The organism is Stutzerimonas xanthomarina DSM 18231 (assembly GCF_900129835.1).
GTDB lineage: Bacteria > Pseudomonadota > Gammaproteobacteria > Pseudomonadales > Pseudomonadaceae > Stutzerimonas > Stutzerimonas xanthomarina.
In genome coordinates this window covers 172742-380598 of sequence record NZ_FQXA01000005.1, presented here as the reverse complement: position 1 = coordinate 380598, position 207857 = coordinate 172742, and the positions used below count along the sequence as shown (strand labels likewise).

Genomic DNA, 207857 nt, shown 5'->3' with positions numbered 1-207857 from the left:
GAGGGGATGATTTGATCGTTTTTTAGCCGAATCACCGTTTTGAAATCGGCAAGGGCTGGAGTCAGCCAGAAATACCTGACTACTTCAGACCATCCCTAACCACCGGCGATTCGACGCTGCAATTTCCAGGTACGAAATCGCCTGATCAGAAATAGCTGCAGTCGTATCCACTCCCGTTCCGTCCTGGCAACGCTGGCGAAGGGGAACCAGAATGAAGCGCTACCAGCCCGATCCACTCCGGTATTCGATACACAACAAAACGACGACCAACTGGTAGGAAAAGTGATTCGGCCGGGCTTGAAGTTGCTAAATACAGCGACCGGGTGTTTACAGACGATTAACGGAGTATTCGATGACTCAACACTGGATGGCGAATTGTTCGATCCTGCTATTGGCCGGCGGGCGCGGACAACGTATGGGCGGACGGGACAAGGGACTTGTCGAGTGGCACGGCCGGCCCCTTGTGGCATGGCCGCATCGCATCGCCCGCCCCCTTACCGATGACCTCCTTATATCGTGCAATCGCAACCAACCGCGTTACGCCGCCTTTGCCGACCGGCTGGTTGGTGACGACGCCCCGGATTTCCAAGGGCCGCTTGCAGGCATACGTGCTGGTCTCGCAGCGGCTTACCACCCATGGCTCATGGTGCTGCCCTGCGACGCGCCCCTGGTAGACGAAGCACTTCTCACGCAGCTGTACGCAACGGCGCAACAGGAGCCTGACACGCCGTTGATGGTCCGACGAGGTGCCCAATGGGAGCCATTATTCTGCGTCATACCGGTTAGCCTCGCCCCCGCTATTGAGAGCGCCTGGCAAAAGGGCGAACGAAGCAATCTGAAGATATTGCTGACGTTACAAGCACGTGCACTTGATCTTCATATAGACGACTCGCGCCTGGCCAATCTGAACTCACCGGAGCTGCTTTCGCAACATATGCCTCCAGGCGGAACTTAGCTGCGCCGAGCACCGTCACAGACGCAACCACAGAGGAGAAACATCATGCGTACAACTACCGGGCCCGCTCTGGCCATTCTGATCGGGATGACCCTCCTTGCTGGCTGCTCGAGCCCCAGCGTCATCACCCTAAATGACGGTCGCGAAATTCAAACACTGAACCAGCCCGAATATGACGACGAGGCGGGGTTCTATGAGTTTGAGGGGATTGACGGGAAACCCGGCAGAGTAAATAAGGATCAGGTTCGTACCGTTCAAGAGCTGTAGCTCATCGTCTCTTTATCACGCCAGCATCATATTCGACGCTGCAAAAAGGGTTAGCTAAACGCTTGTGAAACAAAACTTTTTCTGTAAAATGCGCGCCAGCTTCGGAGCGTAGCGCAGCTTGGTAGCGCGTCTCGTTCGGGACGAGAAGGTCGCTGGTTCGAATCCAGTCGCTCCGACCATTATCCCGCTCAGGCTTAACTAGCCTGAAAAAACCGGCCCATGAGCCGGTTTTTTTGTGCTTTTAAAACATTGCAGATTTAGTCTTGGACTACAGGATCCGTCACCCTATCGCCTGACATACAGCAATCTTCAAGCGATCAACGCTCACTCGAGCTGATGCCTGCGCATCGCCGATGCTGTCGGACTTTAGCGCCGCAGGAACCAGACGACTTGCTCTATCTCGAACGGCCAGTCCAGCTCCGCGCCCGTATCGACACGTCGGAGCACCGGTATACGAAGGCCATAGTCGTCAAACCAATCCGGGCGCTCCGCTATATCCAGCAGCTCTACAAGCAAACCATTCTCTACGAGCGGCAGTACTACAGCCTCGGCTTGCTCACATAGGTGGCAACCCAGCGTTCCGAATAGTTGGCATTCCGGCAGATGCATAATCAGGGACTCAATCAAAGTGGCAGGCCAATTCTAGCAGGCTGGTCACGGTGCAGCTGACTGCCCTTAACACTCGTTCTTTCGGACTATTTCTAATAAAAACTGTGACCTTGAGCCCACTCAAACGAGGGTTTGATTTTGATAATCGACGCGACGCTGGCAAACGGCTAGGATGCTGCAGCCCAAGCGACCGCAGAGCCGCAGGGCTGGAGGCTTATGGCACGTATCGGTAGCGAGCTTCAGACCCACATTAGGTTGGGTCTGACACAACTATCTGAACAGCTAACCAAGGCCTCACGCTTAAGCCTTAAAGACTAAGGTCTAAAGGCTCAAATACTAAAGGTAGTGCTTTATTACACAGCGCCAAAGAGCGACTTCAGAGCATCATCCAACGAGGAGAAATAAGAAATGCTCAAGACCCCAATCGCCCGGGGCGTGGCCCTTGCCACTCTGGGAGCAACACTGGCTGTTCCAACCATGGCTCAAGCTGCTTTTGTTGACGACAGCAAAGTCAACTTGGAGCTGCGTAACTTCTATTTCAACGGCGATAACCGCTCCGTTCCCTCCACCAGTCAGTCAAAATCTGAGGAATGGGGTCAGGGCTTCATTTTGAGAGCCGAGTCCGGCTTTACTGAAGGCACCGTTGGTTTTGGCGTAGACGCGCTGGGCCTGTTGGGCGTTGAACTGGATTCAGGTCGTGGTCGCACCGGCACTAGCGTACTGGCTAAAGATAATGACGGCACAATTCCAGATACGTACTCGGAGCTCGGACTGACCGCCAAAGCGAAAGTCTCAAAGTCCCTGCTGAAGGTTGGCACGCTTGAACCAAAAAACATGGCTGTTTCGCGAAGCGATTCACGCTTGTTGCCGCAGACATTTAAGGGCGGCCAGCTCGTATCCAATGAAATTGACGGGCTAACCCTTGATCTCGGTTATCTGACCGAAGTCAACGAGCGCAACGATTCGCACTACGATGACTTGACCGCCACTGTACGAGGCGGCTCGGTCAGCGAAGACATTGACAACTTCATCTTCGCCGGCGCCAGCTACAAACTACTAGACAACCTGACAGGCAACTACTACTACAGCAACCTGGAAGAAGTCTACAAGCAGCACTCTTTCAATCTTACTCATGTCCAGCCTCTCGGCGAAAAACAGTCTTTGAAGACCGATCTGCGCTATGCTCGCTCGACAGATGATGGTTCGTCGATTGTTGATAACAAAGCGTTTGGCGCAATGGTTACTTACTCTGTAAGCGGCCATAGCTTCGGTCTCGGCTATCAGAAAATGAGCGGCGATACCGGTTTTGCCTATCTAGGCGGCACTGACCCCTACCTGGTCAACTACGTCATGATTAGCGCAGATTACGCCAACGCGGATGAGAAATCCTGGCAAGCGCGTTACGACTATAACTTCGCAGCAATGGGCATTCCGGGCCTAACCTTCATGACCCGATACGTGACCGGCGATAATTTCGACTTCGGCGATAACACCGGCAATAACGGAAAAGAATGGGAACGCAACACCGATATCGGTTACGTATTCCAAGAAGGCACTCTGAAGAACCTCGGCGTGAAGTGGCGTAACGGTACCTACCGCAGCAACTCCGCCAAAGATATCGACCAGAACCGCCTTATCGTCAGCTACACCATCCCGCTGATGTAAGAGCGGCTACCGCATGTAAATGATGCGGTAGATGAGAAAACCCGCTTCGGCGGGTTTTTCTTTTTCCGAGGCCTGGTCATGCTGTTAATCCGACCTCAGACCTCGGACAACATAAGTGCTTCACCACCTTTCAACCGAAACGGGAACCTTGTACCGCCTGCATGCTCGAAACCCTAGACGCCGGGACCTATCGTTCCTGCGAGACTCAAGAGGAACTGCAGATGTCTACCGAATCAACTTTTGGCACCAGCGACAACACGCCCATCCCTGATGGAGCCGCTGGAACCGACACCTCGTCTCTAATCAATAAGTCAGCCCATCGCCGCAACCTGCAGGCGGCTCAGAATGCGCTCATTGAAGAATTCCACACCCTCATCGGCGACACCGAGCGCCTGTTGAAACACACTCAGGATACAGCGGGCACTCAGACCGAAGAGCTCCGCGGCAAGATTAACGCCAACCTGAGCCGTGCCCGACAGATGCTAAAAGATCAGGAAGGCAGCTTACGCGAACAGAGCCAGGCGGCCATCCAGTGCACCGAAGAGTATGTTCACACTCACCCATGGCAATCGATCGGGATCGCGGCGGGAGTTGGCTTTCTGTTCGGCCTGATTACACGCCGCTAGTGATATGGGGAACGGACCCAATGGAAACCAGACACGCTGACGACGCCCCTACACCGTCTATCAAGAAAATGGGCAGCGCGCTGGCTGGCCTCGTCCAAGGGCATCTGGAGCTCATCGGAATTGAAATCCAGGAAGAGCGAGCCCGAGTATTCAAGCTGTTTCTTCTAGCCAGTATCAGCTTGATCCTCGGGTTGCTGATTCTCGTTGGGCTTTCAGCGGCTATTGTCATCGCCTTCTGGGACAGCAACCCTATCGCTGCAATTCTGGTTCTTTGCGCTATCTATGCGGTTTTGCTGGCCGTTTGCATCAGCCGCGCCATAGGTATCGCGAAAGAAAGCATCTCGCCTTTCCAGGCGACGGTCGAAGAATTGGCCCGTAATAGGGAGCGTTTATTGCCATGAGTCTTCCACTCAGTAGCTCCAATGATTTAGCCGTGCGCAAGGACCTTGTTCGCTTGCGCATGGAAATGCATCGCCAACAAGTTCTATATCACTCACAGCCGTTAGCTCACCCCTTTCAGCGAATCAAGGGAATGGTCGTGAGTCGTGATTCAGGCTCGGAGCATCATAACGGGAGAGGCCCACTGATGATTGCCGCGACCCTGGGGTTAACCCTGTTTGGCCGCCGGTTGGGCAAGATTGGCAAGCTAGCCAGAGTAGGCGTGATGCTGTACCCCCTCATCCGCCGATTGCGGCATTAGCAGCGAAACGTGCTCAGCGCGCAACGCAGCTAATACACCCCTTCATAAAATGCGAATGGTCTTGCGATCAGCAACTCCTGTAGGCTGACAGCTCAATGCAGATTGGTCACTAGGTAGTTGTCTGCCTAGCGATCTGCAGCGCCGGGCAAGCGCTCGCACTGGCGACATCAAGGAGGTTGCTCTTTGGACTGGCACACGCTGCTCAATCGTGAGCGGCTCGGAAAATCTGTACGTAGCAATGAAGAGCTTGGTCGGAGTCCGTTCCACAAGGACCATGACAGGATCATCTTTTCCGGTGCGTTCCGCCGGCTTGGGCGCAAAACCCAAGTGCATCCGGTATCAAGCAACGACCATATTCACACACGCCTTACCCATTCGCTGGAGGTCAGCTGCGTCGGCCGCTCGCTCGGCATGCGCGTGGGTGAAGTGCTTCGCGATGACATGCCAGAGTGGTGCAGCCCAGCAGACCTCGGCATGGTGATCCAGTCCGCCTGTTTGGCTCATGATATCGGCAATCCACCGTTCGGCCACTCCGGAGAGGATGCCATCCGCCATTGGTTTCAACAGGCTGCCGCACGTGGTTGGCTGGATGACATGAGCAATGCCGAACGCGCTGATTTTCTCAATTTCGAGGGCAACGCCCAAGGCTTCCGGGTACTCACCCAGCTCGAGTACCACCAGTTCGACGGCGGCACACGCCTGACCTACGCAACGCTGGGAACCTACCTCAAGTACCCCTGGACATCGCGTCATGCAGAGGCGCTTGGCTACAAGAAGCACAAGTTCGGTTGCTACCAGAGCGAGCTGCCGTTATTGGAGCAGATAGCCGCTAAGCTCGGCCTTCCAAAGCTGGACGAGCAGCGCTGGGCGCGACACCCCCTGGTCTATCTGATGGAGGCTGCAGACGATATTTGCTATGGGCTTATCGATCTCGAAGATGGCCTTGAAATGGACCTTCTGGAGTATGCCGAGGTTGAAGCCCTACTTTTGAATCTGGTAGGCGATGACGTGCCTGAGACCTACCGGCAGCTGGGCCCCGAAGGCTCACGTCGGCGCAAGCTGGCCATCCTCAGAGGCAAGGCCATCGAACATCTCACTGGTGCTGCTGCAGAAGCGTTCGTCGAACAACAGCAAGCCCTACTGACAGGTAACCTGGCCGGCGATTTAGTCGAGCACATGCATGGCCCAGCCAAACAATGCGTCCTGCAGGCCAAGGCGATGGCCCGGGAAAAGATTTTCCAGGACAAACGTAAGACGCTGCATGAGATTGGCGCCTACACCACGCTTGAACTACTGCTTAACGCCTTCTGTGGTGCAGCGCTGGAGCAACACGGAGGTCGTACGCTGTCGTTCAAGAATCGCCGCATCCTGGATCTGCTCGGAAACAACGCACCAGACCCTGACTGGTCCCTGTATCAGGCATTTGTTCGAGTGATCGATTTCATCGCAGGCATGACGGACAGCTACGCGACCGAGATGGCCGGCGAAATGACCGGACGCTCGAGCCCGACGTGAGCCTGATGAAGAGATCGCTATGGAAGTATGTCGGCTGGCAGCCTGGGCGCCCCGCCTGGGGTGCTGCCGCAGTCGCCGGTCTGGGTTGCGCCCTGCCCTTGCTGCTGGGACTGTTTAGCGGGCATCCCGGCTTTCTATGGGCGACGGTTGGTGCATTCCAGGCGGCAAAGGCGAACCCGCTCCACCGCCTCGGCATGCTGCGAATGCTGCTTTTGATTGGGCTCGGCGCCGGTAGCGCCGGGCTGGGCTTCTGGTCAGCCACCCACCCGCTTATCAGCCTTGGGCTGTTTGCCTTTTACGGCGTGTTGCTTGCGTGGCTGCAACGATATGGCAGCGAGGCCGGTAAGCTTGGCATAGGCCTGGCGATCTGCTTGTGCCTGGGCCAGGGTCAGCATGGCATCGGCGACTTCAACAATCCTCAGGCAATTGCCGCGCTGTTCGCCTTGGGCGGACTTTGGGTCACGCTTCTGGCGTTCGGTCTCCGAGGCATACATGGCCTGCGCATGTGGCCTTACATGCCACGACTGTTGAGCTTGTTGAAAGTCCTGCGTCGTCGCGCTCAGCGAACACCGATTCGCCAATGGCGTCTGCACGCGATCACCTACATCCTCGCAGCTGCGATTGGCGGTCTGATCGTAACCCTGGCAGATCTGCCACGAGGCTACTGGCTGACACTTGCGGTGTTCACCTCATTGCAGATGGACCTTCAGCGCAGCGTCATGCGCGCCCTACAGGCCAGCATCGGGATTTTCTGCGCGGCAGCCGTGCTGATCTACATGGGCCACAGCCTGGCGGACCCGCCAATGATGGTCATGATCATGTTGCCGCTGGTCATGCTCAGCCGGGCATTCCAGGCGAATCACTATGGATTATTTGTCCTGCAGACGACCCTGAGCTTTGTTCTGCTGGCCGAAACGCTGGCGCAAGACTGGGGTTTGCCACAGTTGCGCCTAATCAATGCCGCCATCGGTGTCGGCGTAGCGCTGGTCGTTACCTTATTCATGTACTTACTGCGTCGGCTGATCACCCGGATAGCATTGCGCAGATCCAGGCAAACAGCCGCAACCGATCAGGGCAGGGATGACTCGATCATGCCTTAGCGTTGATCTCGTTTTCCGGGTACCAAACGTCCATCAGCGGGCTCACGTTGAATTCGGACAGTTCATTGCGACCCTTGAGCCAAGCCTCGACCTTACCGCGCTGCTCTTCGTTGACCGAGCCGCGACTGGCAAGGCAGACGAAACCATAATCTTCGCCGCCGATATAGCCCAGGCCATTGATTTCGATGGCTTCGTTCAGAAAGGCTTCAAGAAACGCATCGACTGCCTTGGCCTCCAGGCCGTCACGGTAGGTCAGACTGACCTCGAAACCCAATTCCTGGAATTCGTCGACACACAGTTTTTTGCGCAAACGACGCGAGCGATTGGTAGCCATTGATTCGGTCCTTATATATCGATGATGACGGCGCGCACTCTAACAGCAACGGGAGGCTTGTGCGATTGTAGGGCCGGCCTGTTGGGCCAACTCTCCGAAACAGTGCCAGCTTGCTTATCTTTGTTTGCAGGGAGGGGAATCAGGCGTCTACGCTTGTCGGACGGGAAGCACGTCACTTCTCGGACGTGGGCATAATAGCCCGCCATTCTTCCCTGAACGCTGTAGGGAACCGCTATGTCATTGATCCCGTGCCTTTCTTCCCCAGCGCTTAGGAGCCGCGCGACCCGCAGGTTTCTGTCACGTGTCGTCGCTGCTGCGCTGGCGCTGCCCCTGGTGATTCCTGCCTTAGCCGAAACGGCCAATCAGTCCTTGCCACCCCGTGTGGTACAGGCACTCAAGACAAACAAGATAGAGACCAGCGCTCTTTCTGTGGTGATGTTGCCGCTCAACGGCACCGGATCACCAACATTCGTCAATGCGGACGTATCGGTTAACCCGGCCTCGACCATGAAGCTGGTCACGACGTACGCCGCATTAGAACTGCTGGGTCCTAACCACCAGTGGAAAACGGAATTCTATGCTGACGGACCGATTGCGAACGGCACACTGAACGGCAACCTTTACCTCAAGGGCGGCGGCGATCCGAAGCTCAACATGGAGAAGCTCTGGTTGTTGCTGCGGGACCTGCGCGCCAACGGTGTCGAGACCGTTACGGGTGATCTGGTCCTCGACCGCAGCCATTTCGTGCAACCGACGTTGCCAGTATTCGACGACGACGGCAACGACAAGAACAAGCCCTTCCTGGTCGGACCGGATGCGTTATTGGTCAATCTCAAGGCACTTCGCTTCATCGCCCGCAACGATGGCGGAAATGTGAAGGTCGTGGTCGAGCCGCCAATCGCCACGGTTCAGATCGACAATCGTATCCAGGCGTTGCCCAAAGCCAAATGCCCCGGATGGCCAGACATCCGCTACAACCCGATCAAAAACGGTAATGGGGTGACCGTCGTGGTCACGGGCAAGCTCCCGGCTGGGTGCAGCGGACAGACTTACCTGTCGATGCTCGACCATCAGCGCTACGCTGCCGGTGCCGTCCGGGCGATCTGGAAGGAGCTTGGCGGCACGATTATCGGCAATGATCGAGTGGCGCCGGTGGCCAAGGACGCCAAGATGATTGCGCGAGCCTATTCGCCAGATCTGGTCGAGATCATTCGCGACATCAACAAGTACAGCAATAACACCATGGCAAAACAGTTATTCCTGAGCCTGGGTGCTGAATTTCGTAACGAAGCGGATGCTGACGATTCGATGGCGGCGCAGCGTGTGATCCGTCAGTGGCTGGGGAAGAAGGGGTTGATTTCGCCGCACTTGGTCATTGAGAACGGCTCCGGCCTGTCGCGGGCCGAACGCGTCAGCGCACGGGAGCTGGCCAACCTGCTGCAAGCCGCCTGGAAAAGCCCATACGCTGCGGAGTTCATCTCATCGATGCCACTGGCAGCGGTGGACGGCACCATGCGCAAGCGTCTGCGAAATACAGGGGTTGCCGGCAAGGCGCACGTCAAGACCGGGACGCTGAACACAGTGCGAGCAATCGCAGGTTACAGCCGCGACAACGACGGCAATACCTGGGCCGTTGTCGCGATACTCAACCATCCTCGCCCGTGGGGCGCCTCCTCGGTGCTGGATCAGGTGCTGGTCAGTCTGTACAACCGTTCCGTCGATAAAAATACCGCGCAACGCTAGTCCAGTCAGTCAGTGCCGGCAACGCCGCACCGTCCCCGAATCGATCAGCGCGCCTGGAGCTTCCAGGCGCGATGGATCTTGCTGTTGCGGCGGAAATCCTCGTCCAGAGTGGCGCCGGTAATCTCCTCCACCGTGTAGCGCTCGGCCACGCCCGGGTCGAGCACGAATTTACGAAAGTTATTGGAGAAGTACAGCGTGCCGCCTGCGGCCAGTCTCGCCATCGCCAGGTCGAGCAAGGTGACATGGTCGCGCTGGACATCGAACACCCCTTCCATGCGCTTCGAGTTGGAGAACGTCGGCGGGTCGATGAAAATCAGATCGTATTCGCCGCGGTCCTCTTCCAACCACGCCATGACATCTGCCTGCTCCAATCGCTGTCGATCCGACAAGCCGTTGAGCGCTAGATTGCGCCGCGCCCAATCCAGGTAGGTTTTTGACAGGTCGACACTCGTCGTGCTGCGAGCGCCACCCTTGGCCGCATGAACCGTCGCGGTTGCGGTGTAGCAATACAGGTTCAAGAAGCGCTTGCCTGCCGCTTCGCGCGCAATGCGCTGGCGCATCGGCCGGTGGTCGAGAAACAGCCCGGTATCGAGGTAATCGGTGAGATTCACCAACAGCTTGACGTCGCCCTCTGTGACCTCAACAAAAGTGCCTTGAGTGGCTTGGCGCTCGTACTGCCGCGTTCCGCTCTGGCGCTCACGACGCTTGACCACCACCCGGTCCTGGGGAATACCCAAAGCTTGCGGGATAGCGCCTAGGGCGTCATAGAGTCGTGCCTGGGCTTTCTCCGGATCGATAGAGCGTGGCGGCGCGTACTCCTGCACATGCACCCAGTCGCCGTACAGATCGATGGCCAAGGCATATTCGGGCATGTCTGCATCGTATAGGCGATAACACTGAATGCCTTGCTTACGCGCCCATTTGCCCAGCGTCTTCAGATTTTTCTGCAGCCGATTGGCGAACATCTGGCCGCCCTCACTGAGGCGCGCCAGTTCAGCTACGGGCTTCTCTTCGCTCTTGCTTTCAGCGGTGGCCGCTCGCTGACCGGTGACAAACTGATCCAGCTCGACCTTGATCAACAAGAGCTTGCAAGGCAGTGCACCGTTCCAGAAAGCGTATTGCTTGTGGCTACGGATGCCCATTCGCTTACCCAGGTCCGGTGCAGATGTCAGCACCGCGGCTTCCCAACCGAGACAGGCCTGACGCAGTCGCTCTCCGAGGTTTTGATACAAATAGACCAGACTTGCCTCATCGCCCAGGCGCTCGCCATAGGGCGGGTTACAGATGACCAGGCCTTTCTGATGCTGGTCAGGTCGAGGTTCGAACGTCGCCACATCACCCTGATAAACCCTGATCCAACCCGCCAGACCGGCGCGCTCGATATTGTTCTTAGCCGGCTGGATCAGACGCGGATCCGCCTCGTAGCCACGAATCCACAGTGGCGGTCGGGTCATGCCTGCCTCGGCGCGCGCCTGGGCTTCGGCATGAAGGCGATTCCACAGCGCCGGCACATGTCCGAGCCAGGCACTGAATCCCCAACGCTCGCGGCGAAGATTGGGCGCGATATCCGCTGCCATCATCGCGCCTTCCACAAGGAAGGTTCCGACGCCACACATCGGGTCGGTCAGAGCGCCGCCCGCAGCGGCGATGCGAGGCCAACCCGCACGGATCAGCACGGCAGCCGCAAGGTTCTCCTTGAGCGGTGCCGCGCCCTGCTGGAGCCGGTAACCACGCTGGTGCAGGCTGTGTCCGGACAGGTCCAGGGATAGCACTGCCTGCCCGCGATCCAAGCGCAGATGGATGCGCAGGTCCGGGTTCAACTTGTCGACACTGGGTCGCTCGCCGGTCGCCGTGCGGAGCCGATCAACAATGGCATCCTTGACCTTAAGAGCTCCGAAGTGGGTGTTGTCAATCCCCGAGCCATGACCGCTGAACTCGACCGCCAGGCTACCTGTCGCCGCGAGATGCTCCGCCCAGCCGACCTGGTGCACGCCTTCGTACAGCGTTTCGGCATTCACCGTAGCGAAGCGCTCGATGACCAACAACACTCGGTTGGCCAGCCGAGACCATAGACACAAGCGGTAGGCGACCTCCATGTTGCCAAAGCCGCGAATCGCCGCGGTTTGTTCACGCGCCTCCTCGAGCCCGAGCTCTTTGGCTTCTTCGAGCAGCAGGCCTTCGAGCCCTTTCGGGCAAGTAAGGATAAGTTCGTGGCAATCAGTCATAGCATGTCCAGTCAATTGTTCGATCCGGTTGGGCACCCTTCCAGATCTCGTTTCGATATATCGCGCGGTTCCGACTGTCTTTCGTCGTGAAGCAGACGCTGCGGTATCCCATCAGCAGCGCGAGGAGCGCTCCCTGCCTGCCTTATGGGCGGCACCACGGTTTAATGACCTACTTATTACAAAACGATCATTCCCGCTTGGCAGTCATTAGGTTAGAACTCGACTTAGTCCAGCATCGCAACGATGCTGGAAGAACCCGCCACGCCGGCAGCGGGCTTCGCTGGCAGTCTATCTGCCGACCTCGCCATGAGGACAACGGAAACACCAGTCAACCACTGAGGGCAATACCCAATGAGAAGACTCAAGCGTGATCCGATGGAACGAGCATTTCTACGCGGTTATCAACATGGCATACACGGTAAATCTCGCGATCTCTGTCCTTTTTCTCATCCCGAAGTACGCCAAGCCTGGATTAACGGCTGGCGGGAGGGTCGCGGCGACAACTGGGACGGTCTGACCGGCACAGCCGGCCTTCATCGATTGAACGAACTTCACGCGGTCGGCTGACACAATCACACCGACTTCGACTGGCACGCCCCATCCGGGCGGCGGGCTTGAGGCCCGGGGCTCCCATCGGGAGCCCCACCGAAGCACAGATTAACGATTCGAACCCTTCTGAGATTGCAGCGCAGCGATGGCATCGACAGCCTCGCGAATCAGTGCCGGGCCTTGGTAGATGAAGCCAGTGTATAGCTGCACCAGACTGGCTCCGGCCTCGATCTTCTCTGCTGCATGACGCCCTTGCGTGATACCACCGACCGCGATGATAGGCAGCCTGCCCGCCAGGGTTTCTGCCAATATACGAACGGTATGGGTGCTTTTTTCTCGAACCGGGCCGCCGGAAAGCCCACCCGCTTCGTCGCCGTGTGCAAGCCCCGCCACACCCTCACGACCAAGCGTCGTGTTGGTTGCAATGATTGCATCCATACCGGCCTGAAACACTGCTTCGGCAACCAGCTTGATTTCCTCATCGGTCATGTCCGGCGCGATCTTGATGGCCAGCGGCACACGCTTTCCATGAAGCACTTCAAGGTCTTCGCGGCGCTGGCCTAGCGCATCGAGAAGTTGCTTGAGCGAGTCGCCGAACTGCAGACTGCGCAGCCCCGGAGTATTGGGCGAACTGACGTTTACGGTGACATAACTCGCCTGGTGGTAGACCTTGTCCAGGCACAGCAAATAGTCATCCTGAGCGCGCTCGACCGGCGTATCGAAATTCTTGCCGATGTTTATGCCCAGAATACCCTTGAAACGCGCCGCGTCGACCCGTTCCAATAGCGCGTCAACGCCGTGATTGTTGAAGCCCATACGGTTGATGATGGCTTCCGCCTCGGGCAACCGAAAGATCCGTGGTTTGGGGTTGCCTGGTTGCGATCTCGGCGTCACGGTACCCACTTCGACAAATCCGAATCCCAGCTGCGACATCCCGCAAATCGCTTCGCCGTTCTTGTCCAGACCGGCCGCCAGTCCCACCGGGTTGGGGAAATCCAATCCCATCACCCGCACCGGCAAGCTAGCCGGTGCCTTGTTCAGCATGGCGTTGAGGCCTAGACGGCCACCTGCGCCAATAAGATCGAGCGACAACTCGTGCGACGTCTCGGGCGTAAACTTGAAAAGTAGCTGGCGGGCCAGGTTATACATGCGCAGCCTAGATCCTGGAAAGTGTGGCGCGAGAGTATAGCAGGCGGGCATGCACGCAGCGGGGCAACGTAGGTGCCCTTGAACGAATCGCGCGACGCAAGATGCCTAGCCGACCCGGCGCAGCCGGATCAGTTTTCCCTCCGGAGCAAACTCCATCTCGAATGAACCAAACACGCCGGCGGCTGTCAGAAAGGGTCGCAGATGATATGCCGGCAAGCTGACGCTCGTTCCTTCCCGGCTTTTGATCAGGATACGATTGGCCCGCCCCTGATAGACCGCCAACAACTTGTCGGCGGGCAGTGCAATATCCAGCAAGAGGCTTGGCATGGAGGCTTCCTCATTGATCAGCGCAGCGATTTTGCCATACCGGCTATCTGGCAGTGACCTAACACTGCTGCTCGTTACCGAATTCGACAAACATAAGCGCGGCAAATACGGTGCACAGCCGGAGCGGCTCTGCCACACTTCGGCCGTTGCCCTATGCGTTCATCTACCATGATGGATCTGCCCGAGTCGATGCCTCCCGTGAATTCCCGAATCGTCAGATTTGCCCAACGCCTTGGATTGACCGGCAAATCGCCGCGTCAGATTCTCGAGCACGCCAGTCGGATCAGCTTACCTTTTGCTCCGCTCTCCGAGCCGGCGCCGAGCATCTTCTGGCAGGATGGTCCTTGTCTCCAGCGATTCGTCGATTTACCGAGAAGCGCTCTCTCCGGTCCGATTCAGGAAGACAAGGCCAGGGCCCACGCTGCGCTGACGCGGCTTGTGCGCCAGGAGCGAAGCGCCTACCCATCACTCGATTTACGACAGGTTGACGGGCTCGGCGGGCAAAGCCTCGACGAAGCAACCTATCCGACATTCGAAGCACTCGCGGCCACTCCAGCCTGCCGCCAGTTACGCATCATCAGCTACAAGGACTTCCTGCGGACCATTACCACTGCATTGCCCGAATTCCTGGCACAGGCCCCCATCGAGCTTCGCCAAGCCAGCTGGCTTGGCGAGCGGATCTACTGGAGTGGCGAGCACCATGCCGAAGCCTTCGCTTGCGCCATCGCCTATGCACGGCTGCGGGGGCTAGAGGTCAATCTTCCCTGCGAACTTACCGATTACCGGCTCGATGCAGCCGGACTTCAGGCGCTCGATAACGAATACCACGCCATTACGATGCCAGCACAAGCCTGGAGCGATCGCGCCTTCATGGGGCTGCTGCTCGAGGCGAAGATTGCCTATGCTCGATTGACGCTCCTGCGCAACATCAACAACTCCGAGCTGCTGCTGCTGGACAAGCGGCAGCCCGCGGCGAATGCTCTGGGACAAGGGCTCAAGCTCGCCGGCGCTCCGGATATGGTTCGCTACCTGCGCGACCTGCCACAGATCACTCGGTTTCGCCTCGGCAACCGGGCCATACAAGCCGACTGATTAGAAAAGCCACTGCCACGAAGATCATCAGCATCCTCTCCGGCCAGCACCGCCTGCAATTGACGCAAAACGCCGATGCAGAGGCATCGGCGTTTCATTTCAGGTAACAGCCGCCAGGAAACCCAGCGGCATACCACAACTAGCGTCTGGCGCTTTCCAACGCGAGGTCTTGCAGCTCGCGACCGGCAACGGCGTACATGGCGTAATCCACATTGCTGGCACTGCGCAGCTCAACCAGCATTTGCCGCCAACGCTCGACCTGATATTCCCGCTGCTCCAGCCATAGCAGAACGCGAGCATCGAGATCTTCAGGCGCATCGCTCATCTGCAACACCGACACCGTAATGGCGCGCTGCTGACTGTCCAGATCATCGCGGAAGCTTTCCCGAGCCAGCGCCTGCCAGTTGTTTTCCACCGGCAAGCCGGTGACCTGTTGCAGATACCAGGGCAACTCCAGCGCGCCGCCCACAGCGAAGTAGGCCGCTGCGACGTCAGCGGGTGGCTGCCCGGTTTCATCAGCAGCCTCCAGTATCGGCAGCAGCGTATACAGATGGTTGGTACCTGCCACCATTCGAGCCAGCAATTCAGGAACCCCTGCCTCGGTATAGCGCTCATAACGCGCCTGCCAAAGCTCGCGTGTTCCGCCCTGTAACAGCGCGTCGAGTTTCAACCCGAGCGCGGCGACACGCGGTCCGAAGTGCCCGACATCGCGCGCTGCGTCCAGCTCATTGCGGCGATTGCGCAGGAACCAGCGGGTCGCTCGTCGGCCCAGTCGCATCAGTTCGTCCATGAGGTTGAGCTGTAGTTCGGACGGGACCTTGTAATCGAGCGCCTCGATTTGGCGGAACCAATGTGGCAGATGGAAAATATCCCGCACGATCACGTAAGCGCCGGCCACGTTGGCAGCGCTCAGCCCGGTAGCTTCTCTGAGGCGCTGAACGAACGTGATACCCATGTTATTGATCAGGTCGTTTGCGATCTGAGTACTAACAATCTCGCGTTTGAGACGGTGCTGCAGCATGGCCGGGCGATACTGCTCGGCCAGCAACTGCGGGAATGCGCTTTCCATTTCGCGCGCCAGATAGGCATCGTCCGGCACGCGAGATTGCAGCAGTGCCTCCTTCAGCTCGATCTTGCTGTATGAGATCAGCACTGAGAGTTCAGAACGCGTCAAACCCTTGCCCAGGTTTGCGCGCTCAGCCAGCGCTTCATCGCCAGGCAGGAACTCAAGCGCACGATCCAGCGAACCTTTCGCTTCGAGAGAACTGATCAGTCGCTTGTACTCACTACCGCCAGCAAGGGCACGATGCTCAGCCTGCGACAGCGCCTGGGTCTGCTTGTAGTTGTCGTGCAGCACCAGTTCGGCCACGGCATCGGTCATCTCGAACAGCAACTGGTCACGCTGCTTGCCGGTCATATCTCCCGCGCCGACGATCTCGTTCAGCAGAATCTTGATGTTGACCTCATGGTCGGAGCAGTTCACCCCGCCGGCGTTGTCGATAAAGTCCGTGTTAGCCGCGCCGCCATGCAAGCAATACTCGACGCGCCCCAACTGAGTAACGCCCAGGTTTCCGCCTTCGCCGATAACCCTGGCGCGCAACTCGTTGCCGTTGACTCGCAGAATGTCATTGGCCTTGTCGCCGACGTCCGCATGGCTTTCCGCGGCGCTCTTCACATAGGTACCGATGCCGCCGTTCCAGAGCAGATCAACCGGTGCCTTGAGCAACGCGTGGATCAGCTCGGCCGGGGTCAACTGATCGGCCTCAATCTCGAACCGTGCCTTCATCTGTGGCGTGATCGCGATGCGCTTGGCAGAACGGGGAAAGACGCCCCCTCCCGCAGAGATCAGCGAAACATCGTAATCAGTCCAGGATGAGCGCGGCAGATTGAACAGACGCTGACGCTCGACAAAGCTGCGCGCGGCGTCCGGGTCGGGATCAATGAAGATATGCAGATGGTTGAAAGCGGCTACCAGCTGCAAGGTTTCGGACATCAGCAAGCCGTTGCCGAACACATCGCCAGCCATGTCTCCAATGCCAATCACGCTGACGTTGTCGCGTTGCACATCGATGCCACGCTCGCGGAAGTGCCGCTGCACCGAGACCCAGGCGCCCTTGGCTGTGATCCCCATCTTCTTGTGGTCGTAGCCGGCGGAGCCACCGGATGCGAAGGCGTCGCCTAGCCAGAAGTCATACTCTGCCGCGATGCCGTTGGCGATGTCGGAAAAGGTTGCAGTGCCTTTGTCGGCCGCCACCACGAGATAGGGATCATCCTCGTCGTAGCGAAGCACGTTGGCCGGCGGTACGACGTTGCCGTCCTTGAGATTGTCAGTGATGTCCAGCAGGCCGCTGATAAAGATTCGATAGCATGCAATGCCTTCGGCCAACACCTCATCGCGTGAGCCGTTGGTGGGCAGACGACGCGGAACGAAACCACCCTTGGCCCCGCCTGGCACGATGATCGCGTTCTTTACCTGCTGCGCCTTGACCAGCCCTAGCACTTCCGTGCGGTAGTCTTCTTCACGATCAGACCAGCGCAAGCCGCCCCGTGCGACCTTGCCGCCACGCAGATGGACGCCTTCGACGCGAGGTGAATAAACAAAGATTTCGAATTTCGGCGCCGGCCGCGGCATTTCGGGAATCGACCGCGGATCGAGCTTGAAGCTGAAATAGCTCTTCGGCTTGCCAGCCGCGTCCATCTGATAAAAATTCGTCCGCAGCGTCGCTTTGATCAGTGCCAGGTAGCGCCGCAGGATGCGGTCTTCGTTGAGCACCGCCACGTCATCCAGCGCGGTGATGATCGCCTGCTCCAGCCGCGCCTGCTTGTCGGCAAGATCTTCTTCGCCGAGTTTGCGCGCCAGGTAGAAGCGCATCTTGAACAGCCGCACCAGCTCACGTGCGATGTCGGTGTGGTTGAGCAAAGCGCTGGCGATGTAGCCCAGGTCGAAGCCCATGCGGATCTGCTTCAGATAGCGACCATAGGCGCGCAACAACGCAACCTCGCGCCAGGTCAGCCCTGCGGTCAGGACCAGCCGGTTGAACGCATCGTTTTCCGCCTGACCGTTATTGATCGCGATAAACGCATCCTGTAGCGGCTCGTTGATCTCCATCAGATCGATCTCGAGCCCTTCAGCGTAGGTGAACGCAAAATCGTGGATCCAGTACCCGCGGCCATCCTTGCGCCGCAGGTGAAACGGGAACTCGCCCAGTACTCGCAGCCCCAGGTTCTCCAGAATCGGCAGCATGTCGGACAACGGCAGCGGCGTATTGAGGTGGTAAAGCTTGCAGTGAAGGCGGTTTTCCACCGCTGTGATCGGCTGGTAGAAGCTCATCACCAGCGGTCGCTGTTCGCTGAGACTGAGCACGTGTTGCATATCCACGGCAGCCGAGTGCGGCGCAAAGCGCTCACGGTATCCAGCAGGGAAGCCTTTCGGAAAATCAGCCAGTATCCCGGTGCCCTGAGCTTCGCCGAAACGCTCGATGACCACACTCGAGTAGTCGTCCTGCCAGGTGCGGCAGGCCTGGACCACTTCGTTCTCCAACTGGATGGGATCGAATTGCACCTGTTTGCTCGGGTCCAGACGCAGCAGGAACTGCACGCGGATCAGCACCGATTCGGAGAAGTAGGTTGAGAACTCACAGCCGCTTGCTTCCAGTCGATCCACTAGCACCTGCTGGATGCGCAGGCGGGTTTCGGTTGAATAACTGTCGCGGGGCACATAGGCCAGGCAATAGCAGAAGCGCCCGTACGGATCGATACGCAGGAACAGACGCAGCTTGTTGCGTTCCTGGATTTGCACGATGGCGATGGCCGTGTTGAACAACTGGTCGAGCGTCATCTGGAACAGCTCATCACGCGGCAGCACTTCGAGGACCTGCGTCAGCTCCTTGGCCAGATGCGCCGAATCATCGAACTGCGAACGCTGGATGACCTCCGCGACTTTGTTGCGAATGTAGGGGATACGACGCACGCTCTGCGTATAGACCGAGGACGTGAAGAGCCCGAGGAAGCGACATTCCCGCGAGACCCGCCCTTGCTCATCGAATTCGCGAATGGAGACGAAATCCGGATATGCCGGTCGGTGTACCCGGCTCGGGGTAGCCGCCTTGGCGAACGACAGCAGCAGCGGCTCACGCAGATAGGCCAGGGCCGGTGGCATGATCAGTTGATCGTCCGCTTCAAGGCCGGTGCGCAGGTTACGCGACAGGCCCAACAGCGAGGCCTCGTCATAAATGATGCGGCCGCCCTCGCCCTGCTCGACAACCGTGAATTCCTCATACCCCAGGAAGGTGAAATGGTCGTCGGCCAGCCAGCGCACGAAGTCCATGCTTTCAGCGAGTTGGGCGTGGTCCTCAGGTTGCAACATGGCCAGGCGCGCGTGATGTTCTTCGGCTTTCGCTTTCATCGCCGGGAAATCGCTGACGGTCAGGCGTACGTCAGCCAGAACGCCGAGTAGCGATTGCTCCAGTTCGTGCAAGGCTGCCGTGCTGGCGCAGCGATCAATTTCGACAAATATCAGCGACTCGGCTTGGCTGCCTTCGCCTGAGCTACCCTTGGGCAGCAATTCGATCAGGCTGCCATCATCTTCCCGGCGGACCTGCAACACGCTGTTCTGCAGGGTATGGATTGCATAGCCACGACGGGTCAGCTCCATACGCACCGAGTCGACCAGAAACGGCATATCCGGGTGCAGCACCTCGACCACACTGTGGGTCGACTGCCACCCGTGCTTTTCATAATCAGGATTGAACACCTGAACGACCGGACTGCTTGGATCGAAGCGCTCCAACAAGCGCCAACTGGCCAGCGTCGAGCCAACCAGGTCGGTCATACGTCGCTGAGTCAGCTCGGGCAATGCGACGATTCCGAAAAACTGTTCGGCGAAGAGTCCCACTTGTGGCAGGAGTTTCTCGTCGACATGCTGTGCCAGGGCCACGTTCAGTTGTTGCTGAAAGTCGGCTTTGCTGGCAGCTGTAAAGAACGCCATTTTTTCGCTCCATTCGGGCTTAGAATTCGACTAAGGCAGTCGCGGGACCTGACCGGCAACGCAACCTGTAAGTTCAACACTAGTTCAGCGGACCGGGAATGCACCCATTCAGGTCTCCTTTGTCTGGCGACGCCAGTCACCGAGCAGTCACATTTAATTCAGCCACATGACGAACAGAGCTTGGCATCGGTCGGCACGGAACATCCGCTCCTCCGCGTGACGAACTTGCCGAGCCGCGCATAGCCTGCCTCTCGGTAAATGGATTAAAGTCGTGCTGGTCGAGCGCCCGCCCCGACACGCCCCTGCAGAAGAGCTCAGCGATGGACCACCGTGAAGCCATAGTCGCGCTGCGACACTTTCTTTCAACTCAGATTCTCGGCCAGGAACGGCTGATCGAGCGCCTGCTGATCGCTTTGCTCGCTGACGGTCACCTGCTCGTCGAAGGCGCCCCGGGATTAGCTAAAACGCGGGCGATCAAGGAGCTTGCCGGCGGCCTCGAAGCGGAATTTCATCGCATCCAATTCACGCCCGACCTGCTGCCCGCCGACATTACCGGAACTGAAATCTATCGACCGGAAACCGGCAGCTTCGTGTTTCAGCAAGGGCCGATCTTTCACAATCTGGTGCTGGCCGATGAGATCAACCGAGCGCCAGCAAAGGTGCAGTCAGCGCTGCTCGAAGCCATGGCTGAGCGGCAGGTCAGCGTAGGTCGCAGCACCTACGATCTGTCGCCGCTCTTTCTGGTGATGGCTACACAAAATCCCATCGAGCAGGAGGGCACCTACCCGCTCCCCGAAGCGCAGCTCGATCGTTTCCTGCTGCACGTGAAGCTGGGCTTTCCCGACGCGTCGGTGGAACGACGCATCCTGCAACAGGCGCGCGGTGAAGCGATCAATGGCGAAACCGCACCCGAACATCGAGTTTCTCAGCAGGCGATCTTCGCCGCGCGCAAGGAAATCCTTGGCCTGTACATGGCCGACGCGGTGGAGGAATACCTGGTGCAGCTGGTCATGGCGACGCGCACGCCCGCCAAGTTCGACGCAGAGTTGGCAGGTTGGATTGCTTATGGCTCCAGCCCGCGCGGCTCGATCTCGCTCGATCGCTGTGCCCGCGCCCATGCCTGGCTGGCGGGCCGGGATTTCGTCAGCCCTGAAGACATTCAGGCGGTGCTGTTCGATGTGCTGCGCCACCGTTTGATCCTCTCGTTCGAAGCAGAAGCCGCGGGTATCGATCAAGACCGCGTCCTGCAGCGCATCCTCGACGTGGTCGCGGTGGCCTGATGCAACCGTTGCGGCCCGCCGACGACAGCTCGGCGCATGCAGGGCCCGGCGATGGCGTCCGAGTGAGCCTCGCCGAGCTGATCGACATGCGTCATCGGGTCCGCGAAGTGCCCTTGTTTTCCAGCCCGCATCGGCGCAGCCAGTTGGTCGGTCTGCACCATTCGAAGCTGCGTGGACGGGGGGTGGATTTCGATCAGGTGCGCATCTACCAAGCCGGTGACGACGTCCGCACCATCGATTGGCGAGTCACTGCCCGCACTCAGGAGCCGCATACCAAGCTGTTCCATGAAGAACGCGAACGGCCCATCTATTTGCTCGTCGAACAGAGCCCACGGTTGTTCTTGGGCAGCGCGCGGGCTTTCAAATCGGTGGTGGTTGCCCAAGCCGCCAGCCTGGTGGGTTGGGCCGCGCTCAGCCACAACGACCGCGTCGGCGGCCTGGTGTTCGGGCACGGCGACCAGCAGGAAATCAAACCCCGGCGCAGCAAGCAGAGCCTGCTGCAGCTGCTGGATCGCCTGGCCCGCGCCAATGCCGAGTTGCAAGCCGACCAGCCGGATGACTCCGAGGCCTTTGGCCTGGCCCTCAGACGCGCGCGCGAAGTGCTGCGACCGGGTAGCCTTGCGGTCATCATCTGTGATGAACGCGCTCTGGGCGATGCCGCAGAGCAGCAGATGAGCTTGCTCGCGCGTCACGTCGATCTGTTGCTGATCCCGGTCTGTGATCCGCTCGACCATGCGCTACCGGCCGCCGGACTGTTGCGTTTTGCGCAGTTCGGCGCACGGCTGGAACTGGACACCCATGATACCGCGCTGCGGCAAGCCTACCGGCAGCAAGGCGAAGCTCGAAGTGCGCGCTGGAAGCGCCTGGCTGATCGTTTGCGCCTGCCATTAATGCCGCTGACTACACAGCGCGAGCTGGTGGAGCAAATGCGCGAGCACCTCATCGGGCAGCACCAGGGCGCCTCACGATGAACGCCCTCGAGCTTGAACCTCTGATCACCCCAGCGGCCGTTAGTTGGTGGCCGTTGGCGGCTGGCTGGTGGTTTCTCGCCGCCATGCTGCTCAGCCTCGTTCTGCTGCACAAGCTGCGGCCCTGGAAACAACTCAAACGGTGGGAGCGAGGTGATACCACCCGGGATGAGCAGCCGCTTGACCCGCAGCGCCAAGCGGCACTGCTGGAACTCGCGCAACTGAACAAGCCTTACGATGGCCAACCCGCCAGCCACTGGCTGCAGCAACTCAACGCGTTACTCAAACGCCTGTGTCGAATACGCTATCCCGACGATCATCCGCATACGTTGAGCGGGCGTGCCTGGCTGGCGTTTCTCGACAACCGGTGTCCGGCTGCGGGATTGACGCGCTGGATGGTGTTGGTCGAAGGCGCCTACCGCGCCGAGTGCCGCTTGGACGACAAGGCCATTCAGGGCCTCGAACAGTCCGTACAGATCTGGATCCGCAAACATGTTTGAGCTGGCCTGGCCGTGGGTCTGGCTACTGTTGCCGCTGCCCTGGCTATTGCGCTGGATCTTACCGGTATCAGAAAGCGGCGACGCGGCATTGAAGGTTGGCTTTCTGGCCGAGTTGGAAACGCTGGCTGGCCGCCGCGCCTCGATTGCCCTGCCAGCCTGGCGGCAACAGCTGCCCTATCTGTTCATCTGGTGTCTGCTGCTGCTCGCGGCCGCCCGCCCGCAATGGCTCGGCGAACCGTTGCCGCTCCCCACCAACGGTCGCGACCTGTTGCTGGCGGTCGATGTGTCCGGTTCCATGGACTATCCAGACATGCAATGGCAAGGCGAAGAGGTCAGCCGGTTGGAGCTGGTCAAGCACTTGCTCGGTGACTTCATATCCGGGCGGCGCGGCGACCGCGTCGGGCTGATCCTGTTCGGCAGCAAGGCCTACCTGCAGGCGCCGCTGACTTTCGACCGTCAAACGGTACGCACCTGGCTAAATGAAGCCGTGATCGGCATCGCCGGGAACAACACGGCCCTCGGCGACGCCATTGGCTTGGCCGTCAAGCGTCTGCGCGAACGCCCAGCCAAAAGTCGCGTACTGGTGCTGATCACCGACGGCGCGAACAACGGTGGCGAAGTCGACCCCTTGCTTGCGGCTCGCCTCGCTGCAGCCGCAGGCGTCAAGGTGCATACCATTGGCATCGGTGCCGAAGCGGGTGACAGCATGCTTCGCCGGTTCGGTTTCAACCCCGGCGGCGATCTGGACGAAACGACCCTGCGCGCGATTGCCCATGAAACCGGCGGCGAGTATTTCCGAGCACGCACCAATGACGAGCTGGAAGCGGTCGGTGCCACACTCGACGAGCTCGAACCGGCCGCCCAACAGCCGGCTCAGGCACGCGTCGCCACTGCACTGTATGTTTGGCCGCTGGCCGCCGCGCTGCTGCTCAGCTGGCTATGGGTCGCACGCAGTGTCTGGCCGTTGGCACTGCTGCAGCTCAGCCGGCGGAGCAAGTCTTCATGAGCGAACTTCTGCCGCACTTGCTCAGACCGTTCTGGGTAATCGTATTGCCGCTACCGATATGGCTGTTGTGGCGGTTATGGCATAGACAGCGCCAGACAGGCCGTTGGCAACGCCTGTTGCCCACCGCTTTTCATACCGCCCTGCTCACCCGTGGCAAGCTGCGTAACAGCAAGCTACCCTGGATCCTGCTTGGCTCCGCCTGGCTGCTGGGCTGCATGGCGTTGCTGGGGCCAAGCTGGCAGCAGGTCGAGCAACCGAGCCTGTCGCGCGCGGACCCGCTGGTGATCTTGCTGGAGACCACACCAGCCATGCTGGCAACCGACGTGCGACCGAGTCGGCTCGAGCAGGCCAAGCGCAAGATTCTCGATCTACTACAGACCCGCCAGGACACGCAGACCGCCGTGGTGGTCTTCGCCGGCAGCGCTCACACCTTGGTGCCGCTGACGAACGACCTGGCCACTACTCAAAATCTTCTGGATGTGTTGAAGCCCGAGCTTATGCCCGAATCCGGCCACCGCGCTGACCTGGCGGTGGCGCAAGGCATCGACCTGCTCCAACAGGGCGCTAATGGCCGCGGCCGCCTGCTACTGATCGGCAGCAGCCTGAGCAAGCCGGAACGCGAGTCGATTGAGCTGCTACTCGAGGACGGCGAGCAGCCGCTCCTCCTGTTGGGCATCGGCACCGAACAAGGCGCCCCGATTGCCCAAGAAGATGGCAGTTTCCTCAAGGATGACAAGGGCGCCATTGTCATCCCTCGGCTGGATGACAATGCCATGCGGCGCTTCGCCAATCGTATCGGTGGACGCTATCAGCAGGCGCGAGTCGATGATGCGGATCTGCGCAGCCTCGGTTTGCTCGAACGCAACGGAAAGCTTTTGGCTCAAGACGAGACAACCCGTCTCGACACCTGGCAGGACCAAGGCTATTGGCTGCTGCTGCCCCTGTTGCTGCTCGCCGCCTGCGCCGGGCGCCGGGGTTGGCTTTTCTGCTTGCCGCTCTTCCTCTTCATCCCGCAACCCGCCAGCGCTCTAAGCTTTGACGACCTCTGGCTGCGCCCCGATCAACAGGGCATGCGCCTGCTGGACTCGTCTCGCCCAGGCGAAGCCGCAACCCGTTTCACGGATCATAGGTGGCAAGGCTATGCGCGCTACCAGGCCGGTGACTTTGCTGGCGCTGCCGAGCAATTCAGTAAGGGCGACTCCGCCGCCGACCACTACAACCGCGGCAATGCGCTTGCACGCAACGACGAGCTGCAAGCCGCCATCGAAGCCTATGAACAAGCGCTGCAGCTGGATCCGGGGCTCGACGTCGCACGTCGCAATAAAGCAACCGTCGAAGAGGCCCTGCGACAACAACAGGCTCAAGATAACGCCCAGCCCGACAAACCGACGCCTCAGGAACCGACATCCGAAACCGAGCCGCGCATGCAGCCTCGCGGAAGCAAGGCACCAGACACATCGTCTGCGTCGACTGACCAAGCCACGGAACAGAGTCCGTCAGAGCACGCCAGCGAGGCGGCCAGCGAAACACTGAACGAGGCGGCTTCCAAGTCAGAATCAGCCGAGTCCGAGTCAGTCACGACCGATGAGCAGCTGGCACAGGCACAGGACGTACCCATCGACCCCGAACAGGATCAGGCAATGAACCAGTGGCTGCGCAAGATTCCGGACAATCCGGGCGAGCTGCTAAGGCGCAAGTTTCTTTATGAGCAACGCAAACGGCAGGAATTGAACCAATGATGCGCAGGATAACGCTGGTGTTTCTGCTCCTGCTGGGCCTGCAGACGAACGCCGCAACCTTGCTCGCTCGGGTCGACCGCACCACTTTGAGCCTGGACGAAACGGTTGAACTGACCTTGGAAACGGCCGATGGCACCGCCTTTGGCAAGCCCGACCTGCAACCGCTCGATAGCCTGTTCAAAGTATCCGGCACGCGTCAGAACAACCAGCTCGCCGGCGCCAATGGCGAGGCGCAGGCAATTACCCAATGGCAGGTCACGCTCCAGCCGCTGCAGACCGGCTATGTCGTCATCCCACCTCTGCAGCTTGGCGATGCGCGTAGCGAACCCATTACGCTGCATGTCACCGAACCCAGCGCCAGCGACAGCGACCTGCTTGCCCCCATATTCATCGATGCAAGCCTCGATCAGGAGCTGGCATATGTGCAGGCGCAGGTGCTGCTGACGCTGCGTATCTACCACTCCGTATCGCTCTACGACGACAGCACCCTGTCACCGTTGCAGATGAACGATGCGCTGGTGGAGCGGCTGGGCGAACCACGCACCTATGAAAAGGACATCAATGGGGTCCGCCACGGCGTGATCGAAATCCGTTATGCGCTGTTTCCGCAAAAGAGCGGCGAGCTGACGATTCCCGCGCAGGTGTTCAGTGCTACGGCCGTGGCTCCCTCGACCGGTGATCAGTACGGCTCGCGTTTCGGGCGCGCGACCCAGGTGAAATCTCCAACCATTCCATTAGTTGTAAAACCCAAACCAGCTGACTACCCCGCCGACGCCGCCTGGCTGCCTGCGCGGAGCTTGACGCTGGTTGAAGCCTGGAGTCCGGAACCTGCAGATGCTCAGCTGGGCGAAGCGCTGACCCGCAGCGTGCTGCTGAAGGCCGATGGGCTGACCAGCAGCCAGTTGCCTCCGATCACCTCGCCCAAGGTTTCAGGCCTGCGCAGCTACCCCGACCAACCGACCCTGAACAACGAAGTCACCGCCAACGGCGTCAGCGGTAGCCGTGAACAGCGCGAAGCCCTGGTGGCGACGCGTGCCGGTGATTTCCAACTCCCGCCAGTTGAAGTGGTCTGGTGGAACACCGTTGACGATCACCTGGAACGCAGCACTTTGCCCGGGCGGAACCTGCTGGTCGCCGACAACCCGGACCTGCTACAACCCGCCATCGATACGCCGCAGATACCCGAACAGCGTGAGGCGCGCCGGCTCTGGCCCTGGCAGCTGAGCAGCGCATTGCTGGCGCTGACGACTCTGCTCGGTTTTGGCTTGTGGCTGCACGCGCGCAGCCAGCCTGCAGTGATCCGCACGGTGCCGACCGGCCCGACCCCACGCAGCCTGCTAGATGACCTGAAACGGGCCTGTCTCGCCAATGACACGCTGGCCACCCGCCATGCGCTTGATGCGTGGGCGCGCCAGCAGCCCGAGACGCTGGCCGACATGGCGGCGCGCTTCGAGCCGCTGTCAGATGCACTCGATGGCCTTAACGGTGCGCTGTACAGCGAGACCGGCCAACGCTGGCAAGGCGAAGCCTTGTGGCAGGCCATTCAGAGCCTGCCGGCTGGCCAGGCCGGTGATGTCGAACGGGAAGCCAGCGCGCTGCCGCCGTTGTATCCGCGCTGAGTTGTCGGCTTTCTGACCGGGATCGCAACCCGCACGTCCCACCGCTGCCGCCGGTGACACCTCGTGCGCTGCGCTTGGCATGTAGCTTGCTAAACCTGAACCAGATACCCCGGTTCGCATCGATCTCCTTAAGAACGGTGCGCGCTTCGCATGGCAAAGGTTTCCCTCAGCATGACCGATCTCACCTCTTCGCTCCGCCCTGATACCAACGCCTGGATCGCCGGCAGCGACGCGCCAGAAAAGCACGTCGTCAACCTCGGCTTCATGGCGCTGACCGATGCTGCATCGCTGATCGTGGCCGCGACTCAAGGCTTTGCCCAGCCCTATGGCCTCACGCTCAATCTGCGTCGGCAGAGCTCCTGGTCCAACCTGCGAGACAAGCTGGTCGACGGTGAACTCGATGCTGCACACGGCCTGTATGGACTCATCTACGCCGTGCACCTGGGAATCGGAGGCAGCGCGCCGAAGGACATGGCCGTACTGATGGGGCTGGCGCAAAATGGCCAGAGCATCAGCCTCTCCCGTGAGCTGAAGGCAGTCGGCGTGACCGATCCCGATACGCTCAGTAGGTGTGTGCGCCAGAGTGGTGCAAAACTCACGTTTGCCCAGACCTTCCCTACCGGCACTCATGCACTCTGGCTCTACTACTGGCTGGCTGCCTACGGCATCCACCCGCTGGCTGACGTACGCACAGTAGTGGTGCCGCCGTCGCAGATGGTTGCTAATCTCAGGGCACGCCGCATCGACGGCTTCTGTGCCGGCGAGCCTTGGGGCGCGCACGCCATTGCAGAAGACATGGGCTTCACCATCGCGACCAGCCAATCGATCTGGGCCGACCATCCGGAAAAAGTACTCGGTTGCACCCGCGAATTCGTCGACCAGTATCCCAACACCGCCCGGGCACTGATCATGGCCATTCTCGAGGCCAGCCGCTTCATCGATGAGAACCAGGAAAACCGCCGCAGCACCGCGCAACTGATCGCAGGCAGCGATTATGTCGATGCGCCCGTTGCGGCCATCGAGCCGCGCTTTCTCGGTCAGTATGAAGACGGCCTCGGCCATGCCTGGCTGGACAAGCACCCGCTGCGCTTCTTCGGCGACGGCGAAGTGAACATGCCCTACCAGTCCGACGGCCTCTGGTTCATGACCCAGCTGCGCCGCTGGGGCCTGCTGCGCGAAGATCCTGACTACCTCGCCGTGGCGCAGAGCGTGCAGCAGACCAGCCTTTACCGCGACGCGGCGAGCGCTTTGAATATCCCGGTGCCCGACTCGCCCATGCGCAGCGCCACGCTCATGGACGGCAGCCGCTGGGATGGCAGCGATCCGGCGGGTTATGCGCGCAGGTTCAAGCTGCATTCCCTGGCTGACACCGCACCTCACCCCAAGCCTTGAACAGGGAGACAGTCATGCTTCGCGTTCTCCTGATCGACGACACCCCGCGGAAGGTCGGTCGCCTGCGCTGCGCGCTGATCGAAGCCGGCTTCGAGGTGATCGAGGAATCCGGTCTGACCATCGACCTGCCCGAGCGGGTCGAAGCGATTCGCCCCGACGTGGTGCTGATCGACACCGACTCCCCCGGCCGCGACGTGATGGAACAGGTGGTGATGGTCAGCCGTGATCAGCCGCGACCCATCGTCATGTTCACTGACGACAGCAACCCCGACGCCATGCGCCAGGCCATCCGCGCCGGTGTCAGCGCCTATATCGTCGAAGGCATCCAGGCCCAGCGCCTGAAAGCCATCCTCGACGTGGCCATGGCCCGCTTCGAGAGCGACCAGGCGATCCGTGCACAACTCCACGCGCGCGACCAGCAACTGGTCGAGCGCAAACGCGTCGAAACGGCCAAGGGCATGCTGATGAAGATGCGCAGTTGCAACGAAGAAGAGGCCTACACGCTGATGCGCCGCCAGGCCATGAGCCGCCAGCAGAAGTTGATCCAGGTCGCCGATCAGATCATTGCGATGAACGATTTACTGGGCCAGTGAATCGCAGCGTCCGCGAGGCAAGTTTCGACGCGATCCCGCGTTGTCGTAGCCGAACACATGTGGCGCGGAGCCGAGTGCTGGGGCCGCCTGACGCTGCGGCTGCGATATCAGCAGGCCGGATCGAGCTTGGAGCTACCGTGCAGAGGCGTACAATCCGCCTCCGCAAGTCGCGCTGCCAACCAGCGCCAGACATCCGCAACGAGAGCACCATGGCCCGTCTGACCCTGCAGTTTCCCGAAGATCAGTTCTGCTTCAGCACTCAGCTGACCGTTCGTATTACCGATATCAATGCCGGCAACCATCTCGCCAACGACTCGATGATCTCGATGATTTCCGAGGCCCGCGCACGCTTCCTGTTCGCCTATGGCATTGCCGAGACCAGCAAGGATGGCGGCGGCATCATCGTCACCGACCTGGCCACCACCTACAAAGCCGAGGCCCATGCGCGGGACGCCTTGCTGTTCGAAGTCGGCGTCATGGATTTCAACAAGTACGGCGGCGACATTACCTTCCGTATCACCCGACCGGCCGACGGCACGCTGATCGCCATGGCCAAGTCCGGCTTCGTCTTCTACGACTATGTGCAGAGCCGCGTTGTCGCTATGCCTGAGGCATTTGCCGCCAAATTCCCGCGGGTAAACCGGATCGACTAGATCAACCGTTGCCATCACCGAGCTGCAGCAGTCGTTGCACATCCTCGCGGTGGCAGAGCTCGGTCCCGGGACGCATCACGGTGGCGGTCCCGGCGGCAATACCGTAGCGCACAGCCTCGTACAGGCTGCGACCTTCGGCCAGCGCCAGCACGATGGCGCCGAGCATGCTGTCACCGGCGCCCACCGCACTGACGACTGGACCCTGTGGCGAGCGCAGCCGCTGTAGCCGCTCGCCATAGGCCACCAGCGCCCCATCCGCGCCCAGCGACAGCACGATAATCTGCGCACAACCCTTCGCCATCAGGCCGCGCAGCGCTTGCTCCTGGTCCACTTCACTGGTGATCGCGCGACCGACCAGGGTCGAAAGCTCGTTGAGGCTGGGTTTCAGCAGGTATGCCCCGCCCTGATGTGCAGCGTAGGCCAGGGGCTCGCCAGACAGGTCGGCGACCAGCCTGGCACCGATGCGGCGCGTCAGTCTGAGCAGATCATCGTAGAACGTAAGCGCAACACCTGGCGGAAAGCTCCCACTCAGCACCAGATAAGCCGGCGCTGGATCCAGCGAGGTCAATGCCTCTAAACAGCGGGCCAGTTCCGCGGGGGACAAGGAAGGGCCAGGCAGTACAAAACGGTACTGCAGCCCGGTCTCAAACTCGTCCACCGTGAAACTTTCACGCGTGTCGCCCGCGATCGGCACGGGGCGGTGCGCCAGGCCCAGCTCATCCAGCGCCCGAGTGAGCAGATCGCCGAACGGACCGCCCGCAGGATAGACGGCCACTGCCTCGCCACCCAGTGTCGCGACCACCCGCGCGACGTTGATTCCGCCGCCGCCCGGGTCATGGCGCGGCAGCGAGCAGCGCAACTTCTCGGTGCTGGTTACCCGCGCAGTGCTGACGGACAAATCCATTGCCGGGTTAAGGGTCAGGCTGGCAATAACGGGCATCGGTCACTCCTCGAAGCTTGGCAGACCAAGCCTAACAGCCGACGTCAGAACAAAGACAATCGGCAAGGCTTGCCCCGAAATGACACCCGCCGCACAACGCTTGTGCAACAGACGTCGACGGTCGTGCGGGCCCAGCGACACGACCCGCATAGAACGGGGCCGCAGGCAGACTGGCACGCTAGATGCTGTGTTATCGACACGGTAGGCCAACGGCGGTCTCCACCCTAAGACAAAGGCGTCGCATCATTCCTGCTCCGGCAGGCGTGAAGCGACGCTTTTTTGTTTTCGCCTCGACGTTGGGGCGGCCTCTTTTGCACACGACGAATGCCTGGAGCCCACCCGATGAATACCAGTTTCTGGAAAGCCGGCCACACGCCGACGCTGTTATCCGCGTTTCTCTATTTCGACCTGAGCTTCATGGTCTGGTACGTGCTTGGCCCGCTTGGCGTGCAGATTGCGGCCGATCTCGGCCTCACCACCCAGCAGCGTGCCTTCATGGTCGCCACTCCGATCCTTTCCGGCGCCGTGCTGCGCCTGGTGCTGGGCATGCTGGCCGACCGCACTTCACCAAAGGCCGCCGGGCTATTCGGTCAGGTCGTGGTGATCGCCGCGTTGTTTGTGGCCTGGCTTCACGGCGTTCACAGTTATGAACAAGCCTTGCTGCTCGGCCTGTTCCTCGGCATGGCGGGCGCATCCTTCGCCGTCGCCCTGCCGCTGGCTTCGCAGTGGTATCCACAGCAGCATCAGGGAAAGGCCATGGGCATTGCCGGAGCGGGCAATTCCGGTACGGTGTTCGCGGCGTTGTTCGCACCGATGCTGGCGACGATGTTTGGCTGGAGCAATGTGTTTGGCCTGGCCCTGATCCCGTTGGTGCTGACGCTGATCATCTTTGTCACTTTCGCCAAGAACGCACCTAACCGCCCCGCATCGAAGTCCTTTGCCGACTACATGAAAGCGCTGGGCGACCGTGACAGCTGGTGGTTCATGTTCTTTTACAGCGTCACCTTCGGTGGCTTCCTCGGTCTGGCCAGTACCCTGCCCGGCTATTTCCATGACCAGTACGCCTTCGACCCGGTTAAGGCCGGCTATTACACCGCCGCCTGCGTCTTCGCCGGCAGCATGCTGCGCCCGCTCGGAGGTGCACTGGCCGATCGAATCGGCGGCATCCGCTCGCTGCTGGTGATGTACACCGTTGCTGCCGCGTGCCTGTTCGTTGTCGGCTTCAATTTACCGAGTTCAACGGCTGCACTGGCCTTGTTCGTTGTCGCCATGCTCAGCCTCGGTGCCGGTAACGGCGCGGTGTTCCAACTGGTGCCACAACGCTTCCACAAGGAAATCGGCGTGATGACCGGCCTGGTCGGCATGGCTGGCGGCATCGGCGGCTTTCTGCTTACAGCCGGGCTGGGCGCGGTCAAACAGTCGACCGGGAATTACCAGATGGGACTCTGGCTGTTCGCGAGCCTGGGTGCGCTGGCGTGGTTCGGGCTCTATGGTGTGAAGCGTCGCTGGAGAACCACCTGGGGTTCCGCTGCGATGACCGCCGCCCGCGTCTGAGTTCATCCAGGAAACACTTGGAAGGCTGGCCTCAGGGCCTGCCTTCGTCGTTCATTTTGCAGGCGCGCCATCTGGAGTCTCGCCCATGCCCTTGCAGCTGTCGTTTGGTGAAGCCACCACCACTGGCCCGCGTGAAGAAAACCAGGACGCCGTGCGGATTGTGACGCCGACTCCGGGCCTTGCCGCGAGCAAGGGGGCGCTGTTCGCCATCGCCGATGGCGTCAGTCAGTGTGCAGACGGTGGCCTGGCGGCACGCGCAACTCTGCAGGCGCTGGCGACCGATTACTACGCCACACCGGAAACCTGGGCTGTCGCGCAATCGCTGGACCGAGTGCTGGTCGCACAAAATCGTTGGCTGCAGGCCAATGGTGGCGGCCGGCCTCTGCTGACCACCCTGACCGCGCTTGTGCTGCGCGGTCGACGCTTCACCCTGGCCCATGTCGGCGACTGTCGCGCCTATCGCTGGCTCGATGGCGAGCTGCAGCGGCTCAGTGAAGACCACGTATGGGAACAGCCAAACATGCAGCACGTGCTCAAGCGCGCCATGGGCCTGGACCAGCATCTGGTGGTGGATTACCTCGACGGTGAGCTGCGCCTCGGCGAATCCTTTTTGCTGCTGAGTGATGGTGTCTGGGCCAGCACCACCGAAGGCGATATCCGGAATGTGCTCAGCGCCGAACCTGATCTGACCAGCGCGGCTAGGGCGCTGGTCCATCTAGCCCACCAGACCGGCAGCCAGGACAACGCTAGCGCCCTGCTGCTGCGGGTCGACGAGCTCCCGGAAGCGGCATTGGCCGATTCGCTCGCACAGCTTGCAGATTGGCCGTTGCCACCCAAGCTACGCTCCGGACAGATATTCGAAGGCTGGACCGTCGACTCGCTGCTGGCCGAATCGCGCCAGTCGCTGGTCTACCGCGTGAGTGATCAGCAAGGTCAGCCCTGGTTGCTTAAAACGCTGCCGGCCAGCCGCGACGATGAACCCGAAGCCGGGCCAGCCCTGCTGCAGGAAGAGTGGTTTCTGCGCCGCGTCGCTGGCCGTGCCTTTCCCGAAGTCCACGGACTGCCCCAGCGCCAGCACCTGTATTACGTGCAGCGTGAATACCGTGGCCAGACCCTTGCCCAGCGATTCACTCAGCAGGGCCCGATGGCACTGACCGATTGGCTGCAGATGGCCCCATGCCTGATCCGCGCACTGGGCATGCTGCACCGGCGCAACATCCTGCACCGCGACATCAAGCCGGAAAATCTGCACAGGGATGACGCCGGTGAGCTACGCCTGCTGGATTTCGGCCTCGCCTATTGCCCCGGTCTGTCCCGCGACCTGCCGCATCATCTTCCGGGTACACCAAGCTATATCGCGCCGGAAGCCTTTAACGGCGGGCCTCCCAGTCGAGAGCAGGACCTCTATGCAGCAGGCATCACGCTCTACTTCCTGCTGACCGGCCGTTTTCCCTACGGCGAAGTCGAGGCTTTCCAGCGGCCCCGTTTCGGCAGCCCTGTGCCAGCAAGCCGGTATCGCCCTGATCTGCCCCAGTGGCTGGATGACATGCTCAGGCGCGCCGTCGCGGTTGACCCCTCGCAGCGCTTCGAAACTGCGGAAGAATGGCTGCTGACCTTGGAACAGGGGGAGCGGCTGGCCAGCAACACGGCAACACTACCGCTGCTGGAGCGCGAGCCGCTGAAGGTCTGGCGTGGGCTGGCCCTGATTTCACTGCTGCTGAATCTGACGCTGGTGGTCTGGTTGGCGAAAGGCAGCTAATCAACCACCTTGCGATCAGACCGACACGCGCCGGACGATCAAACCTTGCCGGGCCACGCGCGTCAGTTGCCGCACGCAGTCTTCGAGACGTTCGACGTCGGGCGCCTGAATCACTGCCAGATCGAAACTGTTCGTTGCGAAATGCGCGAGCGACTCATCGACCCCGGTGAAATGAACCTGAAATGCACGCGGCCTGCCCCAGCGCTTCGGCCAGCCGTCCAGATAGCGCAACAACGAAGGTTGATGGCTACCGCCAAGGAGGATTTTCGGGTTGCTGCGGACCAGCCCACTGGTGATGGGGGCCAGGCGTAGAGGAGCGCGTTGCAGTGCATTCATTGCGAGAAGTCCCGCCTCGAGGATTCCGCTGGGCAGCGGTGGGAGGCGACACCGAACCAGCGCTTTAGCGGTATTTCGAAGCCGTGGCTCCAGGCGCCCCGCAAGTAGCTGACTAAATCGGCGCATGGGCGAAACAATAGAAAAGCGAGCCGGCGACTGTCAACGGTCAATTTCGCCATGCAGCCCGCGGACCCCTCCGTGATGGTGGGCTGAAGCCCACCCTACGGGTCTCAACCACCGAAAGCCGTCACGACACACGGCCTCAATGCGTAGGGTGGGCTTCAGCCCACCAAAAAGACTCACAGCAGTCACCGACGCACCAGTACTGCGCAGCTTGCTATATAGGGGTGCAGCTGCAAGTCGCTTCGGCTCGGTTGCGCAGGCTTGGCGAAACGATAAGAACAGCGCAGCATTACGTGCGCCTGTACCGGTCCGCTCCGTGCCAGGCGCCGTCAGTGCTGGGCTGCGCGCCGAAGACGTTGCGCAGTGCGGCATGCGCGCTACGCGCTGACCGCGGCCAGCCACTGAACCGAGATCAGGTTGGCACAGCCTCTGCATTGTCAGGCTTACATCAAGCCGGATCTTCAACGTAGAGGGTCAGGCTCCGAATACGGAAGACAAGGACAAAGGCGTCCTCACTGGGAGATCAGTGGGACGCCTTTTTTCGTTTTGGATTTTTCAAAGGCATGGCCAGGTAGCAACCGACAACCCGGCCCGGCGCGGAGAACGGCATGAAAAAACTCAAACTGGTGATGATTGGCAACGGCATGGCCGGGGTACGCACCCTGGAAGAGCTGCTCAAGCTCGCCCCCGAGCTCTACGACATCACCGTGTTCGGTGCCGAGCCTCACCCGAACTACAACCGCATCCTGCTCTCCCCCGTGCTGGCCGGTGAACAGACCTTCGAGGAGATCGTGCTCAACGATATCAACTGGTACGCCGAGAACAACATCCACCTGATGCTCAACCGCAAGGTGGTCGAGATCGACCGCGCCAAGCGCCGCGTGATCGCCGAAGACGGTAGCGAGGCCGAGTATGACCGTCTGTTGATCGCCACCGGTTCGAACCCCTTCATCCTGCCGATACCAGGCAACCAGCTCGACGGCGTGATCGGCTACCGCGACATTGCTGACACCCAGAAGATGATGGACACCGCCAAGACCCACAAACACGCCGTGGTCATCGGCGGTGGTTTGCTCGGACTAGAAGCCGCCAACGGCCTGAAACTGCGCGACATGGACGTCACGGTTGTGCACATTGGTGAATGGCCCATGGAGCGCCAACTCGACAAGACAGCCGGCACCCTGCTGCAGCAGGCACTCGAAGCACGCGGGCTCAACTTCAAGATGCAGAAGCAGACCGCCGAGCTGATCGGCAACGATGAGGGACGCGTACGAGCGGTGCGCTTCGCCGACAACGAGGTGATCGACGCCGATCTGGTGGTGATGGCCGCCGGCATCCGCCCCAACAGCGAGCTGGCGGAGAAATCCGGCATTCTCTGCAACCGCGGCATCCTGGTCAACGACACCCTGCAAACGTTCGACCCACGCGTCTACGCAGTCGGCGAGTGCGCCAACCATCGCGGCACCGCCTACGGCCTGGTGGCGCCGCTGTTCGAACAGGCCAAGGTCTGCGCGAACCACATGGCGATGCTCGGCTTTTCCCGCTACCTGGGTTCGGTGACCTCGACCAAGCTCAAGGTCACCGGCATCGATCTGTTCTCCGCAGGCGACTTCATCGGCGGCGAAGGCACCGAAACCATCACCCTCTCCGACCCTATCGACGGCGTGTACAAGAAGCTCGTGATCAAAAACAACATCCTCGTCGGCGCCTGCCTCTTCGGCGACACGTCCGACGGAGGCTGGTATCTCCGCCATGTGCGCGAAGGCCAGAACGTCAGCGAAATCCGCGATCACCTGATGTTTGGTACGGCCGGCTTAGGCGAAGGCGCCATCGGTGCGACCGGCCAGCAAGGCCAGAACAACACCATGACGACACCCGAAAGCTGGCAGATCAACCTCGGTAGCGGCGAAGCCGTGATGCCGGATGGCGGCTGCGCACATCGTCATGAGGCCCGCATCGAGAATGGTCGCGTGCTGCTGGCACTGACCCAACCGTAGGGGGCCCCGGCGGGCGCTCCGCTTCAGCCCACCACATGAGCCGGCTGGAACATCGCAGGTCTGCCGCCCGCAGCCCACGAACTACGGCACCGATGCACCTCTGTACCCGTAAATAACGGTGGGCTGAAGCCCACCCTACGAAGTCACACTTTCGAGGAGACGACGCCATGCGCCAGACAACCGCCTCTACCTGCTGCTACTGCGGCGTGGGCTGCGGCGTGCTGATCGAGCACGACGGCGAGCGCGTCCTTGATGTCACCGGCGACCCCAGCCATCCAGCCAACCACGGCAAGCTGTGCAGCAAGGGTTCGACGCTGCACCTGACCGGCGATCTCGACGCCCGTGCGCTCTATCCTGAACTGCGCCTGGGCAAAGGCTTGGCCCGCGCACGTACAAGCTGGGACAGCGCACTCGATCATGCCGCCAATATGTTCGCCAAGACCATCGCTGAGTACGGGCCGGACAGCGTTGCCTTCTATATCTCCGGCCAGCTGCTGACCGAGGATTACTACGCGTTCAACAAGCTCGCCCGCGCGCTGGTGGGCACCAACAACATCGATTCCAACTCGCGCCTATGCATGTCTTCAGCCGTGGTCGGCTACAAGCGCAGCCTCGGCGCCGACGCGCCACCCTGCAGTTACGAAGACATCGAGCAGAGCGATTGCGTATTGATCGTCGGCAGCAACATGGCCTATGCGCACCCGGTGCTTTATCGCCGCCTCGAAGAAGCCAAGGCTAAACGACCCGAGATGCGGATCATCGTGGTCGACCCACGCCGCACCGACACCGCCGAGCTGGCCGACCAGCATCTGGCGATTCTTCCCGGCACGGATGTCGCGCTGTTCCACGGCATCCTGCATCTGCTGCTGAGAGAAGGCTGGATCGACCGCGATTTCATCGAAGCCCACACCGACGGTTTCGAGGACCTGAAGCGTCTGGTGCGCGACTACAGCCCGGCTCTGGTCGCGGACCTCTGCGGCATCAGCGTGGCCGAGCTGCAGGATTGCGCACGCACGATCGGCAGCGCGCCGAGCTTCCTCTCGCTCTGGTGCATGGGCGTCAACCAGTCCACCGCTGGCAGCGCCAAGAACAGCGCGTTGATCAACCTGCACCTGGCTACCGGACAGATCGGTAAGCCTGGCGCTGGCCCCTTTTCGCTGACCGGTCAGCCCAATGCCATGGGTGGCCGCGAGACGGGCAGCCTGTCCAACCTGCTACCCGGCCATCGCGAGGCAGGCAATGCTGAGCATCGTGCCGAGGTCGCCGACTATTGGGGCGTGCCGGCACTGCCAGATACCGCTGGTCTCTCGGCCATCGAGCTGTTCGAGGCGGTGCGCAGCTGCAAGATCAAAGCCCTGTGGATCGCCTGCACCAACCCCGCGCAATCGATGCCGGATCAGGAGAGGGTTCACGAAGCCCTAGCGGGCTGCCCATTCGTCGTGGTTCAGGAAGCCTTTTCGACCACGGAAACCTGCCACTACGCTGACCTGCTGCTGCCTGCCGCCAGTTGGGGCGAAAAGGAAGGCACCGTGACCAATTCCGAGCGCCGCGTCAGCCATGTACGTCCGGCCATCGCCGCCCCCGGCGAGGCGCGCCCGGATTGGTCGATCACCTGCGATTTCGCCCGACGACTGGAAAAGCTGATACGCCCCGGTGAGCCGAGCCTGTTCGACTTCACTAACCCAGCCGCGCTGTTTGAGGAGTACAAGCTGCTCACACAGGGCCGCGATCTTGACCTGTCCGGTCTCAGCCACGTGGTGCTCGACCGTCTCGGGCCGCAGCAATGGCCCTTCCCCGCTGCTGCTCGGCAAGGCACGCCGCGGCTCTACGAAGACGGCGTGTTCCCGACCGACAACGGCCGCGCACGTTTCCTCGCCGAGCAATATCAGGCGCCGCAGGAGAAACGCGAGGCGCGCTTTCCGTTGACCCTGAACACCGGTCGCCTGCGTGATCACTGGCACGGCATGAGCCGCACCGGTACTGCCGCTCGGCTGTTCGGCCACGTCGAGGAAGCGCTGCTCAGCATGAACGGCGACGACATGCGCCGTCGCCGCCTGATCGATGGCCAACTGGTCAAAGTGCGCAGCCGCAGAGGCGAGCTGCTGTTGCCGGTTCACAAGGACGACAGCCTACGTCCGGGCCAGGCTTTCCTGCCGATGCATTGGGGTGACCGCTTCCTCAACGGCTTGGGCGTCAACAGCCTCACGCTGCCGGCCTTCGACCCGATTTCCAAGCAACCGGAACTCAAGCACGCCGGGGTCGAGGTGGAAAAGGTTGAGCTGCCATGGCAGTTCTTTGCCCTCGTCGAAGGATCCGTGCAGAAACGCTTCGAAGCGCTGCGCCCGCTGTTCGAAGGTTTCGCCTACGCCAGCTTCAGCCTGACCGGCCGCGAGCGGCCGGCGCTGGTGATCCGCGCGGCATGCAACGAGCCGCCTAGCCGCACGCAACTGGCGAAACTTGAGCAACTGCTCGGCCTGGATGAAGGCCCTGTGCTGGTCTATGACGACCCGCGACGCAGCGTCGGCAAGCGGGTGCGTATCGAGCATGGGCGCATCGTCGCCCTCAGTCTGTCCGGTGAAACCGCCGCGCGCGACTGGCTCAAGCAACTCTGGCACGACGGCAAGGCCGACCAGGCACTGCGTCCCTGGTTGCTCGCGCCATTGAGCACGCCGCCTGGCGGCAACGTGCGCAGCGCCAAGACGCTGTGCAACTGCATGAACGTCAGCCAGGACGCGATCTGCTCAGGCATCGAGCGGGGTCTGGACTTGAACGGCTTGAAGCGGGAGCTGGGTTGCGGCACCAGCTGCGGCTCCTGTGTACCGGAAATCAAGCGGCTGTTGCTGAAACAACCGGCAGTGGCGTGAACATCAACAGCTGGCGATGCATGGCGCGTCGCTGACGTGATTAGCGCAACAGGTGAGGTGGAAACATGAGCGCAAAAGTCTGGCTGGTGGGTGCGGGGCCCGGTGATCCGGAGCTGCTGACACTCAAGGCAGTACGTGCCATGGGTGAGGCGCACATCGTACTGATCGACGATCTGGTCAATCCCGCGATTCTCGAACACTGCCCCAACGCACGGATAATCCCGGTGGGCAAGCGCGGCGGCTGCCGCTCTACACCACAAGCCTTCATCCATCGGTTGATGCTGCGCTACGCGCGTCAGGGCAAATGCGTGGTGCGCCTGAAAGGTGGCGATCCGTGCATTTTCGGCCGCGGTGGCGAAGAAGCCGAATGGCTGGCGGAGCGCGGCGTCGAGGTCGAGCTGGTAAATGGCATTACCGCAGGCTTGGCCGGCGCCACCCAATGCGGTATCTCGCTGACCCAGCGCGGCGTGGCGCGCGGCGTAACGCTGGTCACCGCGCACACGCTCGACGGCAGTAGCCCCGAGTGGCATGCGTTGGCGAAAACCGGCACCACCTTGGTCGTCTATATGGGAGTAAGCAGCTTGCAGCAGGTTCAGACCGGGTTGCTCGAAGGCGGTCTCGCTGCCGGCACCCCAGTGGCTATGATCGAAAACGCCTCACTGCCCCAACAGCGCGAATGCCGTTCGCAACTGGGGGCTATGTGCTCCGATGCTGCCGCGTTCCGGTTGAAGAGCCCCGCGATTCTGGTCATCGGCGAAGTTGCGGCGCAGGCCGTCACCCAGTCACTAAGCCAGACTGCCTGACCGGCAGACCAGTGATGGGTTAGCCCAAATGGTCGAAGCTGAGGCTGAGTTTCAGCATGTAGGGGTTCATACACCGAACAGTCTGACTGAGGAGCCGTGGGCTGAAGCCCACCCTACTCTGAGGTTCGAACCGCGAATTCGCAGCCCGCGTAACGCACAGGTAGGGTGGGCTTTAGCCCACCAAGCGGCCGATAGGCTAGATTCCGCGCGCCTGCCCAAGGCTATCCGGTCAAGTTGCACCTGATCAAGGACGTTCGGCCATAACTGAGCGCGTCATCTGCAGATCAAGCGGGGTTTCCAAAAAAAACCGCGACCCTTGGGTCGCGGTTTTTTTTCACGGATCGAGCATCACACCTTCTGCCGCAGCTTCTCCGGTTTGATCAGGAAGCGCGCCAGTGCAGGCAGCAGCCAGATCGCGCCGACCATGTTCCAGAGGAACATGAAGGTCAGCATCAGGCCCATGTCCGCCTGGAACTTGATCGCTGAGAACACCCAGGTGAACACGCCGATCGCCAGGCAGATACCGGTGAAGATCACCGCCTTGCCCGTCGATTTCAGGGTCTCGTAATAGGCATCCTGCAACGTCATGCCTTGGCGCAGGTAGGATTCCAGACGGCTGTAGATATAGATGCCGTAGTCCACACCGATACCCACCCCGAGTGCAATCACCGGCAGCGTCGCGACTTTTACGCCAATCCCCATAAAGGCCATCAGTGCGTTGCCGAGAATGGAGGTCAGCACCAGCGGCAGAACAATACACAGAGTTGCCGCGACGGAGCGGAAGGTCAGCAGGCACATGAAGCTCACCGCAGCGTAGACCGCAATCAGCATGGTGGTTTCAGAGGCGGCAATGACTTCGTTGGTCGCTGCTTCGATACCGGCGTTGCCCGCAGCCAGGACGAACTCCAAACCTTCGCGGTTGTTTTCCTCAGCGAACTCGCGGGCCGCGGACACCACATGCTCCAGCGTCTCGGCTTTGTGGTCATTGAGGAACACCAGCACCGGCGCCAGAGAGCAATCGCTGTTGTACATGCCTTCGGCACGAGCAATGGAGCTGTTCAGTACGAACTGGTTACGCGACAGCGTCTCCCACTTCAGGCTGCCCTCGTTCATGCCCTTGATGCTTTGCCGCGCCACGGTAACCATCGACACCGCCGACTGCACACCCTCGGTGTTTTCCATTTTCCACATCAGCTCGTCCATGGCGGCGAGCGTGTCGTAATGAGCGCAGCCCTCTGGCGCCGTTTTCACCATCACCACCAGCACGTCCGAACTGGTCGAGTAGTTGCTGATGACGAAATCGTTGTCGAGGTTGTAGCGCGAATCCGGGTGCAGTTCCGGTGCGCCCTGGTCGAGATCGCCGATCTTCAGGTTCTGTCCGTACCAGAGCCCTCCACCCACGGCGAGCAGCGCGATCACAATGGAGATTGGCGCGACGATCGGGTTGGCAAAGTTGGACAGCAGACGCCAGAACGGGTGGTTGCGTGCGGCCTCCTCTCGAGCCTGCTTGACTGCGCGCTGGCTGATGCCCATGTAGGAAATCGCCACCGGCAACAGGATCAGGTTGGTCAGGATGATGACCGCCACGCCCAGCGAAGCACCGATTGCCAGTTCGCGGATTACCCCGATATCGATCAACAGCAGGGTCACGAAGCCGACGGCGTCGGAGGCCAGCGCCACCATGCCGGGGATGAACAGTTGGCGGAATGCCATCCGCGCGGCTGCCAGCGGATCGTCGGTTTCGCCGGAAGCCATGGCGATGCCGTTGATTTTCTGCACGCCGTGGGAAATACCGATGGCGAATACCAGGAAGGGCACCAGCATCGAATAGGGATCGAGCCCGAAGCCCAAGGTGTGCAGCAGACCAAGCTGCCAGGCCACCGCAATCAGGGTGGTCACCACCACCGCGATGGTGCTCTTGACGCAGCGGGTGAACCACAGCAGCAGAGCCAGCGTGATACCAATGGCGACAAAGAAGAACAGCGCGACGCCGACCAGACCATCAATCAGATCACCGACCTTCTTGGCGAAGCCGATGATGTGAATCTCCACGTTCGGATTCTGCGCCTCGTACTTGTCGCGAATCTTCTCTTCCAGCTCGTGAGAAAATTGCTGGTAGTCGAGCTTGATCTGCTTGCCGCGGTCTTCGGGGTCCGAATAAGACTCCATCAGCGGCACGTCGATGATGCTGGACTTGAAGTCGTTGGCAACCAGACGACCGACCTGCCCGGATTTGAGGATGTTGCTGCGAAGGTCATCGAGACTTTCCGGCGACCCGTCATAGGTCTGCGGAATGACCTCACCGCCGGCGAAGCCTTGCTCTGTCACCTCGGTCCAGCGGACGCTGGGACTCCACAGCGACTTCATGTTGGAGCGGTCGACACCCTGGATATAGAACACTTCGTCATGGATCTGACGCAGCGTTTCCATGTAGTCCTTGGCGAAGATGTCGCCGTCCTTGGCTGCCACGGAGATCCGCACCGTGTTGCCCAGGTTTGCCAGATCATCGCGATGCTGGAGCATGTTCTGAATGTAGGGATGCCCCAGCGGGATCATCTTTTCGAAGCTGGTCGAAGGACGAACTTGGGCAGCCTGGTAGAACAGGAACACGCTGATCAATAGGCAGACAAGGATCACTGCCGGTCGATTATTGAATATCAGGCGCTCGAGAAAAGACGCCGGCTTCTGCTGATGCTTGGTCATGTTGGCTCCGGCTTATTGTTGTTGTGCAGGCAGGTTGGCGCCGATCGGCGAAACGATCCGGACGCCGCTCTGCCCGACGAGGACCAGATTGCCATCCGGGTTGCCGACGACGCCCGACAAGGAGCGCCGGTCAGGCCGGCTGAACAGCTTGAAGCTTTGTCCGTCGTCCTCGCTGCTGAGCACCGTGCCACCATGGCCGACTACGACGATGCGTCCATCGGCCAGCCGGTTACCATCAGCCAGACCCGATTCGACAGCATCACCGTCGTCCAGCAGCTCGATCGCGTGCCAGCTGTCGCCGAAATCGGTTGAGCGGAACAGGTTGCCGCGCAGGCCAAACGCGACGACGACACCCGGCTCGCCGCCGCCAACCACGCCGAAGAACGAGCCCTGATAGGGCGACTCGACGCGTTCCCAGGTTTCGCCCATGTCAGCGGAGCGGAACATGCCGCCCATCTCGCCGACGATGAACAGGCCGGACCCGGGAATCTCGGCGATGGCATTGAGGTGGGAGCCGTCCTCGTTGTCCAGGCGGTCGGCAACGTCTTCCCAGTTCTTGCCGCCGTCGGTGGTTTCCAGCAACACGCCGTAAGCGCCGGTGGCGAAACCGTGCTGCGGATTCTCGAACCAGACGTCGAGCAGCGGCACCTCACCCTCGCGGTTCTCGTACTGCTGCGCCCAGGTCTGACCACCGTCCGTGGTGCCAAGGATCAGCGCGTCGTGACCGACCGCCCAGCCGTGCTGCTCGTCAGCGAAATACACCGCCGTCAGCAGCTGCCGGGTGGGCACCTTGGCTTGGGTCCAGCTGGAACCGCCGTCGTCGGAATAAAGGATGTGGCCGCGATCACCGGCTGCAACCAGACGTTTGCCAGCATGGGCAATATCGAGCAGTAAGCTGGTGGCGGCTTTCTGCGATTCGATCGCATAGCGAACGCCTGGCTCGGCAGGGCTTTGGGCCTGAGCAGGCGCAGCTAGAAACAGGATGGAGAGAACACTGCAGAGCGAGAGCGTTCTTGCCAGCGGCGATTGACTACGGAACATCGGCGTGCGGGTCGTTTTTTCCACGCGGCCAACCGGTGTGCGCCACATGACGGGCTCACTCATACATACCCCCTTTATTCTTATTAGGTAAGGCCTGCATAGGAAGGCAGGCGAGGCCATGCTATAGGGCTTTCGAAAGCGGCGGCAATTGGCTGGACGTTATGTTTTGTTAAGCATGGCTCAATGATGTTGCGTGATAGGTATGCCTTATGGCACGGCGCTTGGCGCCCTTCTCTTCCAGCATTGGAAGGGGATGTCTGATCGCGACTGGCTAGCCCTTCTGAAAACAAAAAATCCCGCGCCAAGCGCGGGATTTTCGTCACTCATTGACTCGAGCCGCAGCCCTGATCAGGCAAGGCTCTTGCTCACCACCTCGTAGACATCACTCGACAACTCACCGGACGCCAGGATGCGCTCCAGCTCGGTCTTCATCAGTCCCTGACGACCACCATCGTACTTGCGCCAGCGGGTCAACGGCGCCAGCAGCCGTGAAGCGATTTGCGGATTGAGCTTGTTGAGCACAATGACCTGGTCAGCGAGGAAGCGGTAACCCGCGCCATCGGCCCGGTGGAAGTTGACCAGATTCTGATTGGCGAAGGCGCCGATCAGCGCACGCACCTTGTTCGGATTCTTCAGCGTGAACGCCGGGTGCTGCATCAGATGCTGGACGCGCTCCAGACCACCCGGTTGCGTATTGCCGGCCTGGACGCTGAACCACTGATCCATGACCAGCGGGTTGTCCTTGAAGTGCTCGGCGAACGAAGCCAGTGCCTTGTCGCGCTCGGCCTCGAAGCCCGAATTGACCAATACCGCCAATGCCGTCAGGCGCTCGGTCATGTTATCCGCCTGCTCGAACTGGTCGACGCAGGCAGCCACCACGTCCAGCTTGCCGCTCAGCATCAGGTACGACAGCGCAATGTTCTGCAAGGCGCGACGAGCAAAATGGCTGGCTTCGGCGACATAAGGCGTCTGACGCGACACCTCGCGATTGGCCTGGTAACGCTTCCAGAACAGCTCGAACAATGCGGTGGCGATGCTCTGGCGAGCGAAGTCACGCGCGGCGTGAATGGCATCGACATCGGCGATCTCGCTGATCTCGGTCAGGTAGGCCTCGCTCGGCAGCGACAGCATTTCCGCGACCATCGCCTGATCGAGGCTTTCGTCCTCGAGCTGGCTGCGCAGTGCAGCGACCAGACGCTGATCAAGCTGCAGCGCTTCGCCGCGCTGGTGCTGGCCGATCATCTCCTGCAGCACCTGCACCGACAGCTGCTGGCCCGCTTCCCAGCGGTTGAAGCCGTCGAAGTCATGCTGCATCAGGAACATCAGCTGATCGCGGTTGTAGGGGAAGTCCAGCTTCACCGGCGCGGAGAAACCACGCAGCAGCGAAGGCAATGGTTGCTCCGGCACATCGATAAAGGTGAAGGTCTGTTCGGGCTGGTCGACGGCCAGCACGCGGGTGGTACCGACCGGTGCGTCTTCACCTTGCAGGCGTAGTGCAATCTCGTCGCCCTGCCCATCCAGCAGGCCCAGCGAAACTGGGATGACAAACGCCAGCTTCTCGCTTTGCCCCGGCGTTGGCGGGCAGCTTTGGCGGAATGTCAGGCTGTAGGTTTTTGCGGCGGCGTCGTACTGCTCACTGACGGCCAGTCGCGGCGTGCCCGCCTGGCTGTACCAGCGTTTGAACTGCGTCAGGTCGGCACCATTGGCGTCTTCCATCGCCTTGACGAAATCATCGACGGTCACCGCCTGGCCATCGTGCCGCTCGAAGTAGAGATCGCTGCCTTTGCGGAAGCCCTCTTCACCCAGCAGCGTCTGGATCATGCGCACCACTTCAGCGCCCTTCTCGTAAACGGTCAGGGTGTAGAAGTTGGAGATCTCGATGAAGGATTCCGGGCGCACCGAGTGGGCCATCGGGCCGGCATCCTCGGCGAACTGGTGAGTACGCAGGTAGGACACATCCTCGACGCGCTTGACGGTCGGCGAGTTCATGTCAGCGGAGAACTGCGAATCGCGGAAAACGGTGAAGCCTTCCTTGAGCGACAGCTGGAACCAATCACGGCAGGTCACGCGGTTACCGGACCAGTTATGGAAATACTCGTGAGCGACGATTGCCTCAACGCGCTGGTGGGCTGCATCGGTGGCCGTTTCGGCGCGAGCCAGCACGGCGCTGGAGTTGAAGATGTTGAGGCCCTTGTTTTCCATGGCGCCCATGTTGAAATCGTTGACCGCAACGATCATGAAGATGTCCAGGTCGTATTCACGACCATAGGCTTTTTCGTCCCACTTCATGGACTTCTTCAGGCTGTCCATGGCGTGCTGGCACTTGTCGATGTTCTCGGGCTCGACGTAAATGCGCAGCGCCACGTTGCGACCCGTCATAGTGGTGAAGCTGTCCTCGACGCACCAGAGGTCGCCGGCCACCAGGGCGAACAGATAGGCCGGCTTTTTGAACGGATCTTCCCAAGTCGCCCAATGACGGCCGTCGTCTTCTTCGCCGCTCGCGAGCGGGTTGCCGTTAGACAGCAGGATCGGATAGGCCTGCTTCTCGGCGCTGACCGTCGTGGTGAAGGTGCTCATCACATCCGGGCGGTCAAGGTAATAGGTGATCTTGCGAAAGCCCTCGGCCTCACATTGGGTGCAAAACATGCTGCCGGATTTGTAGAGGCCTTCCAGCGCCGTGTTGCTTTCAGGGTGAATCACCACTGTACTGTCGAGGGTGAAGTTCGCCGCATCGGGTTGTAGCGTCAGGCTTTCTTCAGCAATTTCATAGTCGCCCAAGCCGAGCTGTCGGTCGTTGATTGCCAAGGACAGCAATTCGAGATCCTGGCCATCTAGCCGCAGGGACGGCAGACCGGCACCGGCGTCCGGGTTGCGCCGCATGACCAGTTGCGCATGCACCAGGGTGCGGTCCTCGTACAGCTCGAAGGTCAGGTGGGTTTCATCGATCAGGTAATCCGGAACCTGATAATCCTTGAGATGAATGACTTTCGGTTGTTCGGTGCGCATGGAAACCTCGTCGGCTGAGCTTCAAGCGGCAAGCTTCAAGCAGGAATGGGCGATGGACTACCAGCCCGGACGCCGGGCTGCGGATGACTCTGAGCTTAGCGCCTGTCGCGGCGGACTTGTAGGGTGGAAACGGCGGGGCCTTTTTGTATCCACTGTTCCAGTCCGTTCGTCCTTGACCACGCGATTAGCCAGCGGCGCAATGGGTAGATGCCGTTTTCTACATCCACCGATCATCTGCCGCTGCTCATTTTGGTGGATGGCCACTCGTGGATCGCCACCCGGTGGATCGGTGAAGCGTGATCCACCCTACGCTGCGCTGCTTGCGGCCACTTGATACGACGTGAACTTGCGGATATTGATAACCCCCGTATCAAGGATCAAATATTGACCCTTAATGCCCCGCAGGGTGCCTTCGACGACCGGCGTCTTTTCCAGATCAAAGCTGACGATCTTGGTCGGGTAGGCCTCGACCGGGTAGCGGATCTCGAGCACCTCGGCATCGGCCACTGGCTGGATCGCCTGCAGCCCGTAGCGCTGTTGCAGTTCACGCAAGCCCTCAGCGCAGGCATCGAAGATCTTTTCACGTATTTCGATCAGGTCGATGGGTTCGGCATCACCCTTGAGCAGTGCGCGCCAGTTGGTGCGATCAGCGACCTGGCTACGCAACAGGTCTTCTACCATTCCTGACTGCTGGCGAGTCGCAACGCGCATGATCGGCAGCGCCTGGCTGGCGCCCTGATCGAGCCAGCGCGTTGGCAATTGCGTGGCACGGGTGATACCGACCTTGATGCCCGACGAGTTGGCCAGGTACACCACGTGATCGGTCATGCAGAAGTCCATGCCCCACTGCGGATCGCGGCAGGTGCCGAAGTCGTGGTGGCATTTTTCCGGGCTCATGATGCAGATATCGCACTGCGGCAGCTTCTTGAAGCAGGGGTAGCAATAGCCCTGACTGAAGCTCTTGTTGGTCTTGCGACCACAGTGGCTGCAGTGAATGGCACCCAGGTACTCCAACCGCAGGGTCTTGCCGATCAGCGGATTGACCGGCACCAGCGTGTCGTTCAGGCGAAAGGAATACTGCGCCTGCTCACCCAACTGAATCGACATCTTGCTCAGCGCGCCGCGTCCCAGCTCGAGCATCAGTGCCGGGTCCCGGAAGCGGGTGAAAACAGGCTAGAGTCGATGGGCGTCTTGTTCTTGCTCTTGGAGCCACATTCCTGGCCACCCAGGTAGCCGGTGCGCTCCTCTTCCGGCAGGTTCCTCAGTTCCCAAGCGATCATCGCGCCGAGGCAGGTTTCTTTCTGCTCGGGCGTCAACTTGCGACCGTCGCTCCACTTGCCCAGCTCGACGGCAGTTTTCAGGTTTTCGTAGATTTCGGGGGTGATGTTTTCGATAGCTTCGATAAAGGACGACATGGCCGGCTCCCAGGGAATCAAGCGCGCATTCTACCGAGCAGCGCAGCTTTAGGGAAAAACCGATCAGCCTTTCAGTCGCCCATCCGCACCGCTCTGCGACGGGACACCAGCCCGCCGAGAACGCCGGTCAAACAGCCGGCAACCAGGCCGCCAACATGCGCCGCATTAGCGATCGCCAATGCGCCGAAGCTCACCACTTCGATCACGCCCGTCAGGCAGACCACCAGCCAGACCAGCATCAGCACCACAACGCCGGGCGGCAGCCGATAGGCCTCATCGGGAGAGAGCTTTTGGAACAGCCAGCAATGCCCGAGCAACCCGTACAGGACGCCCGATAGTCCGCCGAATATGCCTGGGCCGCCGTAGGTGTACTGCGCCATATTGGACACGACGCCGAACACCAGCGTCAGGCCGAGCAACATCAGCGCGCCCTGTCGATATTCGATGCGCCGCCCAAGCTCCCAATACCACATGGAGTTCATCGCCAGGTGGAGAAAGCCAAAGTGTACGAAGATCGGCGTCACCAGCCGCCACCACTCCCCCGTAGCGAGTGTCTGCTCGAGCGTAGCGAAGTAGGCGTACTCACCATCGATGCGAAAATCGCTGAAGTTAAACCAGCGAATGGTGCCGAAGTTATCACCTAGCATGGTGATCGCAGCAGCGATCATTGTCAGCACTAACACCGCTGCAGTCAGCGGACTACGGCGAAGGCTGGCGACGAAACCGCCAGCGCGGCGCGACGGTTGTTCGGCTACTACAGCACCATCACCCCGTGGGTAGCGCTGGTAAAGCTCACGGACCTGTTCTGCGGTCTCTGCCGGCACCCGCAACACCTGCTCACCCGACTCTTCAGAGACGCGGCAAGGCACCTGCAGTCGCCGCAGCAAGGCAATGAAACCGCTCAGGTCTTCCGACAATGGCAGGCGCAGCGCTTCAACGATGCTCATCTATCGCTCCACGTCCACCCAGACGAACTTCGCCGGGTCGAGTCGGGTTTCCTCATCGAGCCGATAGGCGACCAGCTTGCCGTACATTACCGCGCTGTAATCGAGACAGGCCAGATTCGACCGGATTGGTGCTGGCGTCCCACTGCGCCAGTAATGGCCGACGAACAGCAAAGGCTCATCGGGGCCATAAAGGAACAAGCGGCTTTTCTGGCTTTGGCTGAGCGGCATTCGCGCCGCATGTTCCGGCAACCCGTCGGGTTGAAAAACCACATCGCCGTACGTCTGGGGGTCTTCTTCCCAGAATTTGGTGCGAAAGAAGCTGCGTTTGAAACCTTCAGCACTGGTCAGCGTAAGCCCTTGCGGCAAAGGCATATCGGTGCCTCGGAGTAGACGGTCAAGAGCCTTGGCGGCAAAGCCGTCCGCGAACGCGGCGTCACGGAGGAACTCATGATCGACGCGCGCGCGATTAAGCCGTTTGCGCAGCTGATCGATCACCCCGCTGTCCCAGCAGGCGTGCACCACGCGAAAGCGCTCGCTTTCCAGAAACAGCGGCAGTTCCATGAACCAGTCGCGAAAGGCGCGCCACTCATCTGGGTAGTGCTCGAACTGCTCGAATGTCTGTTCGAGTAGCTTGCCATAGCGCGGCGTGTGCTCACGAACGAAGGTTTTGCCGCTCTCTGGCGGTGCCGGGATGTACCAGCCCAGCGCGTTGAACTCGTGATTACCCATGATGCAGTGCGCCTGCTCCGCTTCGACCATCGCATGGACGAGATGAAGCGCTTCGCGAATCCGCGGACCGCGATCGATGATGTCGCCGAGAAAGATCACTTGCCGGCGCGGATGCCGCCATACGTCACCGTGGCGACGATAGCCCAGCTGGTCGAGCAGATGCGCCAACGTGTGGGCACAACCATGCACGTCCCCGATCAGGTCGTAGCTGCGCTCCGGATCGACAAACACTATTCCCCTCCACCGAGTCGGCTGCCCCAGCCAAGCTTGGTGCGGCAGACCTCGTAATAGTTGTGGTCAAGCGGGTGAATCAGGTGAAGCTTCTGCGGCTTCTTGCGCACCGTGACGGTATCGCCTGGTGCGCAGGTGAAATGGTTCTGTCCATCACAGGAGACCTGCGGATAGATCTGCATGTTCGGCGAGACGACGATTTTTAGTTCGCTGTTGCCGTCCACCACAATGGGCCGGCTGGACAAGGTATGCGGATACATCGGAACCACCACGATTGCATCCAGGCGTGGATGCATGATCGGCCCGCCAGCGGATAGCGCATAGGCCGTAGAGCCTGTGGGGGTGGCGATGATCAGCCCGTCGGCCTTCTGACTGCAGACGAACTGGCCATCGATGTACAGCTCGAACTCGATCATCCGCGTCGACTTGCCGGGGTGCAGCACCACATCGTTGAGCGCGTCGCCTTCACCGATCGACTCCTCGAAGCGCCGCACCTGAGCTTCCAGCAGGAAACGATTCTCCAGGGTGTATTGCCCGCTGAGCACCTCGGCGACCTTCTCTTCCAGCTCATCAGGGCGGATATCGGTGAGAAAGCCAAGGCTGCCACGGTTGATCCCCAGCACCGGGACTCGATGTTTGGCCAGCGCCCGCGCCGCACCCAGCAAACTGCCGTCACCACCCACCACGATCACCAGATCGCAGGAATCGCCCAAACGTTGCCGCGAGGATGTCTGCATGCCATGACCGGGCAGCACCTCGGCGATGTTTTCTTCGAGGATCACGTGCAGATGACGCTCCACGAGGAATCTCTTCAATCGGCGAATGGTGTCCAGCACCTGGGAACTGCCCAGGCGGCCGATGATGCCGATGTTGCGGAACTGATCCATTGAAACTCCCTGTAGGCGAGACGGGTAACAGGCAATTGCGAGGCAGGAGAAAACACCGACCGGCCGAAGCGTAACAGGCACTTGTTTGGTGTCGCGCAGGCACGTTCGAGTTCAACAAACTGGTCGGCTCGGATTCCCCGTTGCAGTGCAGCCGGCGAATTATGGGCGAAAGCTGGAAGTGGCAGCAAACCAACCTCGGCTATGCTGCTTGCATGAACCTTCCTTGCCTTGGCGATCTGCTCCCCGGCCTCGTGCACCCCGCCGTGCGGGATCTCGCATGGGTCCTGCTCTCGCCACCCTTGCTGAGCGAAGCTCCAGCGCCACAAAGACACCCGCTGACGGCCAGCCGCTGGGCTGAGAAACCCGGCGAACTGGCCGACTGGCTGCGCCTGCTCGACACGCAGCCGAGCGTTCTCGAGGCCTGGCTCGCGCAACGCAGTACTCGGCGACTGGGCCTGTATTACGAGCGGCTCTGGCAATTTGCGTTGTGCCAGGCGCCGGATATCGACCTGCTGGTGGCGAATCTGCCGATCCGCCAAGGCAGTCATACGCTGGGCGAGCTGGATTTGCTCCTGCGCGATCGGGACGGCGTCCATCACCTGGAACTGGCCGTCAAGTTCTACCTCGGACTCGACGGCGACAGCACGCTGCACCACCGCTGGCTGGGCCCCGGCAGCCACGACCGGCTTGACATCAAGCTGCGGCGCCTCTGCGAACACCAACTGAAGCTACCGGCGGAGCCCGCCGCTCAGCTGTTGCTCAGCGAGCTGACCAGCGCTCAGATCAACAGCGCTCTGTGGCTGGGCGGCTACCTATTCCAGCCGTTAGCAAGCGCCCGCTCTACGCCTGCCGGCGCCAATCCTCTGCACCTTGGCGGACGCTGGTTGCGTCAACACGACTGGGCGGGCTTTGCTGAAAACGACCGCAGCGCGATCTGGCAACCCTTGCCCCGCCATGCCTGGCTGGCGCCCGCGCAGGTTCCGCGCGGCGCCGTCTGGCAAAGGGCTGATTTCGACCGTTGGCTCAGCGAAGTTGAGGGTCAATGCCAAGCGAAAATGCTGGTGCGCCTGGAAGCGCATGCGGATGGACACTGGCTCGAGCAGGAGCGCCTGTTTCTGGTTCCCGACACCTGGCCGGCTCACTGAGCCGCAGCTGACGTGAAAATGTCATCAGCATCCTGCAGACTTGCGGCGACCGCAGTGCCACCTCCTTTCGCCGTAAGGGTCAGTCTCGATGAGCTCGGACCAGCTCCATTCAAACGCCCCGGAACACTCGAATCCGTGGTCAATCTTTCTGTTATTCCTGCGCCTGGGCCTCACCTCATTCGGCGGGCCGGTGGCGCACCTGGGCTATTTCCGTGATGAGTTCGTCCACCGCCGGCGCTGGCTCGACGAGCAAGGCTATGCGGATCTGGTAGCCCTCTGTCAGTTTCTCCCCGGCCCGGCGAGCAGCCAGGTCGGGATTGCCATAGGGTTGCTGAGGGGCGGCTATTGCGGCTCGCTGGCGGCCTGGACGGGATTCACCCTGCCGTCAGCGATCGCGCTGGCATTGTTCGCGCTGGGCATCGGTCGCTGGGGGGGCAGTCTGCCGGACGGAGTCCTCCACGGGCTGAAGATCGTCGCGGTTGCCGTCGTCGCCCAGGCGGTATGGGGAATGGCGCGCAATCTGTGCACCAATGGCCCGCGTATCGCTATCGCCCTGCTGGCTGCCTGCGCTGTTCTGCTGTTGACCAGTGCCTGGGCGCAGCTGGTCGTCATTGCTATCGCCGGTCTGACGGGGCTGCTGTTGTTTCGTCCCGCTGCCAAGCCCAGCCTGACGCCCTTCCAGCCTCGCGTGCGGCAAACAGTCGGTGTCTTGGCGTTGCTGCTGTTCTTTGCCTTACTGCTGCTGCTACCCGCCTTGGCTGCTGTCTCGACCAACCAGCTGGTGGCGATGGTTGACAGCTTCTACCGCGCCGGCGCATTGGTGTTCGGGGGAGGCCATGTGGTGCTGCCGTTACTGCAAGCCGAAGTCGTGCCCAACGGCTGGGTCAGCAATGACACTTTCATGGCCGGTTACGGCGCCGCTCAGGCGGTCCCAGGGCCGCTATTCACCTTCTCTGCCTTTCTCGGGGCCTCGATCAGCAGCGGCAGCAGCCTGATCAACGCCGCGCTGTGCCTGATTGCCGTGTTCATCCCGTCGTTTCTACTGGTATTTGGCGCTATGCCTTTCTGGGATCGGCTGCGTGCCAATCGGCGCATGCAAGCAGCGCTGGGCGGGGTGAATGCTGCGGTCGTCGGACTGTTGCTGGCAGCGTTATACGATCCGGTCTGGACCAGCGCGATTTTTGGTCCAGGCGATTTTCTCTTGGCGGCCATTGCCCTGGCTGCCTTGATGGTGTGGAAGTCGCCGCCCTGGCTGGTGGTAATGGCTGGCGGCATCGCCGGCTGGTTGCTCGCCATGCTGAGCTAGACTCTCGTCGGCTCAGCCGCTGCGTTCGGTTCGCCCGCCGGAACGCGCGAGATAACCGTTACCCTGCTCACAAAGCAACTTCACGTAATCTTCTGCTGACACCCCGTCGAGGCCGCCTCACAGCGGATAAGCGCTGAAGCCCAGCTGCGTCAGCAGGAACACCGCGCTGGCGCTGCGTTTGCCGCTGTCGCAGTAGCACAGATACAACCGATCCTGCTGCAGCAATCGCGCCTTCAGCCGCAACAGATGCAGCGGCATTGTCAGCGCCAGCCGGGCATGCCCCTGCTAGTATTCCTCCAGCAGCCGCACATCCAGCCATTGGGCGCCTTGCTCAATCAGCGCATTCGCCTGTTCCAGGCTGAGCTCATCGACTACCGGCGCCTTCAACAACGAAACGAAGCTCTCGCGCGCCAGTTTCAGCACGCATGCATCTTCGATCAGCGTAACGGTGGCGTTGCGCGGTGCGTCGGTAAGCAAGGCCTCTTCACCGAAGCAGGCGCCGACGTCCAGCTCCGCTACTACCTGGCTGGCGCTGCCAAGGCCAGTCATGACTTCGGCGCGGCCGCTCTTGAGAAAGTAGCAACAGTCGCCGGCCTCACCTTCACGCAGCAGCACGTGGCCGACCGGAAGGTCGATGGTTTCGAGCCTGGTAAGCATGTCGCGTACGTTTGCCGGGGGCACCTTCGCGAACAGCGGGTTTTCCAGCAGCGCTTCGAGCCAGTCGGTCAGCTCACCTGCCGTTGCCAGCTCCAACAACAGATCGGCGTTGGCATGCTGCCAGGTCACAAGGCGCTCTAGCTGCGCGCTGTCGATGCCCAGCACGCAGGCTTCTTCCAGGGCGCAAACTTTGCTCACCTGTATGCCGGGCGTAAAAACATGGCGACTTTCAGGCGAGCCTGCAACCAGGGGACGCTCGCCATCCGGGGTCAGTAGCGACAGGGTGCCGCTGAGCAGAAAATAGCTCAGACCCGACGGTGCCTGCTCATCGAACAGCTCGTCGCCTGGCGCGAGGGCACGTGGCACCAACTGATGGCGAATTTCCTGCAGATACCGGGACGGCAGCGTGTTGAGCGGAACCAGGCGGGGGAGCAGATCCGAAAGTAGCGGCTTGTTCATCCATGAATTCCGAAGGGGCGTGAGGTCAGCGCAACAGCGCTTCCAGTTGCGCCTCGGCAGCTCTCCTGCCCTGCAGACCACCGGTGTGCACGAAGATGAGCCGCGTACCAGCGGCAAAATAACCGCGCCCTGCATAAAGGCGCAATGCCATCATCGCCTTGGCCGTGTAAACAGGCTCCAGCGGCACCCCCGATAGCGTTTCTGTCTCCAGCAGGAACCGAGCCAGTGGCTCGTCGAATCGACCGAAGCCACCGCGGCAGGCATCGATCAGCTGATACCCGGAATCAGCTATGCCAGCGTCCCGCAACAACCGGCTCACCTCGTCTGCTACACCGTGCGAAGGCGGGCCTGCCAGGGCTCCGTGAACTGTTTTTCCGCGCCGCTGCGCCTCGCCGATAACCAACCCGGCTAAGGTGGTACCCGTGCCTGCGGCAAGCCACCAGCCCTCGTAGTCCGTCCAGCCGAGAGCGGCCAGGCGAGTTTGCACGTGATTGACCAGCGGGACGCAACCCAGCGCACCAGCAAGCCCGCCGCCCCCCTCCGGCACGCTGTAGTAGCCGGGATAACGCTCGCGCCAGGTATCGAAGAAATCCGCTCGGTGCCGCTCGCGATAACCCCCGTAACCGAGCCAGTGCAGCTGCATGCCGAAGCGCTGCAAATCTTCAACAGTCGCTGTTTGCTGCGGATTGCCGCGCAGCAGCCCAACGCTCCCCAGGCCGTAACGCTTGGCCGCGGCGGCTAGCGCATGCAGATGATTGGAATGAGGGCCGCCAAGGCTGATCAGCCCTGACGCGCCGCTGTCTTGCGCCGCAGCGAGGTGGTGGATGAGCTTGAACCACTTGTTGCCGGACAGCTCTGGATCGACCAGATCCAACCGCAGCACGGCTAATTGGACATCGGCTGCGCGCAGCCAAGGCAGATCGAGCCGTTGCAGCGGCACCGAGGCCAGGCTGGGGATGGACACAGAAATGATAGAAAACCCTGTCAGCTACCGGTACGCAGCCGATCTTGAGACCGGTGCCTGGCGCAACAATTGGACTCGCCGATCACGAAGCGTGCGGGTGAATCGACCTTGTCCAACGGCATGTTGCAGCGCTCACCAGTCGACAGACTGGCCACACAGGTAGGCTGCTGATAATGCTGAACCCACTTGCCGTACTGCTCCTCGGAGACCGCGCATTTGGCAGCGGCATACGCCAGCGGATTCTCCTGATAGCGCGCCATGTCCTGAAGGGCGATGGTCAGGTGTCCGGCGCCTGGGTGATAAGCCATGAATATCACGCCGAGCCGCGACAACCGTTCGAGCATCCGGTCACCAGTCTGCTCGGCCAACACCCCAACCTGCTTCTGCAGCGCTTCGATGTCTTCCTGCAGTTGCGCATCCAGTTCGTTGCGATACGCCAGTTCGACGTCCCGAATAGCTACCTGCTCCTTGTATTCGGCCACCGCTGCGGCGACTTGCACCTGCACCTCAGTGCTGAAGCGCGCCCGAGCAGCGTCAGCTTCGTCGCGACTGTTCTGCTCAACCGCACGCAACTGCTGGCTCATCTCTTCACGGGTCTTCTGGAAGCCCTCGGCCTGCTCGGCGAGCTGGGCGCGAAGTTTCACCGTCTGCTGCTCCTGCTCAAGCAACTCGCCACGCAATCGGGCTACTTCGTTCTGCAGCGTTGCCTGCTGTTGAGCGGCCAGGTCCCGCAGTCTGGCGATATCGGCCTCTCGCAATTGTTCCAGGCTGGCAATACGCAAACGCTGCTGCTTGATCAACTGCGCCGCCTTGAGTCGTTGCTCCTTTTCAAGCTGCTCGGCGCGGCGAGTGGCGACCTGCTTGGCCGCGTCCGGCGCGTACCAGGTATCTTCGGCCACCATTTGCAGGCGCTCGGCGGGCACGGCCTGTGATGTCTCCTCTTCAACCAACAGCCCGAGTTGGTTGCGCTTGATACGATCACGCAACATCACGAAGTGATTCTTGCCAGGCGTTAAGTCTGGGTCCCACAAGTGCATCTGGTGCCAGGACACCGGGCACTGACTGCGACAGGCCAGGCGAATCGGCCCGGCGCCAAGATCCGGCCCCCGTCCGGCGCGTTCGGCGAGGCTGCGCAACGGAATATTCCAGCCACTGTCGGCTGATCCATCCTCATTGAAATCGAGGTAGAAGAACACCGCCGCGCGAATCTGCAGCCGGGCGTTGACCAGAACATACGCGACCCGCATCTGCTGATCGGCAAACTCCATCATGCTCACCACCCCATCGAGCATGGCTTCGAACTCGGGATAGAGCATTTCCTTGCAGATGCCGCCATCATTGAAGAACAGTACGGCCTCGACCGTCTGCGGTTTAATCTGCATGCTCGGCTTCCTCAACAACTTGAAACGGCCCGCGAGAATCCGCGCCGCGGGTACGTGATGCCCGCTAGCCATGGTTGGCGCAAAGTGTAGGGGAAAAAGCGAAACCGGCAATGTGACTGGGTTGGCAGCGCCTTCGCCGCCAGGATAGGCTGCCGAAGCGCCACCGACAAACTGTGAACGGATCGGATTAAGCCGGCCGGCCTTTCAATGCCGCGAGCTGAGGTGCCAGGCGCCTGCCCATCTCTTCACCGAGCGCTTGCAGCCCGCTCATCGGCCGGATCATGACTTCGAAGTCGGTAATCAGCCCGCTCTCATCGAAGCGAATCATGTCGATGCCCTTGAGCTGACGATCACCGACGCGAGCGCTGAACTCCAGCACGACGTCCATGCCATCGGCGCTCGCCAACTCGCGGTGGTAAGCAAAATCTTCGAACACCGTCACCACGGTATTCAGGATCAGATTGACCGCTGCCGCGCTCTCGTAGGGCACGAAGGCCATCGGCGAGCGAAACACTGCCTGCGGATGCAACAGATCCGGTAGCCGGCCCAGGTCACCGGCTGCAATCATCTGATGCCAGCGCTTTAAGGTTTCGCTGGCAGCCGGTTGTAACGCAAGGGATGTACTCACATCGTCGCTCCTATACGAAAAAGTCCCGCCAAACAGACTGTGTGAGAAGCGGGACTTGTCTGGATCAGACTTCAGCGGCTAGCCGTGAACCCTGGTTGATGGCGCGCTTGGCATCGAGCTCTGCGGCGACGTCAGCGCCGCCGATCAGATGAACTTGGCGCCCGGCAGCCTCGAGTTCGGCCTGCAATTCGCGCAACGGGTCCTGGCCGGCGCAAACAATGACCGTATCAACCGGAAGCACCTGCGGCTCACCATCGGCCACACGGATATGCAGGCCTTTATCATCGACCGCCAGGTATTCAACGGCGCTGATCATCTGCACATGCTTGTTCTTCAGTCCCGTGCGGTGAATCCAGCCGGTTGTCTTACCCAGGCCACTGCCAACCTTGGTTTTTTTGCGCTGCAGCAGATAGACCTGCCGTGCCGGTGCGTGGGGCTCCGGCTGAACGCCCGCCACCCCACCGCGCGCTTCCAGTGCGAGGTCGATGCCCCACTCGCGCCAAAACGCCTCTCTGTCGAGACTGGTCGAGAGACCGTCGTGAGTGATGAATTCCGACACATCGAAGCCGATCCCGCCGGCACCGATGACTGCCACGTGCTGCCCTACAGGTTTGCGTTGCAGGATCGCGTCGATGTAGCTGATCACCATTGGATGATCGATACCTGGGATATCCGGTGTGCGCGGCGCAATACCGGTTGCCAGGATAATTTCATCGAAACCGCCCGCCAACAGGTCAGCCGCACTGACGCGGGTGTTCAGACGGACGTCGACGCCAGTGCTCTGCAGCTTGCTTTCGAAGTAGCGCAGGGTTTCGAAGAACTCTTCCTTGCCTGGCACAAGCTTGGCGATATTGAACTGACCGCCAATTTCACTCGAGGAGTCGAACAGCGTTACCTGATGGCCACGCTCGGCCGCTACGGTGGCAGCCGCCAGGCCAGCCGGGCCCGCACCCACAACTGCAATTTTCTTGATCGAGGTGGTGGGGATGTAATTCAGCTCTGTCTCGTAGCACGCCCGCGGGTTGACTAGGCAGGTGGTCAGTTTGCCGCTGAAGGTATGGTCCAGGCAGGCCTGATTACAGCCGATGCAGGTGTTGATGGTGTCGCTGCGGTCCGCAGCCGCCTTGTTGACGAAATCCGGATCGGCGAGGAACGGGCGAGCCATGGACACCATGTCCGCATCGCCTTCTGCCAGGACCTGTTCAGCAACTTCCGGCGTGTTGATGCGGTTAGTCGTTACCAGCGGAATGCCGACCTGGCCGCGCAGTTTCGCCGTTACCTTGGTAAAAGCCGCGCGTGGCACCTTGGTGGCAATTGTCGGAATGCGGGCTTCGTGCCAGCCAATACCAGTATTGATCAAGGTGGCACCGGCTTGCTCGATGGCCTTGGCCAGCGTCACTACCTCGTCCCAGGTACTGCCGCCCTCCATCAGATCAAGCATCGACAGGCGATAAATAATGATGAACTCGGGGCCAACCGCTTCGCGTACGCGCCGTACGATTTCAACCGGAAGACGCATACGATTTTCGTAGCTGCCGCCCCAACGGTCGGTGCGGTGATTGGTATGAGACACCAGGAATTGATTGATGAAGTAGCCTTCCGACCCCATGATCTCGACGCCATCATAGCCAGCCTTTTGCGCCAGGCTTGCGCAGTTGACGAAGTCACGGATCTGTTTTTCGATGCCCTCTTCGTCCAGCTCGCGTGGGGTAAAGGGGTTGATCGGCGCCTGGATGGCGCTAGGTCCTACCAGCTGAGGGCTGTAGGCATACCGCCCGGCGTGGAGAATCTGCATACAGATCTTGCCACCCGCCTCGTGCACCGCCTGGGTGACCACCTTGTGCTCTTCTGCTTCCTCAGGTGTCGACAACTTGGCTGCTCCGGCGCGTACCGAACCTTCCTCGTTCGGCCCGACCCCACCGGTGACGATCAGGCCAACGCCGCCACGTGCGCGCTCGGCAAAGAAGGCGGCCATGCGCTCAAATCCATTGGGCATCTCTTCCAGGCCGGTGTGCATCGAGCCCATCAACGTGCGGTTGCGCAGCGTGGTAAAACCCAGGTCCAGCGGAGCCAGCAGGTGCGGAAAAGCGGTCATGTTCATTCCTCGATCAGGCGGCACAGCTGGTGCCAGAATTCGTCGGTCGGATCGCCGCGCCTCTGTCGGGCGCAGTCGCAGTGCCGTGACGATAAACAGCACCCGCCGCGCGCTCAATGACCGAAAATTACAACTATCTGACTGAAACGCGCAAAACGCTTGGCAAGCGTCATCACGATGCCTAGGCTCTGCGCAACACCTTTGGTTCTGTATCCCATGCGCACCTATAGCAAGTTGCTCGGCGTCGCCGTTGTCGCCTTGGCGGCACTCGTCATTTACCTCGACTGGACCCGTGATCGTCGCAGTGGGCCTCTGCTTTCCGATCTTCGGCTTCTGCCAATCGAGAGTCAGGGCCAGCCGGGTGAGACCGGCAACCTGCTTGGCATCGAGACCCGACTGATGCCGGCGGACTACCAGAGCCGCGAACGACTGTGGTTGAAGTTCGCCACCTACCTGGACCAGGCGCACGGAGCCGGACTGCTGAATCCCCGCACTGTCGTCGTACTGCCAGAGCATGTCGGCACGGGCTTGTTCGCCCTCGGCGAGAAACCGGAAGTCCAGCAGGCACGCACCCTGCGCGACGCCATGCAATGGATGGCGTTGAGCAATCCGTGGGACTACCTGCGAGCGTTGCTGGATAACGAAGGGGATGATCGCCGCACCGAAGCCGTTCTGAAGCTCAAGGCACGGAAGATGGCCGATGACTATCAGGAAATATTCGGGGGTTTGGCGAAAGCGTACGGCGTGACGCTCGTCGCCGGCTCGATCGTCCTGCCCGAACCCTATCTGGACGAGGGTCGACTACGCAGCGGTAGCGGCCCGCTTCGGCAGGTCAGCCTCACGTTTACGCCAGACGGCGATGTATTGGGCCCGCTGCAGTACAAGAAGCACCTCAGCCGTTATGAGCGCCGTTACAGCGAAGCGCCTGAGGACCGGGCGCCCTCGGTGCTTCAGACACCGGCTGGCGGGTTGATCGTACTGCTTGGCTGCGACGGCTATGCACGACGCTTTTCCGAAGAAGCCGAGCTGCTGGCCATACCGGGTGCGCGTGACGAACCGCTGAACACCTGCGGCGCGAACCTGAGCACAACGGCAAAACTGGCACGCATGGAGGTGCAGACCCTCGGACTGCCCTGGAACCTGGTGGGTTCGCCTCGCAGACCGACACGACACCTTCATGGCGAGCCGGTGCGATTGAATAATCTGTGGCTGCCGGATCGACCATGAATCGTCAAAGGGTCCGGCTCGGTGATCTCTCGGTCGGCTTCGTGCACAGCCTGGTCAGTGCCCTGCAGGAACAGCACATCGATCCCCAACCGCTGCTGGATGCGTACGGACTCGACCATGCGCGGCTGTCCGAGCCGCGAGCGCGACTGTCGATTCCACGCTACATGCGCCTGGGTCATGCGGCCATGCAGCTGGTGGGTGACCCAGGGCTAGGGCTCGAAATGGGGCGGCTGCGCAAGGCCGGCCACCTTGGCCTCGTCGGCGTGACTTCAGCCCAAGCCCCGACGGTGCGCGAAGCCGCACGGGCGCTGATTCGCTACGAGCCGCTTTATGCGAGCAACTACCGAGGTGCGTCGGGATTTCACGAAGATGCAACCGGTGCCTGGCTCAGGTTCTATTCAATTAGCCCTTACAACAGCTATAACCAGTTCGTCGTTGACACAGTATTGGCCAGCTGGGTTACGCAACTCGGTGCGGTCGCGAGCCAGTCGCTCACCCCGGCTGCGGTGCAGATCGAATTTCAGCGCCCCAACTACGCCGCACGCTACGATACGTTTTTTGGAAAACCCGTCGAATTCACAGCTGAGCACAATCAGCTGCGGCTGGATCAGGCGACGCTGGCGCTGCGCAACCCGGAACACTGCCCGGGCACCTGGCGTCAGCTTCTCGAACTCTGCGAGGCGGAACTGGAAATCCGCACCCGCACCCGCAGCCTCCGCGAGCGCGTCGCTCAGCTGCTCGGGCCGATGCTGAAGGGTCAAGAACCTGATCTGCAGCAGGTCGCAGGTAGGTTGCAACTGCCGCCCTGGACGCTGCGTAGAAAATTGGATGAAGAAGGCACCAGTTACCGCGCCATTCTCAATGACACTCGCCGAGATCTTGCCATGGCTTACATCCGCGACACCGAATCGGCGTTCGGTGAGATCGCCTGGTTACTCGGTTTTTCCTCGGCGGAAGCCTTTCAGCGGGCGTTCAAGCGCTGGAGCGGACAGACGCCAGGCGAGTATCGGCGCGCACAGCGACGCGCCGAGTGATTCATCAAAGCTCAAAGGCGTCGTCAGCAGGCTCCGGCCCGTCCTGCTCCGATGCGTGCCATTCGAGTATTTCGTCTTGATAGTCGTCCATAGGAACGTCCTCTTCTCAGGTTTGCCTAGTGCTGCTCTTCAAAGTCCATGCCAGCGAAACTAACCTGCATACATGACGGAAACATGAAGCACTTCACAGCCCGGATGACCATTAAATAGCCTGAGCAGGCTGCAGCCACAACGCGCCATATCGCCGCACCTTCACTCATAGGCTCTAACTTGGCAATTACGGCGATGTCAAACCCGCCGCAGTCATCGCCTGGCGCAGCAGCCAGGCCACCACTCCAAGAGCAAGTACGCTCGCAGACCAGATCAGGACCAACCAGGTCATGCGCTTCCACAGCGGCTTGGGCTTGGATGCACCGCTTTCGTGCTTTTCTTGCATATATCGCTCCGTGACGGCCCGTTTCAGTGATAACCGTCGTCTGCACTGACCTTGCCGCGGAACACGTAATAGCTCCAGGCGGTGTACATGAGGATCAGTGGAATGATCAGCAGCGCCCCGACCAAGGTGAAACCCTGGCTCTGCGGCGGAGCGGCGGCGTCCCAGATACTGATGGATGGCGGAATGATGTTTGGCCAGAGGCTGATTCCGAGTCCGCTGTAACCCAGAAAGATCAGCGCCAGGGTAAACAGGAACGGCGAATAATGAGCGTAACGCTTGATCGACCGAAGCAGCCCGAAAGTACATACCAGCACCAGGATCGGGACCGGCAGGAACAGGATCAGATTCGGCATGCTGAACCAGCGCTCAGCGATATCCGGATGGGTCAACGGCGTCCAGATACTGACAATACCGGTCACCGCCAGCACGGCCCAGACCAGCGGAATGCCGATGTCATGCATGCGTTTCTGCAGGTCGCCAGCGGTTTTCATGATCAGCCAGGTGCAGCCCAGCAAGGCATACGCCACGATCAGGGCCAGGCCGCAGAAAACTGAAAACGGCGTCAGCCAGTCCAGCGGGCCACCCGCATAAGCGCGATCAGCCACGGGAAAGCCGTGGATAAAGGCGCCCAGTGCGACCCCCTGGAAGAACGTCGCGGCCAGCGAGCCACCAACGAAAGCCTTGTCCCAGATGTGCTGACGAGACGCGCCGGCCTTGAAGCGAAACTCGAACGCCACACCGCGAAAGATCAACCCCATCAGCATGAAGATGATCGGTAGATAGAGCGCAGATAACACGACCGAGTAAGCCAGCGGGAACGCAGCGAACAGCCCTGCGCCGCCCAAGACCAGCCAGGTCTCGTTGCCATCCCAGATAGGCGCCACGGTGTTCATCGCAACATCGCGCTCGGACGTATCAGCCAGAAGCGGAAAGAGGATGCCAATACCCAGATCGAACCCATCCATCACCACGTACATCATGATGCCGAAGATGATGATGACGGCCCAGATCAGCGAAAGATCAATACCCATGACTCAGTTCCTCTCGCCCAGTTTGTCGCCACGATCGTGCGGTATCGCCTCGTCGGCGGCGGACAACGGCCGCATCGGCGTGCGCTTTTCCCCCGGCCCACCGGCGCCCTTCTCGTCTCCTTCATTGATGATTGGGCCTTTGCCAATCAGGCGCAAAACGTAGACGAACCCGATGCCGAACACCGCGAAGTAGATCAAGACGAACATCGCCAGGGTCAGCCCCAGTTGCGCGGCGCCATGACTGGAAACCGCATCGGCCGTTCGCATGATCCCGTACACAACCCACGGCTGCCGTCCGACCTCGGTGGTAAACCAACCGGCGAGGATCGCCAGAAGCCCCGAGGGGCCCATCAGCAAGACCAGACGTAAGAAAGGTTTGATATGGAAAAGCCTGCCACCGCGACGTAGCCACAGGCTCCAGAAACCGGTGAGAATCATCAGCAGCCCCAGCGCGACCATGATCCGAAACGTCCAGAAGACGATGGTTGAGTTAGGACGATCCTCCTTGGGGAAATCCTTCAGCGCAGGGATCTGCTCGGTCAGGCTGTGCTTGAGAATCAAACTACCCAGATAGGGAATTTCGACCTCGTAGCGGGTTTCTTCACGCTCCATGTCTGGCCAGCCGAACAGCAATAACGGCGTCGGCTCGCCCGAACTGTTATCCCAGTGACCTTCCATCGCCGCGATCTTGGCCGGCTGATATTCAAGCGTGTTGAGGCCGTGAAAGTCACCGACCACCGCCTGGATTGGCGCAACGATCAACGCCATCCACATCGCCATGGAGAGCATCTTGCGCACCGCGGGGTTATCGTTGCCGCGCAGCAAGTGCCAGGCCGCGGAGGCGCCCACCATGAATGCTGTTGCGAGGAAGGCGGCAATCGCCATGTGGGTGAGGCGGTACGGAAACGAGGGGTTGAAGATAATGGCAAACCAATCCACCGGGACGACGATGCCATCGATGATCTCGTGGCCTTGCGGTGTGTGCATCCAGCTATTGGATGCCAGAATCCAGAAGGTCGAGATAAGAGTGCCGACTGCCACCATCAGCGTTGAAAAGAAATGCAACCCGGCGCCGACTCGATTCCAGCCAAACAGCATAACGCCGAGGAAACCGGCCTCAAGGAAGAAGGCTGTTAGTACCTCGTAGGCCAGCAACGGCCCCGTGACGCTTCCAGCAAATTCGGAATAGGCGCTCCAGTTAGTTCCGAACTGGTAGGCCATGACGATCCCCGAGACCACCCCCATACCGAAGTTGACAGCAAATATCTTCAGCCAGAAATGGTAGAGATCCCGATAAACCTGACGCTTGGTTTTCAGCCACAACCCTTCCAGCACCGCCAGGAAACTCGCCAACCCGATGGTGATCGCCGGGAAGATAATGTGGAAGGAAATCGTGAAAGCAAACTGGATCCGCGCGAGTTCAAGCGCTTCCAAACCGAACATTAACCACCCCTCGTCAGTACGCCATCAGCCCCTGGCTTGTTAGTCACAGCACGCTTTACTGACAGCATTTAACCGCAAGGGTGCGCCGGATACCCCGTTACAGGTTGACGCAGGTCAAGGTAAAACAGCCTAGGATGTGGCCACGCCCCTCCGCTTTGGCCTTTCTTGTGGCTCAGCTGCGCCCATCAGCCGCGCCGGCAATACGCCTAACGCGTCCGAAGGTCGCTATGCCGTGCGCCACAAGGCTTAGGCCTCCTACATCAGCCCCGGAAGTAACCCACCTTGCGATTCAACTCCTGGGCGAGCGTCGTCAGGTCGCGACTCGAGGCGGCGACTTGATTGGAGGCAGCAGAACTGGCGACGGCTGAATCATGGATGCGTGTCACGCTCTGGTTCACCTCCTCGGCCACCGCACTCTGCTCTTCCGAGGCCGTTGCGATCTGAGCATTCATTTCGTTGATCGAGCCAACCTCTTGACGAATCTTCGACAAAGCCGCCTCCGCCTCGTGGGTTTGCTCAACCGTCTGTTGCGCCATTCGCCTACTGGCCTGCATCACCTCTGTCGCCTTGCCTGCTCCGGCCTGCAAGGACTCGATCATTTCACTGATCTCACTCGATGACTGCTGGGTTCGGTTAGCCAGCGACCTCACCTCGTCGGCCACGACCGCGAATCCCCGGCCGTGCTCCCCGGCGCGCGCCGCCTCGATGGCAGCATTCAGGGCCAAAAGGTTGGTCTGCTCTGCAATGGCGGTGATGACCTGCAGAATTTTTTCGATGCTGCCGCTCTGTTCGGAAACCTGGGTAACCGTCTCGGTGGCTTGCTCAAGCACCTTGGCCAGATTGTGAATCGATATCGCGGTCTCACCCACCACGCGCGTTCCGGTCTCGACTTGCTCGTCGGCGCTTTTGGCTGCAGTCGCGGCGCGGGCTGCAAAGTTAGCGACTTCACTGACGGTCGCTGCCATCTGATTGATGGCGGTCGCCACTTGCTCGGCCTCAGCGGACTGCTGCTGGATCTGCTGATTGCTGTTGGACGATGAGGTCAGCAGTTCCCCTGACGCCACGCCAAGCCCGTCTGCGGCCGCACGAACTTCGGCGATGATGCCGGTCAATCGGCTGGCCATTTTTGCAGTCGCACCCATGATGCTGTCCGGATAGCGGGTGTGGATCGCCTGGCCGAGGTCGCCATCGGCAAGGTTGCCGATCACTCGAGCCACTTCATCTGGCTCTGCACCAAGCGTTGATCGCAACTTGCGGATGATCAGAACTGCGATCGCCGTGCCCAACAAAATCGCTATGCCGGTGACCGTGACGATGAGCATGAGAAAGCCGCTAGCCGTATCACGCACCACGGTCACTTGCTCATTGATGGACATCTCCTGATGATCGATAAAGGCGTTGATTAGGCGCAGCCACTCGTCATAACCACCAGCGACGTTTTGCAAGAGAAAGGCGTAGGCTCGCTCCGAGCCTTGAGCGAACCGCAGGTCGACGACTTGTCGGGTCAGCTCGTTGGTCTTTGCTTCGACCGCTTCGATCTGCCCCATCAGTTGAAGCTCGACAGGGTCAGCGGTGCGCTGGGCCAGCATGGCCTTCATTGGACCGGCCGAGTCGGCATACATTTTTGCAAGCCGATCGATTTCCGCGACCCGATTACGCGCGAAGTTCGGATCTGCCGCGCTTACCGCGTCGCGTACTGCAATCGCACGGTCATGCACGCTTCCGCGGAAGTTGATCGCGTAGCGCTGCTTCAAACCTGCCTGAGAACTGATGCTCTTCATGGCCTGATCGATGGTGTCGACCTTCAACGCACTGATCATCGCGACCACCGCCATCAACGCGAGAACTACGAAAAAACCGAGACCGAGGCGCCTGAACACTGCCATATGCTTGTTCATGGTGGGTCTCTGTATGGAGCTGCTAGGCAGCCGGCAATTGAGGGTGTTACGGCGCGTCACCAAAAACTCTGAGCCGGCCATATCTTGTACAAGAAGATGACACATTGATATATCTTTGTACAAGTATTTTGCTCACAATCTCCCGCTCAGACGGTAATTCCGCACTAAAACGCTTCTACAGCGCGAAGATCCTTCACACAGCACTTGTTGCTTGTACAAGTTTTGAGAAGTTAACCTGAAACAGAAGACGCGCAGATCCAGACCAGACGCATCGTCGTGGCTGAGGCAGGTTGAAATGACCGAATTGAGCAGCAGAAAGGTAGAAACGAAAAAAGCGGCCCTAAGGCCGCTTTTCGCGTGGCTTCCGCAGATGGGAAGCAAATATGGCGCAGCGGACGGGACTCGAACCCGCGACCCCCGGCGTGACAGGCCGGTATTCTAACCGACTGAACTACCGCTGCGCGTCGGCCGGACTTTCGTCCGATTCGCAAGACTTAACGTTCAACCGTTGTGATTAGTGGCCGATCGCCCTGCGAGGCGCGCAATTTACGCATCTGCCCTAATCAAGTCAACACTGTGTCTCGATTATTTCAAAAAATAAACGCCGTATTGCAATCACTCGGCTGATTGGCCGGTCGTAGGGCACCTTTTGCCTGAAAAACAGTCGGTTGCACTGGCATACTCAAGTGCTTTTTTGTCATGGTCCGGGTCTACACTGCCAGTCAAACCCGCTGCGCCCGGTAATCACGGTCCAAACTAGCGGTCTCGTTCATCAATCATTCGGCTTCACGGAGCGCCTAGCTTGGCTTCCCCCGCAGCACTGCAAAGAGTCCGTCAGTATGCGCCTCTGATCGTCAGCGCAGTTATCGTCGTGCTATTCGGCCTATATCTGGCTGGCCGTATCGTGGCCTGGCTCCAACTGAGCCAAACGCCAGCGGCCGCAATGTCGGACAAGAGCCAGCCGACTGGGGCCGCACCTGACCTAGAGCGAATGGAACGGTTATTTGGATCCCCTGCCTCAAGCGGTCAAAGCTATATGCCCGGCGAATCGAGTTCTGACCTAACCTTGCTAGGCAGCTTCGTTCATGCTGACCCGGCTCGGTCGACCGCCATCATCCAGCTAAGCAGCCAACCGCCACAGCTTTATAGAGTCGACCAAGAGATAGGGTCAGGGGTGCGCCTCTACAGCGTTCACCCAGACAGGGTTGAGATAATGCGTGGCGGTCGTATCGAAAGCCTACTCTTTCCAACCGTTCGCTCTTCCACAGCCGCAATCGATAGCATGCCTGACTACAGTAGTGAACCAGCGGAGATGGAAGCACTCGACCCGCAAGCGGAGATGCTTCAGCAGCAGATGGAAGCACTCCGGCAACAAATGGAAGGGGCTCCAAGCCCACCAGAAACCATGCCCTCCGACGAACAGACCACGGAAGACAACTGACCGATGCTGCCTTTCTCCTCCCGTCCGCTCATTATTTTGCTCGCCGCCGGTCTGCTCGCAGCCCCCCTGCCGCTGTATGCGGCCGACCCCGGAATCGAGCCGAGCGAAACCCAACAGGACGGCTGGACGATCAACCTCAAGGACGCTGACATACGCGCCTTCGTTGACCAGATCAGTCAACTGACCGGGCAAACATTCATTGTCGACCCTCGCGTAAAGGGCCAGGTGAGCGTGGTGTCGTCGACAACGCTGTCGCTGGACGAGGTTTATCAGTTATTCCTGTCGGTCATGGCAACCCACGGTTACAGCGTACTCACACAGGGTGAGATCGCGAGAATCGTGCCGAACGCCGAAGCTAAATCCGATGCTGGTGGCGGGCCAACCGGTGGAGACCTGCTGGAGACCAGGGTTATCCAGGTTCAGCACACGTCCGCCACCGAACTGATTCCGTTGATCCGCCCACTGGTTCCGCAATATGGGCATCTCGCGGCCGTCAGTTCTGCCAACGCACTGATCATCAGCGACCGCAGCGCCAACATTGCACGCATCGAAGATCTGGTGCGGCAGCTCGACAAAGCCCAGAACGACGATTACGCGGTAGTGAATCTGCAATACGGCTGGGCGGTCGACATCGCTGAGGTCCTGCGTAATACCTTGGCGCGTGGCGAAGCCAAGGACACAGCAGGAGCGCAGATCATTGCCGATTCGCGTACCAATCGCCTGATCTTCACCGGACCGGAGCTGGCGCGCCAGAAGCTGGCCAGCCTGGCCAAGACGCTCGATACGCCCAACACCCGCTCAGCCAATACACGGGTGATTCGCTTGCGCCACAATGACGCCAAGTCTCTGGCCGAGACACTTGGCGACATTTCCGAAGGGCTTGCCGAACCAACAGACGGCGAGGTTCAGGGAGGACGTAACCAGAACATACTCATCCGCGCGGACGAGAGTCTCAACGCTTTGGTCATGCTGGCCGAACCCGAGTTGATCTCGACGCTCGAGTCAATCGTGCGCCAGCTTGATGTACCACGGGCGCAGGTGATGGTGGAGGCCGCCATCGTCGAAGTGTCGGGCGATATCACCGACGCGCTCGGCGTGCAGTGGGCCGTGGACGCACGCGGCGGCACGGGCGGAGCCGGTGGTGTCAGCTTTGGTAATACCGGTCTTTCCATCGGCAGCGTGCTCAACGCCATCAACGACAACGAGATACCCGATAATTTGCCCGACGGCGCCATCATCGGTGTGGGTACACGTAGCTTCGGTGCACTGATCACCGCACTGTCTGCCAACAGCAAGAGCAACCTGCTGTCCACCCCAAGCCTGCTGACGCTGGACAATCAGGAAGCCGAGATCCTGGTAGGCCAGAACGTGCCATTCCAGACCGGCACTTACACCACGGATGCTTCCGGCGCCAACAACCCATTTACCACCATCGAGCGAGAGGACATCGGCGTCACACTCAAGGTGGTTCCGCATATCAACGAGGGCGCAACGCTGCGCCTGGAGATCGAGCAGGAGATTTCCTCGATTGCGCCGTCCGCCAGCCTCTCGGCCCAAGCCGTGGATCTGGTCACCAACAAACGATCGATCAAGAGCACCATCCTCGCCGAGGACGGCCAGGTCATCGTGCTTGGCGGGTTGATTCAGGACGACGTGACCCGAACCGACTCCAAAGTGCCGCTACTCGGGGACATTCCATTTCTGGGTGCATTGTTCCGCTCGACCCAGGAAAGCCATATCAAACGCAACCTGATGGTGTTTCTGCGCCCTACGGTAATTCGTGACCGTGCCGGCCTGGCAGCGCTGTCTGGCAAGAAGTACAGCGATATCCGAGTCATTGAAGCCAGCCCAGGCAGTCCAAGCATCCTGCCAGCCACTCCGGAAGGCCTATTCGATGGACAGGGACAGCCGGCACCGGCAATCGACCTACGCTCCAACGAGGCCAGCCAACGCAGCCGCATGCCTTCTACCCCGGCAACGCAGCGCGCGCCACAGAGCTTCACCTCACAACCGCAGCCTCCGATTCAGGCGCCCGCTCGCTCAGGCTGGGCAGTGCAACTGGCGAGCCTGCAAAACGGCGACAGTGCGCAGGCACTGATGAACAAGCTCCGCGAGGAGGGATTCGACGCCTACCTGCGCGTCACCGGTCGCACGCATCGGGTGTTCGTAGGCCCGATAGACAGTCGACCGGAAGCCAAGCGGATTCGCGATGAACTGGAAATCGAACAGCGGCTTGACGGTTTTGTGGTGACCTTCGAGCCGACGAAGAATTGAAGAACTGAACCTCCGCACCGCAGGCTCACGTTGGCGCACGAACCCCCAAATAAAAGACCCCCGCTAAAAAACGGGGGTCTTTTATTGCCGTCTCGATTTATAGCGCTGCCAACCCTCGTGCCAGATCAGCTTGTAGGTCAGCCACGTCCTCAAGTCCGACAGCGAGCCGAATCAAGCTATCCCTAATGCCGGCCTTGGCCCGGTCTTCGGCAGAAAGCCGTCCATGGGTGGTGGATCCAGGATGGGTGATGGTGGTTTTGCTGTCGCCCAGGTTCGCCGTGATGGAGATCAGACGGGTGGCATCGATGAAACGCCAGGCGCCCTCCTTGCCCCCGGCCACCTCGAAGCTCAGCACCGCGCCAAAGTCTTTCTGTTGACGCTTTGCCAGCTCATGTTGTGGGTGGCTTGGCAAACCTGCGTAGTAGACCCTGTCGACGCCAGGCTGTTGCTCCAACCACTCCGCCAGTACCCGTGCACTGGCGCAATGGGCCTGCATCCGCAGGCGCAGCGTCTCCAGCCCTTTCAGAAACACCCAAGCGTTAAACGGACTCAGCGTGGGCCCGGCGGTGCGCAGAAAGCCCACCACTTCCTTCATCAGCTCGGCACGACCAGCAACCACACCGCCGAGGCAACGGCCTTGGCCATCGATGTATTTCGTGGCGGAATGAATGACGATATCGGCACCAAGTGCCAATGGCTGCTGCAAGACCGGCGTGCAGAAGCAATTGTCCACAGCGAGCATGGCACCCTTGCTGTGACACAGCGTTGCCAGCTCGGCGATATCCACCAACTCAGCCAGCGGATTGGAGGGGGACTCAACGAAAACCAACCTGGTGTTGGACTTGAATGCCGGCGCCCAAGCAGCAAGGTCGGTAAGCGGTACGTAATCGACCTGCAGCCCAAAACGTTTGAGGTATTTCTCGAACAACGAAACCGTCGCGCCGAAAACGCTGCGCGAAACCAGCACGTGGTCGCCGGCAGAACACAAGCTCATCACCATGGCGAGAATCGCGGACATCCCTGAGGCGGTCGCTACGGCCTGCTCGGCACCCTCCATGGCGGCAATGCGTTCTTCAAACGCTCGCACTGTGGGGTTGGTATAGCGTGAATAGACATTACCCGGAACCTCACCGGCAAAACGCGATGCAGCGTCAGCGGCACTTCGAAACACATAGCTGGAAGTGAAGAACAGCGCTTCGCCATGCTCCCCTTCCGGCGAGCGACGCTGGCCCGCTCGAACAGCCAGCGTATCCATATTTGCACCAGACAAATCGCTGTCCAGCCGGCCTGCGTCCCAGTCGGTTGTCATAGTCATTTCCACCCTTGGACCAAGGCGGCAAAGGCCGCCGGTTCGATCAGTTGTTATACAGGTCGATAATGGCGCTGCCGGCGACACCCTTGCTTTTGCTCAGGTCGTTGCGGGCCTGTTCGATCTTGTGCAGATAGACATCATCGATGTCACCCGTCACATACTTACCGTCAAACACTGCGCAATCGAAGTTCTCTATTTTTACTTTACCGCCACCCACCGCATCGATCAGGTCCGTTAGGTCCTGATAGATCAGCCAATCGGCACCTATCAGCTCAGCGACCTGTTCGGTACTGCGATTGTGCGCGATGAGCTCGTGCGCACTGGGCATATCGATGCCATAAACGTTCGGATAGCGAACGGCCGGTGCTGCAGAACAGAAATAGACGTTTTTTGCGCCGGCTTCGCGGGCCATCTGGATGATCTGCTTGCACGTAGTACCGCGGACAATCGAGTCATCCACTAGCATGACGTTCTTGCCGCGGAATTCGAGATCGATGGCATTGAGTTTCTGCCGCACCGATTTCTTGCGCGCTGCCTGGCCGGGCATGATGAAGGTCCGGCCAATGTAACGATTCTTGACGAAGCCTTCGCGAAACTTCACGCCCAGCCGATTGGCCAGCTCCAAGGCAGCCGTGCGACTGGTGTCGGGAATCGGGATGACGACGTCGATGTCGTGCTCGGGGCGCTCGCGAAGGATCTTGTCAGCCAGCTTCTCGCCCATGCGCAAGCGCGCCTTGTATACCGAAACGCCATCCATCAGCGAGTCCGAACGCGCCAGATAGACATGTTCGAAGATGCAGGGCGCATAGTGCGGGTTTGGCGCGCACTGGCGGGTGTACAACTTGCCATCTGCCGTGATGTAGACGGCTTCGCCCGGGGCGAGATCGCGAATCAGTGAAAAGCCCAGCACGTCCAGCGCAACGCTTTCGGACGCGATCATGTACTCCACGCCCTGATCGGTGTGCCGCTGCCCGAACACGATTGGACGGATTGCATGCGGATCGCGGAAGCCGACGATGCCATAGCCTGTCACCATAGCCACTACGGCATACCCGCCCACACAACGTTCATGCACCTTCGCAACGGCCGCAAAGACATCCTCCTCGGTGGGCTGCAACTTGCCTCGTACTGCCAGCTCGTGAGCGAAAACGTTGAGCAGTACTTCCGAGTCAGAATTGGTGTTCACATGGCGCAGATCGGATTCGTAGATTTCCTTGGTCAACTGGTCGACGTTAGTCAGGTTGCCGTTATGCGCGAGCGTGATGCCATAAGGGGAGTTCACATAAAAAGGTTGCGCCTCCGCCGAGCTCGAACTTCCCGCGGTGGGATAACGCACATGGCCAATCCCCATGTTGCCTACCAGCCGCTGCATGTGACGCTGCTGGAATACGTCCCGAACCAGCCCGTTGTCCTTGCGCAGAAATAGCTTGCCGCTGTCACTGGTCACGATTCCGGCGGCGTCCTGCCCGCGATGTTGCAGTACGGTAAGCGCGTCATACAACGCCTGATTGACGTTCGACTTACCGACAATGCCGACAATGCCACACATGCAAGGAACCTCTCAGTTGTTACAGGCTGATCCGGACATAGCACAGGCTTTAGCCTGGACAGGTCCTTCTAATGATTGCTCGTCTCAGCTTGAAGCATCGAGCGAGCCGGCTACCCACTGACTTCCAAACCCGAGAATCAGGTTCTTCGACCAGTCGGCAACCAACAGAAAATGAGGCAGCAGGGTCGATTCACGCCACCAGGGATCCTGCTGGACAGGGGCAAGGCTGAGCAGACCAACCAATACCACGACCAACAGCCCTCCGCGGGCTGCACCGAATACCATGCCAAGAAAACGATCGGTACCAGAAAGGCCGGTGACCCGCACCAGCTCTCCGATCAGGAAGTTGACCAGCGCTCCGACTAACAATGTCATGACGAACAGAATCGCGCATGCCGCAATGACCTGGAAGGAAGGTGTGCTGATGAACTCAGAGAGGTGATGCGAAAGCGCCCCGCCGAACATCCAGGCGACAACACCCGCGATGATCCAGGTGAGCAGAGAAAGCGCCTCCTTGACGAAACCGCGCTTCAAACTGATCAGACTGGAAATGACCACAACGGCGATAAACGCCCAATCGACCCAGGTGAATGCCACAGGGTTTCCTGCAAAGGAGAAAGGCGGCGTATTTTAGCAGAGCGCCCGCCCGGGAGTAAGCACCACGAAGGCGCCCTCCCGACTGGCTTTCCAACGAAGTGGAATGCCTTTGAAAAATCAGTCTTGCTCCGGCTTAAAACGTACTACGAATCCGTCGAGTTTCTGCTGTCGCTGCAATTGATCGCGCAGACGATTGGCCTCCGCCCGCTCGACCAACGGCCCTACAAATACCCGATTCATCCCGTCGGCAGTGCGTATATAGGCGTTATAGCCTTGAGACCGCAGTGTTTTCTGCAGCTTATCGGCGTTCTCACGACTGGAGAGGCTGGCCAGTTGCACGGACCAACTGACCGGTAGGTTGGCCGCATCCAGCCGCTGCTCTTCAGCCGTCGCCGGCGGAGCCGCGGTGATTGCCGGCACGGGTGCTTCCGGAGCAGGCTTTGCCTCAGGGGGGGCGGAACTGATCGGGTCAGCAGGACGACTGGAATTGTCCGCCGACTGTTCTTCGATAATCTCGTACTCTTCAGGGAGCGCGCTGACCTCTGGCTCAGGCACCTCTACAGGCTGTGTTTCAATAACCGGTGTTGCCGGCGCTTCTGGCATTGCCGGCGCATCGACGACGACCTGCTGGCCGGCATCATCACGATTGAAAAGCATCGGCACGAATATCACTGCCAGCGCAACAAGCACCAACGCGCCAACGATACGCTGCAACAATCCTCTATCCACCAAAAGCATGCCCTCCACTCGATGCGTGCCGGTCAAGCCAAGCCAACGCTTCAGCCACGCAGTAAAAAGATCCAAACACAACTATCTCGTCACCCTTGCGCGCGTGCTCACACTGCTGCTGGAGCGCTTCGGATATTCCAGGATAGATAGTGACGGCCGCGCCCCGTTCCATCAATGCCGAACTCAACTCACCTGCCGTTCGCGAACGAGGGGTGGGCAACGGCGCAACCGCCCAGGCATCGAAAACGCCTTCCAGCGCATTCATCACGCCGAAAAGGTCTTTATCAGCCAAAAGACCGAAAACTGCGAGGCGGCGACCGGATATCGATTCTTGAAGCAGTTGACCGGCCAGGAAGGCAGCTGCATGGGGGTTATGTCCGACGTCCAGCATTATCGTCAGCTCAACGCCGCGCCAGCAGACACTGCGCCGATCCAGGCGACCGGTAATGCGGGTGTTTTGTAGCGCCTGGACGAGTTGTTCCGGGTTCCATGAGGACTCGAGCAATGCAAACGCCTGCAGCGCTACCGCTGCGTTATCCAGCGGCAGGTTGAGCATCGGTAGATCGAGCAACTCTCGGCTATGCCCTTTGGCGTCTTTGCCACGCCAACACCACCGGCCTGCCTCCTTGGTCAGATCGAAATCACGCCCACGGATCAACAACGGCACAGCGGACCGGGCAGCACTTCCCAGCATTGATGCTGGCGGATCGAAGTCGCCACATACAGCGGGCTTTGTTGGGCGAAATATTCCGGCTTTTTCAACTGCCACGCTTTCGCGGGTCGTTCCAAGCCATTCGGCATGATCCAGACCGATATTGGTCACCACCGCCACGTCGGCATCAACGAGATTTACCGCATCGAGACGCCCGCCTAACCCGACTTCCAGAACCACAGCATCAAGCGCTTCGCGCTCGAAAAGCCAGAAAGCAGCCAGCGTACCCATTTCAAAGTAGGTTAGGGAAACAGAGCCGCGTGCTTGCTCCACAGCCTCGAATGCTTCGCATAAGGCCTCGTCTGTCGCATCGGCATGATTGAGACGAACCCGCTCGTTGTAGCGCAACAGATGCGGTGAACTGTAAACACCCACCGTCTTACCCTGTCCGGCCAGCATCCGAGCAATGAAGGCGCATGTGGAACCCTTGCCGTTGGTGCCGGTAACGGTAACGACCTGGGGAGCCGGGCGTGTGAGCCCGAGCCTCGCCGCGACTTCACGGGACCGTTCGAGCCCCATATCAATGGCAACAGGATGCAGCTGCTCCAGGTATTCGAGCCAGTCCGTCAGGCTCCGCCGGATCATGCGTCGGCCGTAACCAAAGCGGGTTCGCCCGGGGTAGGCAACTGCTGAAGCTGGGCCAGAAGACGCGATAGGCGAGCTCGCAGTTCGGAGCGCGGGATGATCAGGTCGATCGCCCCATGATCAAGCAGGAATTCACTACGCTGAAAGCCTTCTGGTAGCTTCTCACGCACCGTCTGCTCAATCACGCGCGGACCGGCAAAGCCAATCAGCGCCTTAGGTTCCGCGACTATCACGTCGCCCAACATGGCGAGACTTGCCGACACACCACCATAAACCGGGTCGGTCAGGACGGAGATGAATGGCAACCCCTCCTCGCGCATACGGGCCAGGACTGCGGATGTCTTGGCCATCTGCATCAGCGAAATCAGCGCCTCCTGCATCCGCGCGCCGCCGGATGCGGCAAAGCAGACCAGAGGGCAGCGTTGTTCAAGCGCGGCGTTCGCAGCACGCACAAAACGCTCCCCTACGATTGCCCCCATGGAACCGCCCATGAACGAAAACTCGAACGCGCAGGCCACGACCGGCATTTGCATCAAGGTTCCGCTCATTGCGATTAGGGCATCCTTTTCCCCAGTTTGCTTCTGCGCAGCGGACAGGCGGTCCTTGTATTTCTTACTATCCCGGAATTTCAGTCGATCGACTGGTTCGAGCTCCGCAGCGATCTCTTCGCGGCCATCCTTATCGAGGAATATATCCAGCCGCGTCCGCGCGTCGATCCGCATGTGATGCTGACACTTCGGGCAGACATCCAGGGTTTTCTCCAGCTCCGGCCGATAGAGCACCGCTTCACACGACGGACACTTGTGCCACAGTCCTTCGGGCACTGAGCTTTTCTGCGTTTCCGAGCGCATGATCGAGGGGATCAGCTTGTCTACCAGCCAGTTGCTCATGCTTTTATTCTCCACAGCTTGTCAGTCCCGCGCGTAGCGACTGTACGCACCGGTAATTCATGTTTGCGACCGGTCTCCAATCGGAGCTCACTGCGTCGCGTAGGCGATAACCATAGGGCGCTGTCACCAAAATCTGTCCCAGAACCCAACAATGGCAATGGATCATTGATGGCCTCAACAATCCAGCGAATGGTAACTGGACGGCAAGCAATCTCGGTTCGTCACATCGACGACCTTACCAATCGAACAAACTCCTGCACCCTCGTGGCATCTTTGACACCCTTGCTAAGCTCCACCCCCCCACTTACATCCACGGCGAACGGCCGCACCTCGGCCACGGCCTGCTGCACGTTTTGACAAGTCAGTCCACCGGCAAGTATTAGAGGCTTGGGGAGGTCAGCCGGTATCAGCGACCAATCGAAAACCTTCCCAGTCCCACCATGAACACCGGAAACGAAGGTGTCGAGTAAAATGGCGCTGGCTCCGGCGTAGCGTGCGGCCTGCTGTCGAACGTCCTCGCTTGTGTGGACTCGGAGCGCTTTGTACCAGGGCCGGCAGAAACCTTCACAGTCGGCCGGGGTTTCATCACCGTGAAATTGCAACATATCCAGCGGTACGGCATCGAGCGTTTCGCTGATCTCACTACGCGATGCATTAACGAACAAGCCCACGGTTGTGACGAAGGGTGGCAGGGAAGCTACTATCTTACGCGCCTGCTGGACATTCACTGCCCGCGGGCTGTTGGAATAAAACACCAGACCTATCGCATCCGCCCCGGCTTCAGCGGCGATAAGCGCGTCTTCGACGCTGGTAATTCCACAGATCTTGCTACGAACGATAGGCAACGGCAGGCACCTGCGATAGAAGACCCCGGATGGTAACAAAAGCGCCAGAGGCTGCAACCTGCATCATCCAACCATCTTAAAACCTGCACCGCCCGAAGCCCGTTCAACGCGGCCCTTTTGCTTCAGCGCAGGAGTGCACGCACATCCGGGAGACCAGACAGGAAGTGCGGCCCCAGAAAGCGTTCAGGTAGTTGGAACTGTTCAGGATAATCCACCTGAACGAGATACAACCCGTAGGGATGAGCTGTCACCCCGCCGGTCCGCCTTACCCGCGACTCCAGTACCGCCTGCGCCCATGCCACGGGCTGTTCGCCAGCGCCGATTGTCATGAGCACACCGGCAAAGTTACGCACCATATGATGCAGAAAGGCGTTGGCGCGGACGTCGATAACGATAAGCCTGCCGTGTTCAAGCAACTCAAAGTGATGAATCGTCTTGATCGGCGATTTCGCCTGGCATTGACGCGCTCGGAAGGCACTGAAGTCATGGGTTCCGACGAACGCTTTAGCCGCCTCACGCATGCGTGCGATGTCCAACGGCCGGTGATTCCAGGTAACCTCTTCCGCAAGATGTGCGGGCCGGATGTGGTCGTTGTAGATCACGTATCGGTAACGGCGAGCCATGGCGCTGAAACGTGCATCGAAGCTACGCGGCATCTCCTTTGCCCAGGTCACGCTTATATCACTGGGTAGGTTCTGGTTCGCGCCCATGACCCAGGCGTGCATGGACCGCTTCACCGGCGTGTCGAAATGCACAACCTGGGCGCACGCATGAACGAGCGCATCGGTTCGCCCGGCACAACTCAACGCCACCGAGTGACCGCCCGCAACCTTGCTCAAGGCGTTTTCCAACGAAAGCTGAATGGACGGTACGCCATCACGCTGTCGTTGGAAACCACGATAACGGGCACCCTTGTATTCGACCCCGAGGGCAATTCTGAAAACGTCAGCGGCAGCCGAATTGGCTGCCGCTGGGCTTACTGCTTCAATCATAGTCAGGCTAGTTTAGCGAGCATCTCTCGCGCCTCTTGCTGCTGGTTGTCACTTCCTTCGCTCATGACCTCGTCCAGAATATCGCGGGCGCCCTCAGCATCACCCATGTCAATGTAGGCGCGCGCGAGGTCCAGCTTGGTGGTGGTCTCATCCGTATCTGCAAAGAAATCGAAATCTTCATCAAGCGCTTCAGATGTCGACGTAACCGGCTCAACCGTCATTGCTGGAGATTGCCCAAGCGGTTCATTGAAATCGCGTGACAAATCCTCAAGCTCTGCCTCGACCACCTCCAACTCAGACGAGAACGATTCCGGCGCGGCCTCCGCAACAGGCTCATCATCCAAGGACAGATCGAACTCGTCCGGCATATCTGCAGGTTGCGCGGGGTCAGCGAGCGCAAAGCCAAACTCGTCCACTGGCTGGCTCGATTCAGGCGTTGCCTCGTCTGCTAGACCCAGCAGCAAATCATCGTCAGAAGTCGGGCTGGCCGGTTGCTCATTTAGATCGAGGGAAAAGTCTGCCAGTTCTTCGTCGAGGGCCGCATTATTAGATGACGCCGACTCGTCCAGGTCGAAAGAAAACTCATCTGCAGCTTGGTCCCGCGCTTCCGCATTGAGATCAATCTCGTCGAAGTTGAACTCGTCCAGCTCCACAGCCGCTTCGCCAGCAGGCGGCACGGCTGGGCCCGCCAGGTCATCATCCAGCTCAAGATCATCAAGACTCAGGTCAAAATCTTCATCCGCCTTTTGCTCCGCCACAGGAGCTGGCTTTTCCAACTCAAGATCATCCAGGCTAAAGCCGTCAAGATCGTCGTTTGCCGAGCCAGAGGCCGCCACAGCGCCAAAACCTATGGCCGCCATTGCTGGATACCTGGCCTTAGTCTGCTCAATTTCTGCAAACGAGCCCCCTATTTCACCAAGCTCTGCCTCCTGCCGTGCGAAACCCTCTCGATCGCCGAGTTCGGCATAGACTTCCATGAGTTTCAGTCGCAGGTCGCTACGTTGCGGCTCGTCGTTCAGGGCATTCTGAAGCAGCTCAGCCGCCTGGTTAAAACGACCGTAGGCAATATAGATGTCAGCTTCCGCCAGGGGATCGTTACCCGTACCAACAAACGAATCTGCGGAGGTCTGATCTGCATCAACCGTGGCGCCCAAGTCAGCCGAATCGTTATCGGGCGAATCGAGGTCATGCTGTGCAACATAAAAATTATCGGTCGAGGTGTCGGACAAAAGGCTCTCCTGCAACTCAGCCTCTTTCATGGCGTTGCGACGAGACAACACCATCAATCCGACCAGTAGGAGTAATAACGCACTACCGCCCAGGACGCCGAGCAGCACGGGACTGCCCAGCAACTCGTCGACATAGCCGTCGGCTTGCGGCTCTTGTGGAGCGGCAACCGGTGTCGCGGGCGCAGCTGGCGCCTGCGTGGACGGCTTGGGGGCCTCCGCCTTTTCAGACTGAGCGGCCTGAGGCACAGCCTCCGGCCGAGGTTCGGTCTCGGTATCAGCCTCAGGGACAACCTCAGCCGCTGGCGGCGCAAGCGTAGCGTTGGTATTAGCCTCTTCGACCGAAGGAGACGACGAAGCAGCTGCCTCTGCCCCGGACGCCAATTGTGCCTGTAACTTGGCGAGCTGATCGTCTTTTAACTGCATCAGGCGCTGTAGCTTATCCAACTGCCCCTGCAAGTCGTTGAGACGATCCTTCAGGTCGAGGTTTTCTCGACGACTGGAATCAAGACTTTCTTCGCTAACAGCCAGCTTGTCGCGCAACGCCGCAGCATCATTACCGGCCCCACCATCGCTCCCAACGGTTGACTTGCCAGGTTCTGCGGCAACCAAGCGGAGACTGTCGCCCTGCTCGCTATGCGAAGGCGCAGCACCGGCTGAGCCACGCTGAGTGGCATCGAGCTGACGGGTAGCCGGCGCTGCCGAGCCTGCAGCCTGTCGCCAGTTCGCGTTCTGCTGTGCGACCTGCTGAATCGCTTCGACTTGCGAACGACTGCCAATCTGCTCGGCGCTAGGCAGACGCAGCACTTGGCCATTCTTCATCCGATTGATGTTGTTGCCAATGAACGCGTCGGGATTAAGATCCTGAATGGCCAACATCGTCTGATGGACGGTTCCGCCCTGACGTGCACGTTCGGCGATCTCCCAAAGCGTGTCGTTAGGCGTCACTTTGTGTTGGTTGCCGCTCTGCGATGCAGGACTGATAGCGGACGAAGATGTGGGTCGGGACGCGACTTGCGGTGCAGCGGCAGGCCGGGAAACCGAAGCAGCAACCGGGAGCTGCGGCGCGACTGAAGCTGCAATCTCCGGCGAATAAAGTGGCGGATCCAGAAGCAACGTGTACTCACGCAGGAGACGCCCGCTTGGCCAGAGCACTTCGATCAGAAAATTCAGGTAGGGTTCACGAACAGGCTTGGTCGAAGACACCCGAATGACGCTTTTGCCGCCGGGGCGCAAAACCGGAGTGAAGGTAAGATCCGTCAGGAAGTATTGGCGATCGACACCTGCACGATTGAAGTCTTCAGCGGACGCAAGAACCGGCACAACCTCGCCGGGCGCTAGCGTTTTCGCATCCAGCAGTTCGATTTCAGCTACCAGCGGTTGATTCAGCGCAGACTTCAGTGTGACCTCGCCCAATCCCAACGCGTAAGCCATTTCGGAAGTCAGCGCGGTAGCAGCCGCGATTGCCAGCACCAGATTGCGAACCCGAACCATTGTGTAAATCCTTGTTTTTTTAACTTTTCTCGGATCTTCGAGAGGGTCTTATAGTCACTGCCTGCGCCCGCCAAGTGGCGGTCCCCGTCAGCGATAAGCCTAAACAGCGTGATAGCTAGACTAATTCTTCGAACTTCCAGCAAGTATCTTTTACAGATAGTGTTTTATCAACAACTCACCAGACAAGGCGGCGTTGCCCGCTGCGCCTTTTCGCGTGTTATCAGACCCAATCCACAAATTAGCTCGGCAAGCCTCATGCAAGCGTAGAATTAAACACCGGCATGGGACAACCGATACCACTTCCTTTGCAAGCCGCCCGGCGAGTCACTGTAGCGGAAAGCAACCCATCTCCATAAAGCCCGAGAATTAAGCCGACGAAACGGGCTGCCTACTCCGCCATCGCATAAAAAAAGCGCCGCGGGATTCCGAGGCGCTTCTAATCTGACTCCTTCGAGGGCTAGCGTTCGAGGAGAATGCGCAGCATGCGACGCAAAGGTTCTGCTGCGCCCCAGAGCAGCTGATCGCCGACAGTGAATGCGCCGAGATAATGCGATCCCATATTCAGCTTGCGCAGGCGGCCGACCGGGACGCTCAAGGTACCGGTCACAGAGGTCGGGCTGAGCTCCTGCATGCTCGCGTCACGATGGTTCGGAACGAGCTTCACCCAGGGATTGTGCTGGCTGATCATGCCTTCGATATCCGAGATAGGCACATCCTTGTTCAGCTTGATGGTCAGTGCCTGGCTGTGGCAACGCATCGCGCCGACACGCACGCAAATACCGTCCACCGGGATCGGGCTCTTGAAGCGACCCAGAATCTTATTGGTCTCCGCCTGAGCCTTCCATTCTTCGCGGCTCTGGCCGTTCGGTAGCTCCTTGTCGATGTAAGGAATCAGGCTACCGGCCAGTGGAACACCGAAGTTATCAACCGGGAAGGTCTCGGAGCGCTGGCACTCTGCGACCTTGCGATCGATTTCCAGGATAGCGCTGGCCGGGTCGGCAAGTTCATCGGCGACCGACGCGTTGATGCTGCCCATCTGCTTGATCAGCTCGCGCATGTTCTGCGCGCCGGCACCGGAGGCGGCCTGATAGGTCATGGCACTCATCCAGTCAACCAGTCCATGCTCAAACAGACCGCCGAGGCCCATCAGCATCAGGCTGACGGTGCAGTTGCCGCCGATGTAGTTGAGGGTGCCCGCGTCCAGTTGATGATCGATCACTTTGCGGTTGACCGGGTCGAGTACGATCACAGCATCGTCATGCATGCGCAGCGTTGAGGCCGCGTCGATCCAGTACCCTTTCCAGCCTGCTTCGCGCAGCTTGGGGAAGACTTCGCTAGTGTAGTCACCGCCCTGGCAGGTGAGAATCACATCGAGCGACTTCAATTCATCGATGCTGTAGGCGTCCTTGAGCGGCGCGGTATCCTTGCCAATCGAAGGGCCCTGACCACCAACGTTGGAAGTAGTAAAGAACACCGGCTCGATCAGATCGAAATCCCGCTCCTCCAGCATTCGCTGCATGAGCACGGAACCAACCATACCGCGCCAACCGATCAGACCTACACGTTTCATCGCAACTACACCTATATGTATGTGGCCTCAATTGACAGGCCGTCGATAAAAAAAACGCTTTCGGGTTCGAAAGCGCGGGCGTTGCTCGCTCAAGTTGAACAGCACGCCTCGCACTACTCGGCGTTTCCGCCTAGCCGTCGCCCACAAGCTCTATCAACGGCCGGTGCAAATGGGACCTGAGAGATTACAACTTCGCGAGCGCCGCGACTACCGCATCACCCATCTCCTGAGTATTTGCCTTCGCACAACCCTCAGACCAGATATCACCTGTACGCAAGCCTTGGTCGAGCACGTCACTGACCGCCTGCTCGATTGCATCCGCCGCAGCGACCTGATTGAAGCTGTAGCGAAGCATCATCGACACCGAGAGGATCGTCGCCAGTGGATTGGCGATGCCCTTGCCGGCAATGTCTGGCGCCGAACCGTGGCACGGCTCGAACATACCTTTGTTATTCGAGTCGAGAGAGGCGGACGGCAGCATGCCGATTGAACCGGTCAACATGGACGCTTCGTCCGACAAGATGTCACCAAACATATTGTCGGTAACGATCACATCGAACTGCTTCGGCGCACGCACCAGTTGCATCGCTGCGTTATCGACATACATATGGCTGAGCTCGACGTCCGGATAGTCCTTGCCGACCTCCTCTACTACTGCGCGCCACAGCTGACTCGATGCCAATACGTTGGCCTTGTCCACCGAGCAGAGCTTCTTGTTGCGCACACGCGCCATGTCGAAACCGACCCTGGCGATGCGGCGAATTTCGCTTTCGCTGTAAGGCAGCGTATCGAAGGCCATACGTTCGCCATTGTCCAGCACCTTGCTTTCGCGCGGCTGACCGAAATAGATGCCACCTGTCAGTTCACGGACAATCAGGATATCCAAACCGGCAACGATTTCCGGTTTCAGACTGGACGCTTCTGCAAGCTGTGGGTACAACAATGCCGGCCGCAGATTGCCGAACAGCCCCAGCTGCGAGCGAATTTTCAACAAGCCACGCTCAGGGCGGATGGCAGGATCAATAGCGTCCCACTTCGGCCCGCCGACCGCTCCCAACAGGATTGCATCGGCGGCACGAGCACGCTCGAGCGTCTCGTCAGCCAGTGGCACGCCATACTTGTCGACCGCCGCACCACCCAATTCGTCGTAGCTGAACTCCAAGTCGAGCTGAAACTTACCGTTAGCCAGCTTTAGCACCTTGACCGCTTCGGCCATGATCTCCGGACCGATGCCGTCGCCGGGGAGAACCAGAATCTGTTTGCTCATGCGTTCCTCAATTTATCGTAGGGTGGATGGCGCTGTTTTCGTCCACCGGAACCTCGCAAGGTGGATGGTTGAAGCGTCATCCACCCTACCTTGACCTTCTCTTGCAGCTGCGGCTTCTTTTATTTGATCGCGCCGAACAGCCAGGGCTGGCTCTGCTGGTGTCTGGCTTCAAACGCCCTGATCGCATCGCTGTCCTGCAAGGTCAGGCCGATATCGTCCAGGCCATTGAGCAGGCAATGCTTGCGGAACGCATCGACCTCGAAGGCGTACTGCTTGCCATCCGCGCGGGTAACGGTCTGTGCGGCCAGATCCACGGTGAGTTGATATCCCTCGGCGGCCTCGGCCTGTTCGAACAACTCGTCAACCTCTTCTTCATTCAACGCGATTGGCAGCAAGCCATTCTTGAAACTGTTGTTGTAGAAGATATCGGCGAAGCTCGGCGCGATAATGGTGCGGAAACCGTACTCTTCCAACGCCCAGGGCGCATGCTCACGAGAAGAACCGCAGCCGAAGTTCTCCCGAGCGAGCAAAACACTGGCGCCCTGATAGCGCGGAAAATTCAACACGAACTCCTGGTTCACCGGACGATTCGAGCAATCCTGATTGGGCTGTCCGACGTCCAGATAGCGCCACTCGTCGAACAGGTTCTGGCCAAAGCCGGTACGCTTGATCGACTTGAGAAACTGCTTGGGGATGATCTGATCAGTGTCGACGTTAGCGCGATCGAGCGGCGCGACGAGACCGGTGTGCTGGGTAAATGCTCTCATAGTGGTCTCCTCAGGCCTGCATCAATTCGCGAACATCGACGAAGCGTCCGGTCACCGCGGCCGCGGCGGCCATTGCCGGACTTACCAGATGCGTTCTGCCCCCCGCGCCCTGGCGGCCTTCGAAGTTGCGGTTGGAGGTGGACGCGCAATGCTCGCCACTGCCCAGCTTGTCCGGATTCATCGCCAGGCACATCGAGCAACCCGGCTCGCGCCATTCGAAGCCAGCCTCTACAAAGATCTTGTCCAGCCCCTCGGCCTCGGCCTGTTGCTTGACCAGCCCGGAACCCGGCACAACCATCGCTTGCTTGACCGTAGCAGCCACCTTGCGCCCCTTGGCCACTTCCGCGGCGGCACGCAGATCCTCGATACGGGAGTTGGTGCAAGAGCCGATAAAAACGCGATCAAGCTGAATGTCGGTAATAGGCTGATTGGCCTGCAGCCCCATGTACTTCAACGCGCGGGTAATGGAGTCACGCTTGACCGGGTCAGCTTCGACAGCCGGATCAGGCACGTTCTGATCGACGGCCAACACCATTTCGGGTGAAGTACCCCAGCTCACCTGCGGCTTGATTGCTTCGGCCTTCAGCTCGACAACCGTATCGAATACAGCGTCATCGTCGGAGACCAGCTCTTTCCAACACTTGACCGCCTCGTCCCAGTCGGTGCCTTTGGGTGCGAAAGGACGACCTTCGACATAGGCGATGGTCTTCTCGTCCGCAGCCACCATGCCCACACGGGCACCCGCCTCGATGGACATGTTGCAGATCGTCATGCGCCCTTCCATCGACAAGTCGCGGATGGCGCTGCCGGCGAATTCCAGCGCATGGCCATTGCCACCAGCGGTGCCGATCTTCCCGATGACAGCCAACACGATGTCCTTGGCGGTCACACCGAAGGGCAGCTTGCCTTCAACACGCACCTGCATGTTCTTCATCTTTTTCGCGACCAAACACTGCGTCGCAAGCACATGCTCGACTTCCGAAGTGCCGATGCCATGGGCCAGCGCAGCGAACGCGCCGTGCGTGGAGGTGTGCGAGTCGCCGCAGACCACGGTCATGCCTGGCAGCGTCGCGCCCTGCTCCGGGCCGATTACATGAACGATGCCCTGGCGAACGTCGTTCATCGTGAATTCGAGGATGCCGAAGTCATCGCAATTCTCGTCCAGCGTCTGCACCTGGATGCGGGAAACCTCGTCGGCAATAGCCTCCAGACCACCCTGGCGCTCGGCCTTGGTCGTCGGCACGTTGTGATCTGGAGTGGCGATATTGGCATCGATGCGCCACGGCTTGCGCCCTGCCAGGCGAAGGCCCTCGAACGCCTGCGGCGAGGTCACTTCATGCAGGATATGCCGGTCGATATAGATCAGTGACGATCCATCATCACGGCGTTTGACCTCATGCATTTCCCAGAGCTTGTCGTAGAGCGTTTTACCAGCCATCGGACTTTCCTCATCAGTGCGTTGGGCAATAGCCCTTTTGCTTATGAGGCCATGCTATGGGCTTGCCACTGATTACTCAAATTCATATTTTTCATCCAGCGCATTCCCATATGGAATACTCGTGCGATTCTACAACTACCGGAGTCAGCCCATGGACCTCGCCAACCTCAATGCCTTTATCGCGGTCGCTGAGATGGGCAGTTTCTCCCTAGCCGCCGAGCGCCTCCATCTGACTCAACCGGCCGTGAGCAAACGCCTGGCTTCGCTGGAATCACAGCTGAACGTGAGATTGTTCGACCGGCTAGGCCGTGAGATCGGCCTGACCGAAGCCGGCAGAGCGCTGCTTCCTCGCGCCTATCAGATCCTTAATGTGCTGGACGACACCCGTCGCGCCCTGACCAACCTCAACGGCGACGTCAGCGGACGGCTGACCCTGGCAACCAGTCACCACATCGGGCTGCATCGCCTGCCGCCGTTATTGAGGCGCTTTACTCGCGCCTATCCGGACGTGAATCTGGATATCCGCTTCCTCGACTCGGAGGTCGCTTACGATGAGGTCCTGCACGGGCGTGCCGAGCTTGCGGTGATCACCCTGGCGCCGCAAACCGCAACGCCCATTCGTGCGGTCAAGGTCTGGGACGATCCGCTGGATTTCGTGGTGGCGCCCGAGCACCCCCTGGCGCACAAACGCGGAATATCTCTGGCCGACGTCGCCGGCTACCCGGCTGTGTTCCCTGGTGGTAATACCTTCACCCACCATATTGCCCAGCGGCTGTTCGAGCGCGAGGGGTTGACGCCCAATATCACCATGAGCACCAACTATATGGAGACGATCAAGATGATGGTGTCCATCGGGATCGCCTGGAGCGTCCTTCCACGCACCATGCTCGATGATCAGGTGGTGCGCTTGCCACTCCCTGGCGACCAACTGGCGAGACAGCTCGGCTACATCACGCATACCGAGCGCACCCTGTCCAACGCAGCCAAGGCCTTCATGTCGCTACTGGACATCGGTTAAGTGACTTGCACTTTACGATCAGCTACGGATAAGTTCGCCGCATAACTAAAAAGATCAAAGAGAGCCATGAGCATCGCCTGCTATCGATACCTTCAGCTGAACCAGCCCACCAAGGCCGCTCATGTTGCCGCCTGACGCCAAGCCCGAGCCCGCACCAAGCGCAGCGCCCCCCAAACCATGGCAAGACGTTGCTCGCCTGTTATCCGTGCTAGATGGGGCGGGGCTCGGCCTATGGTCCTGGGATGTTCGACGGGGCACCCTGCACTGGTCGCTCGGTACGTGGAAATTGTTCGGACGGAGCAGCCCACTCGCCGAACTTTCCGCAGATCAGTATCTGAATCTCGTCGTCGCGGAGGACCGTCCGCACATCGAAGCCGCCGCATGCTCGGTACTCGCCGGGACCAAAACGCGTTTCAGTTTTCGTCATCGCGTCTACTGGCCAGACGCGAGCGTGCGGTGGCTGGAGATCGATGGACAACGGCAGATCAGTGACGATGGCACCACGATTCTAGTTGGTGTCATCCGCGACATCACCAACCAGCACACCCAGGCGCAGGCGCTGGAAGACAGCCAGGAGCGCCTTGAGTTGGCTCTGGCCTCCGCAGAGTTGGGCAATTGGGAATGGCACATTCCAAGCGACCGGCTCTATGCCTCCTCCAGGGCCTCCGAGTTGCAAGGCCTGATAGATGGCCCATTCGACGGGTCGTTTCGTGAGTTTTTCCGCAGTGTCGCGGCGAACGACCGCAAAACCATGCGCTCGGCATACAGCGACCTCCTCGCCGGGCGCCGGCAGACCTATCAGGCGACTTATCATGCCATCCATCCAGACGGCACGATTCGACACCTTGAAAGCACCGCTAAACTCTACCGGGACGAGCATGGCGCGCCCTTGCGCATGGCGGGGATCATCATCGACGCTACCGAACGGGTCCTGCGCCAGCAACACCTGGCGGCATCGGAAGCGAAATTCTCGGCTTTGTTCCAGGGCAGCCCGGACCCGATCTCCCTGTCCCGCATCCGCGACGGGGTTTTCATAGAGATCAACCCGAGCTTCAGCATCGTGTTTGGCTGGGGGAGTGCCGACATCATCGGGCGCTCAGCGCCTGAAATTGGTATCTGGCGAGACGAGCGGCAGCGAACGTCACTGTACGAGCAATTGATGCGTGATCAGCGGCTGGAGAACGCCGAAGCCCAGTTCCGCACCCGGACAGGACAGATCGTCACCTGTGTGGTTTCCAGCCGATTCATTCGTGTCGACCGTCGGCTGTGCATCGTCACCACTTTTCGCGACATCACCAAACGGCAACAGGCCGAGGCAGCGCTGAAAGCCAGCGAGATCAAGTTCGCCAAAGCGTTTCATTCAAGCCCTGACGCCATCATCATCAGCGAGCGCAGCACAGGACGGTTCATCGAAGTCAACGAAGGCTTCCACCGCCTCTCTGGCTACCGTCCGGAAGAAGCAATCGGCAGGACCTCTTCCGAGTTGGGCGTCTGGCCGAGCACGCAGCGGCAGGAAATTCTTGAGCGACTTGAACGTGACGGGCGGGTGACCAACTGGGAGATAGTCGGCCAGGATCGTCACGGGCGGCTCAAGCAGATAGAAGTATCGGTAGAGCCGATCGAGCTGAACGGCACTGACTGCCTGTTGCTATCTGCGCGGGACATCAGCCAGCTCAAGGCAGCCCACGCGCAGATCCATCACCTGGCCTATCACGACCCGCTGACGAACCTGCCCAACCGTACGCTGTTGATGGACCGTCTGACCCAGCAAGCGGCGCTGCACAAACGACACAACCTTCGTGGTGCCTTGTTGTTTCTCGACCTTGACCACTTCAAGCACATCAATGATTCGCTCGGCCATCCCGTCGGGGACGCGGTCCTGAAAATGATCACGGCTCGCCTCGAAGCCAGCATTCGTCAGGAAGATACAGTTGCCCGCCTGGGAGGCGACGAATTCGTTGTGCTGCTGACCGGCTTGACTGGCAAACGCTCCGAAGTGACCCGTCATGTCCGCCAGGTTGCGGAAAAGCTGCGCACCCTTCTCGCGGAACCCATGATGTACGAAGGCAACAGGCTGCAGGTGACACCCAGCATCGGCATCGCCCTGATGCCGGATCACGGCGAGACACCTGCGGATCTGCTCAAGCGAGCCGACATTGCCCTGTATCGAGCCAAGGACGCTGGACGCAACGCAATACAGCTCTTCCGCACCACCATGCAACAGGCCGCCAGCGCACGCCTGCGGCTCGAAAGCGAACTGCGCCTGGCACTGCAACGCAACGAATTCGAGCTGCACCTCCAACCGCAAGTCGACGCGCGCTCCGCCAGGGTGGTCGGCGCCGAGGTCCTGCTGCGCTGGCAGCATCCCGAGGATGGCGCGCGTTCGCCGGCTCAATTCATCGACGTGCTCGAGGAAAGCGGCCTGATCGTCGAGGTGGGCAACTGGGTCATTACGGAGGCCTGTCGCATCGCCGCATCGCTATTGGCCAGCGGATTCGTTAATTCAGACAGTTTCAGCCTCTGCGTAAACATCAGTCCTCGCCAGTTCCGCCAGAACGAGTTCGTCGACCGGATTCTCGAAGCGCTCAAGGCTGCCGAGCTCCCTCATACGATGATCAAGCTGGAAATTACCGAAGGCATCGTGATCCAGAACCTGGACGACACCATAGCCAAGATGCGCCGCCTCTGCCGGCACGGTGTGAGCTTCGCCATGGACGATTTCGGTACCGGCTACTCTTCGCTCACCTATCTGAAGCGACTGCCGGTGGATGTCCTCAAGATCGATCAGTCGTTCGTTCGCGATGCGCTGGACGATCCAAACGACGCCGAGATCATTCGCGCCATCGTCGCAATGGCGCGAAGCCTCGGGCTGGAAGTGATCGCTGAAGGTGTCGAACAACAGGCACAGCTTGACCTGCTTCAAGCGCAGGGCTGCTACCTGTATCAGGGATATTTATTCAGTCATCCTCTTCCACTGGCGGATTTCGGAAAGCTGCTGGCAGCCCATCTGGCCGGCTGAACGGGTTCTGCCTGAAAAAAAAGGAAACCCCACAGCGCAAAATTCTTCGGTGGGGTTTCCTTCGTGCTAAGCGCTGTTTGCTCTCATCAGCTCTCCAGCGCCAAACGCTCGCCGTTGATTGGGATGCGCTTGGGCTTCGCCTCCTCCGGCACTATCCGCTCGAGCTCGATGCTGAGAAGCCCGTTGTTCAACGCGGCACCTTTTACCTCTATATGATCCGCGAGGCGGAACGAGAGCTTGAATGCCCGCTGGGCAATGCCCTGGTGCAGGTAGGTAACGTTTTCGCTACCGTTGTCACGCTTGCCGCCGCTCACCGTTAACACGCCTCGCTCGACTTGCAGCTCCAGATCGGACTCGTGGAAGCCTGCCGCTGCTACGATGATCCGATACTGGTCATCACCGTGCTTTTCCACGTTATAGGGTGGGAACGAGCCGTTTGCATCATTGCGCAGCGCAGACTCGAACAGATCGTTGAAGCGATCGAATCCAACAGACTGACGAAACAGTGGGGCCATCGAAAAACTAGTCATTTTGCTATCTCCTGATATTCAGCGAGTGGTTCATACAGGACCCGAATTCGGCATCCTGTGATGCCCTAGATAGGTGCCTCTCGCTTATTTTCAAGACCGTTCGTCGAGGATTTTCCATGCCGAAAGTGATGTTGATAACAGGCGCCAGCCGAGGCATTGGTGCTGCCACAGCGAGGCTTGCAGCGGCTGAAGGTTACGCGTTGTGCCTGAACTTTCGACAGCGTCAGGATGCAGCCGACCACCTACTGAACGAACTGCGCAGCCATGGCGTGCGAGCAATTGCTATCGAGGCGGATGTGGCGGACGAATCGCAAGTTGCCCGCTTGTTCGAAGCCGTTGATGCCGAATTCGGCAGGCTCGACGTGCTGGTGAACAACGCCGGTATGCTCGAACCTCAGATGCGCCTGGAGAACATGGACAAAGCGCGTTTGGAACGGGTATTCGCGGTCAACGTATTTGGCAGCTTTCTCTGCGCCCGCGAGGCGGTCAAGCGCATGTCGACTCGTCACGGCGGTATCGGCGGCGCCATCATCAACATTTCATCGATCGCGGCCAAACTCGGCGCACCCAATGAGTACATCGACTATGCAGCCGCCAAGGGCGCGATAGACAGCATGACCCTCGGGCTGGCCAAGGAAGTCGCCACCGAAGGCATTCGGGTCAATGCCGTACGGCCTGGCGTGATCCATACCGATATTCACGCCAGCGGTGGCGAGCCCGATCGCATCGAGCGCGTGAAGAGCAGCGTGCCCATGGGCCGAGGCGGTGAAGCGAACGAGGTAGCCGAAGCAATTCTTTGGCTGGCGAGCGGCAAGGCCAGCTACACAAGCGGTGCCCTGCTGGATGTCAGTGGTGGACGCTGACGGACATTAGATCGCCGCCTTGAAACCCGGCGCGTTGACGTCGAGCCCCAGCAATGCATCGAGCCGCTCGCAATCGTTTTCCCGACGCACCTGAGCGAACATCGTCACGGCCTGCGGATAGGTACGTGTCAGCAGAGATATCCACTGCTTGAAGCGGCCGGGTGCATAGCGCGGAGACATCTTGCGGCGCGCCTGCCTCCAGAAATCAGCCAGAAGCGGTTGCAGAGCATCCCAGCTTATCGGCTCGAGCAGCTCACCGGCTTTTGCCGCCTCGATCTGCCGGGCGAGATCCGGCCGACAGACCAGCCCGCGTCCGAGCATGATGTTCTCGACGCCACTGACTTCACGGCAACGGCGCCAGTCATCCACCGACCAGATATCACCATTGGCGAACACCGGCACATCGACTACATCCTTGACCCTAGCCACCCATTCCCAGTGCGCTGGCGGCTTGTATCCCTCGACCTTGGTCCGCGCATGTACCACCAGTTGCGCTGCACCGCCGTCAGCCAGCGCACGGGCGCAATCGAGCGCACCATCCTTGCTGTCGAAACCCAGGCGCATCTTGGCGGTGACGGGAATAGCCGCCGGTACCGCCTTACGGACCTCGCTGAGAATGGAATGCAGGAGTTCTGGCTCGTTGAGCAGAATGGCGCCGCCGCGAGACTTGTTGACGGTCTTGGCCGGGCAGCCGAAGTTGAGGTCGATGGCCGGTGCGCCAAGGCTGCAAGCGAAGGCTGCATTATCAGCCAAACAAAGAGGATCGGAGCCCAGCAACTGCACACGCAACGGTGTGCCTGCGCGAGTCGCGGCGCCATTTTGAAGCTCAGGCGCAAGCCTGTGAAAGCTGGACGCCGGTAATAGCCGATCCGACACCCGAATGAACTCGGTCACGCACCAGTCGACGCCGCCAACACCGGTGAGAACGTCGCGCAGGATGTCATCAACGAGCCCTTCCATAGGCGCCAAGGCGATCTGCATCAGAAACGACCCAACTGAAAAAAGGCCGCATTGTACGGATGTCAGCCCTGGTTAGACATCTTCACATCGCGCCACTAGCGGGCGAAATGAGCAGCTGTGCTACCTGACGAAGATTGGATGAATGAACGATACCTGCGCCACCCGTTATGGCGCACCAGAACAGCGGACATTAGCTAAGGTCGAAACCGCTGATTTCGGGTGTTCATCGACCGCAACGGCCACGTGTAGCAAGCCCAAATTCCGCTGGGTTGGCCGTGCCTCGCGGGCGTTCGAAGCCAGGCACTAGATCAAAGAGTAGACAGGCTGCCGCATGAACAAACAGAACGCTCTATCTCAACCGTAGGGAAATCAGAGCCCGAGCCTCGCAGCGCTGGCTTTGTAATGTTCAGCCTGCTGTGTGTCTCGTGTGAGCCCATGACCCCCAGCCATGTACAGCTGAGCCAATCGGGCTGCAGCTAAGGGGTGCCCGGCCTCGACGGCAAGTTTCCACCAGTGGGCAGCTTTAGCACCGTCTGGGCCGTGAGTCGCATCTTCGCCCAGGCTGATGACACCCATTTGGTAAGCAGCCTTGGCATCGCCTTTCTCGGCAGCCAGGCGCAGTAAACGTATCCCCTCTTGTCTTGCGCCATATCCCTGACCTCGAAACAGCAGAATGTGGCCATAAAAGCTCTGCGCTTTTGGGTCACCAATGGCAGCCATGCGCGAAAACTGGCCTTCCATCCAACGCCATATCTTCGGTTGCTGAACAACCCGTCGAGAGCTCATCAATTTGCGAGCAAGCAGATAACCGACTCGCGCCCGGATGTCGTTCAGCATTTACGGAATCCCCGGATAATCAAATTCGAATACTCGTGCAACTTCGCCGGCATGCCAGGAAGCGGCAGCCGAACCATCTGCCGGACCAGAAAACCGCCCAAGGCGCGTCGCACACTCGAAGAAGCCTGTTCGTGGTAATCGACTGGCACCTTGACTCACCACCAATGCGCTACGTAGCGGCCGATCAGCACGAGCATCCAACGCAGCCAAATGCTCCAGCGCGGCTGCTAAGGTCTGCATGGCAGGCGCCGGTAGCTGGAGCCGTTCGATCAATGCACGGTAAGTGACCAGATGACGCTGTCGCCTGACTTCAGCCAACTCAACCAACAATGCCTGCCAGTGCGGACGGCTGATGCGAATCGACGCTGCGCTGCCTGTTACGCCTCCTGCTGCCATCCTTCAATCTCCAATGCGCGGGCCAGTGCACGACGTATAGCATTATCGGGATCGCGCTCGCCGCCCTCGATTAGGCCTAAGTAAGCCGGACTGATACCCACCAAGCGGGCCAGCGCCTCTTGACTCAACCCCTTGGCCTCTCGCAACGCTAGTAACGTACTGAATTTCGGTAAGGTGCCCGGAGTGCTCGCTTCCACCGGTACTGCGACGCTTGCGTCATGCCCGCTGGTCAGTAGAGCCTGATATTCCTCCCAAGGCAGCACAGCATATTCTGGCAAACCGTCCCGCATGATGACCTGAACACTCATTCACTACCCCGACCCTAGTCTCAAATTGCAAGGCGAGATCTTAACAGTCCGGGCGGCAATTCATTCATCATCAGAACGCCGCACTAAAGAGTGAAGGGCGGCGGTGGCGGGCCATTCGAAAGGATTAATCCGATCCCTTTTCTAGTGTTCGGCGTTGCGCCCATCGCTGACATGACTGTCCGTTGCTTCATCCACAGCAGGCAGCTGATCGATACTCGCTCGGACGTCCGCTGGCTGGCTGTCGCGCCAGGTGCGAAATGCCTGCAGCTCGCCAGACCATTTGCGGATTATCCAACCCAGTACCGCCAGATCGTCAACGAAGCCAAGGCCTGGAATCCAGTCTGGTATGGCGTCCATAGGGGTCAGGAAATACAACAAGCCAGCGACCGCAGCGACCAGCGCAGGCCTGCTGACCTGCCGATATTCACCTCGCCACCAGGCCACGCATAATGCTTGAAGCAGACCAAGATCCTCTCGTAGCCCCTTTATCAGGCCACCACGAGCCGAGCGCTTGCGCGCGACCGCAAGCAGCACCATGGGCAACCGCCCACGTGCGAGAACGCTTCGCGCCATCGGCAGGTACTTGAAGAAATTCCAAGGCGTTTTCATCGAATGCCTCCCCTTAACTCTGCTTTGCCAATATCCGGAGAAGTATCCACAGATCCTGTGGATAACCTTGTGAACAGTTGCTGAATGAATGGCTGGAACGCCCGCGCGGCAAGGCCTACAAACAGATCGGCGGCTTTTTGTTCAAAGCAAATAAAGCTATGCAAATCAGCAACTTAAAAAAATTCGGCGATTCGCTTGGCATGTTGAGCGCAATTTTCCTGCTATGCGCTGAGCAATGTGAATAACCGTAACATGTCAACGCCTTTTTAAGGCCGATTAGCGCTGAAAACAGGTAGACAAAGCTGACTGAGCACCCTAGCAAAGACAACGTCAGCCAGACCACGTTCCTGCCGAACCGGCATTGCGAACCAAAGCGAGCACCAACGATTGGCGGGAAAAGGCGCCTGCGCTGCAAGCTCTCGACATAAAAAAACCGGTCTAATGACCGGTTTCGTTAAAACATGTTTTGGTTAATCAATTCACGCTTAATTTGGCTCGATTTTTTTCTAACGTGGCCGCGCCTATTCCTTTGACCTCGAGCAGCTCGTCGACCGAACTGAAGGGACCATGGGCGTCCCGATAAACGACGATAGCCTTGGCCTTTGTGGCGCCAATACCCTTGAGTTCACGTGTCAGGGTTTCAGCATCTGCCGAATTGAGATTGATCGGCGCCGCGTGTTGGGCAGCGGCCACTTTCACCGACTCAACTGACTTAGCGGGTGCTGCGAAAGCGCCAACGGAAACGCTGGCGAGCAGAGCGAGTACTGATGCGGATAGCAAAGACTTAAGCATTGTTCACGTCCTTATGAGTATTGGATTAGCAACGCGGTACTCCATGCGCCGCCAACACACTCTAAGCCCGACCAAATTCAAGTCAAATCGGAGCAACGGTTCTGTGAACCATGCCCGCCGGGCGGATCAGCGCATTGCGTTGAAAAGACTCAATCCTGCGATCTTCACATAGCTCTGCTGGGCTGCTTCGAGCACCACCGTCTGCATGGATAACCGGGACAACGCCTCGGCATAATCCAACTCACGCAGCTCGGCCTGCACGCCTTTATTAACCAGCGCAACATCTTCGTTATCGGTTTGTGTGGTTTCGATTACGTTAAGTCGAGCCCCGATGTTTCCGCGCGCCTGGTCCACGCTGACCATACCGTGGTCGAGGTTGGTCAGGGCTACTGCAACGGCGTCACGGACGCCGGTGTTTCCGTTGGCGGGGCTCTCCAGAGCGGAGCGGAGATTGGCGATGGTATCGAGAATTCCCTGCTTGTTTCGAGGCTCGACTGGCGCGGTCAATTGAACCCTTTCGCCGCCCTGCGCCGTACCATCTAAATGCAGCGTTACTCCGCGAAATACAAGCAAGTCACTACTGCTAGCATCATCGTCTATGCTCAGGTTGCTGTAGCCCGGCAGTGCCGTATCGTTGAAATTGCCCGCCCCGTCATCCGTACGCGGCAACTGATATATGGAATAAGAAGAGCCATCCGCAGCGAATTGTATTTCGATGCCTTGGGAAGGAAACCCCGGATCGCTAGCAAACGCTGTTTCATCACTAACCAGAGGCGCCGATACAGACAGCGTTGATGCCGGAGGCTGAGCGACGATATTACTGTCAAGGCGTCCCGCGTTGGTCACGCTCTCAAATATTGATTTTCCGTTATCACTAATTGGAATAGTCAACGAGCTCGCAACCTGTAATTTCCGCTGCCCCTCGTCTCCCTTATAAATGTACTTATCGCCTTCTAGCACGAAGGGGGGGGTTTTGCCCTGGAAACCCGAAAACAAGTACTCGCCACGCGCGTTGCGCGTGTTCATGAGCGACAGTAGCTCATCTTCCCGCTCACCCAGTTCCGCAGCGATGGATTTACGATCCTGCGGATCCAGCGCACCGTTGCCGGCTTGTACCGCCAGCTCACGCACACGTTGCAAGACGGTGTTCACCGAGTTCAGGGTTACCTCTTCCTGAGTCAGACTGTTCTTTGCCGCCGTCAGATTGGAGTTGTATTGGCTAAGCACATTCTGTTGCTGTTCAAGTTGCAACAAACGCACCGACGCAACCGGATCGTCCGCCGGTGTCAGGATTCGGTTACCCGTGCTGATCTGCTCCTGCGTGCGAGTTGCATTGGAGTAGTTGCGCTGAATACCGGCTACGCCGTTATTGAATGCTTGCAGAGTCGAGATGCGCATGGGCGGGCCTGTTACCTGAAGGTATTGATCAATGTATCGAACAAGGAGCGGGCAACTTGAATGATCTGAGCGGAAGCGTTGTAGTACTGCTCGAACTTGATCAGGTTTGCAGCTTCCTCATCGAGGTTCACTGCTGACAGTGAGTCGCGGTTGTCCGTGGCCTGCTTGAGAATCGCGCCAGTAGCTTCGCTGTCCATTCGCGCTTGGGCTGTCAGCGTACCGACCCGTTCGACCAGTTTACCGTAGCCATCAGTGAAGCTAGCGCCTGCCAACACCTTTCCGTCAGCGTCAAAGGAAACTCCAACGGTTTGTTTGCTCTGTAGGTCGACAAGCTTAAGTGCATTGCGGTTATCCGAGACGCCGGTTTGGTTAAAGTCCAGAGAGAACGTGTCTCCGGTTTGGGGGCGCCCGCTCAGCGAGAGCTGAAACTGATACGTCTCGCTTCCGGATGTATAAGCAATACGAAGTGAGTTTGTCGTACCTAGTATAAAAGACGGCGCCGTTGTCGTAGGCGCGCCGTTCGCGTCTATATAGGACCAATTGGTCGGTAAAGGGTCATTCAACTTGTAGTTTGTGCCATCAGCGCTGACCGTTACATTCAGATTCAGGCCGGCCGAACTCAGTGCCTCCGCGTCGATAGGCGATGGACCTTTAATCAAATCCGGTTGGCCGATAACGCCAGTTCCACCGTTCTGCAAGCTGCTCTCCGCTCGAATCGGGGCGGCGAATGCGAGCTGATCTGCCTGATCGAGCACGGCAGCAATATCAGTTGCGCCGCGTCGTGTGGGCTGCAACGAGAACTTATCGCCGGCTAGCGGCGTGCCGCTAACCTGCACGGTGAAGCCTTGGTCGCGGCCATTCTTATCGAGGAAGGTAAGAGCGCCGTTGTTGAGCTGAACGTCTATCGGCTGGCTATCACTTAGCCTACGTGCTTTATAGCCGCTCGCCCCGCTGGTGCCGTCATACTCCAGCAGGTAATCGCTAGTGGTCAGCGCACTCGTATCGGTAATTTTCAAAGACGCATCGGCTGCAACAGTCGAGCCTCCTGCGCTGAGCGAAGGGTTGCCGCTGAACGGCGTTGCACGCAGCGCCATCAGTGCGCTGCTGTTGAAATCGCCGAACAGCGCTTTGCCGACCTGCCCCTTCAGATCCAACCCCTGCCCCAACTGGGTATTGACCTGGTCACTCACCGCCAACGCCAGCCGTCCCAACGAGTTCATCGTTGAATCCAGCACTTCCTCGCGATAGCGGATCAAGCCACCCAACTCACCGCCAGTGATCTGCGAGGTAATGCCTTGCTCTGAGCCACCGCTGACAAATCGAATCTCATGACGGTTGGGATCGCTCAGCCCCGGGACCACCTTGAGCTGACTCACCGTCTTACCCACCACCAGCGGCTGACCACTGCCGACCGAAATATTGAAGCTGTTGTCGTCCTGGGGCGTCACGCTGATGCCGATATACGTCGACAATTGCCGCACGGCCTCATCGCGGGCATCGAGCAAGTCATTGGGCTGTTTGCCGTTGGCTGAAGCGGTCGCGATGGCGTCGTTCAAGCTGCCAATACTGCCAGCCAGCCGATTGACTTGGCCGGTCACCGCTGCCATCTGCTTATTGGTGAAGTTGTTCTGCTCGGTCAGGCGATCCGATACCGTATTAAAGCGGCGCGCCAGGCCTTCGGCTTCAGCCAGCACCAGCTGGCGTGCCGGGATATTGGCGGGATCTTCCGCTGCGGTTTGCAGTGCCGAGAAAAACTTCTGCAGCGACGGCGTAATACCGGTTGTGCTGCCGGCCAGCAAGGAATCAAGCTGGTCGATCTGGCTTTTATAGGCTTCAACATCGCTGCTCAGCGAGGTGCTGCTGCGCAGCTGACTGGTCAAAAATTCGCTATAGCTGCGGCGGATCTCGACCAGCGTCGTACCCGAACCTACATAACCCGCGCCGCTGAACTGCGGGGTACGGGTGGCTTGCGAGGCGTCCTGCCGGCTGAAGCCTGGCGTGTTCACGTTGCTGATGTTGTGGCCAGTGATGGACAACTGGCTCTTGCTCGCGCTCAGGCCAGACAGGCCTATATTCAGTAAGTCAGCCATGTTTAACCCTTAGTCCGCATTGCGGGCGACGTGCTGGCGTCGGCAATTGTCTGATAGGTCTGCACTTTGCGAGCGATCTGATTGATCTTGCGTGCGTACTGCGGGTCGGTTGCATAACCTGCCCGCTGAAGTTCGTTGACGAAACGTTCCGAGTTGCCAGATGCACTGGCCACCTGAAGGGCTGGTTTGTAACGATCATTGTTCTCCAACAGCCGGACGTAATCGTTAAAGCTGTGTTCGAACGAGTCATACGCCCGGAACCCGGCTACCTCTTTGGTTGCCTTGCCATTGACGTACTCGGTCGTGGTGACCTTGGCGGACGCACCGTCCCAGCCCGTAGCTTTGATGCCGAACAGGTTGTGGCTGTTGGTGCCGTCCTTCTGCTTGATGATCGATTTGCCCCAACCAGTTTCCAGCGCGGCTTGTGCCACGAGGAGGCGCGGCTCGACGCCTAGACGCTTCGCCGCTTTTTCGGCCATTGGCAACATGGTGGCGATGAACTCGGCAGGTGAGCTGAAGCGCGTCTTGCTCGGTGCATTCGGGTTGGCCGCGTCTACACCGTTGATCGTCAACGGCGCGTCCTGAGGCGCTGCAAAAGCGGTAGCAGGCTTCCAGTCAAGATCGACCAGTGGCTGGACAGCACCCGCCTGGCTAGACTGATCCGCCTGGGTAATTGCAGCTGCAACCTCCGCATGAGCGCGCTCGGCCAGACGGCCCGGTAGGGCCAGACGACGCTGATTGAGCAGCTGAGAATCGTTGCGAGCGGGGTCAACGGGTGCAATCTTCGAGTTGGGGTTGCTCGACCATTTCGCCCCCTCGGTCTGTGCGACTTGAGCAAAAGGATTCGGCTTTTCGCTGGGCTCCTGCTGTTTGCTCAACTGGCGGATCAGCACGTCGGCAAGCCCGATGCCACCGCCCTCTTTGGAGAGCGTGACTGAGAGCTGCTGATCGTGCATGTCCTGATATTGCTTGCTGGCCTGACTGCTGAGCGGATTGTCCTTCGCCATGACCTCAGTGGCCGAGCGCATCGACTTGAGCATCTCGTTCATGAACAAGGACTCGAACTCCTGAGCGACCTTGCGCACGTTCTCGGCACCGTCACGATCCTTGCCGACCTTGAGCTGATTGAGCCGATTCAGGTCGGAGTAGCTACCGCTGTCTGGCGTACGCCGACCCTGTCCCAGTCGATTTTCCATATCCTCTGTCCTCAGATCACAATCAGGTCTGCTTGCAAGGCACCGGCCTGCTTGAGCGCTTCGAGGATCGCCATCAGATCACTCGGCGCCGCGCCGACCTGATTGACTGCCCGAACGATTTCATCCAGCGTGGTACCCGGGCCGAACTTGAACATGGGCTTGGCTTCCTGCTCTGCATTCACTCTGGAATTGGGGACGACTACGGTCTGCCCATCAGAAAGCGGATTGGGCTGGCTTACTTGCGGGTCTTCGGAAATGGTCACCGTCAGGCTGCCGTGAGTCACGGCGGCTGGTTGAACACGTACGTTCTGGCCAATGACGATGGTCCCGGTTCGCGAGTTGATGATGACCTTGGCCACTGCCTGCCCCACATCCACTTCCAGATTTTCCAGAATCGACAGGTAATCCACGCGTTGGCTTGGATCCAGGGGGGCGGTAATGCTGATCGAGCCACCGTCTAGCGCCTGGGCTACGCCTGGCCCAAGCAGCTCGTTGATATGGTCGACAATATTCTTCGCCGTCGTGAAATCCGGACGATTGAGGTTCATCGTCAGCGTCGTGCCCTGATTGAACGCGCTCGGCACCGGCCGCTCGACCGTAGCGCCGCCCGGAATTCGGCCGGCAGAAGGAACATTGACGGTAATGCGCGAACCGTCTGCGCCACCGGCATCGAAACCACCCACGACCAGGTTGCCCTGAGCGATCGCGTAGACGTTGCCGTCAATCCCTTTAAGTGGCGCCATCAACAGGCTGCCACCGCGCAGGCTCTTGGCGTTACCGATCGACGACACGGTGATGTCGATGGTTTGGCCCGGCTTGGCGAAAGGCGGAAGATCGGCATGAATGGACACGGCCGCGACGTTCTTCAGCTGAACGTTGCCACCGGCAGGAACCTTGATGCCAAACTGCGCCATCATGTTGTTGAAGGTCTGCACGGTGAATGGTGTCTGGGTGGTCTGGTCGCCGCTCCCATTCAGCCCGACCACCAAGCCGTAACCAATTAGCTGGTTGCTACGGACACCCTGAATCGTAGCGATATCCTTGAGTCGCTCGGCCTGGGCCGGGACGACAAACAGGCACAGCAAGGCAACCATAATCGAGCTGAACAATTTCATTGCCTGCACCTGTTTAGAACGGCCACAACGGGCTAATGAAGAAGCGATCCAGCCAACCTGGCTGACTGGCGTCCGCGAAGGCGCCAGTACCGGAGTAAGTGATGCGAGCATCAGCGATACGAGTCGATGGAACAGTGTTATCGGTGGCGATATCGTCCGAACGCACCAGCCCGGCAATGCGCACCAGTTCATCGCCTGTGTTGAGCGTCATCCATTTCTCACCGCGGATCGCGAGGATGCCATTGGGTAGCACATCCGAAACGGTCACCGTGATCGAGCCGGAAAGGCTGTTGCTCTGCCCTGCCTGACCAGAACCGGAAGTATCCCGTGATGCCTCGTATTCAGCGCCCAACGTCATCTTGTTGTCGGTCAGCGGATTGGCCATCGAAACAGCACCGCCAAACAGAGAGCCAAGGCCGATGTTGGCACTGCTGTCCTTGGAGATTTTCGAATTGGAGTTCTTGCTCGCCTGGGTCTTTTCATTGAGCGTGACGGTGATGATGTCGCCGACCCGGTAGGCCTTCCGATCGTCGTACAGATTGGTTTCGAAGCCCGCCTGATAGATCGCACCGTTGTTCTGCGCAGCCGGCAGCGGCGTGCGCGGCAGAACCGGCGAGTAGTAAGGATCGTTGGGCTTCGGAGCTGGCGCCATGCAGCCGGACAAAATCACGGCAGACATCAGCGGAAGGACAATCGACAAGCGGCGCATATTCACCTCAATCCAGCGGCTGACAGCTGTTACAGCTGCTGGGTGACGAAAGACAGCATCTGGTCTGCCGTGGAGATAACTTTCGAGTTCATCTCATAGGCGCGCTGCGTAGTGATCATGTTCACCAGCTCCTCGACCACGCTGACGTTGGAGTTTTCCAGGGTGTTCTGCAGCACCGTACCCAGACCATTCAGGCCGGGCGTGCTGACCTGCGGCGCACCGCTTGCAGCGGTTTCCAGGAACAGGTTGCTGCCCATCGCCTGCAGGCCTGCAGGGTTTACGAAGTCGGCGGTCTGAAGGTTGCCGATGATCTGCGGCGCCGGGTTGCCCAGGGTAGTCACCGAAACGGTGCCATCTTCGCCAACAGTAAACGTCTGTGTTTCCGGCGGCACGACAATGGCCGGCTCCAGTGAGTAACCGTTCGAGGTCACGATCTGGCCTTCGGCATTCAGATGGAAACTGCCGTCACGCGAGTACGACACGGTTCCGTCTGGCAGCAGCACTTGGAAGAAGCCACGGCCATTGATGGCCATGTCGAGCGGCTGCTCGGTGGTCTGCAGGCTGCCGGCGGTAAACTGCTTCTGCGTACCGACGATCCGTACACCGGTACCCAACTGCAGGCCCGATGGCAGCTCGCTGTCCTGGCTGGACTGACCACCGGGCTGACGACGGATCTGATACAGCAAGTCCTGGAATTCAGCACGGTCTTTCTTAAAGCCCGTGGTGGAGACGTTGGCCAGGTTGTTGGAAATGGTGGTCAGGTTCATGTCCTGCGCGGACAAACCGGTCTTGCTGACCCACAGTGCTGGAAGCATGTTCTTCTCCTCGTGCGCCGGAATTCGGGCGCCGCCTAGTTTGTTTAGCTGATCTGCAAGACTCGGGCCGCAGCGGCACCATCTTCTTCGGCAGTACGCATCATCTTCACGTGCAGCTCGAACTGCCGGGACAGCGCCAGCATCGATGTCATCTCGGCAACAGCGTTGACGTTACTTGCCTCAAGGAAGCCCGAGGTCACACGAACCGCGGCATCAGCCTCGACAGGCTGTCCATCCTTCAATCGAATAAGGCCGTCGGTACCCTTCTCCAGCTGCTTTGGATCGGGATTGACCAGTTTGAGGCGATCAACTGTTACCACCACATTCGGATCTTCACCGAGCGCGCGGATACTGATCGAGCCGTCGGCACCGATCTCCACTTTCTCCTCTGGCGGAACCGCGATCGGCCCGGCATTGCCGAGCACCGGCAAACCGTCGCCGGTCCTGAGCATGCCAAGCGTGTCGATATTCAAGCTGCCAGTTCGGGCATAGGCCTCGCTTCCATCCGGCGCTTGCACGGCTATCCAGCCATCCCCCTCAACCGCTACGTCCAGGTCCCGACCAGTCTCTTGCAAAGCGCCGGAGCTGAAGTCCGTGCCTGGACGTTCGGTCATGGCGTAGACACGTGCCGGAAAGCTGTCTCCGAAGACTTGCATCGAGCGCGCCTGCTCGAAGTCACGCCGGAAGCCCGTGGTCGAGATGTTTGCCAGGTTGTTGGCATGCGCCTGTTGGGCTTTAGCGTTCTGGCTCGCACCCGTCATGGCCACATAGAGCATCTTGTCCATTGAACCTCCGTTGCACCCGAATTGACACTAATCAGACTTATGTAGCGAAACAAAGCAAGCCATGTGCCAACAATTGGGTTCTGGCTTAAGCATCTGAAAAACAAGGAATTCTTCTAACAAAAAAAAGGCCCCGGAGGGCCTTTTGAAAACGAAGCGGCAGTTTCCCGCCACCCCGCGCAGTGCTAGGTAGCAATTACCGCAGATTGATGATTGTCTGGGTTAGAGCGCTCTCCGTTTCTATCGTTTTCGCATTTGCTTGGTAATTGCGCTGTGCCACGATCAGATTGACTAGCTGATCCGACAGCTCGACGTTCGAATCTTCTAGCGCGCCGGCTTGGAGCGTACCCATTGTTCCGACCCCTGGTGGATTTATAGCCGGCTCACCCGACTGAAACGACTGGATCCATTGGGTTTTTCCAACAGGAATTAGTCCTTGCTCGTTGGCAAAACTGGCCAGAACTACCTGGCCCTGTACTTTGGATTGTCCGTTCGTATAACGCGCGAATATTTGACCCGATTCGTCAATTTCCAGACCAACCATTTCGCCAGTGGTGTAACCATCCTGACCAATACTGTTAACAGCGAAGGGGCTTGCGTATTGAGTTGCGCTACGCAGGTCGACATCAATATTAAGGCCGCCCTCAGCAGCAGCGCCATTCGTTTCCCATACTCCCTGAGCATTTAACCTGGCTGGATTCCAACCTTGCAGAATTAACACGCCACTTTGATCAAACTCCATCGGTGCTGGTGGATTGGGGGCGGGATCTTGCGGTGCTCCTGGTATCAGCTTACCGTCTACCGTAAAGTTCAACGTTGTGAATGGTGCAATTTCGCTATTAGGATCTTGATGATTTCGGCCATCTACGAGAACGTACATTTCCCATTCGTTCGGTTGATCAGGATTGTCTGAGCGAACAAAATACTGGGTAAGTACGTGAGAGTTACCTTGCTGGTCAAAAATATTCGTGGAGGTTGACGAGTTATACGTAAGCGGGTCGGAGGGATCGAAGACTCTAGCCTCGGGCGGCACGGCACTCGGCCTGCCTGCATTCGCCGGCCTAACATTCGTGGAATCCAGATTAAATGTTTGGCCAATTTCGGAAGTTGCCTTTGGGGCTTGGCTGTCAGTTTGTATCACCAAGTTCCCAACTTTATCCGTCAGCGTTCCATCAGGACTCAACGTACGGCCTTGCAGATTATTCCCGAAGTTGTCGACCATCATTCCATTCTTGTCGACACCAAAATAGCCCGCGCGAGTGTAGCTGACCGCCCCATTGTTGCTTACCTGAAAAAAGCCGCTACCGTTAATGGCAAGGTCAAGCGAGTTTTGGGTGTAGTTGATATTACCTTGAGAGAATTGTTGGGAAATACTCGCAAGCTGTACGCCACTACCAACTGTATTCTTGCTAACGGCCATCGTGCCGGAATACACATCCGCAAACTCCGCCCGCGACTGCTTGAAGCCCGCCGTGCCGGCGTTGGCAATGTTGTTACCCGTGACATTGAGGTCTTTGCTGGCGGCACGCATGCCGCTGAGGCCGATATTGAACGACATGAATTGCTCCTGTTACCGGACGTGCCGGCAGTTACTGACCGATAACCTGGACTTGAGACAGCCCGATGCTGCCGACACCGGCCAGATTGAGCTGAAGCTCACCGCCGTTTTGTCCGAGCGTGACGCTATCCACGTTGGCAGGAAGCAAGGTGTACAGCCCCTTGGTCTCGCCCTGGTAGGTCGCTTGTGCTTCGAATTTGTATGTACCCGGCGGCAAGGTTTTGCCACTCGAATCTTTGCCGTCCCACATGAACGAAACGTTGCCGGCTTCCTGCTGGCCCATGTTGATCCGGTTCACCACCGTACCGGCGCTGTCGTAGACGTTGACCGCCACGTTGCTGCTGGTTGTCGGGAGCACGATGCTGGCCTTGAAGGTTTCGCTGGTATCCACGACCGCTTTATCGGTCGGCACGATAACTTTGCGGCCAACCAGCGAAGAGGCTTGCAGCGCCTGAGATGACTGATACCCGGACAGCATGGTCTCCATGCTCGAATTCAGTTTCTCTACCCCTTCAACGGTGCTGAACTGCGCTAGCTGCGCGATGAACTCACCGTTCTCTTGCGGCTCCAGCGGGTTCTGGTTGTTCAACTGAGTCACCAGCAGCTCGAGAAACTCGTTCTTGCCGAGGTCGTTGCTTTTAACTTCGCGATCTTTGATCTGGTATTGGTCCAGTACCGAACCGGTACCGCTGACACCGCCTGTCGTGCTCATGGCAATCTCTCGTTAGGGTTACTGGCCCAGGGTCAGAACTTTTTGCAGCATGGTCTTCGCCGTATTCATCAGCTCGGCATTGGTCTGGAACGAACGGCTGGCAGAAATCATGTCGGCCATTTCTTCGACGACATTGACGTTCGGGTAATACACGTAGCCTTCGCCGTTCGCCGCAGGATGGTTGGGCTCATAGCGAGCCTGCAGTTCGCTCTGGTCTTCCACCACACCGAGCACCTGAACGCCAGCACCCGCCTGATCCTGCTCGGCGAACAACGACTCGTTCGGTGACCCGTTCGCCTGTTGCAGCATGGTGGCGAACACCGGGTGACGTGCACGGTAGGTCTGGTCAACGCTGGACGAGACTGTTTCAGCGTTGGCGATGTTGCTGGAAATGGTGTTCAGGCGAGTGCTTTGGGCACTCATGCCGCTGCCGGCGATGTTGAAGACGCTGCTGAGGGACATGATTTTCGCTCCTTTTATTCGCCGCGCAGGGCGCTCATCAGCCCCCGAAACTTGCTATTTAGCAAGGTAAAGCTTGCCTGGAAGTCGATGGCATTCTCGGCGTAAGCCGCCTGTTCAACCTGAGCATCTACGGTGTTCTGGTCGAGCGACGCATGTGCCGGGGTGCGGAAGCGCAAGCCGGGATCGGCGATTTCCATCCCTTCGGCAGCGATATGTTTGCTGCTGGTCACGGCCACACCAAACCCACCCTGATTCTTGCTGTGTTGTGCAGCAAGAACCGAGCTGAAATCCAGATCACGCGCTTTGTAGTTAGGGGTGTCAGCGTTGGCAATGTTGTTGGCCAGCACTTCGGCGCGCTGAGCGCGAAAACCGAGCGCCTTCTCATGGAGGCCAAGTGCCTTGTCGAAATTAATGCTCATGATCTAGCCCTTCGCGGGATACAAGTCTGCTTAGCAAACCACCAGCAAGGGTCATGCCATTTATACAAGCGACTGATCTATAAGCTTTTTCTAGCGAGGGAGATTGAGTCAGGCGTCAAAAGCGGCAAAGCCTGACCACGCTTTCGCCGCTTATCTAGCCCATAGCGACAGATTCCTGCCGCTATTGCCACGGAATGAAGACTATTTAGCCTTGTAGATGATGCCTGGGCTGCACTGCACCATCTGATAAAGCTCAGGTAGCCCGTTCAGCGCTTCGGATGCACCCAGAAACAGGTATCCGCCCGGCTTCAATGTCGCGTGAATCCGCCTGAGAATGTCTTTCTTGACGTCGGCGGAAAAATAAATCAGCACGTTGCGGCAGAACACCACATCAAACTTGCCGAGCACTGCATAGCTGTCGAGCAGGTTCTGCACCCGAAACTCAACACGGCTGCGGACCGCGGGCTTGACTACCCAACGGCCGGGGCTCTTCACGTCAAAATACCGCTGCAACCGCTCGCTGGATAAGCCGCGTGCGATGGCGAGACTGTCATACTCGGCCGCCTTCGATGCGGCAAGCATGGCCCCTGACAATTCAGTGGCCACAATCTGAACGGCCGTTTTCGGCTGGCTAGGGCTACTGCGCTCATATTCGTCGATGGTCATCGACAGGGAATAAGGCTCTTGCCCCGATGAACAGGCCGCTGACCAGATACGCAGGCGCTGACCCGGCGAGCCTTTCAAAAGCTCAGGCAGAACCCGGCTACGCAGCACCTCGAACGGATAGGTATCCCGAAACCATAGCGTTTCGTTGGTCGTCATCGCATCCACGACCTGCTCGCGCAGGCCGCTGCGTGGCTGGGCCTGGATCTTCCTGACCAGATCACCCAAACTTTTGAGCCCCTGCTGCTCCATCAACTTGTTCAACCTGCTGGAAACCAAATACTGCTTGTTGTTACCCAGCAAAATGCCGCACGTCTTTTCGAGGAATATTCGGAACTGATCGAAATCCGGATCACCAGACACTAATTTTGCCCACCCGTCATATTGCGAGGACGAAGCCTCAATTGTTATCCGTATTCTGGATCCGCTCTATCACTCGATTGGCCAGATCGTCTGCCTGAAACTTGGCGAGAAAATCATCCGCTCCGACCCGCTTGACCATGCTCTGGTTGAACACACCGGAAAGCGAAGTATGCAGCAGAATATGCATATCACGCATAGCCGGATCCTGGCGCACCTCGGTCGTTAGGGTGTAGCCATCCATCTCCGGCATCTCGATATCGGAAATCATCATCACGAATTCGTCAGATGGCTTCTTGCCATCGGCTACCAGTTTTTTCAGGTAGGTTAGCGCCTGCCGCCCATCGTTATGCGCAACGACCTCGATACCCAGATTTTGTAGACAACGCATGATCTGCTTTCGCGCAACAGACGAGTCATCGACAATCAGCACTCGACTGGTTGACGCTTTATGACTGGTTGCTTCATCTGCAATGCTGACCGAGAGCACTTCCGACACAGGCGCGACCTCGGCGAGTACTTTTTCAACGTCGATGATTTCCACCATCTGTTCGTCTACGTGAGTCACAGCCGTCAAATAATGGTCGTGGCCCACCCCTTTGGGCGGCGGAAGGATGTCCTCCCAATTCATGTTGACGATCCGCTCAACTGACCGGACCAGAAAACCGAGCACCTTGGTGTTGTACTCGACGATGATCGCAAAGCTATTCGGCAGATCCTGCAGCACCGGCTTTCCGGTGGCGGCTGAGAGATCGAGGATAGAAAGCGTACTACCCCGTATGTTCGCCACTCCCCTTACCACTGGGCTCGACCGGGGCATGACCGTCAGCCGAGGACACTGCAGCACTTCTTTGACTTTGAAAACATTGATGCCATACAGCTGCTTGCCGTCCAGCCTGAACAACAGCAGCTCCAAACGGTTCTGCCCCACCAGTTGGGTGCGCTGGTTAACCGAATCCAATACACCGGCCATGCCAGTTTCCTCTTGCGTGTGAGATGAATGGACAGACATCTGTAGCGCAGACTATCTGGCGCTGACGTGACCTGCACAGGTAACACCGAGCTCGGTCTGCCTTGCCTGCCTCAGCTTGTTTCGAAACGGCGCGCAACCGGCACGCGCCTTGCTTTAATCCAGGGCATGAGCAAGCAGACGACTTTTTTCCGGCATCCGTGCAAGACGCTTCGCCAAGCGTTCCTGTTGGCGACTTTATGCGGGCTGAGCCAGCTGGCTGACTCAGCAAGCTACACGCGACCTGAACAGCTTATCGACGCGACCCGCGCTTTTCTTGAGCGAGAAGTAACGGACTATCTACAGAGTAGTCAAATCGAGGCGCGCCATGAAATCGAGCTGAACAGACTGGATCCGCGCCTTCGCCTGGCGGCCTGCAATCAAGCATTGACGACCCGACTCGAAAGCCCGGCACAGCCCGTTGGTCGCACCACCGTGCGGGTTAGCTGCGAAGGTAGTTCACCTTGGTCCGTGTTCGTTCCTGCACACGTCCATTTGTTCCGTGAAGTTATCGTGGCCAGACGGCCTTTGACGCGTGAAAGCGTCATAGAGCAGGCCGATATAACCCTTGCCGAGCGCGACGTCAGCACTCTGACCCAAGGCTATTTGACGTCGTTCGACCAAGTGCTTGGCAACAAGATTACCCGTAGCGCCCAACCCGACCAGGTGCTACCTCCAACTTACCTGTCCGCAGCTGAAATAGTTCGCAAAGGCGACCAGGTAGTAATCAGCGCGAAAAACTCTACGATAAATGTCAGAATGCCTGGTGAAGCTCTGTCTGACGGCGCACTTGGCGCTCAGATCCGAGTCAAAAACCAACGATCCGGACGGACGATCAAAGCCCGCATCGTTGGTCCTGGGCACGTGGAAGTCGCAATGTGAAGCTGCGCACTACTGCGCCAGTCGCCGGTACGAAAAAAGGCTAAAGTTTCACATGGATTTGCCGAAAAGCAGGCAAGCGTCCTGACTTATTCGAGGTTTCGATCATGGTTATCGATTTCAACCGGCCTAACAATGCCGTCAATTCATCAAGCACTGGGCGAAGCAGCGTCCAGAACGCTGAGCGATCGACAACTCAGCAGACACCCACTGACGAAGTGAAAACCATCGGCAACAGCCCGGTATCTGGAGAGAGTGTTCAGCTGAGCCCGGAAGCCCAGCGCCTTCAGCAGACCGCTGAAAAACTGAACCAGCAGCCCGCTGTTGATCAGGAACGTGTTGCACAGATCAAACAGGCAATCGCCGATGGCAGCTATCAGGTAGACAGCCAGCGAGTAGCATCGAAGCTGCTGACGTTCGAAAGCCAGCGCTGAGCCGACATCGATGCGAGCAGGCGTGAGTGCAACAGAGGTCACTATGCGAGATTCCGAATTGCTGCAGCAGCTGATTGACGATATCGGCACCGCCCAGACACTGCGTGAGGTCGCCGATGCAGAATATCTGGCGCTCGCCGAACGCAATCTCGGCGAACTGGAACAGCTGCTCACGCAAAAGCAGGCACTGCTAGCACTTTTGAGCCAACACGGCACTCTGCGCAGCCAGGCATTGGCCAAGGCACAGTTGAGCTCCGACCGGAACGGCTTGGCACAGTTTGCCGCGGCTTCAGAGATAGGCGATGAAATCCTTGCGCAAGCAGAACAGCTGGAACGCGTTCTCGAGGAGTGTCGCAAAGCCAATGAGCGAAACGGCAGGCTCATCCGCGCCAACCAGAGCGCCGTAGGCACCATGCTGCAGGTATTACAAGGGACTACCCAAACCCCGGATTTGTACGATCGCCGTGGAACTGCTGCCAAAAGCACTCATCATCGTCCGCTCAGCCAAGCCTGAACCATACGCAGCCGAATAACATCATAATGCTATCATGCGGCTGACGTCGTTACATGCCGGAGAGCAACGCAAGTGTCTAGTCCTTTCGCCGAGGGTGAAGGTCCTCAACCTCCTCAAATACTCAAGACCCCTGTCGAGATTCAGGCGAACCTACGCCCGTTGCTAGATAACCATATCCCGCTACAACTCCGTTTTACCGAGCGCACTCAGCGCTACCAGACTTATCTGGTAGAGATAAACCGCGATAAGGGCTGGCTTGCGTTAGACGAGCTGATACCCAACGACGGCGAGCGGCTGATGGCGTCCGGAGAAGCTTTCCAGATTGAAGGTTTTCACGAGGGCGTGCGGATTGCCTGGAACAATCCACACCCAGTGCACCTTGGTGAACTGGACGATGCACGCTGCTACTGGGCCCCTCTCCCCGATGAGATCCTCTATCACCAGCGGCGGAACGCCTACCGGGCGACGCTGAGTGGACAGTCCATCGCTGCCGCACTGGGCGGCAAGGCCGTCAAGAAGCCACTGGTTGGTAGATTGCTGGATATGTCAGCAACAGGCTGTAAGCTGAGCCTACCCGGCAACCTGCAAAGCAGCCTTCAGTCGGGGCAGGTTTATGATCAGCTCCGCCTGGAGCTACCTTTTGGGGTGGTGACAACCGCCGCCGAGCTCAGACACGTCGTGTTTGACGAAAAACTTGATCTTACGTTCTGCGGGATGCGCTTTTATCGCATCAGTGGCTTAACGCAACGGCAGGTCGAACGATTCGTCTATCAACTGCAACGCGAAGCCCGACGCGACCAGGTCACCGACCGGTTTAGCTGATACAGAGCAAAACCCATACCGTGTCGCTTCTCATCGAATCCGCAGCCAACCCCCTGCCATACAGGATCAAGCAAAGCTAAACGCCCTGCTCTCAACCCACCCACCTGCGGTTAACCTGACGGCGATCCAATTGATGGGGACTGGCGACGCGCAACGCCGATGCAGTCCGATAGGGGAACGCTCATACGGGCATTCGACAGCGTCTGGAATCCGAACAGCGGACACCAGAGGCCCATCTTCCAATGCGACCGCCCCGCAGCCGTAGAGACAGAGCATTGAGACAGTGCTGCTGCATGTAGGCAAGCCGCAGTACGGCCAGACCACCCCTGAAAACCTGAGCCATCCGCTATTTGATACGTATCGACGATACTCGAGCAATCGGCTGACACAGTGATCGACCCGTCTGCGGCGACAGGACGATAGCCAAAATGCCGTTTCCTTTACCTGTCAGCAGCGTAAGGCCTGCGGATCGCCGATCATTATGGATCGCCGAACTTAAGTGCAGCTACCAACGGTTCGTTAGGTCATAGCGCGAATCAGGAGGGGCGAAAGCTGGCTTCGATCAGACGGAATATGCCATTGAAGCAAACCACCAAGGCAGTGGCCTGTGGCAATTGCCATCCAGGCCAAATGGTAAAGCTCCGTGTGGCGTCCCAGGCGAGGTTCGAACTCACAACCTTCCCCTTAGGAGGGGGATGCTCTATCCAATTGAGCTACTGGGACACATGGGCGGCAGCATGTTAGCGAGCATTGGCTCGTTTGTCATTCCCGCCCCGCTTTATACAGCGACTCCACATTACCGCAGACCGCGACGGCACGCGGCCTTGTATTTTGCATGATCTAGAGGCCGGCAATCTTGCAAAGCGCATTGAAAACATTCGAGGTATATCTTTAAGTATCTGATTATTAAGGCTTTTATCTATAAAAATCATTGGCACGAGAGATGCTTAATTACCTGACAATTAAGCGATGGAGACGCCGATGCTACGCCCAGCCTACTTACTCAGCACCGCCGTTCTGGCCGCTGTTGCGATCCCGCTGCTTGAGGCCGTACCAGAGACAGACCATATGCAGGCTGCATCCGAACCGTCCCAGGTGGCACCAACAAAGCTTTCAGTGCCGGCGAGTACGATTAGCAGCAGCGCGCACAGCAAGCCTACGCAGGCGAAGCGCTGGGTTTTCTAGTGACTGGATTGCTTCATGAAGGTTCTACAAGGAGATTAAAAATGTCTGTTTATGGATATCTATTTCTTGTGCTCGGCATGCTGTGCGGCGCCATGAGTGTCAGCTCTGTCTTTTCGGGGTTCTGGGATACGCTTGCCACAGGCGGCATGGTGGTATTCGCTGTGCTGTTCACTATTACGCTGCTGCTCGGTCGCCGAATCAAGTTCGACCCGGTGCTTCGTTAGCCACGCATCACGCATACGAGATAAGTGCTGGGTCACAATAAAGGCTCTTGGCCACCACCATGCCTTTACTCTTAAAAATGTCGCCGTATAATTGGCGCCATTATGTTGTCCAGCATCTTTTTCGCAGGTCGCGGAACAGCATGTGCTGTTTGGTGTCAGACCGGTGACTAGAACGGCAATAAGCCACCATCGCCCACCTAACTAACCGGTTTAATATGCGCCCAATGAAGCAGGCAGTTTACTCCAGCCGCACGGCTGACAAATTCGTGGTTCGCCTACCAGACGGAATGCGAGAGCGTATCGCAGAGGTCGCGCGGAACCATCATCGCAGTATGAATTCCGAGATCATTGCCCGCCTGGAGCAAAGCCTTCTGCAGGAAGGTGCGCTTGATGACGATTCCGCAATTCGGCTAGACAGCCCCGAACTGACACTGCATGAGCGCGAACTGCTGCAACGTTTTCGCCAGCTGGCCCATCGTCAGCAAAACGCACTGATTGCACTTATCGCGCAGGATGCCGAAGCTGCAAAAGAAGAAGGCTGATCGCCTCGGTGCTGGTGATTAGCGTAAACTGCCCTGACAGTCGTCAGAGCAGTGCATTTGGTGGCTTGCGTCACTAGCCACGCTGGCGATACGCGGGACTATCTGCAACATGAAACGAACGATGCCTGCACCTTAATTAGCGCAGGCATTTTTTGTCCTACCTATACTGCACGTCAGCTTAAGCGCTAGCCCACAAAGCTAAGCAGAACCCCCGCAGCAACAGCCGAGCCAATAACGCCCGCTACGTTGGGCCCCATGGCGTGCATAAGCAGGAAGTTTTGCGGATTCGCCTCGAGCCCGATTTTGTTCGACACTCGCGCCGCCATCGGCACTGCCGACACACCGGCCGAACCGATCAGCGGGTTGATTTTGTTTGCGCTGAACATGTTCATGAACTTCGCCATCAGCACGCCCGCCGCCGTACCGCCACAGAAGGCAACCATGCCAAGCAGCAGGATCCCAAGTGTCTTCATCTGCAGGAAGGCTTCGGCGGACAGCTTGGAGCCGACAGTCAGCCCCAACGCGATGGTCACGATGTTGATCAGCGCGTTACGTGACGTGTCGGCCAGACGATCCACAACCCCGCATTCGCGCAACAGGTTACCAAAGGCGAACATGCCCACCAGCGGTGCAGCATCCGGTAGTAGCAAACCCACCATCAAAGCAAGCATGAGCGGAAAGACGATCTTTTCTGCCTGACCGACATGGCGCAACTGCGTCATCACAATGGCGCGCTCTTCCTTGGTCGTCAGCGCCCGCATGATGGGAGGCTGAATCAACGGAACCAGCGCCATGTACGAATAAGCCGCGACGGCAATCGGCCCCAACAGATGCGGCGCGAGCTTTGCCGTAACAAAGATTGAGGTAGGTCCGTCCGCACCGCCAATGATCGCAATCGACGCAGCCTCACGCAGGGTGAACTCCATTCCTGGAATACCCATCGCCGCCAGAGACAACGCGCCAAGCAGCGTGGCGAAAATACCGAACTGCGCCGCCGCGCCGAGCAGTAGCGTCTTTGGGTTAGCCAGCATTGGCCCAAAGTCGGTCATCGCACCGACACCCATGAAGATCAACAGTGGGAACACGCTTGTCGGCAGTCCAACTTCATAGAACAGATGGAGGATGCCGGCGCCCTCGGCCATGTTGGCAACGGGAATGTTGGCCAGCAGGCCACCAAACCCGATCGGGATCAGCAGCAAGGGTTCGAATCCCTTGCGAATGGCCAGATAGATCAGCCCCAGACACACCACGATCATCAGCAGTTGACCAGGCTCAATGTGATAGAGACCGGTGCTGTGCCACAGCTTGAGCAACTTATCCATGCAGCGCTCCTTAAGCGATGGTCAGCAGGCTATCGCCAACCGACACCGCGTCGCCGACCTTGACGTTGACACCTGAGACAGTGCCGGCTTTGAAGGCACGGATTTCAGTCTCCATCTTCATAGCTTCGAGGATGATCACCAGATCCCCTTCCTGAACCAGCTGACCGGGCTGTACGAGCACTTTAAAGATGTTGCCGGCTAGCGGAGCCGGTTGAGGCTCGCCTGTACCTGAGACCGGTGCGCTAGCAGCTGTTGGTGGTACGCCTACCCCACCGCCAACCGGCTTGATCCCTTCGATATCGCCACCCTCGTTGACTTGGACGACGAATGACTTACCGTTAACTTCGACAGTGTAGGTTTCGGGCACGCCTGCTGCGCGCGGCGCCTGGTCCTTGCCGGTCGGCACCGGCTCGAAAGCAGAGGCGTTGCCCCGGTTTTCGAGAAACTTGAGGCCAATCTGAGGGAACAACGCGTAGGTCAGCACGTCATCGATCTCGTTCTGAGCCAGCTTGATACCTTTCTCCTGCGCCAGCCGCTTCAACTCAGCCGTCAGCTTTTCCATTTCCGGTTGTAGCAGATCGGCAGGGCGGCAGGTGATCACGTCAGCACCGTCTAGAACGCGCTGCTGCAGTTCAGCATTGAAAGGGGCCGGTGCGGCGCCGTATTCACCTTTGAGGATGCCTGCGGTTTCCTTGGTGATGGACTTGAAACGCTCACCGGTGAGCACGTTGATAACGGCCTGGGTGCCGACGATCTGAGAAGTCGGCGTTACCAATGGAATGAACCCGAGATCTTCACGAACACGTGGAATCTCAGCGAGCACCTCATCAAACTTGTCGAGAGCTCCCTGCTCCTTCAATTGGCCTTCCATGTTGGTCAGCATGCCGCCTGGCACCTGCGCCACGAGAATGCGCGAATCGACGCCCTTGAGCGTGCCTTCGAATTTTGCGTACTTCTTGCGCACCTCGCGGAAGTACGCAGCGATTTCCTCCAGCAGCAATAGATCGAGCCCGGTGTCGCGCTCGGTGCCCTGGAAAATAGCCACCACCGACTCGGTTGGCGAATGACCATAGGTCATAGACAGCGAAGAAATAGCGGTATCGACGTTGTCGATACCCGCCTCGACAGCCTTGAGAATGGCCGCCGTAGAAAGGCCCGCCGTGGCGTGACATTGCATATGGATCGGAATCGACAGGCTTGCCTTCAAGCGGGAAACCAGCTCAAAGGCCATATATGGCGTAAGAATGCCGGCCATGTCCTTGATTGCCACCGAGTCGGCGCCCATGTCCTCGATCTGCTTGGCCAGGTCGACCCACATTTCCAAGGTATGCACCGGGCTGGTGGTGTAGGAAATGGTGCCTTGTGCGTGCTTGCCCTGCAGCTTGACCGCGCGCAGAGCGGTTTCCAGGTTTCGCGGATCGTTCATAGCGTCGAACACACGAAACACGTCAACGCCGTTGATCGCCGCGCGCTCGACAAATTTCTCGACCACGTCATCGGCGTAATGCCGATAGCCCAGCAGGTTCTGGCCACGCAGCAGCATTTGCTGCCGGGTATTGGGCATCGCTTTCTTCAGCTCACGGATGCGCTCCCAAGGGTCTTCACCGAGATAGCGAATACAGGCATCGAAGGTCGCCCCACCCCAGGATTCGACGGACCAGAAGCCAACCTGATCGAGCTTGCCGGCAATCGGAAGCATGTCTTCAAGACGAACTCGGGTGGCCAGAATGGATTGATGCGCATCACGAAGCACCACATCGGTAATGCCGAGCGGCTGTTTGACAGATGTCATGAAGGGAACTCCCTGTTCTGAATCAACCACGACGAGCGCGGTGCTGATGGATAGCGGTCTGGATTGCCGTAATGACATCGGCATCCACTTCAGCCACAGTGGGCTTGCTGGAAGCCAACTGCGCGGTGGGCGCACTGTCGAAGCGGCCGATCACAACAGACATCAGGCGAATGCATACAATCAACAAAACGAGGAAAACAAAAACGGAACCTAAGCCGAACAGCATAAGTTCGACGCCTTCTAGGAGGAGCTCGCTGGGGGTCATCGGGATTCCCTTTCTATCAGCGGCTCGAGCCGCCTGTTATTCGCTTCGAGTTGGAGCTTTCGCTAGTGCGAAACGTCAGAACAGTAGCCTGAACAACAGGCGCAAGGCAAACGCCAAGTCGACGCAGGCGGAGCGGGTCAGAGCAGAAAAATCGTTGCAAGCCCGAGAAATATGAAGAATCCGCCGCTGTCGGTTACGGCAGTAATCATGACGCTGGCACCCAGCGCCGGGTCTCGTCCCATACGTGCCAACGTCACTGGAATCAGCACGCCCATCAAGGCCGCGAGCAACAGATTAAGGGTCATAGCTGCGGTCATGACGACGCCTAACGACCAGCTGCCGTATAGCCAGTAGACCACGACGCCAATAACCCCACCCCATATCAAGCCATTCAGCATCCCGACACCCGCCTCCTTGCGTAGCAAGCGAGCGCTGTTGCCGGTTCCCATTTGATCCAGCGCCATGGCTCGAACAATCATGGTGATAGTCTGATTGCCTGAATTGCCGCCGATGCCAGCAACTATCGGCATCAACGCAGCCAATGCAACCAGCTTCTCAATCGACCCATCGAACAGACCGATAACACGCGACGCAATAAACGCCGTGATCAGATTGACCGCCAACCAGGCCCAACGGTTGCGCAGCGACTTCCATACCGACGCGAAGATATCTTCTTCCTCGCGCAGACCCGCCATGTTGAGCACTTCGCTTTCGCTTTCCTCACGGATCAGATCGACCATCTCATCAATGGTCAGACGGCCGATGAGCTTGCCACCTTTGTCCACTACTGGCGTCGAAACCAGGTCGTAGCGCTCGAACGCCTGGGCCGCCTCGTACGCATCCTCATCCGGATGGAATGTCACCGGATCACTGGCCATCACCTCTGCCACATGCCGCTCCGGGTCATTAACCAGCAATCGCTTGATCGGCAGAACACCCTTGAGCACGCCGTCGTAATCGACAACGAACAACTTGTCGGTATGGCCAGGCAGTTCCTTCAGCCGCCGCAGGTACCGCAGCACGACTTCGAGACTCACGTCCTCGCGGATCGTGACCATCTCAAAGTCCATCAGCGCGCCGACCTGATCCTCTTCGTAGGAAAGCGCCGAGCGGACACGCTCACGCTGTTGCGCATCGAGCGTTTCCATCAGCTCATGAACAACGTCTCGCGGCAACTCGGCCGCCAGGTCAGCCAGTTCGTCGGCGTCCATTTCTTTGGCGGCAGCCAGGAGCTCATGATCGTCCATGTCGGCGATCAGCGTCTCGCGGACCGCATCGGATACCTCAAGCAGGATGTCACCATCCCGATCGGACTTGACCAGCTGCCAGACCGTCAGGCGATCGTCGAGCGGCAGGGCTTCGAGGATGTGGGCGATGTCCGCCGGGTGCAGAGCCTCTAACTTGCGCTGGAGTTCAACAAGGTTCTGGCGATGTACCAGGTTGTCTACCAGATCCTGGTGCTGCCCTTCCTGGCTCTGACGATGCGCCAGATCCTCGACGATTCTGTGGCGATGGAGCAGCTCGACGACTTGCGCCAGACGATCCTGGAGACTTTCCTGCGGCTTTTTTGCTTCTACTTCAGTCATGGCGCACTCCACCCCCAGCGATTGGAGCGCGCCAGGGGATCAATCATTCAAAACGTGATTGGCAAGCGAAGGTTTTATACGACTACTGGGCAAATCCATGAGGGGGATCCAGGAGCCCGAAGGGCGGACCGCGTAATAATACACACCGCAACTACCATGCACGACCGCGAAATACAGGCAATACAATCGCTTGCACGTAGCCACAGAGGGATCCCACGTTATCAATGTGGACGCATTCACGTTGCGAGAAGGCACCGCTGCGAGCCAAGAAGTATTTGGCTAGGCTGGTCCGACCCATCGTCAAGGAGGACGACTATGAACAAACTGATTGCAGCAAGCTGCTGCGCCCTGCTCCTCGCGGCCGCCCCGATATTCGCTGCGAGCATCTATCACTGCAGCGATGCAGCAGGCAACCTCACGTTTACTAGACAAGGGTGCCCGATCGATCAGACCGCACGACTTCAGGAAGCGGTGAACGCTACACCCAGCTCCGGCAAAGCCGTACCTCTGGCCAAATCTTCAAAACGTAAGACGCCAAAACGGCAGCCTGCTCGAAGCCTTACCGTTGTAGGCGCGCAGGATGATGGATGCGGAAACCGAATAACCGGGAGCGCAAGGCGGGATGCCTTGATTAAACAGCAGGTCCGCCCAGGTATGACCCGCGACGACATCGAAAGCACATTCGGCAAGCCGGACACGGTCACCAGCCGCAATGGCCGAGCACAGTACCGCTATAGCGACGATAAAGGCAGGACGCGGACCATCAGCTTCGACGAGCACGGCTGCGTCCAAGGAAAACGCTGACGTCATAAACGAAAAAAGGGCCTGCATCGCTGCAGGCCCTTCTTCGACTTGGTGCACTCAGGAGGATTCGAACCTCCGACCGCTCGGTTCGTAGCCGAGTACTCTATCCAGCTGAGCTATGAGTGCAAAAGCGATTGATAAACCAGATCACCGCTGGCTACAACATGAACCACATCACTGCGGTTCAAAATATGGTGCACTCAGGAGGATTCGAACCTCCGACCGCTCGGTTCGTAGCCGAGTACTCTATCCAGCTGAGCTATGAGTGCACTGAGGGTGCGCATTATAAGTTTGTGAACCCGCCGGTCAAGCCCTTTTAGTTCAACGATTTATCATCAAACCGCACTGCAGACCAACTCACAACCAAACTATGCAAAATGGCGGAGAGGGGGGGATTCGAACCCCCGACACCCTTTTGAGATGTACTCCCTTAGCAGGGGAGCGCCTTCGGCCACTCGGCCACCTCTCCGCAACACGGGGCGCATGATACCCATCTTCGCCCCGCTTGCAAAGCCAAAAATCACATAAATATTAATGGCTTGGTTCTTGATCTTTTTCTTTCTGGATCCGTTGATAAATCTCCTCGCGATGCACCGCTACCTCTTTGGGTGCATTCACTCCTATGCGCACTTGATTTCCTTTGACACCCAGCACAGTGACAGTCACATCGTCACCCACCATCAGGGTCTCTCCGACCCGGCGAGTCAGAATCAGCATTCCTTTCTCCTTAAAACGGATTCAATTCGGTAAACAGTCTGCAAAGATAAAGACGGATAATGTTCCGTGAAACATCGACCTAGAGCCTTTCACCAGCTATTGACCAGTAACAACGTCTCTAAAGTTCCTTTTGCCCCGACGAAATCGACGGAAGGCTCGAATCAGTCGCAATTAGCGCGTCACTCTCCCTTGCCAGCGGGAGCATCCAGCTCGAAAGCAGTGTGCAATGCCCGCACCGCCAACTCGAGGTATTTTTCCTCGATCACAACCGAGACCTTGATTTCAGAAGTAGAGATCATCTGTATGTTGATGTTCTCCTTCGCCAGCGCTTCGAACATACGACTGGCAACACCTGCGTGTGAACGCATGCCCACGCCAACGATCGATACTTTGGCGATATCGGTATCACCAATGACTTCGCGGGCCCCCATGTCGCGGGCGATACCTTCGAGCACCTGCAATGCATTGTGGTAGTCGTTGCGGTGAACGGTGAAGGTGAAATCCGTGGTGTTATCGTGTGCGACGTTCTGCACGATCATGTCTACCTCGACATTCGCCGCACTGATCGGACCGAGAATCTTGAACGCCACCCCGGGGGTATCCGGCACGCCACGAATAGTCAGCTTGGCTTCGTCACGATTGAAGGCGATGCCGGAAATGATGGGCTGTTCCATGGATTCCTCTTCATCAAGGGTAATGAGGGTTCCTGGACCCTCTTGAAAACTATGCAGTACACGCAACGGTACGCTGTACTTGCCGGCAAACTCCACAGCGCGAATCTGCAACACTTTGGAGCCGAGACTTGCCATCTCGAGCATCTCTTCGAAGGTGATCTTGTCCAGGCGCTGTGCCCGGGCAACAACCCGCGGGTCAGTCGTGTAAACCCCATCGACGTCGGTATATATCTGGCACTCGTCAGCCTTCAGCGCAGCGGCCAGCGCTACCCCGGTGGTATCTGAGCCACCACGACCAAGGGTGGTGATGTTGCCGCTTTCGTCTACACCCTGGAAACCGGCCACGACAACCACCCGCCCAGCCTTGAGCTCCTTCTGGATATCCTGCGCGTCGATCTGAAGGATGCGCGCCTTGGTATGGGCGCTGTCGGTCAGAATGCGGACCTGACCGCCCGTATAGGACACGGCTGGCACACCAATCTTGATCAGCGCCATCGCCAACAGAGCAATAGTCACTTGCTCGCCCGTCGACACCATCACGTCCAGCTCGCGGGCTACGGGTTGTTCACTGATCTGCTTGGCCAGATCGATGAGGCGATTGGTTTCCCCGCTCATGGCTGAGACCACCACGACAATATCGTCGCCATTTTCGCGGAACTTCTTGACCTTCGCCGCCACTTGCTCGATGCGCTCGACGGAGCCCACCGAGGTACCTCCAAACTTCTGTACGATCAAAGCCATCTCATCGCCGCCTAAGCCCGTGAAGGGCGCCTGTTAATCAATCCAGCATCACAAAGTACCCGCGAACATCGGCCCGACCGTGTTCGGATTCAACATAGGCATCGAACCCACAGTCCGTCGCGACCAAGCGAACCTGGCACTCTCCTGCTTAAATGCCCTGCCCGACGAACGCTTCGGCGATGGCTAATGCTTCGTCGAGTCGACTCACATCGCTCCCGCCGCCTTGCGCCATATCCGGGCGACCGCCGCCTTTGCCGCCGACAACCGCAGCAGCCTGCTTCATCAATTCTCCGGCCTTCAAACGGCCGGTTAGATCCTGCGTAACGCCCGCAACCAGCACGATTTTTTCATCCTGCACGCCACCAAGCAGAATGACCGCACTGCCGAGTTTGTTCTTCAACTGATCCACCAAAGCCAGTAACGCCTTGCCATCCAAACCATCCAAGCGCGCGGCCAAGGTTTTCACACCCTTCACTTCGACGGCGGTACTGGCCAGGTCATTGCCGGTCGCGCTGGCTGCTTTGGCCTTGAGCTGCTCGACTTCTCGTTCCAGCTGGCGGTTGCGTTCCAGCATCGCGCCCAGCTTGTCCAGCACGTTGTCACGGCTCGCTTTGACCAGCGAAGCGGCTTCTTTCAACTGCTCCTCAGCACTGTTCAGATAGGCCAGCGCCTGCTCGCCGGTGACCGCCTCGATGCGACGAACGCCTGCTGCTACACCGCCTTCACTGACGATTTTGAACAGACCGATGTCTCCGGTACGTTTGACATGAGTCCCGCCGCACAGCTCGACGGAGAAACCGCCCCCCATGGTCAAGACGCGCACCCGATCGCCATACTTTTCACCGAACAGCGCCATGGCGCCTTTGCCCTTGGCAGTTTCGATGTCGGTTTCGTCGATCTCGACAGCCGTGTTACCTCGGATTTCAGCGTTGACCTTGTCTTCCAGCGCCTTCAACTGTTCAGGCTTGATCGCCTCGAAATGGCTGAAGTCAAAGCGCAACCGCTGACTATCGACCAACGAGCCTTTCTGGCTGACATGCTCACCGAGAATCTGCCGCAACGCCGCGTGCAGGAGGTGAGTCGCCGAGTGATTCAGCGCAGTGGACTGACGCACTGACGCATCCACCGTTGCTTCGACGGTCGCGCCGACCTGCAGGTCGCCACTGTCCAGAACACCGTGATGCAGGAATGCACCACCGGCTTTGCTGGTGTCACGCACATCGAAGCGCAGGCCATCCGTTGAGAGGTATCCGCAATCGCCGATCTGACCGCCTGACTCGGCGTAGAACGGCGTCTCGTCGAGCACGACCACGCCCTCTTCGCCTGCCGACAGGTTCTGCACGGCCATGCCTTCCTTGAACAGCGCCAACACCTTGCCGCTGCCAGAGGTACCCAGATAGCCGGTGAAGCGGGTTTCACCCTCGACCTTGACCAGACTGTTGTAGTCCATGCCAAAGGCACTGGCCGAACGCGCTCGCTCGCGCTGCGCCTGCATCTCGCGCTCGAAGCCTTCTTCGTCGAGGGTCAGCTCACGCTCACGCGCGATATCACCGGTCAGATCGACCGGGAACCCGTAAGTGTCATACAGCTTGAAGATCACTTCGCCAGGAATCACAGAACCCTGGAGGTCAGCCAGATCTTGCTCAAGAATCTTCAGCCCCTGCTCGAGGGTCTTGGCGAACTGTTCTTCTTCGGTCCTGAGCACACGCTCGATATGTGCCTGCTGGGTTTTCAATTCGGAAAACGCATCACCCATCTCGGCCACCAACGCGCCGACGATCTTGTGAAAGAAGCTGCCCTTGGCGCCGAGCTTATTGCCATGCCGGCAGGCACGACGAACGATACGGCGAAGCACGTAGCCGCGACCTTCATTGGACGGTGTCACGCCATCGGCAATCAGGAAGCCACAGGAACGAATATGGTCAGCCACAACCTTGAGCGAAGCCTGACCCTCATTGTTGCAGCCGACAGCCTGAGCAGCGGCGTTCAGCAGGCTCTGGAAAAGATCGATCTCGTAGTTCGAGTTGACGTGCTGCAGCACAGCGCTAATACGCTCCAGCCCCATGCCGGTATCGACACTCGGCGCCGGCAACGGATGCATCACGCCATCGGCGGTGCGATTGAACTGCATGAACACGTTGTTCCAGATCTCGATGTAGCGGTCGCCATCTTCTTCCGGGGAACCCGGTGGCCCGCCCCAGATGTGTTCGCCGTGGTCGAAGAAAATCTCGGTACAGGGCCCACAGGGACCGGTGTCACCCATCGCCCAGAAGTTGTCAGAGGCGTACGGCGCGCCTTTGTTGTCACCGATGCGAACCATGCGCTCGGCCGGTACGCCGACCTCTTTGGTCCAGATGTCATAGGCTTCGTCATCGCTGGCGTAGACAGTGACCCAGAGCTTTTCTTTCGGCAGGTTCAGCCACTTATCGGAGGTCAGAAATTCCCAGGCGTAGGTGATCGCATCGCGCTTGAAGTAATCGCCAAAACTGAAGTTGCCGAGCATTTCGAAAAAGGTGTGGTGCCGCGCGGTGTAGCCGACGTTCTCCAGGTCGTTGTGTTTACCGCCGGCACGCACGCATTTCTGGCTGGTAGTGGCGCGCGTGTAGGCGCGCTTTTCCAGGCCGAGAAAGCAGTCCTTGAACTGATTCATGCCAGCATTGGTGAACAACAGGGTCGGATCGTTCGCGGGAATCAGCGAACTGGAGGCCACACGGGTGTGGCCCTTCTCTTCGAAGAAGCGGAGGAAGGCTTCACGGATTTCTGCGCTTTTCATAGATCTCTTCCAGAGGACTGCGGCCGAACGGCTGCAAAACGACACGGCGAGGCGGCACCGGGAGCCGGTTCACAGCTACCCAATCAGATAGCCGGCAAAGGGCCGCATTATATCGGCCCTGTGCCGCGCGCATAGAGGATAAATAAGATTGAATCAAGCTATTCGACAGCGATTCGAACCTATGCCTTGAGGAAAGCGGAGAAGCTTTCCAAAATCGGATCGACATGCTCGGGCAACACATCCAGATGCGTCACTAACCGCAACCGAGGCGCCGCGGTGATGACAACTCCACGCTCTGCGCAGAACGCTTTGAGCGACGCCGCACGATCGCCCATATCAACGTAGACCATATTGGTTTGAACGGGCTCGACACGATAACCCAGCGCCTCCAGACCCCTGGCGATGTCGTGCGCCCGCTGGTGATCGTCAGCAAGGCGCTGCACCTGGTGCTCAAGCGCATAGAGGCCCGCCGCCGCCAACACGCCCGCCTGGCGCATGCCACCGCCGACCATTTTGCGCAGCCGCCTGGCCTTAGCGATTAAGGGTTGGCTACCGCAAAGCACCGAACCGACTGGCGCCCCGAGACCCTTGGACAAACACACCGACACCGAGTCGAAGTGGCGGCCGATGTCTTCCGCCGTGCAACCGAGCTTGACCACCGCGTTGAACAGGCGAGCACCGTCCAGATGAAGCGCAAGTCCACGCTCCCGCGTGAACGCTCTGGCCTCGGCCAGATAGGCGAGCGGCAGGACCTTGCCGTGCATGGTATTTTCCAGCGCCAGCAAACGCGTACGGGCGAAATGGAAGTCTTCCGGCTTGATCGCCGCCGCGACGCGTGCCAGATCCAACGAGCCATCCGGCTCCATCTCGATCGGCTGCGGCTGGATGGAACCAAGCACCGCCGCGCCTCCCGCCTCGTACTTGTAGGCGTGGGCCAGCTGCCCGGCGATGTATTCATCGCCACGCTCACAGTGCGCCATCAGCGCCAATAGATTGCTCATGGTTCCGCTGGGGACGAACAATCCAGTCTCTAAACCCAGCCGCGCTGCCAGCCTTTGTTCCAACTGGTGGACCGTCGGGTCCTCACCATAGACATCATCGCCCGTGACGGCGGTCACCATGGCTTCTCGCATGCCGGGTGTCGGCTGAGTCACAGTGTCACTGCGAAGATCGATCAGATTCATTGAAACGCCTTGCTCAAATAGGGTTGATTCCTGAGAACGCACGGATTTGCGCTGTGCAGCGAACAGCTAGCGCAGCAGCCGAGTATCCAAAACTTCCGAGCCGCCACCCAGCATGGTTTCGGTGATATCGATGAAATCTTCGGTGGTCACACGATCCAGACGCATAAGACCGCGCGCAACATCATCAAGCGAGTGGCGCCCCTTGCTGCGCTGACGAATCTCCCGATCGAGCTCCTGCAATAGCAGCACAGCTCTGGCGGTGATCGGGCCGTTGGATCGTTCGGTTCGCAAGCTGTCGACCTTGCGACTCCATTTGGTCAGGTGTTCACGAACTGCCTGGTAGCGATCCTCACTCATCCCACCGGCGCGGCGCATCAGCTCGATCGCGTAGTACTCAGCCAGCCCCTCGCTGATCCAGTCACTGCGATCGGCGTCGGAGATTCGGCTGAACACATGAACCAGCTCATGCACGAGCGAACTGGTGCCATTCTCACTGACCAACGGCCGGTCGGCATGCATGAACAGTGAGTTAGGGCCAGACAAACCGCCTCGCCACATTGGATCGCCAGCCCCCACGATCAGGAGCTTCTCTGGGTCCCGCGGAAAAACATTCTGCATTTCAGGCCAGACAAAGGTCAGCAGGGTGAGGATATCCATCCTGCGCAGCCCCTCGCCCACCGGACCGGACACCGACACATCGGTTTCACCGAGCCTAGCCCGGCGGCTGCCAAGCTTGCCGGCGAGAATCCAGCCAGTCGGGCGATCGAAAAGGCGCTCGGGATTGTCGATGCGAAAGCGATTCTTGCCGATACGCGGCCAGCCGGTTTCGACGCTTTTCCAATCATCAGGCAGCTCAAACTGCAAGCGAGAAACCAGTTTGACGCCATCTTGCTGGTCCAGGCGACCGGCAGGTACCAGATCGTCTCCGCGCAGCAACGTCCAGTCGTCGGTCATCCGCGCATCGAAGCGGCCGCTTTTGCGCTGATGACTGATCTTAACCCGGTAACTTAGCCGAGCTTTGCCAGGCATAGGTCGCCAGACACCGCGATCACCCTGCTGCTCCCAGCTGCTTTCGCCATCGGTTTGGAAATCGCTGTAGGCTCCTTCCCCGCCGATATTCAGATCGAGGGACTTAACGGCACTGCCGTCCTCAAGAAGGAGCTCCACTTCTGCCGCATCCTGTTCGGGAACGAACTTGACGGTGTAGTCCAGATCGACCCGTTTGGCCGCCTGAAGTGGCGCAACGAAAGAGAGCAACAGAACGGCAAGCAGCGGTAACTGACGGCGGGGCATCGAGCGGCTCCAGATAGGGTTCAGTGCTATGACGACGCGGGTTGAAGTAGATTCAACCGGCCCGGAATATCAGATGATCTTCCCAGTCTTCGTCAGCCACGGAGCCTTCGGCGATCATCCGGCCCGACTGGGAAATCCGCTCAGCATGTACCGCATCCGGATCGCCACACACAAGGTGATGCCAAAGCGGAAGGTCCTTCCCTTCGGCTACAAGACGATAGCCACACGTGGGTGGCAACCATTTGAATTGCGCAGCGTCTTTAGCTGTCAGCTGGACGCAGTCAGGAACACTGGCGCGGCGATTTGGGTAGTCGGTGCACCGACAGCTTTTCAGATCAAGCAGCTTGCAGGCGATACGGGTGTAGTAGACGCTGCCATCCTCTTCATCCTCGAGCTTTTGCAGGCAGCACAAACCACAGCCGTCGCATAGCGACTCCCACTCGGCCGAGTCCAGCTCGGCCAGAGTCTTACGCATCCAGAAGGGTTCGACTTTTGCTGCCATGAATAGCCATCTCGGAAAACGTGCGAGTCTAGCTGGCAGCAGACGACCGGCCAATAGCAGATGGCCCTTCGGTAGACGGACGACATGCTAGGCCGCCCACGGCTACCAAGGCGGCCGCCGCATCGTCAGCTTTTGTCCAGCAGGTTCCGATGACTGCGCATTTGCTCGAGCATCTGTTACATATGCTTGATGCGCAGGTCCAGCATTTCTTTGGAAGGTTGCATGCCCATCATAGGGCCGCCGTTCATCCCGCCCTGCATACCCATGCCTCCGGACTTGCCCATGCCGCCACCCTGCTGACCCATCGGGCAGCCACTCATCATGCCGAACCCCGACCGCATGCTCTACCAGTGCTGGTCGCGAAGCTTCTGCCTCTCGTCAGGTGTTTTGGCATTTTCCCAAGCCTGACGGTACTCCTGCATCTGCTGCCAATGTTGCTGCCAATGTTGCTGCCAGGCTTGCTCGTTATTGTCTGCTGCAGGTTGGGCTTGGGCCGTTGCGACCAGACCAGCCAGGACGGGACCAATAATCCATGGGCGAATGTTCATGAGCCATCTCCGCTTGGTTAATCTCACCTGAGAATAAGTCCGCCGCAGGCCGTGTTCCTTGTAGCTCGTCAGTGATACCTAAGGTTTATATCGGGTCGTTTCTGCGCAAAAGCTCTTCAGGCAGGTGCTCGATATAGTCTTCGTCGGGCGGCGGCATCTGCAGGTGGTAGCCCTGCTTTTCCAGATTCTCGAGCACCGTTGTGATGTCCTCCTGCGCCAAACTACGTTCAGGCGTAAGGACGATATCGAAGGCTAGCTGCGGCGGGCCGAAGGCAGCGAGCAAGGCTTCCGGCACCCGAGCGAGCGCTTCGCTGCGCTCGACGTACAGGTACATTCCGCTCTTGCGCGGGCTTCTATAAATGGAGCAGATGCGTTTCATGATTTATCTTCCAGCACGTCGAGAAGGTCTTGCCCCATTCGTTCACGGCGCCAACCGCGAAGCGACTCAGGCAGTTCATAAGGACCGTCGGGGTATCCGGACTTCAACAAGGCTTCCAGCACCTTCTTGCGCAGCATCAGTTCGGGGGCGATATCGAGTGCCACCGCTTCGCGCTGTCCAACGGCACGCAACTTCTTCAGCAGAGCCGACGCGTCGAGTGGCAATGGCTCCGGTAAAGATTCCGGCCAGTCCTGCTCGGGCGTAGCAGCGGCAGTGCGGATCAGTTCGAGCAACGTCTCGCCGTCCTGGCGCACCGTGCGCGGATGCATGTCGTCGATACGCGCCAGGCCTACCAGATCGGTCGGCTGGGTGCGCGCCAGCGGCCACAGGCTGTGCTCACGCAATACGCGATTACGGGGCTGATTGCGTGCTCGCGCCTGCCGCTCACGCCAGGCCGTCAGCACGCGCAACACCGCAAGCTGACGCGGCTTGAGGCGCCAGGCCTGCTTGATCTCACGGTAGGCTTCGTCAGGATCGGTTTCACGCTGAAGATTAGCGACCAGCTCGGCGCCGTCCTCCATCACCCATGCTCGTTTCTCCTCGGATAGCTTCGGCAGCAGCGCCTCGTACAGCTCAGCAAGATGCTGTGCATCCTCGGCGGCATAGCGCACCTGCATCTCGCTCAAGGGTCGCTGGAGCCAATCGGAACGGGTCTCGCCTTTGGGAAGCTCGATGTTCAGCACACTCTGCACCAATCGCGAATAGCCCATTGAGAATCCGATGTTCAGATAGCCTGCGGCAAGTTGCGTGTCGAACAACGGCATCGGCAGACTACCGGTTAGTCGCCAGAGGACCTCCAGATCCTCGCTGCAGGCATGCAGAACTTTCACCACGGACTGATCCGTCAGTAGATCCGCAAAAGCAGTCCAATCGGTGATCAGCAATGGGTCGATAAGATAGGCACAACGTCCATCGCCCACCTGCAGCAGCGCGGCGATCGGGTAGAACGTATCGACCCGCATAAACTCCGTGTCCACCGCTACATAAGGCAGTTGGCGCCACTCGGCACAAAGGCGGGTCAGTTGCGCATCGTCCAGCACCCATTGAGTTTCGATGGCCACTAGGCCCTCCTTGTTGTTCGGTGTTACGACCGACGAGCGGGCGAAAAGGCACGCAGTATATATCGCGCCCCGTATTCGCAGCGCTTTGATCGGCCGTGCAGGCCTGCGTGATAACGTTCCCGCAAAATCCGCACGGAGACCTGCCATGCCGCTTGCTCAACTGATCGACAGCACTGAACTGACTACACGACTTTCGAAGCCGAATCTGTGCATTTTCGATTGCCGGTTCGCCCTTGATGATCCCGATTACGGTAGACGTGGCTATGAGCAGGCGCATATCCCCGGGGCGCGCTTTCTCGATCTGGAAAAGGACCTGTCAGGCTCGGTTATTCGCGGCCAGACCGGACGACATCCGTTGCCACAGCCGGAGCAATTGATCGCACGCCTTCGCGCTGCAGGCCTTAACAATGACAGCGAAGTCGTGCTCTACGACGACGGCCCCGGCGCCTTCGCCGCGCGGGCATGGTGGCTGCTGGCATGGCTGGGCAAACGCAGCGGTGTCTATATGCTGGATGGTGGACTCAAAGCCTGGCGTGATGCCGGCGGGTTGGTAACCGCCGAATCGGCAAACGTTCCGCCCGGTCAGTTCGACGGCACACCCGACGACGACCTGCTGATCTCTGCACAACAACTGACGGAACGCCTTGAGCAACCTGGCCTGACACTAATCGACGCTCGTGCCCTGCCCCGCTTTCTCGGCGAACAGGAACCCATCGATCCCGTGGCCGGGCATATTCCCGGCGCGCGCTGTGTACCGTTCTCTGAGAACCTTGACGCCACTGGACACTTTCTCCCCTCCGATCAGCTCCGCTCACGATTCGATCGACTACTGACCGATCAGCCAGCAGATACCCTTGTGGCTTACTGCGGATCTGGCGTAACGGCCTGTCATAACCTGTTTTCCCTCTGCCTGGCCGGCTACCCACTGGCCAAACTGTACGCAGGCTCATGGAGCGAGTGGATCAATGATCCAGCACGACCCCTCGCGTGACCGGCAGATAAAAATGACCGTATGGTCAACTTCAGCCCAGTGGGTTTTATCAACAGTTCGACCTTTTATCGGCGCCGATCGTCGCGCTTTACGAAAAATTGCACTCTTTCGTTTGCGACACGTCAGAGAAGCTTGATAGGGTCCGAGCCGCTTTTTCCTCTGGAGTACAACAATGAAAAAAACATGGTTGAAGACTGCGATCGCAGTAGCCGTAGGTGCCCTTTCCACTCAGGCCATGGCTGCCGGCTTCGCCCTTAACGAACAAAGCATCAGCGGCATGGGCACCTCGTTCGCCGGTCGCTCCTCTTCTGCCGATGACGCCACTACTCTGTTCGGCAACCCTGCCGGGATGTCACGCCTAAAGCGCGAGCAGGTCAGCTTCGGCATGGCAGCGATCAGTGCCAAGACGGATATCAAGGATGCCTCTGGAGCATTCGCCAATGGCTTAGCTGGGCGTGCCGGTCCTACGTCAGGCACCAATGACGGCGACATGGTCCCTGTAACGGCGGTGCCAATGGGCTATTACGTCAAACCCATCGACGATAAATGGGCTTTGGGTGTCGGCGTCTATGTCCCCTTCGGACTGATTACTGATTACGAAAGCGGTTTCCAGGGCCGCTATTTCGGCGACTACAGCGAAGTGCGGGTCATCACGGTACAGCCAACCGTGAGCTATCGCTTTAACGAAAAATTGTCAGTTGGTTTTGGACCGACGATCAACCGGATCGATGGACAGTTGGAAAGCGCGGTTCCCGGCATTGCCGGCGCCACTGACAGCCGCGTCAAGATCGAGGGAGACGATACCGCTCTGGGCTTCAACGTCGGCGCGCTCTATGAGTTCACTCCGCACACCCGTGCCGGCATCACTTACCATTCGAGCGTCGACTACAAGCTGGAAGGCGATACTCAAATCTCAGGTAATGATCCGGTACTTGGTAGCGCAATACCTGGGAGAAGTGTCAATGCCTATGGCAAATACGACGCCTCGCTCGACCTTGAGACACCCGAGTCGGTGGACGTTTCGGTCACTCACGAGCTGAACGCTGATTGGACGCTCTATGCCGGCGCGATGTGGACCCGCTGGAGCCGCCTGGAACAAATCTCGGTGGAGAACCAAGGACTGAACCCTGCCGCAGCGACGCAGTTCGGTACGATAACGGAGCCCCAAGATTGGCATGACACCTGGTCCTATGCGCTTGGTGCAGCCTACAAGCTGAACAAGCAATGGACTCTGCGTACCGGTCTAGCGTTCGACCAGAGCCCAACCAACAACACCCACCGCTCGCCACGCATTCCAACCGGGGACCGTACTGCGGTGAGCTTTGGTCTGGCCTGGAACCCGACCGACGACATGACGGTCGATCTGGCTTACTCCTACCTCTGGGAAGAGGATACGACCATCAACCAGGACAAGTCATACGCGGGCGGCGCGGTGCAGCAAAGCTACAACGCCACCTACGAGAACAGCGCTCACGGTTTCGGCGCTGCCATGACCTACCGCTTCTGATACACCCCGCCCCGACCACTCGGTCGGGGCATCCTCCCGCTACTTGCCTAACGCTTTCTCCACCGCAGCAATCAGCTCTGGATCATCCGGTTCGACTTTGCTCGAGAAGTAGTCGACCACCTTGCCGTTGCGATCAATTACGTATTTGTAGAAGTTCCAGCGCGGCGCCCCTCCGGCCTGCTCGGCCAGTTCACGGAAAAGTGGTGTCGCATCGCTGCCACGTACGGGCTGTGTCTGCGCCATCGGGAAGGTCACGCCATAGTTGACGTAGCAGACTTCGGCCGTTTCGGCCGCATCGTCCGACTCCTGAAAAAAGTCATCTGACGGCACGCCGAGAACCATCAGCCCATCATCTTTGTAACGCTGATACAACGCCTCCAGCCCCTTGAATTGCGGAGCGAAGCCGCAAAAGCTGGCGGTGTTGACCACCACCAATGCCTTGCCCTGAAACTGCTCGCAAAGATCGATGGTTTCCTTTGATCGCAGCTTCGGAAGGTCATGCTGTAGCAACGCGGGGCACTGTTCGGCCGTTGCGGACCCAGCCACTAAAAGTAACGCAAGTGAGGCGGCAATCCATTTGATTTTCATGGCTACGCTCCAGACGTGATCGAAGCCACGCTACTCCCGAGTCACGCCGGGAGCAACGACGTCCATCGCTTCACGATCAGCCAAAACAAAAACGCTATATACAAACCTATATAGCGCTTGTCAGAATGACCTCCCCTGACCGGAACCAAACATGAGCGATCCGAGACAATTCGAGCCATTGCGCATTGATGGGCAGCTCTGGTTCAACCGTGGCGAGAAGGGCTATCTCGGTGGCAAACGCATCGAGCTGCTCGAACAGATTGAGGCGACCGGTTCCATCAGCCGAGCCGCCAAAGCTATCAAGCTAAGCTATAAGGCGGCTTGGGATGCGGTGGATGCGATGAACAATCTCTCCGAACGGCCACTGGTGATGCGCAGCGCCGGCGGTGCCAAGGGCGGCGGAACACAACTGACCGAGTTCGGTCGAGAGATGCTGCACATCTGGCAGCGCATGCAGCACGAGTACGAACGCTTCCTGGCACAGGTCGCCCAGGGCATCGATGGGTTCGAGGATTTCGACAAACTGCTCCGGGCGATCGCGATGAAAACCAGTGCACGCAACCAGTTTCGGGGCCGCATCACGCAGGTTGAAAGAGGCGCGGTGAACGGCAGCGTCAGCCTGGATATCGGCGACGGACAAACCATGACCGCCACGCTGACCAACGACAGCATCGACGAGCTTCAGCTCGCGCCGGGCAAGATCGCCATGGCGCTGGTCAAAGCCAGCTTCGTCCTGCTGTCGCCTGATCCCGACGTCAAGATCAGCGCCCGCAACCGCCTGAGCGGAACAGTCGGCTCGATTACGCCTGGCGCGGTCAGCTGTGAGGTCAAGCTGCTTCTGCCCGGCAACCGCACGCTGAGCGCAGTCATCACCAATGAAAGCACCGAAGCGCTCGGATTGGCCGTCGGCCAGCCCTGTACGGCGCTGATCAAAGCCTCTCACGTGATAATCGCGGTAGATTGACCGAGATGATGAATCGTATTCGTATGGCCCTTGTCGCGGCGCTGGCTGCACTTACGCCTTTGACCGGCCATGCCGATGAAATCCAGGTTGCGGTGGCGTCGAATTTCACCGCGCCCATGCGCGTCATCACTGAACAGTTCGAACGCGACACCGGCTATAAGGTACTGCTGTCCTTCGGCTCGACTGGAAAGCTCTACGCGCAGATTCGCAACGGTGCGCCTTTCTCAATACTGCTGGCAGCGGATGAACAAATTCCAGCCAGGCTGGAAGACGAAGGGTTGGGCGTTGCTGGAAGCCGCTTCACCTACGCCATCGGTACATTGGTGTTGTGGTCAGCCAATGAAGGTTATGTCGACGATCAGGGCAAGGTGCTTACCCATCAGCCATATCGTCACCTCGCGATCGCCAACCCGAAAACCGCACCCTACGGCGCTGCAGCGATGGCGACGCTGACAAAGCTGGGTCTTGCCGATTTGGTCAGGGGCAAGCTGGTGCAAGGCGAAAACATCGCACAAACCCATCAATTCGTCGCCAGCGGCAACGCCGAACTCGGCTTCGTCGCACTTTCTCAGGTAATCGAAAGCGGTGAAATCCGGCAGGGGTCCGGCTGGGTAATACCCGCCACCTATCATCCACCGATTCGCCAGGACGCTCTGCTGCTGACCAAAGGTCTCGACAACCCAGCGGCGCACGCACTGCTCGATTACCTGCGAAGCGCAAAGGCAACCGAGGTGATCAACGCCTACGGTTATGGTCGGTAGGTGATGGAAATGCCCGCCCTGGATGAGGCCAGTCTTTCGGCGATCTGGCTGACGCTCAAACTCGCCAGCATCACCACCGTTCTGCTGTTACTACTCGGAACCCCCATCGCATGGTGGCTGGCGAGGACCCGCTCACGCCTGAAAGGCCCCATTGGCGCCGTGGTGGCGCTGCCTCTCGTACTCCCGCCCAGTGTGCTCGGCTTCTACCTGCTGGTGGCGATGGGCCCCAATGGTCCCGTTGGGCAACTGACCCAAACGCTCGGTCTGGGCGTTCTGCCGTTCACCTTTGCCGGTCTGGTCGTGGGCTCGGTGTTCTACTCGATGCCCTTCGTGGTGCAACCGTTGCAGAACGCCTTCGAAGCGATTGGCGAACGTCCCCTGGAAGCCGCGATGACCTTGCGTGCAGGACCACTGGACACCTTCTTCAGCGTCGTGTTGCCGCTGGCGCGGCCAGGCTTCGTGACGGCCAGCATTCTCGGCTTCGCCCATACGGTGGGCGAGTTTGGTGTCGTGCTGATGATCGGCGGGAACATCCCCGAGAAAACCCGCGTGTTGTCCGTGCAGATTTACGATCACGTTGAAGCCCTGGAATACGCCCAGGCGCACTGGCTTGCCGGCGGGATGCTGGTGTTTTCCTTTCTGGTGCTGCTCGTTCTCTATGCAAGCCCGCTGCGGCAGGGGTGGCGCGGATGAACAACAACCTGAGCGGGATACATGCACAGCTGCGTCTGGCCCATCCAGGCTTCGCTCTCGACGTGGACGTCAAACTACCGGGCCGTGGTGTCAGCGCCCTGTTCGGCCCCTCGGGCTCGGGCAAGACCAGTTGCTTGCGCTGCATCGCCGGGCTCGAGCGCAGCAGCACGGGAACACTGGTGGTCAATGGCGACTGCTGGCAAGACTCGAGCCGCCAGTTGTTCGTGCCACCGCACCAGCGCCCGATTGGTTACGTGTTTCAGGATGCCAATCTGTTTGCCCATCTGTCCGTCAAGGGCAATCTCGAATTCGGCATGAAGCGCGTCCCAGCTCAGGACCGGCGTGTCGTCTGGAATCAGGCTGTAGAACTGCTTGGCATCGAGCATCTTCTGGATCGCATGCCAGAGCGACTTTCCGGTGGCGAGCGACAACGGGTCGGGATCGCACGCGCACTGCTGACCAGCCCCCGCCTGCTGCTGATGGACGAGCCTCTGGCTGCCCTCGACATGAAGCGCAAACAGGAAATCCTGCCGTACCTCGAACGTTTGCACGACGAGCTGGATATACCGCTCCTCTATGTCAGCCACGCACCTGACGAAGTGGCGCGACTGGCTGATCACCTGGTTCTGCTCGATGAGGGCCAGGTCGTTGCGCAGGGGCCGCTGCACGAAACCCTTGCACGCCTCGATCTACCGACTGCGTTCGGTGAGGATGCAGGCGTCGTCATCGAATCGGAAATTGCCGGGCACGACATCGATTACCACCTCACGCGCCTGACGTTTCAGGGCGGTGACGTTCTGGTGGCGCAACGGAGCGAATCGGTCGGTCATCGGCTGCGCTTTCGTGTGCATGCGCGGGATGTCAGTTTGACGCTGGAACGTGCCGAAGGCACCAGCATCAGTAACCTGCTACCCGTGCGGGTTGCTGAAGTGGTCAGCGCCGATACGCCCGCTCATGTGCTTGTTCGTCTGAACGCTCAAGGTACGCCGCTGTTAGCTCGAATCACGCGGCGCTCCGCCGACCAGCTCGGCGTGACCGAAGGCAAGGCGTTTTGGGCGCAGATCAAGACAGTCGCGCTGCTGGGCTGAGGTGTCGTCCTAGCCCAGCAGCGCCAGGCCGACCAGCACCGCGCACTCGACCAGCTCCAACAATGCTCCGGCCGTGTCGCCCGTGGTCCCGCCCAAACGCTGAATCAGGCTGCGGCGCACCAGCAGCCCCACGCCCGCGGCAATCGCCAGCGCAATCCAGCCACTGGTCCCCATCAGCATGCCGGCGAGCACGATCAGCGCCAGTACCAAGCGAACTTTTGATCGCGGCATGTGCTCGGCCAACGCTTGCCCCAAACCGCCCGGGCGCACATAGGGCGTGGTGAGAAACAACCCCAGCATTGCGCTTCGCCCTAACAGCGGCACCGCCAAAAGCACCCATGGATTGCCTTGCTCGAGCAGCGTCCATAACGCGACGAACTTCAGCAGCAGCACTAAGACCAGCACGGCGACCGCAACCGGGCCGCTGCAGGGGTCTTTCATGATCGCCAGGGTTCGCTCCCGGTCGCCGAAGCCGCCCAGCCAGGCATCCGCACTGTCGGCCAGGCCGTCGAGGTGCAGCGCACCGGTGAGCCAAACCCACACGGCCAGCAGCAAAGCGGCCTTCAAAGGCGGCGCCGCGTTGCCGAGCGCCATGTCGAGCAAACAGAGCATGCCGCCGAGCAGCAACCCCACCAGCGGGTAATACAGCAGCGACCTGCCGATTTGCTGCGGCTCGGGCATGCCGCGCAGCCGTACCGGGAGGCAGGTGAGAAACTGCAGCGCGATCAGAAAGGGCTGCATCGTTCTTCCAGCCAGAGCGTGGCGTCGGCGAACCCGGTTCTCAGCCCGAACAATGCCCCATGACTGACCTCAACCTGCAGCAGACATTCGCGCGGCAACCCACGCGCCTGCGCCAGGAGCAGCCGCATCACGCCCGCGTGCGTGATCAGCAGTACGCGTTCGCCTGCGCATCGATCAGTCAGCCGCTCGATTGCTGCCAGCACGCGGGCCTCGAAGTCGGCGACGGGCTCCGCGCCGGGCGGAGTGAAGCCGTACGGGTCGCTCCAGAAGCGGCCCAGGGCTTCGCTCTGATCGACCATCAGGTCCGCCGCGGTGCGCCCTTCCCAATCGCCGAAGTCCAGTTCGCGAAGGTCGGGTTCAAGTTCGAGCTCAAGTGACCGTTGTTCGGCGAGTTCAGCTGCGAAATCCGCGCAGCGGCGCAGGGGTGAACTGATGATGCGGTCCCAGGGTCCGGCGCCGACAACGGCTGCTCGCAACTGCCGCCAGCCTGTTGCGGTAAGGGCATCATCCAGCCGCCCGCGAAAACCGCCGCCGGCTTCAGTTTCACCGTGACGCAGCAACTCCAGCTGCACGCTCATGAGTGTTTCACCGCAACGGCGGCTTCTTCGAATGTGGCCATACCGTCGTGCAGCGCACAGGCCATCCGGAGCAGCGGAACCGCCAGCGCCGCGCCGCTGCCCTCGCCCAGACGCAGGCCAAGGTCGAGCAACGGCTGAGTATCCAATGCGCCGAGCACAGCGGCATGGCCCGGCTCAGCCGAGCGGTGGGCGAACAGCAGCCAGTCACGACAGGCTGGGTTCAGACGCACCGCACACAGCGCCGCCACACTGCAGATAAAGCCGTCGACCAGCACAACGATGCCTTGCTGTGCGCACGCTAAATAGGCGCCAGTGAGCGCAGCCAGTTCGAAACCACCGAGCCGCTGCATCCAGCCGAGGGTGTCGTGCGATCCCGCGTGCAGCGCCAGTGCCCGCGCGATGACTGCACGCTTATTCGCCACTCCAGCCAGGTCCAAGCCGGTGCCCGGCCCGGCCAATTCGTGCGGCGAGCAACCCAGCAAAGCGCAGGCCAGCGCGGCCGCAGTAGTGGTATTGCCGATGCCCATCTCGCCACCAATAAACAGCTCGCTCCGCTGCTGTTGCGCCCGCAGCACGCTGTCGCGCCCGGCCTGCATGGCGAGCTGGCAGGTCTCGGCACTCATCGCCGATTCCCTGGCGAAATTGCGGGTGCCCGGCCCCAGCGAAAGATGGCGCACCCGAGGCAACGACAACGGTGCCGCTGTCCCCAAATCAACCACTTCCAGGGTCGCCTCGAGCTGCTTCGCCAGCACACTGATCGCTGCTCCACCGTTGACGAAGTTGGTAAGCATCTGCCCAGTCACCGATTGCGGGAACGCCGAGACGCCTTCTTCGGCAACGCCATGATCACCCGCAAAAATGGCGATGAAAACGTGCTCCGCTGACGGACGAGCGCGACCCTGCAAAGCCGCCAACTGCGGCACTACCGCTTCGATACGTCCCAGCGAACCCGCCGGCTTGGTCAACTGGGCATCGCGCTGGCGTGCCGCCTGGCGGGCCGCTTCGTCCGGCAGCCGACAGGGTTCCAGCCACCATTGCTTGTTCAAAGCGCCGCTCCTTTCAGGGTCATTGGCAAACCCGCCACGGTGAACACCACGCGCTGACAACGCTCGGCGAGGGCCTGGTGCAACAGGCCCGCCTCATCGACATATCGGCGAGTCAACTCCCCCAGCGGCACCACGCCCAGCCCTGTTTCGTTACTGACCAATAGCACCCGCCCCGGTAGGTCAGCGAGGCACTCAAGCAAGGCCGCACGTTCTTCCGTCAGGCGAACCTGGTCGTCCAGCATCAGCAGATTGGTCAGCCAAAGCGTCAGGCAGTCCACCAGCAGGCAGCGGTCCGCACGGGTGTGTTCACGCAGGACAGAAGCGAGCGTCAGCGGTTCTTCAATCAAGGCCCAGCTGGCGGGGCGCCGGGCTCGGTGATGAGCGATGCGTTCGTTCATCTCGCCATCCAATGGCTGGCTCGTGGCGATATAGGTAACCGCCAGGCCACTTTCAACCGCAAGCCGCTCGGCCAAACGACTCTTGCCGGACCGCGCGCCGCCGAGGATAAGTTCGATCATGCATCCGTCTCCGTTGGTAGGCGGCAAAGCGTCAGCAGTCGCCCGACATCCAAGTGCTTCTCGACCAGGTCCGCCAGACGTTCGATGTCGCGTTCTCGCAATGCCTGGTAGTCGACCCGCTGCGGACTCTCCAGCCCCGCCCAGCGCAACAGCGCCTCGCAGGCAGCTGGTGACTCGAACAGGCCGTGGAGGTAGGTGCCGAGCACCTGACCGTCCTCGCTGATCGCACCATCCAGGCGGCCGTCGTCGAGTCGTACGGCGGCACGCTCCAGTGCCGGTCCGTCACTGATTCCTGCGTGAATCTCGTAGCCGCTGATCTCGACGTCATCGATTCCCAGTCGTCCATGCACGTTCCGCAGCTGCTTGTGGGCAGCCAGCGTTGTAGAGAACCGAAGCAGTCCCAGCCCCTCGTTCTGCCCACCCGGCCCTTCCAGACCGAGCGGATCAGCAATGCATTCGCCGAGCATCTGCAGCCCGCCACAGATTCCGAGCAGCTTGCCGCCGTAGCGCAGATGCCGTTGGATAGCCGCCTCCCAACCTTGCTCGCGCAGCCAGGCAAGATCCGCACGCACGCTTTTTGATCCCGGCAGGATGATCAGGTCCGCAGGCGGGATCGCCTGCCCGGGCCCAACAAAGCAGAGATCAACCTGAGGATGCAGACGCAGCGGATCGAAGTCGGTGTGATTGCTGATTCGCGGCAAGACCGGCACCACGACCTTCAAGGTTTGCTCGCTCTTCGCGGACTGACGCACGTCGACGGCATCCTCTGCTTCGAGGTGGAAATCTATAAGGTACGGCAGCACCCCGAGAACAGGCTTGCCCGTGCGCTGTTCGAGCCAGTCCAGGCCCGGCTGCAGCAGCGCAATATCGCCGCGAAAACGGTTGATCACGAAGCCCTTGATCCGCGCCTGCTCGCTGGGGCTGAGCAAAGCCAGCGTGCCGATCAAGTGCGCGAACACGCCGCCCTTATCGATATCGGCGATCAGGATCACCGCGCAGTCGACCGCTTCGGCGAAGCCCATGTTGGCGATATCGTTGGCGCGCAGATTGATCTCGGCCGGCGAACCCGCGCCTTCGACCATTACCACCTGATAGGCGTCGCGCAGGCGCCGGTGCGACGCCAGCACCGCCTCCATCGCCACGCGCTTATAGTCGTGGTAGGCCACGGCATCCATGTTGCTGACGGCGCGACCATGGATGATCACCTGCGCACCGACATCGCTGTTGGGCTTGAGCAGGATGGGATTCATATCGGTGTGCGGCTTCAATCCTGCGGCCTGGGCCTGCACCGCTTGAGCGCGGCCGATCTCGCCGCCGTCGGTGGTAACCGCACTGTTCAGCGCCATGTTCTGCGGCTTGAACGGCACGACCGAGACGCCCTGCCGCTTGAGCCAGCGACACAGCGCGGTCACCAGCGTGCTCTTGCCAGCGTCAGAGGTTGTGCCCTGGACCATCAAGGTGCTCATGTGCGCACCGTTTGATAGCTGGTCAGCGCCCGCGTCAGTCGCGCCCACCCTGCTTCGTCCGCCGGCAGCCCGAAGCGTACGCTTGGCGGATATTGAAAGCGTCGCACCAGAATGCCATGGCAGGCCAGATACTCGCGGAGCATCGTCGCCTCCTCCGTCACAACCCAATGAAAAAGCCCACAGCCTCCAGTGGGCGGCAAGCCCTGCCCCACCAGCAACTGCGCCAAGCGTTCGCTATCGCCAAGCAAACGCTCGCGTTGACGACGCTGCCCCCCGCCATCGGCAAGCAATACCGTACCGATCAAACGTGACGGGCCAGCAATCGGCCACGGACCCAAGGCGTTACTGAGCATGGTCAGCAAGCTCTGTTCCGCCAGCACGAAACCCAGCCTCGCACCAGCCATGCCGAAGAACTTGCCGAACGAGCGCAGAACGATCAGCCCCGGCAAGTGGCTATGTGGAGCCAGGCTGTGTGACGGTGTCGGGTCCATGAAGGCTTCGTCGACGATCAGCCAGCCGCCACGCTCGGCGAGACGGCCATGCCAGTCGAGCAGCGGTTCCGGTGGCAACAGGCGACCCGTGGGGTTGTTCGGGTTGACCACGACCAGCACGTCGAGCCCATCGAGCGCGCGTCGTACGCTGCCCTCACTGAATTCGCTGACGCGGTGCCCTTCACGACGCCACGCCTTTGCGTGCTCCGCATAACAGGGCGATACGATCCCGACCTGCTGAGGCCCGCGCAAGCGCGGCAACATCTGGATCGCAGCCTGAGAGCCAGCCACTGGCAGCAACGATGTGACACTGAAATAGCTCTTTGCGGCGGCCTCCAGTCCGTCTTCGGTTTCCGGTAAACGCAGCCAGGCGTCGGCGGGAATGGCTGGCAGATCGAGACCGTAGGGGGCAATACCGGTGGAGAGATCCAGCCAATCCTGTAGCGGAATATCGAAATGCTCGGCCGCCCTACGCAGCCTTCCGCCGTGCTCAAGCATGCATCCAGCCTCTTAACAAAAGCGCCAACAACAACACCAGCAACCAGAGACCGACCCCCGCCCAGACCATGTCCAGTGCGCGCTCGATGTCTCGAGCCTGAGGCGCTTCGCCTTCTCCGAGCATGGGTCTGTGATGCACCTCGCCGTGGTAGACGGCTGGACCGCCCAACGCCACGCCTAACGCACCGGCCCCAGCAGCCATTACGGGGCCGGCGTTGGGGCTGTCCCACAGTGGGGCCTGGGTACGCCAGCAGCGCCAGGCACGGTGCGTCTGCCCCAACAATGCATAGGTCAGCGCAACCAGCCTGGCCGGTATGAAATTAAGTCCGTCATCGATCCGCGCCGCAGCCCAACCGAATCGCTCGAATCGCTGATTGCGGTAACCCCACATGGCATCGAGGGTATTGGACAGTCGATACAGCACCACGCCCGGCGCGCCCGCCAGAACGAACCAGAACAGCGCAGCGAATACCGCATCGCTACCATTCTCCAATGCGGACTCGGTCGCGGCTCGGGCGACGCCCTGCTCGTCGAGTTCACGTGTATCGCGGCTGACGATAAAGCCGACGCGCTGGCGCGCCTCAGCCAAGTCACCCTGGCGCAGCGCCCGAGCTACCGGCAGCAGATGGTCGCCAAGGCTGCGCAGTCCCAAAGCCATGTAGAGCAAGCAAATCTCAACCAGCCAACCAACAGTCGGCAACGAACCGAGCAGCCACGCCAATCCCGTCAGTGGTAGCACGGCAAGGCACCAGGCGGTAACGCCATGGCTGCGCCAGCCGCGACCGCCGGGCCCGTTGAAGTGATGCTCGAGCCGATCGGCCAGTTTGCCGAACGCAGCCAGCGGATGACCGCGACGAGGTTCGCCGAGCAGAGCGTCAAGCGCTATCCCAGCCAAGCAACTTAGCGCAACACTCACGATTGCTGGCCCCAGAAGTCCTCGAATAGCAACTCGGAAAGCGGTCTCGGCTCGGTCCAGCCTTCGAGCTTGAGCATTGGCGCGGGATAAAATTCGAGCACCGGTCCCAGGCAGATCACCGCAACTGGTTTGGCGCCGACGGGCATCTGCAGCAGATTCGCCAGCGCGTCAGGATCGAACAGCGAGACCCAACCCATACCCAGCCCCTCGGCCCGCGCCGCGAGCCAGAGATTCTGGATCGCACAGGCGGCCGAAGCGATGTCCATTTCCGGTAGCGTGCGACGACCAAACACATGTGTTTCGCGGCCGTCCATCAGCGCAACGACCAGTAATTCGGCGCAATCATGAATGCCCTCGACCTTGAGCTTCATGAAGGCCTCGCCGCGCTCGCCCAGCGCAGCGGCGGTCAAGTGACGCTCCTGCTCGACCAGCTCAGCAATTGCATTGCGCAATTCGGGACGGCTGATACGCACAAACCGCCAAGGCTGCATCAAGCCAACGCTGGGCGCCTGATGCGCAGCCTCGAGCAGGCGCGCCAGCAGCTCAGGTGCGACCTCGCCACCGCTGAAGTGACGCATGTCGCGGCGCTCGCTAATCGCCCGGTAAACCCCTGCGCGCTGTTCGTCAGTAAAGGCAAACTCGCTCATGGGCTGAGCATCGCCGCGGTCGCAATGGGATTGGACGGCATGTAGAAATGAATGTAGGAAGCCGTCAGCCGCCCCTGCCGGTAGACCGCCTCGGCAGTGCGTTTGTAGTTCGGGCATTCACCTCGCGCCAGCGGCTGCATCGGCGACTCAAGGGAAGAATGGTGAAAGGTGTGGCCGCGCAAGCGCCCCTCCGGCAGCTGTACTTCCTGCAGCGCCAGCGCGGTAAAACGCTTCTGCATCGTCGCTTCGCCGGGCATCAGGCCAAGCATGTCTTCGCGCACCCCGTCCTGGCCCGTCAGGCCGTCGAGTAGATAGAGCATGCCGCCACATTCGGCGAGCGTAGGCTTGCCGGCTTCATGATGGGCGCGTATTGCTTCTGCCATTGTGTGGTTACGGCTCAATGCCTGCAGGTGCAGTTCCGGGTAGCCACCAGGCAGGTAAAGACTATCTACGGCAGGCAAACGGGAAGACCGCAGCGGCGAGAAAAACAGCAATTGCGCACCGAGCGCCTGTAGCAGATCGAGGTTGGCCTGATAGATAAAGGAGAAAGCAGCGTCACGCGCCACACCGATACGCACCCCGCTCAACAACTTAGGCAGCTTCTCGGATGGCGATGGCGAGAAGCTGACCGCTGCCGGCAGCCTGCAATCCGCGCTTGCCGCGAGGGCATCGGCAGCCGCATCGAGCCGGACATCCAGATCAGCCAATTCCTGCGCTTGCACAAGGCCCAAGTGGCGGCTGGGAATGCCTACGGATTCTCCGCGAGGCAACGCACCGAACCAGCCTATCTGCTCCGTTAGGCAATCACGCAGGATCTCGCCATGGCGACTGCTGCCGACCCGGTTAGCCAGCACGCCGGCAAACGGCAGATCCGGCTGATAGCTGGCCAAACCGTGAGCGAGCGCCCCGAATGTCTGCGCCATGGCCGATCCGTCGACCACCGCCAATACCGGCACGCCAAACTGCCGCGCCAGATCGGCCGCCGAGGGCGCGCCATCGAACAGTCCCATCACACCTTCGATAAGGATGAGGTCGGCATCGCCCGCCGCTTCCCACAGCAAGCAACGGCTTTCGGCCTCGCCAACCATCCACAAATCGAGCTGATAGACCGGGTGGCCACTGGCGCGGGCCAGCACCATTGGATCGAGAAAATCCGGGCCGCACTTGAAGACCCGGACTCGTTTGCCTTCGCGGGTGTGCAAGCGCGCCAGGCCAGCCGTTACGGTGGTTTTACCCTGGCCTGAGGCGGGTGCGGCTATCAACAAGGCTGGGCACTGGCGTGGCCCGCTCATCGTGCGATCGCACTCGGGACGGAGATCGAGCCCTGCGCAAATGGTGCGGCACCGTAGGGTGGATAACGCTTCACCCATCCACCACCAACGCCAACGGCGGATGAAAAACGCGTCATCCACCCTACGCTCGTCGTCAAAGCAGACATCAGAACTCCACCCCTTTCTGCGCCTTTACGCCTGACTTGAACGCATGTTTGACCAAGCTCATTTCAGTCACGGTATCGGCGGCCTCGATCAGGCCCGGCGGCGCGCCGCGGCCGGTGACCACCACATGCTGCAATAGCGGTCGCGACTCGATATCAGCGAGGATCGTGTCCAGTTCCAGATAGCCGTACTTAAGGGCAATGTTCAGCTCATCCAGCACGACAAGGCCAATGTCTGGATCAGCCAGTAGCTGTGCGGCGACGTTCCACGCCTCCTTTGCCTTGGCGATGTCACGCTGGCGGTCCTGGGTCTCCCAGGTGAACCCCTCGCCCATCACGTGATAGCGAACCTCATCGGGGAAGCGTCGGAAGAAACTCTCCTCGCCGGTACTCGCCGCGCCTTTGATGAACTGCACCACGCCGACCTTGATGCCGTGGCCGAGCGCACGCGCGACCATACCGAAGGCCGAACTGCTCTTGCCCTTGCCATTGCCGGTGTGCACAAGCAGGAGGCCGTACTCGTCCTGCGCTTCGGCAATCTTCTCGTCTACAACGGCCTTTTTACGCTGCATGCGCGCCTTGTGACGGGTATCGCGCTCACTGGACTCATTCATGAGCAGGCTCCTTGGCGTTGTGCGTTCCAGGCACGCAGGCCAACAAACATCACCGCTGCGGTGCCGACATATAACGCGAGATTGCCCAGATAACGGGGATAGTACGTGCCGATGCGCTCGGCCAGCTGCGCCAGGTTCGGATCCGGATAGCGCCCGGAAAAGAACAGGAAACCGCCGCCCGAAAACAGGTAGCACACGAAGGCGCTGAGTATTACCAGGCCCGCCAACAATGGCAGGCTGCTGAGGTGATCACGGTGCAACCGCGCATACATCCGTCCGCCGAGATACAGGGAGCCGTAGGCAGGCACCAGCATCCAGTACGCCGGTGATACGCAGTAGCTGCTCACGCCCTGCCATTCAATGGCCACAAAATCCAGCAGCGAGGCCTCAACGAACAAAGCCGGGAACACCCAACGCGGCGCCAGCAGCACACCCGCCAGAAAGAACACTGCCCAGGAGGCGCTTGGCAGGTTGAGCGAAGCGAAATGCTGGCCGCGGGTCATGGCCATCAGCGCGACCAGCGCCAGACCGACCGCCAGTTGGGCTTTTGGGGATAGTTTGATCATCGTGTTCTCCTTTGGGCGACACGCCAGCGGGCGCGATTAGAGGGCTTGGTAGCGGATCGTGAAATGGATCGCGCGGCCGGGCTGTTCATAGGTCTGGATGGTTTCGTAGTCGCGGTCGAACAGGTTGCTCAGCTTTGCCTGCAGCCGCCAGGCATCATCGAGACGGTATTCGCCCCGCAGATCGACCAGGGCATAGCCGGGCAAACGCTCAGCATCGGTATTGCTGGATCTGTCGAAACGTTCGCTTGCGGCATACAGCGTCGTGCCGATAGCGAAGCGGCCGATGGCGCGATCCAGATCGACATTCAGCGAACGTTTTGCACGACGTGGCAGCAGATGCCCGTGATTGGCCTTGCTGCGGTCCTGAGGATCGAGAACTGTCACCGAGGTGACAACATCCCAGCCCAGCAGATCAGTGCCGACAACGCCCTCGATCCCGCGGATGCGCGCCACGTCGACGTTCTGCGGCTGCATCGGGCTGCTACCGGCCCAGATGATCAGGTCCTCAATCCGATTTTCGAACGCGTTTAGGCTCCACTCACCCCATCGCTGCTCACCCCTCAAACCCAGCTCGTAGCTTTGCGACTCTTCAGGCTGCAGGTTGGGATTGCCGGCCGTGAAGCCGGTGTCCGGCGCGTATAGATCGTTGAAGGTGGGCGCCTTGAATGCCGTGCCGTAGGACGCGCTCAGCACCAGGTTTTCGCGCAGGTCATAGCTCCAGCCAAGGTTGCCGGTGTCATGGTTGCCGAACTGCTCGTTGTCATCACGACGCAGGCCAGCCAACAGGCCATGACGGCCGAAGCGGCCCTGATACTGCAGGTAGGCGCCCTTGTTATCTCGAGTGTCCACCGCATAGTCGTCGGTGACGTCGATGCGGTCTTGCTGGTAATCAAAACCCAGGGTGAGCAATTGGTCGTCGGCCACGCTGAAGTCGTTCTGCCAATTGAAAGAATCACGCTTGGTGTCAAAACGCGAATAGAAGCGACCGTCGCGGAAATTATCCGTGTTGTCTTCGCTGTGTCCGGCCTGCAGAGTCACCAGCCACGGATCGAACGGCGTAAATCGTGCTCGGCCGCCGATGACTTGTTGGCTGCCGTCACTATAGGCAAAGCGGCCAGTTGCACCTGAAGTGGACCGAGAGTCGTAGTCGCTGTGGGTGTCGACGTGCAACCAGCTGCCATCCAGCTGCAGTCCGTTATCGAAACGATAGCCGCCGCGCAAAGCGCCGGACAGCTCGCGATAGCCGTCGGCATCAGCTTCGTATGCGCGTGGCGCGGTAGGCCGATAGGCCCGCGAATTGATACCGTCGGTTGAGGCGCTTGCCACGCCGAGATTGAACCAGCCGGCACCCTGGTTACCAGAGAGGCCAGCAGTACCGTCGAAGCTGGAACGATTGCCGGCACCTGCCGAAAAATAGGGTTTGAACCCTTCGCTTTCACCGCGCCGCGTGAAGATCTGCATGACCCCGCCCACGGCTTCCGAGCCGTACAGGCTGGAACGCGGTCCACGGACCAGTTCGATACGTTCGATCTGCTCGACCGGAATGTTTTCCAGCGATGCGCCGCCTGACGTCGCCGAACCGATTTTCACCCCATCGACCAGCACCAGCAGATGCTGGCTGCTGGTACCGCGCACGTAGACGGACGAGGTCTTGCCGCGGCCACCATTGGAGGTGACGTTGACGCCCACCAAGCCGCGTAGCAGTTCAGGAACGCTCTGCACCTGGCTGCGCACAATCTGTTCGCGAGTGATGACGCTGGTGGAGGCAATACGACTGAGCACCTGCTCGGTGCGCGTGGCCGTTACCACCTGTTCGTTGAGATTCAGCGGCTGGATCGGCTGAGCATCGGACAGCGAAGCATAGCCAAGCAGCACGCACGCTGCCGAGGTGTTGAGGATCTTGCAGGTCAAGTTCAGGTCTCCGTCATGCCCGCCGCACGACAACAGTCGATAAGGGCAGACGGAGAATGCGAAAGGAGCGCAGGTGCAAGCAGCCGCACCCCGATCAGCGCCCGCCGCACTGCCGTGGAATGCGACAGGCCGGTCTCCGGGCTTGCGAGCGGATGCCTTGCATCCCGGAACCGCGGCGTTCCCATGCCTGTGGCACAGTGGCTGTGAGCGGTGTCCTGTCTCGCCTACCGTTGCGGGGGCAGCGCCGGAATCTTCATCGAATGAACCGGCTTCCCTGTTTCACCCACTGGCTTTTAGCCAGGGGGCACCTGAAGCAGCGCGGAGGGTAGTCCAAGGCCCTGCACAGCGCAACCGAAAGCGATCCGGACGCTACGCCGCGGCACGTTTAGATGCCGCTGTCAGCAATTTGCCGGAACACCCGGCGCCGATTGGCTTCGAATGCAACAATGCCGCCCGTCACGCACATCAGACGAGAACACAGCCACCCATGACCAGTATCGTGCAGATTTCCGACACCCACTTCGGCACCGAACAGGCCGCCGTCGTGCAAGCCATGGAAGACCACGTGCGCGAGCACGGTGCGGATCTGCTGATCTTTTCCGGCGACATCACACAGCGCGCCAAGGCCGGACAGTTCGCCGACGCCCAGGCCTTCGTCAAGCGCCTGCAGGGTCACGGCATCCCAGAAGCGCTGGTGATTCCGGGTAACCATGACATCCCGCTGTACAACGTCTTCGCTCGCTTTCTCATGCCCTACCGCAACTATCGTCGCCACTTCGGCGAAGAGCTGGAGCCGACTTTCGAAAACGACGAGATATTGGTGATCGGTCTCAACACCACCCACCCGCGGCGGCACAAGGATGGACTGGTGACGGACGAGCAAGTGCAGGCCGTCACGCAGCGGCTCAAGCAGAGCGATCCGAACAAGGTACGCATTGTCGTGGCACACCAGCCATTCGGCGCGATGGTGTTGAGCGATTTGAGCAACCTGCAGCACAACGCCGATGCTGCGTTGCACCGCTGGGCCGATGAGGGGTTGGACCTGGTGATGGGCGGGCACATCCACTTGCCCTATGTATTGCCCTTGTCCAAGCAATACACGGCGCTGTCGCGCGAGATCTGGATGGTTCAGGCCGGGACCACACTCTCGTCACGCGTGCGTGGCACTTCGCCGAACTCGTTCAACCGGATGAAGCTGCACCCAGGCGCTGACAAGAAAGTCTGCGTCGAACGCTGGGACCTGCTCGATGATCAATTCGTGCTCGGTTCGCACTTCAACCTGCACTGGTAAGCGCGGCAGCTCATCCAACGGCTATGAGCGGCCGCCCCAAGCGCGACTCAGCCCAGCGCGCCCGCCACCACCAGGCCGGTCAGATAGACGCCGGCAAAGCCAAGATTGAACGCAACGAACAGGTACAGGCTGTATTTGAGATAGCTTCCAAACGTCAGCCCCGGAACCTTGCTCATGGCGACGATGCCGGCCGCGGAACCGATGACCAGCAGCGAACCGCCGACGCCGACCGCGTAGGTCAGGACCATCCACTCGGCAATGCCCATTTCAAGCCCGGACTTCAGCAGCGCAGCGGTCAGCGGCACGTTGTCGATCGCGGCGGACAAGATGCCCATCAGGTAGTTGGCGACCACGGCGGGCACCTGATCGTAGATATGCACCAGTCCGTCAAGCACGTGAATTTCCTTGAGCATGCCGACCAGCAGCAGAATACCGAGGAAGAACAGCAGGGTCTCGAATTCGACTTGACGCACGTACTCCAGAATCGGATCGGTTTCGATGTCATCGCTGAAGAAGCGCGCCACCAGAAACATGATCGACAAGCCGGTCAGGAAGGTCAGCACGGGCGGTATCTGGAAGAAGAAGTTACCAGCGATGGTGCACAAAATGGTGCCAAGGAAGATCAACGCGATGGCAATATCGACCCGGCGGACATCGGTGCGATGGCTCTCCACCACCACCTGACCGCTCATGCCCAGCGAGAGCATCGCCGCCAGCAGCATGACCGCCAGGAACGCCGGAAGCGCCAACAGCAGCAGTTGCAGAATCTGTACTTTCCCGGCGAGGAAGATCATCAAGGTGGTTACGTCACCAGTGATCAGCGCCACGCCACCCGAGTTCACTGCAAATACCACCAGCGCCGCATATTTGATCGTCTTCTCGGCGCTGAGCTTGAGCGACATGATCAGCGTGATCGATACCAGCGTGGCGGTAATGTTGTCCGCCAACGAGGAAAACACGAAGCAGAACGTCGCGGTCAGGAACAGCAACTGCCGTTCGCTGATTTGTTTGGGCAGGACCAGATAGATCAGGTTTTCAATCAACCCTTTCTTGTTCAGATAGGCGACGAAGGTCATCGCGGCGACGAGGAATATCCACAGCCCGGCGATTTCGGCAATGTTCTCGTTGAGACTTTCCAGAACCAGATCGCGCTCGGCGCCTTCCGGGGAAAAAATGAACAGCAACATCCAAGCAAAGGTGCCAAAGAACAGCGTGACCTTGGCTTTGTTGATGTGAGTGATTTCTTCAAGAACGACACCGAGCAGAGCGGCCACGGCGAGGCCGATCAGCACGTACTGAAGTATTTCAGGCATGAGACACCTAACGCATAAGGGGGGACGGTTCGTGCGCGATTGCGCACCCGAGAAGTTGGGGCGCCGATCATAACCAAACGGCGACATTTCGACATCTAACAAATGTCAAACCGAAGACTATTTCGAATTATTCCGACGCAGCGACCTAGACGCTCTTTCGAAACTAATGGCGCGGCACGAACCCGGCCGGTTTGGTCGACAGCCAGTCGACGAAGGTGCGCAGACGTGGGTCGGCGAGCAGCGCGTCGCGGCTGTGGAAGCTGAGGGCCAGCTTCTTCTCGCTGAACAGGCGATGAATCTGGTTGTGACAGGGCCGGCAGACCCAGAGCGTTGCGGTAATACATTCCTCACGAGGAAAGCGCTTTCGGATGCCGGTTTTGCCGTGCAAGGCTTTTGGAATCAGGTGATGGCGGGTCAAAGGCGCCTGCCGCAGGCACAGCTCGCAGGCTTCAGGCTGGTCGGGCAAACGCAGGATTGACGCCATCTAACGACCTCTCAATCGCAGCGCTTAAAATCCGCGCCCGTTCGGCAGCGCTGGGAACAGAGAAAAGTGAATGCCGGCGCCTATCATGTTCGACACCCGCCAGTGTTATGGGTTTTGAGCGAGGCGGTCACTGTCCAGCACACGCTTGGCGCTGAGGTAGCTCTTCTGCCAATAGCTGTTGGAAAGGCTGTCCAGACGAACCGTTCCGCCGGTTGACGGCGCATGGACGAAACGCCCTTCGCCGACGTAGATGGCAGCGTGGCTGACACGGCGCCCACCGCTGGTGGCAAAGAACAACAGATCCCCAGCTTTCAACGCATCGCGGCTGATCGTGGCGCCGCGCATGGCGTTCATTGCGCGAGTCGTACGCGGCAAAGCGACACCGGCCGCGCCTCGGTAGACATAGGTGATCAGGCCACTGCAATCGAAACCACCCTGAGGGGTATTTCCGCCGTAACGATATGGCGTACCGACCAGCCCCAAAGCCGTGAACAGTACGTCTTCAGCTGCGCCGGGAAACTCCTGCGGCGCGGGCAAAGGCGTGACGGCTACCGGCTCGACCGGCGCTTGACTGGAACAAGCGGCAAGCAGCATCGCGGCCAGCAGAACAGCGGTAGAACGAGCCAGAAGAGGCATGGCAGAGCAGTCCAGGCGAATGAGCCATCACTCTGCCGGCATGTGGAACTGGAAGCAAGCCCGCTGCGAGCCTGTCTCAACACTCAGTGATGAGCGGGAACAGCGCTTGAATCCTGGGCGAGGGCCAGAACCCGCTTGGCTTGCATGAAGCTGGAACGCCAGTACTTGTCATCCAGGCTATCGACCCGAACGCCGCCGCTGCGACTGCTCGAGGAATGGATGAACTGGTCGCCACCGATGTAAATGCCGGCATGACTGACACGACCGCGGCCGCGATTGTTGAAAAACACCACATCTCCCGGTTCCAGGTCACTGCGTTTGATCTTTGGCGCATCCAGATTGATCATTTCGCGGGTCGAGCGTGGCAGCTCGATGCCGGCTTCCTTGCGGAACAGAAAACTGACAAAGCCACTGCAGTCGAATCCCGTCTTGGTGGAGCTGCCACCGTAGCGGTACGGGGTGCCAACCAGTGTAAAGCCGCGCTCGACGACGCTATCTGCCAGTGCTGGGAGTTCGTAGCTCTGGTCGTCCGCCAGCTCCTTGAGTTGTTGCTCGGTCGGCTCGTCAGTTGCTGCCACCGGAGCGTTGCCATCCAGTTCGGCTGAATCGGTGCGAAGGTCGAATTGAAAGCCCTGCAACGGGTGCTGGATTTCCGCTTGCTCTGGCTGCATGGCGCAAGCGGTCAGCAGCGAAACTAGAGCAAAAGGCAACAGGGGTGCGAGGCGTTTGCGCATGGCACAGTCAGGTCAGAAGCTGGAAGTGCCGAGACTATGCCTGCTCATGTCCCGATGGGCAAATTCAATCAGGGAAAATGTGACGGATTAGCTGCGGCAAAACGTCTGACGCGCGCTCGGCAATCTGAACATCTACCAGAAGCGACAGCTCGTCGATAGCGGGATCGATCCGTGCGGTAAAACCGCCCGCATGCCGCACTTTTAGTATCGGCTCGACGATGTAAGCAAAGCTCACCGATGTGCCTATTGCGATCACCGCGTCGAAGCCTTCCGCCAGTTCAGTCTGCAATCTGTGCAAGGCCGCCTCCGGCAGCATTTCCTCAAACAGCACCACCAGCGGGCGCAGCACGCCGCCACAGGCATCACAGCGCGGCGGTAGCGGTCGAGAGAGATATTCGATCCGATCCTCAGCCGAATAACCGCACTCCATGCAGAACAACGGCGAAAGGCTGCCATGAATTTCGATCAGTCGCTCGGGAAGACTTCCTGCAGTTCGATGAAAACCGTCGATATTCTGCGTCAAGACCCAACAACCCGGCTTATGTCGCTGCAGTTCAGCAATCGCCAGGTGCCCCCTGTTGGGCGCAGCTGCAACACAGGCACGGCTGATCTGCGCGAGGTACTTCCAGCACAGCGCCGGCTCATGGCGCAACATCGGCCCCGACAACGCAGTCTCGATTGCCACTCCATCTTCCGTATGGCTGTTATATAAACCGCCGATACCTCGGTAGGTTGGCAGCCCCGAGTCCACCGAAAGTCCGGCGCCGGTAATGATCAGGATACGGTTGGCGCGGATCAGTGCATCGGCAACTCGCGTCAGCGGCTCATTCATATGCCCTCCTTCGCTACCTCAGCGCCACGATTCGCATGGCTACATGGGAATAGGCCGGCATTGATGCAACCGAGTTCAGTGGTTGACCGTAAAAGCGAGCATCACGGATAGCTGGCACATGGGCCGGCCACTCTGGTCGTGCCACTCATTGAATAACGACTGAACAGCAGCCTGATCGCGCTGGCTGCTTGGAATTTTGTCCACCACTTTTTGCGCCTTGAGCGCAGCCACAACGTCATTACTGGGAATAAAGGTGTCCTTTCCCGCCATGCGCAGCAGACGTGGCGCCGAGAGGCCGCCCAGTTGACTACCGTGCTTGGCCAGATAACGCCACAGGCCGACGATATCGGTTACCGGCCAGTCAGCGATCAGGTTGCCGAAACTCCCCTTTTCCTTCGCCACGTCGAGTACGAACTGCGCGTTGCGCGGTACGCTCTTGAGCTTGCCCAGGTGGCGGATGATGCGGGTGTCCTGCATCAGCCGCTCGATGTGTTCGCCGCCCATCAGCACCAGCTTTTCCGGATCGAAGCGAAAGAATACTTCTTCGAACGCGGGCCACTTGGCATCCACCAGACTGTGCTTGAGGCCCGCACGAAAGATCCTCAGGCTGATCAGCGAGAGGTAACGGTCATCCGTAAGGGCGCGAAGCTCGTCGGGACTATTAGGCTGGGGTAAGCGGGCCTCCAATGCAGCGGCTGAGCCGAAACGATTAAGGCAATATTCGTGCAGCCATTTGTAGTCGCGCATGCAGGTCCTGACCATCGATTTAACAAGCCACACAGGTTGCCTTTAGCAGCCCGGGGTCGCAAGCCCGGCCGTCTCGGCCGGGCCAATACAGTTCATCCGCGCAGCCGATCTGCGCCATGAAGCAGGAGCTGTTCGGTTGCACTCCAGCCAAGGCAACCATCGGTAATGGACACGCCATAACGCAGGTCTTCGCTCAGCGGCTGGCAACCCTCGAACAAGTGGCTTTCCAGCATGACGCCGCGCAATGCCCCGTCGCCAGCCAGGCGTTGGTCAATCACGTTTTGCAGCACGGCAGGCTGGCGCAGCGGATTCTTCCCGCTGTTGGCATGACTGCAATCGACCATGATCCGTGCGGCGATGCCCTGGCGCTGCAGCGCATCCCGCGCCTGGGCGACGCTGTTCTCGTCATAGTTCGGCCCGGCGTGCCCGCCGCGCAACACTAGATGGGTGTCCGGGTTGCCTCTGGTGCTCAACAGCGCGGGATGACCCAGCTCGTCGATGCCGAAGTGCTGATGCGGGTGAGCAGCTGCGCGCATCGCATCACAGGCAATCCCGAGGCTGCCATCGGTACCATTCTTGAAGCCCACCGGCAGGTCGAGCCCGCTGACCATTTCACGATGAATTTGCGATTCGCTGGTCCGCGCACCGATCGCCGCCCAACCAAGCAGGTCATCGAAATAGCCCGCCGCCAAGGGCTGCAGCAGTTCGGAGGCAATGGGCAGTCCACACGCCAGGATATCCAGCATCAACCGGCGCGATAGGTGCAGCCCTTCGGCCATGTCAGCGCTGCCATCGAGACGCGGATCGTAAACCAGCCCCTTCCAGCCGACGGTCGTACGCGGCTTCTCGACGTAGGTGCGCATCACCAGCAGCAGTTGATCGCTGACCTGCGGGGCCAGTTCAGCCAGGCGCGCGGCGTATTCCAGTGCGGATACCGGATCGTGCAATGAGCAAGGGCCGACTACCACCAGCAGGCGCGGGTCATCACCGTTAAGCACGGCGCGAATGGCCTTTCGATCGTCTCTGACGCGCTCGTCAAGCGCTGCACTGAGGGGCAGCCGTTGGCGCAATAAAGCGGGACTCGGTAACGGATGAGCGCTGCGTCGGGCTGGGGCGGCGGGGTTGCAGGTGATGGCAAGGGCGTTGAGCTGTGCATTCATGACTGGCGTCCTTTGGCCGTCGCGGCATCTAAGCCGCGTCGGCGCTAGCGAAGTGTTCGGTCTAGGTGTGAAGGTGCGGCGGCATTGAAGCGGCTAAATCGCCAGTCATTGCGGTAGGTGCGGTAAGCGCGAGTGTCGTAATACATGGTGCTGTCCTCGGTATGGGCCTTATAGGCCAGAAAAACAAAACCCCCGGTCGGGTGGCCGACCGGGGGTTCGAAAACTGTCTGGTGGCGACCCTGGTTGCTAGGGCGCCTGTGGGGTATCAGGCGCGCCGATGGCTAAACCAATACCCAAAATAGTAACCGTCAGCCGCAATCGTCTGCCCACGCAGCAACGCCGTACGCATGGCGCCGGTGTTTGCAAGGATCGAGGGAATCAGGTTGAGCTGCATGCTGTTCTCCAAAGGATGCCCAAACCATACTCCAGCGCGCCGACTCGTTTCAACCGGCAGAGCAGCAGAATCACCCACTGCTCTGTTGGACGGGCTTGAACTCACCCAGCTGCAATGGTGTCGCTGGGACTCCGTGTTGGAAGGCCAGCTTTGACACCGCTCGGACGGTCACCGCAAATCACACCGTCCCGAAAAACAAAACCCCGCATTAAGCGGGGTTCGGTCTCAAGTCATCCGGCGCCAGGCCGGACTTGTCTGCGCAGGGCTGAAATCAGGCCTTGATGCGGGACTTGTACTCGCCAGTGCGAGTGTCGATTTCAATCGAGTCACCAATTTCGCAAAAAGCGGAAACCTGCAACTCGGCGCCGTTCTTCAGGCGTGCAGTCTTCATGACTTTGCCGGAAGTATCGCCACGAACGGACGGCTCGGTGTAGACGATTTCACGAACGATGGAGTTCGGCAGTTCAACCGAGATCACCTTGTCGTTGTAGAAAGTGGCTTCGCAGACGTCAGTCATGCCGTCTTCGATGAAGGTCATCACGCCTTCGAGGTCGTCTTTTTCGATTTCGTACTGGTTAAATTCTTCGTCCATGAAGACGTAAAGCGGGTCAGCGAAGTAGGAATAGGTCACTTCCTTGCGCTCGAGAATGACCGGCTCCAGCTTGTCATCAGCCTTGTAAACGGTCTCGGTCGCCGAACCATTGAGCAGGTTCTTCAGCTTCATCTTGACCACGGCACTGTTACGACCGGACTTGTTGAACTCGGCTTTCTGGATGATCCAGGGTGCGCCGTTGATAACGGCCACTTGGCCGGCACGGAACTCTTGTGCGGTTTTCATACGAATATCCGAATGGAATTAGAGACATAAAACAGGCCGCGTATCATAGGGTCTGTTCCGGTCCTGTCGCAAGCCGCGCTGCTGCTACGCATGACGCCATCGCCGCGTCATATTGGCAGCCACGGCGAACGCTTGGTCCGGAGCAACCCGGTGTCAAGCCGGAGCGGGCCCGAACCAGTCAGCGTAGAAAAGCACCAGCTTGCCAGCCAGATCACCGTTAGCGACCTGCTTGTGTGTCCAACGGTCAGCATGCGCCTGCAGCTCTGCTTCGTGCTCCAGCATCGCGGTCCAGGCAATGCCGCTGCCTATGCCATCGTTCCAGGCTCTCCAGAACTCACGTAGCGCTGCCTCAGCTGGCGTGGAAAGGTCGCGGACGTACAGATCCAGATAAGCGTTGAGCTTGTCCCAGTGCGCATCTTCATCCTGAGGATAGATATGCCAGACCAATGGTCGACCTGCCCACTGCGCCCGGATAAAGGATTCCTCGCCACGCACGGCATTGAAATCACAGCACCAGAGCAGCATGTCGTACTGGTTCTGGGTCATGAACGGCAGCACCGCAATCTGCAGCGCACCACGGGCATGACGATCACCGGCTTGCAGCTGTTCGAGCCCCAGCCAGGCCGCCACGTCGCCCAACACCCGCCCCTCGGGCACAAGCAGCTGCGATGGACGTGCATCAGCAGCCAGCGCATCGAGCCATCCGGCGACGGCGCGATTCTCATAGGCGAACAGTGAGAGCAAGCGAGCATCGGGCGGCGCAGTCAGGTCAAGGCTCTGCAGAAAGGCTTCGCGCAGCACCGGGTCGGCCTGAAACGCCTCCCGGCGTGCCAGCAGGTCGCCTTCGCGGATCAGCCCACCGGTGCCCTGCTCGAATCCCGGAAAGAAGAAATATTTCTGCAGGCCATCGGGCTGCATGGAAGGCAGCGCATGGCAGCCCACCACCCAGTCTTCCGCACTCAGGTATTCGAGGTTGAGCCAGAGAATGTGGCGCCCGCTGCAAGCCATCGCCTTTATATAGGCGTCGGGAAGCTGGCAGGCAAAAGCCTCGATCACCACGTCGGCCGGCTCCGCGCCAGGCCAATCAGGTGTCCAATGACGCACCTCGACACCTTCATGCCATTGCTGATCGGCGACAGTACTGCTACCCGGGCAAAGCCGCGCGAAGGTATCGAGATCATCGACCCAAAGCCGCACACGCTGGCCGTGCTCGGCCACCAGCTGCCGCGCAAGACGCCAGGTCACGCCGATGTCCCCGTAGTTGTCGACGACGACGCAAAAGATGTCCCAGCTTGTTTTGACTGCCAAACGAAACCCCGCTAATTAACCATTCAAGCTATTTGCGCCCGCAGGATGCCTGCAAAAGAATGTCGGATACAGGCTACCAACCGCCTTACAGCGGCGCACGCGTCCGATAATGGCTAGCGCTCTCGACTGCCTTCGTGTGGGCTAGCTTGCATGCCTTTGAGCAGCGCAGTCGAAGGCTGCTGTTCGCCATCCCGATAAACGGGCGCGACAACTCGCTCGGACTCGCAGGGAGCCGATGCATGGCAATAAAAAGAGGGAAGATACGATCGTTATGGAGGTGAACCCTACCAGCCACACCCCGGCACACAATGTCACCGCTGCGGCTGCTCCCTTCCGGGCCTGACCGGGTTCACGGCTGATCGTTGCGGGGGGACCGGCAGGGCCCACCATAACAAACCCGCCTGGCGGCGAGCGGCGCCATTGTACCGGCTTATCAGCAACTTACAACCACTGCCAGCGAACGAGAAAAACACCGATCGAACGCTCAGTCTCATGGGCGAGCGTGACCGCCGGTCAGCAGCCGCGGAAACAGCTCGGCTGTTTTATCGCATTGCATCAAAACCCTCTAGCCAAAGACGATCGTCTGTTCGAGGATGGGGAGGCTAAGCGCTATCGAACACTTGTCATGAAATCATGCCGCGCCCAATCGTTTGTGCGGCTCATGACGCAGCACACGAGGTAATCATGAGCAAGGCTCCAATCGCCATCATCGGTACCGGAATCGCGGGCCTTTCCGCAGCCCGTACACTTCACGATGCCGGGCAGCCCGTACACCTGTTCGACAAAAGCCGCGGCAGTGGTGGCCGCATGGCCAGTAAACGCAGCGATGCGGGTTCGCTCGATCTGGGCGCGCAGTATTTTACCGCGCGGGATCGCCGCTTTACCGACGCCCTGCACCAGTGGAGCGCCGAGGGTTGGGTCGATCAGTGGGCGCCGAACCTGTACCAGGCTCGCGAAGGACAGCTGACGCCCTCTGCCGACGAGCAAGTGCGCTGGGTCGGCACCCCGACCATGAGCGCAATCACCCGCGGTCTGCTGGGCGAGCTGCCGGTCACTTTCAATTGCCGCATCACCGAGGTGTTTCGCGGTGAACAGTTCTGGACCCTGGTCGATGCATCGGGTGCCAGCCATGGTCCGTTTAGCCAGGTGGTGGTTGCGGTTCCGGCACCTCAGGCTGCTGCACTGCTACCCAGCGCCCCCAAACTCGCGGCCGTTGCAGCGAGCGTGGCAATGGAACCGACATGGGCGGTTTCGCTAGGCTTTGCCACACCGCTGAGCACCCAGGTGGAAGGCTGTTTCGTTCAGGACGATGCACTGGACTGGATCGCTCGCAACCGAAGCAAACCGGGGCGAGACGGGGAATTCGACACCTGGGTGCTGCACGGCACCAGCAACTGGAGCCGCCAGCATCTTGATTTATCAAAGGAAGCAGTGATCGAGCGCCTGCACGGGGCTTTCGCGGAGCTGATTGATTGTGTAGTGCCGGCTCCGGAGTTCACGCTGGCGCATCGCTGGTTGTATGCACGACCGGCCCAGGCCCATGAATGGACAGCGCTCGCCGACGCCGGACTGGGCCTGTATGCCTGCGGTGACTGGTGCTTATCTGGCCGCGTTGAAGGCGCCTGGCTCAGCGGCCAGGAAGCCGCCCGCCGGCTGCTGGAAAACCTCTAGGAAAAGTTACGGCCCTCTTCTGGCAGTGCCGGCGCGACTGCAGAAAGCGGGGCCGCCCAGCGCCACACAGCTGTGTTCAACCCAGCGCAGTGTCCAGAAACATCATCACGGCGAAGCCCAGCATCAATCCGAGCGTGGCCGGCGTCTGATGGCCGTTACGATGCGTTTCTGGAATGACTTCATGGGAAACCACGAAGATCATGGCGCCAGCCGCCAAGCCGAGGCTGACTGGATAAGCAATGGCAAAACCGCTGGACATGCCGATACCGACCAGCGCACCGATGGGTTCCATCAGCCCCGAAGCTGCCGCTATCAGTACGGACGCCCGTGCCGACAAACCGGTGGTACGCAGTGCAAGTGCCACCGCCAGCCCTTCCGGTATGTCTTGAATCGAAATCGCTGTAGTCAGCGGCAAACCGACGCTCAGATCGCCGTTGGCGAAACTCACGCCGATGGCCATGCCTTCCGGAATGTTGTGCAGCGCGATGGCCAGGACGAATAGCCACACCCTATTGAGCCGGGCGAATTCGGGGCCGCGCGGTCCGGTGCTCTCGTGCTCATGGGGTGTGAAGTGATCCAGCCCGAGCATCAGCAAAACGCCGAGGCCGAGCCCGACCACTACAGTCAAAGCCGCAGCGGGCCCGTTGCCAAACAGCTCACGGCCGGCTTCCAGTCCCGGCAGGATCAACGAAAATGCACTGGCTGCCAGCATCATCCCGGCCGCGAAACCCAACATGCTGTCTTGGCTGCGAGTAGAGAGGTCGCGCAGGCCGATCGCCAAAAAAGCGCCAACAGCCGTGGCAACGAAACCGGCGCCCCCGCCCAGCATGGCGTAGCGAACGTTACTCGACTCATTACTGAAAGCGTTGACACCACCTGCCACCAGCAGTAACAGGATGACCACCGCGGCAGCGGCAAGACTGAAGGTAATCCAGGGACTGGCCTGGGCCTGAGCGAGCCAGACGGAGCGCAAAGTGGCAGCGGGGCTTTGAACGGTTGACGCCATGATCAGTAAATCCTGAAAGCGGGAACGGAGATTGTACGCAGCCCCTTCCAAGGGCGAGGCTATCACTGTGATAGTCGCGTACGACGAAGGGGCTCCCTTTTTGAACGCAAGAGCCTGCCGATGATTCAACGCCGTTGTGGTGGGGCCCACCGAGTAGTGCCCATGATGTACCCATAGCGGGAGATTGCCCGTAAGCTTGTCGCGTCCGATGGTCGTCATGTACCGCACAGGGAGTGTTCCGTTTTGCCTGCCGCCAAATCAATCCGCCGTGCGTTCCTGCTCCTCATTGTGCTGCTGTTGATTGCAGGCTGGCTGGGCTGGCGTCAGCTGCAAGGGCCGGAGCTGTCAGGTTACCGGCTGGAAACACGGTCATTGGTGCAGCGCGTGGTCGCCAGTGGCGAAGTCGACACCCAATCGCTGGCACAGGTCGGCAGCGAGATCACTGGCGTGGTTGCGGCGCGGCATGTGCGTGAAGGCGACACGGTAAAAGCCGGTGATCTGCTTCTGGAGTTGCGCGATGAGGAACAGCGCGCCCGCTTGCGCGAAGCCGAAGCGGCCCTGCAGCAACTGATCGATTCCGCTCGCCCGCAGGCAGAGGCAACGGCTCGCGAGGCCCAGCACAATCTCGAGCAGGCAAGCCGCGAGCTGAAACGCCGGAAAGCACTGTTCGACCGTAAGTTGCTGGCTTCCGAAGCGCTCGAACAGGCGCAACGCGCAGAACTAACGGCGCAAGCGGTGCGTGATCGCGCAAGTTTCGCCGCGGCAGCACTGACCAAGGGCGGTAGCGATGAGCAGGTGCAGCAACAGCGCCTGGAGGCGGCACGCGCCGCACTGGCGAAAACCCGCATTCATGCGCAGGTGGATGGCATCGTCCAGACACGTGATGCCGAACCCGGCGATCTGGTTCAGCCAGGTCACACACTGCTGACAATCGCCCGCGCAGGCCGCAGCGAGATCCTCCTGCCACTGGATGAAAAGAACCTGGCACCGATCGAACTCGGCCAGGCCGCCAAAGTGATCGCCGACGCCTATCCCGAGCGGGTGCTGCAAGCACGGGTCAGTTTCATCGCGCCGAGTGTCGATACGGCGCGCGGCACCATCGATGTCCACCTCGACTTGCAGGAGCCAGCCGATTTCTTGCGTCAGGGCATGACGGTATCGGTGAACATCGAGACCGGCCACCGCGAACAGGCGCTGGTGCTTCCCAACGATGCCCTGCTCGCCCGCAACGGTACTCGTGCTCAGGTGCTACGCGTTAACGACGGCGTGGTCGAGCGCGTCGAGGTTCGCCTGGGTCTGCTGGGCACTGCATTGAGCGAAGTGACAGAAGGTCTGACTGCTGGCGACCTGGTGCTAGCCGACGAAGCGGAAGCTGGCCAGCGTGTGCGGGTTCGCGAGTTGCCGATGCCACACGGCATCCGGGATTGACCGCGGTGCGCCTCGTCGACTCTTTATGGACCGAATGGCTTATTGCCCTGCGCTTCCTGCTGGACAACCGCATGCAATCCCTGCTGATCATTTTTGGCATTGCTGTCGGTTCCGCGGTCATCGTGTTCATCACCGCGCTGATCACCGGCCTGCAGGCCAACGTCATCGAACGGACCCTGGGCACCCAGGCGCATATCCGTATCCTGCCGCCCGATGAGGTCAACCGCGTTCTGCCTGCCGACGATGGCAGCTGGTCTCTGGTGCTGGAGAGTCCACGGGCGCAGCGCTTGCGCTCGATCATCAACTGGCAGGACATTCGCGACGTGCTCGATGAAGATCGGCAGGTACTCGCGGTATCGCCAGTCGTCAGCGGCCCAGCTATCGCCCGGCGCGGCGTGGCGCGTGCATCCATCGCGCTACTCGGCATCGATCCGGTGCGCTATCAGCAGATCATCCCACTGGCCCAGGATCTGATAGCCGGGCAATTCACCGTCGGCGCCGGCAATTCAGTAATCGGCAAGGAACTCGCCAGCGACTTGGGTCTCGGCATCGGCGACAAGCTAAGGCTGGACGCCGGTGAAGGCCGCGAGGCTGTGGTCGACATCGCCGGAATCTTCGAGCTAGGAGTTCGCGAGCTGGATGCGCGCTATGTCTACCTCGACCTGAAGCAGGCCCAGACCCTGTTGAATCTGCCCGGTGGCGTCACTGTCATCGATACCACGGTCGGCGAAATATTCGAAGCCGATCGCATCGCCAAACGCCTGGCCCGCCTGACCGGACTTCGCGCCGAAAGCTGGATGGAAACCAATGGCCAACTGCTCAACGCGCTCAGCTCGCAAAGCATGACCACTGAGATGATCCGCATATTCGTCGGCATCTCGGTGGCCTTCGGCATTGCCAGCGTACTGGCTGTAAGCGTTGTCCAGCGCACCCGCGAGATCGGCATCCTGCGGGCCATGGGCAGCCCGCGTGGGCAGATACTACGAGTCTTCCTGCTGCAGGGTGGCCTGCTTGGCTTGCTCGGCTCGGCTTGTGGCGGCGCCGTCGGCTGGGGGCTGGTGCAGGTCTTCAATCTGGCCGGGCCACGTCTGTTCTTCATACCAGTCGATCCGACGCTGGTGCCGCTGGCAATGCTGGTCGCAACGGTTACCGGCGTGTTGGCCGCCGCCATGCCGGCTCGTCGGGCAGCGCGCTACGATCCGGTCGTGGCAATTCGCTATGTCTGAGTCCACTGCCAGCCCGAGCATCGAAGAGGTTCTGCGTCTCGAACAGGTCCGTAAAGCGTTCAACCTCGGTACCCCCCTGGAAACGGAAGTGCTGCACGGCATCGACTTACGCCTGTGCCGCGGTGAACTGACGGCACTCATCGGGCCATCCGGGTCTGGCAAAAGCACCCTGCTCAACCTGATCGGATTGCTCGACGCGCCCAGTTCCGGCGAGCTGTATCTGCTCGGCCAGCCCACCCGCAACAGCGATGACGAGACCCGCACCCGTCTGCGCAACCAGGCCATCGGTTTCGTGTTTCAGTTTCACCACCTGATTTCGGCGTTCAGCGTGCTGGAGAATGTGCTGATGCCATTGATGATCCGCCACGGCAAGCCGTCGAGTGCGGATATCGAGCTGGCTCGCGGCTTATTAGACGAAGTCGGACTGGGCGCGTTTGCCGAGAAGAAACCCACGCAGATATCCGGCGGTCAGCAACAACGGGTCGCCATTGCCCGCGCACTGGTCACCCGGCCTCCACTGCTGCTGGCCGACGAGCCAACCGGCAATCTTGACACGCGCACTGCGCAAAGCGTCTTCGAACTGTTCCACCGTATCAATGATCAGTTCGGCTGCGCCGTGCTGGTGGTGACCCATGATCCGCGCCTAGCCGCCGACTGTGCGCGCACCATTCAACTGGTTGACGGCCGTATCGTCAGTGACCAATCCCGCACCGAAACACACTGACGCGTCACCCGCCGACACGGCTTACAGCTTTCTTAAGTCAACCAGCTTCGCCTTACAACACGTGCAGAATTGGCTCGCCCCAGCTAATAACTATTAAGTCTAAGCATATAACCGTATCTAGCGCTAAGATCCTCCTCAGGATACCCCCACCCGTATCAAGCCAACCGAAGGAGCCAGCCATGAATGCCCGCGTTGAAGCGTTCTTCGATCCCGCGACCTTTGCTTACAGTTATGTCGTCAGCGATCCAGAAACGCGTCAGTGTGCGCTGATCGACTCGGTGCTGGATTACGATCCGGCGTCGGGCCGTACGTCACATGCCGGGGTTGAGCGCTTGGTCGACTATGTGCGCGAACACGACCTGAGCGTGCAGTGGCTGCTCGAAACCCATGTGCACGCCGACCACCTGAGCGCCGCGCCCTACCTGAAACAGCAATTAGGTGGAACGCTCGCGATCGGCGACCAGATCACCGTCGTACAGAATACTTTTGGCAGCCTGTTCAATGCCGGCAGCGAGTTCGCCACGGATGGTCGTCAGTTCGATCATCTATTCCACGACGGTGAGGTGTTTCAGGTCGGTCACATCCAGGCGCGGGCAATTCATACGCCAGGCCACACGCCGGCTTGCATGACCTATGTGATCGGCGACGCCGCGTTCGTCGGCGACACCCTTTTCATGCCCGACTACGGCACCGCGCGCTGCGACTTCCCCGGTGGAGACGCGCGGACTCTGTATCAGTCGATACAGAAACTGTTCACGCTACCAGCCGAGACCCGGGTGTTCATGTGCCACGACTACAAGGCACCGGGCCGCGAAGAGTATTGCTGCGAAACGAGCATCGCCGCCGAACGTGAGCACAACATCCACGTACACAGCGGCACCTGCGAAGATGATTTCGTCGCCATGCGTACCGCGCGCGACACCACCCTGGCGATGCCCACGCTGATTCTGCCTTCGGTGCAGATCAACATGCGTGGCGGTGAGCTGCCATCGCCTGAAGGCAACGGCACGCGCTACTTGAAGATTCCTCTGGACGTGCTGTAACTGCCTGGCTGGAGCGCGTGACATTGAAGAAAAACAAACGCCTGACACCCTTCATATCGATGGCCGCTCAACAGGCACCAGCTGAGATGGCCCTGCTGCCAGGAAGCTACTTTAGCTGCGTCACCCGGCGCTTAGACTGGACGTTGAATCCTTGTCGGTTGCCGTCGATCTATGCTGACACCTTGTTCAGACGCCAAGCATGGCTGGCCGAGTCGACAGATCAGGACTTCAATCCGCGGCCGGCCGAGGCGCTCAACGCCTGTGACTTTACTCAGGAGAAGAAGGGATGATGCAGCGGCTCGCCCGCCACCTACCGTTTCTGGAATGGGGGAAACAGTACGACAAGACCGCTGCGGCAAAGGACAGCCTGGCGGCGCTGATCGTTACGCTAATGCTGATTCCGCAGAGCCTGGCCTACGCAATGCTAGCCGGCCTTCCACCGGTAGTGGGTCTGTACGCCAGTATCCTGCCGCTGATTGCATACACGCTTTTCGGCACCAGCCGCACGTTGGCGGTCGGCCCCGTCGCCGTGGTGTCGCTGATGACGGCGGCCGCCCTCGGCCCGCTGTTCGCTTCCGGCAGCGCCGCCTATGCAGGCGCAGCTTTGCTGTTGGCAATGATGTCCGGTGCGATCCTGCTGGCCATGGCGGTTCTGCGGCTGGGCTTCCTGGCCAATTTCCTCAGCCATCCGGTAATTTCAGGGTTCATCAGCGCCTCGGGCATTCTTATCGCCATCGGTCAGCTCAAGCACATTCTTGGCATCTCAGTCGCCGGCGACAACGCTGCCCAGCTGCTGGAGGGATTGATCCAAGGCCTGCCAGAAACGCACCTGCCCACACTCGCCATCGGGACCACCAGCCTGGTTTTCCTGTTTCTGGTACGCAGCCGCCTCGGTCGCTGGATGCAACGGCTGGGCATGGGCGCCCGCACCGCTGGCACGTTAACCAAAATCGGGCCGGTCGTTGCCCTGCTCCTGGCGATAGCGGCGGTCAGCGGCTTTGAGCTCGCGGCTGCGGGCGTTCGAGTAGTTGGCGAAGTGCCCCAGGGGCTTCCCTCATTGAGCCTGCCCCCACTAGACCTCGCGCTGATCATTCAGCTCCTGCCTGCCGCAGTTCTGATCAGCCTGGTTGGCTTCGTCGAGTCGGTTTCGGTAGCGCAGACCCTGGCAGCCAAACGTCGCGAACGCATAGAGCCCAACCAGGAGCTGGTCGCCCTCGGTGGCGCCAATATCGCCGCAGCCCTGAGCGGAGGTTTTCCCGTCACCGGCGGTTTCGCCCGCTCGGTGGTCAACTTCGATGCCGGCGCCCAAACGCCGCTGGCCGGCGCACTGACAGCTGTCGGCATAGGCCTGACGGTACTGTGCTTCACCCCGCTGTTTCACAGCCTGCCACATGCTGTGTTGGCTGCGACCATCATCGTCGCGGTACTCAGCCTGGTGGACCTTACCGCGCTCGCGCGCACTTGGCGTTATTCCCGCCAAGACGCCGCCTCTATGGCTGCCACCATGCTCGGCGTGCTGCTGATCGGCGTCGAGAGCGGCATACTCATGGGCGTCGGTCTGTCACTGCTGCTGTTTCTCTGGAGAACCAGCCAACCGCATATTGCGGTAGTAGGACAGCTACCTGGCAGCGAGCATTTTCGCAACATTGAGCGTTTCGCCGTGGTACAGAGCCTCAGGGTGCTTTCGGTGCGCGTCGATGAAAGCCTCTATTTCCCCAACGCACGCTTTCTCGAGGACCGCATCGCAGAACTGTTGGGCCAACACCCGCACGCCGAGCATCTGGTGCTGATGTGCCCCGGGGTCAATCTGATAGATGCCAGCGCACTGGAAAGTCTCGAAGCCATCTCCGCTCGCCTTCACACTGCCGGTGTTCAGCTTCATCTCTCCGAAGTGAAGGGACCCGTAATGGACCGACTGCGCGGCACTGATTTCCTCGAACACTTCGGCGGGCAGGTGTTCATCAGCCAGTACGAAGCGCTGCTCGCCCTGGATCCGCAGACTACTCGACACGCGCTTGAACGGCAGCGTTGCAACTGAACCAGCATGGGAGACCGCAAATGAAAAACGCACATGACCTCGTCGAACAGGCCCGAGCCCGCATCCAGGAAATACCACTTGGCGATGCCGAAGCGGCAATCCAGGCGGCGGATGTAGTGATTGATGTACGCGAATCCGATGAGTTTCACGAAGGCCATATACAGGGTGCCACCAACATTCCGCGCGGCCTGTTGGAGTTCAAGCTCAGCGGTACGCCCGAATTGGGTGCTCGGGACATGAATATCGTGCTCTATTGCAAGACCAGTGGCCGCGCGGCGCTGTCAGCTGCATCGCTACAGGACATGGGCTATCTGCATGTGAAATCGATCGCCGGGGGTTTCGATGCCTGGGCTGAAGCCGGCAAGCCGGTAGCGAAACCGAGCCTGCCGAGCTTTGAGTGACCCGGCACAGTCGGCCTATCCATAAAGCGGAAGACCGGCGTTAACGTCGCTCTTCCGCTGAATGAATCCGCCTCGGCGCCCTGATCAAGGCTTGGTATTACATGCCTTGCACGTCTTGATGCCAAGCAGCCCATAGGCCGGGCAAAAGCGGAAAAGGCCAGTGGCGAGAGGTAGCAGGCCGATCCAGCCCCACACACCGATCACTCCTGCCAGAGTCAGCCCGATTAGCACGAGGCCGATGATGATCCGCAATGTGCGGTCGATGGTTCCAAGGTTGCTTTTCATAATGACCTCCCGGTCAGCAAGCGCGCCGGCGTTCCAGCGCGGAGAACAGCAGCATCCCGCCGAGCATGGCAAGGACAAACAAGACCACCTGCCAATGGCCGCTAAGCAACACGGCGATCGCAGGGCCCGGACAGATACCGGCAATCCCCCAGCCCACACCGAACAGCAGACTGCCGCCGATCAAGCGCCCGTCGAGCTCGCGTTTGCCGGGCAGCTGCATCGGCGCATCAAGCAACGAGCGCTGGCGCGCCTTGGCCAAGCTGAAAGGCACCAGCGCGGTACCGATCGCACCAACCATGACCAACGCCAGCGACGGATCCCACGCACCGAACAGATCGAGAAAACCAATTACCTTGGCAGGGTTGGCCATACCCGAGAGCAACAACCCCAGCCCGAACAACAGGCCGGCGGCAAACGAACTCAGCTTGCGCATATTCAGCCCCCGAGGAGATGACGAAGGACAAAGACTGTGGCGAAACCCGCAGCCATGAAGGTCAGGGTCGCCATGATCGAGCGCGGTGACAGCCGGGAAATACCGCACACTCCGTGGCCACTGGTGCAACCGGCGCCGTAACGAGTACCGATGCCGACCAGCAATCCAGCCACTACCAGCCCCAGCCAACCCGACTGAAACTCCAACGCTGGCAAGGAGGTAAACGACACCCACAACAACGGCGCCAGCAACACGCCGAGAATGAACATCAACTTTTCTCCGCGCCCCTCCGCTTCACGCTCCAGCAGACTGGCAAGGAGACCGCTGATACCGGCGATACGGCCATTGAGCAAAACGAAGAGCCCGGCCGCCGCTCCAATCAGCACACCGCCGCTTAGCGAGGCCCAAGGGGTGAAGCTGCTCCAATCGATCGTCATAACGGGTCTATTTCCGAAACAAGTGATAGTGGAATGTCATCACGGCCAGCCCAACGAATCCTGGCTCTCCAACGGGTCGGTTCGTCCTAACACCTGGAACATTTGCAGCAGCGTTAGGGCCTGATCCAGGCCGGGCGCCATCGATGAGCAATAGTTAATCTCAACACAATATATTTATCAATATATTGTTTGTGCAGATAGATCGAAACAAGTTGGCCGTGCGCGGTGGCATCGCTAGCATGCCCATACAGGTACGTCCGTCGGACAATTTCGGCGACCGACCCTGTCAGTAGACGCCCTTTTCGTGACGCCAGGTATCAGCATGAATGACCAGACAACTGCCACTGAATCCGTACAGCTACAGGATCAACAGCAGGCCATGCTGAAACGGCTTGCGCGGGTCGAAGGTCAGGTACGGGGCATCCAGGCCATGATCAAACGCGGCGAGGATTGCGAAGCGATAGCCCAGCAGTTTTCCGCCGCTCGCAGCGCTCTGGATAAGTCCTATCGCTTGATGCTGACGTGCCTGATAGAAGAGGCGATGCACGATCAGACTCAGGACACTAGCGAAACGCTGGCGCGCGTACGCAGCATTTTTACCAAGTACACCTGATCTGTGGGGTGCGGATGGTGGGTCTGGCGGAAACGTCAGGAGACGAATACTCGACAATCCAGACTATCCGCAGCGGGGGCAATCACTGATGAATTGACCAGAAACGAAAAAAGCGACCCTGAGGTCGCTTTTTTAGCGCTTCGAAATCTTTCAAAAAAGACTCGGAGCAAATTTGGAGCGGGAAACGAGACTCGAACTCGCGACCCCGACCTTGGCAAGGTCGTGCTCTACCAACTGAGCTATTCCCGCAATACTTGCAAAAAATGGCGTCCCCTAGGGGACTCGAACCCCTGTTACCGCCGTGAAAGGGCGGTGTCCTAGGCCACTAGACGAAGGGGACGCTGCCCGGAAGCTACTGCTTTTTTCCGGCTTTCAGCGTTTCGCTTTAGAGCTTCACGCTGCAAGTGGCGCGCATTCTATGGACGTCGAACAGGGTCGTCAAGCACCATCTGCAAATATTTTATGAACCCAACGTCTAGCTAGCGTTGAGCTATCAGCTTGCCATCCAACGCTCTACACTCGGAAAAAATCGCTCGGTCAGAGAGGTGCGTTTCGTGTCCCCAGTTCTGATTACTGGCTTGGTCGTTGCCGGCCTGTTCATCCTGATTGCAATCGGCGTCATCAATCAGATCGTCGAGAAGAACAACCTGGAAAAGGCGCGCGTCCGCGCCGAACTCAGCGACCGCATGCGCCGCTGCGCCAATCTCTCCGAGAGTTTTCCAGGCCAGATGATGACGCCAGCACTCAAGCTGTTGCTGACGCGCCTGGAGCTGGGCCTGGGCGAGAAGTTACTCCCCCTCGACAAAAAGAACCCCACACTCGAACCCCGGTTAGCCGCGCTGCGCAGCGCGGCTGCCAAAGGGGAAGAAATCCTCGTGGAAAACGCGCCAGTCAAGGTCATCACCGAAGCCCAGGCGAAGGAGATTCGCCTGCTGATGGAAGACCTGCATGCACAGATCGTCTGGGCCAACAAGCAGAATCAGCTGGATACCACCGCTGCCAAGCGCTGGATTCATCAGATCCAGCGGATGATGGTGATGCTGCATGTCGAATACTTCAGCAATGTTGGCCAACAGGCACTTCAACAGGGCAGCGCGCATAAGGCACGCCTGGCTTTCGAGCGCGGCATCCAGCACATCCGCAAGCAGGCCAACCCGGCCGACTATCAAGCCCAGCTGAGCAAACTCGAAGCGAGTTACAGCCATGCCAATAAGCTTGAGCAGACACAACATCAGCCGAAACTTGACGAGCCGAGCGAGCTGGCCGAAGGTCTGAAAAGCCTCGAAAGCGAAGACGACTGGAAGAAGAACAACATCTACTAAGGCACAAATCGGACGAATCGAGACGGCGCTCCAATTGCCGTGTTCACTCGTTCCTCTCACGTCCGGCGGTTGCCTCCCTGCTGTGGAGAACTCGTTATGCCAATAACTGTATTCGGTGCCCCTCTATCGCCTTTCGTTCGCAAGGTACGCCTCTGTCTGCAGGAAAAGGGCTTGGACTATGGGCTCGAAGTCGTCATGCCATTCACTCCGCCCGAATGGTATCTACAACTCAATCCCCTGGGACGCATCCCTGCCCTGAAAGATGAAGACCTCTGCCTCGCCGACTCCAGCGTGATCTGTCAGTACCTCGACGAGACTTACGGCCAAACAGCGCAGCTCTACGGCGACAGTCCGGCCGACCGGGCCCAGATACGCTGGCTGGAAAAATATGCCGATTACGAACTTGCACCGCTGACGACATTCGGAATTTTCCGCAACCGCGTGCTGAAGCCGAGCTCGGGTAAGCCCTGCAACGAGGAAACCGTGCAGAGCGCATTGAACGAGAAGCTGCCACCGCACTTCGACTACCTCGAGCGACAGTTGGGGGAGAACGCTTTTTTCATTGGCGAGCAGCTCTCGATCGCCGATATAGCCGTTGCGTGCCAGCTGATTAACATGGAGCACGGTGGCGAAATGATCGACGCCGGACGCTGGCCAGCCCTGGCCGCGCACTATTCGCGCATGAAGGCACGTGAATCCGTGGAGAACCTGTTACCCGGCGAGCAACGCATGACTGCCAAACTTATCGAAATGGGCAGAAAGGCAACGTCAGCCAACTGAGACTGATGCATGCTGTAGCTGTAGGAAGCGGAAACGCGCCTCGCCGCAAGACGTCCCAGCAGCTGCATTAGGACGAGGCAGCGGCAAGGCCTGCCAATCGGTCAGAGCAGGCGAATCCCTACCCACTGCCGGGCGAACTGATAAGCACAGCGACCGTTGCGATTACCACGCGCCGTGGCCCAGCGCACGGCGTCCTTTTCCAGTTCATCATCCCAATTCCAGCTCAGCCCCGCCTGAATGGCCAGCGAGCCGATCCAGTGCCGCACCACGTTCAGGTAATGCTCCTGGCTGAACGGGTAGAACGACAGCCAAAGCCCAAAGCGGTCCGACAACGCAATCTTGTCCTCGACCGCCTCGTTGGGATGAAGCTCACCATCAACCATCTGCCAGTTTTCGTTGTCACTCTGACGTTCAGGCACAAGGTGGCGCCGATTCGATGTGGCATACAGCAGAACATTCTCAGGCGCGCGCTCGAGCGAGCCGTCCAGCACGCTCTTCAAGATCCGATAGTCGCCCTCACCTGCCTCGAACGAAAGGTCATCGCAGAACACCACAAAATGCTGCGACTGCCCCGCTAGCTGGTCGACCAGCCTTGGCAGGTCAGCCAGATGGTCGCGCTCGATTTCAATCAGGCGCATTCCTTCTGCTGCATGTTCGGCCAGCAACGCTCGAATCAACGAAGATTTGCCCGTGCCGCGCGCGCCCCAGAGCAGAACATGATTCGCCGGCAGTCCTGAAACGAACTGACGGGTATTGCGCGACAACAGCTCACACTGCCGGTCGATACCGATCAAATCGTTTAGCTTCATGTCGAGCGACACATTTAGCGGCTGCAAGTAGCCGCCCTGCCCTTCACGATGCCAACGCGCGGCCAGGCTCGTGGCCCAATCCACCGGTGCCCGCTGCGCTGGCAACAAAGGCTCCAGGCGCGATATCAGCGCATCGGCGCGCTGCAAAAAAGCTTTCAGCTCAGCATCCATTCAACGACTCCAGAACGATCGTGCCAGCTACCCGCAAACTGGAGTAGCAGCCTCGGGATCACAGGCTACAAATAAGTTTCGATATGCGCCGCCAGCGCATCCGGCGAGGTGCGCGAAGCGAAACGCTCGACCGAGCGCCCTTCATCTGCGATCAAGAACTTGGTGAAATTCCACTTGATCGCCTTGCTGCCTAGAAAGCCGGGCGCGCGCTTCTTCAATTCGACAAACAGAGGATGGGCCTCGCCGCCATTGACCCGAACTTTGGCAAACAGCGGAAAGCTGACTCCAAAATTCCTTTCACAGAAGGTTGCAATCTGCTCTTCATCGCCTGGCTCCTGATGGCCGAACTGATCACAGGGAAAGCCAAGAACCAACAACCCTTGTTCGCCATAGCGCTGCCATAGCGCCTCGAGCCCCTTGTATTGCGGAGTGAAGCCACACTTACTCGCCGTGTTGACCACCAGCAGTACTTTGGCGTCGAACTCGGCAAGCGTCTTCTGCTGGCCATTTATGGTGAGGCAAGGAATCTCGAACAGCGGATCGCGCATGGCGGTACCCTGATGACGCGTAGCAATGCCGGTCAGGCCTCGCGCGGCTTGTGGTTGAGAGAGACTGAATTGATGCAATAGCGCAGCCCGGTCGGCGCAGGACCATCGGGGAACACATGGCCCAGATGCGCATCGCAACGGGCACATTTAACTTCGATGCGGTGCATACCGTGACTGAAGTCGTCGACGCTGGCGATCGCTGTATCGCTGACCGGCTGAAAGTAGCTCGGCCAACCGCAGCTGGAATCGAACTTGGCGTGAGAATCGAACAACGGTGCGTCGCAGCAGGCGCAATGATAAATGCCGGGTGTTTTCGTTTCGTTGTACTGACCGCTAAAGGGTCGCTCGGTCGCACCCAGTCGGCAGACTTGAAATTGTTCGTCGGAGAGCTCTTCACGCCAGGTTTCCAGCGGTTTCTCTAGCTTGTCCATCGGTACACCTCGTGATCTCAAAAAAGGCGGATCTGTACCTTTTCCGGTAGTCGGGCCGCACGTATGATGCGTTGCTCTTAGACGCCTAGTCTGGCAGCGGGGTTTCAGACTGCCAAGGCGCCCGGGTTCATGCCAAACGTCGCCAGCCGTCGAAAGCTGGACACGTCTTCACTTCGGGACACTCAGGATCATGCAGGTCAGCAAATCGAACAAGCTCGCCAATGTCTGCTACGACATCCGTGGGCCAGTGCTCAAGCACGCCAAACGCCTGGAAGAGGAAGGCCATCGCATCCTCAAGCTGAACATCGGCAACCCGGCACCGTTCGGTTTCGAAGCGCCGGAGGAAATCCTCCAGGACGTAATCCGCAACCTGCCCACCGCGCAGGGCTACAGCGACTCCAAAGGCCTGTTTAGCGCACGCAAGGCAATCATGCAGTACTACCAGCAGAAGCAGGTAGAAGGCATCACTATCGAAGACATCTACCTTGGCAACGGCGTGTCCGAGCTGATCGTGATGTCCATGCAGGCGCTGCTCAATAATGGTGATGAAGTACTGATTCCGGCGCCCGACTACCCTTTGTGGACCGCCGCCGTGAGCCTGGCGGGCGGCAAACCGGTGCATTACCTCTGCGACGAGCAGGCGAACTGGTGGCCGGATCTCGCCGACATCAAAGCCAAGATCACGCCGAACACCAAGGCACTGGTACTGATCAACCCAAACAACCCCACGGGTGCGGTATATCCACGCGAAATCCTGGAGGGCATGGTCGAGCTGGCTCGTCAGCACAAGCTGGTGCTGTTCTCCGATGAGATCTACGACAAGATCCTTTATGACGATGCTGTGCACATCTGCACCGCATCCCTTGCCCCTGATGTGTTGTGCCTCACCTTCAACGGGCTTTCAAAGTCCTACCGGGTCGCTGGCTTCCGCTCCGGCTGGGTCGCAATCACCGGCCCCAAGCACAAAGCACAGAGCTACATCGAAGGCATCGACATTCTGGCCAATATGCGCCTGTGCGCCAACGTGCCTTCCCAGCACGCCATTCAGACGGCTCTGGGCGGCTACCAGAGCATCAACGATCTGGTGCTGCCACCGGGCCGACTGCTGGAACAACGTAACCGGACCTGGGAATTGCTCAACGACATTCCCGGCGTCAGCTGCGTCAAGCCAATGGGTGCGCTGTATGCCTTCCCTCGAATCGATCCGAAGATCTGCCCGATCCACAACGATGAGAAATTCGTCCTCGATCTGCTGCTGTCAGAAAAACTACTGGTCGTTCAGGGGACGGCGTTCAATTGGCCTTGGCCGGATCACTTCCGGGTAGTCACCCTGCCCCGCGTCGATGACCTCGAGCAAGCAATTGGCCGCATCGGCAATTTCCTCAAGACCTACAGTCAGTAGGATCGATGGACCTGCAGATCGACGACTTCTACCGGGACGCCGCGGCCGGGCTGCTGATTCTTTATCAGGCCTTTCCGCGGAAGATCGCGCTGTACGTCGGAGACCTCATCGGCCATGAAGAACCCGATGAGTTCGGCCTGCCCAGCAAGCGCCACCAAGGCTGCCTCGGTGCGCTGATATGGCTCGCCGAGGAAGGCTATCTGCGCTTCGAGAGCACCATTCATTTCCAGGCACTGGACCAGGCGACGCTCACCGAGAAAGCATTCATGCGACTGACACGCAGCGTCCCCGACGCCCTCGCCTGCCATGAATCAATGCCGTCGAGTGTTCGTCGAGTCCAGTCCACCCTGGCGCATCAGCTACGAGAGACATTGCGTGAAGGCGACAGCGAGCGGCTGGCAAAGCTGACCCGCCAGCTGTTCGATAGCTCACTGGCCGATCATCGCTGAGTCCAGCTTCTAGGCAGGCGACATAGCTTGAAATAGTCGCTCGGTTGAATCGCGACGACCCTCACCTTATATAGCCTATCGTTCTTTACTGTTCCCTCTGGAGTCTGCCGCAACATGATGCGCATTTTCTTGTTCCTGGCCACCAACCTGGCTGTACTGGTCGTCGCCAGTGTCACCCTCAAGCTGCTCGGGGTCGACCGCTATACCGGTCAGAACTACGGCAGCCTGCTGGCCTTCTGCGCCGTTTTTGGTTTCGCTGGCGCACTGATTTCGCTGTTCATCTCCAAATGGATGGCGAAGATGAGTACCCGCACCGAGATCATCAGCCAACCGCGCACACGCCATGAGCAGTGGTTGCTGCAAACTGTCGAGCAGCTTGCCCGGGATGCTGGGATCAAGATGCCCGAAGTCGGTATCTTCCCCGCCTACGAAGCCAATGCCTTCGCCACCGGCTGGAACAAGAACGACGCGCTGGTCGCCGTCAGCCAAGGTTTACTCGAGCGCTTTTCGCCGGACGAGGTCAAGGCGGTTCTGGCTCATGAAATCGGTCACGTCTCCAATGGCGACATGGTGACCCTCGCGCTGATTCAGGGTGTGGTAAACACCTTCGTCATGTTCTTTGCGCGCATCTTCGGCAGCTTCGTCGACCGTGCGATCTTAAAGAACGAAGATGGCCATGGCATCGGCTATTTCGTAGCAACCATCTTCGCCGAGCTGGTACTGGGTATTCTCGCCAGCATCATCGTCATGTGGTTCTCGCGTAAACGTGAATTCCGCGCCGACGAGGCAGGCGCACAGCTGGCCGGCACCAGCGCCATGATCGGCGCTCTCCAGCGATTGCGCGCGGAACAGGGCGTGCCGGTCGACATGCCGGACAGCCTCAAGGCCTTCAGCATCAACGGCGCCCTGCGCAACGGCCTGGCCGGTCTGCTGATGACCCACCCGTCCTTAGAAGACCGCATCGAAGCCCTGCGCCAGCGCGGCTAAGCTAGCGAGCCGTTCGCTTTCGACACCAAGGATGCTCGGCCGAAACAAGGATTGGGCACTCATAACCGCGAGATACAGATACAGCAGATCGATGGGTGGACGCTGTCGGAACTCAACGAGTAAGGCCGCAAGCCTGCCATGGGCCGCGAGAAGCATCGGTATTCGTTTGAAGTAATAGCCAGGCGCGGCTGTTACTTCATAAGGCGCTGCGACCTGCAGCGACACCGGTCCCGATGCTATAAACTTTCGGCCCTTGCCGTCCGGAGCCGCTCATGCGCGAAGAACTCAACCAGGGTCTGATTGATTACCTCAAGGCCTCCCCTACCCCATTCCACGCCACCGCGAGTCTCGCCAAGACCCTGCAGGCCGCTGGCTTCAAAGCGCTGGATGAGCGCGAGACATGGGACACCGAATCGGGCGGCCGTTACTACGTCACCCGTAACGACTCTGCGATCGTCGCGTTCCAGCTCGGGACGCGGTCAGTCATCGAAAATGGCATGCGCTTGGTCGGCGCTCACACGGACAGTCCCTGCCTACGGGTGAAGCCGCAACCTGAACTGCAACGGCAAGGCTTCTGGCAACTCGGCGTAGAAGTCTACGGTGGCGCATTGCTGGCGCCGTGGTTCGACCGCGACTTGTCCCTGGCTGGACGCGTGACCTATAGCCGAGACGGTCGGATCGAAAGCCAGCTGATCGATTTCCAGCTGCCTATTGCAGTGATTCCCAGCCTTGCCATCCATCTCAATCGAGACGCCAATCAGGGTTGGGCGATCAACCCGCAGAACGAGCTGCCGCCGGTGCTGGCGCAAGTCGCCAGTGAAGACAGCCCGGATTTTCGCGCGCTGCTGGCGGACCAACTGAGCCGCGAGCATGGTCTGGTGGCTGACGTCGTACTGGATTTCGAGCTGAGTTTCTACGATACCCAGGGTGCTGCGGTGATCGGCCTGAATGGCGACTTCATCGCCGGCGCCCGCCTGGATAACCTGCTGTCGTGTTTTGCCGGCCTCCAAGCCCTGTTGCGCGCCGCCGCCGAGGAAACCTGCGTGCTGGTCTGCACCGACCATGAAGAAGTTGGCTCCACCTCGATGTGCGGAGCGGACGGGCCGTTTCTCGAGCAGGTATTACGCCGCGTATTGCCTGAAGGCGAGTCCTTCCAGCGCAGCATTAACCGCTCACTGTTGATCTCGGCCGACAATGCGCACGCGGTGCATCCGAACTATTCCGACAAACATGACGGCAACCACGGCCCTAAACTCAATGCCGGGCCGGTGATCAAGGTCAATAGCAACCAGCGCTACGCCACGAGTAGCGAAACCGCCGGCTTTTTCCGTCATCTCTGTCTGGAAAACGAAGTGTCGGTGCAAAGTTTCGTCACCCGCAGTGACATGGGCTGCGGCTCGACCATCGGCCCAATCACCGCCAGCCAGCTCGGCGTGCGCACCGTCGATATCGGCCTGCCGACCTTTGGCATGCACTCTATCCGCGAGCTGGCCGGCAGCCAGGACCTGGCGCATCTGGTGAAGGTACTCAGCGCTTTCTATTCGAGCTCCGAGTTGCCTTGATACCCTGATATCCAGGCGCATGCGCCTGGATTGCTCATACCAGAGTGTCGCCCATCACCAACGCACCCTTGCCAGACACTTGGTTGCTGCCAGCGCCGCAAAAGCCTTGATACGAAGCGCTCTCATCCGTCTCGCTGACCATCCCGGCACACCCAAGCAGAGGATCCGGTCATGCCGAATGACAGCAGATAAATGTCACGCGAGTTGCAGCAGATCGGCACGGTTCAGGCCTGCAGCAGCGACTCGAATCCTGAACTCTCCTTTGCCGCACTTCGCACCTGCACGCTCTGCCCACCCCCACCTGTCCCTCGATGCCTTGCAATGCCTTCATGCTGCCTCCATAGTGGTTCACACCTGTGCCCGCTAAACCGTGACTCCGGCAGTGCAGGCCGCGGATCAAGTTCAGCCCAGGCTACATAGCGATACGCCTCCAAACCAAGGACTGTCTTTTCGGTCCCCTCGGTGCCGCGAATTGCTCGACCGCCTAGGTGCGATCTGAATCGCGGCGTGCCAGCCGCCAGATACATCGGGCTGTATTCTCCCCGCCGGGCGGAATCCGTCCCGGCGCCTGATTTGATGGCCTACTATGCGTTATTACTCAGCCTCGCATCTCCCCTCCGACATGAAACGATCATTGACCGCAGGCGTGCTCACCCTGCTGATGGGCCTTCAAGCCAGTGCTGCCCTGGCCAAACCTGCCGACCCACATGCCTGGGACTATCTACAGCCTGACCGTGACCAGGTGATCGCCAGTCTGAACGTGGTCGAGCTACTCAAGCGCCATCACTACAACAAACCCCCTCTAAATGACGCTCGCTCGGCGAAGATCTTCGACAGCTACCTCGAGATGCTCGATCCTTCGCGTAGCTACTTCACCACCGGGGACGTCGCTGAATTCGAAACCTGGCGCAACCAGTTCGATGACTTCCTGAAGAACGGCAACCTTGAGCCTGGGTTCATCATCTACAAGGTGCATCTGGAGCGCCTACAGAGCCGACTGGAATACGCTCTGAATCTGTTGGAGCGAGGCGTCGACAACTTTGACTTCACGCTTGACGAGGAGCTGCTGATCGACCGCGAGAATGCAGCGCGCCCCGAGAACGAGCAGGAACTGGATGACCTCTGGCGCAAACGCGTGAAGGACGAGGTGCTGCGATTGAAGATCGCCGGCAAGGAGCCCAAAGCAATCGAGGAGCTGCTCACCAAGCGCTACAAGAACCAACTGACGCGCCTTGAGCAAACCCGTGGCGAAGACGTATTTCAGACCTACATCAATGCCTTTGCGCAATCCTACGACCCGCACACGCAGTACCTGTCACCTGACAATGCGGAGAACTTCGATATCAATATGAGCCTTTCTCTGGAAGGGATCGGCGCCGTGTTGCAGAGTGACAACGAGCACGTCAAGGTGGTGCGTCTGGTTCCCGCCGGTCCTGCCGAGAAGAGCAAGCAGATCGCGCCTGCCGATAAGATTGTCGGCGTCGGTCAGAGCGACGAAGAGATCGTCGATGTGATCGGCTGGCGGCTCGACGAAGTCGTCAAGTTGATCCGCGGCCCGAAAGGATCGGTCGTCCGGCTCGAGGTCATCCCGGCGAGCAATGCACCAAACGACCAGAGCAGCAAGGTCGTTGCCATCACCCGTGAAGCGGTGAAGCTTGAAGAGCAGGCAGCGAAGAAATCCGTGCTCAAGCTCAATCAGGACGGCCGCGATTACAAGCTCGGAGTCATCGAAATCCCCGCGTTCTACCTCGACTTCAAGGCCCTGCGTGCCGGAGACGAGGAATACAAGAGCACGACCCGCGACGTGAAAAAGTTGCTCACGGAGTTGGAACAGGAAGACGTCGATGGCGTGGTGATTGATCTACGTAACAATGGTGGTGGCTCCCTTCAGGAAGCCACCGAACTGACCGGCCTGTTCATCGATCAAGGCCCTACGGTCCTGGTCCGCAACAGCGATGGCCGTGTCGACGTCCTGGCCGATGAGCAGCAAGGTGTGTTCTACAAAGGGCCGCTGGCTGTGCTGGTTAACCGACTGTCCGCCTCGGCCTCGGAAATCTTTGCAGGCGCCATGCAGGATTACCACCGAGCGCTTATCGTCGGTGGACAGACGTTCGGCAAAGGCACCGTGCAAACGGTCCAGCCACTCAATCATGGCGAGCTCAAGCTGACATTGGCCAAGTTCTATCGAGTCTCCGGACAAAGCACGCAGCATCAGGGCGTGATTCCGGACATCTCCTACCCAGCCGAAGTCGATACCAAGGAAATTGGCGAAAGCGCGCTGCCGGAAGCGATGCCATGGGACAGCATTCGCGCAGCGGTCAGCCCGGATATGAACCCGTTCAAGCCGTTCCTCTCTGAACTCAAGGCTCGTCACGAAGACCGGACCCATGAGGACCCTGACTTTGTATTCACGCGCGATCGTCTCGCACTGACTCAGGAGTTGACTCACGAGACGATCATCAGTCTCAACGAGGAGAAGCGCCGGGCGCAGCAGGAACGCATCGAGAAACGCCAGTTGGCGCTGGAAAACACCTTGCGCGAGGCCAAAGGTGAAGAACCGCTGGCCAAGCTTGAAAAAGAGGATGAAACGACACCGCACGTTGAAGATAAAAAGATCAAACCGGAGGACGATGCCTATCTCTCGGAAAGCGGCAGAATTCTGCTGGATTACCTAGGTCTGCATAAGGCCATGGCCAAGAACCAACCTGTCGAGCGCTGAGTGCAGGTGTCATCAAAATGACATCGCAGTGTCGTGAAATACGAAGGGCCGCCATTGTGCGGCCCTTCGTATTTTAAGGCCGCACGAGACCCTCATGATCGTTACCGAGCAGTTGAGCACACTGGATTCCATCCTTGCTCAGAGCAACATCACCAGCCTGTTCCAGCCCATCGTGTCGCTTGCCGAACGGGTCATCCTTGGCTACGAAGCCCTCACCCGCGGCCCTTTGCACACTTCGCTTCACTCCCCTATCAACCTGCTTGCGGCGGCCCGACATGCCGGCCGACTCAATGAACTGGACCTGACCTGTCGCGAGACCGCCTGTCGCCGCTACAGTCAGCAACGGCTGCAGGGGAAACTGTTCCTCAACGTGTCGCCGGAAACCCTGTTGGATGCGACGCACAAGCCGGGCCGCACGCTGGAGTTACTACACAAATACGGCATCTCGGCCGAGAGTGTTGTAATCGAGCTCACGGAGCAGACGCCCACTGACGATTTCGAACTGCTTCGTGCCGCCTTGCATCATTATCGAGACATGGGCTTTTCCATTGCGCTGGACGACCTCGGCGCTGGCTATTCCAGCCTGCGCATGCGGTCGGAGCTGCGCCCTGACTACGTCAAGATTGATCGGTACTTCATAGACGGTATCCACCGGGACGCTGTGAAACGCGAATTCGTCGAGTCAATCATGAAGATTGCCAGAGCATCACGCGCGCAGGTCATCGCCGAAGGCATCGAGCTGAGCGAAGAGCTCCGCGTCCTGGCAGACCTGGGCGTGGATCTGGTTCAGGGCTATCTGCTGGGGCGCCCGGAGGAGGAGCCGAAAGCCAACACCAGCGTACATTTGCCCGATCAATCCTGGTCTCGATCCCCCAATGTCCGGCGCGGGCGATGTTCCATATCCGTATCAGTGTCACCGTGATTGGATTGCTCGTAAGTTTGCTGCGGTCGCTGATCACGGACGTCGAGATCCTTCTCGGACGTCTCCGGTAGTCTATCGATTCCCTCGCCAGCGCCCATGGAACCATTACCCAGGGTACGGTCGACCGCGCCGGTGTTCTGTGCCAGCTGAGCGTGTCCAGGCATCGGATCTGCAGCTGACACCTGGCCTGTAACTGCAGCCGCAAGCGCGGCTCCAAGTGCAATAGGCAAATAGCTCCGCATAGCTTTCTCCTTAATAGTCCCGTCATCGGTTTAGGCAACTGGCTGCTGCCGTTGATCCGCGCTATCGACAGATGGCAAGCGGAACCGTTGTTTGCTTTTCGCGGTCCACTAATCAGAGAGCAGATGTGTCAGGTTAGAAAGGAATCGAACGATGATTACGCCGCCACTGGTAATTCTTCTGATAGTAGTTGGCTGGAGTGCAGCCGCCCTGGCGATGCTTTGGGGCATGCTGCGAGTCGCTCGCCATCATCACAAGCCGTCCCGGGAAGCCCGACGGGATCAAAACCAGCCTCGAACCGAGTCGCACACCGCTCATGTTTCGCTAAGCGCGTGATAAAAGATCGCCCGGCTGGCAATAAAGCCGTGACAGATCTGCCGAAAGATGTAGAATGCCGCCCACAGACGCGGGATGGAGCAGTCTGGTAGCTCGTCGGGCTCATAACCCGAAGGTCGTCGGTTCAAATCCGGCTCCCGCAACCAAACACGGAAAGGCCGCTCAATCGAGCGGCCTTTTTCGTTTGGGTCCCCGCATCGGCCTGATGCTTACGTGCTCCGCTCGTTGAGCTAAGTCTGATGACCAGCCTAAACGTTTGAAAATAAAACGTTTTAACGAGCCGCAAGGTTGACAGGGGATCTCCAGCCTGTAGAATGCCGCCCACAGACGCGGGATGGAGCAGTCTGGTAGCTCGTCGGGCTCATAACCCGAAGGTCGTCGGTTCAAATCCGGCTCCCGCAACCAAATAGAAAGGCCACTCTTATGAGTGGCCTTTTTTTTGCGCGCTTTTTTTGTCACCGAAGAAACTTCATCCAGACAATGCGCTCCCCTCTTTGAATGGTTCGAAATAAATAGACTAGTTTTCAGCGCTTCGTTTTTTATTAAAAATATAGTCGTAGATCGGATGGCTTAGTTCAGAAGATGGACGCTGATTAAGCCACCGCGCCCCGTTACCGTTACCGTACTAGCTAAACTCCTTTGCGATCAATGAATTGCGATAACGAACCCTATCGGCGTTGATTTATTTTGTTTCTTATCTTGACTGTCGTCATGTTCTGAATGTTAACTACATCACATAAATCAGCTGCAGCTCAGAAGGGCTGTTAAACCAAGCAGGAACACTTTACTGCGCTGATGCACATGGATGGCGTTTTTCCCAGTTGGAGCTGATGTGCTGCCTGTGCCAATAAGCTGTTAATGCTTATCTCGATTTCTAGCCGAGTGCGGTAGCTCTGCCTAAGCCTGCTTTGGAGCCAACAAGTATCGTCCAGCGGGATCGCAGACAGGTCCAGAGGCCGCTGCAGCGGCTGGTGGCGATAGCTATGCCAGATCGAGCGAGATTAGCGTAGAGGTCCGACAACTCTAACTTTGGCTCGATGCGTTGATGGTAGTGCCTTTGGCATACAACCATTAACGCATCGAGTAGCTTCGACTCGTCTCAATACCCGACTAAAACACTTACTCACTGCATGATCCGACTGGAGTCCATCGTGAATACATCCTTTCGCAACTTGGAAGCGCCAGCTCTTCAGTTAATAACCAGCGAGATGAACGCTAAGGGAAGTTCCTGCATTGCCAACTTTCTATCAAGCGAACAGCTTGCTTCGCTGCAAGAAAGTGTCGGAATCGAAGCCGAAAAACATAAAGGCAGTTACTTTGCGCATCATGGTGGGCGCGAAATAGAAAGTTCCCTATTGGGCGCACTAGGCGCTTCGCCAGAGTTTCGTAACATGCTGGAAAATGTCTATCAGGCGGGTGCGGGGAAAGCCGCTTATAACGACGAAATTTTAAAAGTCTTGCGTTGTGTCCAGGGAACCTCGGGGCGTCGCGAATCCAACTGCTTTCACTACGACGCCAGCCTGGTCACGGCACTGCTGCCAATAGAAATCCCTCAGGACGGCATCGATCGAGGTGATCTGATCTTGTTTCCCAATGGTCGCCGCATACGCTCCAACGTCCTGATTAACGTTGTGGAAAAGGCGTTGCTGCAGAATTCGCTGAGTCGGAAATTGATCAGCGCAGCCATCCGCCACAAACTGCTGCGCCCCGAAAAGCTTCAACTCGTCCCAGGCAACCTCTACCTGTTCTGGGGCTACCGCACGCTGCATGCCAATGAGCCGTGCGATCCCTCCCACCGCCGCGCAACAGCCATCTTTCACTATGGCGACCCGCATGCGGGCAGCTTCGCTACTCGCATGATCCTCAAGCTGAACCAGCGCCGGGCACGACGCGCAACAGCCCTGGGTACGCAACCTACTGCGTGATCTCACAGACGCACTTTTTTGCGTCTGCTATCCGACGTGACGACCGATAAGGACATCGAGATGATCAATGTCACCAAATCGTATCTGGGCAACAAAACCAAATTCCTGGGCTACGTCGACAGCATCTACGCATCCGGTTGGTTGACCAACCATGGTCCACTGGTGACTGAGCTGGAGGAGCGGCTGCGTGATTACCTGGGCGTCAGAAACATCATTCTGACCAACAACGGCACCTTGGCATTGCAGATTGCCTATCGGGCCCTGAACCTCACCGGCAGTGCAATCACCACCCCGTTCAGTTTCGTCGCCACCACCAGTTCACTTCAGTGGGAGGGCATTCGACCGATATTCGCGGATATCGACAAAGCTACCTGGAATCTTGATCCCCAGGCGATAGAAGCGAGTATCGAGGCCGACACCCAGGCGATCGTCGCCACTCATGTCTTTGGCAATGCGTGCGACGTCGAGTCAATCGCGCAGGTTGCGCAACAGCATCGCCTGAAAGTGATCTATGACGGCGCTCATGCATTCAGTGTTCGTTACAAGGACCACTCGGTATTCAACTGGGGCGACATCAGCACGCTCAGTTTTCACGCGACCAAGCTTTTTCACACAATCGAGGGCGGTGCCATCGTCACCAACGACGATGCGCTGGCCGTCAGGATTCGTTTGCTCTGCAACTTCGGCATCGTCGACACCGACATCATCGACGGCATCGGCATCAACGCCAAACTCAACGAGTTTGCCGCCGCAATGGGTCTGTGCATCCTCGACGACATGGCACTGATTCTGGAACAGCGCGAAGAAATCGCCAGCCGCTACGTACGGCGGCTCGCTGATCACTTCGACTTGCAAAGCCAGCAGCCACACTCGCAACGCAACCACAGCTATTTCCCGATAGCCCTGAGGGATGAAGATCAACTGCTGCGCTGCCGAGTGGCGCTAAAGGACAAAGGCATCAACCCCAGGCGCTACTTCTACCCCTCGCTAGACACCCTCAGCTACGTGCAGCCACAAACCCCACAAACCGAATCTCGCGCCTTGAGTCGCCGGGTCCTGTGCCTGCCGATCTATCCGGGCCTGCCACGGCACGTCCAGAACACGGTTATCGAGACGCTACTGAATGAGTCATCGCAGGGCAGCCACCTGCCCACCGAGCACATCTGGCCCCAGGTCGCTGCCAGTCTGTTGCTGGACGACCATCTAAGCCCGCCAGCCCCTGCGTACAAGCGCATTTACTGACCCAATCAGAACGGCTGACGACATGTCCGATCGAAATCTATCGATGCTTCGTAATACTGGCCTTAGCTACGCAGGCCAAGCGTACGCCATGCTCATCGGCATCCTTATTCTGCCCTTCTATCTCGGGCACCTGGGCGCCGAGGCCTATGGTCTGATCGGCTTTTTCGCAGTTCTTCAAGCCTGGCTGCAGCTGCTGGACGCCGGCCTGTCCCCTTCGTTGGTTCGTCAAATTGCGCATTTTCGCGGTCGTAACGGCTGCGCGGCGCAACGCTACGAGCCGGGACAATTATTGCGTTCATTCGAAATCATCTTTCTGCCGTTGGCACTGCTCACCGCGTTCAGCATCCATTTCGCCAGCGGCTGGATCGCTCACCAATGGTTACAGGCAGAGGAGCTGAGCAACGCCACGATCGTCCATTGCATCAGCCTGATGGGCTTGATAATCGGCCTCAAGCTCTACGCCACGCTCTACAAGAGTGGCCTGCAAGGGCTTGAGCTGCATGCTTGGCTGAATGGCGCTAATGTCACCGTCGCCACACTGCGCTATTTCGGTGGGCTGTTTCTGGTGGCCAATATCAGCCAGAACCCACAGGACTTTTTTGTTTTCCAGGCCGCTGTCGGGCTGCTCGAAACCCTTATCTTCGCCGCCAAGGCGTACAGCTTGATGCCCACCCCAAAGCTGCTGACCGGCTTCAATTGGGCAGTGGTCAAGCCGGTGCTGCCGTTCGCCGCTGGCATTTCGCTGACTTCGGTGCTGTGGATCATCCTGACCCAGCTGGACAAGGTGCTTCTGTCGAATGTGCTGCCGCTTAACGAGTTCGGCTATTTCTCGCTGATCGCGCTGATGTCGACCGGCATCATGACGCTGACCAATCCACTGGTGCAGACGTTGCTCCCACGCATGACGATGCTTGTCGCCGAGGACCGAATCGCCGACATGCAGGCGCTCTACCTGAACGCGAACCGGTTCGTCTGCAGCCTGTTGTTTCCCTTGGCGGGGGTGATTGCCTTTCACGCCGCCGATCTGGTTTTCGCCTGGACCGGCGATGCAGAGGCAGCGAAATGGAGCCGCCTGATACTGCCCTGGTACGTCGTCGGCAGCGCGATCATGGCCGTAACCGCCTTTCAGTTTTATCTGCAATACGCCTATGGGCAGCTACGGCTCCATGTGTGGTTCAGCGTGGTCAGCGCAGTGTTGAGCATTCCCGTGGTCGTTTACGCAACCGTCGAGCATGGCGTGTACGGCGCAGCGCTGGTCTGGTTCGGGTTGCGCATGCTGACCTTCCTGATCTGGCCGTCGATGGTGCACAAGCGCTTCGGTGCGCGCCTGCATCGACCATGGCTACAGGACCTGTTGCGTATCACGGCCATGACCGGCCTGGGTCTGCTGATCGGCGAATCGGTTTTCGCCGCCATCGCCAGCGAAAACCGATTCGACATTCTTCTAGGGCTGGCCGTCAGCGGACTGATCTGCCTGACGCTGGTGACCTTCACCTCCAGGCCGGTAGTGATGCGGCTTTACGTAATGATGACCAAGCCGAGCGTTTGAAATGGATACCCAATCGAAAACCGAACAGGACGTCATGGCAGCCTGGGGCGACCAAAGATCTCCCCTGCTGAGCATCATTTGCCTGACCTACAACCATGCCGCGTTCATAAAGGAAACGCTGGACGGTTTCATTCGGCAGCAAACCGACTTCCCATTCGACGTGGTCGTTCACGATGATGCCTCGACCGACAGTACAGCGGCTATCGTCCGCGAATACGCCGCGCGTTACCCCAACTTGATCAAGCCGATCTATCAGCAAGAAAATCAATATCAGCTAGGGGTGCCGTTCAGCACCCGACTGTTCGCTCAGGCCCGCGGCAGATATATCGCCTATTGCGAAGGGGATGATTACTGGACGGACCCACGCAAGCTGCAGATCCAAGTGGATTTCCTCGAAAAACATCGTGACTACGTGATGACTTACCACGATGCATTCATGTTCAACAGCCGAGGCGTCGTCCGTACCCCTCACCTGACCGGTAAGTATCGCAAGGACGCAACCGCTGTTCAGCTGCAAAAGGCGCGTCCGGTTTCCACGCTGACCGTCTGTTTTCGCAACCTTTTAAAGGAGTTGCCACCTGAGTTGCACGGCGTCGAAGTGCTGGATATCTGCTGGTGGTCACTGCTGGGCGCGCATGGCAAGGGCAAGTTCATCGAAGAGATAAAGCCGGCGGCTTACCGTGTGCACGAAGGCGGCATCTTCTCGATGCGCAGCAGCAAGCAACGCATCCAGATGACCACGCACGCCTATTACAACCTCGCTCGTTACTACCAGCGCATCGGCGACCAGCCGCTGTACGAGTACTTCATGATCCAGGTATTCGCTCAGGCGCTCGCGTCGATCTCGCCGCTCAGCAAGCTCCAGGCACTGGGTCAGGTCTTCCAGAACATCAGCATCAATCTTTTGCGCAGGCTGACCCCAGGTGTCTGACGAACAGCTGGTCGTCTCTCCCGCTACCGCACCGATGGCGCAACACTCAAGGAAGGAACCCGCAATGACTGCCATGGCCCGCTCTTCGCTGGACTACGACGCAGACAACCGGATCGATCTGGCGCGCATTCTGCGCGTAGCGTTCGATCACAAGCGTCTGATTTTCACCATCACCGCCCTTTTCGCGCTGCTCGGCGTCGCCTACGCCATTGTCGCCACGCCGATCTACGAAGCCACCGCGATGATCCAGATCGAGCCAAAGAAATCAGGGATCACCGGTATTCCCGAATCCGTGCCCCGGCCGAACTCGGTATCCCAGGCAATCACCGAGATAGAACTGATCAAATCCCGTGCGGTGCTGGGCAGTACAGTCAATGATCTGAAGCTGTACATCACGGCGCGACCCAAATATGTCCCGCTGCTTGGCAGTTATCTGGCGCGCCAGCACGACCCCGAAGAAGACGGCGAGCTGGCTGCACCATTGCTGGGAATGGACAGCTACGCCTGGGGTGGAGAAAAGCTGGACATCTTCCAACTGGATGTGCCGGAAGCCTACCTGGGTGAGAAATTGCTGCTGCGTGCAGGCACTGCGGGCTCATACCGTCTGTACGATTCCGACAAAAAGTTGCTGTTGAGCGGCAAGACCAACCAAGCCGTGCAGCATGACGGGTTTCGGGTACAGGTCGCCGAACTCAAGGCCCGCCCCGGCACCGAGTTCGTCGTCGTGCGCAACCGCCCGCAGACCACGGCCCTGGACTACCAGAAGCGCCTGAAGGTGGGTGAAGCCGGAAAGGACTCCGGGATCATCTATCTCACGCTGGAGGACCCGGATTCGGATAAAGCCAATCGGGTGCTCGACAAGATCAGTCGCCTCTATGTCCGGCAGAACATCGAACGCAGCTCTGCCGAAGCGGCTCAGCGCTTGGAATTCCTGAGGTCGCAGGTACCCATGGTGCGCAAGGAGCTGGAAAAGGCCGAAGCCGCCCTTAACGACTATCAGACCAGTGCCCAGTCGGTGGATATCAGCATCGAGACCAAAGGTGTGCTCGACCAGATCGTCGCACTGGAATCACAGATCTCCGAACACAACCTCAAGCGCACCGAATACAACCAGCTCTATACGCCGGAACACCCGACCTACCAGACGCTGATGAAAAAGATCGACCAGTTGCAGGCGCAGAAAGCTGCGCTGATGGGCAAGATCGACACCCTGCCGATGACGCAGCAGGAGCTGTTGCGCCTGAACCGCGACATGCAGGTCACCACGCGCACTTACACGCTGTTGCTGGACAAGGCACAGGAGCAGGACATCCTACGTGCCGGCACCATCGGCAACGTGCGTGTTATCGACAGTGCCTACGCGGTGGTGGAAAAACCGGCCAAGCCCATCAAGCCCCTGGTGGTGCTGGTCGCGATCTTCGTCGGGCTGCTGGTGTCGGCGATGGTGATCTTGCTGCGGCAGGTGTTCTATCGCGGTATCGAAAGTCCCGAGACCATCGAACATCTGGGAACACCTGTATACGCAGCGCTGCCTTTCTCGCCGAAACAGGAGCACCTGTACCGATTGAGAAAAATCCGCGACGGCAGAAGCAAACTGCTGGGTCGCGCCGATCCAGCCGACCTGGCGATCGAGTCACTCCGCAGCCTGCGCACCAGCCTCAAGTTCGCCATGCTCGAAGCACGCAATCAGGTGCTGGTCATCACCAGCCCGACGCCCTCGGTGGGCAAATCCTTCGTCGCCAGCAATCTGGCCTCGGTCATTGCCCAGGCTGGCCAGCGCGTACTGCTGATCGATGCCGACATGCGGCGCGGCTATCTGGCCGGCATGTTCGGCCTGGCGCCACGCAATGGATTGTCCGACGCGCTGGCCAGTAATTTGCAGCTCGCCGCCGTGGTCAGCAAGACCGATCAGGCCAACCTGCATTTCATCGCGAGCGGACATTGCGCGCCCAACCCCTCGGAACTCCTGATGCACGAGAACTTCTCCCGCTTGCTGAAAGAAGCCGAGCGTGAGTACGACTTCGTGATCGTCGATACCCCACCCGTATTGGCGGTAACCGATGCCGTCCTGGTTGCGCAACAGGCGGGCACCTGCCTGTTAGTCGCTCGTTATGGGCTGAGCACTGCCGGCCAGGTCGAAGCCTCCAAGCGGCGCCTGGCGCAGAACGGCGTACTGCTCAAAGGCGCCATTCTCAATGGCGTCAAACGCAGGGCTTCGAGCTCCGCCTACGAGACCGGTGCCTACGGTTACTACAGCTATTCTCAAAAAACCTGACACACGCGAGGGATATGCCCGTGCTCAGAACCATCTCGATGATGCAGCCCTACCTGTTCCCCTACCTTGGCTATTTTCAGCTGATCGCGCGCAGCGATGTCTTTGTACTGGGCGACGACCTTCAGTACGTCAAGGGCTCATGGATTAACCGCAACCGGGTACTGGCGAACGGGCAGCCAAAACTGATCACCTTTCCGTTGCGCAAAGCCAACCAGTTCTTTCCGATCAACCAGCGCTGGCTCTGCGACGAGTTCGAGCTCGAAGCGCAAAAGCTGCTGAAGACCTTGGAGCTCGTCTACTCACGCGCGCCACACAAAGCTGAAGTTATGACACTGGTGCGCCAGATTCTGGCGCACCCGGAACGCAACCTGGCGCGCTTCATCGAGAACTCCATTCGCCGTATCTGTGCCTATTTGCAGATCGCCACACCGATCCGTATCGGTTCAGAGATGGGCTTGCCAGCGCGCATGGACAAACAGGAGCGCGTGGTCACTATCGCCCACAAGATGAATGCCGAGCTGTACGTCAACCCGATTGGCGGCACGGCGCTCTACTGTCCCGCCTATTTCAGGTCGCACGGGTTAGCGCTGCGCTTCCTGCAAATGGATGACCTGAGCTATCCACAATTCAACCAGCCCTTCGTGCCCTCGCTGTCGATCATCGACGTATTGATGTTCAACAGCCGAAGCGAGGCACAGGCACTACTCAAACGTTTCTCGCTGGTCGAGGGGGTCGAGCACTCGACTGCGTTGCAAGGCGCATGACGGCAACAAGACGGACCAGCAACAAAACTCGCTATGGATGACAGCTCATATGACCGCGTGCAGCAGCAGCCCTCGTTGGTACCTGATCCAAACCAAACCACGCCAGGAAGACCGTGCTGAAGACAACCTCCGACGCCAGCATTTCGAATGCTATCGGCCGGTAAAGCCATGCGAAAACGGCGGCAAAAAGACAAACGAAGCGTTATTTCCGGGCTATCTGTTCATCCGGCTCGATCGCCATATCGATAATTGGTACCCCATCCGCTCCACTCGCGGCGTTGCCCGCGTAGTGGCCTTCGGCAGCGAACCGACGCCGGTCAGGGACGAACTTATCGAGCAATTGCGCCAACGCTTGGCTAACGAAACCGGCTCAGCCGGTGCGCCACGGTTCGAATCCGGCGATCGGGTTCAACTTGTCGGCGGCAGCTTCCGCGACGTGGAAGCGATATTTGTCAGCAACGACGGCGAGAAGCGCTCGGTAATTCTGCTCAACCTGCTTCAACGAGAACAGAAAGTCAGCGTACCAACACGCTATCTCGGCTGTTGCTCGCCGACCTGATCCAATGATGAATCGCCTCAAGGATGTCTGCGATGAAAGTTCTTCTGCTGCATAGTCTGTATGCGCCTCACATCGGCGGAGGCGCAGAGATCGTAGTCCGCCAACTCGCCGAAGGCCTGCAGGCGAGGGGCTGCGAAGTGGTGGTGCTCGCCACCGGGCCGGAGCCGGGCCTGAATCCTGAGCACCTTGGCGGCGTGCTTGTCTATCGCGCCGGCTTGTCCAATTTCTACTGGCACTTCACCCAGGCCAAGCCAAACCGGCTGCTGCGTCTCGGCTGGCATTGCCGGGACCGCTACAACAGCAGCATGCGTCGGCATGTGCGCGAAGTGATTGCACACGAGGAGCCCGACCTGGTGCTCTGCAACAACCTCACCGGTTGGTCGATATCGGCCTGGGACGAGATCAGTGCGGCCGGCCTGCCCATTGTTCAGGTACTGCACGATCTATATCTGCTCTGCCCTAAAGACACCATGTTTAACAAAGGCCGAAGCTGCGAGGGCCAGTGCAGCCTGTGTGCGGCATTTCGCCGGCCACATGCGGCGGCCTCGACACAGGTCGCTGCCGTGATAGGTGTCAGCCGTTTCGTCCTGGAGCGGATCACGGCCGAAGGCTACTTCGGCCAGGCCAGCCAGCATGTTGTACACAACTGCATCGACCCTGGCGCCAGCTCCTCGGGTTTGCCACGTCCGCGCCACAGCGGCCTGTTGCGCTTCGGCTACATCGGCACGCTTTCGGAAAACAAAGGCGTGAGCTGGCTGATCGAGCAGTTCCAGGCGCTTTCCATCAATGCCACGCTCGAGATCGCTGGTCGCGGCAAGTTGGACTATGAAGCAGAGATCAAGGCCCTCGCCGATCCGACCAAGGTGAGGTTTGTCGGGTACCAGCCATCCGAACGTTTTATGCGGGGAATCGATGTGCTCGTCGTTCCATCGATCTGGGCCGAGCCCTTCGGCCTCGTCGCCGTCGAGGGCTGCGCACAACATCTGCCCATCATCGCAACGAATATGGGCGGTCTGCCGGAGATCATTCAGAACAACCTGAACGGACTGCTATGCACACCAGCAGATCCCGACTCCCTTGGCAGAGCCATGCTGAAACTCTGCCTCGACAGCGGTCTGCGCCAGCGATTGTCGGAGCAAGCGCGTCCTAGCGTTGCCGACTTCTTGAATACGGAGCGAATGCTCGATCAGTACCAGACGATCCTGTATTCCACGCTGCACGGCCGGAGCGCCCATGATGAACCCGACTTCAATGACCATTTCCCACCGCAGGTCGAGCCCGCTCGCGATTGACAAGCCCACCGTAATGGCACTGATTGCAGCCTCGCTGCTGATCAGCGAAACCTTCGCTGGGGCACTTCGCTATTACCTCGATATCGCAGGTGCGCCCGCCCTGCTCTACTTGCCGAAACTGGCCTGTGTCGTGGCGGTGGCGCTGGAAATGCCGAGGGCGCGAAGCAAGCCCGGTGTATGGCTGGTGCTGTTCGCAGTATTGGTCTCGGGCTTGCTTGCGCTGCTTCACAGAGCCTCGCTGAGCAATGTCGGCTTCAGCGTGTTCATTTACATCCCGCTGTTGTTCGGGTTGTTCTGCGGCGCCTATCTAGAGCAGAGCACGCGGCTGCTCAACTGGGCCATCGCGTTCTGCCTGGTTGCCTCGCTTATCGGCATTGCGCTGGACATGTTCACCAACGTGCCATGGAAGGGCTACAGCTACATGATGGGCGACGTCGAGTTGACTGCTAACAAATCCTGGGCGTTTGGCAGCACCGACCGGCTTGCCGGGTTCGCGCGGATGTCGACAAATCTAGCGGTAATGATCGCGCTGTACAGCCTGTTTCTGGCGGCGTTCCTGCGGTCACGGCTCCTGCGCCTGATGCTGTACCCCGTGGCGTTCGGCGCGATTTACCTCACCACGAACAAGTCCACCGCCGCAGCCTACCTGTTGACCTTGATGATGCTGTTTCTTGCAGGCTATCGCATGCCCAGCGCCGCGGCATTCTTCATTGCAGTGCTGACTGGCTTGGCCTTACCGGTCGCCAGTCTGCTTTTGAACATCCCGCAAAGCGAGGCTTATAGCACCAGCGTGCTGGCGTCTTTCAATGATCGCCTGATCCATAGCTGGCCGAACTTCATCGACGTCATCATCAATGAGGGATGGGGCTGGTGGGGTGCCGGTTTCGGCGCGGTGGGCAGCAGCGCAGCAGCATTCCCGCTGGCCTGGCTCGATCTACTGAGCATCGCCGACAACACGGCGTTGTATCTCTGGGGAATGCTCGGCGTATTCGGCGTACTTCTCTATCTGCTGCTGTTCCCACTGCTGATGCGTCTGCATGACCGGGGTTCGAGATACCGCGACGCGTTGCTGGGCATCGTTTTCTGCACCTGCTTGATCGGCTGGGCCACCGACGTGCTGGAGGTGACCACCGCCACGCTATTTCTCGGCATGGCCATCGCACATGCGCTGACGCCCCGAAAACTGGAGCGGGGGCAGCTCGACGGCACCACTCCGGCACCGCGATATGTTGGGTTCGAACGCTATCCGCACAGAAATAGAGGGGATATGCCATGAGCATCGGTCAATGGACACGCCGGGTGGCGCTGCCCACCGCCCTGTACAGCGTCGCGTTGGGCGCGCTGGCATTGGAGGCCGAAGATCCGTTCATTATTGGAGTCGGTTCGCATGAGCTGCACCTGCCCGCCAGCCGCGACAAGGGCTTCGAATTACTACGTCAGGCGGGTATTGAATCGGTACGGACCGACGCGCACTGGGCGTTTGTCGAACGCCGCCGCGACAAACTCGCGATTGAGCCTCACTGGAACGGATACCTGGCCAAGACCCAGGCGCAGGGCATCGACAGCCTGCTGATTCTTGGGTACGGCAATATCCACCATGGCGACGGCGAGAAACCGCGCAGCGAGCCGGTTCGAGCCGCCTACAACCGTTACGTGGCGTTCGTCGCGCAACAGCTGCGCGGTCGTGTACGGCACTACGAAGTCTGGAACGAATGGGACCTTGAGAACCCTGATGATCCTGAGTTCACCCAGGACTATGCACGGCTGGTTGCCGACGCCGCGGGAATCATCCGTCAGCACGATCCCGACGCCAAAGTGCTGGCCGGGGCGGTCACCAGCGAAGGCATCAAGTCCGGCTTTGCCCTGCGCCTGATCGAGGCCGGGGTCATGCAGGCTGTCGATGGGCTTTCCCTGCACCCCTACGTCCATTGCTACGGTCGCGGTCGCAGCACGCCCGAAGCCTGGATCGAATGGCTCACGGAAATTGATCTAGAACTGTCCCGTGCCGCCAACCAGCCGGTCCCGCTCTACCTGACCGAGATGGCCTGGCCATCGCACAAGGGCGCATGCGGCTTCGATGAAATCACACAGGCAGCCTATCTGGCCCGTAGTTACTTTCTCGCCAAAACGCTATCCAACGTGCGCGGCTATTGGTGGTACGACTTCCGAAACGATGGCACCGATCTGCGCGAGCGAGAGCACAATTTCGGTCTGCTTCGCCAAGACTACTCACCGAAGCTGGCCTACCAGGTGCTAAGGGTCATAAGCCCGGTTATCGAACACTTTCAGTTCCTCGAGCGGGTCGGCGAATCGGACGACAGCGTGGTACAGCTCAGGTTTGGCAACGACAAGGAACAGCTGCTGATCGCCTGGAGTACCGGCAAACCGCGCTCGGTCAGTATCGCCTCGAGCAGCCTGAGGTCAGGCGCGGTGGAACTGATCGATACCGCACAGCCGGACAAAGGAAGGACTGCTGCCGCGAGCCAGTGGCAATGCCCTGCAGATGGCAACAACTGCTCGACCCGCATTGAGCTCAATGAGTTTCCCAAGATCATCAGCCTTGGCGCGTCCGATCCAGCTGCGATCGCGTCTGAACAAACGAACCTGGCACTGGATTTAGAAAACTCAAAGGAAAGAGGAACTTACCGATGATCGTGATCAATGCACGCTTCCTGACCCAGGAAATGCGTGGGGTACAACGTTTCGCCGAACAGATCTGTCTGCAGCTGAAAACCCTGCGCGACGACCTCGTGTTCGTCGCACCAAACGACATCTGCCTGCATGAAAGCGCCGAGCGTTTGCAGGTGCGCCGCATCGGACGCCATCGAGGCCATCTCTGGGAGCAAGTGGACCTTCCACTCTGGCTGGCCCGGAATGGCAGCCCGCCACTGGTATCCCTGTGTAACACCGCACCGCTGATCTATGGCAATCAAATCGCCACGCATCACGACATCACTTACATCAGGCACCCAGAAAGCTATTCCAGGACCTTTGCAGCCATGTACCGAACCCTGACCCCACTGCTGCTTGGACGCGTCAAGGCGCTAGTAACCGGGAGCGAATTCTCGCGTTCGGAGATCTCGGCCCACTACGGCTACCCGGCAAGCAAAATCAGTATCGTGCCCAGTGCCGTTGACGAGCGCTTTCGACCTTTCTGCGTAGACACAAGTACGCGCACCACGGCGCCCTACCTTCTGGCCGTTTCGTCGCCCAGCACCCACAAGAATTTCGCTCGAATGGTGGCAGCCTTCCTGCGCATTGAAGGCCACGATGAGGTCGAGCTGCGCATCATTGGTGATTCCAACCGGGTGTTTGCCTGCACGCTGCACGATGTCGACGGCAGTCGCCGTATCCTAAATTTGGGCAGACTCCCTGACGAAGAACTGGTCGAGGCCTACCAAGGTGCTGCGGCCTTCGTGTTTCCATCGCTATACGAGGGATTCGGCATTCCGCCTCTGGAAGCACAGGCATGCGGATGTCCCGTAATCGCCGCACGCGCCGCGTCCATACCTGAGGTTCTGGGCGACAGCGCGCTGTACTTCGATCCCCTGAAAGTCGCTGATATCACCCTAGCCATGGAGCGCATTCTCAGTGACGAAGCGTTGCGTCTGGATCTACGCCGGCGCGGCAAGGACAACGTGGCCCGCTATTGTTGGCATTCGTCGGCACGACAGCTTTCCCGACTGATAGACAAGGTGTTCATTGGCGAGCGCGAGACCGATGAAACTGGCACTGCATCGGTTTCGCTTAGCCAACCGAAGCACTGACGAGACGGCCCTTGCCTCAGCGGGCCGGAATCTCCCCTCGATTGAGGTTCTGCTCGTTTCGACTCCTCTGCTGCCGTATCTGCGGCCAGATGCTGCTCCCCCCAAACATCAAAGGAAGGCCATCGTAATGAAAATCGCCATAATTCATGACTGGCTAGTGACCTATGCCGGTGCCGAAAAGGTCCTTGCCGGGTTGCTCGATGTCTGGCCAGAAGCCGACCTGTATGCCGTGATCGATTTCCTCTCTGACGAGGACCGCGCCAACCTCGGCGGCAAGCACGCCACCACCACCTTCATCCAGCAACTGCCGAAGGCGAAGACGCACTACCAGAAGTATCTGCCGCTGATGCCGCTGGCCATCGAGCAGCTGGACATGTCGGGTTATGACCTGGTGATTTCCAGCAGCCATGCCGTCGCCAAGGGCGTGTTAACCGGCCCGAACCAACTGCATATCAGCTACGTTCACTCACCGATCCGCTATGCCTGGGACTTGCAGCATCAATACCTGCACGAAGCGAGCCTTGATCATGGGTTCAAGGCCAAACTGGCGCGCATGCTGCTTCACTACATGCGCATGTGGGATCAGCGCACCGCTAGCGGTGTGGACGATTTTGTCGCCAACTCGCACTTCATCGGTCGGCGCATCAACAAGAGCTACCGCCGCGAATCCACGGTGATCTACCCACCGGTCGACACGCGTCAGTTCACGCTTCACGCGGCGAAAGAGGATTACTACCTGACGGCCTCGCGAATGGTGCCGTACAAGCGCATCCCGATGATTGTCGAGGCGTTCTCCCGAATGCCCGACAAGAAGCTGGTCGTAATCGGCAGCGGGCCGGAAATGGAAAAGGCCAAGGAGCTCGCCACGTCGAACGTGACGCTGATGGGTTACCAGAGTTTCGCCGTCCTGCTGCACCACATGCAGCGCGCCCGCGCCTTCGTATTTGCAGCCGAAGAAGACTTCGGCATCGCCCCCATCGAGGCCCAGGCGTGCGGCACCCCCGTCATTGCTTACGGCAGAGGTGGAGTATTGGAAACCGTAAGGGGAATCGACCATCCCGAGCCAACCGGCGTGTTTTATACCGAGCAGACGCCCGAGTCCCTGATGGCCGCCGTGGCGCGCTTCGAGACGCAAGCGCATCAGATCCTGCCTGAGACATGCCGCACAAGCGCAGAGCGATTTTCAACCGAACGATTCAGGCAGGAGATCAAGGCATTCGTCGATACTAGGATTCGAGAGGTTTCGTTGCTCCAAGGGCAGGACGCGCTATTGGATTTGCCGACCATCACCCCTCTGAACGTGGCTCAGGTTTACCCGACTGCAGTACCCATGAAGCATGCCTGACCGAGTCCTCACTCCCCCATTGCGAGGCTTCAAGGATGAACACAACCACCGCATCAAACTGCTTCCAGACCATTTCCGCATTAAGCCTCGCGTTGTTGATCGGCGGAACGGCGGGCGCCCACCAAAGGTCGATAACGTCAAGCGAAGACGGGCATCTGCACGAATACGACCACGCCGAGCAGAGCAAAACCGGCTGTGCAAATGGCGGGCGGACAACGTTATTCAATCTCGGAGTGCACCCTCACGCTCTGCACTGTGCAGGCGCCTCCAGCTTCGATACTACGGCGCCCGCACCGATCCGCCTGGCTAAACCGCTTTCCGGCAACCGGTACCGCTCGGACGAACCCATTCGCTATTCGTTCTAACCTCAAGATTCTCGGAGTCGCTATGGATAGTGCAGACCAAACCCAGCAAACCCTGGTATATGCCGACGGATATTCCTACACAGAATTTTTCCAGGCCCCCGAGCTGCCCGGTACGCCCGACGGAAACAGGTTGATAAGTGTCTTCCATGCATTTTTTACCCCGGACCGCCAACCTGTATTCACCGCAGTCGAGCCATCCGCTGAAAAGCTACCAAACGCCAACACAACAGCCGACCAGCTCGCCTGACTAGCACACCAACGTCCTAGCGATCCTGTTATTCGCTCTGACGCAGCGCCGCAACGGCCTTGCTCAGAGCGCCACGCACCCCGGGTAGCGGGTCGCTCACGTTCCACACCGAGACAACCATGACATCGAAAACCACAGTGGTTACCGTGACCTACGGCGACCGGCTGCCCTTTGTGCAGCAATTGATCGAGCGCGCCCTGAGCTTTGCTGCAGTCAGCGATGTAGTGGTGGTGAGCAATGCATCGCTGGCGTCACTCGATCAGTTGGTCCAGCGCTGGCCGGGGCAGGTCCGTGTAATTGAGCTGGCCGAAAACACAGGGTCTGCCAATGGCTACGCCGTGGGGCTCGAGGCCGCGCTGGCGTCCGATGCTGATTTCATCTGGATGATGGACGACGACAACCTGCCCACTGCCGCTGCCGTATCGATCCTGCACCGTGAGCTCACGCGCCTGACTGGCCTGCTCAGCTCGGATCGAGTCGCAGTCCTGGGTTATCGTGAAACACAACAGGCCGACATCGCGCAGGGCATACCTGCCCGATACATCCGGCAGCCGCGTTCCAGCTATTTCGGGTTTCACATTGCCCAATTGCCTTACAAAATCTGGCGGCGCCTGCCTTGGGGCAGACGAGCCGGCCCGCTGCCGACAAGCATCAGCCTGCCATTCGCGCCCTATGGCGGCATGCTCGCGCACCGCAGCCTGTATAAGCGGATAGGTCTGCCGCTCAGGGAGCTTGTCCTTTACGTTGACGACACCGAGTACACCCGGCGCATCACGGCCAGCGGTGGGCAACTGTTTCTTTTTACCGAAGCGGTGATCGAGGAGCTGGAGCAGTCCTGGAACACTAAACAGCGCACCCGAAATATCTATGAAACCTTCCTCCTCGGCGAGTCTGATTTCCGCGCCTATTACACCGCGCGTAATCAGGCCTGGTTCGACAAGAACGTCTGGGCCGCCTCCCCCCGGCTCCATCGCATCAACCGAGCGATGTTTCTCACGCTCCTGCGCCTCGTAGCTCGACTACGCAACAGCCGGGGACGGCTGGCACTCATTGAGCAAGCCATCCACGACGGCGAATCCGGTGCATTAGGAATGAGCAAGATGTTCCCATTGCGTTGACCTGGCCACCTTAGGCGTATCAGCGACATCAGGAGCCATGCATGGACATCGCCTCAATGCAACGCGACGAAAACAATTTCGACTTTCTACGTTTCTTCGCTGCGTCTGCAGTGGTGCTCGGCCACTGTTATTGGCTGTCGGGACTGGGCGCTGTCGAACCGGTACGGCTGTTCACCGGCTCCATGGACACCGCCGACATTGCGGTAAATCTGTTTTTCGTCATGAGCGGTTTTCTTATCGCTGCCTCTTGGATTCACAGCCGTAGCAGCGTGGACTTCGCGGGCAAACGCGCGCTGCGCATCTTCCCGGCGCTGGCGGTATCGACGTTGTTCACGGCCTTCATTGTCGGCCCGCTGGCCACCGACCTGCCGCTAAGCGAGTACCTGCTCAATAGCCAGACCGTACGCTATCTCACGAATGTAGCCTTGTTCACCCAGTTTCATCTGCCTGGCGTGTTTACCGCAAACCCGTTTCCCGGCACCGTCAACGGATCAGTCTGGACGCTGCCTTACGAAGTGCTGATGTACACGATGCTGCTGACGCTGGGGCTGCTCAAGCTATTCGGACGAATCGCCGTACTGGTGGTCCCCATCGCGCTTATGTTCATCCATTTCCATCTGGCGCCTAACCTTGGACTGGAGAGCGACATGCTGCGCAAGGTGACTCGCCTGGGCATGTTTTTCTTTCTCGGTTCAGCGCTTTATCTGTATCGCAAAATCCTGCCCTGGAACTGGAAGATCGCGCTTGCACTGCTTTCGCTATCGCTGATCAGTGCGAGGACCGAGTGGTGGTTCCTGGTGCATGTGTTGACCCTGCCCTATCTGACCATTTACCTGGCGCATCTGAAGATTCCGCGGCTGTCGCGCTTCGGCCGATACGGTGACTTTTCGTACGGCATCTACATTTTCAGCTTCCCGGTGCAGCAGCTATTGGTTCATTGGCTGGACCCGGAGCTTCCGCTGCCAGTGTTCATGGCGATCAGCCTGACTGCGAGCATCGCTATCGCTGCACTGTCTTGGCATCTGATCGAATCGCCAGCGCTGCGCCTCAAACGCTTCCTGCCAGGCAGCCGGCAAGGTGTCAGCGGTGCCGGCCTTACCCCAGCGCCCTGAGCGCCATGCCCGATCGCGCCTAGGGAGTTGACTCTGATGATGTGCCGCCGCCCTCAATCAGACGGCGAATGGTGGCGACCAGCTTCTCGAGCCCGGTGCCCTTGGGCAGAAAATAATCGACCAGATCGCCGACTGGCAACTGCTGGGGCAGCGCAGCGCTCATCATCAGGATCGGCACGTCGTCGTACGCCCGGTTCTTGCGTATCGTGCAGACCATCTCGTAGCCATTGAGCTCGGGCATCATGTAATCCGTGATGATCAGCGCAGGCTTCTCCTGCTCGAGCTTGGTCAAACCCTGCGCGCCATTCGCCGCTTCGACGACCCGGTAGCCCTCGTCCTCGAGAACCATCACCATCAGTTTGCTGAGGCCGAGCTCATCCTCGACCAGCAACACGAGCGGTTCGAGTCTTTGCGGTTGCTCGTCACGCATCCCGCGCTCCAGCTGAGGATTGACGGTGAGGCTGCCCCGTCACGACCCCCTCGGTACGCTCCATCCGCTCTCCGAGCTTGAACCCTTTCTCGCCCAGATAGAACTCATACACGTAGGGATCGAAGCCGCTTTCACGCATCTTCAGAATTGCCAGCGTACGGTAGAGCCTCGATTCGAGTTCCGCATATCTCAGCAGAATGATGTTCTCGGCAATCGCCGAGACCGCGGCGAACTGCAGGCCGTGCTCGCCGCCGACGATTTCGGCCAACTCAGCGGTGAAGATAGTTGTCACACCCTCGCAACGCAGGATAGCGGTGAGTGTGCTGACAAAACGCCCCAGCCGCTGCTCGTTCACTGCCGCCTGCTTGAACGCGTCGATGCCATCGATGAACAGCCGTTTGACGCCCCGTCGGCGAACCTCCGCAATTATTTCTTCGGCGAGCTGATCCTGTAACAGCTCGGTTGGGGAGTGATGAACCACCTCTACCACCCCACTGTCGATCAGCGCGCCTAGCTCAAGCCCCAGCGCTTTCGCACGGCGCCGCAGCCTGTGGGCGTCCTCGTAGAAGCCAAAGATAAGACCGGGTTCAGCCTCGCTGCTATCGCAGATGAAGCTCAAACCCAAAGTGGTCTTGCCGACACCGGTCGGCCCCACCAACAAGGTCGTCGATGAGAACGGGATACCGCCCTGAATGACTTCGTCGAGCCCGGCGACGCCGATGCTCAGACGCTCGTCGCGCATAGGCGCGGACTCCAGCTCACCGGTGACCGCTTCGAGCCGAGGAAATACCCGAAAACCCTCGCTGGTGATCGAACTCATGTGCCGACCGGAGATGAAGTCGCTGCCACGGAACTTGCGCACCTGCAGGTAGCGGTAGGTGCGGAACTGATCCTCGTCGCTGCCCAGGTGCAACCAACCATCAACCATAGTGAACTCGGGGCTGCCGGAATCGCGCTTGCTGTTGGTCAGTAATAGGATTGTGCAGCCAACCACGTCGGCGTAAATCGACAGGTCATTGATGAACTCACGAAAGGCACGCTCCGAGGCAGCGTTTTCTTCCAGCGCGAACAGGCCATCAATCACGATCAGCGAGGCCTGCTGCCGTTTTCCATTGCGCGTGAGGTAACGCAGGATGCCTTCCAACCCGTCGGTACGGAGGATGTCGAAAGCACTTTCATAGACCACCGATGTGCCGGCGTATTGATTGTCCATGAATTGCATATTCTGCAAATGGCGAAGCAGACGATGGTGGGTTTCAGCCAGCAAGGTCACGTACAGCGAGCGCTCGCCACGAGCCGCCCAGCTGTAACAGATCTGGTTGGCTAAAATGGTCTTTCCCTCGCCCGGCCCACCCTGGACGATGTACACCGCTCGGGGCAGCAGCCCGCCCTTGAGGACGGCGTCCAGTCCCGGCACGCCGGTCGGAACATGAGTCGGCGCGGTTGGCGAGTAGATAGAGTTGTCGGTCACAGCAGCTTTCCGTTTCGATCAGTGAACGCATGGTAGCAAAGGGGCTCGGACCTATTTAATCCCCGGTGCATATTGGTCACCTGCCACACTCGATTGTTCACGTTTGATACGGTAACGACAGGGAACCAGCCAGTGGTGTTGCTTGCTTGATCCGGAGGCCGTGTTAGGGTCTTGTGAGCTATTACACCCGAGTCGAGTGCCGCAGCCTGTCATCAGCACATCATCGCCAATGCTAGAGGCGCAACGACAAACCCCCTACCATCGCGCCGCCGACCGCAACTGAACCACCTGGATCTATGCAAACCACCCACCTACCTCGTTTGGACTTGCGTCGACTGATCATTCTGCTGGCAATGCTAAGTGGCTTGATAATCCTCGGTATCAGCTTTTACGCCAGCTATAAGGTTCAGCGTGATTCGCTGATTGGCAGCACGCTCGCTGCCAATCGTGCATACGCCTCGAAGTTGGCAGACGGGACTGAAGGGTTCTTTCGTACTGCTCAGCAGCAGCTGGCTGTGAGCGCCGAGAGCATTGCCGCCCGGTTCCCTGACATCAACGTATTGAATGCTGAAGCCAGACGGCTTCAGCGACAGACCGACAGCTTCAATGCCGTGGTCATTACCAGCGCCCAGGGCGTGGTGATGTCCACCGCTCCAGATACCGGACTACTGGTCGGCAGGAAGCTGGATTCACCAGGCGCGCGCCAGGCCCTGGCGGAACGCAAACCCTTGATCAGCAGCCCGTACATTTCGGCGCTTGGCACCTTGGTCGTTCTGATATCCCAACCCATCGTGGCCGATGACGGTACCTACCTCGGCTATATCGGTGGGGTGATCTATCTGCGCGAGCGCAACATCCTCCATAGCATGTTAGGCGAACATTTCTATCAGGACGGCTCCTACCTGTATGCCGTCGACCAGTCGCGCCGACTCCTGTATCACCCGAAGCCTAAACGGCTGGGTACGGTGGTAGCAGAAAACGAAGTCATTGACAGGGTGCTGCTCGGTGAATCAGGCAGCCTACGGGTGGTCAACAGCCAAGGTGTGGACATGCTGGCTGGCTACGCAGCCTCACCGGCGGCAGGCTGGGGGATCGTGGCGCAGCGGCCAACAGCCGACACCTTGCAGCCGCTCGACAATCTGATGCTTAAGGTCGTCCGCCAGACTGCGCCTCTGGCTCTGCTGACATTGTTGTGCATTTGGGGCCTGGCGACACTGATCACGCGTCCACTGTCGCAACTGGCGCAGCGCGCCAGCGAAATGGATGCACCCAATAGCGCCGAGCGCATCCAGCGTATCCGCTCGTGGTACTTCGAAGCTGCGCAGCTCAAGCGCGCTTTGCAGCTGGGTATCAACCTGCTGCACCAGCGCATCGGCAAACTCAACCTCGACGCCCAAACCGATCCGCTGACCGGCCTGTATAACCGTCGCGGCCTGACGCTCGCCCTCGAAATGCTCAGCAGCGAAGGTCGGTCCTTTGCGGTCATCGCGCTGGACATCGATCATTTCAAACGCATCAACGACACCCACGGCCATGACATCGGCGATACCGTCATCCGCCAGATGGCCGGGTTGATGAGAACCTGCTCCCGGGATGCCGACATTCTCTGTCGCAGCGGCGGCGAGGAGTTCTTGATGCTGCTGCCCAATACCACGCTCGATGCGGCACATCTGGTTGCCGAACGCCTGCGTACCGGCGTCGAGCTGGAGCAGATTCCGGTGGTCGGCCACATCACCGTTTCGCTGGGGATTGCAGTCTGGCCGTTGCACGCCAGTGCCATCGAACGTGTGCTCAAGCTGGCCGATGCAGCGCTGTACCGGGCCAAACAGCAAGGGCGCAATCGCTCCGAGATCGCGGAACCAGATCAGTGCTCGCCAGCTGATCTAAAACCAGGCGCCTGAGCTGCGCAAACATCTTTTCTCGGCGTCCTGGCCAGTCCGACTAGACCGGGCGACAGCAGCCATGGCTAAAAAATACCCAGCTCTGTATACTCGCGCGCCTTTTTCATGCGCGGTTTTCGAGGTTCAAAGTCGATGAGCAAAACGCCAACAGTCGGGTTCGTCAGCCTGGGTTGCCCCAAGGCCACGGTCGACTCTGAACGCATCCTCACCCAGCTGCGCATGGAGGGTTACCAGATCGTACCGTCCTACGACGACGCCGACGTGGTAGTGGTCAACACCTGCGGCTTCATTGACAGCGCCAAGGCCGAGTCGCTGGATGCCATCGGTGAAGCCATCGCCGAGAACGGCAAGGTGATCGTCACCGGCTGCATGGGTGTCGCCGAGGACAATATTCGTAGCGTCCACCCCAGTGTCCTAGCCGTCACCGGTCCGCAGCAGTACGAACAGGTCGTCAACGCCGTTCACCAAGTCGTGCCACCGAACATCGATCACGATCCCTTCGTGGATCTGGTCCCGCCACAAGGCATCAAGCTGACCCCGCGCCATTACGCCTATCTGAAGATTTCCGAAGGCTGCAACCATACCTGCAGCTTCTGCATCATCCCGTCCATGCGCGGCAAGCTGGTCAGCCGCCCGGTGGGCGATGTACTGAGCGAAGCCGAGCGGTTGGTCAAAGCCGGCGTGAAAGAGATCCTGGTGATATCCCAGGACACCAGTGCCTACGGCGTCGACGTCAAGTACAAGACCGATTTCTGGAATGGCCAGCCGATCAAGACACGCATGCTGGAGCTGTGTCAGGCCCTGTCGAGCATGGGCGTGTGGGTGCGCCTGCACTACGTCTACCCGTACCCGAACGTCGATGACGTAATCCCGCTGATGGCTGCCGGCAAGATCCTGCCGTACCTGGACATCCCCTTTCAGCACGCCAGCCCGAAAGTGCTCAAGGCCATGAAGCGTCCAGCCTTCGAAGACAAGACCCTGGCGCGCATCAAGAAGTGGCGCGAGACATGCCCGGAACTGACCATCCGCTCGACCTTCATCGTGGGCTTTCCTGGCGAGACCGAGGAAGACTTTCAGTACCTGCTCGACTGGCTGACCGAAGCTCAGCTCGACCGCGTGGGCTGCTTCCAGTATTCGCCTGTCGAGGGTGCCCCTGCTGAAGCCATGGACCTCGAACCGGTACCGGACGACGTTAAACAGGACCGCTGGGACCGTTTCATGGCCCATCAACAAGCCATCAGCGCGGCGCACCTAGAGCGCAAGATCGGCCAGGAGCTGGACGTGCTCATTGACGAGGTGGACGAAGACGGCGCCATTGGTCGCTCATGGGCCGATGCTCCCGAGATCGACGGCATGGTCTACGTCGACAGCGAGCGCCCGTTGCACGCTGGCGAAAAGGTCCGCGTGCGTGTCACCCACGCTGATGAATACGACCTCTGGGCCGAAGTGATCTGATCAACCTCAACCGAACGCGTTAAGCCCCGTACCCACGGGGCTTTTTTCTGCCCAGCGAAGCAGCCTCGGCCATTGCACTAGGGCGGCTCACCCAACATTCGATTCAAGACTTGCCTTACCAGATTCAGCTAACCGTTCAGCCAACAAAAAAGCACACATAACGCAACAGGAGCGCTACATGAAATCCATTCTCTCCACTGCCGCAGTTGCCAGCGGCATGATGCTCGCAGGCCAGGCTATCGCCGCACCGATGCTCTGGCAGGACAACAGCCTGACGTATCTGTACGGGAACGACTTCAAGGTCGACCCCGATACCCAGCACACCCTGACCTTCGAACATGCCAGCGGCTGGACCTACGGCGACGTATTCCTGTTCGTTGACTACAAATGGAACGAAAGCCAGGACGACAGCGAAGCCGCACGTACCTATTACGGCGAGTTCAGCCCGCGCCTGTCGCTCGGCAAAACCAGCGGAATCGATTTCTCGTACGGTCCGATCAAGGATGTACTGGTCGCCTTCACCTACGAGCGCGGCGAGGATGAGGTGCAGAACTACCTGCTCGGCCCAGCCGTCGACCTGACGGTCCCGGGCTTCGACCGCTTGGCCATCAACACCTATTACCGCAAGCCCGATGGCATTCGTGAAAAGGCGTCCGGCCAGTGGCAGATCACCCCGACCTGGGCCATCACCATTCCGGTCGGCAACTCGGACATTCTCTTCGATGGCTTTATCGACTGGGTCGTGAATGACGCGGGTAACAAGGGTTCCGCCGACTACCAGTCGAAGAACCTGCATATCAACCCGCAGGTGAAGTACGACCTCGGCAAGGCCGTGTACCAGCAGGCCGGCCAGCTCTATGTCGGTATCGAATACGACTACTGGTCCGACAAGTACGGTATTGAAAGCACGAGCGCATTCGACACCGATCAGAGCGCCTGGAACGCCATCGTGAAGGTACATTTCTAACCTGCACGGCCGCTCGCTACTGCGGGCGGCCACCTTTCCCGAGCCAGCGTAGGCTAGCATTCAACAAGCGCATCGGACCTGATGCCGCCGACACAGGAACGGGATCTATGACCACCTTCGACGCTACGCTGACCCCGGCGTCTACCGCTGGCAAACGCACCGGCCAGATTAGACAGAAGAACGAAGAGCTGATCCTGTCTGCAGCCGCAGAGGAATTCGCCCGTCACGGCTACAAAGGCACCAGCATGAACGCCATTGCCATGCGCGCCGGACTGCCAAAAGCCAACCTGCACTACTACTTCACCAACAAGCTCGGCCTGTATGTCGAGGTGATGCGACATATTCTCGAGCTCTGGGACAACGCCTTCGATCACCTCACCGTCGAGGATGATCCGGCCGTTGCGCTGGCCGGCTACATCCGCACCAAGATGGCCTTTTCGCGTAAGCAACCGCAGGCCTCGAAGATCTTCGCCATGGAGATAATCAGTGGTTGCGAGTGTCTTTCGTCGCACTTCAACGAGGACTATCGCGAGTGGTTTCGCGGTCGCGCCGCGGTGCTGCAGGCCTGGATCGACGCCGGCAAGATGGACCCGATCGACCCCATGCATTTGATCTTCCTGATCTGGAGCAGCACCCAGCACTACGCCGACTTCTCGGATCAGATCCGACGCATCACCGGCCAACGTCGCGTCACCAAGGATGATTTCGAGCGGGGCACCGAGACGCTCATTCAAGTCATCCTCAAAGGATGCGGTCTGAACCCGCCACGCTAATCCGCACCGTTCTGCCCGAGCGGTCATCCATGTGTCCTGACGCCTGCGCATCCTTCGCCCGCGAGTCATGCGCCCGCCGTCTCAATGTCGCCTCCTTGTGCTGTGGACCAGCCCTATCGATTGGCAGTCGACGTCAGCCAGCGCAAGCTCGAGGCAGTCGACCAACTGTTGGAGGCCGAAGCCGCGGCACTGCACGACCATCTGGTAATCCGTACCTGGCCAGAATCAGGCAAGCCCTCGGCAGGATCGACCTAACGCCAGTCGCGCGTTCTGCCTAGCATCGAAATCACGGCGCATGGGCGTCGACTCGAATGACCTAGCGGAGGCTCCACCTATGTCGAACATCACCGGGAAAATCATCCTCATCACCGGCGCCAGCAGCGGTATCGGCGAGGCCACGGCACGCTTGCTGGCCGCAAAAGGCGCAACGGTCGTGCTCGGCGCACGTCGCCTGGAACGTCTGGAAAGCCTTGCCGCCAGCATCACAGAATCAGGAGGTGTCGCAGCTTGCCGCACGCTGGACGTCACCCGTCGCGAAGATACCCAGGCCTTCATCGATTTCGCCGAACAGCGCTTCGGCCGCGTCGACGTACTCATCAACAACGCCGGTGTGATGCCGCTGTCGCGCCTCGATGCCCTGAAAGTCGACGAGTGGGACCGGATGATCGATGTGAACATCCGTGGCGTGTTACATGGCATCGCCGCCGCGCTACCGCTGATGCAGCGCCAGCGCTCTGGCCAGTTCATCAACATCGCCTCCATCGGCGCGTACGCCGTCAGCCCCACCGCCGCGGTCTACTGCGCCACCAAGTTCGCAGTTCGCGCCATTTCCGAAGGGCTGCGCCAGGAGGTCGGCGGCGACGTTCGCGTCACGGTGGTTTCGCCTGGCGTCACCGAATCGGAACTGGCCGAGAGCATCTCCGATGAGGCTGCGCGGGTGGCCATGAACGATTTCCGTCGCATCGCCATTCCAGCCGAAGCCATTGCACGCGCCATCGCCTATGCCGTCGAACAGCCCGCTGATGTGGATGTGAGCGAGCTGGTAGTCCGTCCGACTGCAAGCCCCTACTAGCGGCACCAGTGTTGCGCTGCATACCGGCCGCCCGCCTTGGCTTGCTGTGCACGCGGGTGTCGCTGGGACAGCCATGGAAGGCCGGTCGTAAACCTCGATGAACAAGCGCGGGGCACGCGCTCTGCCCCGCTCACAGCTATCACGATGGGCCAAGACCCAGCTGTCGCAGCACCGCCTTTTCAACTTCCAGAATGACCAGGACCGCCACGCCCGCTACTACCACCCACATACCGGTAGACAGCGATAGCGCCTCGGAGGCGAACAGCGATTGCATGAACGGCGCGTAGGTGAACAGCAGCTGCAGGGCGAACACCCC

General features: G+C 59.4%; 186 protein-coding genes, 10 tRNA genes, 1 other RNA gene, 6 pseudogenes and 1 riboswitch (1 of these 204 cut by a window edge). Of the genes and pseudogenes, 89 read left to right on the top strand and 114 right to left on the bottom strand.

What is annotated here, in order from left to right; genetic code table 11:
- The first annotated feature begins 352 nt into the window (after window positions 1-352).
- The 3 genes from mobA to BUE09_RS15290 all read left to right on the top strand — a co-directional run bounded on the left by mobA (window position 353) and on the right by BUE09_RS15290 (window position 1401).
- Complete coding sequence (gene mobA / locus BUE09_RS15300) at window positions 353-955, top strand: molybdenum cofactor guanylyltransferase MobA (protein ID WP_073302000.1); 603 nt, start codon at window positions 353-355, stop codon at window positions 953-955.
- A 45-nt stretch (window positions 956-1000) separates the two neighbouring features.
- The gene (locus BUE09_RS15295; RefSeq protein ID WP_073301998.1) at window positions 1001-1222 is read left to right on the top strand and encodes a YgdI/YgdR family lipoprotein; all 222 of its coding nucleotides are present in this window, start codon (window positions 1001-1003) and stop codon (window positions 1220-1222) included.
- A gap of 102 nt (window positions 1223-1324) precedes the next feature.
- Window positions 1325-1401: transfer RNA gene (locus BUE09_RS15290), tRNA-Pro, on the top strand.
- Window positions 1402-1588: 187 nt separating this feature from the next.
- Here the strand turns inward: BUE09_RS15290 and BUE09_RS15285 are convergent.
- Window positions 1589-1831, bottom strand: a complete 243-nt coding sequence (locus BUE09_RS15285; protein ID WP_019342713.1) for a glutaredoxin family protein — start codon at window positions 1829-1831, stop codon at window positions 1589-1591.
- 408 nt (window positions 1832-2239) lie between these two features.
- Between BUE09_RS15285 and BUE09_RS15280 the strand changes: the two genes are divergently transcribed.
- From BUE09_RS15280 to BUE09_RS15255, 6 genes are all read left to right on the top strand, one after another.
- A complete protein-coding gene (locus BUE09_RS15280) occupies window positions 2240-3496 on the top strand; it encodes an OprD family porin (RefSeq protein WP_073301995.1) in 1257 nt (418 codons plus the stop codon).
- A gap of 221 nt (window positions 3497-3717) precedes the next feature.
- On the top strand, window positions 3718-4122 hold the full coding sequence (locus BUE09_RS15275; protein WP_073302050.1) for an ElaB/YgaM/YqjD family protein: 405 nt from the start codon (window positions 3718-3720) through the stop codon (window positions 4120-4122).
- A gap of 20 nt (window positions 4123-4142) precedes the next feature.
- Window positions 4143-4523, top strand: coding sequence for a phage holin family protein (locus tag BUE09_RS15270; RefSeq protein WP_073301993.1), 381 nt, complete (start codon window positions 4143-4145; stop codon window positions 4521-4523).
- A complete protein-coding gene (locus tag BUE09_RS20670; RefSeq protein WP_073301991.1) occupies window positions 4520-4822 on the top strand; it encodes a hypothetical protein in 303 nt (100 codons plus the stop codon). Before BUE09_RS15270 ends, BUE09_RS20670 begins: the two co-directional genes overlap by 4 nt.
- Window positions 4823-5005: 183 nt before the next feature.
- Window positions 5006-6337, top strand: a complete 1332-nt coding sequence (locus BUE09_RS15260) for a deoxyguanosinetriphosphate triphosphohydrolase (RefSeq protein WP_073301988.1) — start codon at window positions 5006-5008, stop codon at window positions 6335-6337.
- A gap of 5 nt (window positions 6338-6342) precedes the next feature.
- On the top strand, window positions 6343-7437 hold the full coding sequence (locus tag BUE09_RS15255) for an FUSC family protein (RefSeq protein WP_073302047.1): 1095 nt from the start codon (window positions 6343-6345) through the stop codon (window positions 7435-7437).
- Here BUE09_RS15255 and BUE09_RS15250 read toward each other — a convergent pair.
- Entirely contained in the window at window positions 7427-7771 is a 345-nt protein-coding gene (locus BUE09_RS15250; RefSeq protein ID WP_073301986.1) for a YggL 50S ribosome-binding family protein, read from the bottom strand. The genes BUE09_RS15255 and BUE09_RS15250 overlap by 11 nt on opposite strands.
- 234 nt (window positions 7772-8005) lie before the next feature.
- Here BUE09_RS15250 and dacB point away from each other — a divergent pair, with 234 nt between their 5' ends.
- The gene (gene dacB, locus BUE09_RS15245) at window positions 8006-9514 is read left to right on the top strand and encodes a D-alanyl-D-alanine carboxypeptidase/D-alanyl-D-alanine endopeptidase (protein ID WP_231975532.1); all 1509 of its coding nucleotides are present in this window, start codon (window positions 8006-8008) and stop codon (window positions 9512-9514) included.
- 44 nt (window positions 9515-9558) lie between these two features.
- Here dacB and rlmKL read toward each other — a convergent pair whose 3' ends face one another.
- On the bottom strand, window positions 9559-11739 hold the full coding sequence (rlmKL, locus tag BUE09_RS15240) for a bifunctional 23S rRNA (guanine(2069)-N(7))-methyltransferase RlmK/23S rRNA (guanine(2445)-N(2))-methyltransferase RlmL (RefSeq protein ID WP_073301983.1): 2181 nt from the start codon (window positions 11737-11739) through the stop codon (window positions 9559-9561).
- Between the two features lie 351 nt (window positions 11740-12090).
- On the opposite strand from rlmKL, the gene rmf reads away from it, so the two are divergent.
- Complete coding sequence (gene rmf, locus BUE09_RS15235; RefSeq protein ID WP_019342723.1) at window positions 12091-12306, top strand: ribosome modulation factor; 216 nt, start codon at window positions 12091-12093, stop codon at window positions 12304-12306.
- Between the two features lie 90 nt (window positions 12307-12396).
- On the opposite strand, the gene BUE09_RS15230 is transcribed toward rmf, so the two are convergent.
- Window positions 12397-13437: a quinone-dependent dihydroorotate dehydrogenase gene (locus BUE09_RS15230; RefSeq protein WP_073301981.1), complete on the bottom strand. Its 1041-nt coding sequence runs from the start codon at window positions 13435-13437 to the stop codon at window positions 12397-12399.
- A 105-nt stretch (window positions 13438-13542) separates the two neighbouring features.
- The gene (locus BUE09_RS15225; protein ID WP_019342725.1) at window positions 13543-13764 is read right to left on the bottom strand and encodes a DUF2835 domain-containing protein; all 222 of its coding nucleotides are present in this window, start codon (window positions 13762-13764) and stop codon (window positions 13543-13545) included.
- Window positions 13765-13932: 168 nt separating this feature from the next.
- Between BUE09_RS15225 and BUE09_RS15220 the strand changes: the two genes are divergently transcribed.
- The gene (locus tag BUE09_RS15220) at window positions 13933-14856 is read left to right on the top strand and encodes a DUF6685 family protein (RefSeq protein ID WP_073302043.1); all 924 of its coding nucleotides are present in this window, start codon (window positions 13933-13935) and stop codon (window positions 14854-14856) included.
- Window positions 14857-14995: 139 nt separating this feature from the next.
- Here BUE09_RS15220 and BUE09_RS15215 read toward each other — a convergent pair whose 3' ends face one another.
- Complete coding sequence (locus BUE09_RS15215) at window positions 14996-19843, bottom strand: NAD-glutamate dehydrogenase (protein ID WP_073301979.1); 4848 nt, start codon at window positions 19841-19843, stop codon at window positions 14996-14998.
- A 320-nt stretch (window positions 19844-20163) separates the two neighbouring features.
- Here BUE09_RS15215 and BUE09_RS15210 point away from each other — a divergent pair, with 320 nt between their 5' ends.
- From BUE09_RS15210 to BUE09_RS15170, 9 genes are all read left to right on the top strand, one after another.
- On the top strand, window positions 20164-21123 hold the full coding sequence (locus tag BUE09_RS15210) for an AAA family ATPase (RefSeq protein WP_073301977.1): 960 nt from the start codon (window positions 20164-20166) through the stop codon (window positions 21121-21123).
- Window positions 21123-22094, top strand: coding sequence for a DUF58 domain-containing protein (locus BUE09_RS15205; protein WP_073301975.1), 972 nt, complete (start codon window positions 21123-21125; stop codon window positions 22092-22094). Before BUE09_RS15210 ends, BUE09_RS15205 begins: the two co-directional genes overlap by 1 nt.
- Window positions 22091-22591 (top strand): DUF4381 domain-containing protein, encoded by a 501-nt coding sequence (locus BUE09_RS15200; RefSeq protein ID WP_073301972.1) that lies wholly within the window; start codon window positions 22091-22093, stop codon window positions 22589-22591. Before BUE09_RS15205 ends, BUE09_RS15200 begins: the two co-directional genes overlap by 4 nt.
- The gene (locus BUE09_RS15195) at window positions 22584-23597 is read left to right on the top strand and encodes a VWA domain-containing protein (RefSeq protein ID WP_073301970.1); all 1014 of its coding nucleotides are present in this window, start codon (window positions 22584-22586) and stop codon (window positions 23595-23597) included. Before BUE09_RS15200 ends, BUE09_RS15195 begins: the two co-directional genes overlap by 8 nt.
- On the top strand, window positions 23594-25336 hold the full coding sequence (locus BUE09_RS15190) for a VWA domain-containing protein (protein WP_073301968.1): 1743 nt from the start codon (window positions 23594-23596) through the stop codon (window positions 25334-25336). Before BUE09_RS15195 ends, BUE09_RS15190 begins: the two co-directional genes overlap by 4 nt.
- Window positions 25333-26955 (top strand): BatD family protein, encoded by a 1623-nt coding sequence (locus BUE09_RS15185; RefSeq protein ID WP_073301966.1) that lies wholly within the window; start codon window positions 25333-25335, stop codon window positions 26953-26955. Before BUE09_RS15190 ends, BUE09_RS15185 begins: the two co-directional genes overlap by 4 nt.
- A 171-nt stretch (window positions 26956-27126) precedes the next feature.
- Window positions 27127-28347, top strand: a complete 1221-nt coding sequence (locus BUE09_RS15180) for a CmpA/NrtA family ABC transporter substrate-binding protein (protein WP_083380815.1) — start codon at window positions 27127-27129, stop codon at window positions 28345-28347.
- A gap of 14 nt (window positions 28348-28361) precedes the next feature.
- Window positions 28362-28940, top strand: a complete 579-nt coding sequence (locus BUE09_RS15175; RefSeq protein ID WP_073301961.1) for an ANTAR domain-containing response regulator — start codon at window positions 28362-28364, stop codon at window positions 28938-28940.
- A 209-nt stretch (window positions 28941-29149) separates the two neighbouring features.
- The gene (locus BUE09_RS15170; protein ID WP_073301959.1) at window positions 29150-29593 is read left to right on the top strand and encodes a thioesterase family protein; all 444 of its coding nucleotides are present in this window, start codon (window positions 29150-29152) and stop codon (window positions 29591-29593) included.
- Between the two features lies 1 nt (window position 29594).
- Here BUE09_RS15170 and BUE09_RS15165 read toward each other — a convergent pair whose 3' ends face one another.
- A complete protein-coding gene (locus tag BUE09_RS15165) occupies window positions 29595-30533 on the bottom strand; it encodes a 1-phosphofructokinase family hexose kinase (protein ID WP_073301957.1) in 939 nt (312 codons plus the stop codon).
- A gap of 342 nt (window positions 30534-30875) precedes the next feature.
- Here BUE09_RS15165 and BUE09_RS15160 point away from each other — a divergent pair, with 342 nt between their 5' ends.
- A complete protein-coding gene (locus BUE09_RS15160; protein ID WP_073301955.1) occupies window positions 30876-32087 on the top strand; it encodes a nitrate/nitrite transporter in 1212 nt (403 codons plus the stop codon).
- Window positions 32088-32172: 85 nt separating this feature from the next.
- Window positions 32173-33846, top strand: a complete 1674-nt coding sequence (locus BUE09_RS15155; RefSeq protein WP_073301953.1) for a bifunctional protein-serine/threonine kinase/phosphatase — start codon at window positions 32173-32175, stop codon at window positions 33844-33846.
- A gap of 15 nt (window positions 33847-33861) precedes the next feature.
- Here BUE09_RS15155 and BUE09_RS15150 read toward each other — a convergent pair whose 3' ends face one another.
- Window positions 33862-34182, bottom strand: coding sequence for a hypothetical protein (locus BUE09_RS15150; RefSeq protein WP_073301950.1), 321 nt, complete (start codon window positions 34180-34182; stop codon window positions 33862-33864).
- Window positions 34183-34913: 731 nt separating this feature from the next.
- Here BUE09_RS15150 and BUE09_RS15145 point away from each other — a divergent pair.
- The 3 genes and pseudogenes from BUE09_RS15145 to cobA form a co-directional block, all read left to right on the top strand.
- A pseudogene (locus tag BUE09_RS15145) lies at window positions 34914-36197 on the top strand (NAD(P)/FAD-dependent oxidoreductase); the annotation flags it as partial.
- A gap of 272 nt (window positions 36198-36469) precedes the next feature.
- Window positions 36470-39166 carry a nitrate reductase gene (locus tag BUE09_RS15140; protein ID WP_073301947.1) on the top strand — a complete coding sequence of 899 codons (2697 nt, stop codon included), beginning with the start codon at window positions 36470-36472 and terminating at the stop codon, window positions 39164-39166.
- Window positions 39167-39231: 65 nt separating this feature from the next.
- Entirely contained in the window at window positions 39232-39969 is a 738-nt protein-coding gene (gene cobA / locus BUE09_RS15135; protein ID WP_073301946.1) for a uroporphyrinogen-III C-methyltransferase, read from the top strand.
- 348 nt (window positions 39970-40317) lie between these two features.
- Here the strand turns inward: cobA and BUE09_RS15130 are convergent, their stop codons facing one another.
- From BUE09_RS15130 to BUE09_RS15095, 8 genes are all read right to left on the bottom strand, one after another.
- Complete coding sequence (locus BUE09_RS15130) at window positions 40318-42672, bottom strand: efflux RND transporter permease subunit (RefSeq protein ID WP_073301944.1); 2355 nt, start codon at window positions 42670-42672, stop codon at window positions 40318-40320.
- Between the two features lie 12 nt (window positions 42673-42684).
- The gene (locus BUE09_RS15125; RefSeq protein ID WP_073301942.1) at window positions 42685-43776 is read right to left on the bottom strand and encodes a WD40/YVTN/BNR-like repeat-containing protein; all 1092 of its coding nucleotides are present in this window, start codon (window positions 43774-43776) and stop codon (window positions 42685-42687) included.
- Between the two features lie 285 nt (window positions 43777-44061).
- Window positions 44062-46719: an aminopeptidase N gene (gene pepN / locus BUE09_RS15120; RefSeq protein ID WP_073301939.1), complete on the bottom strand. Its 2658-nt coding sequence runs from the start codon at window positions 46717-46719 to the stop codon at window positions 44062-44064.
- A gap of 306 nt (window positions 46720-47025) precedes the next feature.
- On the bottom strand, window positions 47026-47859 hold the full coding sequence (locus BUE09_RS15115) for a DUF2797 domain-containing protein (RefSeq protein WP_073301937.1): 834 nt from the start codon (window positions 47857-47859) through the stop codon (window positions 47026-47028).
- Window positions 47859-48134 carry a YeaC family protein gene (locus tag BUE09_RS15110; protein ID WP_073301935.1) on the bottom strand — a complete coding sequence of 92 codons (276 nt, stop codon included), beginning with the start codon at window positions 48132-48134 and terminating at the stop codon, window positions 47859-47861. The genes BUE09_RS15115 and BUE09_RS15110 overlap by 1 nt, the downstream gene beginning before the upstream one ends.
- A 71-nt stretch (window positions 48135-48205) precedes the next feature.
- The gene (locus BUE09_RS15105; RefSeq protein WP_073301933.1) at window positions 48206-49081 is read right to left on the bottom strand and encodes a rhomboid family intramembrane serine protease; all 876 of its coding nucleotides are present in this window, start codon (window positions 49079-49081) and stop codon (window positions 48206-48208) included.
- On the bottom strand, window positions 49082-50041 hold the full coding sequence (locus BUE09_RS15100; protein WP_073301931.1) for a metallophosphoesterase: 960 nt from the start codon (window positions 50039-50041) through the stop codon (window positions 49082-49084).
- Window positions 50041-50928 (bottom strand): NAD(+) kinase, encoded by an 888-nt coding sequence (locus BUE09_RS15095; RefSeq protein WP_045426155.1) that lies wholly within the window; start codon window positions 50926-50928, stop codon window positions 50041-50043. The genes BUE09_RS15100 and BUE09_RS15095 overlap by 1 nt, the downstream gene beginning before the upstream one ends.
- A gap of 212 nt (window positions 50929-51140) precedes the next feature.
- Here BUE09_RS15095 and BUE09_RS15090 point away from each other — a divergent pair, with 212 nt between their 5' ends.
- Together BUE09_RS15090 and chrA are read left to right on the top strand one after the other, a co-directional pair.
- Entirely contained in the window at window positions 51141-52073 is a 933-nt protein-coding gene (locus BUE09_RS15090; RefSeq protein ID WP_073302041.1) for a DUF1853 family protein, read from the top strand.
- A gap of 88 nt (window positions 52074-52161) precedes the next feature.
- The gene (chrA, locus tag BUE09_RS15085; RefSeq protein WP_073301929.1) at window positions 52162-53379 is read left to right on the top strand and encodes a chromate efflux transporter; all 1218 of its coding nucleotides are present in this window, start codon (window positions 52162-52164) and stop codon (window positions 53377-53379) included.
- 12 nt (window positions 53380-53391) lie between these two features.
- Here the strand turns inward: chrA and BUE09_RS15080 are convergent.
- From BUE09_RS15080 to BUE09_RS15060, 5 genes and pseudogenes are all read right to left on the bottom strand, one after another.
- Window positions 53392-54495: pseudogene (locus BUE09_RS15080) on the bottom strand (cyclic nucleotide-binding domain-containing protein).
- A gap of 25 nt (window positions 54496-54520) precedes the next feature.
- Entirely contained in the window at window positions 54521-55465 is a 945-nt protein-coding gene (locus BUE09_RS15075; protein WP_073301927.1) for a 1-aminocyclopropane-1-carboxylate deaminase/D-cysteine desulfhydrase, read from the bottom strand.
- A gap of 14 nt (window positions 55466-55479) precedes the next feature.
- Window positions 55480-56841 carry a coiled-coil domain-containing protein gene (locus BUE09_RS15070; RefSeq protein WP_073301925.1) on the bottom strand — a complete coding sequence of 454 codons (1362 nt, stop codon included), beginning with the start codon at window positions 56839-56841 and terminating at the stop codon, window positions 55480-55482.
- A gap of 187 nt (window positions 56842-57028) precedes the next feature.
- The gene (locus BUE09_RS15065; RefSeq protein ID WP_254980623.1) at window positions 57029-57469 is read right to left on the bottom strand and encodes a nuclear transport factor 2 family protein; all 441 of its coding nucleotides are present in this window, start codon (window positions 57467-57469) and stop codon (window positions 57029-57031) included.
- A gap of 64 nt (window positions 57470-57533) precedes the next feature.
- Entirely contained in the window at window positions 57534-59564 is a 2031-nt protein-coding gene (locus BUE09_RS15060) for an NADPH-dependent 2,4-dienoyl-CoA reductase (RefSeq protein WP_073301923.1), read from the bottom strand.
- A gap of 216 nt (window positions 59565-59780) precedes the next feature.
- Here BUE09_RS15060 and BUE09_RS15055 point away from each other — a divergent pair, with 216 nt between their 5' ends.
- Window positions 59781-60791 (top strand): carbon-nitrogen hydrolase family protein, encoded by a 1011-nt coding sequence (locus BUE09_RS15055; protein WP_073301921.1) that lies wholly within the window; start codon window positions 59781-59783, stop codon window positions 60789-60791.
- Complete coding sequence (locus BUE09_RS15050) at window positions 60788-61825, top strand: AraC family transcriptional regulator (protein ID WP_073301919.1); 1038 nt, start codon at window positions 60788-60790, stop codon at window positions 61823-61825. Before BUE09_RS15055 ends, BUE09_RS15050 begins: the two co-directional genes overlap by 4 nt.
- Window positions 61826-62102: 277 nt before the next feature.
- On the opposite strand, the gene BUE09_RS15045 is transcribed toward BUE09_RS15050, so the two are convergent.
- The 5 genes from BUE09_RS15045 to BUE09_RS15025 form a co-directional block, all read right to left on the bottom strand.
- Window positions 62103-62261 carry a DUF2474 domain-containing protein gene (locus BUE09_RS15045; RefSeq protein WP_073301917.1) on the bottom strand — a complete coding sequence of 53 codons (159 nt, stop codon included), beginning with the start codon at window positions 62259-62261 and terminating at the stop codon, window positions 62103-62105.
- A gap of 23 nt (window positions 62262-62284) precedes the next feature.
- Window positions 62285-63292, bottom strand: a complete 1008-nt coding sequence (gene cydB / locus BUE09_RS15040; RefSeq protein ID WP_073301915.1) for a cytochrome d ubiquinol oxidase subunit II — start codon at window positions 63290-63292, stop codon at window positions 62285-62287.
- A gap of 3 nt (window positions 63293-63295) precedes the next feature.
- Window positions 63296-64735 (bottom strand): cytochrome ubiquinol oxidase subunit I, encoded by a 1440-nt coding sequence (locus BUE09_RS15035; RefSeq protein ID WP_073301913.1) that lies wholly within the window; start codon window positions 64733-64735, stop codon window positions 63296-63298.
- Between the two features lie 260 nt (window positions 64736-64995).
- Window positions 64996-66633, bottom strand: coding sequence for a methyl-accepting chemotaxis protein (locus BUE09_RS15030; protein WP_073301911.1), 1638 nt, complete (start codon window positions 66631-66633; stop codon window positions 64996-64998).
- A 384-nt stretch (window positions 66634-67017) separates the two neighbouring features.
- Window positions 67018-67094, bottom strand: a tRNA-Asp gene (locus BUE09_RS15025).
- A 410-nt stretch (window positions 67095-67504) separates the two neighbouring features.
- Here BUE09_RS15025 and BUE09_RS20865 point away from each other — a divergent pair.
- Together BUE09_RS20865 and gspD are read left to right on the top strand one after the other, a co-directional pair.
- Complete coding sequence (locus BUE09_RS20865; protein ID WP_368389036.1) at window positions 67505-68074, top strand: type II secretion system protein N; 570 nt, start codon at window positions 67505-67507, stop codon at window positions 68072-68074.
- A gap of 3 nt (window positions 68075-68077) precedes the next feature.
- Complete coding sequence (gspD, locus tag BUE09_RS15015) at window positions 68078-70348, top strand: type II secretion system secretin GspD (RefSeq protein WP_073301907.1); 2271 nt, start codon at window positions 68078-68080, stop codon at window positions 70346-70348.
- A gap of 97 nt (window positions 70349-70445) precedes the next feature.
- On the opposite strand, the gene BUE09_RS15010 is transcribed toward gspD, so the two are convergent.
- The 14 genes and pseudogenes from BUE09_RS15010 to leuC form a co-directional block, all read right to left on the bottom strand.
- Window positions 70446-71657, bottom strand: a complete 1212-nt coding sequence (locus BUE09_RS15010; RefSeq protein WP_073301904.1) for an O-succinylhomoserine sulfhydrylase — start codon at window positions 71655-71657, stop codon at window positions 70446-70448.
- A gap of 46 nt (window positions 71658-71703) precedes the next feature.
- Window positions 71704-73209 (bottom strand): amidophosphoribosyltransferase, encoded by a 1506-nt coding sequence (purF, locus tag BUE09_RS15005; RefSeq protein WP_073301902.1) that lies wholly within the window; start codon window positions 73207-73209, stop codon window positions 71704-71706.
- An 84-nt stretch (window positions 73210-73293) separates the two neighbouring features.
- Window positions 73294-73806, bottom strand: coding sequence for a CvpA family protein (locus BUE09_RS15000; RefSeq protein ID WP_073301900.1), 513 nt, complete (start codon window positions 73804-73806; stop codon window positions 73294-73296).
- A gap of 117 nt (window positions 73807-73923) precedes the next feature.
- Window positions 73924-74544, bottom strand: coding sequence for an SPOR domain-containing protein (locus BUE09_RS14995; protein WP_073301897.1), 621 nt, complete (start codon window positions 74542-74544; stop codon window positions 73924-73926).
- On the bottom strand, window positions 74528-75832 hold the full coding sequence (folC, locus tag BUE09_RS14990) for a bifunctional tetrahydrofolate synthase/dihydrofolate synthase (RefSeq protein ID WP_073301895.1): 1305 nt from the start codon (window positions 75830-75832) through the stop codon (window positions 74528-74530). Before folC ends, BUE09_RS14995 begins: the two co-directional genes overlap by 17 nt.
- Complete coding sequence (accD, locus tag BUE09_RS14985; protein ID WP_073301893.1) at window positions 75829-76722, bottom strand: acetyl-CoA carboxylase, carboxyltransferase subunit beta; 894 nt, start codon at window positions 76720-76722, stop codon at window positions 75829-75831. The genes folC and accD overlap by 4 nt, the downstream gene beginning before the upstream one ends.
- Before the next feature lie 221 nt (window positions 76723-76943).
- Window positions 76944-77567, bottom strand: coding sequence for a phosphoribosylanthranilate isomerase (locus BUE09_RS14980; RefSeq protein ID WP_073302036.1), 624 nt, complete (start codon window positions 77565-77567; stop codon window positions 76944-76946).
- Window positions 77568-77689: 122 nt separating this feature from the next.
- Window positions 77690-78559: a tRNA pseudouridine(38-40) synthase TruA gene (gene truA, locus BUE09_RS14975; RefSeq protein ID WP_073301891.1), complete on the bottom strand. Its 870-nt coding sequence runs from the start codon at window positions 78557-78559 to the stop codon at window positions 77690-77692.
- Between the two features lie 2 nt (window positions 78560-78561).
- Entirely contained in the window at window positions 78562-81279 is a 2718-nt protein-coding gene (locus tag BUE09_RS14970; RefSeq protein WP_073301889.1) for a motility hub landmark protein FimV, read from the bottom strand.
- Between the two features lie 150 nt (window positions 81280-81429).
- Window positions 81430-81534: pseudogene (locus BUE09_RS20665) on the bottom strand (aspartate-semialdehyde dehydrogenase); the annotation flags it as partial.
- A 202-nt stretch (window positions 81535-81736) separates the two neighbouring features.
- A complete protein-coding gene (gene asd / locus BUE09_RS14965; RefSeq protein WP_073301887.1) occupies window positions 81737-82849 on the bottom strand; it encodes an aspartate-semialdehyde dehydrogenase in 1113 nt (370 codons plus the stop codon).
- Between the two features lie 184 nt (window positions 82850-83033).
- Window positions 83034-84116 (bottom strand): 3-isopropylmalate dehydrogenase, encoded by a 1083-nt coding sequence (gene leuB, locus BUE09_RS14960; RefSeq protein ID WP_073301885.1) that lies wholly within the window; start codon window positions 84114-84116, stop codon window positions 83034-83036.
- A gap of 119 nt (window positions 84117-84235) precedes the next feature.
- Window positions 84236-84883 (bottom strand): 3-isopropylmalate dehydratase small subunit, encoded by a 648-nt coding sequence (gene leuD, locus BUE09_RS14955; protein ID WP_073301883.1) that lies wholly within the window; start codon window positions 84881-84883, stop codon window positions 84236-84238.
- Window positions 84884-84893: 10 nt separating this feature from the next.
- Window positions 84894-86321: a 3-isopropylmalate dehydratase large subunit gene (gene leuC / locus BUE09_RS14950; protein ID WP_073301881.1), complete on the bottom strand. Its 1428-nt coding sequence runs from the start codon at window positions 86319-86321 to the stop codon at window positions 84894-84896.
- A 151-nt stretch (window positions 86322-86472) separates the two neighbouring features.
- Between leuC and BUE09_RS14945 the strand changes: the two genes are divergently transcribed.
- Together BUE09_RS14945 and BUE09_RS14940 are read left to right on the top strand one after the other, a co-directional pair.
- Complete coding sequence (locus BUE09_RS14945) at window positions 86473-87339, top strand: LysR family transcriptional regulator (protein ID WP_073301878.1); 867 nt, start codon at window positions 86473-86475, stop codon at window positions 87337-87339.
- Between the two features lie 121 nt (window positions 87340-87460).
- A complete protein-coding gene (locus BUE09_RS14940; RefSeq protein WP_073301875.1) occupies window positions 87461-90358 on the top strand; it encodes a sensor domain-containing protein in 2898 nt (965 codons plus the stop codon).
- A gap of 86 nt (window positions 90359-90444) precedes the next feature.
- On the opposite strand, the gene BUE09_RS14935 is transcribed toward BUE09_RS14940, so the two are convergent.
- On the bottom strand, window positions 90445-90888 hold the full coding sequence (locus BUE09_RS14935) for an Hsp20 family protein (protein WP_073301873.1): 444 nt from the start codon (window positions 90886-90888) through the stop codon (window positions 90445-90447).
- 116 nt (window positions 90889-91004) lie between these two features.
- On the opposite strand from BUE09_RS14935, the gene BUE09_RS14930 reads away from it, so the two are divergent.
- Window positions 91005-91751: an SDR family oxidoreductase gene (locus tag BUE09_RS14930; protein ID WP_073301870.1), complete on the top strand. Its 747-nt coding sequence runs from the start codon at window positions 91005-91007 to the stop codon at window positions 91749-91751.
- 6 nt (window positions 91752-91757) lie between these two features.
- Here BUE09_RS14930 and BUE09_RS14925 read toward each other — a convergent pair whose 3' ends face one another.
- The 19 genes from BUE09_RS14925 to BUE09_RS14835 form a co-directional block, all read right to left on the bottom strand.
- Window positions 91758-92732, bottom strand: coding sequence for a tRNA dihydrouridine synthase (locus BUE09_RS14925; RefSeq protein ID WP_073301868.1), 975 nt, complete (start codon window positions 92730-92732; stop codon window positions 91758-91760).
- 348 nt (window positions 92733-93080) lie between these two features.
- A complete protein-coding gene (locus tag BUE09_RS14920) occupies window positions 93081-93548 on the bottom strand; it encodes a tetratricopeptide repeat protein (protein ID WP_073301866.1) in 468 nt (155 codons plus the stop codon).
- On the bottom strand, window positions 93549-93944 hold the full coding sequence (locus tag BUE09_RS14915; protein WP_073301864.1) for a hypothetical protein: 396 nt from the start codon (window positions 93942-93944) through the stop codon (window positions 93549-93551). It abuts the gene before it with no gap.
- Complete coding sequence (locus tag BUE09_RS14910; RefSeq protein WP_073301862.1) at window positions 93926-94252, bottom strand: helix-turn-helix domain-containing protein; 327 nt, start codon at window positions 94250-94252, stop codon at window positions 93926-93928. The genes BUE09_RS14915 and BUE09_RS14910 overlap by 19 nt, the downstream gene beginning before the upstream one ends.
- A 141-nt stretch (window positions 94253-94393) precedes the next feature.
- Window positions 94394-94861 carry a YkvA family protein gene (locus BUE09_RS14905; protein ID WP_073301860.1) on the bottom strand — a complete coding sequence of 156 codons (468 nt, stop codon included), beginning with the start codon at window positions 94859-94861 and terminating at the stop codon, window positions 94394-94396.
- A 474-nt stretch (window positions 94862-95335) separates the two neighbouring features.
- Entirely contained in the window at window positions 95336-95653 is a 318-nt protein-coding gene (locus BUE09_RS14900) for a ComEA family DNA-binding protein (RefSeq protein ID WP_073301858.1), read from the bottom strand.
- Window positions 95654-95779: 126 nt separating this feature from the next.
- Entirely contained in the window at window positions 95780-97051 is a 1272-nt protein-coding gene (gene flgL / locus BUE09_RS14895) for a flagellar hook-associated protein FlgL (protein ID WP_073301856.1), read from the bottom strand.
- An 11-nt stretch (window positions 97052-97062) separates the two neighbouring features.
- Window positions 97063-99141 carry a flagellar hook-associated protein FlgK gene (gene flgK, locus BUE09_RS14890; protein ID WP_073301853.1) on the bottom strand — a complete coding sequence of 693 codons (2079 nt, stop codon included), beginning with the start codon at window positions 99139-99141 and terminating at the stop codon, window positions 97063-97065.
- A gap of 2 nt (window positions 99142-99143) precedes the next feature.
- Entirely contained in the window at window positions 99144-100337 is a 1194-nt protein-coding gene (flgJ, locus tag BUE09_RS14885; RefSeq protein ID WP_073301851.1) for a flagellar assembly peptidoglycan hydrolase FlgJ, read from the bottom strand.
- Window positions 100338-100348: 11 nt separating this feature from the next.
- Complete coding sequence (locus BUE09_RS14880; protein ID WP_073301849.1) at window positions 100349-101452, bottom strand: flagellar basal body P-ring protein FlgI; 1104 nt, start codon at window positions 101450-101452, stop codon at window positions 100349-100351.
- Between the two features lie 13 nt (window positions 101453-101465).
- The gene (gene flgH / locus BUE09_RS14875; RefSeq protein WP_073301847.1) at window positions 101466-102161 is read right to left on the bottom strand and encodes a flagellar basal body L-ring protein FlgH; all 696 of its coding nucleotides are present in this window, start codon (window positions 102159-102161) and stop codon (window positions 101466-101468) included.
- Window positions 102162-102190: 29 nt separating this feature from the next.
- Window positions 102191-102976 (bottom strand): flagellar basal-body rod protein FlgG, encoded by a 786-nt coding sequence (gene flgG, locus BUE09_RS14870; protein WP_019342805.1) that lies wholly within the window; start codon window positions 102974-102976, stop codon window positions 102191-102193.
- 44 nt (window positions 102977-103020) lie between these two features.
- Entirely contained in the window at window positions 103021-103761 is a 741-nt protein-coding gene (gene flgF / locus BUE09_RS14865) for a flagellar basal-body rod protein FlgF (protein WP_073301845.1), read from the bottom strand.
- A gap of 193 nt (window positions 103762-103954) precedes the next feature.
- On the bottom strand, window positions 103955-105316 hold the full coding sequence (gene flgE, locus BUE09_RS14860) for a flagellar hook protein FlgE (protein ID WP_073301842.1): 1362 nt from the start codon (window positions 105314-105316) through the stop codon (window positions 103955-103957).
- 31 nt (window positions 105317-105347) lie between these two features.
- Window positions 105348-106028, bottom strand: a complete 681-nt coding sequence (gene flgD, locus BUE09_RS14855) for a flagellar hook assembly protein FlgD (RefSeq protein ID WP_073301840.1) — start codon at window positions 106026-106028, stop codon at window positions 105348-105350.
- An 18-nt stretch (window positions 106029-106046) separates the two neighbouring features.
- Window positions 106047-106490, bottom strand: a complete 444-nt coding sequence (gene flgC, locus BUE09_RS14850; RefSeq protein ID WP_073301837.1) for a flagellar basal body rod protein FlgC — start codon at window positions 106488-106490, stop codon at window positions 106047-106049.
- A gap of 14 nt (window positions 106491-106504) precedes the next feature.
- Window positions 106505-106909, bottom strand: a complete 405-nt coding sequence (flgB, locus tag BUE09_RS14845) for a flagellar basal body rod protein FlgB (protein WP_073301835.1) — start codon at window positions 106907-106909, stop codon at window positions 106505-106507.
- A 201-nt stretch (window positions 106910-107110) separates the two neighbouring features.
- On the bottom strand, window positions 107111-107935 hold the full coding sequence (cheR, locus tag BUE09_RS14840) for a protein-glutamate O-methyltransferase CheR (RefSeq protein ID WP_073301833.1): 825 nt from the start codon (window positions 107933-107935) through the stop codon (window positions 107111-107113).
- 37 nt (window positions 107936-107972) lie between these two features.
- Window positions 107973-108905 carry a chemotaxis protein CheV gene (locus BUE09_RS14835; protein ID WP_073301830.1) on the bottom strand — a complete coding sequence of 311 codons (933 nt, stop codon included), beginning with the start codon at window positions 108903-108905 and terminating at the stop codon, window positions 107973-107975.
- Window positions 108906-109070: 165 nt separating this feature from the next.
- Between BUE09_RS14835 and flgA the strand changes: the two genes are divergently transcribed.
- The 4 genes from flgA (at window position 109071) to BUE09_RS14815 (ending at window position 111590) form a co-directional block, all read left to right on the top strand.
- Entirely contained in the window at window positions 109071-109823 is a 753-nt protein-coding gene (gene flgA / locus BUE09_RS14830) for a flagellar basal body P-ring formation chaperone FlgA (RefSeq protein ID WP_073301828.1), read from the top strand.
- A gap of 104 nt (window positions 109824-109927) precedes the next feature.
- Window positions 109928-110254, top strand: a complete 327-nt coding sequence (gene flgM, locus BUE09_RS14825) for a flagellar biosynthesis anti-sigma factor FlgM (RefSeq protein ID WP_073301826.1) — start codon at window positions 109928-109930, stop codon at window positions 110252-110254.
- 43 nt (window positions 110255-110297) lie between these two features.
- Entirely contained in the window at window positions 110298-110768 is a 471-nt protein-coding gene (locus BUE09_RS14820) for a flagella synthesis protein FlgN (RefSeq protein ID WP_073301824.1), read from the top strand.
- A 72-nt stretch (window positions 110769-110840) separates the two neighbouring features.
- Entirely contained in the window at window positions 110841-111590 is a 750-nt protein-coding gene (locus tag BUE09_RS14815) for a flagellar brake protein (RefSeq protein WP_073301822.1), read from the top strand.
- 646 nt (window positions 111591-112236) lie between these two features.
- Here the strand turns inward: BUE09_RS14815 and BUE09_RS14810 are convergent.
- Window positions 112237-112313 (bottom strand) — tRNA-Arg (locus tag BUE09_RS14810).
- Window positions 112314-112816: 503 nt separating this feature from the next.
- On the opposite strand from BUE09_RS14810, the gene BUE09_RS14800 reads away from it, so the two are divergent.
- Together BUE09_RS14800 and BUE09_RS14795 are read left to right on the top strand one after the other, a co-directional pair.
- Entirely contained in the window at window positions 112817-112999 is a 183-nt protein-coding gene (locus tag BUE09_RS14800) for a PA3371 family protein (protein ID WP_073301818.1), read from the top strand.
- Window positions 113000-113214: 215 nt separating this feature from the next.
- Window positions 113215-113541 carry an Arc family DNA-binding protein gene (locus BUE09_RS14795; protein WP_073301816.1) on the top strand — a complete coding sequence of 109 codons (327 nt, stop codon included), beginning with the start codon at window positions 113215-113217 and terminating at the stop codon, window positions 113539-113541.
- A gap of 185 nt (window positions 113542-113726) precedes the next feature.
- On the opposite strand, the gene BUE09_RS14790 is transcribed toward BUE09_RS14795, so the two are convergent.
- The 4 genes from BUE09_RS14790 to mgtE form a co-directional block, all read right to left on the bottom strand.
- A complete protein-coding gene (locus BUE09_RS14790; RefSeq protein WP_073301814.1) occupies window positions 113727-114863 on the bottom strand; it encodes a sodium ion-translocating decarboxylase subunit beta in 1137 nt (378 codons plus the stop codon).
- Window positions 114864-114873: 10 nt separating this feature from the next.
- Window positions 114874-116655, bottom strand: a complete 1782-nt coding sequence (oadA, locus tag BUE09_RS14785; protein WP_073301812.1) for a sodium-extruding oxaloacetate decarboxylase subunit alpha — start codon at window positions 116653-116655, stop codon at window positions 114874-114876.
- Between the two features lie 22 nt (window positions 116656-116677).
- The gene (locus BUE09_RS14780; RefSeq protein ID WP_073301809.1) at window positions 116678-116920 is read right to left on the bottom strand and encodes an OadG family protein; all 243 of its coding nucleotides are present in this window, start codon (window positions 116918-116920) and stop codon (window positions 116678-116680) included.
- A 137-nt stretch (window positions 116921-117057) separates the two neighbouring features.
- Window positions 117058-118506 carry a magnesium transporter gene (gene mgtE / locus BUE09_RS14775; RefSeq protein WP_073301807.1) on the bottom strand — a complete coding sequence of 483 codons (1449 nt, stop codon included), beginning with the start codon at window positions 118504-118506 and terminating at the stop codon, window positions 117058-117060.
- 315 nt (window positions 118507-118821) lie between these two features.
- Here mgtE and BUE09_RS14770 point away from each other — a divergent pair, with 315 nt between their 5' ends.
- Entirely contained in the window at window positions 118822-119310 is a 489-nt protein-coding gene (locus tag BUE09_RS14770; RefSeq protein WP_073301805.1) for a DUF4124 domain-containing protein, read from the top strand.
- A 49-nt stretch (window positions 119311-119359) separates the two neighbouring features.
- On the opposite strand, the gene BUE09_RS14765 is transcribed toward BUE09_RS14770, so the two are convergent.
- From BUE09_RS14765 to rnd, 12 genes and pseudogenes are all read right to left on the bottom strand, one after another.
- Window positions 119360-119436, bottom strand: a tRNA-Arg gene (locus BUE09_RS14765).
- A 66-nt stretch (window positions 119437-119502) separates the two neighbouring features.
- Window positions 119503-119579: transfer RNA gene (locus BUE09_RS14760), tRNA-Arg, on the bottom strand.
- Window positions 119580-119688: 109 nt separating this feature from the next.
- Window positions 119689-119779 (bottom strand) — tRNA-Ser (locus tag BUE09_RS14755).
- A gap of 62 nt (window positions 119780-119841) precedes the next feature.
- Window positions 119842-120027 (bottom strand): carbon storage regulator CsrA, encoded by a 186-nt coding sequence (csrA, locus tag BUE09_RS14750; protein ID WP_003283978.1) that lies wholly within the window; start codon window positions 120025-120027, stop codon window positions 119842-119844.
- Between the two features lie 179 nt (window positions 120028-120206).
- The gene (locus BUE09_RS14745) at window positions 120207-121442 is read right to left on the bottom strand and encodes an aspartate kinase (protein WP_073301803.1); all 1236 of its coding nucleotides are present in this window, start codon (window positions 121440-121442) and stop codon (window positions 120207-120209) included.
- Between the two features lie 148 nt (window positions 121443-121590).
- Window positions 121591-124215 (bottom strand): alanine--tRNA ligase, encoded by a 2625-nt coding sequence (gene alaS / locus BUE09_RS14740; RefSeq protein WP_073301801.1) that lies wholly within the window; start codon window positions 124213-124215, stop codon window positions 121591-121593.
- A 179-nt stretch (window positions 124216-124394) separates the two neighbouring features.
- The gene (ltaE, locus tag BUE09_RS14735) at window positions 124395-125399 is read right to left on the bottom strand and encodes a low-specificity L-threonine aldolase (RefSeq protein ID WP_073301799.1); all 1005 of its coding nucleotides are present in this window, start codon (window positions 125397-125399) and stop codon (window positions 124395-124397) included.
- Window positions 125400-125465: 66 nt separating this feature from the next.
- Entirely contained in the window at window positions 125466-126692 is a 1227-nt protein-coding gene (locus BUE09_RS14730) for a hypothetical protein (RefSeq protein ID WP_073301797.1), read from the bottom strand.
- A 52-nt stretch (window positions 126693-126744) separates the two neighbouring features.
- Window positions 126745-127194, bottom strand: coding sequence for a YcgN family cysteine cluster protein (locus BUE09_RS14725; protein WP_073301795.1), 450 nt, complete (start codon window positions 127192-127194; stop codon window positions 126745-126747).
- Between the two features lie 176 nt (window positions 127195-127370).
- Window positions 127371-127742 (bottom strand): annotated as a pseudogene (locus BUE09_RS14720) (hypothetical protein).
- A gap of 85 nt (window positions 127743-127827) precedes the next feature.
- Window positions 127828-128121 carry a YcgL domain-containing protein gene (locus BUE09_RS14715; protein WP_073301792.1) on the bottom strand — a complete coding sequence of 98 codons (294 nt, stop codon included), beginning with the start codon at window positions 128119-128121 and terminating at the stop codon, window positions 127828-127830.
- Entirely contained in the window at window positions 128118-129242 is a 1125-nt protein-coding gene (gene rnd / locus BUE09_RS14710) for a ribonuclease D (RefSeq protein WP_073301790.1), read from the bottom strand. Before rnd ends, BUE09_RS14715 begins: the two co-directional genes overlap by 4 nt.
- Window positions 129243-129387: 145 nt before the next feature.
- Here rnd and BUE09_RS14705 point away from each other — a divergent pair, with 145 nt between their 5' ends.
- Together BUE09_RS14705 and BUE09_RS14700 are read left to right on the top strand one after the other, a co-directional pair.
- A complete protein-coding gene (locus BUE09_RS14705; protein ID WP_073301788.1) occupies window positions 129388-130233 on the top strand; it encodes a sulfurtransferase in 846 nt (281 codons plus the stop codon).
- 172 nt (window positions 130234-130405) lie between these two features.
- Window positions 130406-131740 carry an OmpP1/FadL family transporter gene (locus tag BUE09_RS14700; protein ID WP_073301785.1) on the top strand — a complete coding sequence of 445 codons (1335 nt, stop codon included), beginning with the start codon at window positions 130406-130408 and terminating at the stop codon, window positions 131738-131740.
- A gap of 39 nt (window positions 131741-131779) precedes the next feature.
- Here the strand turns inward: BUE09_RS14700 and BUE09_RS14695 are convergent, their stop codons facing one another.
- On the bottom strand, window positions 131780-132328 hold the full coding sequence (locus tag BUE09_RS14695) for a glutathione peroxidase (RefSeq protein WP_073301783.1): 549 nt from the start codon (window positions 132326-132328) through the stop codon (window positions 131780-131782).
- 151 nt (window positions 132329-132479) lie between these two features.
- Between BUE09_RS14695 and BUE09_RS14690 the strand changes: the two genes are divergently transcribed.
- From BUE09_RS14690 to modC, 4 genes are read left to right on the top strand one after another with little or no spacing between them, the layout of a single operon-like run.
- A complete protein-coding gene (locus BUE09_RS14690; RefSeq protein WP_073301781.1) occupies window positions 132480-133292 on the top strand; it encodes a TOBE domain-containing protein in 813 nt (270 codons plus the stop codon).
- Window positions 133293-133300: 8 nt separating this feature from the next.
- Window positions 133301-134053, top strand: coding sequence for a molybdate ABC transporter substrate-binding protein (modA, locus tag BUE09_RS14685; RefSeq protein WP_083380816.1), 753 nt, complete (start codon window positions 133301-133303; stop codon window positions 134051-134053).
- 3 nt (window positions 134054-134056) lie between these two features.
- Complete coding sequence (gene modB, locus BUE09_RS14680) at window positions 134057-134746, top strand: molybdate ABC transporter permease subunit (RefSeq protein WP_143164668.1); 690 nt, start codon at window positions 134057-134059, stop codon at window positions 134744-134746.
- On the top strand, window positions 134743-135834 hold the full coding sequence (modC, locus tag BUE09_RS14675) for a molybdenum ABC transporter ATP-binding protein (protein ID WP_073301777.1): 1092 nt from the start codon (window positions 134743-134745) through the stop codon (window positions 135832-135834). The genes modB and modC overlap by 4 nt, the downstream gene beginning before the upstream one ends.
- Window positions 135835-135843: 9 nt before the next feature.
- Here modC and BUE09_RS14670 read toward each other — a convergent pair whose 3' ends face one another.
- The 12 genes from BUE09_RS14670 to btuB all read right to left on the bottom strand — a co-directional run bounded on the left by BUE09_RS14670 (window position 135844) and on the right by btuB (window position 147261).
- Window positions 135844-136575 carry an adenosylcobinamide-GDP ribazoletransferase gene (locus BUE09_RS14670; protein WP_073301774.1) on the bottom strand — a complete coding sequence of 244 codons (732 nt, stop codon included), beginning with the start codon at window positions 136573-136575 and terminating at the stop codon, window positions 135844-135846.
- Complete coding sequence (gene cobC / locus BUE09_RS14665; protein WP_073301772.1) at window positions 136560-137153, bottom strand: alpha-ribazole phosphatase family protein; 594 nt, start codon at window positions 137151-137153, stop codon at window positions 136560-136562. The genes BUE09_RS14670 and cobC overlap by 16 nt, the downstream gene beginning before the upstream one ends.
- Window positions 137150-138199 (bottom strand): nicotinate-nucleotide--dimethylbenzimidazole phosphoribosyltransferase, encoded by a 1050-nt coding sequence (cobT, locus tag BUE09_RS14660; RefSeq protein ID WP_073301769.1) that lies wholly within the window; start codon window positions 138197-138199, stop codon window positions 137150-137152. Before cobT ends, cobC begins: the two co-directional genes overlap by 4 nt.
- Complete coding sequence (gene cobU, locus BUE09_RS14655; RefSeq protein ID WP_073301767.1) at window positions 138196-138717, bottom strand: bifunctional adenosylcobinamide kinase/adenosylcobinamide-phosphate guanylyltransferase; 522 nt, start codon at window positions 138715-138717, stop codon at window positions 138196-138198. The genes cobT and cobU overlap by 4 nt, the downstream gene beginning before the upstream one ends.
- The gene (locus BUE09_RS14650) at window positions 138714-140183 is read right to left on the bottom strand and encodes a cobyric acid synthase (RefSeq protein ID WP_073301765.1); all 1470 of its coding nucleotides are present in this window, start codon (window positions 140181-140183) and stop codon (window positions 138714-138716) included. Before BUE09_RS14650 ends, cobU begins: the two co-directional genes overlap by 4 nt.
- Window positions 140180-141172: a threonine-phosphate decarboxylase CobD gene (cobD, locus tag BUE09_RS14645; RefSeq protein WP_073301763.1), complete on the bottom strand. Its 993-nt coding sequence runs from the start codon at window positions 141170-141172 to the stop codon at window positions 140180-140182. The genes BUE09_RS14650 and cobD overlap by 4 nt, the downstream gene beginning before the upstream one ends.
- The gene (gene cbiB, locus BUE09_RS14640; protein ID WP_073301761.1) at window positions 141165-142088 is read right to left on the bottom strand and encodes an adenosylcobinamide-phosphate synthase CbiB; all 924 of its coding nucleotides are present in this window, start codon (window positions 142086-142088) and stop codon (window positions 141165-141167) included. Before cbiB ends, cobD begins: the two co-directional genes overlap by 8 nt.
- Window positions 142085-142735 carry a 5,6-dimethylbenzimidazole synthase gene (gene bluB / locus BUE09_RS14635; RefSeq protein WP_073301759.1) on the bottom strand — a complete coding sequence of 217 codons (651 nt, stop codon included), beginning with the start codon at window positions 142733-142735 and terminating at the stop codon, window positions 142085-142087. Before bluB ends, cbiB begins: the two co-directional genes overlap by 4 nt.
- Window positions 142732-144027, bottom strand: coding sequence for a cobyrinic acid a,c-diamide synthase CobB (locus BUE09_RS14630; RefSeq protein ID WP_073301756.1), 1296 nt, complete (start codon window positions 144025-144027; stop codon window positions 142732-142734). Before BUE09_RS14630 ends, bluB begins: the two co-directional genes overlap by 4 nt.
- Window positions 144028-144172: 145 nt before the next feature.
- Complete coding sequence (cobO, locus tag BUE09_RS14625) at window positions 144173-144784, bottom strand: cob(I)yrinic acid a,c-diamide adenosyltransferase (protein WP_073301754.1); 612 nt, start codon at window positions 144782-144784, stop codon at window positions 144173-144175.
- Window positions 144781-145350 (bottom strand): hypothetical protein, encoded by a 570-nt coding sequence (locus BUE09_RS14620; RefSeq protein ID WP_073301752.1) that lies wholly within the window; start codon window positions 145348-145350, stop codon window positions 144781-144783. Before BUE09_RS14620 ends, cobO begins: the two co-directional genes overlap by 4 nt.
- A gap of 36 nt (window positions 145351-145386) precedes the next feature.
- A complete protein-coding gene (btuB, locus tag BUE09_RS14615) occupies window positions 145387-147261 on the bottom strand; it encodes a TonB-dependent vitamin B12 receptor (RefSeq protein ID WP_143164667.1) in 1875 nt (624 codons plus the stop codon).
- Between the two features lie 110 nt (window positions 147262-147371).
- A riboswitch (cobalamin riboswitch) is annotated at window positions 147372-147588 on the bottom strand.
- A 160-nt stretch (window positions 147589-147748) separates the two neighbouring features.
- On the opposite strand from btuB, the gene BUE09_RS14610 reads away from it, so the two are divergent.
- Window positions 147749-148552 carry a metallophosphoesterase family protein gene (locus tag BUE09_RS14610; protein WP_073301750.1) on the top strand — a complete coding sequence of 268 codons (804 nt, stop codon included), beginning with the start codon at window positions 147749-147751 and terminating at the stop codon, window positions 148550-148552.
- Between the two features lie 47 nt (window positions 148553-148599).
- Here BUE09_RS14610 and nhaD read toward each other — a convergent pair whose 3' ends face one another.
- The 11 genes from nhaD to ffs form a co-directional block, all read right to left on the bottom strand.
- The gene (gene nhaD, locus BUE09_RS14605) at window positions 148600-149865 is read right to left on the bottom strand and encodes a sodium:proton antiporter NhaD (RefSeq protein ID WP_073301748.1); all 1266 of its coding nucleotides are present in this window, start codon (window positions 149863-149865) and stop codon (window positions 148600-148602) included.
- Window positions 149866-150028: 163 nt separating this feature from the next.
- Window positions 150029-150349 carry a hypothetical protein gene (locus BUE09_RS14600; RefSeq protein ID WP_073301746.1) on the bottom strand — a complete coding sequence of 107 codons (321 nt, stop codon included), beginning with the start codon at window positions 150347-150349 and terminating at the stop codon, window positions 150029-150031.
- Window positions 150350-150454: 105 nt separating this feature from the next.
- On the bottom strand, window positions 150455-150985 hold the full coding sequence (locus BUE09_RS14595) for a C40 family peptidase (RefSeq protein ID WP_073301743.1): 531 nt from the start codon (window positions 150983-150985) through the stop codon (window positions 150455-150457).
- Window positions 150986-151068: 83 nt separating this feature from the next.
- Window positions 151069-151719 (bottom strand): C40 family peptidase, encoded by a 651-nt coding sequence (locus tag BUE09_RS14590; protein WP_073301742.1) that lies wholly within the window; start codon window positions 151717-151719, stop codon window positions 151069-151071.
- A gap of 64 nt (window positions 151720-151783) precedes the next feature.
- On the bottom strand, window positions 151784-152551 hold the full coding sequence (locus BUE09_RS14585; RefSeq protein WP_073301740.1) for an NAD-dependent protein deacylase: 768 nt from the start codon (window positions 152549-152551) through the stop codon (window positions 151784-151786).
- Window positions 152552-152626: 75 nt separating this feature from the next.
- Window positions 152627-153298 carry a DNA-3-methyladenine glycosylase I gene (locus tag BUE09_RS14580; protein ID WP_073301738.1) on the bottom strand — a complete coding sequence of 224 codons (672 nt, stop codon included), beginning with the start codon at window positions 153296-153298 and terminating at the stop codon, window positions 152627-152629.
- 92 nt (window positions 153299-153390) lie between these two features.
- Window positions 153391-154458 (bottom strand): 3-deoxy-7-phosphoheptulonate synthase, encoded by a 1068-nt coding sequence (locus BUE09_RS14575; RefSeq protein WP_073301736.1) that lies wholly within the window; start codon window positions 154456-154458, stop codon window positions 153391-153393.
- 265 nt (window positions 154459-154723) lie between these two features.
- On the bottom strand, window positions 154724-154852 hold the full coding sequence (locus tag BUE09_RS20780) for a hypothetical protein (protein WP_254980614.1): 129 nt from the start codon (window positions 154850-154852) through the stop codon (window positions 154724-154726).
- A gap of 271 nt (window positions 154853-155123) precedes the next feature.
- Entirely contained in the window at window positions 155124-155690 is a 567-nt protein-coding gene (efp, locus tag BUE09_RS14570) for an elongation factor P (protein WP_073301734.1), read from the bottom strand.
- 153 nt (window positions 155691-155843) lie between these two features.
- Window positions 155844-156998: an elongation factor P maturation arginine rhamnosyltransferase EarP gene (earP, locus tag BUE09_RS14565; RefSeq protein ID WP_073301731.1), complete on the bottom strand. Its 1155-nt coding sequence runs from the start codon at window positions 156996-156998 to the stop codon at window positions 155844-155846.
- A 282-nt stretch (window positions 156999-157280) separates the two neighbouring features.
- An RNA gene (ffs, locus tag BUE09_RS14560) (signal recognition particle sRNA small type) lies at window positions 157281-157377 on the bottom strand.
- Between the two features lie 305 nt (window positions 157378-157682).
- Here ffs and BUE09_RS14555 point away from each other — a divergent pair.
- Window positions 157683-158669, top strand: coding sequence for an NAD(P)/FAD-dependent oxidoreductase (locus BUE09_RS14555; RefSeq protein ID WP_073301729.1), 987 nt, complete (start codon window positions 157683-157685; stop codon window positions 158667-158669).
- A gap of 76 nt (window positions 158670-158745) precedes the next feature.
- Here the strand turns inward: BUE09_RS14555 and BUE09_RS14550 are convergent, their stop codons facing one another.
- Window positions 158746-159675, bottom strand: a complete 930-nt coding sequence (locus tag BUE09_RS14550; RefSeq protein ID WP_073301727.1) for a ZIP family metal transporter — start codon at window positions 159673-159675, stop codon at window positions 158746-158748.
- A gap of 243 nt (window positions 159676-159918) precedes the next feature.
- On the opposite strand from BUE09_RS14550, the gene BUE09_RS14545 reads away from it, so the two are divergent.
- The 7 genes from BUE09_RS14545 to BUE09_RS14515 all read left to right on the top strand — a co-directional run bounded on the left by BUE09_RS14545 (window position 159919) and on the right by BUE09_RS14515 (window position 166535).
- Window positions 159919-161103, top strand: coding sequence for an efflux RND transporter periplasmic adaptor subunit (locus BUE09_RS14545; RefSeq protein WP_073301725.1), 1185 nt, complete (start codon window positions 159919-159921; stop codon window positions 161101-161103).
- Window positions 161104-161108: 5 nt separating this feature from the next.
- Complete coding sequence (locus BUE09_RS14540; RefSeq protein WP_073302029.1) at window positions 161109-162329, top strand: ABC transporter permease; 1221 nt, start codon at window positions 161109-161111, stop codon at window positions 162327-162329.
- A complete protein-coding gene (locus BUE09_RS14535) occupies window positions 162322-163053 on the top strand; it encodes an ABC transporter ATP-binding protein (protein WP_073301723.1) in 732 nt (243 codons plus the stop codon). The genes BUE09_RS14540 and BUE09_RS14535 overlap by 8 nt, the downstream gene beginning before the upstream one ends.
- A 179-nt stretch (window positions 163054-163232) precedes the next feature.
- On the top strand, window positions 163233-164096 hold the full coding sequence (locus BUE09_RS14530) for an MBL fold metallo-hydrolase (protein ID WP_073301720.1): 864 nt from the start codon (window positions 163233-163235) through the stop codon (window positions 164094-164096).
- A 23-nt stretch (window positions 164097-164119) separates the two neighbouring features.
- Window positions 164120-164386 (top strand): hypothetical protein, encoded by a 267-nt coding sequence (locus BUE09_RS14525; protein WP_073301718.1) that lies wholly within the window; start codon window positions 164120-164122, stop codon window positions 164384-164386.
- On the top strand, window positions 164383-166134 hold the full coding sequence (locus BUE09_RS14520; RefSeq protein WP_073301716.1) for a SulP family inorganic anion transporter: 1752 nt from the start codon (window positions 164383-164385) through the stop codon (window positions 166132-166134). Before BUE09_RS14525 ends, BUE09_RS14520 begins: the two co-directional genes overlap by 4 nt.
- A gap of 20 nt (window positions 166135-166154) precedes the next feature.
- On the top strand, window positions 166155-166535 hold the full coding sequence (locus BUE09_RS14515; protein ID WP_073301713.1) for a rhodanese-like domain-containing protein: 381 nt from the start codon (window positions 166155-166157) through the stop codon (window positions 166533-166535).
- Between the two features lie 84 nt (window positions 166536-166619).
- Here BUE09_RS14515 and BUE09_RS14510 read toward each other — a convergent pair whose 3' ends face one another.
- Genes BUE09_RS14510 through BUE09_RS14500 form a run of 3 tightly spaced genes read right to left on the bottom strand, consistent with a single transcriptional unit; the run spans window position 166620 to window position 167690 of the window.
- Window positions 166620-166820 carry a YgaP family membrane protein gene (locus BUE09_RS14510; RefSeq protein ID WP_073301711.1) on the bottom strand — a complete coding sequence of 67 codons (201 nt, stop codon included), beginning with the start codon at window positions 166818-166820 and terminating at the stop codon, window positions 166620-166622.
- A gap of 13 nt (window positions 166821-166833) precedes the next feature.
- Window positions 166834-167253 carry a DUF6691 family protein gene (locus BUE09_RS14505; RefSeq protein WP_073301709.1) on the bottom strand — a complete coding sequence of 140 codons (420 nt, stop codon included), beginning with the start codon at window positions 167251-167253 and terminating at the stop codon, window positions 166834-166836.
- Window positions 167254-167255: 2 nt separating this feature from the next.
- The gene (locus BUE09_RS14500; protein ID WP_073301706.1) at window positions 167256-167690 is read right to left on the bottom strand and encodes a YeeE/YedE family protein; all 435 of its coding nucleotides are present in this window, start codon (window positions 167688-167690) and stop codon (window positions 167256-167258) included.
- Window positions 167691-168012: 322 nt separating this feature from the next.
- On the opposite strand from BUE09_RS14500, the gene BUE09_RS14495 reads away from it, so the two are divergent.
- The gene (locus BUE09_RS14495; protein WP_073301704.1) at window positions 168013-168303 is read left to right on the top strand and encodes a metal-sensing transcriptional repressor; all 291 of its coding nucleotides are present in this window, start codon (window positions 168013-168015) and stop codon (window positions 168301-168303) included.
- Window positions 168304-168476: 173 nt separating this feature from the next.
- Here the strand turns inward: BUE09_RS14495 and BUE09_RS14490 are convergent.
- Together BUE09_RS14490 and BUE09_RS14485 are read right to left on the bottom strand one after the other, a co-directional pair.
- A tRNA-Gly gene (locus tag BUE09_RS14490) sits at window positions 168477-168552 on the bottom strand.
- Between the two features lie 15 nt (window positions 168553-168567).
- Window positions 168568-168643: transfer RNA gene (locus tag BUE09_RS14485), tRNA-Glu, on the bottom strand.
- Between the two features lie 214 nt (window positions 168644-168857).
- On the opposite strand from BUE09_RS14485, the gene BUE09_RS14480 reads away from it, so the two are divergent.
- Both BUE09_RS14480 and BUE09_RS14475 read left to right on the top strand, forming a co-directional pair.
- Entirely contained in the window at window positions 168858-169625 is a 768-nt protein-coding gene (locus BUE09_RS14480) for a hypothetical protein (RefSeq protein ID WP_172830726.1), read from the top strand.
- Between the two features lie 96 nt (window positions 169626-169721).
- Window positions 169722-170405: a glutathione S-transferase family protein gene (locus tag BUE09_RS14475; RefSeq protein WP_073301702.1), complete on the top strand. Its 684-nt coding sequence runs from the start codon at window positions 169722-169724 to the stop codon at window positions 170403-170405.
- A gap of 101 nt (window positions 170406-170506) precedes the next feature.
- Here the strand turns inward: BUE09_RS14475 and BUE09_RS14470 are convergent, their stop codons facing one another.
- The 3 genes from BUE09_RS14470 to msrB form a co-directional block, all read right to left on the bottom strand.
- Entirely contained in the window at window positions 170507-171385 is an 879-nt protein-coding gene (locus BUE09_RS14470; RefSeq protein WP_073301700.1) for an ATP-binding protein, read from the bottom strand.
- A 65-nt stretch (window positions 171386-171450) separates the two neighbouring features.
- Window positions 171451-171933: a glutathione peroxidase gene (locus BUE09_RS14465; RefSeq protein WP_073301698.1), complete on the bottom strand. Its 483-nt coding sequence runs from the start codon at window positions 171931-171933 to the stop codon at window positions 171451-171453.
- Between the two features lie 32 nt (window positions 171934-171965).
- Window positions 171966-172364 carry a peptide-methionine (R)-S-oxide reductase MsrB gene (gene msrB, locus BUE09_RS14460; protein WP_073301696.1) on the bottom strand — a complete coding sequence of 133 codons (399 nt, stop codon included), beginning with the start codon at window positions 172362-172364 and terminating at the stop codon, window positions 171966-171968.
- 190 nt (window positions 172365-172554) lie between these two features.
- Between msrB and BUE09_RS14455 the strand changes: the two genes are divergently transcribed.
- From BUE09_RS14455 to BUE09_RS14435, 4 genes are all read left to right on the top strand, one after another.
- On the top strand, window positions 172555-173766 hold the full coding sequence (locus BUE09_RS14455) for a pyridoxal phosphate-dependent aminotransferase (protein ID WP_073301694.1): 1212 nt from the start codon (window positions 172555-172557) through the stop codon (window positions 173764-173766).
- A gap of 5 nt (window positions 173767-173771) precedes the next feature.
- Window positions 173772-174215 (top strand): hypothetical protein, encoded by a 444-nt coding sequence (locus tag BUE09_RS14450; protein ID WP_073301686.1) that lies wholly within the window; start codon window positions 173772-173774, stop codon window positions 174213-174215.
- Between the two features lie 114 nt (window positions 174216-174329).
- Window positions 174330-175202 (top strand): protease HtpX, encoded by an 873-nt coding sequence (htpX, locus tag BUE09_RS14445; RefSeq protein WP_073301684.1) that lies wholly within the window; start codon window positions 174330-174332, stop codon window positions 175200-175202.
- 272 nt (window positions 175203-175474) lie between these two features.
- Window positions 175475-176764 (top strand): M18 family aminopeptidase, encoded by a 1290-nt coding sequence (locus tag BUE09_RS14435; protein WP_073301679.1) that lies wholly within the window; start codon window positions 175475-175477, stop codon window positions 176762-176764.
- A 198-nt stretch (window positions 176765-176962) separates the two neighbouring features.
- Here BUE09_RS14435 and BUE09_RS20860 read toward each other — a convergent pair.
- Window positions 176963-177095 (bottom strand): annotated as a pseudogene (locus tag BUE09_RS20860) (NAD(P)H-quinone oxidoreductase); the annotation flags it as partial.
- Between the two features lie 291 nt (window positions 177096-177386).
- Between BUE09_RS20860 and BUE09_RS14430 the strand changes: the two are divergent.
- The 19 genes and pseudogenes from BUE09_RS14430 (at window position 177387) to BUE09_RS14330 (ending at window position 199472) form a co-directional block, all read left to right on the top strand.
- On the top strand, window positions 177387-179483 hold the full coding sequence (locus BUE09_RS14430) for a carboxy terminal-processing peptidase (protein WP_073302025.1): 2097 nt from the start codon (window positions 177387-177389) through the stop codon (window positions 179481-179483).
- Between the two features lie 94 nt (window positions 179484-179577).
- Window positions 179578-180357, top strand: a pseudogene (locus BUE09_RS14425) (EAL domain-containing protein); the annotation flags it as partial.
- A 693-nt stretch (window positions 180358-181050) separates the two neighbouring features.
- Window positions 181051-181127, top strand: a tRNA-Met gene (locus tag BUE09_RS14410).
- 182 nt (window positions 181128-181309) lie between these two features.
- Window positions 181310-181386, top strand: a tRNA-Met gene (locus tag BUE09_RS14405).
- A gap of 746 nt (window positions 181387-182132) precedes the next feature.
- A complete protein-coding gene (locus BUE09_RS14400; RefSeq protein WP_417778962.1) occupies window positions 182133-182906 on the top strand; it encodes a hypothetical protein in 774 nt (257 codons plus the stop codon).
- A gap of 60 nt (window positions 182907-182966) precedes the next feature.
- Window positions 182967-184148 carry a DegT/DnrJ/EryC1/StrS family aminotransferase gene (locus tag BUE09_RS14395; protein WP_073301673.1) on the top strand — a complete coding sequence of 394 codons (1182 nt, stop codon included), beginning with the start codon at window positions 182967-182969 and terminating at the stop codon, window positions 184146-184148.
- A 22-nt stretch (window positions 184149-184170) separates the two neighbouring features.
- Complete coding sequence (locus tag BUE09_RS14390; RefSeq protein ID WP_073301670.1) at window positions 184171-185697, top strand: lipopolysaccharide biosynthesis protein; 1527 nt, start codon at window positions 184171-184173, stop codon at window positions 185695-185697.
- Between the two features lies 1 nt (window position 185698).
- A complete protein-coding gene (locus tag BUE09_RS14385; protein ID WP_073301668.1) occupies window positions 185699-186628 on the top strand; it encodes a glycosyltransferase family 2 protein in 930 nt (309 codons plus the stop codon).
- A gap of 64 nt (window positions 186629-186692) precedes the next feature.
- Window positions 186693-188903 (top strand): polysaccharide biosynthesis tyrosine autokinase, encoded by a 2211-nt coding sequence (locus BUE09_RS14380; protein WP_073301666.1) that lies wholly within the window; start codon window positions 186693-186695, stop codon window positions 188901-188903.
- A gap of 20 nt (window positions 188904-188923) precedes the next feature.
- On the top strand, window positions 188924-189667 hold the full coding sequence (locus BUE09_RS14375) for a WbqC family protein (RefSeq protein ID WP_073302018.1): 744 nt from the start codon (window positions 188924-188926) through the stop codon (window positions 189665-189667).
- Window positions 189668-189704: 37 nt separating this feature from the next.
- Window positions 189705-190226 carry a transcription/translation regulatory transformer protein RfaH gene (gene rfaH, locus BUE09_RS14370; protein ID WP_073301664.1) on the top strand — a complete coding sequence of 174 codons (522 nt, stop codon included), beginning with the start codon at window positions 189705-189707 and terminating at the stop codon, window positions 190224-190226.
- A gap of 32 nt (window positions 190227-190258) precedes the next feature.
- The gene (locus BUE09_RS14365; protein WP_073301662.1) at window positions 190259-191518 is read left to right on the top strand and encodes a glycosyltransferase family 4 protein; all 1260 of its coding nucleotides are present in this window, start codon (window positions 190259-190261) and stop codon (window positions 191516-191518) included.
- Window positions 191463-192794, top strand: a complete 1332-nt coding sequence (locus tag BUE09_RS14360) for a hypothetical protein (protein ID WP_073301660.1) — start codon at window positions 191463-191465, stop codon at window positions 192792-192794. The genes BUE09_RS14365 and BUE09_RS14360 overlap by 56 nt, the downstream gene beginning before the upstream one ends.
- Window positions 192791-194170 (top strand): hypothetical protein, encoded by a 1380-nt coding sequence (locus tag BUE09_RS14355; RefSeq protein ID WP_197675235.1) that lies wholly within the window; start codon window positions 192791-192793, stop codon window positions 194168-194170. The genes BUE09_RS14360 and BUE09_RS14355 overlap by 4 nt, the downstream gene beginning before the upstream one ends.
- A complete protein-coding gene (locus tag BUE09_RS14350) occupies window positions 194167-195285 on the top strand; it encodes a glycosyltransferase family 4 protein (RefSeq protein WP_073301658.1) in 1119 nt (372 codons plus the stop codon). The genes BUE09_RS14355 and BUE09_RS14350 overlap by 4 nt, the downstream gene beginning before the upstream one ends.
- Before the next feature lie 127 nt (window positions 195286-195412).
- Window positions 195413-196630: a glycosyltransferase family 4 protein gene (locus tag BUE09_RS14345; protein ID WP_073301656.1), complete on the top strand. Its 1218-nt coding sequence runs from the start codon at window positions 195413-195415 to the stop codon at window positions 196628-196630.
- A 387-nt stretch (window positions 196631-197017) separates the two neighbouring features.
- Window positions 197018-197242 carry a hypothetical protein gene (locus BUE09_RS14340; RefSeq protein WP_073301654.1) on the top strand — a complete coding sequence of 75 codons (225 nt, stop codon included), beginning with the start codon at window positions 197018-197020 and terminating at the stop codon, window positions 197240-197242.
- Window positions 197243-197361: 119 nt separating this feature from the next.
- Window positions 197362-198360, top strand: coding sequence for a glycosyltransferase (locus BUE09_RS14335; protein WP_073301652.1), 999 nt, complete (start codon window positions 197362-197364; stop codon window positions 198358-198360).
- A gap of 41 nt (window positions 198361-198401) precedes the next feature.
- Entirely contained in the window at window positions 198402-199472 is a 1071-nt protein-coding gene (locus BUE09_RS14330) for an acyltransferase family protein (RefSeq protein WP_073301650.1), read from the top strand.
- 19 nt (window positions 199473-199491) lie between these two features.
- On the opposite strand, the gene BUE09_RS14325 is transcribed toward BUE09_RS14330, so the two are convergent.
- Together BUE09_RS14325 and BUE09_RS14320 are read right to left on the bottom strand one after the other, a co-directional pair.
- Window positions 199492-199902 (bottom strand): response regulator, encoded by a 411-nt coding sequence (locus tag BUE09_RS14325; protein ID WP_073301648.1) that lies wholly within the window; start codon window positions 199900-199902, stop codon window positions 199492-199494.
- Window positions 199895-201373 (bottom strand): ATPase domain-containing protein, encoded by a 1479-nt coding sequence (locus BUE09_RS14320; protein ID WP_073301646.1) that lies wholly within the window; start codon window positions 201371-201373, stop codon window positions 199895-199897. The genes BUE09_RS14325 and BUE09_RS14320 overlap by 8 nt, the downstream gene beginning before the upstream one ends.
- 296 nt (window positions 201374-201669) lie before the next feature.
- Between BUE09_RS14320 and BUE09_RS14315 the strand changes: the two genes are divergently transcribed.
- From BUE09_RS14315 to BUE09_RS14295, 6 genes are all read left to right on the top strand, one after another.
- Entirely contained in the window at window positions 201670-203274 is a 1605-nt protein-coding gene (locus BUE09_RS14315; protein WP_073301644.1) for a sensor domain-containing diguanylate cyclase, read from the top strand.
- A 132-nt stretch (window positions 203275-203406) separates the two neighbouring features.
- On the top strand, window positions 203407-204729 hold the full coding sequence (gene rimO / locus BUE09_RS14310) for a 30S ribosomal protein S12 methylthiotransferase RimO (protein ID WP_073301641.1): 1323 nt from the start codon (window positions 203407-203409) through the stop codon (window positions 204727-204729).
- Window positions 204730-204907: 178 nt separating this feature from the next.
- Window positions 204908-205696, top strand: a complete 789-nt coding sequence (locus BUE09_RS14305) for an outer membrane protein OmpK (RefSeq protein ID WP_073301639.1) — start codon at window positions 204908-204910, stop codon at window positions 205694-205696.
- A 107-nt stretch (window positions 205697-205803) separates the two neighbouring features.
- Complete coding sequence (locus tag BUE09_RS14300; RefSeq protein ID WP_073301637.1) at window positions 205804-206469, top strand: TetR/AcrR family transcriptional regulator; 666 nt, start codon at window positions 205804-205806, stop codon at window positions 206467-206469.
- An 84-nt stretch (window positions 206470-206553) separates the two neighbouring features.
- Window positions 206554-206724, top strand: a complete 171-nt coding sequence (locus BUE09_RS20285) for a hypothetical protein (RefSeq protein ID WP_156889452.1) — start codon at window positions 206554-206556, stop codon at window positions 206722-206724.
- A 79-nt stretch (window positions 206725-206803) separates the two neighbouring features.
- Window positions 206804-207541 carry an SDR family oxidoreductase gene (locus tag BUE09_RS14295; RefSeq protein ID WP_073301635.1) on the top strand — a complete coding sequence of 246 codons (738 nt, stop codon included), beginning with the start codon at window positions 206804-206806 and terminating at the stop codon, window positions 207539-207541.
- A 139-nt stretch (window positions 207542-207680) separates the two neighbouring features.
- On the opposite strand, the gene BUE09_RS14290 is transcribed toward BUE09_RS14295, so the two are convergent.
- Window positions 207681-207857 carry the final stretch of a cation-transporting P-type ATPase gene (locus tag BUE09_RS14290; RefSeq protein WP_073301633.1) on the bottom strand. 2541 nt of this gene lie beyond the right edge of the window, so 177 of the gene's 2718 nt are visible here — the last part of the coding sequence; the start codon falls outside the window, past its right edge; it ends in the stop codon at window positions 207681-207683.

Excerpts from the sequence above, each read along its gene's own strand:
- BUE09_RS14315 (WP_073301644.1), top strand. The coding sequence starts at position 201,670 with ATGCAAACCACCCACCTACCTCGTTTGGACTTGCGTCGACTGATCATT.
- BUE09_RS14910 (WP_073301862.1), bottom strand. The coding sequence starts at position 94,252 with ATGAGTGTTCAGGTCATCATGCGGGACGGTTTGCCAGAATATGCTGTG.
- BUE09_RS14935 (WP_073301873.1), bottom strand. The coding sequence starts at position 90,888 with ATGACTAGTTTTTCGATGGCCCCACTGTTTCGTCAGTCTGTTGGATTC.
- BUE09_RS14650 (WP_073301765.1), bottom strand. The coding sequence starts at position 140,183 with ATGAGCACCTTGATGGTCCAGGGCACAACCTCTGACGCTGGCAAGAGC.
- BUE09_RS20780 (WP_254980614.1), bottom strand. The coding sequence starts at position 154,852 with ATGCAGCTCAACCTGATTCCCTCGATCCTTGCAAACACCGGCGCCATG.
- BUE09_RS14360 (WP_073301660.1), top strand. The coding sequence starts at position 191,463 with ATGAACCCGACTTCAATGACCATTTCCCACCGCAGGTCGAGCCCGCTC.
- BUE09_RS14920 (WP_073301866.1), bottom strand. The coding sequence starts at position 93,548 with ATGCTGAACGACATCCGGGCGCGAGTCGGTTATCTGCTTGCTCGCAAA.
- BUE09_RS14385 (WP_073301668.1), top strand. The coding sequence starts at position 185,699 with ATGGATACCCAATCGAAAACCGAACAGGACGTCATGGCAGCCTGGGGC.
- modA (WP_083380816.1), top strand. The coding sequence starts at position 133,301 with ATGAATCGTATTCGTATGGCCCTTGTCGCGGCGCTGGCTGCACTTACG.
- cobO (WP_073301754.1), bottom strand. The coding sequence starts at position 144,784 with ATGAATGAGTCCAGTGAGCGCGATACCCGTCACAAGGCGCGCATGCAG.
- BUE09_RS15255 (WP_073302047.1), top strand. The coding sequence starts at position 6,343 with ATGAAGAGATCGCTATGGAAGTATGTCGGCTGGCAGCCTGGGCGCCCC.
- BUE09_RS14510 (WP_073301711.1), bottom strand. The coding sequence starts at position 166,820 with ATGAAAAGCAACCTTGGAACCATCGACCGCACATTGCGGATCATCATC.
- flgE (WP_073301842.1), bottom strand. The coding sequence starts at position 105,316 with ATGTCGTTCAATATCGGCCTCAGCGGCATGCGTGCCGCCAGCAAAGAC.
- BUE09_RS15275 (WP_073302050.1), top strand. The coding sequence starts at position 3,718 with ATGTCTACCGAATCAACTTTTGGCACCAGCGACAACACGCCCATCCCT.
- BUE09_RS14580 (WP_073301738.1), bottom strand. The coding sequence starts at position 153,298 with ATGCGCGACTACAAATGGCTGCACGAATATTGCCTTAATCGTTTCGGC.
- BUE09_RS14900 (WP_073301858.1), bottom strand. The coding sequence starts at position 95,653 with ATGCTTAAGTCTTTGCTATCCGCATCAGTACTCGCTCTGCTCGCCAGC.
- BUE09_RS14770 (WP_073301805.1), top strand. The coding sequence starts at position 118,822 with ATGAACAAACTGATTGCAGCAAGCTGCTGCGCCCTGCTCCTCGCGGCC.
- nhaD (WP_073301748.1), bottom strand. The coding sequence starts at position 149,865 with ATGCCTGAAATACTTCAGTACGTGCTGATCGGCCTCGCCGTGGCCGCT.
- cydB (WP_073301915.1), bottom strand. The coding sequence starts at position 63,292 with ATGGGTATTGATCTTTCGCTGATCTGGGCCGTCATCATCATCTTCGGC.
- BUE09_RS14940 (WP_073301875.1), top strand. The coding sequence starts at position 87,461 with ATGTTGCCGCCTGACGCCAAGCCCGAGCCCGCACCAAGCGCAGCGCCC.
- flgC (WP_073301837.1), bottom strand. The coding sequence starts at position 106,490 with ATGTCCCTCAGCAGCGTCTTCAACATCGCCGGCAGCGGCATGAGTGCC.
- BUE09_RS14670 (WP_073301774.1), bottom strand. The coding sequence starts at position 136,575 with ATGCAGCCCTTTCTGATCGCGCTGCAGTTTCTCACCTGCCTCCCGGTA.
- flgH (WP_073301847.1), bottom strand. The coding sequence starts at position 102,161 with ATGCGCCGCTTGTCGATTGTCCTTCCGCTGATGTCTGCCGTGATTTTG.
- BUE09_RS14780 (WP_073301809.1), bottom strand. The coding sequence starts at position 116,920 with ATGACCCCCAGCGAGCTCCTCCTAGAAGGCGTCGAACTTATGCTGTTC.
- flgG (WP_019342805.1), bottom strand. The coding sequence starts at position 102,976 with ATGCTTCCAGCACTGTGGGTCAGCAAGACCGGTTTGTCCGCGCAGGAC.
- BUE09_RS15130 (WP_073301944.1), bottom strand. The coding sequence starts at position 42,672 with ATGACCAAGCATCAGCAGAAGCCGGCGTCTTTTCTCGAGCGCCTGATA.
- BUE09_RS14730 (WP_073301797.1), bottom strand. The coding sequence starts at position 126,692 with ATGCCCCGCCGTCAGTTACCGCTGCTTGCCGTTCTGTTGCTCTCTTTC.
- flgK (WP_073301853.1), bottom strand. The coding sequence starts at position 99,141 with ATGGCTGACTTACTGAATATAGGCCTGTCTGGCCTGAGCGCGAGCAAG.
- BUE09_RS15180 (WP_083380815.1), top strand. The coding sequence starts at position 27,127 with ATGACCGATCTCACCTCTTCGCTCCGCCCTGATACCAACGCCTGGATC.
- BUE09_RS14835 (WP_073301830.1), bottom strand. The coding sequence starts at position 108,905 with ATGGCCGGTGTATTGGATTCGGTTAACCAGCGCACCCAACTGGTGGGG.
- rmf (WP_019342723.1), top strand. The coding sequence starts at position 12,091 with ATGAGAAGACTCAAGCGTGATCCGATGGAACGAGCATTTCTACGCGGT.
- BUE09_RS14725 (WP_073301795.1), bottom strand. The coding sequence starts at position 127,194 with ATGGCAGCAAAAGTCGAACCCTTCTGGATGCGTAAGACTCTGGCCGAG.
- purF (WP_073301902.1), bottom strand. The coding sequence starts at position 73,209 with ATGTGTGGCATTGTCGGCATTGTCGGTAAGTCGAACGTCAATCAGGCG.
- BUE09_RS15165 (WP_073301957.1), bottom strand. The coding sequence starts at position 30,533 with ATGCCCGTTATTGCCAGCCTGACCCTTAACCCGGCAATGGATTTGTCC.
- BUE09_RS15280 (WP_073301995.1), top strand. The coding sequence starts at position 2,240 with ATGCTCAAGACCCCAATCGCCCGGGGCGTGGCCCTTGCCACTCTGGGA.
- BUE09_RS14690 (WP_073301781.1), top strand. The coding sequence starts at position 132,480 with ATGAGCGATCCGAGACAATTCGAGCCATTGCGCATTGATGGGCAGCTC.
- BUE09_RS15115 (WP_073301937.1), bottom strand. The coding sequence starts at position 47,859 with ATGCTCGAGCTGGGACGCGGCGCGCTGAGCAAGATGTCGATTCAGTTG.
- BUE09_RS14450 (WP_073301686.1), top strand. The coding sequence starts at position 173,772 with ATGGACCTGCAGATCGACGACTTCTACCGGGACGCCGCGGCCGGGCTG.
- pepN (WP_073301939.1), bottom strand. The coding sequence starts at position 46,719 with ATGCGCACCGAACAACCGAAAGTCATTCATCTCAAGGATTATCAGGTT.
- BUE09_RS15205 (WP_073301975.1), top strand. The coding sequence starts at position 21,123 with ATGCAACCGTTGCGGCCCGCCGACGACAGCTCGGCGCATGCAGGGCCC.
- BUE09_RS14555 (WP_073301729.1), top strand. The coding sequence starts at position 157,683 with ATGAGCAAGGCTCCAATCGCCATCATCGGTACCGGAATCGCGGGCCTT.
- BUE09_RS14435 (WP_073301679.1), top strand. The coding sequence starts at position 175,475 with ATGCGCGAAGAACTCAACCAGGGTCTGATTGATTACCTCAAGGCCTCC.
- BUE09_RS14945 (WP_073301878.1), top strand. The coding sequence starts at position 86,473 with ATGGACCTCGCCAACCTCAATGCCTTTATCGCGGTCGCTGAGATGGGC.
- htpX (WP_073301684.1), top strand. The coding sequence starts at position 174,330 with ATGATGCGCATTTTCTTGTTCCTGGCCACCAACCTGGCTGTACTGGTC.
- BUE09_RS15055 (WP_073301921.1), top strand. The coding sequence starts at position 59,781 with ATGCGCACCTATAGCAAGTTGCTCGGCGTCGCCGTTGTCGCCTTGGCG.
- BUE09_RS15210 (WP_073301977.1), top strand. The coding sequence starts at position 20,164 with ATGGACCACCGTGAAGCCATAGTCGCGCTGCGACACTTTCTTTCAACT.
- BUE09_RS14620 (WP_073301752.1), bottom strand. The coding sequence starts at position 145,350 with ATGATCAAACTATCCCCAAAAGCCCAACTGGCGGTCGGTCTGGCGCTG.
- BUE09_RS15140 (WP_073301947.1), top strand. The coding sequence starts at position 36,470 with ATGCGCCAGACAACCGCCTCTACCTGCTGCTACTGCGGCGTGGGCTGC.
- BUE09_RS14535 (WP_073301723.1), top strand. The coding sequence starts at position 162,322 with ATGTCTGAGTCCACTGCCAGCCCGAGCATCGAAGAGGTTCTGCGTCTC.
- BUE09_RS14475 (WP_073301702.1), top strand. The coding sequence starts at position 169,722 with ATGCCAATAACTGTATTCGGTGCCCCTCTATCGCCTTTCGTTCGCAAG.
- leuC (WP_073301881.1), bottom strand. The coding sequence starts at position 86,321 with ATGGCTGGTAAAACGCTCTACGACAAGCTCTGGGAAATGCATGAGGTC.
- BUE09_RS14345 (WP_073301656.1), top strand. The coding sequence starts at position 195,413 with ATGAAAATCGCCATAATTCATGACTGGCTAGTGACCTATGCCGGTGCC.
- BUE09_RS14455 (WP_073301694.1), top strand. The coding sequence starts at position 172,555 with ATGCAGGTCAGCAAATCGAACAAGCTCGCCAATGTCTGCTACGACATC.
- BUE09_RS14585 (WP_073301740.1), bottom strand. The coding sequence starts at position 152,551 with ATGAATGAGCCGCTGACGCGAGTTGCCGATGCACTGATCCGCGCCAAC.
- BUE09_RS15220 (WP_073302043.1), top strand. The coding sequence starts at position 13,933 with ATGATGGATCTGCCCGAGTCGATGCCTCCCGTGAATTCCCGAATCGTC.
- BUE09_RS14630 (WP_073301756.1), bottom strand. The coding sequence starts at position 144,027 with ATGAGCGGGCCACGCCAGTGCCCAGCCTTGTTGATAGCCGCACCCGCC.
- BUE09_RS14335 (WP_073301652.1), top strand. The coding sequence starts at position 197,362 with ATGACATCGAAAACCACAGTGGTTACCGTGACCTACGGCGACCGGCTG.
- BUE09_RS14350 (WP_073301658.1), top strand. The coding sequence starts at position 194,167 with ATGATCGTGATCAATGCACGCTTCCTGACCCAGGAAATGCGTGGGGTA.
- BUE09_RS14795 (WP_073301816.1), top strand. The coding sequence starts at position 113,215 with ATGCGCCCAATGAAGCAGGCAGTTTACTCCAGCCGCACGGCTGACAAA.
- BUE09_RS14970 (WP_073301889.1), bottom strand. The coding sequence starts at position 81,279 with ATGGTTCGGGTTCGCAATCTGGTGCTGGCAATCGCGGCTGCTACCGCG.
- BUE09_RS14330 (WP_073301650.1), top strand. The coding sequence starts at position 198,402 with ATGGACATCGCCTCAATGCAACGCGACGAAAACAATTTCGACTTTCTA.
- BUE09_RS14355 (WP_197675235.1), top strand. The coding sequence starts at position 192,791 with ATGAGCATCGGTCAATGGACACGCCGGGTGGCGCTGCCCACCGCCCTG.
- cobA (WP_073301946.1), top strand. The coding sequence starts at position 39,232 with ATGAGCGCAAAAGTCTGGCTGGTGGGTGCGGGGCCCGGTGATCCGGAG.
- rlmKL (WP_073301983.1), bottom strand. The coding sequence starts at position 11,739 with ATGACTGATTGCCACGAACTTATCCTTACTTGCCCGAAAGGGCTCGAA.
- BUE09_RS15270 (WP_073301993.1), top strand. The coding sequence starts at position 4,143 with ATGGAAACCAGACACGCTGACGACGCCCCTACACCGTCTATCAAGAAA.
- BUE09_RS14465 (WP_073301698.1), bottom strand. The coding sequence starts at position 171,933 with ATGCGCGATCCGCTGTTCGAGATTCCTTGCCTCACCATAAATGGCCAG.
- BUE09_RS14500 (WP_073301706.1), bottom strand. The coding sequence starts at position 167,690 with ATGACGATCGATTGGAGCAGCTTCACCCCTTGGGCCTCGCTAAGCGGC.
- flgB (WP_073301835.1), bottom strand. The coding sequence starts at position 106,909 with ATGAGCATTAATTTCGACAAGGCACTTGGCCTCCATGAGAAGGCGCTC.
- flgJ (WP_073301851.1), bottom strand. The coding sequence starts at position 100,337 with ATGGAAAATCGACTGGGACAGGGTCGGCGTACGCCAGACAGCGGTAGC.
- BUE09_RS14800 (WP_073301818.1), top strand. The coding sequence starts at position 112,817 with ATGTCTGTTTATGGATATCTATTTCTTGTGCTCGGCATGCTGTGCGGC.
- csrA (WP_003283978.1), bottom strand. The coding sequence starts at position 120,027 with ATGCTGATTCTGACTCGCCGGGTCGGAGAGACCCTGATGGTGGGTGAC.
- BUE09_RS14995 (WP_073301897.1), bottom strand. The coding sequence starts at position 74,544 with ATGCTTTTGGTGGATAGAGGATTGTTGCAGCGTATCGTTGGCGCGTTG.
- BUE09_RS14820 (WP_073301824.1), top strand. The coding sequence starts at position 110,298 with ATGCGAGATTCCGAATTGCTGCAGCAGCTGATTGACGATATCGGCACC.
- BUE09_RS14700 (WP_073301785.1), top strand. The coding sequence starts at position 130,406 with ATGAAAAAAACATGGTTGAAGACTGCGATCGCAGTAGCCGTAGGTGCC.
- oadA (WP_073301812.1), bottom strand. The coding sequence starts at position 116,655 with ATGACATCTGTCAAACAGCCGCTCGGCATTACCGATGTGGTGCTTCGT.
- rimO (WP_073301641.1), top strand. The coding sequence starts at position 203,407 with ATGAGCAAAACGCCAACAGTCGGGTTCGTCAGCCTGGGTTGCCCCAAG.
- leuB (WP_073301885.1), bottom strand. The coding sequence starts at position 84,116 with ATGAGCAAACAGATTCTGGTTCTCCCCGGCGACGGCATCGGTCCGGAG.
- BUE09_RS15150 (WP_073301950.1), bottom strand. The coding sequence starts at position 34,182 with ATGAATGCACTGCAACGCGCTCCTCTACGCCTGGCCCCCATCACCAGT.
- BUE09_RS15010 (WP_073301904.1), bottom strand. The coding sequence starts at position 71,657 with ATGACAACCGACTGGGACGCAGGCCGGCTGGACAGCGATTTGTCTGGT.
- BUE09_RS14340 (WP_073301654.1), top strand. The coding sequence starts at position 197,018 with ATGGATAGTGCAGACCAAACCCAGCAAACCCTGGTATATGCCGACGGA.
- BUE09_RS14705 (WP_073301788.1), top strand. The coding sequence starts at position 129,388 with ATGCCGCTTGCTCAACTGATCGACAGCACTGAACTGACTACACGACTT.
- flgD (WP_073301840.1), bottom strand. The coding sequence starts at position 106,028 with ATGAGCACGACAGGCGGTGTCAGCGGTACCGGTTCGGTACTGGACCAA.
- BUE09_RS15230 (WP_073301981.1), bottom strand. The coding sequence starts at position 13,437 with ATGTATAACCTGGCCCGCCAGCTACTTTTCAAGTTTACGCCCGAGACG.
- BUE09_RS15175 (WP_073301961.1), top strand. The coding sequence starts at position 28,362 with ATGCTTCGCGTTCTCCTGATCGACGACACCCCGCGGAAGGTCGGTCGC.
- BUE09_RS14880 (WP_073301849.1), bottom strand. The coding sequence starts at position 101,452 with ATGAAATTGTTCAGCTCGATTATGGTTGCCTTGCTGTGCCTGTTTGTC.
- modC (WP_073301777.1), top strand. The coding sequence starts at position 134,743 with ATGAACAACAACCTGAGCGGGATACATGCACAGCTGCGTCTGGCCCAT.
- BUE09_RS14925 (WP_073301868.1), bottom strand. The coding sequence starts at position 92,732 with ATGCAGATCGCCTTGGCGCCTATGGAAGGGCTCGTTGATGACATCCTG.
- ltaE (WP_073301799.1), bottom strand. The coding sequence starts at position 125,399 with ATGAATCTGATCGATCTTCGCAGTGACACTGTGACTCAGCCGACACCC.
- mgtE (WP_073301807.1), bottom strand. The coding sequence starts at position 118,506 with ATGACTGAAGTAGAAGCAAAAAAGCCGCAGGAAAGTCTCCAGGATCGT.
- BUE09_RS15125 (WP_073301942.1), bottom strand. The coding sequence starts at position 43,776 with ATGAGTGAGCCCGTCATGTGGCGCACACCGGTTGGCCGCGTGGAAAAA.
- BUE09_RS15050 (WP_073301919.1), top strand. The coding sequence starts at position 60,788 with ATGAATCGTCAAAGGGTCCGGCTCGGTGATCTCTCGGTCGGCTTCGTG.
- cobD (WP_073301763.1), bottom strand. The coding sequence starts at position 141,172 with ATGCTTGAGCACGGCGGAAGGCTGCGTAGGGCGGCCGAGCATTTCGAT.
- rfaH (WP_073301664.1), top strand. The coding sequence starts at position 189,705 with ATGACAGCTCATATGACCGCGTGCAGCAGCAGCCCTCGTTGGTACCTG.
- bluB (WP_073301759.1), bottom strand. The coding sequence starts at position 142,735 with ATGAGCGAGTTTGCCTTTACTGACGAACAGCGCGCAGGGGTTTACCGG.
- folC (WP_073301895.1), bottom strand. The coding sequence starts at position 75,832 with ATGATCCGGCGGAGCCTGACGGACTGGCTCGAATACCTGGAGCAGCTG.
- flgA (WP_073301828.1), top strand. The coding sequence starts at position 109,071 with ATGAGCAAGCAGACGACTTTTTTCCGGCATCCGTGCAAGACGCTTCGC.
- chrA (WP_073301929.1), top strand. The coding sequence starts at position 52,162 with ATGAGCTCGGACCAGCTCCATTCAAACGCCCCGGAACACTCGAATCCG.
- flgF (WP_073301845.1), bottom strand. The coding sequence starts at position 103,761 with ATGGACAAGATGCTCTATGTGGCCATGACGGGTGCGAGCCAGAACGCT.
- BUE09_RS15060 (WP_073301923.1), bottom strand. The coding sequence starts at position 59,564 with ATGACCGCTTTTCCGCACCTGCTGGCTCCGCTGGACCTGGGTTTTACC.
- cobU (WP_073301767.1), bottom strand. The coding sequence starts at position 138,717 with ATGATCGAACTTATCCTCGGCGGCGCGCGGTCCGGCAAGAGTCGTTTG.
- BUE09_RS15190 (WP_073301968.1), top strand. The coding sequence starts at position 23,594 with ATGAGCGAACTTCTGCCGCACTTGCTCAGACCGTTCTGGGTAATCGTA.
- truA (WP_073301891.1), bottom strand. The coding sequence starts at position 78,559 with ATGATTGAAGCAGTAAGCCCAGCGGCAGCCAATTCGGCTGCCGCTGAC.
- BUE09_RS14595 (WP_073301743.1), bottom strand. The coding sequence starts at position 150,985 with ATGCCTCTTCTGGCTCGTTCTACCGCTGTTCTGCTGGCCGCGATGCTG.
- BUE09_RS14715 (WP_073301792.1), bottom strand. The coding sequence starts at position 128,121 with ATGAAACGCATCTGCTCCATTTATAGAAGCCCGCGCAAGAGCGGAATG.
- BUE09_RS14505 (WP_073301709.1), bottom strand. The coding sequence starts at position 167,253 with ATGCGCAAGCTGAGTTCGTTTGCCGCCGGCCTGTTGTTCGGGCTGGGG.
- BUE09_RS14325 (WP_073301648.1), bottom strand. The coding sequence starts at position 199,902 with ATGCGTGACGAGCAACCGCAAAGACTCGAACCGCTCGTGTTGCTGGTC.
- BUE09_RS15110 (WP_073301935.1), bottom strand. The coding sequence starts at position 48,134 with ATGTCGTCCTTTATCGAAGCTATCGAAAACATCACCCCCGAAATCTAC.
- BUE09_RS14575 (WP_073301736.1), bottom strand. The coding sequence starts at position 154,458 with ATGAATGCACAGCTCAACGCCCTTGCCATCACCTGCAACCCCGCCGCC.
- gspD (WP_073301907.1), top strand. The coding sequence starts at position 68,078 with ATGCTGCCTTTCTCCTCCCGTCCGCTCATTATTTTGCTCGCCGCCGGT.
- BUE09_RS20285 (WP_156889452.1), top strand. The coding sequence starts at position 206,554 with ATGTCGCCTCCTTGTGCTGTGGACCAGCCCTATCGATTGGCAGTCGAC.
- dacB (WP_231975532.1), top strand. The coding sequence starts at position 8,006 with ATGTCATTGATCCCGTGCCTTTCTTCCCCAGCGCTTAGGAGCCGCGCG.
- BUE09_RS15225 (WP_019342725.1), bottom strand. The coding sequence starts at position 13,764 with ATGCCAAGCCTCTTGCTGGATATTGCACTGCCCGCCGACAAGTTGTTG.
- BUE09_RS14745 (WP_073301803.1), bottom strand. The coding sequence starts at position 121,442 with ATGGCTTTGATCGTACAGAAGTTTGGAGGTACCTCGGTGGGCTCCGTC.
- BUE09_RS15105 (WP_073301933.1), bottom strand. The coding sequence starts at position 49,081 with ATGAGCATCGTTGAAGCGCTGCGCCTGCCATTGTCGGAAGACCTGAGC.
- BUE09_RS14790 (WP_073301814.1), bottom strand. The coding sequence starts at position 114,863 with ATGGATAAGTTGCTCAAGCTGTGGCACAGCACCGGTCTCTATCACATT.
- BUE09_RS14530 (WP_073301720.1), top strand. The coding sequence starts at position 163,233 with ATGAATGCCCGCGTTGAAGCGTTCTTCGATCCCGCGACCTTTGCTTAC.
- BUE09_RS14600 (WP_073301746.1), bottom strand. The coding sequence starts at position 150,349 with ATGGCGTCAATCCTGCGTTTGCCCGACCAGCCTGAAGCCTGCGAGCTG.
- BUE09_RS14395 (WP_073301673.1), top strand. The coding sequence starts at position 182,967 with ATGATCAATGTCACCAAATCGTATCTGGGCAACAAAACCAAATTCCTG.
- BUE09_RS14915 (WP_073301864.1), bottom strand. The coding sequence starts at position 93,944 with ATGGCAGCAGGAGGCGTAACAGGCAGCGCAGCGTCGATTCGCATCAGC.
- BUE09_RS15035 (WP_073301913.1), bottom strand. The coding sequence starts at position 64,735 with ATGTTCGGTTTGGAAGCGCTTGAACTCGCGCGGATCCAGTTTGCTTTC.
- BUE09_RS15070 (WP_073301925.1), bottom strand. The coding sequence starts at position 56,841 with ATGCAGATTAAACCGCAGACGGTCGAGGCCGTACTGTTCTTCAATGAT.
- efp (WP_073301734.1), bottom strand. The coding sequence starts at position 155,690 with ATGAAAACCGCACAAGAGTTCCGTGCCGGCCAAGTGGCCGTTATCAAC.
- flgL (WP_073301856.1), bottom strand. The coding sequence starts at position 97,051 with ATGCGCATCTCGACTCTGCAAGCATTCAATAACGGCGTAGCCGGTATT.
- BUE09_RS15285 (WP_019342713.1), bottom strand. The coding sequence starts at position 1,831 with ATGCATCTGCCGGAATGCCAACTATTCGGAACGCTGGGTTGCCACCTA.
- BUE09_RS14590 (WP_073301742.1), bottom strand. The coding sequence starts at position 151,719 with ATGCGCAAACGCCTCGCACCCCTGTTGCCTTTTGCTCTAGTTTCGCTG.
- BUE09_RS14380 (WP_073301666.1), top strand. The coding sequence starts at position 186,693 with ATGACTGCCATGGCCCGCTCTTCGCTGGACTACGACGCAGACAACCGG.
- alaS (WP_073301801.1), bottom strand. The coding sequence starts at position 124,215 with ATGAAAAGCGCAGAAATCCGTGAAGCCTTCCTCCGCTTCTTCGAAGAG.
- flgM (WP_073301826.1), top strand. The coding sequence starts at position 109,928 with ATGGTTATCGATTTCAACCGGCCTAACAATGCCGTCAATTCATCAAGC.
- BUE09_RS15160 (WP_073301955.1), top strand. The coding sequence starts at position 30,876 with ATGAATACCAGTTTCTGGAAAGCCGGCCACACGCCGACGCTGTTATCC.
- BUE09_RS15090 (WP_073302041.1), top strand. The coding sequence starts at position 51,141 with ATGAACCTTCCTTGCCTTGGCGATCTGCTCCCCGGCCTCGTGCACCCC.
- BUE09_RS15045 (WP_073301917.1), bottom strand. The coding sequence starts at position 62,261 with ATGCAAGAAAAGCACGAAAGCGGTGCATCCAAGCCCAAGCCGCTGTGG.
- BUE09_RS15250 (WP_073301986.1), bottom strand. The coding sequence starts at position 7,771 with ATGGCTACCAATCGCTCGCGTCGTTTGCGCAAAAAACTGTGTGTCGAC.
- BUE09_RS14430 (WP_073302025.1), top strand. The coding sequence starts at position 177,387 with ATGAAACGATCATTGACCGCAGGCGTGCTCACCCTGCTGATGGGCCTT.
- mobA (WP_073302000.1), top strand. The coding sequence starts at position 353 with ATGACTCAACACTGGATGGCGAATTGTTCGATCCTGCTATTGGCCGGC.
- BUE09_RS14550 (WP_073301727.1), bottom strand. The coding sequence starts at position 159,675 with ATGGCGTCAACCGTTCAAAGCCCCGCTGCCACTTTGCGCTCCGTCTGG.
- BUE09_RS14390 (WP_073301670.1), top strand. The coding sequence starts at position 184,171 with ATGTCCGATCGAAATCTATCGATGCTTCGTAATACTGGCCTTAGCTAC.
- BUE09_RS15170 (WP_073301959.1), top strand. The coding sequence starts at position 29,150 with ATGGCCCGTCTGACCCTGCAGTTTCCCGAAGATCAGTTCTGCTTCAGC.
- BUE09_RS14295 (WP_073301635.1), top strand. The coding sequence starts at position 206,804 with ATGTCGAACATCACCGGGAAAATCATCCTCATCACCGGCGCCAGCAGC.
- BUE09_RS15095 (WP_045426155.1), bottom strand. The coding sequence starts at position 50,928 with ATGGATCAGTTCCGCAACATCGGCATCATCGGCCGCCTGGGCAGTTCC.
- accD (WP_073301893.1), bottom strand. The coding sequence starts at position 76,722 with ATGAGCAACTGGCTGGTAGACAAGCTGATCCCCTCGATCATGCGCTCG.
- modB (WP_143164668.1), top strand. The coding sequence starts at position 134,057 with ATGGAAATGCCCGCCCTGGATGAGGCCAGTCTTTCGGCGATCTGGCTG.
- BUE09_RS14470 (WP_073301700.1), bottom strand. The coding sequence starts at position 171,385 with ATGGATGCTGAGCTGAAAGCTTTTTTGCAGCGCGCCGATGCGCTGATA.
- msrB (WP_073301696.1), bottom strand. The coding sequence starts at position 172,364 with ATGGACAAGCTAGAGAAACCGCTGGAAACCTGGCGTGAAGAGCTCTCC.
- BUE09_RS20670 (WP_073301991.1), top strand. The coding sequence starts at position 4,520 with ATGAGTCTTCCACTCAGTAGCTCCAATGATTTAGCCGTGCGCAAGGAC.
- BUE09_RS14905 (WP_073301860.1), bottom strand. The coding sequence starts at position 94,861 with ATGAAAACGCCTTGGAATTTCTTCAAGTACCTGCCGATGGCGCGAAGC.
- BUE09_RS14520 (WP_073301716.1), top strand. The coding sequence starts at position 164,383 with ATGATGCAGCGGCTCGCCCGCCACCTACCGTTTCTGGAATGGGGGAAA.
- BUE09_RS14610 (WP_073301750.1), top strand. The coding sequence starts at position 147,749 with ATGACCAGTATCGTGCAGATTTCCGACACCCACTTCGGCACCGAACAG.
- BUE09_RS15295 (WP_073301998.1), top strand. The coding sequence starts at position 1,001 with ATGCGTACAACTACCGGGCCCGCTCTGGCCATTCTGATCGGGATGACC.
- BUE09_RS15030 (WP_073301911.1), bottom strand. The coding sequence starts at position 66,633 with ATGAACAAGCATATGGCAGTGTTCAGGCGCCTCGGTCTCGGTTTTTTC.
- BUE09_RS15195 (WP_073301970.1), top strand. The coding sequence starts at position 22,584 with ATGTTTGAGCTGGCCTGGCCGTGGGTCTGGCTACTGTTGCCGCTGCCC.
- BUE09_RS14495 (WP_073301704.1), top strand. The coding sequence starts at position 168,013 with ATGAATGACCAGACAACTGCCACTGAATCCGTACAGCTACAGGATCAA.
- BUE09_RS14930 (WP_073301870.1), top strand. The coding sequence starts at position 91,005 with ATGCCGAAAGTGATGTTGATAACAGGCGCCAGCCGAGGCATTGGTGCT.
- BUE09_RS15215 (WP_073301979.1), bottom strand. The coding sequence starts at position 19,843 with ATGGCGTTCTTTACAGCTGCCAGCAAAGCCGACTTTCAGCAACAACTG.
- leuD (WP_073301883.1), bottom strand. The coding sequence starts at position 84,883 with ATGAGAGCATTTACCCAGCACACCGGTCTCGTCGCGCCGCTCGATCGC.
- BUE09_RS14365 (WP_073301662.1), top strand. The coding sequence starts at position 190,259 with ATGAAAGTTCTTCTGCTGCATAGTCTGTATGCGCCTCACATCGGCGGA.
- asd (WP_073301887.1), bottom strand. The coding sequence starts at position 82,849 with ATGAAACGTGTAGGTCTGATCGGTTGGCGCGGTATGGTTGGTTCCGTG.
- BUE09_RS15185 (WP_073301966.1), top strand. The coding sequence starts at position 25,333 with ATGATGCGCAGGATAACGCTGGTGTTTCTGCTCCTGCTGGGCCTGCAG.
- cobC (WP_073301772.1), bottom strand. The coding sequence starts at position 137,153 with ATGAGCGTGCAGCTGGAGTTGCTGCGTCACGGTGAAACTGAAGCCGGC.
- BUE09_RS14695 (WP_073301783.1), bottom strand. The coding sequence starts at position 132,328 with ATGAAAATCAAATGGATTGCCGCCTCACTTGCGTTACTTTTAGTGGCT.
- BUE09_RS14300 (WP_073301637.1), top strand. The coding sequence starts at position 205,804 with ATGACCACCTTCGACGCTACGCTGACCCCGGCGTCTACCGCTGGCAAA.
- BUE09_RS15155 (WP_073301953.1), top strand. The coding sequence starts at position 32,173 with ATGCCCTTGCAGCTGTCGTTTGGTGAAGCCACCACCACTGGCCCGCGT.
- BUE09_RS14515 (WP_073301713.1), top strand. The coding sequence starts at position 166,155 with ATGAAAAACGCACATGACCTCGTCGAACAGGCCCGAGCCCGCATCCAG.
- BUE09_RS15200 (WP_073301972.1), top strand. The coding sequence starts at position 22,091 with ATGAACGCCCTCGAGCTTGAACCTCTGATCACCCCAGCGGCCGTTAGT.
- BUE09_RS14305 (WP_073301639.1), top strand. The coding sequence starts at position 204,908 with ATGAAATCCATTCTCTCCACTGCCGCAGTTGCCAGCGGCATGATGCTC.